Annotated in this window: 149 protein-coding genes, 1 tRNA gene and 10 pseudogenes; 87 read left to right on the forward strand and 73 right to left on the reverse strand. The window is 57.0% G+C overall.

From position 1 onward, the window contains the following. Positions 1-77 precede the first annotated feature (77 nt). A pseudogene (locus ACR0ER_RS11815) lies at positions 78-715 on the reverse strand (IS6 family transposase); the annotation flags it as partial. A gap of 6 nt (positions 716-721) precedes the next feature. On the opposite strand from ACR0ER_RS11815, the gene ACR0ER_RS11820 reads away from it, so the two are divergent. Beyond that, the gene (locus tag ACR0ER_RS11820) at positions 722-1,330 is read left to right on the forward strand and encodes a hypothetical protein (protein ID WP_480769098.1); all 609 of its coding nucleotides are present in this window, start codon (positions 722-724) and stop codon (positions 1,328-1,330) included. A 37-nt stretch (positions 1,331-1,367) separates the two neighbouring features. Here the strand turns inward: ACR0ER_RS11820 and ACR0ER_RS11825 are convergent, their stop codons facing one another. The 3 genes from ACR0ER_RS11825 to ACR0ER_RS11835 form a co-directional block, all read right to left on the reverse strand. After that, a complete protein-coding gene (locus tag ACR0ER_RS11825; protein ID WP_480769099.1) occupies positions 1,368-3,674 on the reverse strand; it encodes a Tex family protein in 2,307 nt (768 codons plus the stop codon). A 65-nt stretch (positions 3,675-3,739) separates the two neighbouring features. Then, positions 3,740-4,762 carry an Ldh family oxidoreductase gene (locus tag ACR0ER_RS11830; RefSeq protein WP_480769100.1) on the reverse strand — a complete coding sequence of 341 codons (1,023 nt, stop codon included), beginning with the start codon at positions 4,760-4,762 and terminating at the stop codon, positions 3,740-3,742. 85 nt (positions 4,763-4,847) lie between these two features. Further along, positions 4,848-5,789, reverse strand: coding sequence for a c-type cytochrome (locus tag ACR0ER_RS11835; RefSeq protein WP_480769101.1), 942 nt, complete (start codon positions 5,787-5,789; stop codon positions 4,848-4,850). Between the two features lie 48 nt (positions 5,790-5,837). Here ACR0ER_RS11835 and ACR0ER_RS11840 point away from each other — a divergent pair, with 48 nt between their 5' ends. The 3 genes from ACR0ER_RS11840 to ACR0ER_RS11850 all read left to right on the forward strand — a co-directional run bounded on the left by ACR0ER_RS11840 (position 5,838) and on the right by ACR0ER_RS11850 (position 8,291). After that, positions 5,838-6,410 (forward strand): RNA polymerase sigma factor, encoded by a 573-nt coding sequence (locus ACR0ER_RS11840; RefSeq protein WP_480769102.1) that lies wholly within the window; start codon positions 5,838-5,840, stop codon positions 6,408-6,410. After that, the gene (locus ACR0ER_RS11845; protein ID WP_480769103.1) at positions 6,407-7,153 is read left to right on the forward strand and encodes a hypothetical protein; all 747 of its coding nucleotides are present in this window, start codon (positions 6,407-6,409) and stop codon (positions 7,151-7,153) included. The genes ACR0ER_RS11840 and ACR0ER_RS11845 overlap by 4 nt, the downstream gene beginning before the upstream one ends. A 76-nt stretch (positions 7,154-7,229) precedes the next feature. Beyond that, positions 7,230-8,291: a helix-turn-helix domain-containing protein gene (locus ACR0ER_RS11850; RefSeq protein ID WP_480769104.1), complete on the forward strand. Its 1,062-nt coding sequence runs from the start codon at positions 7,230-7,232 to the stop codon at positions 8,289-8,291. Here the strand turns inward: ACR0ER_RS11850 and ACR0ER_RS11855 are convergent. Then, positions 8,264-9,154 (reverse strand): LysR family transcriptional regulator, encoded by an 891-nt coding sequence (locus ACR0ER_RS11855; protein ID WP_480769105.1) that lies wholly within the window; start codon positions 9,152-9,154, stop codon positions 8,264-8,266. The two genes, ACR0ER_RS11850 and ACR0ER_RS11855, sit on opposite strands and share 28 nt — an antisense overlap. Positions 9,155-9,257: 103 nt before the next feature. On the opposite strand from ACR0ER_RS11855, the gene ACR0ER_RS11860 reads away from it, so the two are divergent. Further along, entirely contained in the window at positions 9,258-10,142 is an 885-nt protein-coding gene (locus ACR0ER_RS11860) for a phytanoyl-CoA dioxygenase family protein (RefSeq protein WP_480769106.1), read from the forward strand. A 140-nt stretch (positions 10,143-10,282) separates the two neighbouring features. Here the strand turns inward: ACR0ER_RS11860 and ACR0ER_RS11865 are convergent, their stop codons facing one another. Next, positions 10,283-11,359, reverse strand: a complete 1,077-nt coding sequence (locus ACR0ER_RS11865; protein ID WP_480769107.1) for a DUF2793 domain-containing protein — start codon at positions 11,357-11,359, stop codon at positions 10,283-10,285. Between the two features lie 222 nt (positions 11,360-11,581). Here ACR0ER_RS11865 and ACR0ER_RS11870 point away from each other — a divergent pair, with 222 nt between their 5' ends. After that, positions 11,582-12,241, forward strand: a complete 660-nt coding sequence (locus ACR0ER_RS11870; protein WP_480769229.1) for an IS6 family transposase — start codon at positions 11,582-11,584, stop codon at positions 12,239-12,241. A 184-nt stretch (positions 12,242-12,425) separates the two neighbouring features. Here ACR0ER_RS11870 and ACR0ER_RS11875 read toward each other — a convergent pair whose 3' ends face one another. Beyond that, positions 12,426-12,968, reverse strand: coding sequence for a hypothetical protein (locus ACR0ER_RS11875; protein ID WP_480769108.1), 543 nt, complete (start codon positions 12,966-12,968; stop codon positions 12,426-12,428). Between the two features lie 46 nt (positions 12,969-13,014). On the opposite strand from ACR0ER_RS11875, the gene ACR0ER_RS11880 reads away from it, so the two are divergent. Both ACR0ER_RS11880 and ACR0ER_RS11885 read left to right on the forward strand, forming a co-directional pair. Continuing rightward, complete coding sequence (locus ACR0ER_RS11880) at positions 13,015-13,281, forward strand: hypothetical protein (protein WP_480769109.1); 267 nt, start codon at positions 13,015-13,017, stop codon at positions 13,279-13,281. A gap of 480 nt (positions 13,282-13,761) precedes the next feature. Then, positions 13,762-24,090, forward strand: coding sequence for an Ig-like domain-containing protein (locus tag ACR0ER_RS11885; RefSeq protein ID WP_480769110.1), 10,329 nt, complete (start codon positions 13,762-13,764; stop codon positions 24,088-24,090). A gap of 425 nt (positions 24,091-24,515) precedes the next feature. On the opposite strand, the pseudogene ACR0ER_RS11890 reads toward ACR0ER_RS11885, so the two are convergent. Beyond that, positions 24,516-24,707, reverse strand: a pseudogene (locus tag ACR0ER_RS11890) (IS481 family transposase); the annotation flags it as partial. 200 nt (positions 24,708-24,907) lie between these two features. Here ACR0ER_RS11890 and ACR0ER_RS11895 point away from each other — a divergent pair. The 7 genes from ACR0ER_RS11895 (at position 24,908) to ACR0ER_RS11925 (ending at position 32,873) form a co-directional block, all read left to right on the forward strand. Beyond that, positions 24,908-25,507 (forward strand): helix-turn-helix domain-containing protein, encoded by a 600-nt coding sequence (locus tag ACR0ER_RS11895; RefSeq protein ID WP_170330701.1) that lies wholly within the window; start codon positions 24,908-24,910, stop codon positions 25,505-25,507. Between the two features lie 146 nt (positions 25,508-25,653). After that, positions 25,654-27,237, forward strand: a complete 1,584-nt coding sequence (locus ACR0ER_RS11900) for an ABC transporter substrate-binding protein (RefSeq protein ID WP_480769111.1) — start codon at positions 25,654-25,656, stop codon at positions 27,235-27,237. Between the two features lie 60 nt (positions 27,238-27,297). Then, positions 27,298-28,239, forward strand: a complete 942-nt coding sequence (locus ACR0ER_RS11905; RefSeq protein ID WP_170327535.1) for an ABC transporter permease — start codon at positions 27,298-27,300, stop codon at positions 28,237-28,239. Continuing rightward, complete coding sequence (locus tag ACR0ER_RS11910; protein WP_480769112.1) at positions 28,236-29,087, forward strand: ABC transporter permease; 852 nt, start codon at positions 28,236-28,238, stop codon at positions 29,085-29,087. The genes ACR0ER_RS11905 and ACR0ER_RS11910 overlap by 4 nt, the downstream gene beginning before the upstream one ends. 3 nt (positions 29,088-29,090) lie before the next feature. Continuing rightward, positions 29,091-30,083 carry an ABC transporter ATP-binding protein gene (locus tag ACR0ER_RS11915; RefSeq protein ID WP_480769113.1) on the forward strand — a complete coding sequence of 331 codons (993 nt, stop codon included), beginning with the start codon at positions 29,091-29,093 and terminating at the stop codon, positions 30,081-30,083. Beyond that, complete coding sequence (locus ACR0ER_RS11920) at positions 30,080-31,078, forward strand: ABC transporter ATP-binding protein (RefSeq protein ID WP_480769114.1); 999 nt, start codon at positions 30,080-30,082, stop codon at positions 31,076-31,078. The genes ACR0ER_RS11915 and ACR0ER_RS11920 overlap by 4 nt, the downstream gene beginning before the upstream one ends. Beyond that, positions 31,065-32,873: an aminopeptidase P family protein gene (locus tag ACR0ER_RS11925; RefSeq protein ID WP_480769115.1), complete on the forward strand. Its 1,809-nt coding sequence runs from the start codon at positions 31,065-31,067 to the stop codon at positions 32,871-32,873. The genes ACR0ER_RS11920 and ACR0ER_RS11925 overlap by 14 nt, the downstream gene beginning before the upstream one ends. Positions 32,874-33,301: 428 nt before the next feature. Here ACR0ER_RS11925 and ACR0ER_RS11930 read toward each other — a convergent pair. Continuing rightward, a pseudogene (locus ACR0ER_RS11930) lies at positions 33,302-34,657 on the reverse strand (sulfatase-like hydrolase/transferase); the annotation flags it as partial. Positions 34,658-35,054: 397 nt separating this feature from the next. Between ACR0ER_RS11930 and ACR0ER_RS11935 the strand changes: the two are divergent. Together ACR0ER_RS11935 and ACR0ER_RS11940 are read left to right on the forward strand one after the other, a co-directional pair. Then, positions 35,055-37,589 (forward strand): cation:proton antiporter, encoded by a 2,535-nt coding sequence (locus ACR0ER_RS11935; RefSeq protein ID WP_480769116.1) that lies wholly within the window; start codon positions 35,055-35,057, stop codon positions 37,587-37,589. Positions 37,590-37,930: 341 nt separating this feature from the next. Then, positions 37,931-38,098, forward strand: a pseudogene (locus tag ACR0ER_RS11940) (integrase core domain-containing protein); the annotation flags it as partial. Between the two features lie 31 nt (positions 38,099-38,129). Here ACR0ER_RS11940 and ACR0ER_RS11945 read toward each other — a convergent pair. Together ACR0ER_RS11945 and bfr are read right to left on the reverse strand one after the other, a co-directional pair. After that, positions 38,130-38,264, reverse strand: coding sequence for a hypothetical protein (locus tag ACR0ER_RS11945; protein WP_480769117.1), 135 nt, complete (start codon positions 38,262-38,264; stop codon positions 38,130-38,132). Positions 38,265-38,370: 106 nt separating this feature from the next. Beyond that, positions 38,371-38,856, reverse strand: a complete 486-nt coding sequence (gene bfr / locus ACR0ER_RS11950) for a bacterioferritin (protein ID WP_170330683.1) — start codon at positions 38,854-38,856, stop codon at positions 38,371-38,373. A gap of 287 nt (positions 38,857-39,143) precedes the next feature. Between bfr and ACR0ER_RS11955 the strand changes: the two are divergent. After that, positions 39,144-39,251, forward strand: a pseudogene (locus tag ACR0ER_RS11955) (IS6 family transposase); the annotation flags it as partial. 128 nt (positions 39,252-39,379) lie between these two features. On the opposite strand, the gene galU reads toward ACR0ER_RS11955, so the two are convergent. From galU to ACR0ER_RS11980, 5 genes are all read right to left on the reverse strand, one after another. Continuing rightward, positions 39,380-40,273, reverse strand: a complete 894-nt coding sequence (gene galU / locus ACR0ER_RS11960) for a UTP--glucose-1-phosphate uridylyltransferase GalU (protein WP_480769118.1) — start codon at positions 40,271-40,273, stop codon at positions 39,380-39,382. A 302-nt stretch (positions 40,274-40,575) separates the two neighbouring features. Next, on the reverse strand, positions 40,576-42,381 hold the full coding sequence (locus ACR0ER_RS11965) for an ABC transporter ATP-binding protein (RefSeq protein WP_480769119.1): 1,806 nt from the start codon (positions 42,379-42,381) through the stop codon (positions 40,576-40,578). A gap of 1 nt (position 42,382) precedes the next feature. After that, positions 42,383-43,312 carry an ABC transporter permease subunit gene (locus tag ACR0ER_RS11970; RefSeq protein ID WP_170330274.1) on the reverse strand — a complete coding sequence of 310 codons (930 nt, stop codon included), beginning with the start codon at positions 43,310-43,312 and terminating at the stop codon, positions 42,383-42,385. 10 nt (positions 43,313-43,322) lie between these two features. Beyond that, positions 43,323-44,246 carry an oligopeptide ABC transporter permease OppB gene (gene oppB / locus ACR0ER_RS11975; protein WP_480769120.1) on the reverse strand — a complete coding sequence of 308 codons (924 nt, stop codon included), beginning with the start codon at positions 44,244-44,246 and terminating at the stop codon, positions 43,323-43,325. A gap of 66 nt (positions 44,247-44,312) precedes the next feature. After that, positions 44,313-45,941 carry a peptide ABC transporter substrate-binding protein gene (locus ACR0ER_RS11980; RefSeq protein ID WP_480769121.1) on the reverse strand — a complete coding sequence of 543 codons (1,629 nt, stop codon included), beginning with the start codon at positions 45,939-45,941 and terminating at the stop codon, positions 44,313-44,315. Between ACR0ER_RS11980 and ACR0ER_RS11985 the strand changes: the two genes are divergently transcribed. Continuing rightward, entirely contained in the window at positions 45,940-46,239 is a 300-nt protein-coding gene (locus ACR0ER_RS11985; RefSeq protein WP_480769122.1) for a hypothetical protein, read from the forward strand. The two genes, ACR0ER_RS11980 and ACR0ER_RS11985, sit on opposite strands and share 2 nt — an antisense overlap. 103 nt (positions 46,240-46,342) lie before the next feature. Here ACR0ER_RS11985 and ACR0ER_RS11990 read toward each other — a convergent pair whose 3' ends face one another. Further along, entirely contained in the window at positions 46,343-47,578 is a 1,236-nt protein-coding gene (locus ACR0ER_RS11990; protein ID WP_480769123.1) for a lytic murein transglycosylase, read from the reverse strand. 185 nt (positions 47,579-47,763) lie between these two features. Between ACR0ER_RS11990 and ACR0ER_RS11995 the strand changes: the two genes are divergently transcribed. From ACR0ER_RS11995 to ACR0ER_RS12020, 6 genes are read left to right on the forward strand one after another with little or no spacing between them, the layout of a single operon-like run. Beyond that, positions 47,764-48,720 (forward strand): cytochrome ubiquinol oxidase subunit II, encoded by a 957-nt coding sequence (locus tag ACR0ER_RS11995; RefSeq protein ID WP_480769124.1) that lies wholly within the window; start codon positions 47,764-47,766, stop codon positions 48,718-48,720. Continuing rightward, positions 48,717-50,801, forward strand: a complete 2,085-nt coding sequence (locus ACR0ER_RS12000; RefSeq protein ID WP_480769125.1) for a cbb3-type cytochrome c oxidase subunit I — start codon at positions 48,717-48,719, stop codon at positions 50,799-50,801. The genes ACR0ER_RS11995 and ACR0ER_RS12000 overlap by 4 nt, the downstream gene beginning before the upstream one ends. Next, entirely contained in the window at positions 50,798-51,430 is a 633-nt protein-coding gene (locus ACR0ER_RS12005; RefSeq protein WP_170330280.1) for a cytochrome c oxidase subunit 3, read from the forward strand. The genes ACR0ER_RS12000 and ACR0ER_RS12005 overlap by 4 nt, the downstream gene beginning before the upstream one ends. Continuing rightward, a complete protein-coding gene (locus ACR0ER_RS12010; RefSeq protein ID WP_170330281.1) occupies positions 51,423-51,749 on the forward strand; it encodes a cytochrome o ubiquinol oxidase subunit IV in 327 nt (108 codons plus the stop codon). The genes ACR0ER_RS12005 and ACR0ER_RS12010 overlap by 8 nt, the downstream gene beginning before the upstream one ends. A 22-nt stretch (positions 51,750-51,771) precedes the next feature. Beyond that, positions 51,772-52,755, forward strand: a complete 984-nt coding sequence (locus tag ACR0ER_RS12015; protein WP_480769126.1) for an HlyD family secretion protein — start codon at positions 51,772-51,774, stop codon at positions 52,753-52,755. Beyond that, positions 52,752-54,275, forward strand: a complete 1,524-nt coding sequence (locus ACR0ER_RS12020; RefSeq protein ID WP_480769127.1) for a DHA2 family efflux MFS transporter permease subunit — start codon at positions 52,752-52,754, stop codon at positions 54,273-54,275. Before ACR0ER_RS12015 ends, ACR0ER_RS12020 begins: the two co-directional genes overlap by 4 nt. Here the strand turns inward: ACR0ER_RS12020 and ACR0ER_RS12025 are convergent. Continuing rightward, positions 54,272-54,634, reverse strand: a complete 363-nt coding sequence (locus tag ACR0ER_RS12025; RefSeq protein WP_480769128.1) for a fluoride efflux transporter FluC — start codon at positions 54,632-54,634, stop codon at positions 54,272-54,274. The genes ACR0ER_RS12020 and ACR0ER_RS12025 overlap by 4 nt on opposite strands. Next, on the reverse strand, positions 54,631-55,038 hold the full coding sequence (locus ACR0ER_RS12030) for a fluoride efflux transporter FluC (RefSeq protein WP_480769129.1): 408 nt from the start codon (positions 55,036-55,038) through the stop codon (positions 54,631-54,633). The genes ACR0ER_RS12025 and ACR0ER_RS12030 overlap by 4 nt, the downstream gene beginning before the upstream one ends. 197 nt (positions 55,039-55,235) lie before the next feature. On the opposite strand from ACR0ER_RS12030, the gene ACR0ER_RS12035 reads away from it, so the two are divergent. Genes ACR0ER_RS12035 through ACR0ER_RS12045 form a run of 3 tightly spaced genes read left to right on the forward strand, consistent with a single transcriptional unit; the run spans position 55,236 to position 59,401 of the window. Then, on the forward strand, positions 55,236-56,816 hold the full coding sequence (locus ACR0ER_RS12035) for an FMN-binding glutamate synthase family protein (RefSeq protein ID WP_480769130.1): 1,581 nt from the start codon (positions 55,236-55,238) through the stop codon (positions 56,814-56,816). 60 nt (positions 56,817-56,876) lie between these two features. Then, a complete protein-coding gene (locus ACR0ER_RS12040) occupies positions 56,877-57,416 on the forward strand; it encodes an RNA polymerase sigma factor (RefSeq protein WP_480769131.1) in 540 nt (179 codons plus the stop codon). Further along, the gene (locus ACR0ER_RS12045; RefSeq protein WP_480769132.1) at positions 57,413-59,401 is read left to right on the forward strand and encodes a vWA domain-containing protein; all 1,989 of its coding nucleotides are present in this window, start codon (positions 57,413-57,415) and stop codon (positions 59,399-59,401) included. Before ACR0ER_RS12040 ends, ACR0ER_RS12045 begins: the two co-directional genes overlap by 4 nt. Positions 59,402-59,447: 46 nt before the next feature. Here ACR0ER_RS12045 and ACR0ER_RS12050 read toward each other — a convergent pair whose 3' ends face one another. The 4 genes from ACR0ER_RS12050 to ACR0ER_RS12065 are packed head-to-tail and all read right to left on the reverse strand — an operon-like array spanning position 59,448 to position 63,346. After that, positions 59,448-60,098, reverse strand: coding sequence for an ABC-type transport auxiliary lipoprotein family protein (locus ACR0ER_RS12050; RefSeq protein ID WP_480769133.1), 651 nt, complete (start codon positions 60,096-60,098; stop codon positions 59,448-59,450). Then, entirely contained in the window at positions 60,095-61,411 is a 1,317-nt protein-coding gene (locus tag ACR0ER_RS12055) for an MlaD family protein (RefSeq protein ID WP_480769134.1), read from the reverse strand. Before ACR0ER_RS12055 ends, ACR0ER_RS12050 begins: the two co-directional genes overlap by 4 nt. A gap of 14 nt (positions 61,412-61,425) precedes the next feature. Next, positions 61,426-62,232 carry an ABC transporter ATP-binding protein gene (locus ACR0ER_RS12060; RefSeq protein ID WP_480769135.1) on the reverse strand — a complete coding sequence of 269 codons (807 nt, stop codon included), beginning with the start codon at positions 62,230-62,232 and terminating at the stop codon, positions 61,426-61,428. Between the two features lies 1 nt (position 62,233). Then, entirely contained in the window at positions 62,234-63,346 is a 1,113-nt protein-coding gene (locus ACR0ER_RS12065; protein ID WP_480769136.1) for an MlaE family lipid ABC transporter permease subunit, read from the reverse strand. A gap of 275 nt (positions 63,347-63,621) precedes the next feature. Between ACR0ER_RS12065 and ACR0ER_RS12070 the strand changes: the two genes are divergently transcribed. The 3 genes from ACR0ER_RS12070 to ACR0ER_RS12080 all read left to right on the forward strand — a co-directional run bounded on the left by ACR0ER_RS12070 (position 63,622) and on the right by ACR0ER_RS12080 (position 67,856). Further along, positions 63,622-65,154 (forward strand): sulfatase-like hydrolase/transferase, encoded by a 1,533-nt coding sequence (locus tag ACR0ER_RS12070; protein ID WP_480769137.1) that lies wholly within the window; start codon positions 63,622-63,624, stop codon positions 65,152-65,154. Positions 65,155-65,280: 126 nt separating this feature from the next. Continuing rightward, on the forward strand, positions 65,281-67,149 hold the full coding sequence (locus ACR0ER_RS12075) for a PAS-domain containing protein (RefSeq protein WP_480769230.1): 1,869 nt from the start codon (positions 65,281-65,283) through the stop codon (positions 67,147-67,149). Beyond that, positions 67,146-67,856, forward strand: coding sequence for a response regulator transcription factor (locus ACR0ER_RS12080; RefSeq protein ID WP_480769138.1), 711 nt, complete (start codon positions 67,146-67,148; stop codon positions 67,854-67,856). The genes ACR0ER_RS12075 and ACR0ER_RS12080 overlap by 4 nt, the downstream gene beginning before the upstream one ends. Before the next feature lie 106 nt (positions 67,857-67,962). Here the strand turns inward: ACR0ER_RS12080 and ACR0ER_RS12085 are convergent. From ACR0ER_RS12085 to ACR0ER_RS12115, 7 genes and pseudogenes are all read right to left on the reverse strand, one after another. Further along, positions 67,963-68,868 (reverse strand): annotated as a pseudogene (locus ACR0ER_RS12085) (IS5 family transposase); the annotation flags it as partial. Between the two features lie 126 nt (positions 68,869-68,994). Beyond that, positions 68,995-70,305 carry an HlyD family type I secretion periplasmic adaptor subunit gene (locus tag ACR0ER_RS12090; RefSeq protein ID WP_480769139.1) on the reverse strand — a complete coding sequence of 437 codons (1,311 nt, stop codon included), beginning with the start codon at positions 70,303-70,305 and terminating at the stop codon, positions 68,995-68,997. Beyond that, entirely contained in the window at positions 70,289-72,436 is a 2,148-nt protein-coding gene (locus ACR0ER_RS12095) for a type I secretion system permease/ATPase (RefSeq protein WP_480769140.1), read from the reverse strand. Before ACR0ER_RS12095 ends, ACR0ER_RS12090 begins: the two co-directional genes overlap by 17 nt. Then, positions 72,433-73,776: a TolC family protein gene (locus ACR0ER_RS12100; RefSeq protein ID WP_480769141.1), complete on the reverse strand. Its 1,344-nt coding sequence runs from the start codon at positions 73,774-73,776 to the stop codon at positions 72,433-72,435. Before ACR0ER_RS12100 ends, ACR0ER_RS12095 begins: the two co-directional genes overlap by 4 nt. A 7-nt stretch (positions 73,777-73,783) precedes the next feature. Beyond that, positions 73,784-74,593 carry a SapC family protein gene (locus ACR0ER_RS12105; protein WP_480769142.1) on the reverse strand — a complete coding sequence of 270 codons (810 nt, stop codon included), beginning with the start codon at positions 74,591-74,593 and terminating at the stop codon, positions 73,784-73,786. 7 nt (positions 74,594-74,600) lie between these two features. Beyond that, complete coding sequence (locus ACR0ER_RS12110; RefSeq protein WP_480769143.1) at positions 74,601-75,230, reverse strand: hypothetical protein; 630 nt, start codon at positions 75,228-75,230, stop codon at positions 74,601-74,603. A 257-nt stretch (positions 75,231-75,487) separates the two neighbouring features. Then, a complete protein-coding gene (locus tag ACR0ER_RS12115) occupies positions 75,488-78,523 on the reverse strand; it encodes an Ig-like domain-containing protein (RefSeq protein ID WP_480769144.1) in 3,036 nt (1,011 codons plus the stop codon). A gap of 156 nt (positions 78,524-78,679) precedes the next feature. Here ACR0ER_RS12115 and ACR0ER_RS12120 point away from each other — a divergent pair, with 156 nt between their 5' ends. Next, positions 78,680-80,719 (forward strand): beta-propeller fold lactonase family protein, encoded by a 2,040-nt coding sequence (locus ACR0ER_RS12120; RefSeq protein ID WP_480769145.1) that lies wholly within the window; start codon positions 78,680-78,682, stop codon positions 80,717-80,719. A 14-nt stretch (positions 80,720-80,733) separates the two neighbouring features. On the opposite strand, the gene ACR0ER_RS12125 is transcribed toward ACR0ER_RS12120, so the two are convergent. From ACR0ER_RS12125 to ACR0ER_RS12135, 3 genes are all read right to left on the reverse strand, one after another. Beyond that, positions 80,734-82,050, reverse strand: a complete 1,317-nt coding sequence (locus tag ACR0ER_RS12125) for an HlyD family type I secretion periplasmic adaptor subunit (protein WP_480769146.1) — start codon at positions 82,048-82,050, stop codon at positions 80,734-80,736. Next, entirely contained in the window at positions 82,040-83,770 is a 1,731-nt protein-coding gene (locus ACR0ER_RS12130) for a type I secretion system permease/ATPase (RefSeq protein WP_480769231.1), read from the reverse strand. The genes ACR0ER_RS12125 and ACR0ER_RS12130 overlap by 11 nt, the downstream gene beginning before the upstream one ends. A gap of 174 nt (positions 83,771-83,944) precedes the next feature. Continuing rightward, the gene (locus ACR0ER_RS12135) at positions 83,945-84,820 is read right to left on the reverse strand and encodes a LysR substrate-binding domain-containing protein (RefSeq protein ID WP_480769147.1); all 876 of its coding nucleotides are present in this window, start codon (positions 84,818-84,820) and stop codon (positions 83,945-83,947) included. A gap of 162 nt (positions 84,821-84,982) precedes the next feature. On the opposite strand from ACR0ER_RS12135, the pseudogene ACR0ER_RS12140 reads away from it, so the two are divergent. The 7 genes and pseudogenes from ACR0ER_RS12140 to ACR0ER_RS12170 form a co-directional block, all read left to right on the forward strand. Continuing rightward, positions 84,983-85,117: pseudogene (locus ACR0ER_RS12140) on the forward strand (transposase); the annotation flags it as partial. 377 nt (positions 85,118-85,494) lie between these two features. Continuing rightward, a complete protein-coding gene (locus tag ACR0ER_RS12145) occupies positions 85,495-86,040 on the forward strand; it encodes a hypothetical protein (protein WP_480769148.1) in 546 nt (181 codons plus the stop codon). After that, positions 86,037-86,294 (forward strand): hypothetical protein, encoded by a 258-nt coding sequence (locus ACR0ER_RS12150; protein ID WP_480769149.1) that lies wholly within the window; start codon positions 86,037-86,039, stop codon positions 86,292-86,294. The genes ACR0ER_RS12145 and ACR0ER_RS12150 overlap by 4 nt, the downstream gene beginning before the upstream one ends. A 381-nt stretch (positions 86,295-86,675) precedes the next feature. Continuing rightward, a pseudogene (locus ACR0ER_RS12155) lies at positions 86,676-86,928 on the forward strand (SH3 domain-containing protein). A gap of 687 nt (positions 86,929-87,615) precedes the next feature. Continuing rightward, entirely contained in the window at positions 87,616-88,800 is a 1,185-nt protein-coding gene (locus ACR0ER_RS12160; RefSeq protein WP_480769150.1) for an aminotransferase class I/II-fold pyridoxal phosphate-dependent enzyme, read from the forward strand. A 438-nt stretch (positions 88,801-89,238) separates the two neighbouring features. Continuing rightward, positions 89,239-89,652 (forward strand): CHAP domain-containing protein, encoded by a 414-nt coding sequence (locus ACR0ER_RS12165; RefSeq protein ID WP_480769151.1) that lies wholly within the window; start codon positions 89,239-89,241, stop codon positions 89,650-89,652. Positions 89,653-90,058: 406 nt separating this feature from the next. Then, the gene (locus ACR0ER_RS12170; protein ID WP_480769152.1) at positions 90,059-90,517 is read left to right on the forward strand and encodes a histidine phosphatase family protein; all 459 of its coding nucleotides are present in this window, start codon (positions 90,059-90,061) and stop codon (positions 90,515-90,517) included. A gap of 162 nt (positions 90,518-90,679) precedes the next feature. On the opposite strand, the gene ACR0ER_RS12175 is transcribed toward ACR0ER_RS12170, so the two are convergent. The 6 genes from ACR0ER_RS12175 to ACR0ER_RS12200 form a co-directional block, all read right to left on the reverse strand. Next, positions 90,680-91,825, reverse strand: a complete 1,146-nt coding sequence (locus ACR0ER_RS12175) for an ABC transporter permease (protein ID WP_480769153.1) — start codon at positions 91,823-91,825, stop codon at positions 90,680-90,682. Beyond that, positions 91,822-92,748, reverse strand: coding sequence for an ABC transporter ATP-binding protein (locus ACR0ER_RS12180; protein ID WP_480769154.1), 927 nt, complete (start codon positions 92,746-92,748; stop codon positions 91,822-91,824). Before ACR0ER_RS12180 ends, ACR0ER_RS12175 begins: the two co-directional genes overlap by 4 nt. Continuing rightward, positions 92,745-93,704: an HlyD family secretion protein gene (locus ACR0ER_RS12185; RefSeq protein ID WP_480769155.1), complete on the reverse strand. Its 960-nt coding sequence runs from the start codon at positions 93,702-93,704 to the stop codon at positions 92,745-92,747. Before ACR0ER_RS12185 ends, ACR0ER_RS12180 begins: the two co-directional genes overlap by 4 nt. A gap of 112 nt (positions 93,705-93,816) precedes the next feature. After that, positions 93,817-94,707, reverse strand: coding sequence for a haloalkane dehalogenase (locus ACR0ER_RS12190; protein ID WP_480769156.1), 891 nt, complete (start codon positions 94,705-94,707; stop codon positions 93,817-93,819). Further along, the gene (locus tag ACR0ER_RS12195) at positions 94,704-95,129 is read right to left on the reverse strand and encodes a GFA family protein (RefSeq protein WP_480769157.1); all 426 of its coding nucleotides are present in this window, start codon (positions 95,127-95,129) and stop codon (positions 94,704-94,706) included. The genes ACR0ER_RS12190 and ACR0ER_RS12195 overlap by 4 nt, the downstream gene beginning before the upstream one ends. A gap of 13 nt (positions 95,130-95,142) precedes the next feature. Further along, positions 95,143-95,520, reverse strand: coding sequence for a hypothetical protein (locus ACR0ER_RS12200; protein WP_480769158.1), 378 nt, complete (start codon positions 95,518-95,520; stop codon positions 95,143-95,145). Positions 95,521-95,637: 117 nt separating this feature from the next. On the opposite strand from ACR0ER_RS12200, the gene ACR0ER_RS12205 reads away from it, so the two are divergent. From ACR0ER_RS12205 to ACR0ER_RS12225, 5 genes and pseudogenes are all read left to right on the forward strand, one after another. Next, the gene (locus ACR0ER_RS12205; RefSeq protein WP_480769159.1) at positions 95,638-96,231 is read left to right on the forward strand and encodes a TetR/AcrR family transcriptional regulator; all 594 of its coding nucleotides are present in this window, start codon (positions 95,638-95,640) and stop codon (positions 96,229-96,231) included. Between the two features lie 315 nt (positions 96,232-96,546). Next, positions 96,547-97,038, forward strand: coding sequence for a c-type cytochrome (locus ACR0ER_RS12210; RefSeq protein WP_480769160.1), 492 nt, complete (start codon positions 96,547-96,549; stop codon positions 97,036-97,038). A 93-nt stretch (positions 97,039-97,131) separates the two neighbouring features. Next, positions 97,132-97,608: a DUF411 domain-containing protein gene (locus tag ACR0ER_RS12215; RefSeq protein WP_480769161.1), complete on the forward strand. Its 477-nt coding sequence runs from the start codon at positions 97,132-97,134 to the stop codon at positions 97,606-97,608. 307 nt (positions 97,609-97,915) lie between these two features. Beyond that, positions 97,916-98,725 (forward strand): annotated as a pseudogene (locus ACR0ER_RS12220) (isopenicillin N synthase family dioxygenase); the annotation flags it as partial. Positions 98,726-98,852: 127 nt separating this feature from the next. Then, on the forward strand, positions 98,853-99,587 hold the full coding sequence (locus tag ACR0ER_RS12225) for a sodium/glutamate symporter (protein ID WP_480769162.1): 735 nt from the start codon (positions 98,853-98,855) through the stop codon (positions 99,585-99,587). A gap of 748 nt (positions 99,588-100,335) precedes the next feature. On the opposite strand, the gene ACR0ER_RS12230 is transcribed toward ACR0ER_RS12225, so the two are convergent. Then, a complete protein-coding gene (locus tag ACR0ER_RS12230; protein ID WP_480769163.1) occupies positions 100,336-102,708 on the reverse strand; it encodes a 1-deoxy-D-xylulose-5-phosphate synthase N-terminal domain-containing protein in 2,373 nt (790 codons plus the stop codon). Positions 102,709-102,722: 14 nt separating this feature from the next. After that, the gene (locus tag ACR0ER_RS12235) at positions 102,723-103,922 is read right to left on the reverse strand and encodes a methionine gamma-lyase (RefSeq protein WP_480769164.1); all 1,200 of its coding nucleotides are present in this window, start codon (positions 103,920-103,922) and stop codon (positions 102,723-102,725) included. A 115-nt stretch (positions 103,923-104,037) separates the two neighbouring features. Here ACR0ER_RS12235 and ACR0ER_RS12240 point away from each other — a divergent pair, with 115 nt between their 5' ends. After that, the gene (locus ACR0ER_RS12240; protein ID WP_170423874.1) at positions 104,038-104,493 is read left to right on the forward strand and encodes an Lrp/AsnC family transcriptional regulator; all 456 of its coding nucleotides are present in this window, start codon (positions 104,038-104,040) and stop codon (positions 104,491-104,493) included. A 140-nt stretch (positions 104,494-104,633) separates the two neighbouring features. Then, positions 104,634-105,035: an XRE family transcriptional regulator gene (locus tag ACR0ER_RS12245; RefSeq protein ID WP_480769165.1), complete on the forward strand. Its 402-nt coding sequence runs from the start codon at positions 104,634-104,636 to the stop codon at positions 105,033-105,035. A gap of 240 nt (positions 105,036-105,275) precedes the next feature. On the opposite strand, the gene ACR0ER_RS12250 is transcribed toward ACR0ER_RS12245, so the two are convergent. After that, entirely contained in the window at positions 105,276-110,393 is a 5,118-nt protein-coding gene (locus ACR0ER_RS12250) for a RecQ family ATP-dependent DNA helicase (RefSeq protein ID WP_480769166.1), read from the reverse strand. A gap of 828 nt (positions 110,394-111,221) precedes the next feature. On the opposite strand from ACR0ER_RS12250, the gene ACR0ER_RS12255 reads away from it, so the two are divergent. From ACR0ER_RS12255 to ACR0ER_RS12275, 5 genes and pseudogenes are all read left to right on the forward strand, one after another. Beyond that, complete coding sequence (locus ACR0ER_RS12255) at positions 111,222-112,109, forward strand: LysR family transcriptional regulator (RefSeq protein WP_480769167.1); 888 nt, start codon at positions 111,222-111,224, stop codon at positions 112,107-112,109. 106 nt (positions 112,110-112,215) lie between these two features. Next, positions 112,216-112,839 (forward strand): NAD(P)H:quinone oxidoreductase, encoded by a 624-nt coding sequence (gene wrbA / locus ACR0ER_RS12260; protein WP_480769168.1) that lies wholly within the window; start codon positions 112,216-112,218, stop codon positions 112,837-112,839. Between the two features lie 58 nt (positions 112,840-112,897). After that, positions 112,898-113,794, forward strand: a complete 897-nt coding sequence (locus ACR0ER_RS12265) for an EamA family transporter (RefSeq protein WP_480769169.1) — start codon at positions 112,898-112,900, stop codon at positions 113,792-113,794. A gap of 3 nt (positions 113,795-113,797) precedes the next feature. Next, positions 113,798-113,938: pseudogene (locus tag ACR0ER_RS12270) on the forward strand (excisionase family DNA-binding protein); the annotation flags it as partial. Positions 113,939-113,955: 17 nt separating this feature from the next. After that, positions 113,956-114,939: a tyrosine-type recombinase/integrase gene (locus tag ACR0ER_RS12275; protein ID WP_480769170.1), complete on the forward strand. Its 984-nt coding sequence runs from the start codon at positions 113,956-113,958 to the stop codon at positions 114,937-114,939. A gap of 71 nt (positions 114,940-115,010) precedes the next feature. Here the strand turns inward: ACR0ER_RS12275 and ACR0ER_RS12280 are convergent. Both ACR0ER_RS12280 and ACR0ER_RS12285 read right to left on the reverse strand, forming a co-directional pair. Next, positions 115,011-115,087: transfer RNA gene (locus tag ACR0ER_RS12280), tRNA-Pro, on the reverse strand. A 98-nt stretch (positions 115,088-115,185) separates the two neighbouring features. Beyond that, on the reverse strand, positions 115,186-116,301 hold the full coding sequence (locus tag ACR0ER_RS12285) for a THUMP domain-containing class I SAM-dependent RNA methyltransferase (protein WP_480769171.1): 1,116 nt from the start codon (positions 116,299-116,301) through the stop codon (positions 115,186-115,188). Positions 116,302-116,589: 288 nt separating this feature from the next. Between ACR0ER_RS12285 and ACR0ER_RS12290 the strand changes: the two genes are divergently transcribed. From ACR0ER_RS12290 to nqrF, 6 genes are read left to right on the forward strand one after another with little or no spacing between them, the layout of a single operon-like run. Further along, positions 116,590-117,933 (forward strand): Na(+)-translocating NADH-quinone reductase subunit A, encoded by a 1,344-nt coding sequence (locus ACR0ER_RS12290; protein WP_480769172.1) that lies wholly within the window; start codon positions 116,590-116,592, stop codon positions 117,931-117,933. A 5-nt stretch (positions 117,934-117,938) separates the two neighbouring features. After that, positions 117,939-119,147: an NADH:ubiquinone reductase (Na(+)-transporting) subunit B gene (locus tag ACR0ER_RS12295; RefSeq protein WP_480769173.1), complete on the forward strand. Its 1,209-nt coding sequence runs from the start codon at positions 117,939-117,941 to the stop codon at positions 119,145-119,147. After that, positions 119,140-119,955: a Na(+)-translocating NADH-quinone reductase subunit C gene (locus ACR0ER_RS12300; RefSeq protein WP_480769174.1), complete on the forward strand. Its 816-nt coding sequence runs from the start codon at positions 119,140-119,142 to the stop codon at positions 119,953-119,955. Before ACR0ER_RS12295 ends, ACR0ER_RS12300 begins: the two co-directional genes overlap by 8 nt. Next, complete coding sequence (locus ACR0ER_RS12305; protein ID WP_170330345.1) at positions 119,955-120,608, forward strand: NADH:ubiquinone reductase (Na(+)-transporting) subunit D; 654 nt, start codon at positions 119,955-119,957, stop codon at positions 120,606-120,608. Before ACR0ER_RS12300 ends, ACR0ER_RS12305 begins: the two co-directional genes overlap by 1 nt. After that, positions 120,608-121,216 carry an NADH:ubiquinone reductase (Na(+)-transporting) subunit E gene (gene nqrE / locus ACR0ER_RS12310; protein WP_050603817.1) on the forward strand — a complete coding sequence of 203 codons (609 nt, stop codon included), beginning with the start codon at positions 120,608-120,610 and terminating at the stop codon, positions 121,214-121,216. Before ACR0ER_RS12305 ends, nqrE begins: the two co-directional genes overlap by 1 nt. 10 nt (positions 121,217-121,226) lie before the next feature. Further along, the gene (gene nqrF, locus ACR0ER_RS12315; protein ID WP_480769175.1) at positions 121,227-122,450 is read left to right on the forward strand and encodes an NADH:ubiquinone reductase (Na(+)-transporting) subunit F; all 1,224 of its coding nucleotides are present in this window, start codon (positions 121,227-121,229) and stop codon (positions 122,448-122,450) included. 35 nt (positions 122,451-122,485) lie between these two features. On the opposite strand, the gene tviB is transcribed toward nqrF, so the two are convergent. Then, positions 122,486-123,769 (reverse strand): Vi polysaccharide biosynthesis UDP-N-acetylglucosamine C-6 dehydrogenase TviB, encoded by a 1,284-nt coding sequence (tviB, locus tag ACR0ER_RS12320; RefSeq protein WP_480769176.1) that lies wholly within the window; start codon positions 123,767-123,769, stop codon positions 122,486-122,488. 292 nt (positions 123,770-124,061) lie between these two features. Beyond that, positions 124,062-124,586, reverse strand: a complete 525-nt coding sequence (locus ACR0ER_RS12325; protein WP_170330351.1) for a CBS domain-containing protein — start codon at positions 124,584-124,586, stop codon at positions 124,062-124,064. A 79-nt stretch (positions 124,587-124,665) separates the two neighbouring features. Here ACR0ER_RS12325 and ACR0ER_RS12330 point away from each other — a divergent pair, with 79 nt between their 5' ends. The 7 genes from ACR0ER_RS12330 to ACR0ER_RS12360 all read left to right on the forward strand — a co-directional run bounded on the left by ACR0ER_RS12330 (position 124,666) and on the right by ACR0ER_RS12360 (position 132,078). Beyond that, complete coding sequence (locus tag ACR0ER_RS12330; RefSeq protein WP_480769177.1) at positions 124,666-124,896, forward strand: hypothetical protein; 231 nt, start codon at positions 124,666-124,668, stop codon at positions 124,894-124,896. Positions 124,897-124,961: 65 nt separating this feature from the next. Beyond that, the gene (locus ACR0ER_RS12335; protein WP_480769178.1) at positions 124,962-125,987 is read left to right on the forward strand and encodes an FAD:protein FMN transferase; all 1,026 of its coding nucleotides are present in this window, start codon (positions 124,962-124,964) and stop codon (positions 125,985-125,987) included. 15 nt (positions 125,988-126,002) lie between these two features. Next, a complete protein-coding gene (nqrM, locus tag ACR0ER_RS12340; protein WP_170330357.1) occupies positions 126,003-126,245 on the forward strand; it encodes a (Na+)-NQR maturation NqrM in 243 nt (80 codons plus the stop codon). Positions 126,246-126,309: 64 nt separating this feature from the next. After that, positions 126,310-127,998, forward strand: coding sequence for a sulfatase-like hydrolase/transferase (locus ACR0ER_RS12345; protein WP_480769179.1), 1,689 nt, complete (start codon positions 126,310-126,312; stop codon positions 127,996-127,998). Positions 127,999-128,086: 88 nt separating this feature from the next. Further along, positions 128,087-129,604, forward strand: a complete 1,518-nt coding sequence (gene gpmI / locus ACR0ER_RS12350) for a 2,3-bisphosphoglycerate-independent phosphoglycerate mutase (protein ID WP_480769180.1) — start codon at positions 128,087-128,089, stop codon at positions 129,602-129,604. After that, positions 129,601-130,731 carry a murein hydrolase activator EnvC family protein gene (locus tag ACR0ER_RS12355; protein ID WP_480769181.1) on the forward strand — a complete coding sequence of 377 codons (1,131 nt, stop codon included), beginning with the start codon at positions 129,601-129,603 and terminating at the stop codon, positions 130,729-130,731. Before gpmI ends, ACR0ER_RS12355 begins: the two co-directional genes overlap by 4 nt. Positions 130,732-130,737: 6 nt before the next feature. Then, on the forward strand, positions 130,738-132,078 hold the full coding sequence (locus ACR0ER_RS12360; RefSeq protein ID WP_480769182.1) for a S41 family peptidase: 1,341 nt from the start codon (positions 130,738-130,740) through the stop codon (positions 132,076-132,078). A gap of 47 nt (positions 132,079-132,125) precedes the next feature. Here the strand turns inward: ACR0ER_RS12360 and ACR0ER_RS12365 are convergent, their stop codons facing one another. The 3 genes from ACR0ER_RS12365 to ACR0ER_RS12375 form a co-directional block, all read right to left on the reverse strand. Beyond that, on the reverse strand, positions 132,126-133,652 hold the full coding sequence (locus ACR0ER_RS12365) for an MFS transporter (protein ID WP_480769183.1): 1,527 nt from the start codon (positions 133,650-133,652) through the stop codon (positions 132,126-132,128). A 78-nt stretch (positions 133,653-133,730) separates the two neighbouring features. After that, complete coding sequence (locus ACR0ER_RS12370; protein WP_480769184.1) at positions 133,731-134,090, reverse strand: hypothetical protein; 360 nt, start codon at positions 134,088-134,090, stop codon at positions 133,731-133,733. 11 nt (positions 134,091-134,101) lie between these two features. After that, positions 134,102-134,863: a DUF6478 family protein gene (locus ACR0ER_RS12375; RefSeq protein WP_480769185.1), complete on the reverse strand. Its 762-nt coding sequence runs from the start codon at positions 134,861-134,863 to the stop codon at positions 134,102-134,104. A 243-nt stretch (positions 134,864-135,106) separates the two neighbouring features. On the opposite strand from ACR0ER_RS12375, the gene ACR0ER_RS12380 reads away from it, so the two are divergent. From ACR0ER_RS12380 to ACR0ER_RS12395, 4 genes are read left to right on the forward strand one after another with little or no spacing between them, the layout of a single operon-like run. Next, positions 135,107-138,214, forward strand: coding sequence for an ABC transporter transmembrane domain-containing protein (locus ACR0ER_RS12380; RefSeq protein ID WP_480769186.1), 3,108 nt, complete (start codon positions 135,107-135,109; stop codon positions 138,212-138,214). Then, entirely contained in the window at positions 138,207-139,097 is an 891-nt protein-coding gene (locus ACR0ER_RS12385) for a CPBP family intramembrane glutamic endopeptidase (protein WP_480769187.1), read from the forward strand. The genes ACR0ER_RS12380 and ACR0ER_RS12385 overlap by 8 nt, the downstream gene beginning before the upstream one ends. Before the next feature lie 58 nt (positions 139,098-139,155). Next, positions 139,156-140,088, forward strand: a complete 933-nt coding sequence (gene accD, locus ACR0ER_RS12390) for an acetyl-CoA carboxylase, carboxyltransferase subunit beta (protein WP_480769188.1) — start codon at positions 139,156-139,158, stop codon at positions 140,086-140,088. After that, complete coding sequence (locus ACR0ER_RS12395; protein ID WP_480769189.1) at positions 140,085-141,359, forward strand: bifunctional folylpolyglutamate synthase/dihydrofolate synthase; 1,275 nt, start codon at positions 140,085-140,087, stop codon at positions 141,357-141,359. Before accD ends, ACR0ER_RS12395 begins: the two co-directional genes overlap by 4 nt. Positions 141,360-141,435: 76 nt before the next feature. Here ACR0ER_RS12395 and zapE read toward each other — a convergent pair whose 3' ends face one another. Next, the gene (gene zapE, locus ACR0ER_RS12400) at positions 141,436-142,494 is read right to left on the reverse strand and encodes a cell division protein ZapE (RefSeq protein ID WP_480769190.1); all 1,059 of its coding nucleotides are present in this window, start codon (positions 142,492-142,494) and stop codon (positions 141,436-141,438) included. A 148-nt stretch (positions 142,495-142,642) separates the two neighbouring features. On the opposite strand from zapE, the gene ACR0ER_RS12405 reads away from it, so the two are divergent. Beyond that, positions 142,643-143,884 carry an MFS transporter gene (locus tag ACR0ER_RS12405; protein WP_480769191.1) on the forward strand — a complete coding sequence of 414 codons (1,242 nt, stop codon included), beginning with the start codon at positions 142,643-142,645 and terminating at the stop codon, positions 143,882-143,884. 1 nt (position 143,885) lies between these two features. Here the strand turns inward: ACR0ER_RS12405 and ACR0ER_RS12410 are convergent, their stop codons facing one another. The 5 genes from ACR0ER_RS12410 to ACR0ER_RS12430 all read right to left on the reverse strand — a co-directional run bounded on the left by ACR0ER_RS12410 (position 143,886) and on the right by ACR0ER_RS12430 (position 148,430). Then, positions 143,886-144,506: an HAD family hydrolase gene (locus tag ACR0ER_RS12410; protein ID WP_480769192.1), complete on the reverse strand. Its 621-nt coding sequence runs from the start codon at positions 144,504-144,506 to the stop codon at positions 143,886-143,888. A gap of 145 nt (positions 144,507-144,651) precedes the next feature. After that, on the reverse strand, positions 144,652-145,107 hold the full coding sequence (locus tag ACR0ER_RS12415) for a YaiI/YqxD family protein (protein ID WP_480769193.1): 456 nt from the start codon (positions 145,105-145,107) through the stop codon (positions 144,652-144,654). After that, positions 145,104-146,561: a Si-specific NAD(P)(+) transhydrogenase gene (gene sthA, locus ACR0ER_RS12420; protein ID WP_480769194.1), complete on the reverse strand. Its 1,458-nt coding sequence runs from the start codon at positions 146,559-146,561 to the stop codon at positions 145,104-145,106. The genes ACR0ER_RS12415 and sthA overlap by 4 nt, the downstream gene beginning before the upstream one ends. Before the next feature lie 3 nt (positions 146,562-146,564). Continuing rightward, complete coding sequence (gene fghA, locus ACR0ER_RS12425) at positions 146,565-147,398, reverse strand: S-formylglutathione hydrolase (protein WP_480769195.1); 834 nt, start codon at positions 147,396-147,398, stop codon at positions 146,565-146,567. A gap of 102 nt (positions 147,399-147,500) precedes the next feature. Continuing rightward, positions 147,501-148,430 carry an AEC family transporter gene (locus ACR0ER_RS12430; RefSeq protein ID WP_480769196.1) on the reverse strand — a complete coding sequence of 310 codons (930 nt, stop codon included), beginning with the start codon at positions 148,428-148,430 and terminating at the stop codon, positions 147,501-147,503. A gap of 182 nt (positions 148,431-148,612) precedes the next feature. Here ACR0ER_RS12430 and ACR0ER_RS12435 point away from each other — a divergent pair, with 182 nt between their 5' ends. Beyond that, the gene (locus ACR0ER_RS12435) at positions 148,613-149,230 is read left to right on the forward strand and encodes a TetR/AcrR family transcriptional regulator (RefSeq protein ID WP_170330394.1); all 618 of its coding nucleotides are present in this window, start codon (positions 148,613-148,615) and stop codon (positions 149,228-149,230) included. Positions 149,231-149,350: 120 nt separating this feature from the next. Next, positions 149,351-151,096: a sugar phosphorylase gene (locus ACR0ER_RS12440; protein WP_480769197.1), complete on the forward strand. Its 1,746-nt coding sequence runs from the start codon at positions 149,351-149,353 to the stop codon at positions 151,094-151,096. Here the strand turns inward: ACR0ER_RS12440 and ACR0ER_RS12445 are convergent. From ACR0ER_RS12445 to ACR0ER_RS12465, 5 genes are all read right to left on the reverse strand, one after another. After that, on the reverse strand, positions 151,080-152,309 hold the full coding sequence (locus ACR0ER_RS12445) for a glycosyltransferase family protein (RefSeq protein ID WP_480769198.1): 1,230 nt from the start codon (positions 152,307-152,309) through the stop codon (positions 151,080-151,082). The two genes, ACR0ER_RS12440 and ACR0ER_RS12445, sit on opposite strands and share 17 nt — an antisense overlap. A 19-nt stretch (positions 152,310-152,328) precedes the next feature. Then, a complete protein-coding gene (locus tag ACR0ER_RS12450) occupies positions 152,329-153,165 on the reverse strand; it encodes an HAD-IIB family hydrolase (protein WP_480769199.1) in 837 nt (278 codons plus the stop codon). 45 nt (positions 153,166-153,210) lie between these two features. Then, on the reverse strand, positions 153,211-154,581 hold the full coding sequence (locus ACR0ER_RS12455; protein ID WP_480769200.1) for an HlyD family type I secretion periplasmic adaptor subunit: 1,371 nt from the start codon (positions 154,579-154,581) through the stop codon (positions 153,211-153,213). Further along, positions 154,578-156,308 carry a type I secretion system permease/ATPase gene (locus ACR0ER_RS12460; RefSeq protein WP_480769201.1) on the reverse strand — a complete coding sequence of 577 codons (1,731 nt, stop codon included), beginning with the start codon at positions 156,306-156,308 and terminating at the stop codon, positions 154,578-154,580. Before ACR0ER_RS12460 ends, ACR0ER_RS12455 begins: the two co-directional genes overlap by 4 nt. 61 nt (positions 156,309-156,369) lie before the next feature. Beyond that, a complete protein-coding gene (locus ACR0ER_RS12465; protein ID WP_480769202.1) occupies positions 156,370-159,573 on the reverse strand; it encodes a CHRD domain-containing protein in 3,204 nt (1,067 codons plus the stop codon). A 341-nt stretch (positions 159,574-159,914) separates the two neighbouring features. Here ACR0ER_RS12465 and ACR0ER_RS12470 point away from each other — a divergent pair, with 341 nt between their 5' ends. The 7 genes from ACR0ER_RS12470 (at position 159,915) to ACR0ER_RS12500 (ending at position 167,750) form a co-directional block, all read left to right on the forward strand. Next, on the forward strand, positions 159,915-160,835 hold the full coding sequence (locus tag ACR0ER_RS12470) for a LysR family transcriptional regulator (RefSeq protein ID WP_480769203.1): 921 nt from the start codon (positions 159,915-159,917) through the stop codon (positions 160,833-160,835). A 324-nt stretch (positions 160,836-161,159) separates the two neighbouring features. After that, positions 161,160-162,743, forward strand: a complete 1,584-nt coding sequence (locus tag ACR0ER_RS12475; RefSeq protein WP_170330405.1) for an ABC transporter substrate-binding protein — start codon at positions 161,160-161,162, stop codon at positions 162,741-162,743. Between the two features lie 68 nt (positions 162,744-162,811). Beyond that, positions 162,812-163,906 carry a M24 family metallopeptidase gene (locus tag ACR0ER_RS12480; RefSeq protein WP_480769204.1) on the forward strand — a complete coding sequence of 365 codons (1,095 nt, stop codon included), beginning with the start codon at positions 162,812-162,814 and terminating at the stop codon, positions 163,904-163,906. After that, a complete protein-coding gene (locus ACR0ER_RS12485; protein WP_170330409.1) occupies positions 163,906-164,913 on the forward strand; it encodes an ABC transporter permease subunit in 1,008 nt (335 codons plus the stop codon). Before ACR0ER_RS12480 ends, ACR0ER_RS12485 begins: the two co-directional genes overlap by 1 nt. Continuing rightward, complete coding sequence (locus ACR0ER_RS12490) at positions 164,913-165,815, forward strand: ABC transporter permease subunit (protein WP_480769205.1); 903 nt, start codon at positions 164,913-164,915, stop codon at positions 165,813-165,815. Before ACR0ER_RS12485 ends, ACR0ER_RS12490 begins: the two co-directional genes overlap by 1 nt. Before the next feature lie 4 nt (positions 165,816-165,819). Beyond that, the gene (locus ACR0ER_RS12495; RefSeq protein WP_480769206.1) at positions 165,820-166,797 is read left to right on the forward strand and encodes an ABC transporter ATP-binding protein; all 978 of its coding nucleotides are present in this window, start codon (positions 165,820-165,822) and stop codon (positions 166,795-166,797) included. Beyond that, positions 166,794-167,750: an ABC transporter ATP-binding protein gene (locus ACR0ER_RS12500; RefSeq protein ID WP_170330416.1), complete on the forward strand. Its 957-nt coding sequence runs from the start codon at positions 166,794-166,796 to the stop codon at positions 167,748-167,750. The genes ACR0ER_RS12495 and ACR0ER_RS12500 overlap by 4 nt, the downstream gene beginning before the upstream one ends. Before the next feature lie 6 nt (positions 167,751-167,756). On the opposite strand, the gene ACR0ER_RS12505 is transcribed toward ACR0ER_RS12500, so the two are convergent. After that, entirely contained in the window at positions 167,757-168,431 is a 675-nt protein-coding gene (locus tag ACR0ER_RS12505; protein WP_480769207.1) for a GntR family transcriptional regulator, read from the reverse strand. A 308-nt stretch (positions 168,432-168,739) separates the two neighbouring features. Between ACR0ER_RS12505 and psrA the strand changes: the two genes are divergently transcribed. Genes psrA through phnY form a run of 3 tightly spaced genes read left to right on the forward strand, consistent with a single transcriptional unit; the run spans position 168,740 to position 172,615 of the window. After that, complete coding sequence (gene psrA / locus ACR0ER_RS12510) at positions 168,740-169,855, forward strand: iron-containing alcohol dehydrogenase PsrA (protein ID WP_480769208.1); 1,116 nt, start codon at positions 168,740-168,742, stop codon at positions 169,853-169,855. 54 nt (positions 169,856-169,909) lie between these two features. Continuing rightward, positions 169,910-171,154 (forward strand): phosphonoacetate hydrolase, encoded by a 1,245-nt coding sequence (phnA, locus tag ACR0ER_RS12515; protein ID WP_480769209.1) that lies wholly within the window; start codon positions 169,910-169,912, stop codon positions 171,152-171,154. A gap of 12 nt (positions 171,155-171,166) precedes the next feature. Further along, a complete protein-coding gene (gene phnY, locus ACR0ER_RS12520) occupies positions 171,167-172,615 on the forward strand; it encodes a phosphonoacetaldehyde dehydrogenase (RefSeq protein WP_480769210.1) in 1,449 nt (482 codons plus the stop codon). Positions 172,616-172,678: 63 nt separating this feature from the next. Here phnY and ACR0ER_RS12525 read toward each other — a convergent pair whose 3' ends face one another. From ACR0ER_RS12525 to ACR0ER_RS12560, 8 genes are read right to left on the reverse strand one after another with little or no spacing between them, the layout of a single operon-like run. Then, positions 172,679-173,521 (reverse strand): fumarylacetoacetate hydrolase family protein, encoded by an 843-nt coding sequence (locus ACR0ER_RS12525; protein WP_480769211.1) that lies wholly within the window; start codon positions 173,519-173,521, stop codon positions 172,679-172,681. 18 nt (positions 173,522-173,539) lie between these two features. Further along, on the reverse strand, positions 173,540-174,286 hold the full coding sequence (locus ACR0ER_RS12530; protein WP_480769212.1) for an SDR family oxidoreductase: 747 nt from the start codon (positions 174,284-174,286) through the stop codon (positions 173,540-173,542). A gap of 8 nt (positions 174,287-174,294) precedes the next feature. Then, a complete protein-coding gene (locus ACR0ER_RS12535; RefSeq protein ID WP_480769213.1) occupies positions 174,295-175,797 on the reverse strand; it encodes an aldehyde dehydrogenase (NADP(+)) in 1,503 nt (500 codons plus the stop codon). Between the two features lie 13 nt (positions 175,798-175,810). Further along, entirely contained in the window at positions 175,811-176,923 is a 1,113-nt protein-coding gene (locus ACR0ER_RS12540; protein WP_480769214.1) for a fumarylacetoacetate hydrolase family protein, read from the reverse strand. Between the two features lies 1 nt (position 176,924). Further along, a complete protein-coding gene (locus tag ACR0ER_RS12545; protein WP_480769215.1) occupies positions 176,925-177,755 on the reverse strand; it encodes an amidohydrolase family protein in 831 nt (276 codons plus the stop codon). Then, positions 177,752-178,180, reverse strand: a complete 429-nt coding sequence (locus ACR0ER_RS12550) for an RbsD/FucU family protein (RefSeq protein ID WP_480769216.1) — start codon at positions 178,178-178,180, stop codon at positions 177,752-177,754. The genes ACR0ER_RS12545 and ACR0ER_RS12550 overlap by 4 nt, the downstream gene beginning before the upstream one ends. Continuing rightward, positions 178,170-179,222, reverse strand: a complete 1,053-nt coding sequence (locus ACR0ER_RS12555; protein ID WP_480769217.1) for an aldo/keto reductase — start codon at positions 179,220-179,222, stop codon at positions 178,170-178,172. Before ACR0ER_RS12555 ends, ACR0ER_RS12550 begins: the two co-directional genes overlap by 11 nt. After that, a complete protein-coding gene (locus ACR0ER_RS12560) occupies positions 179,219-179,956 on the reverse strand; it encodes a GntR family transcriptional regulator (protein WP_480769218.1) in 738 nt (245 codons plus the stop codon). The genes ACR0ER_RS12555 and ACR0ER_RS12560 overlap by 4 nt, the downstream gene beginning before the upstream one ends. Positions 179,957-180,038: 82 nt before the next feature. Here ACR0ER_RS12560 and ACR0ER_RS12565 point away from each other — a divergent pair, with 82 nt between their 5' ends. The 6 genes from ACR0ER_RS12565 to ACR0ER_RS12590 all read left to right on the forward strand — a co-directional run bounded on the left by ACR0ER_RS12565 (position 180,039) and on the right by ACR0ER_RS12590 (position 187,845). Then, positions 180,039-181,592 (forward strand): UxaA family hydrolase, encoded by a 1,554-nt coding sequence (locus ACR0ER_RS12565; RefSeq protein WP_480769219.1) that lies wholly within the window; start codon positions 180,039-180,041, stop codon positions 181,590-181,592. Positions 181,593-181,633: 41 nt separating this feature from the next. Beyond that, entirely contained in the window at positions 181,634-183,160 is a 1,527-nt protein-coding gene (locus ACR0ER_RS12570) for a sugar ABC transporter ATP-binding protein (RefSeq protein WP_480769220.1), read from the forward strand. Further along, complete coding sequence (locus ACR0ER_RS12575; protein ID WP_480769221.1) at positions 183,157-184,164, forward strand: ABC transporter permease; 1,008 nt, start codon at positions 183,157-183,159, stop codon at positions 184,162-184,164. The genes ACR0ER_RS12570 and ACR0ER_RS12575 overlap by 4 nt, the downstream gene beginning before the upstream one ends. A gap of 36 nt (positions 184,165-184,200) precedes the next feature. After that, a complete protein-coding gene (locus ACR0ER_RS12580) occupies positions 184,201-185,145 on the forward strand; it encodes a substrate-binding domain-containing protein (RefSeq protein ID WP_480769222.1) in 945 nt (314 codons plus the stop codon). 193 nt (positions 185,146-185,338) lie between these two features. Continuing rightward, on the forward strand, positions 185,339-185,983 hold the full coding sequence (locus ACR0ER_RS12585; RefSeq protein WP_480769223.1) for a GNAT family N-acetyltransferase: 645 nt from the start codon (positions 185,339-185,341) through the stop codon (positions 185,981-185,983). A gap of 92 nt (positions 185,984-186,075) precedes the next feature. Further along, entirely contained in the window at positions 186,076-187,845 is a 1,770-nt protein-coding gene (locus ACR0ER_RS12590) for an adenylate/guanylate cyclase domain-containing protein (protein WP_480769224.1), read from the forward strand. A 74-nt stretch (positions 187,846-187,919) separates the two neighbouring features. Here the strand turns inward: ACR0ER_RS12590 and ACR0ER_RS12595 are convergent, their stop codons facing one another. The 4 genes from ACR0ER_RS12595 to ACR0ER_RS12610 all read right to left on the reverse strand — a co-directional run bounded on the left by ACR0ER_RS12595 (position 187,920) and on the right by ACR0ER_RS12610 (position 192,771). Continuing rightward, positions 187,920-188,771, reverse strand: coding sequence for a hypothetical protein (locus ACR0ER_RS12595; RefSeq protein WP_480769225.1), 852 nt, complete (start codon positions 188,769-188,771; stop codon positions 187,920-187,922). Between the two features lie 151 nt (positions 188,772-188,922). Beyond that, entirely contained in the window at positions 188,923-190,215 is a 1,293-nt protein-coding gene (locus ACR0ER_RS12600) for a gluzincin family metallopeptidase (protein ID WP_480769226.1), read from the reverse strand. A 43-nt stretch (positions 190,216-190,258) separates the two neighbouring features. Then, positions 190,259-191,569, reverse strand: coding sequence for a TfuA-like protein (locus tag ACR0ER_RS12605; protein WP_480769227.1), 1,311 nt, complete (start codon positions 191,567-191,569; stop codon positions 190,259-190,261). Then, positions 191,566-192,771, reverse strand: coding sequence for a YcaO-like family protein (locus ACR0ER_RS12610; RefSeq protein ID WP_480769228.1), 1,206 nt, complete (start codon positions 192,769-192,771; stop codon positions 191,566-191,568). Before ACR0ER_RS12610 ends, ACR0ER_RS12605 begins: the two co-directional genes overlap by 4 nt. Positions 192,772-193,451: the final 680 nt, after the last annotated feature.

Genomic DNA, 193,451 nt, shown 5'->3' on the forward strand with positions numbered 1-193,451 from the left:
CGAACTCCGACCGTTTCAATAATTCGCCCAACTGGCAGGGTAAAACGCTCACCAATTCCACCGATGTTCTGCATCCAAAAAGCTTGCGACAGAACCCTGGGGAATTGCTGCTTTCGGATCATGTTGGCGACCTCAATGCCGTCCAAAGTAGCCGAGGCGGATCTGAACGACTTGAACCCGCACATGTGCCGTATGCGACGCTTGATGAACCGATGATCCTGTTCTTCAAATACTTGGGCCTGACAGTTTGGATTTTGGCTGGGCATCCAAATCGAATAAGGGTTTTGTTCACTTCTCGAATGCCCGCCGCGTTAGCACCGCTTTTGTCGATGACGATCTTGCTCGGGATTCCATTTGACGACAGCGCTTTGGCAAAGAACCTGGCTGTTGCTGGACGGTTCCTCCGCTCGGACAGCATGAAATCAAGGGTATTTCCAGTTTTGTCTACGGCCCGATAGAGGTACATCCATTTGCCGCGAACACGAATAAATGTCTCGTCCATGCGCCAGGAACTCAGCGTTGGGCGTTTCTTCAATTGCGCTCGCGCAGCAACCATCGGTGAATACTTCATAACTCACCTGTTGAGAGTTGCGTGGTCCACCTGCACGCCGCGTTCGGCCAGAATCTCTTCCAAATCCCGATACGACACCGTGTATCGCAAATAGAAATAAACAGCGTACAAAACTGCATCCTTGGGAAATGGCAGCCTTTCAATGAAATCATGCTGAAACCTGTCAAAGAACTATACGCTGAGAACAAACGTCGGAACCGGCGGGCTCGTCAATCCAGACAAAAAGTTGCGACACATCCCAGCGATAGTGTTCGCAATCTGCAGGTTTACAAAACGCTGCGTAAGCAGGGGGTATCAGACCGGCTTGCGCGCCAATGGATTGCCGAACATGGGGAGGACTATGTCCAGAAAAAGCTGGACTATGTCAGTGGACAGGGTGGTGTGAAATCGACCGTAGTGTGTCTGTCAGCAGCCCTGCGCGACGATTACCTGCCGACAGAAAAAGAAGCATCGTCAGAACCCAGCCGTAAAGCCCTTGAAGCTGCGCGAGTACATGAGGCCGCGAAGGCGCAGGTGGATCAGGCATACGCAGCCCGCTCGGCTGAAAGAACAGAACGGGCACGCAGGTTGTCTATCGTGGAAGAATTGGTTTCGCGGCGAAACCCGGCGCAACGGGACGCGGACAAACGGTTGTTCTTGGCCGGGCTGGACAACGATCTGGACCGTGAGCATTTCCGGGCCCATGGTTGGCGCTCCGGATTGAACGCCAATGCATTCTTCGACTTCTGGGAAGAGCTTGAGCCCGACGCTTTCAGTTAGAGAGTGAATAATGGGGCCGAACGCGGTTCCAGAGGTATCAGCGGTTTTTCATCGCTGATTTTAAGGCATCTGCAATTGCTCCGTTTTGCGTGTTACTTTCAGATTTTGCGCGTTGTTTTGCCTGAGGCTTTATAGCGCTGGTAGCTTTTCGAGGTGCACGGCTGCCTTGATCTTCGCGTGCTGAGGCACCACCGTCTTTCCGCATTGTCAGTCCGATCCGTTTGCGCGGCACATCCACTTCAACCACGGTGACTTTTACGACCTGACCGGTCTTGACCACCTCGTGCGGGTCTTTGACGAACCTATCAGCCATTTGGCTGATGTGGACAAGGCCGTCCTGATGCACGCCGATGTCCACAAAAGCGCCGAAGGCCGCGACATTGGTTACCGTTCCTTCAAGTACCAAACCGGGTTTCAGATCAGTGATATCCTCGACACCGTCGGTAAAAGATGCAGTGACAAAACTCGGGCGCGGGTCCCGACCGGGTTTCTCCAGTTCTGCAAAAATGTCCCTTACAGTCGGAAGGCCGAAGGTGTCGTTTACGAATTGCTCGGCCCGCAGTCCTTTCAACGCGCCGTCATTGCCCATGATCTGACGAATGTCCCGTCCACAGGCGGTAACGACCTTCCGCGCCACATCGTAAGCTTCCGGGTGAACCGAGGACGCATCCAGTGGCTCTACGCCGTTGCGTATGCGCAAAAAGCCCGCACATTGCTCATAAGCGCGAGGGCCAAGGCGGGAGACTTTCAGCAGTTCTTTGCGCGATTGAAAGGCGCCGTTCAGGTCACGGTGCATCACGATCGCGTCGGCAAGCCCGGGGCCCAGGCCCGACACATGAGAGAGTAGGGGGGCTGAGGCCGTATTTAGATCAACGCCGACCGCGTTCACGACGTCTTCGATAACTGAAGCCAGGGATTGCGACAAGCGATGCTGATCCACGTCGTGCTGGTACTGACCGACACCGATGGACTTTGGTTCGATCTTAACCAGCTCGGCCAACGGGTCCTGAAGACGCCGGGCGATCGACACGGCACCACGCAGAGAGACGTCGAGATCGGGGAATTCGCGCGCCGCCAATTCGGATGCAGAGTAAACAGAAGCGCCGGCTTCAGACACAACGACCTTGGTAGGGGCGGCGACGGTCTTGGGCAGTAGTTTCAGCGTGTCAGCCACCATCTTCTCGGTCTCACGGCTGGCAGTGCCGTTTCCGATGGCGATCAACTCGATCTTGTGGGTGGCGATCAGGTTCAAAATAGCCGCCTGTGCGCCGCGCAGATCGTTTTTGGGTTGAAATGGGTAGAGCGTATCTGTCGCAACCACCTTGCCCGTGGAGTCCACCACGGCCGCTTTGACGCCGGTTCGAATGCCGGGGTCCAGACCCAGCGTCGCACGCGCTCCGGCTGGTGCCGCGAAAAGTAAGTCTTTGAGATTGCGAGAGAAAACCTGAATGGCTTCTTCCTGTGCCCGGCCGCGCAGGTCCGCCATCAGTTCAACCATCATAGAAAGGGACAATTTCACCCGCCACGTCCAACCGGCCACTTTGCGCAGCCAGACATCCGCCGGCCCATCTCCGCGCGTGTGCAGATGGGCAGCGACAATCGCCTCGGCCCGTGCCGCGCCCGCTTCGGCTTCGGGCGCGATATCCAGTGTTACGATCCCTTCTTTCGAGGCCCGCAGCATCGCTAGCGCGCGGTGCGAGGGGGTTTTCGACCAAAGCTCTGTATGGCTGAAATAGCCGCTGAACTTCGCGCCTTCCTGCTCTTTGCCGTCGATCACTTTCGAAGTCAGCAGGGACTCACGCTGCATGAAATCGCGCAGCTCTCCTAATAGGGTGGCGTTTTCGGTCAGTCGTTCGGTGATAATGTCCCGCGCGCCGTTCAAGGCGTCTTTGGTCGTCGGCACCGCCTCGGTCACATAGCCCTGCGCCAGAACTTCGGGGTCGGCGGATCGGTTGTACAGAATAGTATCGGCCAGAGGCTCCAGCCCGTTTTCGCGCGCGATCATCGCCTTCGTGCGGCGCTTGGGCTTATAGGGCAGGTAGATGTCTTCCAGCTGCGCTTTGGTCTCGGCCTGCGCGATGGATTTGGCCAAGTCGGCGGTCAGCTTGCCCTGATCCTTGATGGACCCAAGGATCGTTTCACGCCGCGCTTCGAGTTCGCGCAGATAGGTTAGCCGATCAGACAGGGTGCGCAGTTGGGTATCGTCCAGCCCGCCGGTCACCTCTTTGCGATAGCGGGCAACAAAGGGGACGGTGGCCCCTTCGTCCAGCAATTTCACCGCGGCCCCCACCTGTTCGGGGCGGGCGTTGATCTCGGTGGCGATGGTGCGGGCGATGCGGTCCAAGGGGGCCTCCTGAAAAAAGTCTGGAGGAACTTCTTAGCCAGCCGCATCACCAAGGGGAAGGGGTGTCAGGCCTGTTCGGCGAGCCCCTGCAAATCATCGTGTAAGGTTTTTGCGATTTCGACGTAACCGCGTTCGGTATTGCGCGCCCGCGCGGCAAAGCGCCGTTGCGACGGAAGCCGCGCGCCCTGATCAATGATGTCGGCAAACAGACGCTCGGCGCGCGTGTCATTTTCAGAGACCCGACCTCCGCTGAACTGGGCTGGATCAAAGGCGAGGATGATTTCACCGTGATAGGGGGCTCCGCCCGCTCCTTCGGCGAATTCCATGCTTTCAAGGCTGGTCAGATCGTCGATCAGCGGCCCGGCCAGCAGTTCGATCATGATCGACAGAGCGGACCCCTTGTAGCTGCCGAAGGTCAACATCGCGCCATCCATAGCGGCCTGAGGATCGGTGGTCGGGTTGCCATCCTTGTCGATGGCGACGCCTTGGGGCAGCGGTTTGCCCGCGCGACGGTAAAGCTCGATCTCGCCCCGGGCGAAGGCGCTGGTGGCAAAGTCAAAGGTGAAGGGGTCCTTGCCTTGGCGCGGCCAGCTGAAAGCAAGCGGGTTGGTGCCAAGACTGCCGCGCGTGCCTCCTGCCGGCGCAACCCAGGAATGGCTGGGTACCATCGCCATTGCGGCCAAACCTTCGGAGGACAAGCGTTCCACCTCGGGCCAGAGGGCTGAAAAGTGGAAGCACCGATTGATAGCCATCGCGGCAATGCCATGGGTGCGGGTTTTTTCGATCAGCACAGGCAATGCTTTTTCAAATGCCAGCAGGGACATTCCCCCCCGTGCATCCACCCGGACGATGGCATTGTCCGAAGGCGTCACGACCGGTTCAACATAACCGTCGATTTTACCTGCCTTGATCGTGTCGTTACACATGAACAACCGGAACAGGCCATGCGACTGGCAGTCGTCGGTCTGGCAAGTGGTAAGCATGTGCGAAATGGCCGCCGCGTGATCCGGTCCAAAGCCGGACTTTGTCAGGATAGATAGGCTGAGGTCCCGGATCTCATCCAATGTCAGTTTGACCGTGTCGCTCATGCCTCGTGTCTCCCGTATTTGAGGTGAGACAAGGGATAGCGTGGCAAGGCGGGCAAAGGGAACCCGGATTTCGCCGGGCTCAGGTTCAGCCCTGGGACTCGGCTCGAAGATAGGCGATGACGTTTCGAATATCCTCGTCCTTTCTGAGGCCGCGAAACTGCATCTTATTACCCGGTACAGTGCCCTTGGGGTCGGAAAGGAACGCGGTCAAGGTCTCTGGTGTCCAGACAATGCCAAAATCCTGCAAAGGTGCCGAGTACCGGAACCCATCAGCCTGACCGGCGGTGGCGCCGATGATCCCGTGCAACGATGGGCCGACCGTGTGGCGATCCTGTTCCAGCTTGTGGCAGGCACTACATTTGCGGAACACTTTCTTTCCGGCTTTGACGTCACCTTCAACAGCGGCGGCAACGGCGACCGGGGCAGCGGGTGCTGCCTCGGCCTTTTTGTCGTCCATGTTGAAAATCAGACGGGCGGTCACGGGAACCGTTCGGGTGATGCCCGGCAGATCGGCCAGTTCCATCAGCTTGTCGACGCCCGCATTCACGCCCGCGTCTTCGGTGCTGATGAACACCATGTCATTGGTCGACACCAAGACCGAAGTTTCGGACAGACGGGCCACAAACATCTCGGCATCAAATGCAACATCGGCGCCTGCCAGCGACAGAACGGCTTCGGCATCGATAGTGATGGTTTCGCCCACGCCCAGGTCTGAGACCTCATTCATGTCGAACTCGGCGGTCAGAGAAGCAGTGCCCACCTTGCGGAATACATGTTCGATCATCCGTTCGTTGCGGATGTCGATATTGGTTTCGACCGAAGACAGGTCGATCTCGATCTCGGCTTTGCCGTCCGGGCTGACGTGACCGCTGAGGCTGGTGAAGGAATTGACCTCGCCCACGGTGTCTTTCTTGATGGTGCCATAGGCCAGATGCGAGCCCTCGGGCGCCAGAGTCCAGCTTTCGGCAAGCACCGGAGTTGCAACAATTGCCGACGCAATCGTGACTGCCTTCAACAGAAGTTTCATTTCATTCCTCCTCGGGTTATGTCAAATCTGAGCCCACGGGCCCGGTCCGTGAATGGCAAACACACACAGGTCGCGATTTATTCGATGCATGGTGAAATAAGCTCGGAACAGGCCGTGCGCGGCGCGATCCAGACGCATTCGAAACGTGTCTGGCGGTTTGGGCTGGCATTGTCCGGGGCGTCTGATGTAGCCGATGATCTGTTGCAATCCACATGTCTGCGTGCACTGGAGCGTCACCATCAGGTGACGTCGCATGAAAGGCTGGACAGTTGGCTGATGACGATCTGCCGCTCGATCTGGTTGAATGAGGTGCGGTCGCGGTCGGTTCGCAAGGCGCAGGCGCTGTCTGTGACGCCCGAGGCGGAATTAGTTGCCACCGGACCGGACACGGAAACGAATATTTTCGCTGCTGAGGTGTTTACACAAGTGATGCAACTGCCAGAAGCGCAGCGGGAGACGGTTATGCTTGTGTTCGTCGAGGGCTACAGCTACCGCGAGGCCGCCGCGTTGCTGGAGGTGCCGATAGGAACTATCATGAGCCGGCTGTCCAATGCCCGGCAGAAATTGAAAACCGTGATGCAGCATGAGGCGGCAGACGCCGTTCGACGGAGTGGCAAATGAAGTTTTCCGATGAGACGCTGTTGGCGTATCTGGAAGGCAATTTGGAAGAGGCCGAGGCCAGCGCGATCGAAAACGCAATCGAAGCTGACCCCGAGCTTGAGCAGCGCCTGATGGCGCTGGACCCGTTTGCGCCTGTGGTGCAGTCGGTGTTTGAGCGTGTTCCCACCGAGACACCTGTTGTTGATCTGCCAGAACCGGCGGCTGTCAAACCAGTGCAGCCTGCGGGCGGCGGATTGCGGTTGCTGGCCGTTGCGGCTTCGGTTGCGGTTATCGCGGTTTCGGCCACGTTTTGGGCGACGCGGCCCCAGCCGATGGGGTGGGCTGAGCAGGCGGCGATCTATCAGTCACTCTATGTGCCGGATACGATAGCATCGCTGGACAGTTCGCCTCAGGCGCTTGAGGCGCAATTCGCATTGGCCGAGGAACAGCTGGGCCGTTCGCTGAACCGTGCCGAGCTTGAGGCGCTGCCAGGAATGGAGTTGAAACGCGCGCAGGTTCTGTCTTTCAAAGGCAAGCCATTGGTACAGGTTGTATTTGCCGACGAGCAGGGCCAGCCTTTTGCCTTCTGTGTGATCCGGCAGGGTGAGGGCGCTCCGAGCAAGGATGTGAAACAGGCGGTACTGAGTGGTTTGGCCACGGCGACCTGGGCACAGGACGGGTACGGGTACATGCTGATCGGCAACAGCGAGCAGACCGACCTGAGCGGGCAACTGGATTTTCTAACCACAAGTTTCGCAGGTTAAGCGCGTAATGCGCAAAAACGCCTTGTGAAGCAGGGCAATTCCCCGAAATATACCGGGTATGAAAAAGAAACCCGTCATGCCTGATCCGGATGAGGACGCCGATGCGGTTGGTCCTGCCAGTATCTATGACGTGGACCCGCCCGAAGACGACGATCTGTGGTTTCTGCCGCCCGAGGATGACGAGGCGGTGGAGGATTTTCTGCCTCCGGGTCCCAAGGTGGACCGGCGTCTGTTGTTCGATCCGCGGGACTGGCGTGCAGCACAGGCGGAACTTTCCTACGAACTGGCCGATCTGGCTGCGATCTTTGGCGCCTTGGACGAACGGTTGCGCGCAGGTCCGGACGGGTGGACTCATCGTCTGGCCCTGATGGATGTGTCCGATCTGGGCTGGTGGACCGGCGACCGGATCAGTGTCGACCGGCTGGCGCTGTGGACGGGTCTTCGCATTGGTGCGACCGGCGACGATGTTCAGGCGCTGTTCCGCGCTGGTTGGGCCGTGCGGCGTTTGACCGGAGGGCCGGGGCCATCTGAGGATGGGTGGGAGACCGGGCTGACCATCTTTCTGGATCGGATGGCTCAGGGGTTTGAGGAAATCCCAGAAGCTGTCGCTGACCTAGCAGAGGTGATGCGCAATTCTGAAGGGCTGCATCCGGTTACTCAGGCAGCGATTGGGTTTCATGCGTGGCGCGCTTTGTCACCTGGAATTGGTCAGGATACCGAGGCCGCCATCATCGCGGCCCGCCACGCAGCCACGATGGGTCGGGGCGGGGCGTTGTTCATGCCGCTCGCCTTGTCCGGTCCCGGCGCGTTGCGCGGGGCAGGGGAGGTGGACGAAAAGCTTTCAGCCTGGGTTAGGGGAGCAGGGCAGGCGGCGCTGGCTGCGCTGATGCATCTGGACCGGGTCAGCGCCTGGGAGCAGCGCGCGCGCGAGGCCACCAGCGGACTTAGCGGGCGAACACCGCCCCTGTTGATCGATGTTCTGACTGCATGGCCCATGGTCTCGGCACCTTTGGCCGAGGAATTGACGAAAGCATCACGCGCGGCGGTGCAACGCAATATCGACCGCTTTACCCGGCGCGGACTGATCCGTGAGGTGACAGGGCAGGGGCGTTACCGGGTCTGGACCGCAGCGCTGTAATCCAGCAACCAGTTGCGAAAGGCGCGTGCCGGTGGACGCAGCGCGGCGCGCGACTGATAGACCAGATGATAGGATTCCTGCCCAGCGACCTGAATGTCAGGCAAACAAGGGACCAGGCCCGACAAATGCATGATACGATCCGACGCGGGCGCTCGGGCTAGTGCGATGCCGCCTCCGCTTGCGGAAAGCTCGGCAGCCATTAACGAATTGTCTGCAAAGAAGTATCGGGCCCGACCGGAGGGCAAGCGCAGGGATTCGAACAGATGCAGCCAACTGGCACGGTGGGTTGAAACCTCAATCAGCGGGAAATGGAACAGGTCCTGCGGGTCCCGGATTTGCGCGGCAATCTCTGGCAGTGCCACCGGATAAAGCCGTTCGTGCAACAGCGTGTCGCCTTCAGCTCCAAAAAGGGCCCGATTACCGAAAACGATCTGCAAATCGGTGAATTGGTTGGCAAAATCCGACACCAGATTGCCCGTGGTGAGTGACAGGTTGATCTGCGGATGTGCTGACTGGAATTCCGGCAGTCCACCGGCAATTACTCCATGCGCGAACAGAAGTATGGATTGTACAAAAAGCCGTTGTGCACGTGTTTCGCCGAATAGCCCTGTGGTGGCGGTTTCCAACATTAACAGGGATTGCTGCACAGAGGGCAGATAGGCTCGTCCCGCCTCAGTCAGGGTTACCGAATGCGCGTGGCGGTGAAACAAGGGTGTACCCAGCTGTGTTTCCAGTGCTTTGACCTGTTGACTGACGCCTGCAGCCGACATGTTTAGTTGGGTGGCGGCGCGTGCAAAACTCTCGGTTCGGGCGGCGGCCTCGAACACGCGCAACCAATTGAGAGAGGGAATGCGGGACGACATGATTTCAGGCTAAGCTGAACTTATCCTCACGGGCAAGAAGTTACGCGCTGGCCTGAGAAATTTGTGGTTTATCCTGCAGCGGCAAGCATCCAAGAGGTAAGCCATGCCGCAATCTGTTTCTTTGCCTGAAACCGCGCTGACCGCAGCCCAATCCGAACAATATTGGAAAGACGGTTTTCTTTTTCCGCTGACGGTTTTCTCTCAGGAGGAAACCTCTGAGATTCGCGCAGAACTGGAACAGCTTGAGCAGGACTGGCTTGCTGCGGATTTGCCCCTGCCGCTGAACACCTACAAGCGCGTGAACGCGCATCTGGTGATCCCACTGGCAGCCAAAATCGCGCTGGACGCCAGAGTGCTGGATGTCGTTGAAGGCGTTCTGGGTCCGGATATCATGGTCTGGTCAGCCGAATTTTTTATTAAAGAGGCCCATACTGATCACACTGTGGGCATGCATCAGGATTTGACTTATTGGGGTATGGGTGAAACACCGGACCAAGTCACGGCTTGGATCGCACTGTCCCCGGCCACTGTTGAAAGTGGCTGCATGGACTTCGTGCGGGGCAGCCACAAGAACCCGATCCTACCGCATAACGATACCTATTCCGAAACCAACCTGCTGTCGCGTGGTCAAGAGATTGCCGTCGATGTTGCGGACGAGGACAAAACCCATATTGAATTGGCCCCTGGGCAAATGTCTTTGCACCATGGGTTGACCATTCATGGTTCGGGCCCGAACCAGTCCGAAGACCGAAGGATCGGGCTGGCGATCCGCTATCTGAACCCTAATGCCAAGCAGCTGGTCGCGGACCGTGATTACGCCATGCTGGCGCGAGGGCAGGACGGGCAATCCAACTTTGTTCATGTCGAACGGCCGAGTCATCTGTTTTCGAAACAAGCTCTGGCCCTCTACGAACAGGTACGTCATGACCAAAGCAAAGCACTGGCAGAGGGGGCCAAAGGTACTGTGTCGCTGTATGGAACGAATTGACCTCGGGCTGATGCGGGTCGGCGCGTGCTTTGGGCTCGTCGCTCGGATTCGCGAAACCTATGGCGCGGTTCACAGATCAGAAGGACGCGGACTTGAACGCCATGTAAGTACCCGGGCGTAAGCCCGGGCAATCGGGTCCATCAGAACCAGCGGCCAATCGCAACGGCCTTTGGTGCCAGCGCTGTCGCATCATTCGCGGTAGCCAGAACCTTGAATTCGACCCGAGTTTCAGTTGGCGCGTCGAACCCCATAAAACGGGTGGTTGCGCCTCCGTTGCCGGACACAGTGACGGCTGAGCCCACAGCGAATGCTACGGGGAAATCCCAGACCACCGCATCGCTTGCGAACAAGGCACCTTCTGCATTTGTACAGCCCGTAGCCGTTAACGAGACGGTGCAGATTTGGGTGCCATCGGCAAATCGCACATAATCGCCGTCAGCGTTCGAGCCGCGTTCTATGACGGCGCCGGTTGGGTTGCCGCCACTTTGTGCCACGGAACCCAGCAGATTGCCGGGGCCAAAGCCGTAGTCCGCCCGCATCAGACGACCGGCAGTCGTGTCATCGGCGCTGGCCTGAACTGCGGCCCCGCTTGCGGTTCCGGTCGCAGGATCGAAACCCAGCGCTTCGGTCCAGGTACTGCCATCGGGCGAGACTTTGATCGCAAATCGGGTACTGCCAGATAGGCCCATCTCGGCGTGTCCGGTCCAGTTGGATTGAAACAGAAGAGAAGCAGTTTCGCCCGCATCGGCCTTGTTGATCTTCAACTGATGCCCGCCGCCGTCATGGCTGAGAAGCGTCGACGGAGACCGTACCGAAAGACGGTTTGTGCTGTCATATCCCGTGGCAATCCCCACACCGTCCAAGTTTTGCGTGGTGATCGGAGGGTCTGTCCAGACGCCTTCATTCCAGATTTTCATTTGCCCAGTGCTTTCATCCCAAGCGCGCCAGCCCGAACGGGGCATGACAAAATGCCAGGCATTATCCAACCACGCGGCCAGCATCCCGGCCTGACCGGTCCAGTCCCCCGTGGGTGCCGCGCCCAACGCGTGAATTTCGCCTTGATCCGGCACGGCGGGCGGAGTCGAGGCATTTATTGTTGCGACGCTCAGTTGCGTGATCAGGTCCAGTTGCCGTAACGCTTCATTATGGGTGACGTGTTTCTGTGCCTGCGACGGTTGCAGAAAAGGCAGGTTCAATCGGGGTGAGCTTTGTGACACGGGCGTCCTCCTGAGGCTGTCGGTCCGACAATTGCATTGCGCGCCACATTGCCGTGCTGCCGATGAATCCCGTGTCACCGGGCCGGGCGCCCGAAAAGCTTTTTGCTAACCTTCTGAGGGTCTTGTCAGAAGAACTTGGGTTGAGGCGGGTAGGGTGCTCTCGTAGCCGCCGCTCATGATTAAACAGTCGCATTCAAATACTTTAAAACCAGCCCCGAGGTCATTCGTTTGGCTGTAGTGCTGTACGTTCGTTTCCCATTGTCGCTTCGAAACGTGGAATACGTATTGCACGAACGGGGAATTGAGGTGAGCCACGAAACTGTCCGATATTGGTGGAACAGGTCTGGCCCGATGTTTGCTGCTGAGATCATACGAAAGCGTGTTCAGCAGCTGCGTGCGTTCTCCAAATGGAAGTGGCACGTGGACGAGGTTTTCGTGAAGGTGAATGGCAAGCGGCATTATCTTTGGCGGGCCGTTGATCACGAAGGTGAGGTGCTGGAAGCCGTTGTCACCAAACGCCGAAACAAGCAGGCAGCACTGAAATTCCTCAAGAAATTGATGGAGCGGCACGGTTGCGCCGAAGAGATCGTCACAGATCGCTTCGCTTCCTACAAGGCTGCGCTCAGAGAACTGGGTGCACTCGAAAAACAAAGGACGGGCAGGTGGTTCAATAACCGCGGTGAGAATTCGCACCTGCCGTTTCGACGACGCGAACGCGCCTTGCAACGTTTCAGGCGCATGCGAAGTCTACAGAAATTCGCCTCCGTCCATTCCTCCGTCTACAATCACTTCAACCAGGAAAGATCACTAGCCAGCCGAGACACCTTCAAGCTGACACGCACCGCCGCTCTTGCTGAGTGGCGTCAACTTTGTTCCGAATAGGTTCACGGTTTTGGCAGGAAACTGAGACTGGTTCGAATTCGTCTGACAGCACCCGCTTGTTTTTCGCCCGTGAAGCAAGCCTTCAAACAGAAATCTGTGGGTCCTGAGCCTAGGGCGCGTTGCCAGACTGTACGCGACCTGACAGGTAGGGACGAAGTTTGCGACAGAACCTTAAAACCTGAGCTCAGAGGATTGGCTCGTCCCACCTGGTGGAGTTTTGGTCACCTGCTGCAGGCATTGGACAGGCTTCGTCTGGCATTGCCGTTTTCTTCATGAAAAGGCAGCCACAGGCCATACAAACTCTGGGGTCATCTCGCGCAACTACCAGTGCCAATCGGTAAGCAAGAGTTTCGGGGGCATCCTTTAACTGATCACAGCCCAAACAAGCGTTCCGTCGCCGCTCTAACGTTTCAGAATCTACTTCTTTAAATCCTTGTGTACTCCATTGAATATAAGCATTCGCTGATTTCAAAGCCAATTCCGCAATGGAATCTGTACTCCGGGTGTCAGCCGGTCCATCATCTTCTAATGGCACAGAGAATTCAGTATTTACTGGGTCATTTAACATTCGGTCACGCCATTCACTTTGACTTCGAACACCAATAAGTGTTTTGGCAAAAGTTTGGTCCGCCAAAAACCGCGCTGCGACTTCCGGTGTAACAGGTTCAGACAATTTAATCGCGCGACCCAACGCCCCTCGAATCGCGCCGAATGTCTTGTGTTCCAAAACTTCTTTTACTATCGCAGAAATACCACTTAAAGATGAATTTTTTATGATTGTTCCCCAATTGGTGGCTTGTTCTGTGGAGGCACTAAAGAAGGATTTTGCTTCAGCGCGCCCAGTTTCTGAGCAGGGTGAAAGGTCTTTATCTGTTTTTAATCAGTTACCTAAAGATAAGAACCGCTCCGTTTCCAGCATTCGTAATCAACTATTTTCTGGTCAAGACCGACTGTCGAGTCAAGCCGATCTAAAACTGTCGACATATCATTTTGACATTGCTAACGTTGCGAACACGTTAAAAGTAAATTTTGTTCTGTGACTTATATGGTGACACTAATGAGTATGGGTGGGGATGTATCTAGCACTTGCATAGCGAGCTTCCATTTTCTCTGCGAAGTGCAAAAAATCAATATTTCAAGAAAACACGTTCGGAAGACAGGCGTATTTGATGCGCCGTTTGGAGAGATAAAAGCCGGCGATAAATGCCGCTCAAACCATTACAGTTAGTCAATCGCTGTGCGGCTATAATGCTTTCCAGAACGAAGGAAAATCCGACTTCAAAAAAGGCCGAAAACGTTCGCGATATTCGGTGAATTTTGGGCTCTTGTCCGGACCACAGTGGATTATTCTTTCCCAAAAGCGAATAAATTAAACTTCTGCAAGTGGCACCTACTTCGCGCAGCAGTAACAACGGATTTCCGCCGAAAACCTTTAACAGCTCTACTCAAGGAGAAGTTTTTACGAACTTTCTACCTTCCAAAAAAATTCTAAAGAAACTCACTGAATTGGGGGACTATCAATGCGTTCTTTTCAAACCAACGGCACCGCTCTGGATGTTCAGGATCTGACTCTTTCAGGTGATTTTACTATCGAAGCTTGGGTATTTATGCCCACGGGATCTGGAATAAACAACGCAGATGGCATCGTTGCCAGCCCCGGGCAGGACGTTAACTTCTTTGCTGGCCGAGTGCGTGTATTTGATGGTGGTGATATTGTAGTCGCTAACTCTACAACGACCGAAGGGGTTTGGACACATTACGCTATTACGCGCGAAGCAGGTCAAACCAGAATCTACATTAACGGTGTGTTGGATGCCACCTCTGGCACAAATTGGACCAACGATTTCACAATTGAAACTCTGGCCGAAGGGTCTGCTGCTGGAGGACTTGAAGGGCAACTGGATGAAGTTCGGATCTGGGACGTAGCGCGCAGCGACAGCGAAGTCGCGGACAATTACGACAAGACTGTGGATCCCGGCAGTGCAGGCCTACTGCGTTATTACGACTTTGAGGGCGCTAACCAGTTTATCGTGGACCGTACGGGCAACGCCGAAACTGAAGAGGTTCTGCCTGCCCCAGCGGGAACTAACCTGGTGAGTTCTGGCGCACCCATCACCGTCGTACCGATAGCAATCGCTATTGAGAACGCAAGTTTCGAGGCCATCACTTTGGCGGACGGTCTGGCCGATACTGCGATCACTGGCTGGACTCTAAGCGGCGATGCGGTCGGGACGTGGAACCCCACAGCAGCCTTTTTCCCGGATGAAGCCCCCGACGGTGAAAACGTCGCCTTCATCGATAACGGTGGCACAATTTCACAAACCCTGACCGACACCTTTGAAGCGGGTCGCAGCTATCAGCTTACGGTCAGTGTCGGCAACGAATCCAGCGCAGGCACGAGCAATGGTTGGGAAATCCGCTTATACGCCGGAACCCAGCTTTTGGGCAGCGTGGACGCCACCAGCGTCACCCCGGTAGACGGCACTTTTGGAGACGTTGTTCTAACGCTTGATGGCTCCGATCTGGCGGCTTTTTCAGCCAATTACGGTCAAGCGTTGACTGTGGAGATCTTCGACGCCGTTGTTGACCCTGAAAACAATGCTCAGTTCGACGACGTCCGTCTGAACTATTTGCAGGCTGATACATACCCGGTCAACACTCCGTCGAGCGATCGCGCACTCTCAACCAGCTCCACTGCCGTTGACATCCCTGACGTTACCCTCAGCGGTGATTTCACGGTTGAAGCCTGGATTTATCTTGCGCCGGGCCAAGTCATTTCGAATGACGACGGGCTGGTAGCTGGTCCGAATAACGACATGAACTTTTTCGCGCAGCAATTCCGTGTTTTTGACAGCACTGCGGGCAACGACATCGTGGTGGCGAATACAGCTGCGACGGCCGGGACATGGACGCATTACGCCGTGACGCGCGAAGCGGGCGTTACCAAAATCTTCGTCAACGGTGTGCTGGATGCGACTGCGGCCAACCCCTACACTAACGATTTTATTATTGAACAACTGGCAAAGTCGAACACGGACGCGCTCAACGGGCAACTTGACGAAGTACGTATCTGGGACGTTGCGCGCAGCGAAACCGATGTTCTGGCGTCCTACAACAAAACCGTAGACCCCTCCTCGGCCGGTCTTCTCCGCTATTACGGCTTTGATGGCACAGGAACCGACTTGGTCGATCTGACCGGAACCACTCCTGATCAGGCATTGCCCGCAGGAGTGTCATTAGAAAACTCAGGTGCCCCGCTTGTGGACAACAATGCTCCGGTGTTTACCAGCGATACCAGCGTTTCGGTAACCGAAGGCAATACAGATACGACCTATGCGGCTACGGCCACTGATGCTGATGGCCCACAGCCGGTCAGCTATTCAATCGAGGGCGGTACGGACGCGGCATTGTTCACCATAGACGCCTCCACCGGCGCCCTGAGCTTTACCTCTGCACCAGACTTCGAATCTCCGGGTGATGCGAATGGTGACAACACATACGAAGTGATCATCGGAGCTTCGGACGGAGCAAACACAACAGAACAATCTGTAACAGTAACCGTCACTGATACGGGCGCCCCAAGAGCGGTCGCAATTGAGAACGCAAGTTTCGAAGCTAACGTTCTGGCCGATTTCGCTGCAGTGACCGAAATTGATGGCTGGACGCTCAGCGGTCCAAGCATGGGAACGTGGAATCCGCGCGCCGATTTCTTTCCCGACGAAGCCCCCGACGGTGAAAACGTCGCCTTTATCGATGATGGAGGCGCCATTTCGCAAACCCTGACCGAGACCTTTGAGGAAGGTCGCAGTTATCAGTTGTCAGTCAAGGTCGGTAACGAGGTCAACGCAGGGTCCAATAATGGTTGGGAAATCCGCCTGTACGCAGGTACCCAGCTACTTGGCAGCGTGGACGACACCAGTATCAGCCCAGCTGACGGCACGTTTGAAGATGCTATACTGACACTGAATGGTACCGACTTGGCTGCATTCTCGGCCTATTACGGTGAAGCGTTGACCATCGAAATCTTCGATGCAGTTGTCGATCCGGAAAACAATGCACAGTTTGATGATGTGCGCCTGAACGTTGTTGATGCCGATATTTATCCAACCGGAGGCGGTGGCACACCCGATATTATCAATGTAGCGATTGTCAATGCAGGGTTCGAAGCCCAAACGCTTGCTGACTTCGCAGCGGCGCAAACTATCGATGGTTGGGATCTGAGCGGCTCAGGAATGGGTGTATGGAACCCACGGGCAGACTTTTATTCAGACGAAGCGCCCGAGGGTGAGAACGTCGCTTACATCGACGATGGCGGAACAATTTCTCAAACCCTGACCGAGACTTTCGAAGCGGGCCGCAGCTATCAATTGGCTGTTCGGGTAGGTGACGAAGCCAATGCAGGTGAAAATCTGGGTTGGGAAATTCGCCTTTATGCCGGCAACCAACTGCTGGGCAGCGCGGGCAACGCGGATTTCAACCCCTCGGATGACAGTTTTGTTGACGTCACAGTTACTCTGGATGCGACTGATCTTGCCGCCTTCAGCGCGAACTTCGGCGAAGCATTGAGGATTGAACTGTTCGATGCAGTTGTAGCGGGTGAAAACAACGCACAGTTTGACGACGTGCGCCTGACCTATGTCGAGGCGGACACCTACCCCGACGGCGGTGGCGGCAACCCCGGCACAGGTACAGAACGCGCTTTGCTGACGGCAGGGGTTCCGATCGATGTGCCGGACCTCACGTTGACCGGAGATTTCACAATTCAGGCGTGGATTTATAATACGCCAGGTACCGAAATCTCGAATGCGGACGGTCTGGTCGTAGGGCCAAACAATGACCTGAACTTCTTTCAAGGGCAGTTCAGACTCTTCGACAGTACAGCGACTGAAAATGACATCGTCATTTCCAATCAGGTCGAAGCGCCAGGTCAGTGGACCCACTATTCTGTAACGCGTGAGGATGGTGTCACCAGAATCTATGTAGACGGCCAGTTGAACGCGACCTCTACAACCAACTGGACCAACGATTTCACGATCGACAAAATCGCAGGTTCAGTTTTCGGTGAAGCGAACGGAACCGGTCTGACTGGTCAGCTTGATGAGCTGCAAATCTGGGATGTGGCCCGCACACAGACACAGATCGCCGACGATATGGACGGCGGCGTTGATCCGGCCAGCGCGAACCTGTTGCGGTACTACAATTTTAATGGCGATGCGAACGAGGTTGCCGATGAAACGGGCAACAGTGCTAGCGTGCCGCTGCCATCCGGGACCAACTATGTTACTTCGACCGCCCCGATTGACGGAGCCGGAGGCGGCACCGGAGCGGGTGAGTTCATCGACTCTCAGGTGGTCAGCGGACTTTTCCTGCCGACCGATCTGGCCTTCCTGCCTGATGGCCGGATGCTTGTAATTGAAAAAGGCGGTCTGATTAAAATTGTTGATGACCCCACACAGCCCGGCGGGACAATCGAGACCTATCTCGACCTGACAAGTCAGACGCTCAACAATGAAGAACGTGGGTTATTGGCTGTCGAAGTCGATCCCGAGTTCGAGACGAACGGCTACGTGTATTTCTACTACACTATGCTTGAGGATGGTGAAGGCAAAACTACTGTCTCGCGTTTCCAGCATATTGAAAATGGTGGCGGAGCAAGCAGCCGCGGTGACCTGTCCACTGAAACCATTATGTGGCAGGAGAACGACGTTACCAGTTCCTGCTGCCACCAGGGCGGAGGGTTGTCATTCGGGTATGAACCAATTGACGAAAACGACCCAAGCCCCTGGAAGATGTATATTGTCACCAGCGATGAGTTCACACCTGCGAATTCTCAGGACCTGACGCATCCGGACGGCAAGGTACATCGGGTCAACAAAACCGATGGCTCGATCCCAACAGACAACCCATATTACGATCCGATTGCGGCGGCGGCTTATACGCCGGAAATCGATGCAAGCTCGGCCATTTCGACGTCCGCTGAGAACCTAGCAATCGACTCGGAGGGCGTATTGACCACGATTCACTCGCATGGTCTGCGCAACGGCTGGCGCAGCAGCTACGATCAGGAGTCCAATACCCTGTTCATCGGTGAAGTCGGCGGCAACAACAACAATACTTCGGATGAGGATATCCACATCGCTATGGCCGGCGCCGATTATGCCTGGGGTCCGAATGATTATCCTGGTTTCGACGGCGAAGGGTTCCTGCCCGACGCGAATGATCCGGGCAACCCGATCCATTCCTACCCGCACCTGAACGGCCCCGGCCAGGGTGATGGCACACAAAACGGTGGTGCGTCTGTTACTGGCGGTGTCGTTTATCGGGGGGACGAGTTCCCGGACGAATACGTTGGTGCATATTTCTATGGCGATTGGGTCCGGAACTGGATCCGCTATTTGGAAATCGACTATTCCGGTGAACGACCGGTTCTGGTCGAAGATCATTTCTTCAAGAACGCCACCGGCCAGGTACTTGCCTTCGAAGAAGGCCCGGACGGAGCGTTGTACTATATCACTACTTTCCAGACCGGGAACGTGTTCACTTTCGAAGGCACCGTCAATCGCATCAGTTTTGAAGGCGGCAACGGCGCGCCGGAAGGTACCGGGATCGTTCTGGATCCCGGCGAAGACAGCAACCCAACGGCTCCCTATGAGGTGACCTTCGAAGCCGACGTCACTGACCCGGATGGCGATGCCCTTTCCTACTTGTGGTCTTTCGGTGACGGGGATGACCTTGACGGCGATGGTATCGGCGATACCGCGATCTCGACCGAACAGAACCCGACCTACACATACAACGAATTGGGTCAGTATGTCGTCGAACTGGTCGTAACTGACGCGCAAGGGGCGGCAACTGTATTTGACTCGCGGGTTATTACGGTCGGTAACGCGCCTACACCTGAGATTCAGTTGCCACTTGATGGCGGAACCTACCGCGCGGGACAGACCATTACATTGGAAGGTCTGGCAAATGACATCGAGGACGGCTTGATCGACAGCAATGATCAACTGATCTGGTCCACAACCTATCAGCTTGGTGACATCCAACGGCCCGGACCAATTGACGGGACAGCAGATCAGGTTGGCGGGGTCAGCTTCGTCACCCCGGACTCGGGCAACCTTGAAAGCTTCCTGAACGGGATCACCGTGTTCCTGACGGCGACCGACAACGATGGCCTTTCAACGACGACGCAGGTAAGCCTTACTCCTGAAACCGCCGAACTTTCCTTTGACGCGCCGGTTCAAAATTACACTTTCTTGTTCGACACGCGTCCGGAAGTGGGCGATTTCACTTTCGACTCGGTTATCAACTTCAATCACACAGTTGAAGCGCAAGAGACTTACACTTCAGGTGGGTTTGAATTCACGTTCATTGGATGGGAGGACGGCGAGACCAGCCGCATCCGCTCAATTACCACACCAGAGGCAGGACAGAGTTTCCGACCGCTTTACGAAGTGACGGGTACGGTCGGTCAGGCATTGGCCCTGAACGGAACAGACCATGTAGACATTCCGCAGCTCGTACTCGGCGAAAGCGGTGCGGACTTCACCATTGAAACATGGGTCAAGTTCACAGACCCGACGATCAATAATATCGATGGTCTGGCGGGTTCAGGCAGTTTCGGCCAGCCTGGCGCAAACGATATCAACTTTTTCAACGGTCAAATCCGCATTTATTCCAACGACTGGCCCGATGGCAACGATCCGATTGTCGCCAATTCAACAAGCCAACCAGATGTTTGGACACACTATGCCATCGTTCGTGAAGGCGGTGAACTGAAGATTTATATCAACGGTGTACTAGACCAGACGGTTGCGACTACCTGGACTGGCCCGTTCACAATCGACCACATTGGCGGCACGGTTCAAGCTGGCGGCTTGCAAGGCGAAATGGACGAATGGCGCGCCTGGAGTGTGGCGCGGACAGAAGCGGAAATTCTGGCTAACAAAGATGACCCGTTGTCCGGACCGCAAACCGGTCTTGAACGTTACTATGCGTTCGATGGAGATCTTAGCGATACCACGGGCAATTCGTCCCCAGCCACTCTTCCTGCTGCTGGCTCTCTGGTAACTTCTACGGCACCGATTGGCTCCGGGATAGACCCGGACGAGACCAATCTGTCGATAATCGACGCAGACGTAGACGAAGGCGACAATGGCACAACCGAGCTGGTGTTTACGGTTCTGCGTCAGGGTGATCTGAGTGGCGAAAGTACGGCGCAATACGATACTGGCGACGCGACAGCAATTGCTGGCTCTGACTATGAGGCCGCAACTGGTACGGTAACCTTTGCCGCAGGTGAAACACAAAAAGAAGTCCGGATCACGGTCTCATCCGATACGGTTTTCGAACCAAACGAGACGTTGTCAGTCACACTGTCAAACCCGACTGGCGTAGTTCTAAACCGGGCTATTGCCACCGGAACAATTCTGAATGACGACGCCAACCCCGGCACCACAAGTGTTGTTTACGAATTGGACAATGGTGAAAACGGGTTCAACGGGGATTTCGACGGCAGTTTGGGCGCACCGCAGATCATTGGAGCAACACCGCTTGGTTCTCTCACCAACGGTGGGCTCGAAGTAGTGGCTACTTTCGATGATCTCGATGGCAATCAGGGGATCATGTCGGCGGACGCATCGTTCTTTGGAACAGGCGGGCACATCAACTTGCGCTCGCTAGGAGATGACCTGGAACTCCGTGCGCAGAATGGATCTGACACCACCGGGGAGAGCTTCACAATTCTTGCCGAGGATATCCTGACCGCTGGTCAACCAACGCATATTCTAGTGTCTTTCGGTGAGGATGGCCTGACGCTATATGTCAACGGCGTCGATGTAGGCAGCGATCCAAGTACAGTTTCGCCCTCGGGGAATACCGAACAGCTTGTGCTCGGCGGCAACAACTTTGCCAGTACTCCCGGTGATACCGATAATCTAAGAGAACCCTTTAACGGTACCATCGAACGTTTTGCTCTCTACGACGGACAACCGGATGATGCCGATGCTCAGGCTCTCTCTGATGCGGCGCTCAACCCGATTGTCACAGTGGCCAATGACGACCTTGCAACCACAAACGAGGATACACCGATCAGTGTCGACGTTGTAGCCAACGAAACTGCTGACAATGCCGGTGCAATCACATTGGTATCGGCAAGCGACGGAGCAAACGGAACAACGTCCATTGTGGACGGAGAGGTCGTCTACACGCCAAATGCTGACTTCAATGGCGCGGACAGCTTCACTTATGTGATTTCAACTCCGGAGGGCGGAGAAGCAACCGCGACGGTAAACATCACAATTGATCCTGTAAACGACAATCCGATTGCGGTCGGCGATGGTGCAACTGTCATTTCAACAGCCGCAGAAACTCCGATTGATGTACTGGCCAACGACAGTGACGTGGATGGCGACAGCCTTATCGTCACGGGTGTTACCAATGGCACCAATGGTGGCATCGTGACGCTAGTGGACGGAACGATTGTCTATAACCCGAATGGATTGGGCGTGGGCGCGACCGATACGTTCCAGTACACGATCGACGATCAGAACGGTGGCGTACCACAGATGGCAACTGTCACGGTGACGGTTCTCGCCGAACCCAATGCTGATCCGGTTGCGGTCGCAGACGACGTCGTGACCTCTGAAGACACCCCGCTGAACTTCCAGCCTGGCGCAAACGACACAGATGCCAACGGAGACACTGTGGTTGCCTCGTCGATCTTCTCGCAACCGACCAATGGTACTGCGGTTGTGGAGGCAGACGGCACCGTTACCTACACGCCAAACGTTAATTTCAATGGCATCGACAGTTTTGAGGTAACGGTCACCGATAGCCTCGGCGGGTTTGACACCGAAGTCGTGAATGTGACGATCAATCCCGAAAACGATCCTCCCCAAGCCAATGACGATGCGGCAACCACTTCCGAGGGCAACGCAGTGGCCATCGACGTTCTGGCCAACGATGGTGACGTGGATGGTGACTTGTTGGTAGTCCAGTCCGTCGGCAGTGCAAGCAACGGCACTGTTGTGGATAATGGAAACGGTACGGTCACCTACACACCGAACACCGGCTTTGCCGGCGAAGATACGTTCGAGTACACTGTGTTCGACGGTACCACGACATCCACAGCAGAGGTCACAGTGACTGTGAACTCATTCCCTGTACCCATTGTAGACGAAGCAGCTCAGGTATTGTTCGATGGCACCAACGAGTCTGTCATCGAGCTGCCCCATGATCCGATCTATGCGTTTAGTGAGGGAACGATTTCGTTCGCCTTCAACGCAGCTGACACGAGTGGTGCTCAGGGCTTGTTCGCCAAAGATGCTTCTGGTTTCGCGGGAGGTGGCAACCACTTCGCCGTTTACCTCAACGGCCCGGAGTTGAACATTCGTTATCAGGACGAAGAAGCGTCAGAAACGCTTACCATTCCCGGGATCGTGGCCGGTCAAACCTATGATCTGGCAATGACCTTTGGGCCTGAAGGTGGTCGTGTTTACCTAAACGGGACGCTTGTAGCGAGCGTAGCGTTAGTTATGGACTGGACTAACAATGTAGAGTTCATCCAATGGGGTGGTCGTGGTTGGGCTAGTGATAGCGGGGCGGCAGGTTTTGACGCTCCGTTCGAGGGCAACATTGCAGACCGTAAGGTGTTTAACGTTGCCCTGAACGACGAACAGGTCGCCGAACTGTACAATGCGGGGTCGAGTAACAACGCGCCCATAGCCGTGGACGACGTCCTAGTCGTGGACGAGGACGGTTCAGCCAGTATCGCGCCAGGCACCAATGATACGGACTTGGATGGCGATCTGGTCACAGCGACCGGAATTGCCAGTGGTGCCGAAAATGGTCTGGCCGAGGTGAACCCGGATGGAACGGTGACTTACACACCAAATCTGGACTTTTTTGGTGAGGACAGCTTCGACATCATTGTGTCGGACGGCAATGGCGGGACAGCACAGTCTTCGGTCGATGTTACGGTGAACCCTGTGGATGACGATCCGGTCGCATCTGACGACGACGCGGCAACGCAGCAGAACGAAGCCGTGGTCATCGCCGTTCAGGACAACGACATCGATGTTGATGGAGATGCCCTGACGGTAACACTGGATCCCACCAGTGAACCTTCAAATGGTGTGGCATCAGTGAACGCAGACGGGACTATCACGTATACTCCGAATACCGGCTTTATTGGATTGGACAGCTTTGACTATGTCCTGTCTGACGGCGATGGAGCAACGTCGACCGCTACGGTAACGGTAAATGTCACTGAAGAAGCGCCCGACCCTGTGCCGTTCTTCGCGCGCCCCGGCGTAACAAGCTTCGATGGCCCGACAAGCGCGGTGGAAAACGTAGCACATGGCCCAGAGTTTGAGGTTCCAGAAGGAACTATCGCTTTCTCGTTCGTAGATAGCGATCCCAACGTGCGTCAGGGTCTGGTGGTAAAGGATGCCTCCGGATTCACCGGGGGCGGCAACCACCTTGCGGCTTACGTTGATGACGGCGATCTGATTGTTCGTTTCCAGGACGACGCAAACAGTGAGGAGTTCGTCTTCAACAACCTCGTGGCTGAACAGGAGTACGAGGTGGCTCTTGTGTTCGGTAACGGTGTCGAACTCTGGGTTGACGGTGTTCTGATCGACTCGAATTCGGGCTTCACGACGGACTGGACGCTAAACCAACAGGTCATGCAGATCGGCGGTCTCGGCTGGGCCAGCGCGAGCGGCGACGACGCCTTCACAAACCCGTTCTCTGGCGAAATAGCAGACCTCGAAATCTACAGCGAACGCTTGGACGAAGACCGCATAATAAGTTTGGCAAACCAGTCTTCTTTTGATCCGATAGCCTGATTTTCGACCTTTACAAGGTTATACTGATGGACGCGAAGCTAAGATGAAACTTAGCTTCGCTTCAAATTTAGGCTAACAGGGGCGTCTACACCTTCAGAGCCAGTGGCACCTATTTTGGCTCCAGTCTTCGGTAACGGGGCCGGCGCAAGCAAGCTGTTTTCGCAGAATAGTTGATCCGCCAAAGCGGTGTAGTATTTCCTTGTTAGTGTCCGTCCTGCTTTCTGTTACGACCTACTGATGGATCCTTCGGGTAAATGCTTCGGTCTCAGTCGCCCGGGAAACGGGGCTTAGACGTGATAGACGTCGATCACGTGGTGGATGTGATCGTTTTGCAGATCCACTTTCTTATCGGTGATCAACGGTTTCGGTCGACTGCTGTCGATCGTGTAGAACGACGTACCCCGTTGGGTACTGGAACAGACCCCTAGAACAGTCGAGTTCGGCTCCTTCTGCCCCGTCTTTCTATCCTCAACTGTATGGCGCTTTCGCCATTTGGCTACGGTCTTCACATTGATGCCAAGCTCGCGGCTCAATTCCGCGTTCGAAGCTTGCGATCGCTGTATGGTTGCTCGGATGGTGTGCGTTGTCGTGGCGCAGCCTTGACGTATCTGTCCCATAAGGCATCCTTTCATTCCATCAAATGGATCGCACCATCAGACCGTGGGATCAAATTCCTAAGGAAACGCCCCGCGATGAACGAAGTTTTTTATTACGACGCACAGCGACAAAGAGTGCTTTTAGCGTCACTAAGAAAAATTTTGATCTTTCCTTGGCTATTCTGTTTTATAGCCAAACCGTCAACCACAGGAGAATCCGCATGCCAGTCCCGACCGAGCGTGCCAAGGCCAAGTCAAAGGGCAAACCAACCGAGTTGGGGCAGGCCATCCGGCGACGGCGTAAAGCTATGGGGTTGACGCTTGATCAGGTGGCGAAGTCCTCAGACCTGACGACTGGTTTCCTGTCACAGGTGGAAAGAGGGCTCAGCTCGCCGTCTCTAACGTCACTGATGGCGATTGCAGCAGCATTGCAAACCAGCATCGAACAGTTGCTGAGTGTGCCCAAAGTCTTTTCGGAATATGTGCCGAAGGACAAACGACAAACTTATTCCCTTGGAACACGCGGGCGTTTTTACGAAAAACTGGGGCCTGGATTCTCGGGCGCCTTGTTTCACCCACAGGTCGTTCACCGCCCAGCGGGTCACGTTTCCGAGAAAATGTGCCATGATGGCGAGGCGTTCTGTTACTTGCTTTCAGGTCAGTTGGAATATCATCTGGGGGACCAGATTTTCATCATGTCCCCAGGGGATGTCGTGCACCACGACACCTCAACACGGCACTATTCTGTCGTACTTGGAGAGGCCGAGGCGGTAGAACTGTGGGTCACAACTTCACCCATTAAGGACACAGGGTCCTCGTGACGAACTGAAACTGGTTAAAAGATAATTTGGAATTCCTGACTGGTAAAATCTTTTTACTATTCACTAAAAAAATCTTTAGTAATTTTAAGAATCACTTATTGTCTCTTGCAAGGTTGAATCAGAACTATTGCGGGAGGATGAAGAGAATGAAGCTGAAGACGGTACTGGGATTGACCGTTGCTGCAACCCTGGCGATGCCAGTCGTGGCGCAGGAACGAGGCGGCACGCTGAACTTTGCCCGCTATGATGGTTCACGACTGATCGACCCAATTTATGCAGACCGCAATCCGGATATCTGGATGGTCGGCAGCTTGTTCGACACGTTGCTGCGTGGCAGCGCCGACGGGAACTCGGTCGAGCCTGGACTGGCCGAAAGCTATTCTGTTTCCGACGATGGCAAGACTGTCACTCTGACCCTGCGCGAAGGCGTACTGTTTGCTGATGGATCACCCCTGACCGGCGAAGACGTTGTTTTCTCGCTGGATCGCGCGCGTAACCCGGACCTCAGCCCTTGGGGGGGGTTGCTGGGCTCAATTGAATCGGTCTCAGCAGATGGTAACATAGTCACCCTTTCGCTGAACGCTCCGGACCCAACGATCCTGTCGATGCTGGCCACGTTCAACACGGCCATTGTGTCCAAAGCAGCATTTGATTCTGCGGCTGGTGATACCGATCAGGACAAATCCGCAGCGATTTTTGCCGCAACAACGGCCGGGGTTGGCTCTGGGCCGTTCTATTTGTGCGGGTTCGAACAAGGCGCTTCGATGGATTTCTGTGCCAACGAACATTACTGGCGATTGGGCGCGGATGGCAAAGCGCTACCCTATCTTGACGGAGTGCATTTCGAGATCGTGCCGGACGACGCTACCCGTATTCTTCGCTTGCAGGCAGGAGAAGTCGATGCTGCCGAGTTTATCCCCTTCAGCCGTGTAGCTGAGTTGGAGGCCGATCCGAACATCAACATGCAGCTCTATCCGTCGACCCGGATCATATATTCGCCTATCAACACGCGCGAAACCCGTGCCGATGGTTCTCCGAACCCAATGGCTGATCCGCGTGTACGGCAGGCGTTAAACTATGCCACTAACAAAGACGCGCTGATCGGTGTGGTTCTGCACGGCGCGGGTCAACCCATGAGTTCGCCTCTGATGGCAAAGGCGACGCAATATGCTGCCGACCTGAACCCACTTTATGCGTATAACCTCGACAAAGCCAAGGCCCTGATCACTGAGGCTGGCGTGCAACCCGGGACTGAGGTGACGTTGACCACATTGGCCGGATCGGCGGATGACGCGACGATCTTTGCGGCTCTGCAGCAGATGTGGGGTGAGCTTGGCCTCAGCCTGGTTGTCGAACAGGTCGACAACGCCACGCGCGGTGCAAAGAACCGTTCGGGTGAGTTCGACATTCACACTTACGGTTGGGTGAATGATGTGAACGACCCAAGCCAGGTTGTCGGCTGGCTGGGCTACACGCCAACTGCCAAAGCTGTTGGCACCGGCTGGGAAAACTCAGAATTCAACGAGTTGTTCGAAAAAGCAGCAAGCGAGATGGATCCCGAAGCGCGCAAGGCGCAGTTTGCCCGGATGCAGGAGATCTATGCAGAGGCAGCCCCGTTGCTGTTCATGTACGAAACTCCGTTTGCAGTGGCCCTGGGAAAAGCCGTTGATGGATATGTCCAGACTCCGCTGGGCAACAATATCTTCGACGAAGCGACCGTAAGTCGTTAATCTCTGACCCCCTCGTCCCGTCGCCCTCGGGCGGCGGGGAGTTTTTTGCGGAGCCAGCGTTTGTCCAGCCTGTCCTATATCTTCAAACGTCTCCTTTTGATGATCCCGACCTTTTTTCTGGTCATGGTGATCATCTTTCTGTTGGTGCGTATGCTGCCCGGTGATCCTGCAATTGCCATGGCGGGCGATCGCGCCTCGGACGCTGATATTCAAGCCATTCGCGAACGGCTTGGTTTGACACAGCCAATGTTCGTGCAGTTTTGGCTATTCCTCACGAATACGCTGCAAGGCGATCTGGGGCGATCGATCCTGATGCGCACCGATGTCACTACGGTCATCGCCGATCGCTTGCCGATTACCGTGTTCCTGACGATCTATTCGGTGGTTTTGTCTTTGCTGATAGCAGGACCTCTGGCCTTTGTCGCAGCGCTGAACCGAGGCCGCTGGCCTGACGCCGTTATCCGCACTGTTTTCCAGATCGGTCTGTCGATGCCGGTTTTCTATATCGGATTGGTTTTGCTGACCTTCCTCGCCGCTCAGCTCCGTCTGTTCCCAGTGGGCGGCTATGGCGACACTTTTGGCGAGCGTCTTTATCACCTGTTTCTGCCGTCAGTGACGGTGGCGCTTTACACGTCGGCCATCATCATGAGGAACCTACGCAGCGCAATCATCGAGGTTCTGGACGCCGAGTACGTTCAATTCGCCCGCGCCAAAGGATTGCCCGCGCGGCTGATATTGGGACGGCATGTGCTGCGGAACGCTTTGATTTCGACCGTGACGCTACTGGGCCTGTCCATCGGCAACCTGATGAGCGGTACTTTGGTCACCGAAACGGTGTTTGCGGTTCCGGGCATGGGACGGCTGATGCTCGAAGCCATCTTTGCTCGTGATTATCCTCTGATCCAGGGGCTGACCCTGACCTTTGCGCTGCTGGTGTCGCTGGTCTTTCTGATGACGGACCTGTTCCAAAGCCGCCTTGACCCAAGGATGCGCCTGCAATGAGTGATGCAAACTTCACACCCACACAGCCCACATTCCTGCAAAGGGCTCTGCGCAAACCGGGGTTTGTGGCCGGGTTGATCATCATCGGGTTTTCGGTCCTTCTGGCGATCTTTCCGGGGTTTTTCGCGCCTTATGATCCGAACGAGATCGACTACCTCGCAGTCCGCCAGCCGCCCTCATGGGTGCATCCGTTCGGCACGGATTTGTTGGGGCGGGACAGCTTGTCCCGTGTGATCTGGGCCTATCAGGTGAACATGCAGATGGCTGTTTTCGGCACCGTCTTTGCACTAGTGATCGGCGTCATTGTTGGAGCTCTGGTCGGGTACTATCGGGGCATCGCTGACCTGATCTTTGGCCGGATCGTGGATGCGGTGATCACCTTCCCCTTCCTTGTTCTGGTGATCGCAGTTGTTGCGGTGTTGGGTCCGGGGTTGGTCAACATGTATATCGCAATTTCGGTGGTCTATTGGGTGTATTACGCGCGACTTATGCGGGCCGAGGTGATTGCGCAGATGGGCAACGACTATGCCGCAGCCGGTGTCGTGATGGGTTATTCCGACAAGCGTATCATCTTCCGCCACCTGCTACCCAACGCGATAACACCTGTCATCGTCTATTGGATGACCGACATGGCGCTGGTAATCCTGCTGGGATCCTCGCTGGGTTATCTGGGGCTTGGCGCACAACCTCCGCAGGCGGAATGGGGCGTTCTGATCGCCGAGGGACGCAACTTCATCTCAACGGCGTGGTGGCTGAGCCTGATGCCGGGCATCGCCATCGTTCTGACCGGGCTGGGCTTTTCCTTGCTGGGTGACGGGTTGGCCGACTTGCTGAGACCGCGAGGGTAACGGATGGAACACAACACACCGATACTCGAGGTTGATGGGCTTAACACCACCTTCCACCGCGGCGGGCAACCATTGCCAGCCCTGCGCGATGTCAGCTTTTCGGTCGCTCGGGGCGAGGTTCTGGGTCTGGTCGGCGAAAGCGGATCGGGTAAAAGCGTGACCTTGCGCTCTATCATCGGGCTGGCACGGCGATACGGCGATGTTACCGGTGAAGTACGTTGGCAGGGGCAAAACTTGATCCAGATGCCCGACCGCGCCTTGCGGCAGATCCAAGGGCGCGAAATCGCAATGATCTTTCAGGAGCCGATGACCTCGCTCAACCCGCTGCTTACGGTCGGTCTTCAGCTTGAAGAAACCCTGCGCGCGCATACCGACCTATCCCAATCCGCCCGCCGGGATCGCGCCATAGAGATGCTGGATCTGGTCGGTATCCCCTCGGCCGCGCAACGGTTGAAGGACTATCCGCACCAGTTCTCGGGTGGGATGCGGCAACGCGTAATGATCGCCATTGCGCTGGCGGCAAATCCCAAGCTGCTGCTGGCGGATGAACCGACAACGGCCTTGGACGTAACCATCCAGGCACAAATCCTCGATCTGATCCTGCGGCTGGCGCAGGACATGGATATGGGCGTTGTCCTGGTGACCCATGACCTCGGTGTCGTCGCGCAGACTTGTGACACCGTGGCCGTGATGTATGCCGGGCGGATTGTCGAACAGGGATCGGTGCGCGATGTGCTAAAAGACCCGCGCCATCCCTACACAGTTGGACTGATGCGATCTGTCCCCGAAAACCTGCCGCCTCGAACGCCGCTTTACTCGGTGCCGGGCGTCCCACCCAGCCTGGATGCGCTGCCGCAAGGATGCGCCTTCGCGCCCCGCTGCGCTGCCTGTGTTTCGGCCTGCACGCAGGACCGGCCATCTCTCAGCATTGCCGCCGAAGGAAGGCAAGTGGCCTGTTTCAATCCGATCACGAACTCACAGGGGAATGCCGCATGACGATCCCGGTGCTTCAGATCCGAGACCTCCGCCTGCGCTTCCCGTTGGGTCGTAGTATGGCTGACGTTGCCATGGGTCGCCCCGGTCGTGTCGTCAACGCGCTGAACGGTGTCAGCCTTGATCTCAACCGCGGTGAAACACTCGGGGTCGTCGGAGAATCCGGCTGTGGCAAGTCCACGTTGGCGCGCTGTATCGTACGCCTCCACAAGCCCAGCGAGGGCGAAGTTCGTTTCGACGGGCAGGACATCTTTAGCGCCGATCAGCGTTCGGATCGCAGCTATAACCGGCGCGTCCAGATGATGTTTCAGGATCCGTATTCCTCACTCAATCCACGTATGACAACAGGCCAGATATTGGCCGAAGCTCTGCGGGTTCATGAGATGCGCCCGGACCACGAGGTCCCTGCCCGCGTGTCCGAGTTACTGGAACTGGTGCGCCTGCCGCAGGACGCCCAACATAAGCTGCCACACGAGTTTTCGGGTGGCCAGCGCCAGCGGATCGCAATCGCAAGAGCCTTGGCTGTTGAACCAGAAGTGCTGGTCGCGGACGAACTTGTCTCGGCTCTCGATGTCTCAGTTCAGGCTCAGGTCGTGAACTTGCTGCTGGAATTGCAGCAAGAGCTTGATCTGACGATCTTGTTTGTCGCCCACGATTTGCGCCTGGTACGGCATGTGTCCAACCGGGTGGCTGTGATCTATCTAGGTCGGATCGTCGAGATCGGAGACAGCGAAACTCTGTTTTCGGACCCTTCACACCCCTACAGTCAGGCGCTTTTGTCGGCGGCCCCCTCTTTGGACCCGGACGACCGCGGCAAGGCAACCAAGCTTGAAGGCGAGCTGCCCTCGCCGTTGAACATGCCCTCGGGCTGCCCGTTCCATGTTCGCTGTCGCCACGCCAGCGAGATTTGCAAACAACAGGTTCCATCCTTGCTGCCCTTCGAGGGACGCGGGGAAGTGGCCTGCCATTACGTTGAAGAGATCAATGCCCATGCTTGATGCCCCCGAGACCTCTCGTGGCCCCGTTATTGCCGCCCTCCGGGCCGAGTTGCAGGCGCAAGGTTTGGATGCCTTCATCCTGCCTCGGTATGACGCGCATCAAGCGGAGTATGTGGCACCGCATGATGAGCGACTGGCTTATGTCACGGGTTTCACCGGCACGGCAGGCATGGCAATCGTGACTATGGACACGGTCGCTGTTTTTGTGGACGGGCGCTATGTGGTACAGGCAGCGAACCAGTGCCCGACATCGCTGTTCACGCACCAACACCTGTTCGACAACCCGCCCGAGTTTTGGTTAGCCGAGCATTCCCAGACCGGCTGGCGCGTTGGCTTTGATGCGATGCACCTTCCGCCTGTATTCCTGGACCGGTTCGCCGAGGCGTTGCCGGATGCCGAGCTTGTCCCGGTCAAAACCAATCCCGTTGATGCCGTATGGCCTGATCAGCCCCGTGCTCCGCTGGGTCAGATAGACCCTTTCCCCGTTCAACTGTCGGGCAAGTCGGCCCAAAACAAGATCAGTGATCTGGTTCAGCAAATGCGTGACCTCGGAGCCAAGTTTTTGGTTGAAACGCAGCCAGACAACATCGCCTGGCTTTTGAATGTTCGTGGCGCAGATGTGGCATACAATACCGTCCCTCAGTCTTTCCTGCTGCTGGATGATGAAGGACAAGTCCAATGGTTCGTTGCGCAGGAAAAGTTAAATGCCAACGTCGCCGACCATCTACCGGACAATGTTCAAACCTGCGCGCCCGGCGCCTTTCTTCCAACCGTCGGAGCCAGAGTTACCGCAGGCCAGGGCGTTTTGTTCGACCCAGCATTCTCTCCCGCTGCGGTTCGGCTTGTGCTAGAGCAGGAAAAGGCAAGGAAGATGCCTTCGCCCAGCCTCCTGACTGCAGCCAAAGCGATTAAAAACCAAACCGAGCTCGAAGGCATGCGCGCTTGCCACATCGCAGACGGCGTAGCCTGGACCGAGTTCTGCGCTTGGTTGGCGACCGAAGTACCCCAACGCGCCAGAAAGGGCGAGCCTGTGACCGAACGTGAGGCCGAGCACGCCATTCTAAGATTCCGACAAGCGCAGCCCAGTTTTGTTGAAGAAAGCTTTAACTCGATCTCTGCCGCGTCCGGCAACGCTGCGATGTGCCATTACGCGACACAAGAGGACAACACGGTTCCGCTTTTGGAAAATGGCACCTATCTCTTGGATTCCGGCGGCCAGTACGAAACAGGCACCACCGATGCCACGCGCAGCTTCGCCTTTGGCCCCACCCGGCCACATGGCTATAACCGCGCCTACACCGCAGTTTTCAAAGCCTTCCACGCCATCGCGACCCTGCGCTTTCCCGCTGGAACGCAGGGCCACCACATAGACGCAATCTGCCGCCGGCCTTTATGGGACCTCGGCCTGGACTATGACCATGGTACGGGCCACGGGGTGGGGCACAGACTTTCCGTACACGAGTACCCGCAACGTATCGGAAAGCCCTACAACCCGGTGGACCTCGCCCCCGGTATGATCCTGTCGATCGAACCGGGATATTACGTGACTGATCAGTTCGGTATCCGGATCGAAAACCTGTTCGAGATCGTAGAGGCCGATGACGGGTTCATGGCGTTTTCGAACCTGACATGGTGTCCTGTTCAAACCACCATGCTGCAGACACAGCTTTTGACTGAGGCTGAGATAGATTGGTTAAACACCTATCATGCAATTTTGATTGAGCGTCTTGGCCCATTGTTGTCTGCCTCTGCATCGGCTTGGCTCAAGACCGCCTGTGCGCCTTTGCCTCTGTAGAAATGCGGTTCTGTGGATCTTTCGAAGACTTTTGACAAGGAGGTCGCCGTGTTAATGGTGTTTCGGATTGCAAGTGATATCCCGCCTTTGAAGCGGTCCGCCGTTATGGTTAAGAAAACCGGAGGGTCCACAGGATCTGAAGATGTAGACGCCCCGTTGGCCTCGATGTCCCATGGTGGGTAGGGGGAAGAAAATCAGATACAGAGTGCCCGACGCAATCCGTCGCAGTCCCAACGAACGGCCAGTATTCGTCGACAGCGCAACATACCATCGTCAGCAAACTCACCCGCCGCGCACCAAAGCGCATTCTGGGACTATCGGACTAACGGCAACTAAGGAGGCCCCCCCGCGAGGGGCATTCTAATTTCGGCGAAATGCAGTTGGCGCGCGTCAAGATGATCTCAGCCTTCGCCAAGACAATCCAAAAATTACTTTGCTTTCCCTTCGCGTGCTTTCGCTTGTTCACTTGGTGTAGGTGTGTGGTTGAAGCGATAGGCCGTTAGGCACGCATGTTCTCCGCCCAGCTCGGCAATACGGACACGTTGGTCCGCAAAGCATAGCGCATCGACGACTTCAGGCTCGCAAATCTCACGCAACCGGCGTTCGCCTTCGGCCAAAGCGGCAATTGTGTCCGGTTGGTTCGGGTGAGTGATCGCGAGATTCTGCAGCTCGTTTGGATCCGCTTCAAGGTCGAAAAGCTGAGGTTCGTGCCCAACGTAGTGCACATACTTCCATCGTTGCCAACGCACCATGAACGTTCCGGTCGTTGAGCCTCCATCGTGGTATTCGCTCAGGATAGTGCGCTCGGGGTCGTCCTCAGCACTTGCCAGTTCGCGCAAAGAAATCCCGGACAGAGCGCGGCTGACTGCATCATGATCGACCCATGTCACATCTACTGCTGTGGCTGCCAGATCGACCAGCGAAGCTCCGGTGGTCACCCGGCGACCCGCAGGCACCTCGGGCCCGGCCACGATCATTGGCACGCCAGCAGATTGCTCGCACATCACCTGCTTGGTCCAAAACCCCTGGTCGCCCATCATGTCACCATGGTCCGAGACATATACAACCACTGTGTTTTCTGCCTGACCACTGGTTTCCAGAGCCGTCAGGATGCGGCCCACGCAATTGTCCATAAAACTTGTCAGCCCATAGTATGCCGTTTTCGCCTCTCGCATTTTCTGTTCGTCGAAATAGCGATCGTAGTCGAAAAACCCGGCCACGTTCTTAAGTTCGCTGTGTTCCGGACGGAACTGTTCTTCGTAGCCTATGGGCAGGTCGATTCCTGCTGGATCATACATGTTGTAGTAGTCTTCCGGGCAGGTCAGCGGATAGTGAGGGCTGACGAGCGAGACAAAGGCTGCCCAAGGGCGATCTGATCTGGCCTTGTTGCGTAACCAGGCCTCGGCCGCATCGGTGATATCCAGATCGTAGTCTGTATATGTACTCGACCCCACCCCTACATCCGCAGCCAATTCGGCGGCGGCATCGTACAGCGGAGGTGTTTCGCGCAATAACCCGACGGGCCACCCAATGCCGCCTACCACATGCATTGGCAAAATCTCTTCTGTAAACCCGTTATCATCGTTCTCTGAGCGGAAATGCAGTTTGCCGATCGAAACGGTCTCTACTCCGCTGTCGCGCAAATGCCGCATCCAACTGCGGGTTCGACCATCATACGGTGAGGCGCTGTCCCAATGGCGGATTTTGTGAACATGATCGCCGGTTGCAATCGCGGCTCGAGTAGGAACGCACATGGGGGATGGCGTGTAGGCATTGACAAAGTGTGCTCCACTCGCGGCCTATGCATCCAGGTTCGGTGTCTTAACGATAGTATGCCCAGCACAGCCCATCGTATCCTTTCGATGCTCGTCAGATATGATGATCAACAGATTGGATCCGGTATGGCGTTTCAAATCAATTGGTTCCTATTTCCGACTACTTTAGCGCATGCTGTATCGACGAACATGCAAGCTCAACAATTGCTCAATCTCTTTATCCGGTCAATTCAGCCCGTTTCAGCCGTTCACTCACCGCGCAGGCGTCGCAGTGCGGCCCGCCGCTCCTGAAATTCGCTGCAACTGTGCGATCTGGACGGGTGAAAGTTTGCACATTGATACCACAGGGTCGGTCGGAAGTGCAGGGTGGATTCCATTGGTTGTAGTTCTCAGGTAATACGTACTGATGGATATTGTCGTCATTACGACCATCATCACTTCTCTTTTTGTTGTTATCGGCCTGGCGGAGCCACTGGCTGCGCGGTTGCGCTTGCCTTTCAGCGTTATTCTCGCCGTCCTGGGGATAGTGATTGGGCTTGGAGCAATTTTCTTTCTCGACACTGACCTGACGGATGCGCTCAATCCGGGAGCGCAGGCGATCATTGATCTGCCGATACGATCTGACGTATTCCTCTACGTTTTCCTGCCTACGCTGCTCTTTCAGGCGACACTCGGCATGAACCTTCGCAGGATGCTGGACGACTGGATGCCCATCCTGATGATGGCCATTGTCGCAGTGATTGTGGCAACACTTTCCATTGGCTATGCACTCAGTTGGGTAAGCGCGTTACCGCTGGCCGCGTGTCTCTTGATCGGGGCTATTGTGTCGACAACTGATCCTTCGGCGGTTGTCAGCATATTTCGATCGATTTCCGCACCACGCAGGCTTTCGCGAATCATTGAGGGCGAAAGCCTTCTTAACGATGCTGCTGCCATCGCTCTTTTCGGGCTGTTCATGAGTTTTGTCATGCTCGGAAGACCCGATCCTATACTGAGTGAAGCCTTGGGGCAGTTTCCGCTGTTGATCGTAGGTGGAGCACTCACCGGTTGGCTCACAGCGCGCGTGGCCGTTTGGCTGATGGCTTTCGTAGGTCGCTGGGAAATGGCGCAGATTTCAATCTCGGTTGCGCTGCCGTATCTTGCCTATATCGTTGCAGAACAAAGCGTTGGAGCTTCGGGTGTCATTGCTGTGGTAGCCGCAGGTCTTACGCTCAACCTGGCAGGCCCCGGCCGATTGTCGCCGGTTGCTTGGACAAATTTGCAGGAAGTATGGGACCTTCTGGCGCATTGGGCAGGGGCGCTGATCTTTATTCTTGCAGCATTGTTGATACCGAGACTGTTGGAAGGGGTCAGGCCGTCTGACCTTGGCCTGTTGGTTGTGGTGGTTCTTGCCGCGACATTCGCAAGGGCGGCGGTTCTGTTCGGCTTGTTGCCAATTCTTACAACAATTGGCCTGTCGCCAGCCGTGGAACGCCCCTATCGCACCGCGATGTTGTGGGGCGGCCTTCGGGGTGCCGTGACATTAGCGCTGGCGCTGGCAGTCACCGAAAGCACGCAGGTGCCGCTCGAGACCAAGCGTCTGGTCGGCATCCTGGCGACAGGCTTTACGCTTTTTACACTGATTGTTCAGGGCACAACCTTGCGCTCGGTGATCACAAAGCTGGGGCTCGACAAGCTCTCTCCGCTTGATACGGCCCTATCACGCCAGGTGGTCGCGGTCGCCTTGCAGTCAGTGCGCGAGGACGTGTCCCGCACCGCAGAAAACTACAACCTGACCCACGATATCGTCAGAACCGAAGCCAAACAGTTCAGCGAACGCCTCAACGAGGCTGTAAAGGCTGCCGAAGACAGTGCTGAGATCCTTGATCGTGACCGGATCACGCTGGGCCTTATTGCGTTGGCCGGTGCAGAGCGGGACGTTGTGTTGGCCCGAATGCGAGAGCGCACCATGTCATCGGTTCTGAGTGAGAAGATTCTGTCCGACGCTGATCGGCTGATCGAAGGCGCACGGACCGGAGGGCGGATCGGGTATCAGCGCGCATCAAACCGGTCCGTCGTTTACGGCAAGTCATTTCGGGTCGCCGTGTTTTTGCACAACCGTCTTCGAATCTCGTTCCCTCTCACGCGTATAACGACGGATCGGTTTGAAAGGTTGCTCATGCAACGCCTGATCCTCCGAGATCTTGACGGGTTCGTCCGTGGCCGCATACGCCGGATCCACGGCCGCCGGGTTGCGGAATTGCTTGATGATCTGTTGGCGCGTCGATCTGAAGCAGTTGAAGCCGCACTTGACGGTTTGCGGTTACAGTATCCCGGCTACGCCGAAAAGCTTGAGCGACGGTTCATCCGGCGGACGGCGCTGCGACTGGAAGAGCGTGAATACGCCGTCATGCGCGAGGACGGCCTGGTGGGCGAAGAGCTTTATTCGGTGTTGATGCAGGAAGTGGCGGCACGACGTGCTTTAACTGAAGGGCGTCCGGTACTGGACATCGCCCTCAAAGGACGAGATCTGGTCCGGCAGTTCCCGCTCTTCTCTGATCTCGACAAAGCTTCGCTACGGAAACTCAGCAGAGCGCTGCGTACCCGTTATGCCAACGCGGGTGACACCATCATTGCCCAAGACGAATTCGCACGGAGCGTATTCTTCATTGCTTCCGGGGCAGTCGAGGTGGAACTCGGCAGACATACTACGCGGTTAGGTCGTGGTGAAATGTTTGGGCAATTGGCCATGCTATTAAAACGACCACGTCGAGTAAATGTTCGGGCGTTGGCACCTTCGACATTGCTTGAGCTCGACGAAGCGCGATTCCGGAGACTGCTCCGACGAAGCGAAGTCATGCGGAATTCTGTCAAGATGAGCGCAAAAAACCGCATGATTGACCCTGCGGTGTTGGACCTAGATGAGCGTGCAGAGCCTTCTGAACAAATATCCATGTCTTAAAGACCCATCAATTGGAAAGAATCCGCGACAAAAATAATTTCATCTCGCGGAGGCTGGTCGGGTACGGTTTAGTTGAGTGTCTGCTCCGCAAAAAGAGCTTGGTCACTTGAAGCAGCCTTCACTACCCGCAACGTCTCGTACGAGTTCCCCAGTTTTCGACCTCTCATTTCAGGAGCGTCAGTCCCGAAGTGCAGCAGTACGAAAAGGCCGGGTACGAGATTTGCTCCTTACCGGCCCTTAGCTGCCGTTGATCGGTGGGATTCGTCGCTGCGGCGAGGCCCGTCAAAGGAGACATTCGCTGCGCAAGCGAAGCTGGAAGACGGACGGAGGTCCGAAAAGCAGACGAACTACTCAACGGGGAGATTTTCTATACCCTGCGTAAAGCCCAGATCCTGATCGAAGAATGGAGAAAACACTACAATACGAAAAGACCACACAGTGCATTGGGCTATCGCCCACCAACGCCAGAAACCATCATCCCTATGGAACTGAGGCCAATCATGCACTAACAATCAAATCGGACCAGTCAGATGAGGCTGCTCAAGACAGGGTTTTAGCCAAAGCGTTATTAATTTCATTGCCGAACGAAGCTGGCAGCAGGATCGAGGCCGGGTGATGATCCGCAAGATAGTTTAGAATATCCATCTGTGATTTTTCATCCAGTAGTGTTCCCAACAGTATACCCCTCGACTGTATTTGCCACCATTGGAAACGCTGTCCTGTCCTAACCGAACTCTCTCAGCAATGTTGCACCCAAGTCGCCAAGCGCTTGTCTGACAGGTCAGTCTGCGTCTTCCATCTTTGTCGCGTTCAGTTGAGCAAACAGCTCTGGCCCGACACGGTCATAAAGATCCAACTGCGTCTCAAGAAAATCAATATGACCTTCTTCGTCTGACATCAGTTCTTCAAACAATCCCATGGAAACATAATCGCCAGCGTCCTTGCAAACATCTCTGGCTTCTTTGTAGAGCGCGCGCGCGCTTTGCTCAGCGGCCAGATCGCATTCCAGCGTTTCACGCGGGTTTTCACCGATCTTCAGCGGATCCAGCTTCTGCAGGTTTGGGTGGCCTTCCAAAAGAATGATCCGCTGAATCAACTTGTCGGCGTGCTCCATCTCTTCGATGGATTCCTCACGGCTTTTCTTGGCCATGCTCCCCAGACCCCAATCGTCCTGAAGGCGGTAGTGCAACCAATACTGGCTTACCGCAGTCAATTCGTGCCGAAGTGCTTTGTTGAGATATTCGATTACCTTTTTGTCACCCTTCATCACTAATCTCCCTGGCTAATGTTGCTTGTGTTTGGAAAAGACTTTCGGGATTGGATAATAGCACCTTTAAGAATAGCTCCAAAACTTGCGAAATGCCTTTTGAATTCAGCTAAATACCCGAAATTCCGACGATTCTCGTTTGATTTATTTCGACAGCTTCTAGCATTGGCTTACGGCCAGCCCAGCTTTGAGAATGGAAAAAAGCTGGGAAAAGTTCTAAACTTTAGTGTTCAGAGGGTGGCCTTACTGGCAACTGTATTTCTCAGATGGTCCCAGCCGACCAGTTCTCCAGATACAACCACTTTAACCAGGAAAGATCGCTCGCCAGCAGATATACCTTCAAGCCGACGCGCACCGCCGCTCTTGCCGAGTGGCGTCAGCTTTGTTCCAGATAGGTTCGCGGTTTCCGAGGCGCACTGAGACTGGTTCGAATTCGTCTGACAGAACCCTTCTGAGGGCAAAAAAAAGCCGGGACGCTGAACGCTCCGGCCAAAATTCGGAAAATTGAATTGAATGCAGCCCGTTACTGCGCAGCCTGCCCTGTGGCGACGATGTCGTGCAGGTACTGGTTCAGGTCTTCACGCAGGTCATCTCGGGCCAGAGCAAAGGCAACCGTGGCCTGCAGGAAGCCAGCTTTGGACCCGCAGTCAAAGCGCTGACCATCAAACTTGTAGCCAAAGACCGGCACACCGTTTCCGATGTCCTCTGCAATGGCGTCGGTTAGTTGGATTTCACCACCGCTGCCTTTTTTCATCTGGTTCAGGTTATACAGGACGGATGGGCCAAGAATGTAGCGCCCGATGACAGCCAAATTCGAAGGTGCCTCTTCCGTTTTCGGTTTTTCGACCATACCGCGCGTGCGTACAACCGAACCAATGTTCTCACCCACGTCCAGGATGCCATAGGCGCTGGTTTTGTCTTTAGGAACTTCCATGGCTGCAACCATGTTGCCGCCAGTTTCCTCATAGGCTTCGATCATTTGCTGCAGACAAGGTTTGTCGGCGGCGATCACGTCGTCCGGCAGCATGACGGCAAAAGGTTCATCACCTATCAGTCGGCGGGCACACCAGACCGCGTGGCCCAAACCCAACGCTTTGTGTTGGCGGATGTAGGCAATCGCGCCACTTTCCATATTTGTCGCGTTCAGCGTTTCCAGCAACTTGTCCTTGCCCTTGGCTTTCAATTCCTGCTCAAGAACCAGGTTGTGGTCGAAGTAATCTTCCAAAGCGGACTTGCCGCGTGACGTTACAAAAATAAACTCTTTGATACCGGCAGCGCGCGCCTCGTCGATGGCGTATTGCACCAGTGGGCGGTCAACCAATGTCATAATCTCTTTCGGGACTGACTTTGTTGCTGGAAGGAACCGTGTACCAAGTCCTGCTACGGGGAAGATCGCCTTTGTGACCTTGCGTGTCATATGACCTCTCAAGTTACTAAAACAATGTTTAACAGAGTGTTTGCTAACCAAACCTCATAGGGCTTGCGACCTGATTATTCAACGCCAACGGATCAGCATGTCGCGAATTCCGCAGATGGTGCCACTCGAGGTGGCATAAGTCAAAACGATCAGGTTCCACGTACTGGAATCCCGCGGATTTCTGCACTGTATCTGTGGAAATGCGCCCCAATTTCTTGCTGTTCCGGTCGACATGCCCGGTCTTGATTGGTTGACGGCGGCAACCAGCCCCGAAGCTGGTTTAACGACTTCGGGGCGGTGGCTCAGACCCCATTCATGATGGTTTCCAACGGATCATGTTCGGCCACGAAATGATCGGGCCTCACTTCACTTAGCTGTGGAATATAATCGGTTTCACCTGCGGCCAACCGGCTGGGAAGAAACCGTAATGCAGCTTTCGGATCCATTGGCGAGGGCAGTTCACCGGGCAGTTTCAGACGCTGACGGCTGCGTTCAACATCCGGATCCGGGATTGGAACGGCCGAGATCAGGGACTTGGTGTATGGGTGGATCGGATCGGAACAGATTACCTCTCCGTCACCCAGTTCGACGATCCGCCCCAGATAAAGAACCATGATCCGGTTCGAGACCGCGCGCACCACTGAAAGGTCATGACTGATGAAGATCATCGACAGCCCGAATTCCTGTTGCAACTCGCGCAACAATTCCACGATCTGAGCCTGAATAGACACGTCCAGAGCGGAAACCGCCTCGTCGCAGATGATCAGTTTGGGTTTGTTGATCATCGCCCGTGCGATTCCGACCCGCTGATTCTGACCACCCGACAGTTCGTGCGGATAGCGGTTGATCATGTTGGCCTTCAGGCCGACCCGCTCCATCATTTCGGCAACCAAGTCCTTGCGTTCGCGATCAGTGAGGTCAGGGCGATACGTTTTTAGGGGTTCCGCTATCGAGGTCGAAATTGTCATCCGCGGATCAAGGCTGGCCAGCGGATCCTGGAATACAATCTGGAGATCCTTGCGATACTTGTTCAACTCCGCTCGCTTCAGTCCGACGATAGGGTGGCCCAACCAGCTGACATTGCCCGCACTGGGTTCGATGAGTTGCAGTACTGCCCGCGCCAAGGTGGACTTACCGCAGCCTGATTCACCCACAACGCCCAGCGTTTCCCCCTTGCGGATGTCAAAGCTGACGCCATCTACCGCCTTCAGTGGTACTTTGTGCCCAAACAAACCGCCTGAGACGTGGATCGGGAAGTGCACTTTGACGTCATCGACCTTGAGTAGCGGCTCATCGACATTTTCCAGCGCTTTGGGTGCGTCGCCGGCATCGATCCGCGGCATCGCCTCTAGCAGCGTACGGGTATAGTCGTGTTTCGGCGCACGGAATATTTCGCGCGTATCTCCGGCCTCGACAAACTGACCCAGCCGCATGACCTGAATGCGATCGCACATACGGGCGACGACGCCCATATCATGGGTGATCAGGGCTATTGCGGTGCCCTCGTCCTTTTGCAGGCGCACCATCAAGTCCAGAATGTCGGCCTGAACCGTCACGTCCAAGGCTGTTGTTGGCTCATCCGCAATCAGCAGCTTGGGGTTACACAGCATCGACATAGCGATCATAACCCGCTGGCGCATCCCGCCCGACAGCTCATGCGGATATTGGTTCAACCGCCGCTTTGCCTCAGGGATGCGGACACGTTCAAGCCACTCCAGACACCGCGCCCGCGCCGCCGAGCCCTGCAGTCCTTCATGAACTTGCAGAACTTCACGCATTTGTTGCCCGACCCGCAAATGTGGGGTCAAGGCGGTCAGCGGATCCTGAAAGATCATGCCGACATCTGAACCGCGGATCTTGTTCAGCTTGTTGATAGGCAGGTTCAGGATTTCCTTGCCGTTCAGCATTGCCGAGCCATGCGCGCGCCCGGCTGGTGGCAACAAGCCCATCGCGGCCATGAAGGTCTGGCTTTTGCCCGACCCGCTTTCACCGACGATGCCAAGGCACTCGCCCGGATTGATGTCAAAACTGATACCTTTGACGGCCTCTACCACACCATCGGGGGTGTTGAACTGGACGCTCAGGTCTTTAACAGAAAACAGGCTCATATCAGCGATCCTTCGGGTCCAGAGCGTCACGCAGACCATCTCCGATGAAGAACATCGAAATGATAATGGCGACGTAGAATGTCAGGGGATACATCAGCTGCCACAGGGTACCATAAGCCATGGTTCCTGCGCCTTCGGCGATCAGGCGACCCAGTGACGTGTAGGGTTCTGAAATGCCAAGCCCAAGGAACGAGATGAAGCTTTCCGTCAGGATCATCTCTGGCACCAGAAGTGAGGCATAGACGATCACCACACCCAGAAGATTGGGCAGGATATGGCGGTACATAATAGTGAACTCGCTGACGCCAGCGGCACGGGCGGCCTCAATGAACTCGCGGTTTTTCAGGGTCAGGGTCTGCCCCCGAACGATCCGGGCCATGGTCAGCCAGCCAACGGCCCCAAGGGCGATGAACAGCATCATGAAGGATCGCCCCGCCACAACCAGCAACAGGATGATGATCAAAGTCGCCGGGATCGCCAACATAATGTCTACGAAACGCATCATCACACTGTCGGTGCGCCCGCCGATATAGCCGGCGGCGATGCCATAGAACGTACCAACGAACAAAGCGGTCGCCGCCCCAATCAGCCCTACCAGCAGCGAGGTCGTTGTCGCCTGAATAACCCGGCTGTAGAGATCGCGCCCAAGATCATCGACACCGAAATAGTGTCCTGTCTCGATCGAAGGCATTCCCATGCCGCGCACGTCACCCATGACGTTCCAGTCGATTTCCTCGTTGTTCCATACGGCAAAATAAGGGCCGATGATCGTAAACAGTACGATCAAGCCCAGAATGAAGACGCTGGCCATAGCGGCCTTGTTGCGGACAAACCGCATGCGTGCGTCCTGCCAAAGTGATCGCCCCTGAATGACGGTGTAATCGGTGACATCGTCGGCCAGCTGGGCGGCTTTTTGTGATTTTCCAAGCATTGCCAGCCCCTCAGTAGCGGATTTTCGGATCGAACCAGGCATAAGCCAGGTCGGTCAGCAGGTTCACGATGACGGTCAGCGCGCCATAGAGGATCGTGACCCCCAACAGCACTGCATAGTCACGCGAGAGGGCAGAGCTCACGTAAGACTGACCCAGACCACCGGTTGAAAAGTACAAATCGACAAAGACCGATCCCGTCAGAACGTAGACAAAGACCGGACCCAGATAGGACACGACAGGCAGAAGTGTGGGTTTTAGCGCATGACGCCAGATCACGGTTCTGGTCGGCAGCCCCTTGGCGCGGGCGGTGCGGATGAAGTTCGAGTTCAAGACCTCAAGCATCGAAGAGCGTGTGATCCGTGCAATCGACCCCATGTAAGAGGTCGCCAGTGCAATCACCGGCATGATCAGATATTGCCACTGACCGCCGTGCCAACCGCCACCCGGCAGCCATCCCAGCCACAAGGTAAAAGTCAGGATCAGGATCGGGCCCATGATGAAGTTCGGCAGCGCCTGCGCTGCGATCCCCAAGCCGACGGCGAAGTAGTCGATCCAGCTGTTGTGCTTGATTGCGGCGGCAATCCCGAGGCCTACGCCGATGAAGGTCGCAACCAGGAATGACAAAGAGCCATAGGTTAGCGAGATTGGGAAACCCTGAGCGATGATGTCGTTCACGTCCCGGTCCTTGAACTTGAAGGACGGGCCGAAGTCAAAATGCACGACGATATTGTACAGGTAATCCCACAGCTGCTTCCATAGCGGCTGATCCAGCCCATAGCGTGCCTCGATATTGGCCAGAACGGCTGGCGGCAGAGGGCGTTCAGACGTGAAAGGCCCGCCGGGCGCGAAGTGCATCAGAAAGAAACAGGCGACGATCAGCAACAGGATCGTCGGAATGGCGATCAGAAGTCGCCGCAAACTATAGGCAAGCATTTCATGCCCCCGTGTTTATTGGCCCTGCCCCGGGGTGACCCGGGACAGGGCGTGGTTCAAAGACGATTATTCGGCGAGCTTATAGAGGTTTTTCGAGTACCAGTTCTGCTCGACGTTGTTGATCGGCCAGTTTCCGACATCGGTGTCCATCATGTAGACGCCAGCATAGTGATAGATCGGTATAACGGGGGTCTCTTGCGCGATGATCCGCTCCACCTCGGTGTACAGAGGCGCCGGGTCATCCGAGGTTTTCGCTTCGGCCAGCAGTTCGTCTACGCGAGCGTTGGCATATTTGCCGTCGTTGTAGCCAGACTGCGATTGCAGAAGGTCCAGGAATGTGGACGCTTCGTTATAGTCGCCACACCAGGCCCCGCGTGCCAGATCAAAGTTCTGGTTACCGCGCTCTTCCAGGAACACTTTCCATTCCATGTTGGCCAGTTCGACATTGGCACCCAGCTTTTGTTTCCACATCTGGCTCAGTGCCACGGCGACCTTCTTGTGGTCCTCGTTGGTGTTGTAGACCATCTCAAAGCTCAGCGGATTGTCCGGGCCATAGCCGGCCTCAGCTAGCAGTTCTTTCGCCAACTCATCCCGCTCGGCCTGAGTCATTGATGCCATCTCAACCTCTGGCACAGTGAAACCGGCGGTCGCTTCGGGCGCGAAGGTGAAGGCCTGCGGTTGACCGCCAGCCATGACTTTTTCGGTGATGATTTCACGGTCTACGGCCAATGACAGTGCTTGACGGACATTGGGATCCTTGAACGCCTCGGGGCCATCTTCTGTCAGGTTGAACGTGTAATAATAGTTGCACAGGCGCGGGAAGCTGATTGCTTGATCCGGGTGTTCTTCGCGCAGGCGGGGAAACTGACCGGCCGGAATTTCAGTACGGTCCAATTCACCTGCAAGATAACGGGTCAAGGCGACGTTTTCGTCGTTGATCACCAACGTCACGACTTTATCGAGGATCGTGTTTTCGTTGTCCCAGTACATTTCATTGCGCTCACGTACCGAGCGTTCCTGCGGCAAGTGCTCGGTCCAGATATAGGCACCGTTTGAGACAATATTCTCAGGTCTCGTCCAGGCGTCGCCAAATTCTTCGACAACTTTCTGCGGGGAGGGGAACGTGGTGGAATGCGTCGTCATCTGCGGGAAATAAGGCAGTGGTGCGCTCAATCGGACTTCCAGCGTGTGATCGTCGATGGCCTTGACGCCCAGATCGTCGATGGGTGCGTTGCCAGCAATAATCTCAGCGGCGTTTTCGATCGACATCAGTTCCATGAACCACGCATAGGGCGACGATAGCGCTGGATCCACGGCGCGTTTCCAGGCGTAGACGAAATCGCCTGCGGTCACAGGGTCTCCGTTCGACCACTTGGCGTTGTCGCGCAGGGTAAAGGTGTAAACGTCTTTGGTATCGTTGGTGGTGTAGCCGGTCGCGACACCCGGCACGAGATTGCCGTCCTCGTCCTGATTCATCAGGCCTTCGAACAGGTCACGGACGATTTCGGCGCCATAGGTATCCTCGACGACCTGCGGATCGACGGAACTGTGCTCGTCTCCGAGACGGTAGATGAAGGTCTGGTCATCCGCCAGCGCTTCGCCGGTTTTCGGGTGAGTGCCTGCGGCAAGCGCGGCACCGGTAATCATGGTCGAGGTCAACAGCCCCGCCAGAGAAGTCCGAATGTACTTGTTCATGTTGTTCTACTCCCGTTTTTTTGCGCGCAGTGCCGACATCCTTTTTGGATGGCTGCTGATCGCGATGTTTGTCCGACCCAGAAAAGACCGGCGGGGGGCTCAAGGATTGCTCTTTCAGATCGCAATGAACGCCGCGTCGCAGTCTCTTGGTTTGAAGTCGGGAACGTATTTGCGAAAGTCGCCTTTCACTGTCGCCGAAGGTGGCACTATTTCAAAAAAGGATAAAGCCTTTGCCTTAAAAAGAGGCAACCATAGGTGGATTGTGAACGAAACCCGGGTCGCTTCCGAAATATTATGATGAAACTTCCGAACTTCTTAACATTTTTGTGAAGGGTGCAATTTGCGCTGGCCTCTGAGGGCGGGTTCGGCGGCGCGGGTGACGTAAGGGACAGAGCGAATCGCTACTGTTTCAAGGCGGCTTTCATGCTGGCTTCGGGAAAGCAGGTCGGGGTGCGGCCCGTGGCCTGTTGCCACCGCCCGATCGAGCGGCGGGTCTTGAAACCGGGCAACCCGTCCGCGCCGCCCACATCATGGCCCTGAGCTTCTAAAGCCCTCTGCATGGCGGCGACATCAGACCGGTACAGGTTGCCGACCTTACCCCATCGGGCGCTGAAATCTCCGACGCCATATTGAATGCGGTCTCCGACATGACCGACGAACAGGGCGTAAAGATCGCTTTTGTTGTAATCCTTTAGAACGTAGAAATTCGGCGTGACAATGAAGGCTGGACCATTGCGCCCTGCGGGCATCATCAGAAAGCCTTCACCTTGCATTTCGTGTTCAGGAAATGGTTTGCCCGACACACGGGTGACGCCCATCGCGACCCAATCCTGAATGGGTTTGCCCTGATCCGGCCCTTCCAAAGCACAGGAAACCGAGGGCGGGACGATCACCTCGAACCCCCAATCGCGCCCGGTAGCCCAGCCGTGCTGGGACAGAAAATGCCCAATTGATGCGATTGTGTCTTCTGAGGAACCCCAGATATCAGCGCGCCCGTCGCCGTTGCCATCGGCTGCATAGGTCAGAAAGTTCGAGGGCATGAATTGCGGCTGACCCAACGCTCCGGCCCAACTGCTTTTCAAGGCACCGGACGGAGCGTGCTTTGCTTCGGCAATTTGCAGCGCGGCGATCAGTTCGTCGGTAAAGTAGGGCGCGCGTGTGCTCAGAAAGCCTTTGGTGCCCAGCACCTGAAACGCATTGTGGCGAATGGGAACCTGTCCATATCCACTCTCACGGCCCCATATGGCGAGGATGATCCGCCCCGGAACTCCGGTTTGTGCTTCGACTCTCGCCAAAGTCGCCGCGTGGCGGCGCGCCATCTGCCGCCCAGTGGCCGTGGTACCCTGAACAGAGCCAGCGTTGAAGTAGCGCCCGGGCGATCCGAACTCGGCCTGTTTTTGCTTTTTAGGTGTCTGGGTTGACTGGCCCGGCGGTACTAGATCAGGCAGCTTCCAGTTGAGTGTCACACCGTCAAAGGCCCGTTTCATCGTCCTGCGTGAAACACCTTTGGCTCTGGCTTGCGGCCAAACCGTATCTTGCAGCCATGCCTGAAATTGCCGTTCGACCGCCGCGCGATCCTGCGCGTATGCACCCGTCGACAGGCACCAGAGACTGAGAGCAATTAATATCCGACGCATCACAGAAATGTCTCGCCTGATCGATTAGCTTAGTCAACAGCTGTATCCACGTGGGTTGGGGCCGTGCAACGGTGTGGTTGAACAGGTGGCGACGGGCACAATTGCCAGTTTCGTAAAAAACCTTGAGAAAATTCCTGACTCTGCCGATAGTTGGCCGAAACGAAGGCGCAAGAGGACAATCAAGCGTGGCCGTACTCGGACCTTCAAAACTTACTGTAATGGTTGTGGTCGCTTTTGTGGTGGCTACGGCACAGACGGCGTGGGCGAGCGGTAGTTTCATGGACCCTCAGGGTCCGATAGCTGCGATTCAGAAAACCCATCTGCTGCGGGCAACTGTCTTGATCATGATAGCTGTTCTGCCAGTTCTGGTTCTGGTGCCTTTGATTGCCCTTAGGTATCGGAGACGCAAAGATAGTTCAGCCGCTTATCGGCCAAAATGGGACTTTTCCGCCAAACTGGAATTTCTCATGTGGGGCGCACCGGTCGTGATCGTGGCGCTCTTGTCTTTCTACCTGTGGAAAGCGACGCATCGACTGGACCCTTATTCGGCGGCTTTCGGTGAAACCCCGGCGCTGAACGTTCAGGTCGTCGGTCTCGATTGGAAATGGCTGTTCATCTATCCTGACCTTGGGATCGCCACCGTCGGCGAGTTTGGAATGCCGATCAAACAGCAGGTCGCGATGACCCTGACGACGGACACGGTTATGCAATCCTTCATGATCCCGGCATTGGCTGGTCAGATCTACGCTATGCCCGGCATGACGACGAAACTGCATCTGGTGGCGGACGCGCCCAAGACGATGCAGGGTGAGAACACGCAATATAATGGCCGTGGTTTCACCAAGCAGAAGTTCCTGACCCAAGCCATGCAGCCTGAGGACTTCAATGGCTGGGTTGAAAGCGTCCGCGCAAACGGCATCCCATTGACCGAGGACACGTACCGCACACTGGCCATGCGCACGGATCGGGATGAGGTGCAGGCGGCATTGGGAACACCCCTCATGCCGCTCAATGCCTTGTACTTCACGCTGGAGGATGGCGATTTGTTCCAGTCCGTTTTGCATCGCTATCACGGCGGGCAACCCTTGCCGGTGGATCAACAGCCGGGGACGGTTGAATTCGGACAGGAGGCGGCGCAATGACTGATACCGGGTTCATTGGTCGTCTGAACTGGGATGCATTTCCAATTACCGGTCTGATCCAGACACCCAACACAAATGAGATAGTGGCGAATGCGGCCGCTGGAATCGTTGTCGTGGGTGTCATCGCTGTGGTCGGATTGCTGACATGGTTCCGACTGTGGGGTCCATTGTGGCGCGACTGGCTGACCAGCGCCGATCACAAGAAGATAGGCATCATGTATATCGTCTTTGCCATTGTCATGCTTGCACGGGGCGTGCTTGAGGGCGTGGTCATGCGCGCCCAGCAGGCAGCTGGGCCGGGCCCCGGCTTCCTTGAGGCCGAACATTTCGCCGAGCTGTTCAGCACCCATGGAACGATCATGGTGTTTTTTGTGGCGGTGCCTTTTGTGTTTGGGGTCGCGAACTATCTGGTTCCGCTGATGATCGGGGCGCGGGATGTGGCCTTTCCGGTGATGAACCAGATCAGCCTCGGCCTGACCGTTTCCGCAGGCATGATGTTGATGGTGTCGCTGGTGGTGGGTGAGTTCTCGACTGGTGGTTGGACGGCCTATCCACCCTATACCGGTGCTGCGTTCAATCCCGGGGTGGGGCCGGACTACTGGATCTGGGCCATTGTTGTCTCGGGCATTGGCACCACGCTGACCGGCATCAACTTTGCCGTCACCATCTACAAGCTGCGCGCGCCGGGGATGAAGTTCATGCGGCTGCCGATGTATTGTTGGACGATCATCAGCAGCTCGATTCTGATCATCTTTGCCATGCCGCCACTTGGCGTCGCCGCTCTGATGCTGGCGGCGGATCGATATCTGGATTTCCACTTTTTCACCAATGACCTTGGCGGCAACATGATGAACTACGCCAACCTGTTCTGGCTGTTCGGCCACCCCGAGGTCTACCTGCTGGTCCTGCCCGCCTATGGCATCTATTCCGAGGTCTTCGCCACGTTTTCAGCCAAACGTTTGTACGGCTATAACTCCTTGGTCATTGCCACAATGTGCATCGCGGTTTTGTCCTTTACCGTCTGGCTGCATCATTTCTTCACCATGGGCCAAAGCGCGCTGATCAATGCGGTGTTTGGCGTGGCAACCATGTTGATTGCGATCCCGACCGGGGTGAAGGTCTATGACTGGATGGCCACCTTGTATCGCGGCCGCATCCGGTTTTCCGTTCCGATGCTTTATGGGCTGGCTTTCCTGATGCTGTTTGTCATCGGCGGGTTGTCGGGCGTGATCCTTGCCAATCCCACGGTCGACTATCAGGTACACAATACGCTGTTCTTGGTGGCGCATTTCCACAATGCGCTGTTGCCGGGCGTGCTGTTTGGTTTGTTGGCGGCCTATAACTACTGGTTCCCCAAGGCCTTCGGTTTCCGCCTGAACGAGTTCTGGGGCCGCGTTTCCGTGGTCTGCTGGACGGTCGGTTTCCTGCTGACCTTCATGCCGCTCTATTTCGTTGGCCTCATGGGGATGCCGCGTCGGTCCTTTAGCTATAGCGATGCCTCTTTTCACCCCTATATGCTCGTCGCAATTGTCGGTGCTTTGATCATCACCTGCGGGTTGCTCTCCATTCTGGTCCAGCTGTGGGTCAGCATTCGGGATCGTGAGAAAACTCGCGCCCCTGTCGGCGATCCATGGGACGGGCGTACTCTGGAATGGTCGATCTCGTCACCGCCGCCGCCCTATAACTTTGCCATCATCCCGCAGGTCACCGACCGCGACAACTTTGCCGTCGCCAAGGAACGGGGCGAGGCTTATCCCATTCCTGACGCCTATGAGGATATCTCGATGCCGCGCAATACCGCGATCGGGTTTACCCTCTGTGTGCTCAGCGGCGTTTGGATGTTCGCGCTGGTTTGGTGGATCTGGTGGCTGGCGGTCTTGATGACGGTTCTGATGCTTGTCTCCCTGATCGCCTGGACCTTCAACACAGATATTGAAGAAGTCATCCCAGCCGAAGAGGTTCGTAAACAACACGAAGCCTGGCTCGATCTGGTGCGCAATTCCACCGCGGTGGATCGTGACCACGAAACGGCTCCGGAAAATCGTGGATTGGCACGCCCCGATCTGGAGGCCGTGACATGAAGCGCGCACCCACCCACAGCTATCCCGGCCTGAACCTCGGGCGGCGCCATGAAAGTGCGCATCGGGCCACCGAGGTCGTCACCTTCGGCTTCTGGGTCTTTCTGATGAGCGACCTGGTCTATTTTGGCCTGATGTTCGCGATCTACATCACTATGATCGATGCACAGGCGGGCGGGCCGGGTCCGCATGAGCTGTTCGACCTGTATAGCATCTTTGCCCAAACGCTGATCCTGCTGACCAGCAGTCTGACGGTGGGACTGGCGATGCTGGCGCTAAAATACAACCTGCCCCGATGGCGGATCGTCTTCTGGTTCTGCGTGACACTGGTATTGGGCCTCAGCTTTCTGGTGCTTGAGATCCGCGACTTCATGGCTATGGCTGAAAAAGGCGGCATTCCCCAACGCAGCGGGTTCCTGTCTGCCTTTTACGGTTTGGTACCGCTACACGGACTGCATGTCGCGGCAGGCTGTCTATGGCTGATCGTGCTGGGCATCCAACTGCGCGTGTTCGGCCTGACCGATCTGCTGATGTCGCGCGTGGTTCGGTTGGCGCTGTTCTGGCATTTCCTCGACCTGATCTGGATCGGCATCATCACCATCGTTTATTTCGGAGGGCTGACCTATGGATAAGCGCAGCGAGATGCACCGGCGCGAACGTCGGCGGTATGTCATAGGCTATGGCGGCTCGCTTTTGCTGACGGCGGCAGTGTTCCTCATCGCCTACAAATACGGCATTAAAACCACGGGGGTTTACCTCTCAATTGCATTGCTGGGGCTGGCGCAACTGATCGTGCAACTGGTCTATTTCCTGCATATTGATCGTCGCCGCAGCAGCCGCGAAGACCTTGATCTGGTTCTGTTTTCGACGCTGGTCCTGCTGATCATCATCCTTGGGACCGTCTGGATCATGGGCAATCTGGCGGTACGGATGCACACCTATCCGATGTAATGACCTGCAAGAGGCCTAACGTATGAAATCCTTCAAAATCGTCGCCGTCGCAGCCATGCTGATCGCGATCGCCGCCGGGCTGTTTCTGTATTGGCGGCACGAGGAACGGTACCCCTCGACCAAAGATGCTTATGTCGGCGCGAACATCATAAACGTAGCGGCGCAAGTGACCGGGCAGGTCGCCGAGGTTCCGATCACGGACAACCAGCCAATCAAGGCGGGTGACCTGCTGTTCACTATTGATGCGACGCAATTCAAGGCCTCGGTTGATCAGGCGCAGGCCGATCTGGACAGTTCGCTTCAACAGGCGCAATCCTATTCCAATCAGATTACTGCGGCTGAGGCTGCGGTTCAGTCTTCTCAATCGGCCTACAACACGGAAAAAAATGATTTTGAACGGGCCAAGGCGCTGTTTTCGGATGGCGATCTGGCACAGGTTTCACTGGATCAGGCGTCAACAGCCTTTGCTGAGGCATCGGCCCGTCTGACCACCAGCCAATCCGAACTGCTGGCATTGCAAAGCGGGCTGGCTGCGAAGCAGGACGAAGTCTTGGCTTCCCGTGCCCAGCTTGAAATTGCGCAGGCCAATCTGAATTGGACCAAGGTTTACGCCACCGCAGACGGCTGGATTGCAAACCTGACATTGCGGCCGGGATCGGCGGTTTCGGCTAACGCGCCGCAGTTTTCCATCGTCGAATCCTCTGACTGGTGGGTGGACGCAAACTTCAAGGAAACCGCTCTGCCGCGCATTCGTCCGGGCCAGCCGGTGACTGTAAAGGTTGATATGCTGCCGGGGATAACCCTGACGGGCAAGGTGGCCTCGATCGGGCGCGGGTCGGGGGACACATTCTCGCTTTTGCCTTCGGAAAACGCTAGCGGCAACTGGGTCAAGGTGACCCGACGGTTCCCGGTGCGCGTGGAACTTGACCCGACCGACGTACCGTTACGCGTAGGCGGCAGCAGTAAAGTGACCGTGGACACAACAGAGGCTCAGTCCGGGAAATGACTGGTCCGGCGGCTAGCCGCGTCAATCCGGTGATTGTTGTCGCCGTTGTGCTCAGCGCCATTCTCGAGGTGCTGGACAGCACCATCGTCAACGTCGCGCTGCCCCATATCCAGGCCGCATTCGGAGCTACGACCGATCAGGCAACGTGGATTCTCACCAGCTATATCGTGTCGGCGGTTGTGGTCATGCCCCTGACCGGTTTTGTTGCGCGCCGGGTCGGGCGGCGCAGGCTAATCCTGACGGCCATCACCGGCTTTACCACAATGTCTATCATGTGCGGCCTGTCCTGGAGCCTTGAGACCATTGTCATCTTTCGCCTCGCGCAGGGCATGTTCGGCGCGTTCCTGATCCCGCTGTCTCAGTCCATTTTGTTCGACGCCTTCCCTCGGGAAAAACGCGGGCAGGCAATGGCCGTATTTGGGTTGGGCGTCGTGGTTGCCCCCGTGCTGGGGCCGACCGTCGGGGCGCTTCTGACCGAGTATTTCTCATGGCGGATGGTGTTTTTTGTCAACCTTCCGGTGGCGGCGATGGCGTTGCTGCTGCTGGCGGGCGAATTGCCCGAAGATGAAACCGAAGAGGTGCGGATCGATTGGGCGGGCCTGGCTCTGCTGGCTATCGGCATCGGCTGTCTGCAGTTCATCCTTGATCAGGGCGAGACCAAGGACTGGTTGTCTTCTCGGGTCATTCAGGTGGCGCTGATTGCGTCGGTTCTGGGGGCGCTGGGGTTCATCGTCCACGCGCTGACAACCAAGCGACCGGTTGTGGACCTTCGGTTTTTCGCGGATCGCAACTTTGCCCTGTGCAATCTGGTTATCGCGGGTTTTGCCATCTCACTGTTTGGCGGCATCGCGATCCTGCCAACCTTTGTGCAGAACCTACTGGATTACCCAGTTATCGCCTCAGGTCACCTATTCATCCCGCGCGGGATTACGGCGGGACTGTCGATGGTCATAACGGGCGCGGTGTTGGTGTCGCGCTTCGATCCACGGCTTCTGGCCGGGGTAGGGATGCTGTTGACGGCCGTAAGCAACTTCATGATGGGCGCGCTGAACATGAACGCGGGGTTCTGGGAACTGGCTTGGCCCGGCGCGGTCAGCGGGTTGGGCATGGGACTGGTCTTTGTGCCAATGTCGATCCTTGCGTTTGAAAGCATCTCCAAGTCTCGGCAGGACGAGGCATCGGGTCTGTTCAACGTGACCCGGCAATTGGGCTCATCGGTCGGAATATCGCTGGTGGGAACATGGGTTGTGCGCGGCTTGCAGACGAATACGGCGGTGCTGAGCCAGAACGTGACGCCTTATAACCCGGCGGCGCAGGCCTATTTGCAGCCGCTGGGTCTGACCCCCGAAAGCGCCGAAGGGGCGGCCATACTGGGGCAGGTGATCAGCCAACAGGGTGAGCTGATTTCATATCTGACGGTATTCAACAACCTTGGCCTGCTAGCCTTGGCAACGATACCTTTGCTGTTCTTCTGCAAAGCGCCCAAACCCGGAACTCAGGCAGCCGTTGCCGCGCATTAGCGCGTCAGCAATAATCCTACCCAAAGGGCAAACCAGCACAACGCAAGGCTCAGCAGGATGTTCCCCGCGGCCAGCACAATTGTGCGTTCCCGCCGCAGTTCCAGCGATTGATAGGCAAAGCTTGAAAAGGTGGTGAACCCACCGCAAAAGCCGAAGACCAGCCGTCGTTCCTCCTCGCCCAGATCAACCGGCCCGCCGAGGTATCCGATCCACAGACCCAATAGCAGGCTGCCCAAGACGTTCACGATCAGGGTTGCAAAGGGCAGGTCATGTTTGACGCGCAAAGCGATCCAATGCCGCAGCACAGCACCCAATCCACCCCCCAGCCCGAACATGGCGTGAAGATAAAGCGCGCTCATCCGGTTGGCCTCTCACCATGAAGCCGCCGACCGATAGCCTCACCCAGAACGGCGGCGGCAAGGCCGACGGCAATTTCCAGTGAGGCGGCTGAAACTGCGCTCCAAAGGTGCATTTCAGCCATCCGTTCCAACTCGGCCACAAAGGAGGAAAACGTGGACAACCCGCCGCAGAACCCGACTGCGCCCAGATGCAGCACATGCGCGTGGACGCGGTTGCGAACTGCGTACAGCCAGCCAAGCACGAAACAGGCCACGACATTGATGCCAAAGGTTGCCGTCAGCACTCGCGCGCCGGGGATCTGGGCTGAGAACGCCTCGCGCAGCAGCGATCCCGCTGCGCCGCCCAAAAAAACGGCGAGGAACATGATGGCCGTGGTCCTGACGGCGGGTCGGGTTTGTGTCACGGCCGGTTGTCCTGCCCATGTTTACTTTGTTTCGGCATACATACTGCCGCAACTTGGATCAACTGTCGCCAAATCCGCCGACCACCTCACAATTCCGCCCGATCGTGTGAGGCCGGGCACAAACGCTTGCAATCAAAAGCCGATTTGATCCACGGTTGCTACACGATTGGTTTGGCAACACTTTGGGAGAGCACGAAATGATTGTACGCAGACTCTATTACATCCTGAGCTACGTGTGCCTTCCGCTGACCTTGCTATGGGGGTTTTTCTGGCCACCGGCCTATTGGTTGCTGGTGATCCTGATCCCCTATGCCCTTGTTGGCCTGTATGACATGCTGACCACAAAGCACAATGTGTTGAACAATTACCCGGTTCTGGGCCATTTCCGATACATGCTGGAATTCGTCAGCCCGGAAATCCGCCAATACTTCGTGGAAACCAACGAAAGCGGTCGCCCTTATAATCGGATCATTCGCAGCCTGGTTTATTCCCGTGCCAAAGGGCAGGTGGATACGCAGGCCTTCGGCACCCAATACGATATCCAAACCGTGGGCTATCATCGGGCCAACCACTCGCTTGCGCCCAAGGAGGTTCCGGAAAGCGAAGAGCGGGTCATGCTGGGTGGTCCGCAGTGCACCAAACCCTACAGCGCCTCGCGTCTGAACGTATCCGCGATGAGTTTCGGAGCGCTCAGCGCCAATGCGATCCGTGCTTTGAACGGTGGGGCCAAGGATGGCGGTTTTGCGCACAACACGGGCGAGGGAGGCCTGTCCCCGCATCATTTGGCTGAGGGTGGGGACATCATTTGGCAGATTGGTACCGGGTATTTCGGATGTCGAACGCCGGACGGTGGTTTCGATAAGGACCTGTTCGCCGAAAAAGCTAAAAAGGACGTGGTCAAAGCGATTGAGATCAAATTGTCCCAAGGTGCAAAACCCTCCCACGGTGGGGTGCTGCCCGCAGCCAAGGTCGACAAGGAAATTGCCGAAATCCGAGGAGTTCCCGAGCATCAGGATGTCATCTCTCCGCCCATTCACTCGGCCTTCGAGGGGCCAACCGGCCTGTTGCATTTCGTCCAACACCTACGAGAGATGTCGGATGGCAAACCCATCGGGTTCAAGCTGTGCATCGGCAGGCCGTCAGAGTTCATGGCAATTTGCAAGGCGATGCTGGAAACCGGAATCCTGCCCGATTTCATAACTATTGACGGGGCGGAGGGCGGCACGGGCGCGGCTCCGGTCGAATTCACCAACCGTTTGGGCATGCCGCTGAACGAGGGGCTGATTTTCGTCAACAACTGCCTGCGCGGCGTTGGGCTGCGCGACAAAATCCGGATCATCTGCTCGGGCAAGGTGGCCACCGGTTATGACATGGTCGAAAAATTCGCGCTCGGTGCGGATATGTGCAATGCGGCGCGGGCGATGATGTTTGCGGTCGGTTGCATTCAGGCCCTGCACTGCAACACCAACCGCTGCCCGTCTGGTGTGGCGACGCAGGACCCGATTCGGGGACGGGCCGTGCACGTACCGCAAAAACGCAAACGGGTGCATCGTTTTCACGACGCTACACTCGAAAGCTTTCGTGAACTTCTGGGTGCGATGGGCAAAGAAAAGGTCTCGGACCTGCGCCCGGGAGATATCCGTCGTCGTACGGCGGATGAACGGGAATGGTCCTACGCCGACCTTTATACGTTCATCGACGACGGGGTTTTACTGACGGACTCGATCCCGGATGGTTTCGCGGCGGACTGGAAAATGGCCTCGGCGAAGCATTTCTAATTTTTTAGCCTTGCCGCCAAGGATTGACCTATCCAATCCGTCTTACCCATCGTGATGCGTATGACAACATCGGATGAGGATCTGGCTAAAGCTGCCGCAAAAGGGGACGCTGATGCGTTTGCTGCCCTGTTGTCGCGGCATTACGACCGGGTTTTCCGTCTGTCCTTTCGCCTCACGGGGAGGGCCGATCAGGCCGAGGATCTGACGCAGGACATCTTCGCGGCCCTGCCGGCCAAGATTGCCGGGTTTCGGGCGCAGGCCAAATTCACGACGTGGCTATACCGGGTTGTCGTTAACGCGGCCGAAGACGCACGCCGTCGTCAGGCTAGCCACAACCGCGCTGCTGCAGGCTGGGGCGATGTCGAACAAATGCGGCGGGCTGAGGCTGCGGAAGCCGCCGAGGCTGTCGATTGGCTGCAACGGGCCATGCGGTCGCTGCCGCAGGATCTGCAGGACACGCTGGCCCTGACGCTGGAAGACGAGATGACCCATGCCGAAGCCGCCGAAGTGCTGGGCGTGTCCGAGGGCACGGTGTCCTGGCGCATGTCGGATATCCGCAAGCGCCTTCGCGCCCTGCGGCAAGAGGAGCTGGCTCCATGACAGACGATCTTGAAGACCTGAAAACGCTGATGGATGCCGCCACCCCTGCGCCGGACGCGCAGCGGCGAGCGGAAAATCTGGATCAGGCACAAAAAATTTTCGCTCACGGCCAAGGAACGCATGATGGCATGCGTCCGACTGTCAAGCGAGGCCGGATGGCCCGCGTGACAGAAGGAGCGAAATCCATGTTGAATGCCCTCTCGCATCGCGGTGCTTTGACCGCGACAACCGCAATCGTTGCTGTGGCTCTGGTCGTGATCCTGCCGCAGACACGCGACTACGTCGTGAACCCGACATCCTGGACCGAAACCCGTCGGGCCGAGGCTCCGGTTCAAGCGACTGAAGCAGATCAGGAGGCTGCGGTTGAACACAGCGCGTTGCAGGATGCCTTGGCGGAGCCTGTGGTTGAAGCACCCGTGGTTATCGAAGAACCCTTCGCACCGGTGCCGGGCGTCCGTGCGCTGAGCAAACGTCAGATGAAGGGTTTGGGTGCGACCGCAGATTCCAGCTTGGCAACTGGAGGATTGTACAATGGTGCGACCTCGATATCGCCTTCGCTGGGTCAGGATGATCTTCGTCTTGCCCCCGAACAGAACACTGAAGCCTTTGCCAGTGCCGACACCAACCCGCTGAAAATCACGACCGAAGACCCGGTGTCGACCTTCTCGATTGATGTGGATACGGCCTCTTACTCGATCATCCGATCCTCTCTGATGCGCGGTCAGCTTCCGCCGAAAGACGCCGTTCGGGTGGAAGAAATGGTAAACTACTTCCCTTACAGTTATCCTGCGCCAGAAGGGGCGGAGCCCTTCCGGTCGACCATTACCGTTACGCCGACACCGTGGAACGAAGGCACACAACTGGTCCACATCGGTATTCAGGGTGCATTGCCGCAGATCGAGGATCGCCCGCCGCTGAACCTCGTTTTTCTGATCGACACGTCTGGTTCGATGCAGAATGCGGACAAACTGCCGTTGCTGAAACAGTCCTTCCGCCTGTTGCTGTCAGAACTTCGCCCCGAGGATCAGGTTTCGATCGTCACATATGCGGGCAGTGCTGGAGAGGTTCTGGAGCCGACGTCGGCGTCGGAGAAAAACAAGATCCTGACCGCGCTTGAGAGGTTGGAGGCCGGTGGCTCGACAGCCGGTCAGGCCGGGCTGCAACAGGCCTATCAGGTCGCGGAAAGCATGACCGAGGACGGAGAGGTGACCCGTGTCATTCTGGCCACTGATGGCGATTTCAATGTCGGCCTGTCAGACCCCGACGCCCTGAAAGACTTCATCACTCGCAAACGCGAAACCGGCACCTTCCTGAGCGTTCTGGGCTTTGGCCGCGGCAATCTTGATGATGCGACCATGCAGGCGCTCGCGCAAAATGGAAATGGACAGGCGGCCTATATCGATACATTGGGCGAGGCGCGCAAAGTGCTGGTGGATCAACTGACCGGTGCACTTTTCCCGATTGCCAATGACGTTAAAATTCAGATTGAATTCAACCCGGCGAAAATCGCCGAATACCGCCTGATCGGATACGAAACCCGCGCCTTGCGGCGTGAGGATTTCTCCAACGACAAAATAGACGCGGGCGACATAGGCGCGGGTCATACTGTAACAGCGATTTATGAGGTCACACCCGTTGGCTCGGATGCAATCCGAAACGGCCCGCTGCGCTATGAGGAACAGCCTGTATCCGATGGTTCAGAAGAGATCGGGTTCTTTAAAATGCGCTACAAACAACCTGGCGGAACCGAAAGCCAACTGATTCAGGAACCGATCCTTCTCGAACAAGGACAGGTGTCCGAAGATGTGGAGTTCTCAATTGCTATCGCAGGGTTTGGACAGTTGTTGCGTGGCGGAGAGTACTTGGGCAGTTGGTCTTATGAAGATGCGATTTCGCTGGCCAATGGGGTAAAGGGGCAGGACCCGTTCGGGTATCGATCTGAAGCCGTCACATTGATGCGTCTGGCCGAAACACTCGCTCAGTAATACCGGTTCAAGGGCGTTGCTATTCTGCACCGCCCTTTCGTTTGCGCTAGTACTGACGAGGGTTGTTGACGGCATGGGAGTTTATTCTACGGACACTCCATTCCACTGCATCCCGCATCGTCTTACCCAGAGCTTCATCAAAAGCCCTGACGAGGTCCGGGGTCTTGTCGCTGGCGGCGATCACATACTCCCGAAACGAGTCTGATGCGATGATTTTGTCTTCGTACTCGTCGATGATCTTGATGTTGATGCGGACCTCCACACGAATGGTCTTGGTGCCGTTGACGTCGCTAACGACAAGCCCCTGAAACTCTCGTAGGTCCGGGACGATGACGTAATCCGCGCGCAATCCAACGGTTGAGCGGCCAACGGCTGCGACCTTGCCGCTGTTTTCATAGCTTTCAACCAACAGCGACTGAACGATCAGAGGGGCCCGATCCACCCAGCGTGCTCGCGGCAGATACTGAACTTGGAACGGCGTAGGCTGAATTGCGATTTGATCGGAGTTAACCGCTGCCGTCGCTGTCGGTTCCTGAACCACTACCTGCCTTTGGACACGCGGCAGCGACGTCGAAAACGTGCTTTTGGGTGTCAGCAGGTACAGGTCGTTCGGCTTAGAGGCTTGTCGCAGCGTTCCCAAACCCGTGCAGCCGCCCAGCGACACAAGAGCAAGTGCCACAATAAAAAGCCTAATCATTGACGAAACTCCGATGCTTGGGTTCCAAGAAGGAAGCGTGCGGGATCACGTTCGACCTTGTCCACCAGACGGTCCAGACTGATGACCAGCCTTTGCGATTCTTCCACGAAGCGGGTGAACTGCGGCAGCCCCACCCGCAGGAAATCCGAAAGTTGACGTCGGTTGTCCTGCACGATCCCGTCGATTGTTCCCATCAACTCTGAGGCGGATTTGGACGCGCTCAGGATATCAGCCGAGATGTCGTCCAAACGTTCGGTGACATTTTTGACGGTCGAGGACACTTCGTTCGCAGCCGTGCGAATATCTTCCATCACCGTGCCGACATCCTCGTTTATAACCTTGTTGGCTGAATCAAATGCACGTTCCGCCGAGGTCAATGTGCCTTTTGCTGTTTCCATAGCTCCGGTGATCGAGCCCAGTGTTTTGTTCGCGTTCAGGAAGGTTTCTGAGATTGTCGCAAGCGCAAGGTCAGCCTCGCCAGACAGACCGTTCAGGTTTTCAGCCAACGCGGTCACGCGCTCAATCAGCGGTCGGATATCTTGTTGAATGACGCGGTCCGCAGTTTCGATGGTGGTTTTTGCGCTGTTCAGGGTCGTGGTTGCGGATTCAGAGGCTGTTTTTACGCTTTTCAGCGTGTCTGTCCCAGTAGTCAAAGTGGTTTCGGCAGTATCTGCCAATTGGTTCAACCGATCTGTAAAATCCCCAAGTTTGCTGGCCGCGCCACCCAGATCCAATGACAGGTTCTCAAAGTCTGTGAGGGTCTTGTTCAGCTTGCCAGAGGCCGAAGCGACATTGTCCAGAATATCGCTGACCGATTTGCGATTTTTGTCATCGACCACGGCATTGAGGTTTTCCAGAAGGGTAACCGCTTCATCCAGAACCTTTGGCGCACCCTCGAACAACGATTGGATCGCACTGCGTTTGCTTTGGATCACGCTGTTTTGCGGCAGTCTTTTGCCGCTGGCAGAGCCACCAGTCAGTTCCACATAGCTGACACCAGTCACGCCCAGAGATTGCAACTGAGCGATCGTATCGTCCGTCACAGGAATATCTGCATCGACCTCAAGCTTGACCCGCACCTTGGATGGGTCGTCATCGTCCAATTGTAAGGAAATGACCTGTCCGACAGGTAGGCCATTAAAGCTGACGCCGCCTGCAGCCGAAAGACCCGAGACATTGTCAAACAGCACGTCATAGTAGGCATATTGCCGTGAAACCTCGAATTTCGCGAGCCACAGGAAAAAGCCAAATGCGCCGAGAATACCCGCAAGGGTGAAGGCGCCGATCAGGATATAGTTCGCTCGGGTTTCCATGGCCTCTACCTGTCCTAGCCCTTCTCTTGCGCCGCGCGCGCCCGGGGGCCGGTGAAGTATTCCTGCACCCAAGGATGATCCACTTTGGTCATTTCTTCAATTGGTCCTTCAACCAGAACGCGTTTTTCCGCAAGTACTGCGATGCGGTCGCAAATGGCGTAAAGGCTGTCCAGATCATGCGTGACCATGAAAACGGTCAGCCCTAGCGCGTGCTGCAATTCCCCGATCAACTCGTCATAGGCCGCGGCTCCGATCGGGTCCAAACCGGCGGTAGGCTCGTCCAGAAACACAATCTCAGGGTCCAGCGCCAAAGCGCGGGCGAGGGCGGCGCGTTTGCGCATCCCGCCGGAAAGCTCTGAGGGAAATTTCCCGCAACTCAGTTGTGGAAGACCGACAAGGCTGATTTTCAGACTTCCCAGCGCCTGCATCAGCTTTTCGCTGATCCCGGTATGCTCGCGCAGCGGCGCCATGACATTTTGCAAAACGGTCAGTGACGAGAATAGCGCGCCATCCTGAAACGCAACGCCCCAGCGCCGTTCGATGCGGCGACGTTCCTGTTCGGGGCCGTTCAGCACATCAACGCCCAGCACCTCGATACTTCCAGCTGCGGGCTTGTTCAGCCCGACAATCGTCCGCAGCAGCACGGATTTACCTGTGCCCGAACCGCCGACGATGCCCAATACCTCGCCCCGCCAGACATCCAGGTTTAGGTTCTCGTGAACCACCTGCGGCCCGAACCGGTTTGTCAGATTGCGAACACGGATCACCGCTTCTCGCTGGGCGTTGGTGTCCGAGGTTTGTTCCAGCACAGTTCCGTCCATGTCAGACATCCAATGCCGAGAAGAAGATCGAGAACAGCGCGTCCAGTGCGATGACCATGAAGATGGCTTGCACGACCGAGGCGGTGGTCCTCTGACCGACGCTCTGGGCTGATCCCTTGACTTGCATCGCCTGCCAGCAGGCGATCACGCCGATGACCAGCGCAAAGAACGGTGCTTTGATCATGCCGACGGCAAAGTGCCAGATGCCAGTGCTTTCCTTCAATCGGGTCACGAACATGCCGGGGCTGATGTCAAGGTCGATCCAGCTCATCAAACCACCACCGAACAGGGCGGCCATATCGGAAATGAAACCAAGGATCGGCAGCATGATCAGCAGGGCAACGACCCGCGGGATCACCAGCACTTCGATCGGGTCCAGACCCAGCGTGCGCATGGCGTCGATCTCTTCCTGCACCTTCATCGAGCCGATAGAGGCGGTGAAGGCCGACCCGGACCGACCCGCGACAATGATGGCTGTCAGCAGGATGCCCAGCTCACGCAGTACCGAAATTGAGATCAGCTCGACCACAAAAATCTCGGCCCCGAATTGTTTCAGCTGCGTCGCACCCTGAAAGGCCAGCACGACGCCGATCAGGAACCCCATCAGGGCCACAATCGGAATCGCTTTGAACCCGACTTCTTCCATCTGCGACACCAGCGCCGCCCGGCGCAGCCGCCACGGCATCACGATGGTCCGAACCAGACGATGTAGCGTCAGACCAAGAAACCCCAGCATTGACAGCGTGTCATTCCAGGCCCCGACCGTACGCTCGCCAATGCTGGCGACCCAATCGGTAAAGCTGTGGCGCTCGGCCTCGATTCCCGGATCGTCGGGTATGTTTTCGGCGACCGTCTCAAGCAGGGCGGAATGGGCAGGGCTCAACCCTTCGAAGCGGACATCGGCCCCAACAGCGCGGACCCGCTGCGCCAGATTGGCAACCAGCCAAGCTCCGCCTGTATCCAGCGCCTCGACCTTCGTCAGATCAAATGTGACCTTTCCACCTTGCGGCTTTATCGCCGCGAATGCCTGTTCCACTTTTTCCAGAGACTGGGTCAGCATCTCGCCCGAAATACGCAGGCAGACGCCGTCGGCGTCGTGGTCCGAATGTATCATGGGCTGCGTCATGGCCGTATGAGATGTGAAACCGCGTTGTGCTGCAACGGATTTCTGCGCACCACCGGGAATTGCCCCCGCACAATAGCAGCAGTGTGACAATTTCGGAGCGACCGGGCCTCTGTGCGGCGGATTGCGTCAATCAACCCTGCTTTTCGTTTAAGTTCAGATTTTTATGCCTGATCAAAACCCGACATCAGGAAGTTGTTGCCGGGGCGGACGAACCGCGCCAAAGATCACACCTGAAACGCCTCGGTGGAATCAGGTTAGGTCATATGCAGAAACCCGGAAATGTCCTGTTCATCATCATTGATCAGTTGCGGGCGGATTGCCTGAACGGGGCTCTTGCGGCCCATGTCGATCTGCCCAACTTACGCGCATTTATGGACGAGGCCGTTACCTTTGACCGTCACTTTTCGGTGACAAATCCCTGCGGCCCGTCGCGCGCCTCGATCCTGACCGGTCAGTACGCTATGAACCACAGGTCAATTCGTAACGGCACTCCGTTGCGGCACGATACGCCAAACATCGCAACCGAGATGCGCAAGGCTGGTTACCTGCCGATGTTGTTCGGCTACACCGACACTTCTGCCGACCCGCGCGTATTCGATCCGGGCGATCCGATCCTGAGGTCATACGAACATCCGATGAACGGATTTCACGAGGTCGTCGAAATGCGGCTGGAGGAATCATATCCCTGGCAGTCGTATCTGATGCAAAAGGGATATGAGTTCGACAAATACTGGGACGTTTACAAACCGGTTTCGCCAAATGGTGGCGCGCCGCGCCTGAATGACCCTGCAATGTACCGGGCCGAGGATAGCGATACTGCCTTTCTGACCAACGCGTTCCTGAACAGTATGGCCCCTTTCAAAGAGCATAGCTGGTTCGCTCATTTGACTTATATCCGACCACATCCGCCTCTGGTTGCTCCGGCCCCTTACAATGACATGTATGACCCGGCTGCTTTGCCGCTGCCGGCGGGTTTCGAAAATGTGTCCGATGAGCGGGCGTTGCATCCCTTTTTCGGCCCCGCGATGGACAAGCAAACGGCTACAGATTTCGTCGAAGGGTTCGAAAACATAGACCCGACGCCGGAGAATGTTAAAACCCTCCGCTCGGTTTATCTCGGGCTCGCGACCGAGGTCGATCACCATGTCGGCCATGTCCTCCAGTTTCTCAAGGAAAGCGGTCAATATGACGACACCCTGCTAGTGATCACCGCCGATCACGGAGAGATGCTGGGCGACCGCCACACATGGGGCAAGATGACGGTCTATGACGCGGCTTATCATACGCCTTTGATGATCCGGATGCCCGGCAATCAGGATCGGGCGGGAACCGTGGTGACTGTGCCGACAGAGTCCATCGATATCACCCCTACGATACTGGATTGGGCCGGGTTGCCGATCCCGAACGCGATGGACGGGCGATCCCTGATGCCGTTGCTACAAGGCCAAGTGCCGGAGGATTGGCGCAAGTATTCGTTCAGTGAACTGGATTTCTCAGCGCCGGAAAAGCCGAGCTTGTGGCAACAACAATTGGGCACGGGCAATAGTGAATCGTGTCTGGGTATTTTGCGGGACGACCGATTTACTTTGGTCGAGTTTGCTGCAGACCTGCCGCCCCTCCTGTTTGATCATAACGAAAAGGGAGAGATGGAGAACGTCGCCGAAAAATCCGATTATGCGGCAGACTTGGCACGATTGGGGCGGATGATGTTACGCCATCGTATGCGCAACATGGATCACACGTTATCGCTGCACTCGATTACAGCGGACGGGCCCAAATCCAAGCCCCGGTACTGACCTGCGCCATCAACAAACAGTCCCAATGTGTCGCGTCCGTTTCCTCTACACCTGTGACAGATCCGATGTTACGCATGTGTTAGGGGGAGGGCGAGTTTGGACGTAATCGAACAACACGTAAAAGAGATGACGACCGCCGGTTTGAACCTGATCGGACAGGCATTATCGATTTACGACAGTCAATTGCGGTTGGTTGTCAGCAACCGACCGTTCCAGGTGATGTTCGATTTGCCCGATGAACTGGTCCAACCCGGGGCACAGTTCCGGGATACGATCCGCTATCTGGCGGCGCGCGGCGAATACGGCGAAGATGTTGATGTAGAAGCAATCGTGGATCTGCGGGTTCGACAGGCTCTGACTTTTGAACCTCACTATCTTGAGCGTACCCGCGCCAATGGTCAGGTGATCTCGGTTGAAGGAGCGCCTCTGTCTAAAGGCGGCTGGGTATCGGTTTACACCGATATCACCAATACCAAACAGGCCGAGGCCTTGCTGCGCGCCCGGTCCGAGGAATTGTCAGGCCAGTTGTTGGATCGGGCCGAAGAGCTTTCAGCGACCAACCGAAAACTCGCCGCCACCAACGCCGCTCTGGAGGAGGCCAAGCGCCAGTTGACCGAGATAGAAGCTCGCACGCGTATGACGACCGAGATGATGCCGGCCCATATTGCGCATCTGGACCCCAATGGTCGGTATGATTATTCGAACCGGCGGCTTAGCTCGGTAATGCCGGGCCGTCCGTCGGAAATTCTGGGCATGCATGTTTCCGAGGCTTTGGGAGCTCGGGCCTTCCCGCGCGTCGAACCCCATCTGCAAAAGGCCTATAGCGGCGAAGCCTCGGTCTTTGAGTTTACCGAAGATCAGGATTCCCGGCGCCTCCGCGTGTCGTTCTCTCCGGACGGCGACGGCGGCGTCTATGTGATGTCGGTCGATATCACCGAGGAAACCCAAGCACGCGTGGCACTACAACAAACCCGGCGTCGTGCAATGGCAGCGCAGATGACCAGCGGGCTGGCGCATGATTTTTCCAATCTGCTGACGATCATTCTGGGAATGCAATCCCGGCTTGATAAGATGGATCTGCCCGCCGAGGCCCGGGAACTTGTGGCCGCTACGCAACAAACTGCCCGCCGGGGCGGTCAGTTGCTGAACAGGATCGCGGACATGACCGGCAACCGCACGTTTCAGCCCAAAGCGACTGATATGCGCGGACTGCTGGAGGATTTGCGTGTGCTGGCTTCGCCGTCCCTGCCGCGCGGCGTGGGGCTGTCTGTGGTAAATACACTGCCCGACGAGGCGCTGATGCTGGACCCGGGTATGGTGCAGGACGCGCTGCTAAATCTGGTTCTGAACGCAAGGGATGCCTGCGGCGGGTTTGGCCAGATCACCATCAGCGCCCATAAGATCGGCGATATCTGGATCGAGATTGCGGTTTCGGACACTGGCCCGGGCTTCTCGGACGAAGGGTTGGAAAAGGCGTTGAACCCTTTTTTCACCACAAAGGGCAGCAAAGGATCGGGGTTGGGCCTGCCGATGGTCTACGACACCGTGAAACTTGCAGGCGGAGACCTGAACCTGCGCAATACCCCTTCGGGTGCATCCGTGGCCATGCGTTTGCCCTATCGTCCGGCTCCACCGATACAGGAAGGATTGGTATTGCTGGTCGAGGACAGTGACGATCTGCGCTGGCAGTTCCGGGACATGCTGGTCGATCTCGGGTTCTCGGTGATCGAGGCAACATCGGTCGATGAAGCCTTGGCCCTGACGGCGGATATCGACGACATCGTGTTTGTGCTGTCGGACATTCGGCTGGAAGGGCAGGGGACTGGGCTGGATTTGCTAGCGCAGCTAAAACCTGCGATGCCGTGCATTCTGATGACTTCTTTACCCTATTCCGATCCGCTGCACCGTCAGGCGCTGACGCTGGCACCGGTGCTGGCCAAACCGTTTACTCGGGCGCAACTGTCCGCCCTGATCCGAGCCGAGAAAGCCCGATGACACAACCACTGGTCACTATTGTCGATGATGAACCCGAAATCCGGCGTGTTCTGACCGACGCTCTGGAAGAAGCAGGTTTTCGCACCCAGAGCTTCGCTCGTGCGCGGGAATTCGAAGCCACATTGAAACGCGTGACACCGGATGTTTGCCTTGTCGATCTTTCGTTGCCCGATACCGACGGGCTTGCACTTGTTCATCGGCTGGCTTTGGAACAGGGGGCGGCGGTAATCATAATCTCGGGTCGGGCGCAGGTGCAGGATCGTGTCACGGGGTTGGAACTTGGTGCTGATGACTACATCACCAAGCCGTTTGACCCCGCGGAGGTTGTGGCTCGCGTTCGCGCAAGGTTGCGATCCCCGCGCGTCCAGACGTCTCATTCGGACGTCGCGCGTTTCAACGGCTGGACCGCTTATTTCGACCGCTATGTTCTGGAGGACGGCAGCGGAACGGAAGTACCGTTCAGCCACGCGGAAGGCGAGGTTTTACGTCTGTTTCTTGAAAGCCCCAAACGCTTGATCAGCCGTGCACAGATGCAGGAAGCTTTGGGTGGCGCTGCTAGCGACAGTTTTGACCGGGCCATGGATGTGCGCATCTCTCGGCTGCGTACCAAATTGGGTGAAGACCCCAAAAACCCGCGCCTTATCAAAACCATTTATGGGGCGGGTTACATTTTCCTTGGGGATGTAGAATGGCAAAAAACCGTTTAGAGTAGGTCTCGTTGCCGCAATGACGAAATAGTTTTTTTATTACTTTGGGTGGGCCTTGTTACACAAATCGGCTGAGAGCCGGACGTCCCCCTTTTCCCGGACGGGCTTATCCTACGGGCTCTTTTATAGGTATGCCAAGCCGGGTGTAGCCGTTCAGCAAGGCGATACGAACTTGCAACTCGGCGACCTGGCGATCGAAATCACGTGCCATGAGGGATTGTCCGAGCAGCTTGATGCAGTTCATCTCGCTCTCGACACGGCTTCGGCGATGCTATCCGCTCCATCGTCGCCAGATGGCGCGCCCCAAGTACTTCGAGGCTCGCAGCGCTTCGTTGCGTGCGACGGCACCGGGTTTCGTCGGCTTCTGGGGCGTAGCTTTCTTCCGGGGAGGGATGACAGTATCAGCATTTCTGGCGGCGATGGCCTCATGGCACTTCTGGGTGTCGTGGGCCCCGTCGGCGGTGACTGATGCGATGTCCTGGTCCGTTCCGATTTGATCCAGAAGCTCTGGAAGCATGGGCGAGTCACCGATATTGCTGCCGGTGATCTCGACGGCTCTGACCTCTAGCGTTTCCTCGTCAATTCCTGTGTGTATCTTGCGCCAGATGCGCCGCTTGGAGTCACCATGCTTTCGGGCAATCCACTCACCTTCTCCCTCAGCCTTGATGCCGATGCTGTCGATGAGAAAGTTCAGCGGATCATTCACTCCACGGTAGGGGACAGTCACGTTCATTTTTCACTGGCGGCACAAGGTGCTGAAGTCCGGGACCGGCCAGACCAACCCGACCAGGCGAAGGAGACTTTCGACGAAACCAGTCGTCTGTCGCAACGGCTTATTGAACAACACCTTCATCTTCAGGCATGTCTGGATCACGGCATCGGTGAAGCTCGGTTGTCGGCCATGCTTTCCGGTCGGAGGTGGTCTCCACACCATGTCGGGATCAAACCACACTGTCAGTGAACCGCACAGCCTAAGCGCCTTTTTGTTAGCAGACCAATCCGTCGTCTTGTATTTCGTAAGGGCCTAACTGCGCACGTCTCCCAGCTATCACGCTGGATTCATGCAGTGAATCCCTCAACCGAATTATGCAAAAAACCTGGGCGAATCGTGCAAAGGCTATTTGGACCGTTGTAGTTCCTATTCGCGCAAAGCTTTGTCCCGGATTTTGACTACCGGTTGTAGCAGGTACTCCAGAACAGTTTTTCGACCTGATAAGATATCGACCTCGGCTATCATGCCAGGAATGATTTCAACGGCCATGCCATCTGCGTCCAGCATCGCGTTGCTGGTCTCGATTTCCACGACGAAAACTTCTTCGTCATTGCGTTCCGATCTCGTGATCGTATCGGCACCGATACGTGTAATTTCACCATCCAACGCCCCGTATCGGGCAAAGTCATAGGCGGTAATCTTAACCTTAACGGTTTGCCCGGCATGCAGGAACGCGATGTCTTCCGGCGGTACGTATGCCTCGACCAGCAGCGTGTCATTCAGGGGAACGATTTCAATCAGTTCCTCACCGCTTCGGGCTAATCCCCCGATAGTACTGCGATGCACCCGGTTGACGATGCCCCGTACCGGTGACCGCACCTGTGCCCTGTCTGCCCGATCCTTTAGTGCAGGCAAAACCGGGCGTAATGCGGCAAGTTCGGTGGTTGCCAGCACCAGATCGGTCAGCGCGGCGCTGCGAAACCGACTGCGGGTTGCGCGGATACGGTCGTCTATTTCGTCCAGACTGGTTTTCAGCCGGTTGGCCGCTGCCACGGCCCGGGTTTTTCGACCCCCCCACTCGGCCTCACCGCGACGCAGCGTCAAGAGCGTCGTCGCCGGTTCCATCCGTTTTTTCACCAGAGGTTCCATCATCGCGCGCTCTTCCGCTAATAGTCTGAGCGTTTCGTCGGCGGTTACCTGGTCTACAAGGCCCTCGTCATATTCCTGCTGCCTTTGTTGGCGCTGACGTTCCAGGATGGCGATTTCGGCGAGCAACTCATATTGCCGTCCCTGATACAGGGCAGTTTCCGATTTCACGACCTCGGGGGCGCCTTCTATCAGGTCCGGTGAAAAGCTCAGGTCAGTTCCGTCGATTTCCGTCTGCAAGCGCTGCGTGCGGGCCATCAGGCCGAAGGCGCGCTGTTGTTCCTGACTGAACTGGCTGTCGATTTGGGTTGTTTCGAACTCCATCAATAACATGCCCTTGTCGACCACTTGTCCTTCGCGAACTTTCAACGATTGTAGAACACCGGGTTCCGTGGCTTCGATCACCTGGACGTCGGCCGAAGGTACAATCCGTCCATCCACGCGGGTCACGTCGTCAAGCTCGGTCAGATGCGCCCACAAACCAAGTGCGATCAGGCATGAGGCGATTACCAGTAAAAGCAGGGATCCGCGTATTGGTGAGCGCCCGCGCATCTCTCGCGCGAGAGTGGCGAGGTCAGGATGTCGCGACATTCAGATGCCTCCCTGCCTTGCGCGCGTGTCGTGCGAGCATAGTTTTGGGTCCGTCGGCGGACACTCGCCCGCCTTCGATTACGATGACCCGATCCACCAGCTCCAACAGGCTGGTGCGATGTGTGACAATGACCATCGTGGTGTCCGGTGTGGCCTGTTTCAGGCGACGGATCACTTCAGCTTCGGTTTTCACGTCCATCGCACTAGTCGGCTCATCCAACAACAGAACCGGAGGGCGACCAATCAGAGCTCTGGCCAGCGCGATGGCCTGTCGCTGACCGCCTGAGAGGCCTTCGCCGCGCTCGGCCAGTTGCAAATCATAGCCGTTGGGATGATGGGCGACAAAATCTTCCACACCTGCCACTTTTCCTGCGCGGATCAGATCCTGATCACGTGGCCGGACTGAGCCGCTGCTGATGTTCTCGCGCACCGTACCGGAAAACAGCCAGATATCCTGCAACACGGACCCTACATTGCGACGCAAGTCATCCGGATCAATCTGGCGTATATCCACGCCATCCAGCATGACAGATCCGGTCCGTGGCTCGTATAGCCCCAGCAACAGACGAGAGATTGTACTTTTACCGGACCCGATCGGCCCCAAAATCGCTACCTTTTCACCGGGTTCAATCGAAAAGGAAACTCCGGCCAATGTATCCTCGGCTCGTTCCGGGTAGGCGAAGTGAACGTTCTTGAGACTGATGCGTCCGTCAAAGCTGTCTCGGCTGATCCAGCTGCGCCCAGGCGGTCTTTCACTTTCGGCCTGCATCAACGCGTTTAGGTTGCGATACGCGCTGCGGGCCTGATTGACACGGGTCAGGGTTTGGGCAAGCTGGCCAAGCGGTGCCAGTGCGCGCCCGGTCAGCATCACTGAGGCGACCAGGGCCCCCATGCTTGCCTGACCATCGGTAATCAAAAACACTCCGTAGAAAACGATCAGAACCTGAGCCGACTGCTGGGTGAACCCGGTCAGATTCAGTGCAAACTGCGTCACCATACGGCTGCGCGTACCGTGCGAGGATTGACGCTCGATCGCGCTTTCCCAGCGGGTTCGCATTGGTCTGGCCGCCGCTGTGGTCTTGATCGTTTCAAGTCCCGAAACGGTTTCCACCAGAACAGATTGCTTGGACTGGCCGTCAGAAAAGCTCTTCTCGGCAAGACGCGATAAAATCGGCTGAATGGCCACCCCGGCCAGCAAGACAACCGGAACCGCAAGGGCGGGGATCAGGGCCAGAGGTCCGCCGACCAGATGGATCACAAAGACGAACAGAGCAATGAAGGGCAGATCGACCAATGCAACCAGCGTTGCCGAAGTAAAGAACTCCCGCAGGGTTTCGAACTCGCGTACGGTGCTCGCCATGGCGCCGGTAGATCCGGTGCGAGATTTCATACGGATGTTCAGCACCTGATCAAAAACGCGCCGTCCCATCTGCAAATCGGCCTTTTGCCCGGCGCGGTCAATGAAACCAGCACGCAAGAGTTTTAGAAGGAAATCAAACCCCAGTGCGAGGCCGACCCCCGCAGTCAAGGCTATTAGGGACTCTGTTGCTTCGTTTGGCAGGACGCGGTCATAAACAACCATGATGAAGATCGAGGTGGACAGACCCAGTAAATTCGCCAACGCCGCGGCCAGGATCACTTGGGTATAGGACCACCGGTTTGCTGCCATCGCGGACCAGAACCAATGGCCAGATGTAGGGGTCTGTCCACCCGAAACCTCGGCCCTATGGTCGCGACGAAACAGGATTGCGTATCCGGTGTAAGCGCGTCCCAGCTTGTCCTCGGACACTTCGCCGATCCCGTCCCCGAGGTCCGGGTCGAAAATCAGAAGGCTGCCGTCCTGCGTGCGACCGTGGAAAACAACGGCTTTGTCGTCTTCCAAAATTAACAGAGCAGGAGACAGGTGTGAGTCAAAGTCCTGCAACTTACGTCTGCCATAACCAGCCTGTAAGCCAGCACCTTGCGCCACCTCAATGGCATCACGAAGGGTCAGTTCATCCGATGCGCCGGTTTGTGAGGCGTGCAGGGCGGCCACTGTCAATGGACGGTCCAGCTGAGCCGCGACATGCAACAAACAAGACTCAAGTGCAGAAAGTGAAGGTGAGCGGGAAATTGGCAAAAGCTGGGTCATAGGCCGTCATCCCATTGCACTGTAGAAACACCCAGCAGGTCCAGAATGTCGCCGGTTAGGCTCAGCGCGGCGTAGTTGGTAAGGAAGAAATTCTGTTCGGCCAAGATCAGTCTTTCCTGCGCGTTTACATAGTCACGCTGCGCATCCAGAATCTCGATCAGGCTTCGCCTGCCGATAGTGAACTGTTCGCGTGCAGCGGTAACGCTGTCGGCGTTGGCTTGAACGGCAACCCGCGCGGCTTGCAGGCGGACCGCACCAGCTTGCTGGTCGGACCGGACAAACTCCAGTTCACGGCGAATGTCCCGAATGACAGAGTCCCGCGCGAATTCCGCCTCTTTGACTTGTGCTTCTGCTGCCGCGATTGCGGCCCGGCGTTGCCCTGTACTGTCAATCTCGTAGTTGAACGACAGATCGACACCGAAATTTGCGTCGTTGCTGTCATCCCGATCGGCAAAAGCCGCGATTTCAACGCCTGGCTGACGCCGTGCAAGCGCGGCTGCCTGTTCTGCTCTTGCCGACAGCAGGGCGGCATCGGCACGCCTGACTTGCGGGCTATCCATTACGATCTCAGAGTCGGTCCGCGACAGTTTCGGAGCCGTAACAGGAGGCGGAAGTTTGCCCGGGGGCGTGCCAAAGGACTCACGATACTGAGCATCCGCACGGTCCAAACGCGCTTTGGCATCTGCCAGTCGCGTCTGTGCATCCGCCACACGAGAGCGCGCCGTCAGAACGTCAGCATTGGATCCCACACCCTGAACCGAGCGTTCCGTGATCTGCCGCACCAGTTCTTCGTGAACCGCAACATTTCGGGTCGATATTTCCAGAACTTTTCGCCGGTCCAGAACTACGACATAGGCTTCGATTGCCGACAGCGCGACGGCCGATGCCGTTTGCACCTGATCCCCGAAACTTTGCAACACACGGGCCTTTGCCGCCGTCAGGTCATTCGACGCAGCCCCGCCATCATACACCAATTGAGAAATGCGCAGATACGGGGTGACGTCCGCAATGTTCGAATCTATGCGTTCGGACCGCGCGTTTACCCCCACGGAGAGTCGGGGCAGAAAGGCCCCCTTGGCTGCGTCTTCGTTGGCTGCCGCGATCTTCAGCCTGGTTGCACTTTGTCCCAGGTCCGGGTTCGATTCAACGGCTGCCTTAATCCGTTGACCAAACGCACTTTGTGCCAACCGAGGCTCAGGCGCGCTTGCACCAGCTCCGACAGATCCACGAGACAGCGACATTTCAATGCCTGTCAAATCGGGCGTAGGTGTACAGGCCGACAATACGGCTGCTAACAAGATATAGGGAGCAAGTCCGAGACTGCGTTTGAATATTGGCATAGGTGTTTCACACCTCACTGGTTCCGAGGAAATCGTCATTCTGCGCGTTGGCCATTGCATGAAGAAAATCGGAAATGTCTAAATTTTCCGTGTATTTATTTGGTGAAAAGGATCGTGCCATCTGGCATTGAACCCGTGCTAACCACGCAATATGGGAAAGTGAGACCTGATGAGCGTGGATTAACAGAAACGCGCCTGAATCTATCAATTTCAGTTTTTCAACTCGAAGTAGTTTCGCAAGCCGTGGGGTTGAAATACAAAATGCACCTGCCGGCAAAGCGATCCCATCGTGAGTTTCAACGGGTTCAAATAATTTCAGATCCTTGATTGTCTGACAAAGGGCCAAGGTCGCGGTATGGGCTGCAGTCCGGGTTTGGAGAAAGCTCCGCACGTCGCGTAACGCAGGTGCAAGCTCTCCTGTCCTGTCGAAGAACGGCTCGTCCTTAGGATCGGTGCTAAGTAGTCCTGATGCCTCGTCCACGTTCAACTGAAACAGCGCGGGTCGGCCCACGCTTTGCAGTCCGACAGGCTTTGCCCGAAAGGGTTGGCACCGCAGTTCAGACGGTACATAAGCTGCCAACCACTGTCCGTCCGGCGAAACAAATGGATTGGGTAGATCGACTGAAGTTGAGAAAACAGCTCTCGGCTCAATTCCCCTGCCGGTTTCTTTGAACACTATTGGGAAGCTCGCGGCAATTTGCGGAACTTCCTGCAAGACGATTGAGCATTCGTCGCGATTGGCTGCGAAATTGTAACAGGTGAAACGCTTCCAATATTGATGACTGTGCCGTGCGACGGTCACCGGAACGGCAGTCAATTTGTGATCAAGCGGTTGTCCCGGTCGGATCAGAGTGCAGGATGTTGTCCGCGCTCAGGTCGCTCAGGTCATCCAGCCCGGTGAACTGAGCGACGGTTTCAACTGACGCGGAACTCGGAGTGCTGTAGTCGACCTTGACCAAAACACTGTCGGAACCGTCCGTTGCCATGACATAGACTTCGTCACCGAATAGAAGCCCAGAAAAGCTCTCTACGGCGTTTTCGATCGTACCTTCTGACAAATCGCTCAATACCGTAGTCAGACCAACGACCCCAGTGTTTTCACCGATCGCTTCGCCTACGGTCAGAGATTCGAAATCTGTTCCGTCTCCGCGCAGTGTTCCAAGGCTCAGGCCGCTGAACGTTAGTGCATCCGTCACCTCAGTAGCCGGACCGAGTGTGAAACCTATCACCGTGTCGCTGCCATTGGACACCGGGTCTGCTTCAAACACAACGATGTCGCGCCCGGCATTCGAGACATCAATCACGTCGTCTCCCTCCATTCCGCGTATGTGATTGTCCACGTCCGTTGCCGTCAGCGTGTCATCCCCGCTGGCGCCGATCTGGAAGACCGACGGTCCACCAAACGGGCTGGTGATTGTCAGTTCAATGGGCTTACTTGCATCCACCAAGGTCATGTCAAAGCTGATCAGGGGCTGGCTTAGGTCTAGTTCAGAAGTTGTGAAGCCGCCGAAACGTATTAGCGACGTACTAACCGGGTTGGACGAAAAAAATTCGAGGTCACTATTGGCTTCTTCTGAGCCGACGTCGAAGGTCGCAACTGACGGATCCAGGTTCAGGTTTAATTGTGGGCTGTTTCTGGCTCCGGCATCCAGACCGGATCCGGCATAAATCTCAAAGCTAACTGTACTCCCGGAGATTCCGACCTGAGAGATTACATAGGCCGGAGGTTCGTGCGCCGTGTTCTCATCGGTCTCGGGCAGGGGATCCGGTCCGCCGGAAACTGTTGCACTGGCTGAGAAATCCAGGTCGTCGCCTGCATTGAGGCTTGAGAATTCCGAGGCAGGTACGACCAGGGACCAACTGCCATCGACCCCCACGGTTGCATTCCGGCCGGGTTTCCGTTGAGAGTGATATCCACGGCCTGACCCGCGCCTAATCCGATCGACGTTCCCGCAACGGTGACGCCAGACGCCTGCGCGTCGGTCAGGGAAACCGCTTTGTTTGCACCTACTGGATTCATGGTCAAAATTGGCCGGAAGTCCGTAGTAAGTGTGGACGTAGCCGGAGTTGCCGGGTTCCCGGCTTGATCGGTTACATTGGCCGACACCGAATAGCCGGTACTGTCAGATAGAGCAGTCAAATCGGCCGTAGGGACGGTCGTTGACCAGGAACCGCCCGTGGCGTTGCCGGTATATGTCTGGCCATTCAGGGTGACGGACACGGTTTGCCCGTCTTCGGCGCTGGTTGTGCCAGTAATCGTCAGGTCGCTGCCTTGTTCGACTATGTCTAGCGTAGCTCCCACAGAAAAGGGGTCGAGCGTTACACTTGGAGCGGTGAAGTCGGTGTCAAAGCTCGTCGTGTGCTCGGCGGTGTTGCCAGCCGCATCCGACACAGAAGCATCGACATCATATGAGACTCCGTCCTGCAGCCCACCCAAGTCCGCAGCCGGGGCCGTGTAGCTCCAGGTACCGCTGTTGACGGTAGCAGTGCCGGTGACATCAACTGTTCCGTCGGGGCGGGCGATTTCGACCGTAACCACTGCGCCATCCTCAGCGTCAGAAGTGCCGGTCACAGTCAGGTCCGATCCCTGTTCTGTGGCGTTCATGATGGCACCATCCGACAGGTTTGTGATGCTTACCGTTGGCGCGGTGAAGTCTGTATCAAAACTGTTGCTGGCCTGGACGGCCGGGTTTCCTTCTTGGTCTGTCACATCTGCGGTAACAGCTATAGTGGCACCGTCCGACAGGGCTGCCAGATCTACGGCGGGAATGGTAACAGACCAAGCGCCACCTGTTGTTGCGCCGGTGTAGGTTTGCCCATTTGTCGAAACTGTCACGATCTGGCCGTCCTCGGCCGTGGTCGCACCCGAGATGGTCAGATCCGTGCCTCGCTCAACCGCGTTCAATACAGATCCGTCTGAGAAGCTATCGATCGAAAGCGTTGGCGCAGTCACGTCTTTGCCCAATGGCACATTGGCCTGCGGGGCAGCCAGACCATCGACATCCGAGACATCGGCAGTAACGGTAAAGTTCCCCCCGTCGGGCAGAGCCGCCAAATCAGAGGTTGGCACAGTCACGCTCCAACTGCCGCCTGAGACGGTATCGGTATAGGCCTGACCGTTCAGGTTGACCGTTACCTGCTGACCGTCTTGTACATTGCCGGTTGTGCCTGAGATCGTCAGATCGGAGCCCACTTCGACAGCGTTCAGAACCGCGCCAACGGACAGCGGTGAGATGGCGACGGATGGGCCGGTCAAATCAACCGGGACGGACCCAGACGCCGGAACAGAGATGTTGCCAGCCGCATCTGAAACAGTGACGTTGAATGTGGCGGGCACGCCAGTGGACAGGCCACTGAGATCGGCGCTGGGGATCGTCACGCTCCAGTTTCCGCCAGAGGCCGTGGTCGAATAGGATTGGCCATCAAATATCACAGTAACAGGCTGACCATCTTCCGCATTGGTCGAACCTGTGAGCGACAAATCGGTGCTTGCATCAAGCAACCCAATTGATCCACCCGCGACTGGGTCCAATGAAACGGTTGGAGCGGTAAAGTCCGTGTCAAAACTGGTGTCGGCTTGTGGGGCTGGGTTGCCTGCCCGATCAGTGACATCAGCGGTGACGATCACCGTGGTGCTGTCCGGCAGAGAGGCCAGATCAGAAGTTGGAACGGATACACTCCAGTTTCCGCCAGACGCTATTCCAGTATAGGTCTGTCCGTTGAGTGATACAGAGACAGCCTGACCGTCTTCGGCGGTTGTCGTACCGGTTATAATCAGGTCGGTGGTCTGTTCGGACGCATTCATCACTGCACCGTCCGAAAAGCCCGAGATCGTCAGAGTCGGGGGAAAGGTATCAACATCGAAGGTAACTGACTCTGCCGCCAGTTCCGCATCCTCGGCATCTAGATTTCGGATCGTCACAGCTTGCACACCCTGCGGCAGGGCGTCTGCTTCGGCGGGTGTCAGCGAAACACTCCATGACCCATCCAGTTCTGGCGTAACGCTTTTTGTGAGCGAACCGATGGTAACCTCGACCGTTTCCGTTCCTTCCGGCGCAAGCAGGTCCATCTCGGCGCTGCTCAACGTGTTGGTTTGAGATCCTTCCAAGTTGAGTATGGGATAGCTGGGTGTGGGTGCAGGTGATGGTTCTACTACAGACGGAGGTACAGGTTCGGCTTCATCGTTGCCTCCACCTCCGCCGTCACCACCACCACCGCCTCCGGCGGCGGCTGCAGCACCGGCAAGGCCCAAACCACCCAAGGCAGCAGCCCCGGCCCCACTGATCCCTCCTGCGGCGGCGGCACCGCCGACCTCAGCCAGGCCGAACTGGGCGATCTCGGCTACGGCGTCCTCAGCAATCATGACCGCGCCGCTGTCCAACACCTGCACATTTTCGGCGGCAACAATCATCTTGCGTCCGTCAGCCATTTTCAGCAGGACATCACCATTGTCCAACAGCTTGACGGAGCGGACACCGGGTATCGTTTCTGCGAACTGGAACGCATAAAGTTCTTCGATCGTGGCCTGTGCCAGTGCGGGCAGCGCCAGAATTGTCGACCCGAGCCCGCCAGCGATGCCACGACCAGCCCAACGGCGCACTTTGCGGTCGATCCACTGCCGAATGTTCTGTTTACGCTCGAAATCTGGCTGATCGCCAGCCGAAGTGATCTTGGTTTCAGGTTCTTTGGTCATCTTGCCCTCACATGTGGTTTCCGCGCCCGTCCGAGGGGTCCAGGTTTTGTTCATCTGTCTTTCCCTCCGGTGACTCATGCGGTCGGACCAGGAAAATTTGAGTTAAACTGAAGCCGAACTCCTCGTTTTCTCCACATTCCTGCTTTGGTTTCGGACTGGGCATCGGATCATCCTGTCGTAGGTGCCAGATTTGGCGTGGGGTGATTTGACATGGTGCTTCAGTTCGAAGGCGTGGTTGCAACGGGTAGAGCAGCGCTCGATTCAGGTATCGGTGATACGGCTTTAAAAACGTTTAATGGCGCTACGTATCTGTACAGCGTGTCCGGTCCGGGCGGCGGAATTGCGGTTTGGAAACTGGTCGAAGGCGCCTTGCCGCAGTTGCAGGACACCGAGTATTTCAGCGGTACGATCACGTATCAGGTTGGCAACAGCGCAATGCCTGCGTCGCTGGCCGGAGACGATCAACTTGTTCTGGATGTGCGTACTGCGACCGGGATGGTCGGGTATGAGTTAAACCCGAACGGGACCGTTGGTGCTTTGAAGGAAACCGACTCGCTGGTTGGGGGCGGCGATATCTCAGCGCTTGTTGAGTTTGAGGGTATCCTGACCGTCGCGCATGAGGGGACAGGGCAGATTGCGACCTATTCCGTGAATGCAGATAGCTCATTGAGCTTGGCAGATACCGTCACGGCAAAGGCTGATTCGATGCAGATTTTGCAAGCGGGTGCGGATCACTTCGTGCTGGCAGCCGATGCGGCCAGTGGCACGATCAGCACCTTTGAGCTTGATCAGGATACCGGGGCGTTGAGCTGGGTTGATAACAGCGACGCATTGGCGACCTTGGGGATTGCGACCCCGACGGCGGTCGAAGTGGTGCAGGCTTACGGTCGATCATGGATTGTTGTGGCGGGCGCGGGCAGCAACTCACTCAGCGTAATGAGGTTAGGCGGCGACGGTCGCCTGACCCCAACCGACCATGTTTTGGACTCGTTGCACACGCGGTTTGAAACAGTTCAGGATCTGGCAGTGATCGAAGCTGACGGGCACGTTTTTGTTGTCGCTGGCGGAGGCGATGACGGCGTGACTTTGTTTACCCTGACCCCGAACGGCCAGTTGGTGTATCTGGACAGTTTTGCCGACACCGTACAGAGCGGGCTGCAATACGTTGAAACGCTCAGCGTTGCGCATGTTGGGGATGAACTGCAAATCCTCGTCGGTTCACAACAAGATGCGGGGCTGACACAGTTTAGTGTTTCGATTGATGATCTGGGGGTCATTCGGGATGGTTTTGGAACGGTGTCCGGATCGGCGCAGAATGACATACTCAGCGGTAGTTTTTTGGACACCACGCTTATGGGCGGGGCAGGGGACGATATTCTGGTCGCGGGCGTTGGGGCGACCACAATGCACGGCGGAAGCGGCGCGGACATCTTTGTAATGCAATATGGCAGTGATCCGACGACGATTAATGGCTTTGAGGCTGGTGTTGACCGGTTGGATATGTTCGATTACCCGCTGCTGCGCTCGCCGGGGCAGTTGACGTTCACACCAACGGCTCAAGGAGCGCAGATTGAATTTATTGACGAAGTGATCGTGATCAATTCCTCAAGCGCAAGCCCTCTGACCAGCAACGAAGTGTTCGGACCCGGGTTTGACGGGCCGGATCACATCCCGGTCGATTTTGGAGATTTCGGCGGTTTGGATCCAGGCAGTTCGGGCGGGTTCTTAGGTGACATCTCAATCAACTCGGAAACCGCGAATCCGGGCCTGTCTGACGCCGAGATTCGCTTTACCCCAGACGGGGGTGGAACCATCAGCGTGCGCGCGGATGAGGAAGGGCGTTTTGATCTGGGCTTGCCGTCAGGGACATTTGAGGGTGAGTTGGACATCGTCAAAACCTATTCGACGGCCAGTGACGAGATTACGGCGCTGGATGCTTTGCAGGCTCTTCGCATTGCGGTCGGGCTGGGACCGACCTGGGGTTCGGCGACACCGGAAAACCTGATCGCGGCAGATATCACTCAGGATGGCATGGTGAACGCGTTGGATGCTTTGATTATTCTTCAAGCCGCTCTCCGTCTTCCTGCGGCGTATGACGCAAAATGGGTTTTTTTGGACGACGATACAGACCTTTCAGGGATTACAGAGTCGAATGTCCATTATGAAACCGGCGTAGAGGTCACGGCGGTGGATAATGTGATTACCACCGACATGACCTCAATCTTGTTGGGTAACGTGGAACAGGTTTGACCCCGCAGTTCCCGTTATTCGCGGAAGGCCCGGTTGAAGTAGTCGGCCAAGGGTTTGACGAGATAAGACAACGGGGTTCTTTCGTCTGTCTTGATCATGGTTTCCACTGGCATACCCGGCAACAAGGCTTGCCCGTTCAACCGTTCGATTTCGCTCTCTGCAGGAGCTACCTCGGCTCGGTAGAACGTCTGCCCCGAGTTCTCATCAGTGAACGTATCTGCCGATACTGTAATCACTTGGCCTTCAATTTCAGGTGTTTCGCGCTGGTTGAAAGCGGTGAAGCGCAAAGATACCGGTTGGCCGACATACAACTGATCGACATGGATCGCGTCCACGCGCGCGGCGACAAGCAACGGTGTGTCCTGAGGTACAATGTACATCATAGGTTCTGCTGGCTGAATCACCGATTGCAGCGCAAAGACCTGACTGCCGTAGACCGTTCCTGCAACAGGAGCACGAATATCCAAGCGGGACAGCCGCACATCCAGTGACAACCGACGTTCAGCCAGTTCCAATATCTGCGTCTGTACATCGCGTAATTCGGTGATCGCCTCTTCGCGTCGGGTGGCTGTCAATTCCACTATTTCTATTTCGGTTGCTGCAATTTGCCCTGCCAGCCGCGCAACTGCCGCCTCCAATCGACCGATCTCGCCGGTGAGACTGGCCTCTTCGCGCAGCAGGGCGGAAACCCGGCTTGCCTGGGTCAAGCCGCGATTTAACAGGCTTTGTTGATCGCTCAGTTCCTCTTGAATAAGCTCTACCTGACGTCGCAGAGAAACAAGCTGTGCCTCTGTTCCTTCGATTTCAGTTTCGATTTGATCCCGCTGTTTGCCCAGTTGCTGAGTTTGCTGCGTAAGGGTTTCCAGTCGGGCTTCGAACAAGCTCTGCTGACCTGCGATCAGATCCGAGTCGATGTTTTCCTGCTCTTGAACAGATGCCAGCTGAGTTTCCAGAGTCTCCGAATCTGCCCCGTCGCGCTCAGCCTCCAATCGGGCCCGGCGCGCCATCAGTTCAAACAGCTGAGATTCAACGATGGTCTTTTCTGAAGACAAGAACGTATCGTCCAGGCGGACCAGCATGTCACCGTCGCCAACTACATCCCCGTCGCGGACGAAAATCTCTCCGACCACACCGCCATCGGGATGCTCAACAACCTGCCTGTTGCTTTGAACTTCAATACTCCCTTGCGAGATGATGGCCCCCGCCAAACGAGTCTGAACAGCCCATATCCCAAGTCCACCGACCAAGATTGTCAAAGCTAAAAAGCCGATGAGTGCCGGTAGGGTAATCCGCCATACCGGGCGTGTGCCCCGAGTTGTGTTACCCTGCATCTTTTTTCACCTGGCTGAGGCCTCGTTTGATTGCACCGGCGTTCTGCACCATTGCCCCCAGTACTTCGTCGCGGCTGCCGGACTTAACCACCTGCCCGTTTTCAACAACCGCCAGATCGTCGCATTCCGAGATTGCCTGCGGACGGTGCGTCATGATGATCGTCGACTTGCCCGCCGCTTTCAGATCCCTGACGGCTGCGTTCAGTGCTTCGGTACCGTCAGCATCAAGCGCAGAGTTGGGCTCATCAAGGATCAGCAGAACTGGATCGCCGTACAAGGCGCGCGCAAGTGCGATACGTTGTTTTTGTCCTCCGGACAGCTGGCTGTCATTCCCTTCCAAAAAGGTATCATAACCTTTGCTCAGCGACAGAATAAGCTCATGCGCTTTGGCTTTCTTTGCTGCTTCGACAACGGCTTTTGGGTCCGGTTCCTCAGACATTCGGGCAATGTTTTCGGCCACCGTGCCATTGAACAGAGTTACCGCCTGGGGAAGATAGCCGATGTGTTGACCCAAATCAGTGGGGTCATATTGATCCAGTGTTGCTCCGCCAAGTCGAATTTCACCTGCCGCCGGTTGCCACAGGCCCAGTAGGGCTTTTGCCAGCGTCGACTTTCCTGATCCGCTTTTCCCTATAACACCAAGGGCTTTGCCTGGTTTGAGCTGTAGCGCGACATTTCGCAGTGTTGGTTTGTCAGCGCCGGGTGGAATGACGGTCAAACCTTTGGCAGTTAGCAGAGCCTCAGGCACCGGTAGTTTAGTGCGTGGCTTTTCGGGCGGGGTTGCATCCAGAAACTGGTTCAGCGATGCCCATGCCGTTCGTGCACGTTGAACCATTCCCCATTGGCCTACGGCTTGTTCGATTGGTGCCAGAGCGCGGCCCAGCAGAATCGAGCCGGCGATCATCGCACCCGGTGTCAGTTCGTTGCGCAACACCAACCAGGCACCGAGCGCCAGCATCGCTGACTGCAAAAATAGCCGCAGTGATTTGGTCAGCGAGGTAAAGCTACCGGTCCAGTCACTGGCAGAAATGGTCTGACGCAGAGCGTCCGTTCTCTGTTTCTGCCAGCGATCAGTGATGTCTTCCTGCATCCCTTGCGACCGAACGACCTCGGCGGCCTGCCTGGCTTGCTCTGAAAAGGCGTTGGCCTGCGCCGAGGCCCTTTGCGCCGAAGCAACTTTACGATGCGTCAAACCTTGGTTCAGCAGCGCAATTATGATCAGCAGAGAACCGCCCGCCACGGCGAGCCAGCCCAGCAAGGGGTGAAAAAGGAAGATGGCCGCCAGAAAGACAGGTGTCCAGGGGATATCCATCACGGCCAATAACACGGGTGACGAACACAGATTCTGAATCGACTCCAGATCGCGTAGTGCTGTCGCTGGTGCTGATCGCGCCTGAGGATGGATTGAACGACGAAGGGTTGCGTCGAATACTCGCTCGTCCAGTTGAGATTGGAAACGGGCACCAAAACGCGCGACGATTCTACCGCGAGCATAGTCTAGCATCGCCATCAGGGCATATAAAAGCGCAACCAGTAAGAATAGTGCAGTCAGGGTTTCAACCGAACGCGAACCCAACACCCGGTCATAGACCTGCAACATGAATAAAGGTCCCGTCAGCATCAGGATGTTGACGAAAATACTGAACAGAAAAGCCAGAGCCAGAAAGGTTATGCCCTGATTGCGCACTTCTCGCAGTTCATGGCGGGGAGGCATCATCATGCGGTTTTGGATGTTCACGTACTGGGCCTTTGGTAACGGTTTGTTTTCAGGGCTAGGGCGTCTGCGAAGGACTGTATACTAGAACTTAGACACAGTGGTGAAAATGCGTGAATTAATGGATCGGCGAAAAGCTACTTGTGGTCAAGCCAACGACCGCCGGGCACCGATAAAAACTCATACTTTCTCCAATTTGGTATCCATTGCGGTATCACAAAATGATCGAACCAAGCGGGATTCCGCCCGGTCATTCAGATGCGCCAGATAGTATCTGGTTTCAATGCGTGCATCTGAAATCGGGATTGCGCGTAAGTTGGGATGGGGAACAAACTCGAAGTCCGCGACAAATCCGATACCGATACCTTGCTCCACCGCTTTCCAGATGGCTTCCCGGCTGCCCAGTTCCAAGATCGGATCGACCTTGATGCCACGCTTTTCGGTTTCCGCCTCGATCGCGGCCCGCGTTGTCGACCCGGGCTCCCGCCGGACAATCTTCTGCCTGTGCAGATCACCGATTGAAATTTCATCTCTTTCGAAAAACGGGTGATCAGAGTTCACGAACGCTACAACCTGATGTGTGCTATATAGCCGGGTGGTGACGCGTGGATCAGACTGCACTTCGGCTAGAATTGCGACGTCGGCTTGGTATGAGACGATTCGGTCAAAACACCTCTGGGAATTGCCGAACCAGACCTCAAGGTCGATCGCAGGGTATTTGGACTTGAATGCCACGATCATATCGGTGGCGTGAAACGGGCCAACGGCTGCGATGCTAAGGTGTCCGGCGTGCAATCCACGAAATGAATCCAGCAGAGTTTCCGCGTCCACTTCAGCCTGATGCAGGCGTGCAGTGATAGCCAACAATTCACGACCGGCGTGCGTCAGGCGGACCTCGCGCCCGACTCGGTTGAACAGCTGCACATCATAGCGACTTTCCAAATCCTTGACCTGCGTCGACAGAGTGGGCTGACTGATGTTCAACTCGTTGGCTGCGGCCGAAAAACCGCTATAAGTCGCGACGGCATGAAAGGATCGGAGTTCTGATTTTAACATAGCCTCAGAATATGGGTTCTATGATTGAAATCAATTGCACCAGGGGTCGGGAACTACATCTTCTAGAGTCAGGACGCATTGATTTTCAACGCGCTGCGTGATTCACGGTTTCTAGAATGGAGCGGTGACATGAGCGACCTTTACTGGCTGACCGACGAGTAGATGGACAAGCATTCCCCTTTCTTCCCGAAGTCGTCCGGCAAGCCACGGGTCGATGACAAGAGAGTTCTGAGCGGGAATATCTTCACCTATCGCAACGGGTTGCGCGGGTGCGACGCTCCAAAGGAATACGGACCGCAGGGGGTAACTCCGAAGATCAACAATAGCTAGGGGCATGCGGTTGACGCAAGATAAGCCACTTTTTGAAGAGCATCTTTGTATATCAAAAGATAGACCAGTTGGGGGCGTCAACGATTGTCGCGTTTTTTGTCTTGGTTGTTTCAGTTATGTTCTTTTTCAAAGTTCCAGCAGAAGGCGCAGGGAGTGGTAAATGGAGCCCGTTAGCCTAGTTGCCGAAACCTCTGCGCGTACGACGATGCCAAGAGCTGGCCAGTGAGTTGCGCCCGTTAGTAGGTTCAGTGTTTTCCCTCGTTGCAATGGCCAACTCGCCACTTGCTCAGGTGTCTGTCGTCAGGGATTTTGGGACAGATGAGGCCTAGCAAAAAACACAGGCGTTGATTAACAGCGACTACTTCAAGGAAGCGCGAAGACGCGGCGTGCTGAACGCTTTGGCGAAACGAGCGAACGGCCCAAAATGCGGAGCAAAGAAACGCTCTAACGGGCAACCGTGCCAACAACCGGTTTCTGAGGAAGGCCGGCGCTGTTGCTATCACGGGGGAGCCACACCAAAGGGAAAGGACTGGCACCGTCGGCAATGGCCGAAGAAAGGTGCGTCGCCTTCGCGCCTAAAGGTGAAAATGGTCAGCTTGTCGATCCGCGATAGGAAACTGGCTGAGCGTCTCTCCAAAATGACACCGGAAGAGTTGGAGCAATACGAGGCAAGGCGGAAGTCAAATCGCCCCGGCACAACTGCGGAGCGCGAAAGCGCCCGATACGACCGGAAAGCCAAAAAGTTGATTGCTGACCTTCGGAAAAACGATCGGCCAAGCTCCAAGATTGTGAGCACCCTGGAAGTGAAAATCGAAGACTTGGAAAATCAGGCCAGCCGATTGCGCGACGAACAAAACGACGAAGACGACCTACCCGAGGTGTTCAAATGACCGACAGAGACGATATCACGCCTGAGGAAGCCCTGGCCCGCAAACAGGTGCGGATCAAGACCGAGGGCCTTGAAGCGGCCACAGACGCCGCACTGAAACTCCTGAGAGACCCCCAGGCACCCGCACAGGCCAAGAGCGCCACGATAAACGCCATACCGCGCTTCGGGCCTCTTTGGCCGCACAGGCGACGAAACACAGCCAGAGCTTCACGAAATGACGCCAGAGCAGATCGACAGGCAGATCAGACGGCTTGAAAGTTCAATGCGAACGGCTGCGTCTGGGTCGGATGGCGAAGGGGTGTTTTCGTAACATGGGTGCAATTGTAAGACAAACAACAACAGTGGCACATGCATTTTTTTAACCTATTTACAGACTTTTATTCGGTGTGCTGCTCCGGATGTTCGGGTCTCTGAACGGTCGTTCTCTGCGGGATAGATTTACCGGACATCGAGCCCCCACCAGTTCGTGCGTACAATTGAATTCAGCTTCAATGGCAGTTCAAGAAGAGCGCGTTCTGTCTTCTGGTAGTTTCGCTGGATGATCTGAGGCGCTATGACTGCAGTTGAGACAACAGGCAGGTTAATGTGATGCGTAGTGCTATCTTCATACCCATAATTGCATTTTTCTTGTGCAACATGGTCGTGGTTGAACCTGCCGCAGCGGCTTCTCTTGGACGATACGAGGTTTTTGGTGTCGAAGATGGAGATATGCTTAAACTGCGTGCAGGACCTGGAATAGGTTTCAATGTTATCGTGGGTCTTCCAAATGGAACTGCACTGCAAGTTCACAATTGCGAGCAGACCGGCGGCACCCGTTGGTGCCGCGTGTCCTTGCAGCGCGCGTGGGCTAAAGGGGTATGTCTCCTGGGCATACTTACGAAAAATCTGATTCAATAATGGGTAGCGCCGTCGTATTAGCGACACCCGCCAAATGCCGTGGGGAAACTTTCTCTCGGTTATGTTGGCGCCCTTTGTTTGGAGATTTATCAGACTCCAGGACTCTTGAGCCCGTAGCAGACGTTGACCGTTTGAAAAATAGCCGCAAAGCGACACGTCTAAGCTTTTTGCGTCGTCGCTCGAATGGATCGACGATTTAGAAGGCATCGCGATCAATGGCAGCCACATCTACTTTATTCTATTAAGTCGCTCACCGAACTACAGAAGCTTACGAAATCCTCGAGTGAAGAAATCAGCACTAAAGCAATCGAAGCGTTGGAATGCGCGATGTCACCACCTGAATTGCAAGATGAACCGGTTTAACCAACAGTGTGCGGGTGCCGGATAAACCCGGACCCCGCCCTCTGGCCTATAGACCAAAACACCGACCAAAGCCCGCGCCACGGACGCGGTGAAATTTGCTCAGGCGTGGAACTTTCAAACAATCTTAAACTATACGATCAGAAAACACTTCGTTGCCCAATCAACGGTCGCCATTGAAGTGACGGTGCCGCAGAGCTGCGTAAGCCCAATGGCAAAAAAGCTGCAAATTGTATGTAGGTCGGGTAACAGTATCATATTCGACACAGCAGTATTCCTAGTGCAATCGCTTGGCTGAAGTTTGAGTAGGGAGAGTATAATGTCCATTGCTGCCCGCAGAGCAGACGCCGCTGCGCGTTCCATCCAGAAAGTTGAAGCCTTCTTTACGTCCTACAATGCTGCGGTAAAGGAAACGCCCGCGGTCGCCGATTTCACGTTCGGCAACCCGCACGAAATGCCGCTGCCCAACGTCGTTGATGCGCTAAAGACACACGCTGATCCTCAGAGTGTTGATTGGTTCGCATATAAGACCAACGAAACGGAATCTTGTGCGTTTCTAGCAGATGCGTTGTCGGAAGAGTTGGGATTATCGTTTGAAACGGAAGATATCGCGTTGACCAAAGGCGCCTTCGGCGCAATCAAGATGTGTTTTACCATGCTTCTCGAACCAGGGGACGAATGCATCGTGCCGCTACCTGGCTGGTTTTGTTACGGGCCGATGCTGGCCGCTGCCGACGCTAAAGAAGTACCGGTACCTTTGGATCCAGGCAATTTTGATCTCGATCTCGAAGCCATTTCTAGGGCCATCACCAAGCGCACCAAGATCGTGGTTGTCAATACTCCGCACAATCCGACAGGTCGCATTTACTCACGTTCAGATCTGCAAAAACTCGCCGACCTGCTCGAGGCTAAGTCAGCTGAAATCGGTCACCGGATTTGGATTTTGTCTGACGAACCCTATCGCCGCATTCGGTTTGATGGCATTGGGTTTACGACACCGGCCGCCGTCTATCCACACACTCTGATCGACTATTCCTATGGGAAAATTCTTCTCGCACCAGGTCTGCGCCTTGGTTATCTCGCGATCTCTCCAATCATGCCTACGGCGGAACGCAGAGAACTTCAAACTCTGAGGTTTGCCGTGCAGATGGCGGATGGTTGGAATGTCCCGGATGCTCCATTGATCTATGCGCTACCGGATCTTGAAAACGTCTCAATCGACATCGCAGCCCTGGCTCGTCGACGTGAACGTATGCTAGGTGCTTTGGGTCAATGGGGATACAAAATGACAAGGCCAGAAGGCACCTTTTATCTATGGGGGCGGGCCCCGGGCGGTGATAGCGATACCTTTGCTGAATGCCTTCAAAAGCATGGCGTTTACGTGATGCCAGGAACAGTTTTCGACCGGCCGACGGATTTTCGTATTTGCCTAACTGCTACTGACGAAATGATAGAAAACGCGATGCCTGCATTTCAAGCAGCCGCGAACCATATGTCGGAATAAGTGCCCGCGTCCTATCGAGTTATAGGCATCTCGATTAGATGACAGCTTGGTCCCGTTTCGGTAACACCCGTTGGCATTGCAGCTAAAATCCGGAGCGAGTCCATATTGACCGGTGCTGCGCGATGTCCGAATGACGGCAAAGCGAACGCTGACTTCGCATAGCCTCACGCTCGGCCCGTAGGCGAGGGACGTCAACTGGCAATTTCCTGCCGGGGAATAAGCTGGGCTCTTTTCAAAACCCGCAAGATCGCCTTAAAACTCCGCAACCCCTCAAACCGACAATGTAGTTTCTTGCAAAACAGCGACAGCAAAACGAATACGAAATGGCCGCGCCTACCGGGCACTGCCCGCGCTGCGTTTGCGATGGGGTTTTATGTTCTTGTATCTGCCTGCGCTCAGGGCTCAAACGACGCGGATCTCGATCCAGAACGTCAGTCCATGGCGTTACTCGAGGTCTCAAAAAAGCAAGCTCGAGGGCAAAGGGTGTGGTGCGTACCCTACGCACGTAACCTCAGCGGTATCGAAATTCGTGGAAACGCCAAGGACTGGTGGGGCAAGGCGCGCAATACTTTTGAGCGGGGCAGTGAACCGGTTGTCGGTGCGGTCATGTCATTTAGAGCAACCCGAGGGATGCCCCTTGGTCACGTGGCCGTCGTATCCGATGTTATTACCGACAGGGAAGTCATCGTGAACCACGCCAACTGGCACCGCAACAAGGTATCATTGAAAATGGGCGTCAAGGATGTATCCAAAAACAATGATTGGACGTTGGTCCGGGTCGAAAGTCATCCGGGTCGGTATGGCAGTTTCTACCCGGTGAACGGGTTCATTTATCCCAAAGTTGACGGTTAGCCTAAATCAATTATGTGTCGCATCCTGCGCACATCCGACGGATGCGTCAGAAGCGGCCCTTTTTCGGAAACAAATTACATACACGAATCGCCTGCGTATGGACCAAGTGTGGCGGTGCTTTCTCGCATATCGGATAGAGCAAGGCTCTTTAATGAAGGTCTCGTTTGGGCTGTAACCAGTCTACCCAACTGATTGCAGAAGGTGTCGGCTATGAGCCCAAAGCAGTCCAAGTGCAGCGACAAAGCACTCGACGCGAAGGTTGCATGACCACTTTGTCTAAAGCCATAGACTTAGTCGCACAAATCCAAAGCTTCTATTGAATTCTGGGGCATCCGTTTAAACTGCGCACTACGTGGAAGAGAAACCAGATTATTCGGTTTGCTTCAGTGCAGGAAGGCTTCGATACGTGTTGAACCAAAAACTCAGCCCTACAATTTTCTTGCTTCGCCATGGTGAAACCGAATGGAATTTGCAAAAACGACGTCAAGGTCGGCAGAATTCGCTCTTGACCAAGCGAGGGGTTGCTCAGGCAGTAGCGAGTGCAAAAAGACTAAGGCACCGCCTATGCAGCCGTCACCCTCTGACGGTAATTTCAAGTCCACTTGGTCGAGCGGCACAGACGGCTTCCATCGTCTTCGAGGAACTTGGCCTACCACCAGAAACCATCGAATATGAGAATAGTTTGATGGAATGCAGTTTTGGACAATGGGAGGGCTTGACTGAAAACGAGATCATAGGGCGGTTTGGGGATCTGGCTGCAACTTTTGGTGTTTGGCATTTGAGTAGACTGGCGAAAAGCTACCGACAACAGTTTGGAGAACTTCCTTCAGAGTCTCGAAAAGCAACGGGCACCCAAATAGCCTGAATGCGTCAAGCGGACATTTATGCAGCACTAGCAATTGACTGCTCTGTCCCGCTCTGCCGGCCGCGGGCAACGTGCCGATCTCGCAGGCACTGGGAATGGCGGGTTCAATGAAGCCGCATTGCGTAGTGAACCGACGCGCTGAATGGCTGGTATGGGCCGTCTTCAACCTAACCGTTTCTTGAATCTTAGAGTGGCCGCCAACAATCCGAATACCGCAAATCCGATCATCCAGAGAATTCCCCAGCGCAACTCGTATAACGACGCGTCACGCAGGACCACGCCGCGGATCATGTCCATGAAATGGGTTGCCGGCAGGACCTGAGCAATCATCTGGACGGGTTGTGGCATACCGTCGAAGGGGAACATGAAGCCCGACATCAGGATTGAGGGCAGCAGGACAAAGATGGTCATCTGCATTGATTGAAGCTGGTTTTGGGCGAGTGTCGAAATGACCAGCCCCAGCGAAAGGCTGGCAACAATGAACAGCAACGTTACCACCAGCAATACACCCAGCCCACCGTTGATCGGGACATCGAAGAGGATGTGCCCAAGGCCGAGGATGATTGCGACCTGTATCAGGCCCAGAAAGATGTAGGGGATGATCTTGCCGATCATCAGTTCGATCGACCGGATTGGCGTGTTGATCAGCATCTCCATATTGCCCCGCTCGCGTTCGCGGACGATGGCGGCCGAGGTGAACAGGATCATCGTCATGGTCAGGATCACGCCGACAAGTCCCGGCACAATATTGACCGCCGACCGCTGCTCGGGGTTGAAATAAAGTGTCACCTCAAACGTAGGCACTTGCCGGTTTGGAGGCTGTTTCAGCAGTTCCGTCAAAGGCATCGTGCGCAGGGATTTGATTGCACTGGCCACCATCGTGTCCGAGCCATCGACGATCCAATGGGCAACAGGCCGGCTGCTGGTCTGGTCCGTTGCGTTGGGCAGACCCAGCCCGACAGATGGGCTTCGGGCAAGGCGTTGGCTGACGTCTCGAGGAATGATTAGCGCGGCGCGCACGCGGGATTCGGTGATCGCGCGCTCGGCTTCTTGCGGGGTTGTTAGCTGTTCGGTGATGGTCACGACCTGCGTGGCCTGAACGATCTGTGCCAATGTGCGGGACAACTCGGTTCCGGACTGGTCCACCAGTGCGACGGGCACATGGCGCAGGTTGGTGTTGATCGCATAGCCAAATAGCAGCAGCTGGATCAGGGGGATCATGATCACCATGGCGAAGGTCATCCGGTCTCGCCGCAGTTGCAGCAATTCTTTCTTCAGCACAGCGGCGATGCGGCGTGGCGAGATCACTGTTCAGGCCCTCGTGTGGCGCTGACGAACACGTCTTCCAGATTTGGTCGCTGCGGGGTCAGGGACAGGTCGGGAAACGCAGCAAGTTGGCCGCGCAACATGTCCACCGGCTGAGGTTCGGATTTGTCCACCAGCACACGCAGCCGCGACCCGACTTGCGCAGTCGACAGGATTTTGGGTTTGCCGTCCAACGCGTGTTTGACCTTGCGCAGGTCCGGGCCTTCAACTTCGACAACATCGGCCTGCAGATCATCCATCAACTGGCGCGGAGACCCGTCCGCCTTTTTCACACCGTGTTGTAGGATCGCCAGCCGATGACAGCGCTCGGCCTCGTCCATGAAATGGGTCGAGACGATCATCGTCGCGCCCTGATCGACCAGATCGAACAACTGCTCCCAGAACGTGCGGCGGGTTTCAGGATCGACAGCTGATGTTGGCTCGTCCAGAAAAAGCAGTTTAGGGCGGTGCAAGACGGTCGCCGCTAGGGCGAGTTTTTGTCGTTGTCCGCCGCTCATGCTTCCACTGAGCTGATGTACGTTGGCCGTCAGGTCGTAAGTATGCAGCAGTTCGTCGATCCGGCCCGCTGCCGATTTCGTTGGAATGCCATAGATATCCGCCGCGAACCGGAGGTTTTCCAGTACTGTCAGGTCGCGGTAATACGAGAAGATTTGAGTCATGTACCCGATCTCGTTCTTAAGCGGCTCTGCCGCCTCGGGCATCGACCGACCCAAAACCGAAATCGCCCCACTGCTTGGGGTCAGCAGGCCGGTCAGCATGCGCATGGTTGTGGTCTTGCCGCAGCCGTTGGGGCCGAGAAACCCATAAATCTGGCCCGTTCGGATCTCGAGGTCCAGATCGTTAACGGCGGTGTTTTCCCCGAACCGGCGGGTCAGACCCTGCGTCGAGACGACGACATCATTCATGGCATAGGGACCTGCACGGGCACTCCGGCGGGCAGGTCCGGGGATGCGGTGGGCAGGTCAATCTCAGCCAAATAAACAAGGCGCGTGCGGTCGTCCTTGTTTAACCCGTAATAGGGGGTGAAGGACGCGTCGTCGCTGACCCAGCGGATCACGCCGTCCAGCGGATCGGCCAGCCCGTCAACGCGCACTTCCAGCGTATCGCCGGGTTTGAGATTGACGCGATGCGGCTCGGGCACATAGACGCGCGCGTAAGGCGTCTGGCCCGTGACCATCACGGCGACGGGGCTGCCGGATGTTACCCGCTCTCCAAGGTTCCACGGCAAGGAATCCAGCACTCCGTCACGGGTCGCCGTGACCGTCAGATCATCCAGAACGGTCCGCTCGGCGGTCACCAGGGCCTCAGCCGCACGCACGTTGGCCTCGGCAACCGCAAGGTCTTCGGGGCGGGTGCCATTTTGCAGTTCCTTCAGGGATTCACGCGCACTTGCCAACTCGGCCCGCGCTGAATTCCGCAGCGCAAGGTCATTTGCAACCTGCGCTTCTGTCACGACCGAGTTCTCGACCAGTCTGGCATTTCGGTCATAGATGGCCTCGGCATCGGCCAGCCGCGCAACGGCGCCTGCCACCTTGGCCTCGGCAATCGCAATCTCTTCCTCTCGCGGTCCGACCTGCAGTTTCAGAAGGGTGGCTTGCGCCTTCTCAAGCTCAGCCTGCGCCAGACTTAGTTTTGCGGTCTGCAAAGTGGGGTCAAGCTGAACCAGAGTATCGCCTGCCCGGACGGCCGTCCCTTCGGCCACCGGCAAATCCACAACTATTTCGCTGGCCGTCGCGGTCAAAGCCACCCGATCGCGCGCCAATACGCCTAAGGCGACGCTGGTATCGGACCCAGAGCACCGGTCCAGAAAGGCGGGCAGTACAGCCGCAAGGATCAAGGGTATGGGGATCGTCAGATTCAACAGGGTTCCCTCCGGTGCTTGGCCTTTAAACGCGTTGGGCAATAGTCAAAGCATAAAATCAGGAAATCTGATTTATGTATACGGTTCAGCCACAACAGATGGCAGGGCAGGTTCATGCGGGCAGGCGCGCTAGCCAATCCTCCAGCTTTTCTCCGATCAGATGGGGGTTATCTTCTTGCAGGAAATGAATCCCTTTGCCGATATCCACAACTTCGAGGTTCTGGATGGTCTGATGGCACCATTTGACCTCTTTCGGCCCGATGGTGCCTCCGGGCGTGGCGTGGAACATCAGCATCGGGGTTTGCGTTTCTCCTAGCCAACGGCTGTAGGCGCTGACGATCTCATGAACGTCCGAAGGTGCGCCGTCGATCGGTATTTCACAAGGCCACACCCGGACTGGCTTGCGGCTGCGCGCTGTGCGAAATGGCGCGCGATAGTGCTCCATTTCTTGCGGTGTCAGATCACGCACAATGGCGCTTGGCAGGACTTTCTCGACGAACATGTTCAGGCCCGAAATCATCAGCCACCCCAGACCCGGCGTCCGCATCATGCGAAACCCGGCGCGAAAATCTGGCGGGAACCCGGCCCAACTCATCGGGCGGACCACACCTTCCATGAAAGCGATGCCACGAGTGTTCTCAGGATGCCGGTGCGCATAGTGAAAACCCAAAGCCGAGCCCCAGTCATGGATGACCAGCGTCACGTTCTTCAGTCCCAGCACCTTGATGAACCCGTCAACGTAGGGAACGTGGTCGACAAAGCGGTAGGGAATATCCGGGTTATCCGATTTGCCCATGCCGATCAGATCCATCGCGATAGCGCGGCCCTGCCGGGCGGCATAGGGGATAATGTTGCGCCACAGATAAGACGAGGTGGGATTGCCATGCAGAAACAGGACTGGCGCGCCTTCACCTTCGTCGACATAGTGGATGCGCTGCCCATTCACCTCGACATACTTCGAGTCAAACGGGAAGTCGGGTGAGATCTCTTGTTCGGTACTCATTGAGCCGCCCTTTCAGCTTTGTGCGTTTCTTCGATCAAACCCAGCGCTTCATCATACCATGCGGGGCGGGACGCCCAGCCGGCAATCGCGTTAACGGGTTGGGACGGCGGGCGTGACAGACTGCCAACGGGAACAACCAGAAACTTGCCGTTCTGTGTCTCGAATGGCAGCTTCGTCCTGCAGCTTCGGCAAATCACCCGACGCACCTGGGAATTGGGCACATCGAAAGATGTCAGTTGCTCTTGGCCTTCTAGCCATTCGATCCGGTCGGGCGTGGTTAACGCATTCGCAATATGGGCTGAGCCCGAGGCCTTCTGACAAATGCTGCAATAGCACAGTTTGAATGCGGCCAAGTTGTCCTGAACCCGATAGCGCACCGTGCCGCAGATGCATTGGCCGTTAATTTCATTTGGCTGGTCCATAGGTGTGCTCCCATCAGCCGTGAAAGGCAAAGTACGCACGGACCGAGGCGGTAGAGGTCAGGCCCATGGTGATGATAGCGATGATAAAGCCGATGACCGCCGTCGCTGGGATCGAGACCAGAAAACCAACCACAATCGCTGCGCGGATACCGATCATGCTGCGCTTGAGAATGGATGCGACGATGCAGGTAAAGGTCACCATATAGCCCAGCATCGTATAGAGTATTAGGTTGGCGGCTTGCGGGCCAGCCAGCTCTCCGACCTGCAGGCCGTAGAATTTGAAGGCGGCGAAAAAGCCAAAGGCCAGCAGGATTTTCAGCGCGTTCAGGATGAAGATCATGCGCAGAGTGACGGGCTTTGAGGCCCCGGTTGTCGGGTCGATGGCGGTCATGTCTGAACTCCGTTTCGGATAGGTTACGCAGCATTTGCCGCCGCGCATCCACAATGCTATCCATGTGGATAGGAACTGATTACTATCCAAGTGGATAGAAAAAGCAAGGAGAAATCTGTGGCGCGCAAACGCAAGACGGATCACGACAGTGCTGTGGCAGGGGCGCTGGACCTGTTTTGGCGGCGGGGGTACCACGGTGCCAGCACGCGGGAGCTTGAGCAGGAGACGGGGCTGACCCGATTCACACTGCAAACGACGTATGGCGGGAAAGAGAAGTTTTTCCTAAAGACTTTGGACACTTATCTGGATACTGCCGAGGCCCGGCATTTCCCTGATCCCGAAACCTATTCTCTGGATGATCTGGCCGGTTGGTTTCGGGGCATCGCATCAACCGAGCGGATGCCAAAAATTGAGGATGCCGGGTGTCTTGCCTTTAATTCGATCAGTTCATTCGACCGCTCTGATCCCGAGGTCAACGCACGAATCGAGCGGTACCTTACTGCACTGGAGGGGCGGTTCGCGGCGATACTGAGCCGGGCAAAGGGTGACGGGGCCATCCGTTCCGAGGTCGATCCGGATGAGTCCGCACGGGTGCTGATCGGTCTCTTGCTGGGCCTTCATACGATCATGAAGGCCCGAACCTCGGATCAGTTTCCGCAGAGCTACTCCGAGGCAGCGGTCGGGCTGATTGAAGGGTGGAAAAATCAGTAAGTTACCAAACATACAGGCGCGACTCTCCTTTTGCGGCGTAAGAACTGCGCGCCTGCAGCGAATGTCTGCATAGTGGACTGCCACCGCAGCATTGTGGTTGGCTGTTGACTGACTGCTTTGAGGAAGCTGCAGTGCAGCGCGCGCAGCTTGGCCAGCGGCAGGTCTGGGCCGTCACCTTCAGCCTCGTTTCACCCCATCTACAATATGCTTCGCCTGCTTTGGGGTCGTCTTTGAACCCTTCTATATCGATGCTACGCCTCGTATGGACGGGTATCGCGACCTATCTGATGCACGAACATGAAAGGAGATGAGGCAATGAAATCCAGAACGATCTGTGCATTTGCCTTGGTCGGGTTTGCCGTCATCGCTGCTGCGGTCGCCTGGCTCGCGCCTTCAGGCACACAGGCTGAACCGTCAGAGCAACCGAATGAGCCCGATGTTGAGGTAGGTTCGGTGCTATATGTCGAGTTCTGCGCGTCCTGCCATGGTGCCGATCTGGAAGGGCAGCCCAACTGGCGTGCTCCGAATGATGACGGCACAATGCCTGCACCGCCGCATGACGAGACCGGCCATACCTGGCACCACGGGGATGCGTTGCTGTTTGACTATACCAAACAGGGTGGTGATGCGGCGCTGGAAGCCCGCGGCGTGTCCGATTTTGCCAGTGGCATGCCGGGATTTGGCGACAGCCTGAGCGACCAGCAAATCTGGGACATCCTGGCCTATATCAAATCCACTTGGCCAGAGCGCATCCGCGAGATGCAGGCGGTACGCACCGAAAGCGAACAGATGCTGGGCGGCTCATGATTGCCCGCTTGACACATATCATGACACTTACCCGCGGTTTCGGTCACAAGATCCAAAGTCACACCGCAGCCGCGAACACGGAAAGGAATTGACATGACCACCCCGACACTCGACCGCCGCCTTTTCCTCGCTGGCCTTGGTGCCTCCGGCACTGCTCTGGTCACGCCGGCTTTGGCAACGACTAAACCGCAGGTGCAGGTCCTCAAGGATCCCAACTGCGGGTGCTGCGGAGCCTGGATTGACATCATGCAACGTGAAGGATTCGAGATGGAGGTGCAGAACGCATCTTGGGAGACCTTGTCGCAATATAAAACCACCAAGGGTATCCCGGATGAGATGGCCTCCTGCCATACCGGCCTGATCGAGGGATACGTAATCGAGGGCCATGTACCGCCAACCGATATCCGGCGCCTTCTGGCCGAGCGCCCCGATGCAGTGGGGCTGTCCGTGCCCGGCATGCCCTACGGCTCGCCCGGTATGGGGCCGGAGAGCGAACGGGAGGCCTATTCGATCTTCCTGATCCGCAAGGATGGCACAACAAAAGTGTTCAATCACTACGAGGCAGCGTGATCGGCAATGTTTGTGTCAAACGCAAACGGAATTGCGTTCGTTTAGGTTACCTTTGCAGTCGCAGTGAATGGCAGCAAAGTGGGCAGCGATTGCAGCAACTGAAGAGCGGGTTCAAGGTCGGCTGCGGGCCGGGTCGTAGTGATTATAGATTGATCGTGGATTCAGTCTGTCATAGCGTTCGGCTAATGTCCGAGTTTCTCCATCTTGTTGTCTTAGAGCGCCACTCCGCTCATCGTCGAAAGCGTTTTGCCGGATAGCTGGTTTTTGCATTTGGGACCCACCTGGAAAATAATTTTGGAGACCTCAGATGACTGAATTCACAGAAATTCCGGTGCTCGATCTTGCACCTCTGATCAATGGCGATGATACAACCAGCCTTGCCTTGGAATTTGCTGAAGCCTACGGAAAAACCGGTTTTGGGTACGTTGTTAACCACGGCGTTGACCCGGACTTGCGCGCCACCGTTTTTGCCGCCTCAAGGGCGTTTCACGCCCTGCCGGAGATCGAAAAACAGGCAATCGCACTTGATAAATGCCATCGCGGCTACATCGCGATCAACACATCCACGGACGTGAACTCTGATCTTGCCAAGGTGACCAAACCCAATCAGTCCGCGTCGTTCATGATGATGCGCGAGGATGCAGAGGTCGACCCTGCCATCTATTTGTCCGGACCAAACCAATGGCCTGGACTGGGAGGGTTCCGAGAGGCTTGCGAGACTTATGCCCAGGCAATGACAAACTTGGGCTACAAACTCATGGGTCTCGCCCTTGATGCTATTGGCGTCGACGATCGTTCGATCCTCGATGCGTTCCAGACGCCAACAATTTGGCTGCGCTTGCTCCACTATCCGCCACAGCCGCCGCAGGCTCCGGAAGATCTGTTCGGGTCTGCCCCCCACAAGGACTTTGGATGCCTGACATTACTTGCACAGGACAATGTTGGCGGTTTGCAAGTCCAAACGCCCGCCGGCCATTGGGTGGATGCACCGCCAATCGAAAATGCCTTTGTGGTCAATGTGGGCGATATGCTGCATCGGCTCTCGAACGGAAAGCTGTTGTCCACTCCGCACCGGGTGATCAACGCGACCGGACAACAGCGCTATTCCGTTCCGTTTTTTTTCGACCCACATGTCTCCGCCGAAATCGCACCACTCCCGGGGACGGGGACTGCGAGGTTCGCTCCCCTGAACTTTGGAGAGTTTCTGAGAGGCGAACTGGAGGCGAGCTACGACGCACATCAGGTTGGCCAGTCGGATAGCCACGGCGACCGTTGGTCTGATCCTGGCCAGCATTCTGGGTGGACCCATTGCCCGTTTTCTCATTCAAAAGAACGACCTCAAGAGTGTCGACGACGCAGAAGTAGAAGTTGCGACGGTTGCGGAGCCAACTACCGACCAACCATCGACAGTTACTCATGTAGACCTGATGAATTGTGTGCTCTGGATTCACATCGCAATCGCGATTGGGTATTCCGTATTTGAAGCACTTGAGGCAGCAGGAGTTAAACTGCCCCTGTTCGTGCCTTGCCTCCTAAGTGGCATCTTGCTGTCGAACTTGCTGCCGCCCTTGTTTTCTAAGCTCAAATGGCCCGCGGGCACTCCTGCGATGAACGTGATTTCTGAATTCAGCCTGTCAGTGTTTTTGGCAATGTCGTTGATGAGTATGGAATTGTGGACACTCGCCAGTAGCGCGGGCGTTCTGATCACAACCATGCTTTTGCAATCAATCGCAGCCGTAGCATTCATAATTTTCATCGTGTTCCGCCTTATGGGGAAAAACTACTTCGCAGCCGTCATATCAGCTGGTTTTGCTGGGTTCTCGTTGGGTGCGACACCGACAGCCATCGCGAATATGACAGCGGTCACACAACGCTATGGCCCCTCGCCGGTGGCGTTCATTGTTCTGCCTTTGGTGTCAGCTTTCTTTGTCGATCTTGCGAACGCGTTCATAATTCAGTGGTTTCTTGGATTTGGTTGAAGCATTGTGTTTCACGCCCAAGCCAAAGAACTACCTCCGCAGATCTAAGTCTGCGCAGTCACTTATGGGTTGTGCAGCGAACGACAACATCTAGTCCCAAACCTGCGAGATGCTGCGTCGAATGAATGTCCGTTGTTTTTAAGCGAGACCGACTGGCTAACTCCCGATCATCTCTTCAACCGCGAGGTTAAAACTATTGAGCGCGCCCTCAAATCGGCCGAACAGATGCGTGGGATTGCCGCGTGATGCAAAGCCGCCACTCGTACCAAAACGTTGCGGTACTCATTTGCATAGCCATTTCATTGTGGATGGCGTTTTTAACATATTCGTTTGCCTATCGCCGTGGTCAGGTCGGATTGCCGTTTATCGGTCTGCGCCTCGTGTCAACGATGGCCCGCCGGGCAACCCTCATACTAAACGGATTCTTTTGGTGCTGCCCCACGCGATTAACGAGCAATGCCTGATCATCATCAAAGGTATAAGATATTGTAATTTCTAGGTGATTTGGTCGGAGTGAGAGGATTCGAACCTCCGACCCCTGCCTCCCGAAGACCGGTGCAGAGGGCCAAGTTATTGAATTTTAGTCAAAGGAGCCCTGTTTTCCAGGCGTTGTCGCCAATCAAACCAGCCAAGTTCAGGTTCGGCAGGTTCATTGAACCTCAGAGCACTGTCTACATGGTCCGCTAGTTATCGTGGTCTATGTTCAGTGCTAGTTTGTTCTCTACATTATTGCCCAGATCCAGCCCACTTATGCACGGTGAAGAGCTTTGCCATGAGTCAGGCCGTTCACTTTCTCCAAGATTGCGTCAGCGTCAATGCTGTGGTGGCGATATAGATCGCCGATTGTTCCGGTCTGACCAAAATGCTCGACACCCATTGGGATAGTCTGATGTCCAAGCACTGCCCCGAGCCAGGATAGAGTTGCAGGATGACCATCGATAACGGTGACGAGCTTGCAGTGTGACGGAAGGTCGGACATCAGGGTTTCGATGTGAGAGCGTGCCGCTCGATTGCCGCGCGAACGCGCTCGTTGAGCGGCGGTCCATCCAGCATTCAGGCGATCTGCGGATGTCACGGCCAATACACCTATGTCGCGACGGCCTTCACCAATCATACCGGCAGCCTTGATTGCCTCCGGCGCGACTGCTCCTTGATAGGCGACTACAACTTCGCAATTGGGCCCGGGTTTTCTTAGCCAATAGGCCCCATCGATGGCGCCTTGGCGGAACTCATTGTCGACACGCTTTCCAGGCTGTTCAATCGGGTTGGTGGTCAGGCGCAGGTAGACAGACCCTCCGGTTTCATCGCGCAGCCATGTGCGCTCATCGGGCTGTCCTTCGCCATCGCGCTGAAGGTAGTCGAAGGCCCATTCCATAATCACCGCCAGCTCGTCGGCAAAGGCGGGTTCAAAAGCGGCCAACCCGTCTTGGCTCATCCCGATGAGCGGTGTTCCAACGGACTGGTGTGCTCCACCTTCTGGAGCGAGTGTTACACCCGAAGGTGTGCCAACCAGCATGAAACGAGCGTCCTGATAACAGGCGTAATTTAAGGCATCGAGGCCGCGGCTGACAAATGGATCATAGACGGTGCCAATTGGGATCAGCCGCTTACCGAACAGGGAATGCGATAGTCCCGCCGCTCCAAGAAGCAACATGAGATTCATTTCGGCAATACCAAGTTCGATATGCTGCCCTTCCGGCGTGAATTCCCATTTCGCCGTCGAAGGGATCCGGTGTTCTATGAAGGCGTCGGCTTGCTCGGATCGGGCGAACAGTTTGCGCCGGTTCACCCAAGGACCAAGGCTTGTCGTGCCTGTCACATCCGGAGAGGTTGTCACTATGCGTTCGGCCAATGGGCTGTCGCCTTTTGATAGATCGTCAAGGATCTTGCCAAAAGCCATCTGAGTCGAGATTTCGCGACTGGTGTCGATCTCGATTGTCGGCACATCCAGCTTGTCATCAAAATAACGGCGCGGACCTTTGGCAAAGAACGGTGTTTTGGCCAGAAAATCTTTGAATGCGTCTGGATCCTGCACTGTCGCAAGCGGCTCCCATTCTTCGCCCTTCGGCACACCCATATGCGACTGCCACGCGGCGAACTGGCTATTGTTCATCAGCCCGCCGTGATTGTCCTTGTGGCCTGCAATAGGAGTGCCCCATCCTTTGATTGTGTAGGCTAGGAAACATGTTGGGCGATCATGATCGATGTCAGCAAATGTTTGGGCCATGGTCTCGACGCAGTTGCCGCCGAGGTTCTCCATAAGGGCTGCGAGCTCTGCATCCGTGCGCCGTTCGATCAGATCAGTCACATCCCCCTGATCCCCCAGATCGTCCATGAGGCGCTGTCGCCAATTCGCACCGCCCATGAAAGTCAAAGCGGAGTAATCCTGGTTGGGGCAAGCGTCGATCCAATCACGCAGGCGGTCTCCGCCGGGCTCGTCGAAGGCAGCGCGTTGCAAGACGCCGTATTTCACACGAACGACATCCCAGCTGAAAGCATCGAAGATTTTCTCGATCCGTTCAAACAGTCCTTCCCGGACGATACCGTCCAGCGACTGTCGGTTGTAATCGATGATCCACCACGTGTTTCGTAGGTCGTTTTTCCAGCCTTCTTGTAATGCCTCATAGACGTTGCCTTCATCCAGTTCGGCATCGCCTACCAGGGCTACCATACGACCCATTGGCGCGTCTGAGCCCCAGCTTTTGGCCTTGATGTAGTCTTGAATGATCGAGGCAAATGAGGTGATCGCGACACCTAAACCCACAGACCCGGTCGAGAAATCAACATCATCAATATCCTTCGTCCGGCTGGGATAACTTTGCACACCCCCAAATCCGCGGAAATTCTCCATCTTCTCGCGTGTCTGATTGCCCATGAGATACTGCATCGCATGAAAGACTGGCGAGGCATGGGGTTTGACTGCAACCCGGTCCTCAGGGCGTAAGGCCGAGAAGTAGAGCGCGGTCATGATCGATACCATCGAAGCAGACGACGCCTGATGGCCGCCAATCTTGATCCCATCCACCTTTGGTCGGACATGGTTGGCATGGTGGATCATCCAATGCGACAACCACAGCAGGCGCTGTTCAACGATCTTCAGTTGGGTGGGATCAACGTGCATGGCGGTCTCCGGATTCAGGCGGCGCTGCGGGCAGGGTAGGGCAAAGCTTGTTCTAGGTCTGCAAGGATATCTTCAACATCCTCCAGCCCGACGGACAGACGGATCAGGCCATCGCTGATCCCGTGCTCGGCTCGCTCTTCTGGAGTATAGGTCGAATGAGTCATGGATGCGGGGTGCTGGATTAGGGTTTCTGCATCACCCAAGGACACCGCACGCTGGATCATGTTCAGACGGTTCATGAATTCAATCCCACCGGACAGGCCGGACTTGATTTCAAACGCTATCATGGCGCCGGGTTGGGACATCTGGCGCTGCGCGACATCATGCTGGGCAAAACTCTCAAGTCCGGGGAAATAAACTTCGCCGACAGCGGGATGTGCTTCGAGGAAGTCTGCGACGACCTTGGCGGACGCACAGTGGCGATCCAGACGCAGGTTCAGTGTCTTCAGACCACGCAGGATCAGCATCGCGTTGAAAGGGGCCATTACCGCGCCGGTCATGTCCTTCATCCCAACAAGTCGGATCTCAGCAATCTGTTCGGCGGACCCGACAACCAGACCGGCTACCACATCGCCATGCCCACCCAGGTATTTGGTGGCGGAGTGCAGAACGATATCTGCTCCGTGTTCGATCGGGCGGGACAGATACGGGCTGGCATACGTATTGTCGACGACGACCGTTGCACCGACCGAGTGCGCAATTTCGGCGCTGGCGGCGATGTCCACCAAGCGCATGTTCGGATTAGCCGGAGTTTCGAAATAGACAACGCGGGTTTTGTCGGAAACGGCTGCTTTCAGGTTCTCAGGGTCTGTCATGTCGACATGTGTGATCGTGACACCCCATTTCGCCAAGCCGTGACGCATAAAGGCGAAGGTGCAGCCATAGAGCGTTTTGTCCACGATGACTTCGTCACCTGGCGACAGCAGGGTCCAAAGCACTGCCGTGATCGCCCCCATGCCACTTGAGAGAGCTAATCCAGCCTCGGCCCCCTCAAGCACGGCAATGCGTTGTTCCAGAAGGTCGCATGTGGGGTTCGAAATACGGCTGTAGATATGACCTTCACGCTCTCCAGCGAACATCTCTCCACCAGCTTCAGCGGTTTCAAAGGTAAACGTGGACGTCAAATGCAGCGGTGGTGTCAGAGCACCGTCATTTTCCAGAGGGTTATATGCGTGGTGAATAGCGCGCGTGGCAAATCCGGTTGAACGAGTCATTGCAAGCTCCTGATTCATGTTGAAGCCAGTTTGCGCCTTTACTTTGAGCTAATGGTTGCGAAATATACCAACACGAGTGTTGATATTGGCATATTCTGCTAAGCAAGAGGGATAAATGGACGCTAAGGATAGGCAGATCATTCGAGCGCTACAACGGGACGGGCGCATGACGAACCAGGATCTTGCCGACGAGGTGAACCTGTCTCCCTCACCGTGTTTGCGCCGGGTCAAAAACCTAGAAGCCAACGGAGTGATAAAGGGATACAGCGCCGACGTTGACGCTGCCGCGTATGGGATGGCCATTACCGTCTTCGTGCGTATCCGGTTAGAGCGACACAACGAAACGGACGTTCAGAACTTCGAGAAACGCGTTCGGATGATCGATGAAGTTCTTGAATGCCACGTGCTGACCGGTGCAATGGACTACCAATTGCGGGTTTTGGTATCGGATCTCGAAGCCTACGAGGAATTTATTCGTCACCGAATTCATCCTATCGGTGGGATAGCCTCGATCGATACCAGCTTTGTCTATGGAACGGTAAAAAAGACCGCAATTTTTCCGCCCGGATAGATCGACCAAGTTAGAATGAGTTGTTGCCAATCGGCTAAACATTTTAGTTGATTCATTTTTTCCCTCCGCAATTTCCCATTCTCACCGTCGCTATATCAAAGACATGCAGCGCTTGCTGCATCACTTCTGAGAGGATAGCGATGACGAAGAAACCACACGAAAAAACAAGGTTGGCAAAATACGTCGAGCGCAGGGTGCTCGAATTGAAACCGACCAAGAGCCAGGCTGAGATTGCCGCCCTGGCCGGCTATGTGAACCAGAACATGATCACGATGATCAAGCAGGGTAGCTCCAAAGTGGCGCTCGATCGCGTCCCGGCGCTGGCGGCTGCGCTTGAGGCGGACCCTGCTTTCGTGATGCAGCTCGCTCTGGAGCAGGCAATTGGTCGGACGGCAGCTGAAGCAGTCGTGGAGGTATTCGGGGAGCCCGTCACGGCAAATGAAGTTGGCTGGCTGCAAGCGATCCGTGAGGCTTCCAACAATACCGATCCAAGGCTGACGAGCAGGTCCCAGGCTGCGATCAACGCGATCTTCGGGAGATAAAAACCATGTGTGATAAGACTGACGATTTGACTCCTAACGAACGCGCCTGGCTGCGCTTCCTGCGCGATGTTAGCAATGAAAGTGATCCCGGCGTTACTTTGCACCGGGTGCAGTTACTTCGGCGTCTATGCGGGCCTCAGGCGGCTCGATGAAAATCCATAGCATAACGGCGGTGAGGAATGATTGAAGTGCTGAGCTTCGTTGGATCCCTCTGGAGGCATGAAAACTGTTGGTGATGTCCTAGTTGACGGACACGAAAACGAGCTCCGGCAAAACCACCTCCCATGCATCGCGGCGGAGAGTGTGCTGGAAGGCTTCACCTGAGTCTTCCTTTCGCCATGTAAGGATAGCGGCGACTTCACCCCGATCAAACCTGGTATTTGGCGGGGGTGTGAAGGATTTGGACATGCGGCTCAGCACTTGCCCTTTTTCGTTGTGTAGCAACCAGCGGTCGCCGTCCTTTACCAATAACACTGCATCGCCGACGCGTGCCGCATTAACAGCACTCAGAGAAGAGTGGCCTGGATGCAGGCGTCCAGCATAGGAAAGATCAACCATCCGCGCCTCAGCCGCCTGAAAAAAACGACGGGGACCAGGCAACGCGTTCATGTCAGGCGTCACGCTACGGGTGAGAACTGAAGGTGCTCCTGTTGGTAGGTATTCATGGTTGTCGTTGCTCATTACTACAAGGCTGCGGCGGGCACGTGTCATAGCCACATAGAACAGTCGACGGGGTGCGTCCTGATCTTCGGACCGCGAGGGCCGCTCCCACCCGCCATCGAGAATAACTACATCATCAAATTCCAGGCCTTTTGCGCGGTGGGCCGTCAGCAGCTTTAACCCTCTTTGTTCATCCCAGCTATCACGGGACCATTCCGCGAACCATTCGACAATGTCTGGGACGGGCAGGCTGCGCGACCCAACCTCGCGTGCCAGTAGGCCCAGTCCTTCACCAATTCGATCGGTCCAGCGCGAATGCGAAAGTGTGTTCAGCACTTCGGTCAACTGATTGATCGAGTAAAGCTCTGAAGGTGTCTCGCGTAGGGCTTTGACAAACGCCTGCATCTCGCGCATCCGCCATAGGCTAGGTATATTTTCGTTAGCCATTTCAACCGGTATTCCGAGGTTTTCGGCAAAATCGCGCACCGGTATCAGCTTTCGCCAATCGCGCGAGACAATCGCGGCGCGTGACCATGTCCAATCGGGGTCGAGACGAGAGAGGCGGATCAACTCGTCTAGTGCGGCCATAGCCTGCTCTTCATTACCAGCGGGGCACTCAAGGATCTGCACACGGCCCTGAGCTACTGGATCCAATTTTGCCAGAGATCCACCGGCGTCAGCCTTCGTCCGGGCCTGATCTACGGTAATATCATGGCCAAGTTTCATACGCGCGGCGGCCCCTGCGATCACGGCGTTGGCAGTGGCGACGATATGACCGGTAGAGCGGTAGTTCTCGGTCAAGAAAACCGGTTTTGCGGCGTAGTCCTGTTCAAACTGGCGGATGTAGCGGATCGATGCACCGGAGAAAGCATATATATTCTGGTCGTCATCACCCACGGCAAAGAGACTGAGTCGCAGATCGGGATCATCCAGAGTTCTCCCTGCCACAGCAGCGATCAGCGCGTATTCATCTGGACCGATATCCTGATATTCATCCACTAAAATCCAACGATACCCCTGTATCAGTGATTCACGCAGCGCCTCGGCCTCTTGCTTGCTTAGACCGTCACCCCGTAGCAGTGCTGCAGCCTTTTGCAATAGAGCTTTGAAATCGGGGACGTCGGTTGATTGAATGCCGGCGAAACTAGCTCCGACCAGGCGCATAGCCAGTGAATGCACCGTTGAGACGGTTACTAAGGTTGAGTCATCTCCAACTAACCGGCGAAGGCGTTCACGTATTTCAGCGGCTGCGTGACGGTTGTAGGCCAGCACGAGGATACCGCGGGGATCCTCGCGTTTGATGCGCAGCAGATAAGCGATGCGATGAACCAGGACCCGTGTTTTGCCCGAGCCTGGTCCTGCCAGCACAAGGACGTTGGTTTGTTCCCGGTTGTCACGCACAATTTTTTGCTGCTCCAAATTGCCCAGGTTGTCGACAATTGCCTTATAGGTGGCACCAGTGGCCTGACGCCGGAATTCGGTCCCGCGCCCCGGCATCCATCGGCGCATGAAGGCGTCTTGCTCCAGCACGAAATAGTCGTCGGACAAGCGCTGCGCTGTCTCAATGTTCTCCAGTCCTTTTTCCGCGTAGGCTGCCATCACATGGGTTTGGATGGTCTGTTCGTCATAGTGTTCCTCGAGTGGTGCGAAATGCTGGACGGTGAAACTACCGCCTTTGGAGCCAAGATGCACCGTCATGGCAGGGCGAAAGATGGACAGTCCGCGTCCCAGCGTAACCACCTGCTGTTCATGCATCCACAAAAGTGCTCGGTCCATTAAGCGGTTTGGGTCTTTGATGCTGGTGCGCAAAAGCGTGTCGCCGGTAATCGTGGACAGCATCGCTCCCAGAGTGGTCTCGACCTGAATGTCCTTGCCGTGTGTGCTTTTCGGCACCAGGGTCAGAAGATGCGCCAGCAGGCGTTGTGCGCCCTGACGGCGCAACTCTGCGGTTTGAGCGACAAAGCGCCAAGACTGTTGAAGTCGCACAAGGAGGCTACCGCGCACTGATTTACGCAGAGAAAGGTTGCCACGCCCTCCCTCCGTATCACGTCCATCCTGTGCCATACCGCGCAGCAGGGTCTCCACCAGATCCGGACGCACCTCGCCATGGCCGCGCTGTCGCAATTCCTGACAGGCAATGGAGAGGTTGAGCGGAATCGGTTCAGCCTGATCGGCATCTGGGGCCATTTCGCGCATCACGGCGATTAGGTCTTCTTCTAGTCGCGCGGCCCGATCCAGGCGGACTTGCGATGCGTCGGTAACGCCATAGTGCACAAAAATGGTTGTATTGGTGTCGTCGCTGGCAATTCCAATCGCCTCCAGATCGGTCAGCGCTTTGCGCAACTCAGCGGAGGAGAGCCCGCTAGTTCCTGCTAATTCGTCGGTGGAAACACCTTCTCCCACTGGTGTGTTTACGATATGGCGCACTATTGCCAGCAGTTGTTTGCGCCGAGTGCCCGAGATATCTGCCTTTTCCAACAACGCGGCTGCGGCATCCACATCGCGCACGAGTAAGGAGGCGGGGAAGACCTGCACGCTGTTTTCTTCACGCCGCAACAGGCTCGCCTCCTCGAGCCAAGCGATAGCTGTTTTTACGCGCGTGTCTTCAGTGTTGTTATCGCGCAGAAATTCAAAGTCCTTTTCCTCTCGCACAATCTCGCCAGGAGTGGCGACGATCTTACCTTCGTCTCGAGTGCGCATATCCAAGCGACGTAGCGCTTTAAGGATGGCACCTATTTCATGCCGCGCGAGGCGGGAACGGGCCGAAAGGCTGAACTGGCGTTCAACATCCTCGGTGTTGAACAATAACACGCAGCTAGCGGGGTCGCGGTCGCGTCCCGCGCGTCCTGCCTCTTGTAAGTAATTCTCCAACGAGCCTGGCACGTCGCCGTGGACTACGAGGCGGATGTCAGGTTTGTCGATGCCCATGCCAAAGGCGTTGGTCGCAGCAATCACGCGCAATTCGCCGGTCCGGAATTGCTCCTGGATCTCGTGCTTTTCTTCGGGAGGTAGGCCAGCGTGGAAACGTTCGGCGCTGACACCCTGCTGTTTTAGGAATTCGGCTACGCGTTCTGTCGCACCTCGGGTCGCGCAATAAACCACGGCTCCGGAGACGCCAGAGGCGGGCAAGCCCTGTTCGATCGCGTTCAATATATCTGCGAGTTTCGTCGCACGCTGGGTTTCACGCACCGAAAAAGAAAGGTTCGTGCGCGACGCACCACCGTCCAGCAGGATCAGATCCTGATCCAGTCGTGTTTTGAAATGCTCTCTTATATCGTGCACTACCTCGGGTTTGGCAGTGGCGGTAAGGCAAAGTATTGGAGCGGGGGCATCGCCGGAGTTTTCTTTGATGAAGCGGCTGACGTAGCGGTAGTCGGGCCTAAAATCATGGCCCCATTTTGAGATGCAATGTGCTTCGTCTAGCACCCAAAGGCCAATTTCGCGTTGTGTCAGAGCGCTGCGAACTGACTTGTTGCGAAGCTGTTCGGGTGAAATCATCAAGATCGCAGCATCACCCATGCGCACTTTGTCCAGAGCGTCGTGACGTTCAGGCAGCGACAGAAGGCCGTTGATCGTGACGGCGGAGGATATCCCGGCTCTCGCCAGGCCCTGCACCTGATCTGCCATGAGTGCGACTAGCGGTGAGATAACGACGGTTAGCGCACCGGTCTTGTCGAACCGTGAAAGGGCTGGAATCTGATAGCAGACTGACTTGCCAGTTCCGGTCGGAAGGATGCCCAGAACGCTTTTGCCTGCCATCGCTTCAGCCACAATGCGTTCCTGCAAGGGTTGACCGAATTCGTCCACGGGTTCGGGTCTGAAGGACGGAAAGCCGAACCAGCGATCCAGCGCCCTTTTAGGATCGTTGTGTTCGACACACCATTGGCAAGAGTCCTCATTACAAGCAGCCTCTCGCAAGTGACGCACAATCAGAGAAGCTTCGCGGAATTGCATGCGAACCCAGGGAGGCATGACGCTGTCGCCGCCAGCAACAGAAATCCACGACAAGGCATAGGCCAAAGGCCAGGCAAGGTTCGGGTTTTCCATCCGGCTAAGAGTCTGTTCGAGCCGATGCAAGCAGACTTGTCCAGCCAAAAGGCGGCGAACGGCGTCAAAGGCTTCTTGTTTATTGGGTCTGCTAGTGCAACGCAAAGCAGTAAAAAGTGCGTCAAACCCTCCGCTGCGTGGGGGGCGTGTGGCAAGGAAATGATAGGCTGTCAGCGCATCCGGGGTCGTTGTGTTTAGCTTGGCGAACGCCTCGATCTGGTTTTGCAGAACCTCGAAGACCAGACGTGCATCCTTTTCGGGATCGTTGACATGACCCGATTGCAACCGTCCGTCGTGATAGTGTTTGACTAAATGGTGATAGGGGTTGCGCGGGAAGGCCAAAGGATTGAGCCAGAGTGTGTCGATTGGTGCCTCTGCCAAGGCGGCAAAGCGGGGCGCAGCAGCGGCTAGGTGGGGCAGGTCGTGGTGCAAGATGTTGTGGCCGATGACACTGTCGAAACCTTTACAATATGTGTCGAGTTGCGACAGTGCTGAGGCGGAGCTGCTTTTTTCAACTAGAGCCGGTCGGGAGTCATCGTTCGTTGTGGCAGCAAATGCGAATATCCGAGCGGATTTAGGATCCACTTCGAGGTCAATCGATACACAGCGCTCAAGAAAGCGCGAAATGTCCACCTGACCGTTCGTTATCATTGCTCGCCAAATTTTCTCTTTTAGTGTCTCCTTGATAGCTACCGGATTACAGACAAAAGAGAAGGTGCGTTTCAAATTGCTCTTCGCAATGTGGATTCCCCGCACTCCTCAATGGTTGCATAAGGTTGACAAAGGTTTACATCAGCCCCTCGCGGGATCGACGGATGTAAACCTTTCGACCTAAAAAACACCCCAAAATCAGGCCAAAGGTTTACACTAAGTTTACATTAAGTTGACAGATCCGGACCGAAATCGGGATTTTTCCGGAGAAATGTAAACCTTTGAATCAGACAAACCCATAAAAACAACGGTTCTCGGAAAACACATATCCGAAGACAGGCCAGAGAAGCGCGCACAGCGACGAAACACAGGCCCGACGACCTAGATACACATAAGAGAACGGACGTAACTCAGGCCTGCTCACAACGCTCCTGAGAGAGAACCACATTGAGAGCGAAAGCACACGTCTATGCCAGGCAGTGTATTGAGCTACTCCGGAGAGTAGAAACCGACGATTGCTAATAGTGGGGATTAGTCGTGAAAAGTGAACTGCACCGTATAGAGGCTGACTGTGCCTAGATATGCAAAGTAGTGCTAGGTCCGTCCTAAAAGCTGGTAATTTAAAAGGGAGGCTGGTGACGGGAGATTGTAGGGAGGAGCTCTCAGAACCGAAAACTGTTCCCGAGCTCAAGTTCACAGGTGTGGTGGATGCTCCGCAAACAGAATTGAACTGGATCAGCTCGACCTGAAAGAATGTGAGTTTGGGCATGTCGTAGACCCGATCTATCGCGTAACACATCAAAAGCAGCTTTTTCGAAGGGTGATAACTTGGACAAACTGTCAGTGATGCAAGCTTTTCGCCGTATCGTTGAACGCGGTAGCTTTGCCCGTGCGGCGGAAGACCTTGGTGTTTCTCCTGCGCTTCTCAGCAGAGAAATCAAGCTTCTGGAAGAAAGTTTAGGAACCGTCCTCCTCACCAGAACGACGCGATCTATGTCACTGACTGACACCGGCAGCCTTTATTACCACGATGCAATTGGAATACTCGACGCGGTCGAGAAAACGGAGCAAACCATCAGGGATGGTTCAAAAGCAGTGCGCGGGCATCTTCGGGTGAATGCATCAAGTTCTTTCGGCCAGACCGTTATCGCCCCTATGCTTCCTGATTTTCTGGAAACCTATCCCGATTTGCGATTTACGCTTTCGATGGACGACAAGGTGATCGATATGGTCGAGGGCGGGTTCGATCTATCGATACGTATCCGTGCTGCCATGCCGGATTCGGCACTTGTTGCCCGACGGATCGGCGTGATGCGGCAAAGAATATTTGCGTCTCCAGACTATTTAGAGCGATGTGGGACGCCGACCCAGCCGGCGGATCTGAAAACCCACGCCATCATCGGCTTTTTGCTTGCTGATCATTTGACGAGCTGGAAGCTCTCGGCCGCCAACGGTGTCACAGCATTAGAGCTTGATCCGCGCGTGCGGGTTGGCAACAGCCTCGTTTTGCGGGATCTGTTGATAGCGGGGCAAGGTATCGGAACCCTGCCGGAGTTCGTTTCTGATGCTCCTGAAGCTAACGGAACCTTGCTGAGAGTTCTTCCTGACCACGAATTGCCCGCGCCAGAGATATTCGCCGTCACAGCATCTCGCTTGGGAATGGACGCCAAGGTCACAGCCTTTCTTGATCATCTGCGCTTGGCTCTCAGATCGTGACTTTGTTCAATACAGGTAAAGAGTGATATCAAAGAGCGCGGCTTAATTGGCGGCGCAACAAATTCCATTCTCTCAGGGAACAAGTCACAGCCCTGAGAGGTATCCTATGTCACGTATTCTCGTTCTCTACTATTCAAGCTATGGCCACGTCCGCACATTGGCCTGTGCCGAAGCTGAAGGCGCCAGAAGTGTTCACGGCATCGAAGTTGACGTTCGGCGTGTGCCTGAAACCGTCCCTGAAGAAGTCCGCCAGCAGGCCGGCTATGTCGTCGATGATACGCCTATAGCCTTGCCGACAGATCTGGAAAACTATGATGCAATAATTTTAGGAACGCCGACCCGATTTGGCATGATGGCAGGCCAAATGAAGTCGTTCCTGGATCAGGCTGGCGGGCTTTGGGCCAGGAATGCTCTGGTTGGTAAAGTCGGGGCGGTCTTTGCATCTACGGGTTCGCAACATGGCGGGCACGAGGCGACCCTTCTGACAACTCAAGTCCCTCTTCAACACTTTGGGATGCTGATTGCCGGAATGCCTTACACATTTGCTGGCCAGACTACATCAGAAGAAATCATTGGCGGCGCACCGTATGGTGCCGGAACGATCGCCGGTGCTGATGGTTCCCGCTCGCCTACCGAAACTGACCTGGCAGGAGCGCGGTTCCAGGGCGCTCATGTTGCAAGGATTGCAGCGTGCCTCGCTGGAGCAAACCTGCAAGCGAAAGCAGCTTAACCCGCGCGCCTCTGAAGTCTCACTCAAATTCTGAAACGCCTCAGCCGGGAGACATACAATGTCACGCTCAACCGATATTCTTCTCACTTCACTCGCCCCAGCGGTATGGGGAAGCACTTATCTGGTAACTACCGAAGCGCTCCCGGCTGGCTACCCGATTACCCTGGCGGCGTTACGAGCTCTGCCTGCTGGCTTGTTGTTGCTTGCAGTGACGCGCTGCGTCCCACCACGCGAATGGCTCGGTAGAACTTTCGTCCTAGGCAGCGTCAATTTCGCTCTGTTCTGGGTGCTCCTCTTCGTTGCTGCGTATAGGTTACCTGGTGGCGTGGCCGCCACCCTTGGATCGTTGCAAGCAATGATCGTGATTTTGATGGCGTGGGGATGGCTGGGAACCCCAATCCGACTTGGTGCGCTTGGCGCCGCCGCAACTGGTGTTATGGGTGTGTTTCTGCTGCTGATCGGACCAGAAGCACAACTTGATTGGATCGGTATAGCAGCGGGTTTGGGAGGAGCCGCGTCAATGGCTGCTGGCACTGTTCTCAGCCGGAAATGGCAACCTCCGGTCTCGGCGCTGAGTTTCACAGCGTGGCAATTAACAGCCGGTGGTTTGATACTGTTGCCAGTCGCACTGTTCCTTGAGCCGCCTTTACCTGCGCTCAGCGCGACAAATGTCGCCTGGCTTATTTGGCTTGGGTTGATCGGTGCTGCAGCAACCTATGCTCTTTGGTTTCGTGGGATAGCGCGCCTGGAGCCCAGTGCAGTCTCGATGCTTGGCATGATGAGTCCTGTAACAGCTGTCGTGCTCGGCTGGGTATACTTGGGACAAACGCTTAGCCTCACTCAGTCTATAGGAGCAGCTATAGTTATTGGTTCTGTTGTGGTTGGCCAGAGCGCGAGCCGAAGGGACTATTTGGGTTTGAAAAAATGGAGATCAGCAACAGCTGGATCTGTCTAATGGGTGCTGAGTCGCAAACAATATACACCCAAAACTCTCGCAGAGCGCTGGAGCTGCAGTTCTGAGACTGTCCGCCAGCTCTGCAAAACCGGTCAGCTAGAACATTTCAGAGTTCGCCGTCAGTTTCGCATCCCGGCACACAAAGTAGAGGAGTATGAGCAGTGCAGGAATATAGCATCGGTCGACTCAACAACCGCTTCGTCGTTGTCTGGTATGAGGAAGATGGACGCAGACGCAGGTATCGTCTTGATGCGGACACCCTCGAAGGCGCGGAGGCCGAAGGCCGTGATGTCCTCCTCGCCCAGACATCCGGAAAGGATGAACTGACCGTAGCCGCAATTTGGAATGCTTACAGCGTGACAGTCGAGGGTCGGCCGGTGCATGAAAGCATGCAATACACTGGCCGTTCTGTGCTGCCTTGGTTTGGTGCCTTTCGTCCGGAACAGATAAGCGTGCGGGACTGTAAAGCCTACATCGCCGATCGGCGACAGGCAGGTATTCAGGACGGCACGATCTGGACGCAGCTTGGCAAGCTAAGGACCTGTTTGAATTGGGCTGAGAAGACCGGGCTGATTGATAGAGCACCCTACATCGAGCGCCCCAGCAAACCGGCCCCCAAAGAGAGGTATCTGACGCGCCAGGAGATTTCACAGCTCCTGGCGGTCGACTGCGCACATCACATCAAGTTGGCTATCTGGCTGATGCTGTCGACGGCAGCTAGGGTAACGGCCGTGTTAGAACTCACGTGGGATCGGGTGGACTTTGAGCGCCGTCAGATCAATCTCCGAACTGTTGACGGACGGAGGAAGGGCAGGGCCATCGTCCCCATGACCGAGAGCCTGTATTCTGCGCTTTTGAATGCCCAGAAAGCCGCATTATCTGAGTATGTCGTGGAATGGGCTGGCGGACCTATGAAGTCGATCAAGAAAGGCTTCAAGGCGGCCGCAGTCGCGGCGGGCCTGCCTGATGTGTCGCCACATGTGCTGCGGCACACAGCTGCAGTTCATATGGCGGAGGCAGGCACTCCGATGGATGAGATCGCTCAGTTTCTCGGTCATTCAGACTCTCGGATTACCGCATTCGTCTACGCGCGCTATAGCCCGGAGCATCTACGTAAAGCTGCCAGTGCATTGGAGTTCGACTAAAGCTCAGGTTCAACGAACCTCGGATCACTGCCTTGAAAACAACAAAGGCGCCCTTGGGCGCCTTGTTTTATTGGTCGGAGTGAGAGGATTCGAACCTCCGACCCCTGCCTCCCGAAGACAGTGCTCTACCAGGCTGAGCTACACTCCGACCGTGGCGGGTGATCTATACCCGGGGATTTGGATGTGCAAGAGGGATTTTGAAGCCGTTTGTTGGAATCCCAGACGGGCGACCGTCGATAATTCCCGTCAGGGCAGGGGAGCGGTCTGGTACAGCCGGATTTTCGTGCCGCCATGATCCACTACGGGCCCCGGGGACAGCAAAGGCAGGCGGGTGGCACGGGCGAGCGACTGGTTGCTGGTCACGATACCTGCGCGCCAGCCGCTAAACCGGGTCATCAGCACTTTGCCCAGGCTGCCATACAAAGAGCGCAGGCGCTTTTCGTCTCCGATTCTGGCACCGTAGGGCGGGTTGACGATGATCAGACCTGCTGGACCAACCGGAGGTTTGATGTCACTGACCGATTTGCACTGAAATCGGGTAAGTGCGGCTACTCCGGCGCGGTCGGCGTTGGTGGTTGCAGCGTCCACAGCACCAGTATTCCGATCGGACCCGTAGAAAACCATGTCCGTTTCTGACTGCGGATCGCTTTGTTGCATCGTAGCCCACGCTTCTGCATCGAAACCTTGCAGGTCCTCGAAGGAAAAATGACGGGACCGACCGGGGTTTAGACCTTGAGCAATCTCCGCCGCTTCGATGACAAATGTACCCGAACCGCACATCGGGTCCAGAACGGGTTCTGACCCGTCGAAGCCGCATTCACGCAGGAACATCGCCGCCATCGTTTCGCGCATCGGCGCCTTGGCCACCGCGGGTTTATGGCCACGTTTGTGCAGCGGCTCGCCCGAGGTGTCGACAGACAAAGTACAGATGTCCTTTTCGATACGCAGCAAAACACGCAGGCCCGCGTCAGATGAAATCGGTGCACCCAGCGTTTCCGAGATCGCCCGCTCGATTCTCTGACGGGCGGCACCTGCGTGATAGATACGTGACTTGCGGCTGGTAGCCTCGACCTTGACTGGAACGTCGGGGCGCAGGACATCGGACCATGGAAACTTGCGCGCTCGTTTATCGAGCTGCGCCAAATGGACAGCCGGAAAGCTGCCCAATCGAACCAAAACCTTGTTTGCCCCGCGCAGACACAGGTTTGCGCGCCAGACCTCGGGCCAGTCTCCGCGGCAACTGACGCCGCCGGGCACGATTTTGGCAGCACCGAATCCCTTCTCGACGGCTTCGGCGTGCAAAGGCGCCTCAAGCCCCGGGGTGGCCACCAGAAAAATCTCAAAATCGGTCGTTTGTTCCATTGGATGTGCTTACACTGGAAGCATTCCGGGTGCGACACGCAATTTGAGCTGCGACAAAACGTATGTCTTTAAAAGAAAGTGACATCCTAAGTTTAGTTTTTGCGGTAACAGGTTTGCTTTTAGCATCATCCCCGCGTAAAGGGGCCACAATCAGAATTACGCCCGCGGAATTCGGACGCATTTCGACGCTTTTGCGACGACTGTTTGAAAATCCCGCGTTATTGTCCGATCCTGAAAAGGTGTCGGCATGGCTGGCGCAGGTAAAGAGGCTTGGAAGACAGTAGCGACATGCAAACTTTCAAACTGAAAAAAGGGTTGGAGTTACCGGTGCAGGGCGCGCCGGAACAAACCATCCATCCGGGACCAGAATTCAAAACCGTAGGAGTGTTGGGGGGCGATTACCTTGGCCTGAAACCGCGTATGCTGGTTCAGGAAGGTGATGCGGTTCAGCGCGGTACGCCGTTGTTCTGCCACAAGGACGTTCCCGAGGCGATGATGGTTGCTCCGCTCAGCGGTAAGGTTGTTGCAATCAATCGCGGTGCCCGCCGAGTGCTGCAGAGCGTTGTGATCGAGGTTTCGGACCCGAACGATACGGGTGTTGATTTCTCGGGCGTCGGCAACGGTGACAGCGCTGAAGGTGTGGCCGAGAAGCTATGCGCAGCAGGCCTGTGGACGGCTTTCCGTACGCGTCCCTATTCGAGAATGCCGGCGCCGGGCAGCAAGCCGACTGCGATTTTCGTCACCGCGATGGATAGTGAGCCTCTGGCCGCCGACGCAGCCGTGATCATTGCTGATGCAGGTGAGGCCTTTGCCGCGGGCTTAGGTGTGATCTCCAAGCTGACCGAGGGCAAAACCTACCTGTGCCAAAAGGACGGCGATACCATTCCGGGCGCGGATGTGGCAGGTGTTGAGGCTGCGGCCTTCTCGGGCCCGCACCCTGCAGGTCTGGCAGGCACGCATATTCACTTTCTTGAACCGCTGGCAGGCGACAAGCAGGTCTGGACCATCGGCTATCAGGACGTGATCGCCATTGGCCGGCTGTTCCAAACCGGGCATCTGGACCCCAACGTTGTGATTGCCCTCAGCGGCCCCGGTGCGCGGCAACCGCGTCTGATCCGTACCGTGATGGGCGCTTCGACAGATGATCTGACACGCGATGAGGTTGATGTGGACGGCACCGCCCGGGTCATCTCGGGTTCGATCCTGTCCGGAACGCAGGCCGACGGTCCGACCGCCTATCTGGGGCGTTTCGCTCGGCAAATTTCGATCATTCGTGAAGATCACGATCAGCACACTATGGGCTGGATTCTTCCGATGCCGTCGAAATTCGCGATCCAGCCGGTGCTAGGATCCGCTTTTGCGCGCAAGCTCTACAAACTGACCAGCAACCTGAACGGTGGCCGCCGCGCCATGGTGCCGACGGGCACTTTCGAAGAACTGATGCCGCAGGACTACCTGCCGACACAGCTGCTGCGAGCGCTACTGGTGATGGATACCGATACCGCTCAGGCACTGGGTGCGCTGGAGCTGGACGAAGAGGACCTGGGCCTCGTCGGCTTTGCCTGTCCGGCGAAATATGAATACGGGCTGGCGCTGCGCGACTGCCTGACCAAGATTGAAAAGGAGGGCTAATCCGAATGGGTTTGCGCAGCTTCTTTGACCGGATCGAGCCGAACTTTACCAAAGGCGGCAAGTACGAGAAGCTTTTCCCCATCTACGAGATGGTCGAAAGCTTCATCTACACTCCGAAAACCGTAACCACCGTCGCCCCCCATGCGCGGTCCTATGTGGATATGAAGCGGATCATGACTTACGTCGTGATCGCGACAATCCCGTGCATCCTGTGGGGGATGTGGAACACCGGCTATCAGGCCAATTCCGCGATCGCGGCCTTGGGCGCGGATGCCGCCACCGGCTGGCGGATTGCCCTGTTGCAGATGTTCGGCATTTCGCTGGACCCCTCCAGCATCTTTGCCAATGTCATGCACGGGCTGCTCTATTTCCTGCCGATCTATATCGTGACGCTGGTTGCAGGTGGTATTTTCGAGGTCATCTTCGCCACCGTTCGTGGCCACGAGGTAAACGAGGGCTTCCTTGTGACCTCAATGCTTTACACGCTGATCATGCCTGCAAGCACGCCCTTGTGGCAGGTGGCCTTGGGCATCATCTTCGGCGTCGTGATCGGCAAAGAGGTGTTTGGCGGCACCGGCAAAAACTTCCTCAACCCCGCGCTGGTTGGCCGCGCGTTCCTGTATTTCGCATATCCGGCTCAGATGTCGGGTGACGCGGTCTGGACACCGGTTGACGGGTTTTCTGGCGCAACAGCTCTGGCGGTTTCCGCAGCCGACGGGATGCAGGCGCTGGCCGCCGAGGGCATCACATGGTGGAGCGCCTTCTTTGGCACCATTCAGGGCAGCTTTGGCGAAACCTCGACGCTGGCCTGCATGATCGGTCTGGCCTTCCTGCTGGTGACAAAAATTGCCAATTACCGCCTGATTTTGGGCTGCCTAGCAGGGACGATCATATTCACCTGGCTGCTGAATCTCATCGGGTCGAACACCAATCCGATGTTCGCGATGCCCTGGTACTGGCACATCGTGCTGGGTGGCTATGCGTTTGGTCTGGCCTTCATGGTCACGGAACCGGTGTCGGCAAGCCACACCAATCTGGGTCGCTATATCTATGGTGCGCTGATCGGTGTCATGGTCGTGCTGATCCGCGTCCTCAACCCGGCGTTCCCAGAAGGCATGATGCTAGCCATTCTGTTCGGCAACGTCTTTGCACCGCTGATCGACTACTTCGTCGTTCAGGCCAACATCAAACGGAGGGCGCGTCGCCATGTCTGATACGCAATCCCAAGAACCAAAAGGCGCGATCGCCAAGTTTCTGGCGGCCTCGCCGGATTCGGTTGGCAAGACAGTCTTCATCGCCGTGGCCGTCTGCCTTGTCGCGTCGATGGTCGTGTCCGCCGCTGCGGTCAGTCTTCGCCCGGTGCAAGAAGCCAACGCTCTGAAAGACAGGCAAGTGAACGTTCTGCAGGTGGCGGGTGTCTATGAGCCCGGCATTGACGTATCCGAGGCCTTCGCCGCGTTCGAGCCGCATGTGCTGGAACTGGCCACCGGCGAGTTCGTCGATGATCAGTTCAACCCGGCCACTTTCGACGATACCGCAGCCGCCAGCGACCCCGAGTTGAGCGTCGCGCTGGATGACGACCCGGCAGGGATCGGCCGAAAGGCAAAATACCGCGTGATCTATCTGCTGCGCGACGATGCAGGCGATCTGGACAAAGTGATCCTGCCGCTGCACGGCTATGGTCTGTGGTCCACGCTTTACGGCTTTATCGCGTTGGAGAACAACGGCAACGATATCTACGGCCTGCAGTTCTATCAGCACGGTGAAACACCGGGCCTTGGTGCCGAGGTGGACAACCCGCGCTGGAGAGCGTTGTGGAGCGGTAAAAAGCTGCGAGATGACGCGGGTGAACTGCAGATCACAGTTGCCAAATCGCAACCGGCAGCCGGACCTGATTTCTACGTCGATGCGCTGGCGGGTGCCACGCTGACATCCGTGGGTGTCGATAACCTGGTGAAATTCTGGATGGGTGACGCGGCCTACGCTCCGTTCCTGGCCAAGCTGCAAGCAGGAGAGTTCTAATGTCTCAGACCAAGAAAGAGATGCTGGTCGACCCGCTTGTCGACAACAACCCGATCACGCTGCAGGTTCTGGGCATCTGTTCCGCGCTGGCGGTGACCTCGTCGCTGCAGGTGGCCTTTGTGATGGCGCTGGCGGTGACCTTCGTGACCGCGTTTGCGTCGATGTTCATCTCGATCCTGCGCAACCAGATCCCGGGCTCAATCCGGATCATCGTGCAGATGGTGATCATCGCCTCGCTGGTGATCCTGGTGGATCAGGTTCTCAAGGCTTATGCCTTCCAAATTTCGAAAACCCTGTCGGTTTTCGTCGGTCTGATCATCACCAACTGTATCGTGATGGGCCGCGCCGAGGCATTTGCGATGAAGAACCCTCCGATGGCTTCGTTCATCGACGGTGTGGGCAACGGCATGGGCTATGGCCTGATCCTGCTGTTGGTTGGCTTCATTCGTGAACTGTTCGGTGCTGGGTCTCTGTTCGGAGTGACAATCCTTGAAACCGTCAACAACGGTGGCTGGTATGTGCCCAACGGCATGCTGCTGCTGCCTCCGTCGGCGTTTTTCATCATCGGTCTGATAATCTGGGCCTTCCGCACATGGAAGCCGAACCAGGTCGAAGAACGTGAATACAAAATTCAGCAGGTAGAGGCCCACTGATGGAAGGTCTGATCTCATTGGCCGTTAAGGCCATCTTTGTCGAAAACCTTGCGCTCAGCTTCTTCCTGGGGATGTGTACCTTCATCGCCGTATCCAAGAAGATTTCGACCGCGCTGGGTCTGGGCATCTCGGTCATGGTCGTGCAGGCGATTACCGTACCTGCCAACAACCTGCTGCTGAACTATCTGCTGAAGCCGGGCGCGCTGGCTTGGGCCGGGTTCCCTGATGTGGACCTGACCTTCCTTGGCCTGATCTCGTATATCGGCGTGATCGCGGCGATGGTGCAGATCCTAGAGATGGTTTTGGACAAGTATTTCCCGCCGCTCTACAACGCGCTGGGGATCTTTCTGCCGCTGATCACGGTGAACTGTGCCATCCTGGGCGGTTCGCTGTTCATGGTGGAACGCGACTACAACTTTGCCGAGGCCGCAACCTATGGTCTGTCCTCCGGCTTTGGCTGGGCACTGGCGATCACTGCGATGGCTGGTGTGCGCGAAAAGCTGAAGTACTCGGACATTCCCGACGGCCTGCAGGGTCTGGGGATCACTTTCATCACCGCGGGACTGATGGCGATGGCCTTCATGTCCTTCTCGGGCGTGAAACTGTAAGGAGGGGCCCATGGAAACGTTTAGCCTTGGCGTAATCCTTTTTACGCTGATCGTCATTGCATTGGTGGCCATCATTCTGGCGGCACGCTCGAAACTGGTATCGACCGGTGACGTGAACATTACCATTAATGGTGAGAAAACCATCTCGGTGCCTGCGGGCGGCAAACTACTGCAGACACTGGCGGCTGAGAAACTGTTCGTTCCGTCTGCGTGCGGTGGCGGCGGCACCTGCGCGCAATGCCGGGTGAAGGTGCATTCGGGCGGCGGGTCGATCCTGCCAACCGAAGAAAGCCACATCACCAAGCGAGAAGCTGCATGCGGCGACCGCCTGTCCTGCCAAGTGGCGGTCAAGCAGGACATGGATATCGAAGTTCCCGAAGAGGTCTTCGGCGTCAAGAAGTGGGAATGCACCGTTCGCTCGAACGAGAACGTTGCAACCTTTATCAAGGCGCTGACACTGGACCTGCCCGAGGGCGAGGATGTGAACTTCCGCGCCGGTGGCTATATCCAGATCGAAGCCCCTGCACACGCGTTGAAATACACGGATTTCGACGTGGAAGAGGAATACCGCGAAGATTGGGACCGCTTCAATCTTTGGCAGTACGAATCCGTTGTGAACGAACCGATCGAGCGGGCCTATTCGATGGCCAACTATCCGGACGAAAAGGGCATGATCATGCTGAACGTCCGGGTTGCCTCGCCGCCTCCGGGCTCAGAAGGCATCCCTCCGGGGCAGATGTCATCGTACATCTTCAACCTGAAACCGGGCGACAAAGTCACTATTTCGGGCCCGTTCGGCGAATTCTTCGCCCGCGAGACAGAGAAAGAGATGGTCTTCATCGGTGGTGGTGCCGGTATGGCGCCGATGCGCAGCCACATCTTCGACCAGCTCAAGCGTCTTGAGAACCGCAACCGCAAGATCAGCTTCTGGTACGGTGCGCGTTCGAAGAAAGAGATGTTCTTTGTCGAAGACTTCGACACGCTGGCCGAGGAATTTGACAATTTCGAATGGCACGTGGCCCTGTCGGACGCGCAGCCCGAGGACGATTGGAAAGGCTACACCGGCTTCATCCACAACGTTCTGTTCGAAGAATACCTCAAGAACCATCCCGCGCCTGAGGATTGCGAGTTCTACATGTGTGGTCCGCCGATCATGAACCAGTCGGTCATCAACATGCTGCTGGATCTGGGCGTGGACCGCGAAGACATCATGCTCGACGATTTCGGCGGGTAAGAAACGAAAAACCGGCGCCTGATGCGCCGGTTTTTTTACAGGCGCAGGTCGCTGGCCTCTTTGGGCAGGCAGGATTTGACGTCGAACACAACGCTCTGATCCTTGCCGTAAGCGCGAACTTGTGCTGGATCGAGGTCCAGAAACTCTCGATGGGCCACCGCCAGCACAACGCCGTCATAGTTGGCTTTTTGAGGGTCTTCGATCAGTGAGATTCCATATTCGGACTGAGCTGCGCGTGGATCGGCGTGAGGGTCATAGACGTCCACGGTAACGCCGTAATCTCGCAGTTCTTCGATAATGTCGACGACTCGCGTGTTACGCAGGTCGGGGCAATTTTCCTTGAAGGTTAGCCCCATCACCAGAACCCGCGCCGCGCCTACATTGATCCCGTCGCGCATCATCCGCTTGACCAGTTGCGAGACGACATATTCACCCATGCTGTCATTCAGCCTTCGCCCGGCTAGAATAATCTGCGGATGATGGCCAACCGCCTCGGCCTTGTGGGTCAGGTAATAAGGATCGACACCGATGCAGTGGCCCCCGACCAGACCGGGGCGGAAGGGCAGGAAGTTCCATTTGGTGCCTGCGGCGCGCAAAACGGCATCCGTGTCGATATCCATGCGGCCAAAGATCATCGCCAACTCATTGACCAGCGCAATGTTCAGGTCACGCTGGGTGTTTTCGATCACCTTTGCTGCCTCGGCCACGCGGATGCTTTCGGCTTTGTGGGTGCCTGCTGCGATGATCCGGGCATAAAGCGCATCTACCAGATCGGCCACTTCGGGAGTGGAGCCGGACGTGACTTTGCAGATGTCCGAAATCCTGTGAGTCTTGTCGCCAGGATTGATCCGTTCCGGGCTGTATCCCGCAAAGAAATCACGGTTGAAGGTCAGCCCCGAAGCGCGTTCCAGAACCGGCACACAGTCTTCCTCGGTCGCCCCGGGATAGACAGTGGACTCGTAGATCACCAGATCACCCGGCTTGAGCAAGCCGCCGACCATCTCCGATGCGCTAAGCAACGGGGACAGGTCAGGTTGCTTGCCCTCGGTGATAGGAGTGGGGACTGTCACGATGTAGGTATCGCATGCGGCCAGGGCGGCCATTTCTGTGGTGAATACCAAACTGGATGCGGCGGCCAGATCTTCGGGTTCGACTTCTAGCGTTGCATCCATCCCCGCACGCAGAGCCTCAATCCGTCCCGGGTTAATATCGTAGCCCACAACCGGGCCTATCTTGCCAAAGGCCACAGCCAGCGGCAGGCCGACATACCCAAGGCCAATAACAGCGATCCGACGGGAATTTGGGTTGGCGTCAAGCATCAAAGACCCCCAGGTCGCCTAGTGTGGGAACTGAGAAACAAATTGAGGAGGTGCGCGATCGCGACTTTGATCTGGCACGCGGCCAGATGTTTCCTGCATGCAGGTTCACGTCCCCAGAACCGCGATCGTGAAACCCCTCGGAAAACGGAAGCTTTGCCAGAAGGGGGGTGAAAAATCCCCCAGAGCCTGTGACCAGAACCCGTTTCATGTAACCCTCGACCTTACCGCAGACTTTGACGCATCAGGGATACTGTCGCAGCGGCAAGGTCAAGGGGATTCTGGGTTGATAGGCCTAGCCGACGATCATCTGCTTCATACGAAGCGCTTCATATTCCAGCTCTTCAAGGCGGAAATGCACGACGTCGCCGATGGTGATGACACCGACCAGATTCCCGTCACGCAGAACCGGCATGTGGCGGAAGCGGCCTTCGGTCATGGTTTTCAGAACATCGTTCAGATAGTCATCCGGCGAGCAGGTCTTTACTTCGCGCGTCATCAGATCTTCGACCGCTTGCGGCAGGGTCTGGCCGGGTGTGTCGGCCATGCGCCGCACGATGTCACGCTCGGACAGGATGCCCTGCAGCGCGCCGTTCTGGTCGGTCACCAGAACTGCACCGATCCGCTTTTCCTTCAGCGTGTTGACGACAGAATGGATCGTCTCGTTCGGGCGCACCGAAAACACCGCATCCCCTTTACCTTCCAGCAACTTGGCCACGGTTGTCTGCGAGTGCGACAGGTTCGAGTCCGTCGATTGGCTGTACGTGGACTTGTCTGCCTTGTCGCCACGCGATGGCGATTGGTAAGAGGTTGGGGCCATGGGCAATCTCCTTCATGGTTCTTGCAAAGTCTTTCCCTTTCACCTTAGCGCAGCTAAACGACCTGTATAGGGTGCATTTTTGCTGATCGGCAGAATCTCCCGACTGCAGAGGAACCTTAAGCCTTTGAACGAGCTGTATCTTACCCCGCCCGTGGCCGCGTTGATTTTCTTTGCGGTGGTCGTATGCGGCCATAATTTCCGCAAGGCGTGGAAACAACAGGCGCCGGGCTGGCAGAAGCGGGCGTGGCTATTTGGAGTGCCCGCAGGGGTTGGCCTTTTGATGCTGGGCTTTTTGCCGCTGAAACTGTGACGCCGGTTTGACTCCGGCAAGGGTGGCTGGCATATGCCGGGCACTGAATTTTCGGAGACCACCCCATGCGTCTTGTGCCTGTACTGGCCTTTACCACACTTCTGTCCGGCTGCCTGTTCGACAAGGAGCCCGAAGTGGTCCGCCTTTCGGGCGAAACGATGGGCACAACGTTCAATATCACCGCGATTGGTGAAGATCTGGACGAGGACGCTTTGGCCAGCGCGGTCCAAGAAACCTTGGCCGAAGTCAACGCCAAGATGTCGAACTGGGACCCGAATTCCGAGGTCTCGACCTTTTCCGCCGCAACCGGCACAGACCCCATGTCCGTATCCGCCGAATTCGCGCAGGTGATAACGGCGGCGAATGAGGTGCATGAGAAATCCGGGGGTATCTTCGACGTCACCCTGGGCCCACTGATTGAGCTGTGGGGCTTTGGTCCGCGCACGCCGGAAGACCCGGTGCCCTCGGATGCCGAAATTGAGGCCGCGCTGAGCGGTGTCGGCCAAAACCGCTTGCTGACTCTGGACGTTGAGGCGGGCACGCTGGCGAAGTCTGAACCCGGCGTGGGCATCAACCTGTCCGCCATCGCCAAGGGTTATGGCATCGACGCCGTCGCCGAGACGCTGCGTGAGGCGGGGATCGAAGATTATCTGGTTGAGATCGGCGGCGATCTGGTTGCCAAGGGTCAGAACGACAAAGGCGAAATCTGGCGCATCGGCATCGAAAAGCCGCAGGCCGGTGCACAGACCCCGCAACTGATCGTATCGGTGAGCGATCTGGGCATGGCCAGTTCCGGCGATTACAAGAATTTCTTCGAACAGGACGGTGTGCGCTATTCGCATATTATTGACCCGACTACAGGCCGTCCGATCACGCACCGGACCACCTCGGTCACCGTTCTGGCCGAAAACGCGATGATGGCGGATGCCTGGGCCACCGCAATGCTGGCGCTGGGGCAGGAAAAGGGCCTTGAGCTGGCCGAAAAGCATGAACTTGCCGTGTATTTCATCTCGCGGGATGTGACAGGCGGCGAAGAAGCCTATATCACCGTACACAGCTCCGCATTCAAAGACGCGATTGGCACCAACTAACCGGTAGGACCCACGATGAGCACTTTTATTCTGGCCTTCATTCTGCTGACCCTCGTCGTGGTGGGCATGTCGTTGGGCGTGATGCTGATGGGTAAAACCATCAAGGGCAGCTGCGGCGGTCTGAACGCGATCTCGGGTGCCGACAAATGCGTGGTCTGCCAGAAAGACGTCGATCCGAACTCGCCGCTGCGCGACAAGCTGCAGTGCAAGCGCGCCAAAAAGATGCTGGAACAGATGGAACGTCAGGTCGAAGCCTAAATTACGCTTCGCCCCGGGCTGAGAATTGGCTAACTAAGTCCCTGACTATCGGGGAGGCACAGCCATGGCCAAAGCCAAGAACATCCTGTTCATCATGTTCGACCAGTTGCGCTGGGACTATTTGAGTTGCTACGGCCACCCGCATCTGCACACTCCCAATATTGACCGTCTGGCCACGCAGGGCGTGCGGTTCGACCGCGCTTATATCCAATCCCCGATCTGCGGCAGCTCGCGCATGTCTACCTATACCGGACGGTATGTGCATTCGCACGGGGCCTCATGGAACGGCATTCCGCTGAAGGTGGGTGAAATCACCATGGGCGACCATCTGCGCAAGGCCGGAATGGACTGCTGGCTGGTTGGCAAAACCCATATGAAAGCAGATGCCGAAGGGATGGCGCGGCTTGGTCTGGAGCCCGACAGCCTAATCGGCGCCCGCGTGGCGGAGTGCGGGTTCGACGTTTATGAGCGCGACGACGGGATGCGCCCCGAAGGCCCGGATGGGTTTTACGATCCGAACGGAGCGAGGAAATACAACGAGTACCTCACCGACAAAGGCTATGAGAGCGACAACCCTTGGCACGACTTTGCCAATTCCGGTCTGGATGCGGATGACAACGTGTTGTCGGGCTGGTTCCTGAAAAACTCGTCCGAGGCGGCAAATATTGCCGAAGAGGACAGCGAAACGCCTTATCTGACCGGGCGCGGCATCGAATTCATGGAAAGCCATGACACCCCGTGGTGCTGTCACCTGAGCTTTATCAAGCCGCACTGGCCATACATTGTGCCTGAACCCTATGCCTCAATGTACGGTCCCGAGCATGTGCTGCCGGTGGTGAGGTCCGAGGCCGAGCATCAGAATGCCCATCCGGTGCTGCGCGCCTTCATGGACACGAAAATCGGCCAGACCTTCTCGCGTCAAGACGTGCGCGAGGCGGTGATCCCCGCCTATATGGGTCTGATCAAACAGGCCGATGATCAGATGGGCCGCCTGTTCGACTGGATGGAGAAAACTGGTCGGATGGAGGACACGATGATCGTGCTGACCTCGGATCACGGCGACTTTCTGGGTGATCACTGGATGGGAGAGAAGACGTTCTTCCACGATGCCTCGACCAAGATGCCCCTGATCATCTACGACCCGTCGCCCGAGGCCGACGCGACACGTGGTACTGTCAGCGACGCTCTGGTCGAGTCCATCGACCTTGCCCCAACTTTTGTGGATGTCGCTGGGGGCGATGTCGCTCCACATATCCTAGAAGGGCACTCTTTGCTGCCGATCCTGCACGGGCAGCAGGATGAAACGCCGCGAAACGTAGTGATCTGCGAATACGATTACTCGGCTTCACCCATCGCTGACATGCTGGATGCCTCCGTCCTGGATGCGGTGATGTTCATGGTCGCCAACAAGAATTGGAAGCTGATCCATTGCGAAGGCGGCCACCGGCCCATCCTGTTCGATCTGAAAAACGACCCGGACGAACTGACCGATCTGGGCGGCAGTGCCGACCACGCGGATGTCATCGCTGAGATGTACGACCACCTCTTTGCCTGGACCCGCCGCCCTTCCCAGCGGACCACGCGGTCGGAACAGCAACTGATCGAGATGCGCACAAAAAGCCGGGGCAGGGGGGTTGTTTTGGGTATATATGACGAAAACGAGGCCCCGCTGGACCTGACCGTCAAATACCGCGGGCGCAAAGCCCGGCCTTTTGCCGAATATATCAGCGGGGACAAACCGCAACGGGATTAATTCTGACTGGTTCAGGCCAAAAGGCGGTTCACCCTAGGCAGGTCAGGCGATACAAGACGGACCAAGAGCAGAAATCCGGAGAACCGAAATGACCGCCCCCAAACCTGTTGTCCTGTGCATTCTAGATGGTTGGGGCCTGTCCGAGGACACCGAAGCCAACGCGCCTTACTTGGCCAACACTCCCACCTTCGACGCGATCATGGCCAACGGTCCGCATGCGACCCTGATCACACACGGGCCGGATGTGGGTCTACCCAGCGGTCAGATGGGCAATTCCGAAGTTGGCCACACCAATATCGGTGCTGGCCGCGTCGTGGCGATGGATCTGGGACAGATTGATCTGGCGATTGAGGACGGCTCGTTCTTCGACAACGACGCCCTGCAGGACTTCATTGCCAAGGTGAAGGCTTCGGGCGGCACCGCGCATATGATGGGACTGGTGTCGGATGGCGGGGTTCATGGACATCTGAACCACATCGTTGCGGCGGCCAAAGCGATCACCGACGCGGGCGTGCCCGTCGCATTGCACGCAATCACCGATGGCCGCGACGTGGCGCCGAAATCCGCCTTTACTTATATCGCCGAGTTGGAGGACAGCCTGCCCGAAGGCGCGCGCATTGTTACCGTCAGCGGGCGCTATTTCGCGATGGACCGCGACAATCGCTGGGAACGCGTCAGCGAGACCTATGAAGCGATGATCAAAGGACAGGGTCGGACGGCAACCACCGCGCATGGCGCAATTGACCATGCCTACAACCAGTCGGAAACCGATGAGTTCATCGTGCCCACGATTCTGGATGGCTTTGGCGGCGTGAAAGACGGCGACGGATTCTTCTGCCTCAACTTCCGCGCCGACCGTGCGCGAGAGATTCTGCGCGCGATTGGTGAACCCGGCTTTGCCGATTTCGATACCGGCCCGCGCCCGCAACTGTCCGCGTTATTGGGTATGGTCGAATACTCGGATGGCCACAACGCCTACATGACCACCGTTTTCCCCAAACGGGGCATCGTGAATACGCTGGGCGAATGGGTTGCCAAGCAGGGCCTTCGCCAGTTCCGTCTGGCCGAGACCGAGAAATACCCGCATGTCACCTTCTTCCTCAACGGCGGCAAGGAAACGCCCGAGGTGGAAGAGGACCGCTTTATGCCGAAATCCCCCAAAGTGGCGACTTATGATCTGCAGCCCGAAATGTCCTCGGCCGAAGTGACCGCCAAATTTGTCGAGGCGATTGAGGCCGGGTATGACCTGATCGTCACCAACTATGCCAACCCGGACATGGTTGGCCATACCGGCGATCTGCAAGCGGCGATCAAGGCTTGTGAGGCGGTGGATCAGGGTTTGGCTCAGGTAATTGACGCATTGGAAAAAGCCGGGGGCGCGATGATCGTCACTGCCGACCACGGCAACTGCGAGATGATGGTCGATCCGAAAACCGGCGGGCCGCACACGGCGCATACACTGAACCCAGTCCCCGTGGCACTGGTAGGCGGGCCAAAGGGTGCCACACTGCGCAACGGGCGTTTGTCCGATCTGGCGCCAACCGTGTTGCAGTTGATGGAGTTGGAACAACCGCCGGAAATGACCGGGAAGAGCCTGTTGTCATGACCATGCGCGCGCTTTTTCTGGCGCTGCTGTTTGCAACACCGGTCCACGCGCAGTCAGACCCGGCCACAGCGGCGCTGAATGCGGCGCAGATGCTCGAGGACGCTTCCGTCGCCCTGACTGAGGCCGACAGCGCCCGCGACCGAGTGCGTGCCTTGACCGAGACCATTCAGGCCTATGAAGCTGGGTTGGCCGCCATGCGTGATGGCCTGCGCCGTGCCGCCACGCGCGAGGCGCAGCTGACCGCAGAATTGCACAGTCGCGAAGAGGAAATCGCGCAGCTGCTGGGTGTATTGCAAACTATTGAGACGACGGCTCCGCCAGTTCTGATGCTGCACCCTTCGGGACCGTTGGGGTCGGCACGGGCAGGTATGATGTTGTCCGAGGTTACGCCGGGCCTCAACGCCCGTGCGCAAGTCCTGGCCTATGATCTGCAAGAGGTTCGGACTCTGCAGCAGTTACAGCAAAGTGCATCGGAAACCCTGACGGAAGGCTTGTCCGGCGTTCAGACGGCTCGTACGCAGTTGAGCACTGCCATCGCCGACCGCACAGACCTGCCAAGCCGATTTGTCGAAGACCCCGTTAGAACTGCGATCCTGATCTCATCTACGGAAACGCTGGAAGGGTTTGCCAGTGGTTTGTCGGAGATCGCCGAAGGAGAGATCACTGAAACCAACGCCGATATTTCCGATCACAAGGGCGAGATCGAGTTACCAGTGCAGGGCGTGCTGCTGCACAGCGCCGGAGAGACGGATGCAGCCGGCGTTAAACGCCCCGGTGTGGTTCTGGCGACCCGACCCCGCGCTATTGTTACATCGCCGACAGCGGCTACTATCCGCTATCGCGGCCCACTGCTTGACCTCGGAAATCTGGTAATATTGGAACCCCAACCCGGACTTTTGTTCGTATTTTCGGGCTTGCAAGAGGTTTATGGCAACACCGGACAGGTGATTTCCAAGGGAACGCCGGTAGGCTTGATGCCCGGTGAAACGCCGGGAATCGGCGCTATTTTGTCAACAAGCGGTGATGGCACTGGAACTGACCGGTCAGAAACGCTCTATATAGAGGTAAGACAGGATAACAGCCCCGTGGACCCGGAGTCGTGGTTTCGGACCAGCAAGGATGGATGAACACGTATGAAGAAATTTGTGATGGCCGGTCTGGCCGGAACCGTGGCAGGCATAATCGCAACCACACAAATCGCGGGCCCTCTGCTGGCGCAGGAGGCCGAGAGCAAGGCCAGTGTCTATGAGCAACTGGACCTGTTTGGCGACATCTTCGAACGCATTCGCGCGCAATATGTTGAAGAAGTTGAGCCCGAAGAGCTGATCGAAGCCGCCATTGACGGGATGTTGACCTCGCTGGATCCGCATTCCAGCTATCTATCACCAGACGATGCCGAGCAAATGCGGGTCCAGACCCGCGGTGAATTCGGTGGGCTGGGCATTGAGGTCACGCAGGAAGATGGCTTTGTTAAAGTCGTCTCCCCTATCGATGACACGCCAGCGGATGAAGCAGGTATCGAGGCAGGGGATTTTATCACCCACGTGGATGGCGAAAGTATTCTGGGTTTGACGCTGGATAAGGCCGTGGATCTGATGCGCGGTCCTGTTGGTTCAGAAATCGTGATCACTGTCGTGCGCGAGGGTGAGACAGACCCGTTTGACGTCACCATCATCCGCGACACGATCAAACTGACCGCTGTTCGCGCCCGCACCGAAGGGACCAGCGTTGTGCTGCGTGTGACTACCTTCAACGATCAGACCTTCCCGAACCTTGAGGAAGGTTTGAACGAACAGATCGAAGAAGCTGGTGGCATCGACAAGATCAACGGCTTTGTTCTGGACCTGCGCAACAACCCCGGTGGTTTGCTGACTCAGGCGATCAAAGTCTCGGATGCGTTTCTGAACGAGGGTGAGATCGTATCGACCCGTGGCCGTGATCTGGGCGAAGGCGAACGTTTCAACGCGACCCCCGGCGATCTGGCCGAAGGCAAGCCGATCGTGGTTCTGATCAATAGCGGTTCGGCCTCAGCATCCGAGATTGTAGCCGGTGCGCTGCAGGATCACCGCCGCGCCATCGTGGTCGGCACCAAGAGCTTTGGAAAAGGTTCGGTCCAGACCGTCATGCCGCTGCGCGGCGACGGTGCTATGCGCTTGACTACATCGCGCTACTACACACCGTCGGGCCGCTCGATTCAGGCGCTTGGTGTCAGCCCTGACATCATCGTCGAACAACCGCGCCCCACTCCGAACACGGACGAGGAGGAGTCTGATCGTCCTTCGCGTTCCGAGGCCGATCTGCGCGGCAGCCTGAACAATGACAGCCTCAGCGAGGATGAAATCCGTCAGATTGAGGAAGACCGCGCTCGCGCCGAAGCCACTGCTGAGTTGCGGGAGCAGGATTATCAATTGGCCTATGCCATCGACATCCTGAAGGGTCTGTCGGCCTTCAACCCGAACGGGCCGTCTCAGTAACAAAAAAGGGCCGCCGGATCAGGCGGCCCTTTTTCCTTGCAGGTGGGTCAGCTTTCCACCTTATGCAGCTTTTCCTCATCCAGCATCATCGCTAGCAAGACGCCAACCGAAACGGACAGGGTCGCGAAGATGAAGGCCGTGTTCATTCCAGTGTCAAAAGCAGCGGCAATGGCTGATTTGACCTTTTCGGCCTCGGCGGTACTCAGATTCTCCATAACGGCTTTCGCGGAAGATGTGGTCAATGTACCCCCATTGATCGCACGCTGACCGGCTTCGGAAATGTCGATCCCGGCGGCTGTCAGTTGGTCACCCAAACTGCGCAAGCTGACAAGGTACATGATCGCCGTGGCGCAAGCGACCGAGATGGCACCATAGACCAGATGGGTCATGAAACTCAGCCCGCCAACCAGCCCCGCCCGTCCCGGTTTTACGGCACAAACGGCGGCGGTTCCGGATGGCCCGACCGTCAGAGTAGCCCCCAGCCCGATCATGGCCATGCCGGGCAGGATCTGGAAATAACCGAAGTTGCTGGGCATTATGACAACGCTGGCTGCACCAACTGTGGCGCAGAGATAGCCCCAGAATAACAGCCGCTTGGGACCGAAATCGTTATAAAGCTTGCCGGACACGATGGACCCCACGGCCAACAGAATGGTCAGAGGTGCCAAACCAAAGGCCGATTGCAGCGTCGACCACCCCAGAACCTTTTGCATGTATTGCGGAAAATACATCAGCCCGACGAACGCGGCTGACACGTTGAACATGTTTAGCCCCAAGGTGATGCGAAATTCGCGGTTGGCCATCATTTGAGGAAGCAACAGCGGCTCTTTCACACGTTTTTCCACCTGCGGGAACAGAACGAACAGCACCGCGCTGACAAAAAACAGCATCAGCAACGGGGCCGAGGTCCAGCCCCAGTCCGCGCCGACATCCAGCCCGTAGAGCAACAGCAAAACGGCAAAGGACAGCACGGCCATCCCGGCAAAGTCGATATGTTCCCCCTGTTTGTGCTGGGTTTCACGTTGCATCAGCAGCAGGGCGGTCACCATCGAAATGGTCGAAAACGCCACGTTTGCGAGGAAAAATAGCCTCCAATCCCCAAAATTCACCGCCGCTCCGCTGATCAAAGGCCCAAAGACGTTGCCGCATGTCACGCCTGCAAGGATCAGCCCCATGATCATGGCCCGGTGTTCCGGGTGCGAGACTTTGGTTGCGCCAAAAGCGAGCGTGCAAGGCCATACACACCCAGCTCCGATCCCTTGCAGGGCACGGGCAACAATCAAGAAGTCCAGGCTGGGCGAGACAAAGCACATGACCGACGAGAACAGGAAGATCGACAACCCGATCAACATCATCTTGCGGTGCCCGAACATATCGCCCATGCGCCCCCCAGCGACCATGGTCATGGCGAAGAACAGGGCGTAGATATTCAGAACCCACTGCGTGCTGGTGATATCCGCATCGAAGCTGTTCTCAATGGCCGGAACCAGGATCAATGCGCCGGTAAAGTCGATGCCGATCCCGAACCCCGTGACCATCAACGCAATGACTTTGACGATGCTGCTGCGATCCATGAGCTTGCCCAGGCTGTTGCGGGTCACCCTAGGATGCACGGAATTCCGCTGAAAAGATAGGGACTTGCCTCGGACCGATTACCTGGCGCTGCTTTGCGCCCGGCGAAAGGCGCGTTTCAGCATATCCAGTTCGGCGCGCAAAAGCTCGACCTCGGCCCGCAGATCATCCGCTGCGGGGGTGCCTGCGATGATCGTGAAATCGCCAAGCTTTTCCGAGCTCGCCGCATCTGCGATCACAAAGCAATGGACCCCATCCGACAGCGCGACTACAGGCACGGGAATCGTCAGGTCCCACCCGCCTTCAGATGCCGAAACTTGCACATCGTCCAGGGTTTCACCCAGATAGCGCACTTCCACCCGTGGCTCGGTGTCAGCCTGAAGATGCCCCTGCCAGATGCCATTTTCGAACCGGATAGGGGTCAATATCGGATGCGTCATGGTCGGCACTTTCACAAATCGGCGCGGTGGTGGCGGCAGAAGGTTAGGTCGCGCAGCGTGGCGCGGTTCATTCGGGGATTGTCGAAAATCAGGTCCAGCCAGATCTTCTCGATCCGCGATTCGTTCAGGGGCAGGTGGGCCAGATCGAAGTCCACCGAATTGGATGGGTTGGAAAGGTCCAGTTTGCGCAGCACCTGCTCGGTGTTGGGGCCGTGCTGTATGTTAAGGCGCGCGAACATCTCGAGTGGCTGTTCCAACTCAATCTGTACGTCGGCGCGCATCAAATGCTGTTTGGTCAGCCCGTGCGCGGCCTCGGGTGGCAGTTCCACGGACAGGGACAGGAACGAGCCTGAAAATCCGAACACATCGACCGTCAGCCCAAACGCGGCCAGATCCTTGTCGCTGGAGTTCCGGGTTTGTCGCATCCCGATTTCGGCCAGAGGGCAGTCATGAAACAGCGTTACCTGCCGATCCATCTGCGCCCTGCGCGGGGCCGAGGCCACCCCGGGGCGCGACAGTGGACCGCGCCACAGATCCGGTCGCCAGCACCAGTCCGTGCCCAGCGGTTTTGGAAACTGCATCGATCCCATTCGGGGGCGGGCCAGACGGCCATCGGCTTTGTGGATCAGCATATCCAGTTGCGAGCGCAGCTTACGGGCTTCGTCCCGCTGTTGGCGCAGCTGCGGCTCGGGCGCTTCAGCTGCACCGCGCAACGCTTCGCGCCAACGCGCGATAACCCGGCGGTGAATATAACGATCCAGAAGTCTGCCCATGGCCCCATCATTCAGAATGTGCCCCTGTTTAGTCAAAGACGGCGCAGGGGTAAAAGGTGAATAAACGATATTGAGGATCAAAACTCTCAAATTCGTGAACGGCCGGGCGGATGGTCAACCCGGTGGCAATCTGTTACCCCTCCGCATTCTTGCAATCGTTGGGACCAGTGCGTACCGTCTGTCACCTGATTGCGTTTGATCAACCCAAAATCGCATCCAAAAGATTTGAGGCACGTCCGGGGCATGGAACCCACTCTGTTCGCATTCATCTGGAAACACTCCAGGAAACAACAGCTTGTCCTGCTGTTGTTGACCGTCCTGTCGTTTCCGTTCCTCTATGCCTCGCTTGAGCTGCCCAAGCAGATCATCAACGGTGCCATCGGCGCTCCCAGTGACTCGGTCGCAGTGCTGGGATTCACTGTGACTCAGGTGCAGTATCTGATGATCCTGTGCTTTGCCTTTCTGGCCACGGTGATCGCCAGCGGGTTGATGAAGATGCGCATCAACACGATGAAGGGCATTCTGGCCGAACGGATGCTGCGTCGGCTGCGGTTCACCCTGATCCACCGCACCATGCGCTTCCCGAAATCCTATTTCGCCACCACCAGTCAGGGCGAGTTGGTTTCGATGATCACCTCCGAGGCGGAGCCGATGGGAGGGCTGATGGGCGACGCGATCGCCCAGCCGGTGTTCCAGTTTGGCCAGATGATGACCATCGTCACCTTCCTGTTCATGCAGAGCGTGTGGTTCGGGCTCGCCAGTATTGCGCTGATCCCACTGCAGGCGTGGCTGATCCCGAAATTGCAGCGCCAGATCAACCTGCTGAACAAGGAACGCATTCAGGAGGTGCGCAACCTAAGCTCAGAGATCGGCGAAAGCGCGGCGGGCATCAGCGATCTGCGCACCAACGGCGGCTGGCGTTACAGGCTGGCGCAGTTCAGCCACCGGTTGGGGCTCTTGTTCGAGATCCGTTTCAAGATCTACAACAAGAAATTCTTCATGAAGTTCCTCAACAACCTGATCACGCAGATGACGCCGTTCCTGTTTTACTCGGTCGGCGGCTATCTGGCGATCAAGGGAGAGGTCACGGTTGGTGCACTGGTCGCGGCGCTTGGCGCCTATAAGGATCTTAGCGGCCCGTGGAAGGACCTGCTGACCTATTACAATCAGGTTCAGGACATGTCCCTGCGATGGGAGGTGGTAACCGAACGCTTTGCGCCCTCGAAAATGATCCCGGAAGAGCTGTTCGTGGGCGAGCCAGAGGTGATTCCTCATCTGACCGGCGAAATTGAACTGCGCAATGTGACCGTGCGCGATGATGACGGCAAAACCATTTTGGAAGATATCGACCTGACCATTCCAAAGGGCGCCCGCGTGGCGATCCAATCAGGTCATGCGTCAGAACGCAATGCGCTGGCACAGGTGCTGACCCGAGAGGTCCTGCCGGTGCAGGGCGACGTCATCATGGCCGGTCACAACCTGAAAGACCTGCACCAGACCGTGATCGCGGCCCGGATCGGCTATGCATATTCCCGGCCATACCTGTTCAACGGTACGTTGGGCGACAATCTGTTGATGCCGCTGCGCCCACACCCGCAACACGAGGCCGACGCGGCACAATCGCCGAACCGGTGGCAGATTGAGGCTGCACGCGCAGGAAATCCGACGGATTCGCTGACTGACGAGTGGATCGATCCGGATCTGGCCGGGCTGGACGATATCGACGACATCCGGGACTGGTGGTTCAAACTGGTCGAGGCGATGGGGATCGACGAGTTCATGCTGCGGCGCACCCTGCGCACGCGGTTTGACCCGCAACTGCACCCGGTTCTGGCGCAAGGGGTCGTTGACTTGCGTGAAACGGTCTCAGAACGGCTGAGGGAAAAAGGGTTGGATCGTCATGTCTATCGCTTTGATCCTGAACGCTTTAATCCCGCCGTACCGCTTGGCGGCAACCTGCTGTTCGCCACCCCAGCAAGGGATATCACGCCGGACTCTCTGGCCAGTGACGCGCGGTTTAGGAACATGTTCGGGATGCATGAGCTGGCCGAAGATGCCATGACCATGGCCAGTGCCGTGCTTGAGACACTGGATCAGGCCTTTGGGCGCGACGGGACGGATCACCCTCTGTTTCTGCGCTTGGGGATGTCGAAAGACATGTATCACCGCCTGCTCGACATCAAGGATCGCCGCAAGTCCAAAGGAGACGGAGATATCAGCGAATCTGAACGCTCACTGTTGCTGACTATTCCGTTCCTGTTGACAGCCGAGCAGATTGGCCCCGACTTCCCGGAGAAATACAAGGACAAGATCCTATCCATTCGAAAAGACCACGCCGAACGGTTGCGCGGGGCACTGGACGGCATGTTCGTACCGCTGTCGCCGGACAATTACCTGCCACGGCTGACTGTGATGGAGAACGCGCTCTATGGCCGGGTCTCGTTGATGGCGGGCGCCCATTCTGAAGAGATCGAGGACGTGGTGGCGCAGGCTGTCAACGAGGCCGGTCTGCGGCGGCGAGCAGCATCGACCATGTTCGACCTGCCCACCGGGTTGGGTGGAAACAACCTGCCGACCGTGTTTCAGGAACGCGCGGCGTTTTCGCGGGCGGGGATCAAACGCCCTGACATTCTGATCCTCGACAAGGCACTGGCCAGCCACGATTCTCAAAGCCGCTTGCGTACGCGCCTGCGGTTGCGGGAACTTCTGCCCGACTCGATCATGATTTTCATGGAGGATCACTTTGCCCACCCCGAGGCCTATGATTTGTTTGTCGAGATCAAGGATGGTCGCATCGATGGTGTCGCGCGGACCCAGGACCGCCACGAAGACGGAGCCTCGGCTGATCTCAGCCGTAAGCTGCAAATTATCGCCTCAACCGAGCTGTTTTCAGGCATCGACGCACGGAACCAGCGTCTGCTGGCCTTCTCGGCACAATGGTACGAGGTAGCCGAGGGGCAGATGGTCTTCACCCGAGGACAGGCCCCCGATGCGGCCTATCTGTGTATCAAAGGGCAGGCCAATCTGATCTGGACCGAAGAAGGGGGCGGCAAGCGCACCATATCGGTCATCGAACCCGGTCGTCTGATCGGAGATCTGTCGATCATCACCGGTGATCTGCGCCAACTGGATCTGGAAGCCACCACGGATTGCACCTTCCTGCGCATCGGCGCCGAGGAGTTGCGGGCCGTAATCGAAAGCGACGCGTCAGTCGCGGTTCAACTGTTGCAGACGGTTGCAGGTTATCTGACTACCTTGTCCAACAGGCTCAACACGGTGCAAAACACCGCCGATGTCTTCCCGGATTTACCGCAAACCATCGAAGGCGAAAGCACCGGCAACAATGCGTGAACCCGCCGCCTATTCCGCCCATGAACAGCTAGTGGCCGACGCCCGCGCCCGACCCGAGCTTTGGCGCCTGCTGGTCGGTTTGCTTATTGTCGTCGTACTGTACTTGACGCTGAATTCCGTTCTGTTCGCCCTCATCGGCGGTCTGATCCCTCCGGATCAGGCGCAAGGCTTTCTGCGTGGAACCTCAACCTTCGCAACACTGGTTCTGCTGATGAGCTTCGGATTTCTGACGCTGGGCGTCGCTGTTGCGGCGCGACAAATGCAGCGCCGATCGTTAAGGGCGATTCTGGGGCAGCGCACCCTGTTCCGGCAACAATTCGTTCTCGTAGCGCTGGCTCTGACGGCCTTGGGCGTGGTTATGGCCCTTTTGCCGCCATACGAAATGGGCAAACCGCTGACCCAGAACCTCGCCTTGCCCACGTGGTTGTTGCTGCTTCCGGTGTCGGCAACTGCAGTGCTGATTCAAACCAGCGCCGAGGAAGTCCTGTTTCGCGGATATATCCAGCAATCCTTGGCAGCCAGATTCCGGTCTCCGGTAATATGGATGGGCGTACCTTCCTTATTATTTGCAGCTGGCCACTATGCACCGGGAGTGAGTGGGGATAATGCCTTACTCGTAGCGATCTGGGCCTTTGTCTTCGGCCTGTTAGCCGCCGACCTGACCGCCAGATCCGGGACGCTGGGACCTGCTATTGCCTTGCATTTCCTCAACAATACTGTCGCGTTGCTGTTCATCTCGCTGCCCGACACCCTCAGCGGGCTTGCGCTTTATCTGCTGCCCTATGAGATGACCGAAACCGGGATGCTTCGGCAATGGCTATTCGTGGATTTCGCGGTGATGATTGTCTGCTGGCTTACTGCGCGTCTTGCACTCAGGCGTTGATTGCATTTCCTTCCGTTGCGTCTTATTTGACGTCAAAGCCGCATAACAAGGTTCCGACATGAACTGGATCACAAACTACGTCCGCCCCCGGATCAACTCGATCTTCTCGCGCCGGGAAGTGCCCGAAAACCTTTGGCACAAGTGCGACGAATGCGGCACGATGCTGTTCCACCGCGAGTTGGCGGAAAACCAGAACGTCTGCACCCAATGCGGTCACCACATGGCGATCACCCCGCGCGACCGGTTCAAGCACCTGTTTGACGGTGGAATTTTCACCGAGGTTGAGGTGCCAGCGCCGAAAGATGACCCGCTGCAGTTCCGCGATCAGAAGAAATACCCGGACCGCATGAAAGCCGCGCAGAAAAAGACCGGAGAGAAAGAGGCGATGCTGGTCGCCGCTGGTGAAATTGGCCGCACGCCAATTGTTGCCGCCGCGCAGGATTTTTCGTTCATGGGCGGGTCGATGGGTATGTATGTCGGCAATGCCATCATCGCCGCCGCCCAAGAAGCCGTGAAACTCAAGCGCCCGCTGATCCTGTTTTCGGCTGCGGGCGGTGCGCGGATGCAGGAAGGTATCCTCAGCCTGATGCAGATGCCGCGGACCACAGTGGCTGTCGAGATGCTGAAAGAGGCGAACCTGCCTTACATCGTCGTGCTGACCCACCCGACCACCGGGGGCGTGACCGCGTCTTATGCGATGCTGGGGGACGTGCATATTTCCGAACCCAACGCGCTGATCTGCTTTGCCGGGCCGCGCGTGATCGAACAGACCATCCGAGAAAAACTGCCCGAAGGGTTCCAGCGCGCCGAATACCTGTTGGATCACGGGATGCTGGACCGCGTCACCAAACGCACCGAGATGCGCGAAGAGTTGATCACCATCACGCGTATGCTGATGAACCAGCCTCCGGCGGTGAAAGGCGACCTGCCTGCCCCCGAGCCCGAAGAGACCCCTGCCGAAGCACCGGCTGAGGACGCGGCCGAGAAATGACCGGCCAGACATCTGACGTCATCCTTGACCGGATGATGGCCCTGCACCCCAAGATCATTGACCTGACCTTGGATCGTGTCTGGCGTCTGCTGGGCGCGCTGGACAACCCGCAGACCAAACTACCGCCGGTAATCCACATCGCTGGCACAAACGGCAAAGGCTCGACCCAGGCAATGATCCGCGCCGGGCTTGAGGGGGCAGGCCTGTCGGCCCATGCCTATACCTCGCCGCATCTGGCGCGGTTTCACGAACGCATCCGACTGGCAGGAGAGTTGATCTCCGAGACTGACCTCACGGCGGTTCTGGATGAATGCTATGCCGCGAACAGCGGCGAAAACATAACCTATTTCGAGATCACGACTTGTGCCGCCCTGCTGGCCTTTGCCCGGGCGCAGGCGGATTACACTCTGCTTGAAGTCGGACTTGGCGGCCGTCTGGACGCCACCAATGTCGTTCATGAACCCGCCGTCACGGTGATCACGCCAGTGTCGATCGACCATGAACAATTTCTGGGCGACACGCTTGGCAAAATCGCTGCCGAAAAGGCGGGCATTATCAAACCCGGCGTGCCCTGCATCGTCGGCCCGCAACAGGACCAAGCGCTGGAGGTCATCGAATACACCGCCGCACGTCTTGGGGCTCCGCTGCTGATTCACGGCCAGCACTGGCACGTGCACGAAGAAAACGCACGGCTGATCTATCAGGATGAAACCGGCCTGCGCGATCTGCCACTGCCGAACCTGTTGGGCGCACACCAGATTCAGAACGCAGGCGCCGCGCTGGCCGTTCTGCGCCACCTGAATATGGGCGAAGACGCCTATGAAGCCGCCGTGACCAAAGCCGAATGGCCCGCGCGGATGCAACGCTTGAAAACCGGGCCTCTGATCGAGGCAGCCCCGCAGGCTGAACTGTGGTTGGATGGCGGCCACAACGCCGCTGCCGGGATCGCCTTGGCCGATGTTCTGGCCAAGCTACCCGACCGCCCGACACATATGATCTGCGGTATGCTTAATACCAAGGACGTCACCGGCTATTTGGCTCCGCTGGCGAAGCGCGCCCAAAGCCTGACCGCCGTCTCCATCCCCGGAGAGGCCGCCACGCTCAGCGCCGAAGACACCGCCGCCGCTGCGGCCAGGGTCGATCTGCCTGCGACCACCGCCGATAGTGTCTCAGATGCATTGACGAAAATCATTGCGGAAAACCCGCAGGCCCGCGTGCTGATTTGCGGCTCGCTTTACCTGGCCGGTAACATTCTGCGCGAAAACGGGTGAAGTTAGCCCGTAAAGCTTCATCTGGCCAAAAATATCCCGGGGGGAGTCGCGCAAAGCGCGGCGGGGGCAGAGCCCCCTATTTCCCCCAATCCTGATCCTGCATTTCCCGAAGGCGCGAAGCGGTGCGTTCAAATTCAAATGTTCCTTCGCCCTCGACATACAGCATCTCGGGCTCAGCCGCGGCGGAACAGATCAGGCGCACCTTCGCTTCATACAGTGCATCGATCAGGGTCACGAAGCGTCTGGCTTCGTTAAAGTTGTTCCGCGACAGACGTGGAATGTCTTCCAGAACCAGAACCTTCAGTTCCTCGGCAATCGCCAGGTAATCCGCAGGTCCCAGCATCCGCCCGCACAAATCATAAAACGACGCCCGTGCAACCCCGTTGCGAAAAGCCGGCAATTCAACCGCGCGACCTTTGACCTGTAGGATCAACGGCTCGGCATTGCCACCCGACAAGTCGTTCCAAACACTGCGAACGCTCTGCCTCGCTTCCGGACCGATAGGCGCAAAATAGACCGGCGCTCCCTCAAGCCTGTTCTGACGGTAATCTGTGGGTGAGACCAGCTCCCACACCTGCAACTGTTCCTTGATATGGGCTATGAAGGGCAGAAACAGCTGACGGTTCAGCCCGTCCTTGTACAGATCATCGGGATGCCGGTTCGAAGTCGTCGCGACCACAACCCCGCCCTCATACAACAGGTCAAACAACCGCCCCACGATCATCGCATCGGTGATGTCGGTGATCTGCATCTCATCAAAGGCCAGCAGCTTGACCGTCTTCACAACCTCCTGCGCCACCGGGGCCAGCGCATCCTCGACACCATCCTGGCGGGCTTTGTGCATTCCCGCGTGGATTTCCTGCATGAACGCATGGAAATGCACCCGCCGCGCGGGGATATCCCCCAGCGCATCGACAAACATATCCATCAGCATCGACTTGCCGCGCCCGACGCCACCCCACAGATATAATCCTTTCGGCGGCGGAGGGGCCTTGCGAAACAGCCCCCGCTTGACCGGAGCGGCAAGGGCTGCGCGGATGCGCTCGAAATGCGGCAGCACGGCCTCTTGCGCGTCATCCCGTGTCAGAATGCCCTCGGCAATGCGGTCGTTATAAAGCGAAACTAAATCCGTCATGAAGCCGAGCCATAGCGCCCCCTTTAAGGCTTGAAAAGCAGCCATTTTGTCGACGCATCAATTTTCCTTAACTGAAACCGCAAATCTGCTGATTTGACGCTGTGTGCAAAACCGCTAAACCTCAGCAAGCTAATTCCCCGAGGTCTGAATGCCGCAAACCGCTCGCCTGCTGAACCCAATCCTGATCGTTGGATGTATCATCATAACGGTCAGTTTCGCTGTGCGCGCCTCATTCGGGGTGTTCCAGATCCCGATTGCCAGTGAGTTTGGTTGGCTGCGGACTGACTTCTCGCTGGCCATCGCCATCCAAAACCTCGCCTGGGGGATCGGACAACCGATCTTTGCCGCGATTGCCGAAAAGGTCGGGGACCGCAAGGCGATCATCCTTGGGGCGCTGACCTACGCGGCAGGCATGGTGCTGTCGGCCTGGTCGATCACACCGTTCGGGCACCAGATGTATGCCTGGCTTGTGGGCTTCGGCATCGCAGGCACTGGGTTCGGCGTGGTGCTGGCGGTGGTCGGTCGCGCGTCGTCCGACAAGAACCGCTCGATGTCACTGGCCATTGTCACGGCGGCGGGCAGTTTCGGTCAGGTGATCGGTGCTCCGACAGCCGAGTGGCTGCTGAGCTTCTTGCCGTGGCAACAGGTTTTCATCGTCTTCGCCGCCGCGGTCCTCGCGCTTGTGCTGACACTGCCCTTCATGCGCGCGCCTCAGCCGGTCAGCAAGGCGGAACTGGAAGAGAGCATGAGCCAAATCTTGGGCCGCGCCTTCCGCGATCCGTCTTACGCCATGATCTTTCTGGGTTTTTTTAGCTGCGGCTATCAACTGGCCTTCATTACCGCGCATTTCCCCGCCTTCGTGACCGAGATGTGCGGCCCGATCCAGCCCGGCGGCGTCCTCCATTCGCTGGGCATCACAACCACTTCGGCCCTTGGGGCGGTGGCCATCTCGCTGGTGGGACTGGCCAATATCGGCGGCACGTTGCTGGCCGGTTGGGCAGGCAATCATTTCCCCAAGAAATACCTGCTGGCGGCCATCTATACCGGTCGCACTTTGGCGGCGGCGATCTTCATCATCATGCCGATCACTCCGATGTCGGTCATCGTGTTTTCGATCGTCATGGGCTCGCTCTGGCTGGCGACGGTTCCACTGACCTCGGGCCTTGTCGCGCATCTGTATGGGCTGCGCTACATGGGCACGCTCTACGGCTTTATCTTCCTCAGCCACCAGATCGGAGGCTTCCTCGGGGTCTGGTTGGGTGGCCGTATGTATGACGTCTACGGCGACTACACGATGGTCTGGTGGATTGGTGTGGCCGTAGGCGCCTTCAGCGCCATCGTCCTTCTGCCCATCCGCGAGAACCGTACTCCCTCCGCAGTGCCGGCCTGAACTACTTCGCCTCGTCCTCAGACAGCAGACCCTCGGCCACCAGCCGGTCGGCCCAGCCCTGCGGATCGGTAAAGTGATGCGTCTGCCATCCGCGTGCACGTGCCGTTTCGATATTGTCGATCCGGTCATCCGCGAACAGCAAGGCCCCGGGCGCTACTCCGCAATCAGCCTCGACCATCTCATAGATTGGAACATGCGGTTTGACTGCCTTCATACGGCCCGAGACGTACTGCCGGTCGAACTCGTTCAGAAACGGGTAGACTGTGGTGGCATAGTCGAAATTTTGCACCCCGAAATTGGTCAACGCAAAAACCGGTATTTTCTTGGCGCGCAAGGCCCGTTGCAGACGAACGGAATGCGGGATCTCGGGCGCGGCCAGTTCTATCCACTTGTCATGCCACATGCGAATCTCATCGCGCCATTCGGGGTATTTTTCGGCCCAGTCATAGATGGTGTCGGTGAAATGATGCCCCTGATCCACCAAATCGTTCATCCCGTGTAGATCAACCTCGGAGAACATGGCGCGGCGGCGCTCTTCACCGATCACCTTGTCGTAGTAGCGTTCGGGCTGCCATTCGATCAGAACGTTCCCGATGTCGAAAATCACGGCTTCAATCGGCATGATGTGCACCTGTTAAATCAATCTCAGTTTACGCCGACTGAACCAATCCCCGCCCGAACTTACAAGGGCGGAACCGCAGCGCGCAGCGCTGCCTGGCCCAACCGGAGAAGACGCACCTATGATGCATCGCCGACGTGCGGGAGAGTTAGCCCCGCAGGGCTGCCCTCAATTCCCGCTCCAGCGAATCCAAGAACCGGGATCGGTCCGCCTTGCCAAAAGGTTTGCCACCGCCACCAGCCCCTAACGGATTAGCCGCCCGCAGATCGGCCATCAGGTCGCGCATCGCCAGTTGCTGGCCGATATTGGCTGCTGTGAACGCCTCACCATTTGGGCGTAGCACCCGCGCCCCGGCCTCGACGCATTTCGCGGCCAGCGGTATGTCCGAGGTCACCACCACATCACCGGGCCCGCAGCGTTCGGCAATCCACTTATCCGCCTCGTCCGCGCCTTCCGCCACGATGACGACCTGTACCAGAGGGTTCGCCGATGGCCGAAGCCCGCCATTCGAGACCAGCGCCATCGGGACCTTGTGCCGGGTTGCCACCCGTTCGGCCTCGGCCTTCACCGGGCAGGCATCGCCATCGACATAAAGCGTAGTCACGCCTTCTTGACCTGTTTCTTCGCAGGCTCAGCGGATTTCTTGCGCACCTTGAACTCTTCGGGGATCGGCATCCGGTTGAACGCGTCGAGACCCGCGATCTTGTAGGCTTCGGCCAGCGTCGGATAGTTGAAGGTATTCTGCACGAAGTAGTCCACCGTACCTTTCAGGTTCAGCACCGCCTGCGCGATGTGGATCAGCTCGGTGGCGCCTTCGCCGACGATCTGCACGCCAAGCACCCGGCGGGTTTTCAGCGAGAACAGCATCTTCAGCATCCCATGCTCTAGCCCCATGATATGTCCGCGCGAGGTTTCGCGGAATCGCGCCACGCCGACCTCATAGGGAATACCGCGTTCCTGTAGTTCTTCCTCGGACATTCCGCAGGTGGAGATCTCGGGCACCGAGTAGATGCCGTACGGATACCACGGGCTTTCGGGCAGGGTGGGCGTGTCCAGCGCATGACAGGCGGCCACACGGCCTTGCTGCAAGGACGTCGAGGCGAGCGACGGGTGCCCGATCACATCCCCGGTTGCGTAGATATGAGGCACAGCGGTCTGGTAGGTCTTGCGATCCACCTTGATCCGGTTGCGGTGATCGGTTTCCAGCTCGACGGCGTCCAAATTAAGCTTGGACGTCGCGCCCATCCGCCCAGCGGCGAACAACAGCATCTCGGCCCGGACGTGACGGCCATTTTCCAGCGTCAGTTCAACATGGGCACCCGCATCCTCGATCTTTTCGACCGCAGAGCCCAGCCGCAGATCTACGCCGTTTTCGCGGATCTGATGGGTGAAATCATGGATCAGACGGCTGTCGATGAAATCCAGAAACGTGTCGCGCGGCTCGATCAGCGTCACCCGCACATCCAGCGCCGAGAACATGGTGGCATATTCGACGCCGATCACCCCGGCCCCGATCACCACCAGCGAGCGGGGGATTTCGGCCATCTCAAGGAACTCATCCCCGTCTACGATCGTCTTACCGTTGAAGGGCACATAGTCCGGGCGATAGGTTTTGGTTCCGGTCGCTATCAGGAATTTGGCCGCCGTCAGACGCGTGGTTTCGCCAGCATCTGTTGCGACCTCAACCTCATGCGGACCGACGAATTTGGCCAGACCATTCAGCGTTTCCACGTGGTTGCGGTTGAACTGATGCTCCAGCACGTCGACCTCGTGATCCAGCGTCATGTGCAGACGCGCCTTGAGGTCCTCGGCCCGGATCTGGTCTTTGACCCGGTACGAGCGGCCGTAAAAGCTGCGCTCGCGCCAGCCGGACAGGTTCAGTACCGTTTCGCGCAGCGTCTTCGAGGGGATGGTGCCGGTATGCACCGACACGCCACCGAACCGGTCCTTGCGGTCGATCACCAATACACGACGCTTCAGTTTGCCAGCCTGAATCGCTGCCGCCCGCCCAGACGGACCGGACCCGATGATGATCAGGTCATAGTCGAAATTGCTCATGTCTTAGTCTCCGTACAGCGCTTCGGCGTGGAAGGTGACGTGGTCTTCCATGAAGGTGGAAACGAAGAAATAGGAGTGATCGTAACCGGGCTGCAGGCGATAGGTGGCCTGCTGACGGCGCTCGAAAATGGCCTGCGCCAGCGCCTCGGGGCGCAGCAGGTCGATGAACTGATCATTGGTGCCGGTGTCGATCAGGATCGGGCCATCGAAGCCTTTTTCCTTCATCAGACCCGAGGCGTCGTGCTTGGCCCATGCGGCCTCATCCTCACCCAGATAGGCGCTCAACTGTTTGCGGCCCCAATCCGAACCGGTCGGGTTCGAGATCGGCGCAAAGGCGGAAACCGACCGGAACCGCCCCGGCAGGTTCATCGCCAGCGTCAGCGCGCCGTGACCGCCCATCGAGTGGCCGGTGATGGCCTGACGGTCCATGTCGATGGCAAAGTTTTCAGCCAGCAAAGCCGGTAGTTCTTCGGCCACATAATCCCACATGTTAAAATGCGGCGCCCAGGGGGATTGCGTTGCGTTCACATAGAACCCCGCGCCCTGGCCCAGATCGTAATCGTCGTGATCGGCCACGCCCTCGCCGCGGGGCGAGGTGTCTGGGAAGACAACGGCAATGCCTTGTTCGGCCGCCCAGGCCTGAGCGCCCGCCTTGGTCATGGCGTTTTCATGGGTGCAGGTCAGGCCGGACAGATACCACAGAACCGGAACCGGGCCGTCTTTGGCCTCGGTGGGAAGAAACAGGCCAAAAGTCATGTCGCATTGGCAGGCTGCGGAGGTATGGCGGTAAACGCCCTGAACGCCACCGAAACAGGCGTTTTCCGAAAGGGTTTCCATCTGGCAGGGTCCTTAGCTTTGGGTCGCGATATGGCTAACCCTCCAAGGGCGCGGCGTAAAGGCCGCGCGCCTTCGGCGAGAGTATTTTTTAAAAGATGAAGCTCAGTGTGTTGCGACCCAGGCAATCACAACCGGTACGGTCAGGATACTGGCCGCCGTGGACAACAGGATGGCCGCCGATGCCCGATGCGGGGCCACGCCGTAATGTGCCGCCAGCATATATACATTCCCCGCCACCGGCAGAGCGGCGGCGGCAATGGCCACCGCAGCCGGAAACGCGGCCACCGGAATCACCCACAGCAGCGCCACAGCAACGCAGGCCGGGTGGATGACCAGTTTGCAAAAGCTCAGCCAGCCTGCGACCTGCACGCGTTCGGCCGACTTGGAAGCCAGCGAGGCCCCGATTGCAAACAGTGCTCCCGGCGTGGCGGCCCCGCCCAGAATAGTCAGAAAGTCGTTCAGCGGTCCCGGAACCGGCACCTGAAACGCCGACCACAACATCCCGGCGGATATCGATACGATCATTGGGTTTTTAAGCAGTCCCAGCCCGATCAGTCGCAGGGTCGCGGGCGTCAGCCGCCCGTCGCGCCCGGCATTGATCAAAATGACGATCAGGGACGAAAACACCACCAGATCAACCGTCAGGACCAGCATTACCGGCCCGATGGCGGCTTCGGACAGCAACAGGGCCAGCATCGGTAGGCCCAGAAAGCCGACATTGCCGATAGCGGCGCATTGGGCTTCGACGGCGGCGGTGGGGATGTCGAGCCCGCGCAACCACGCCACCAGTGTCGCCAGCACATAGACCACGACGGTGCCCAGCAGATAACCTAGGACAAGGCGGCCGTTGAAAATCTCGACAAAGGGCAGTGTGGCGGCAAAGCGGAACAGCATTGCCGACAGCGCAAAGAAGAACACAAATTTGGTCAGGTAGGCCGTTGCTTCCTCGGTGAAAAACCGGCTGCGCCCGGCCCAGTACCCCAGGCCGATGATCGCGAAAAACGGAAGCGTTCGTAGAAAGATATCGACCATGGCGAGAGTGTTAGCATTGTTTGACGGAGCGGCAAGCCTTTAGCCGACTTAACCAGCAAGCACTAGGTCCTGACGCGAAAATGAACGGAATTCACCACGTCGCAGGCAAGGGTTTACGCGAATCGTTGTATCTGAACCGAACGGTTTATAGTTTTAGGGGATCATCTAACCAAGGAGAGCCCATGACAGAGACAGCCGCCATCCTTCGTACGGGTCGCAAATTCGATCAGGTTTTGCGTGGCGCCCGAGAGGTTTTCATGGCGGATGGGTTCGAAGGCGCAAGCGTCGATGACATCGCGCGCGCTGCCGGTGTGTCCAAGGCAACGCTCTATAGTTATTTCCCCGACAAACGGCTGTTGTTCATGGAGGTCGCGCAGACCGAGTGCAAACGGATGGCCGAAAACGTCATCTCGATGATCGATGATTCCAAACCCGCGCGCGAAGTTCTGACGATTACAGCAACTCAACTGACCGCTTTTCTGGTGTCAGATTTCTCGCAACAGGTATTTCGGATCTGTGTGGCCGAACGGGACAGATTCCCGGAACTTGGGACGGTGTTTTTCGAAGCCGGGCCGCAGAACGGCCAGCGGCATATGGTTGAATACTTGGAAAAGGCGGTAAAAAAGGGCGAACTGGCAATTGAAGACCTTCAGATTGCCGCCGAGCAGTTTTCGGAACTCTGCAAGGTGCGGATCTGGACCAAAGCCGCTCTGGGTATCCAGACCAATTTCAGCCAATCGGAGATCGACACCATCGCGCTGCAAGCGGTGGATATGTTCATGGCTCGCTATGGGGTCTGATCAAGATTTGGGCAGGCGCGCGGGCGTATGCCTAAAGAAAGGCCGATTAAACAGTTGATGTTTGACAGGGGGACCGTTCTGGAAAACCATCAGGCGGATACAGCGAAGGCCCTGTGACCCTTGACCAGTGCGAACACCAGCTTTTCCCGACGACTGAACGATCTGCTAGTTCAGGTTTACCCCGATCATGATCAAGCTGAACTGGCCCGCCAGATCACGCAGGCCTTCTGGCCCGAGGGGACGCATCGGCGCAAACAGGGGCGTAAGCCAGGCAACAAACTGTGGTCGGAGAAAGACAGCGTCCTGATCACCTATGGAAACTCGATCGAGGATCAGGCCCACAAGCCATTGGACCTGCTGCATGATTTCCTGATCCGGCACCTGAGCGGTGTGGTAAACGGTGTACACATTCTGCCGTTCTTTCCGTTCACCTCGGATGACGGGTTTGCGGTGTCCGACTATTATGCCGTCAGTCCGCAATTGGGGGATTGGACGGATATCACCCGGATCGCGGACGACTTTCACCTGATGTCCGATCTGGTGCTGAACCATGTCTCAAGCCAGGGTGCATGGTTCACCAATTTCCTGCAGGGGAAATCTCCGCACGACCGGTTCTTTTTTGAAGCCTCGCCCGAGGATGACCTGTCTCAGGTCGTGCGCCCGCGCACCACGCCTCTGTTGCGGCAGGTCGACACCAATCAGGGAGAAAAATACGTCTGGTGTACCTTCAGTCACGATCAAGTGGATTTGGATTTCTCGAACCCCGAAGTGTTGGTTGAGATGCTGCGGATCATCCGCCTGCATATCGACAAGGGAGTGCGTATTCTGCGGCTGGATGCAGTGGCCTTTGTCTGGAAAGAGATCGGCACCAATTGCATCCACTTGCCGCAGACCCACGCCATCGTGCAACTGCTGCGGCTGTTGTGCGACTACACCACCGAAACGCTGGTTCTGCTGACCGAGACCAACGTGCCGCGCACTGAAAACCTCAGTTATTTCGGCAACAGGAATGAGGCACACGCGGTTTACAACTTTCCTCTGCCGCCGCTGATCCTGCACGCGATGCAATCGGGTACGGCGCGCTACTTGCGCGAATGGCAGGCCGCGATGCCGCCCGCCCAGTTGGGCTGTGCCTATCTGAATTTCACGGCCAGCCATGACGGCATCGGGATGCGCCCCGCCGAAGGGGTCCTTCCCCCCGAAGAAAAAGAGCGCATGATCGATACCGTGCGCCGGATCGGCGGGCTGGTGTCCATGCGAGCGCTGCCGGACGGGCGCGAGGAGCCTTATGAGCTGAACTGCGGGTATTTCGAAGCGATGGCCGAAACGTTCGACGGCACGGATGAATACCATCTGGCCCGGTTCATCTGCTCGCAGACCATCGTCATGTCGTTGGAGGGGATACCGGCCTTTTACATTCACTCCCTGCTGGCCACTCCCAACGATCACGAGGCGGTTGAGCGACGCGGCATGAACCGGGCGATCAACCGGCATCGCTGGCATTATCCCGATCTGCTGGCACGGCTGGCCGATCCGGGGTCCAATCAGGCGCTGGTGCTGTCGGAATTGTCGCGCCGTCTGCGTCTGCGGGCACAGCAACAGGCGTTCCACCCGAATGCCACGCAATTCACGCTGCGGCTGGACGACCACGTCTTTGGCATCTGGCGGCAGAGCCTGGACCGCAGCCAGTCGATCTTTGCGCTGCACAATGTCTCGTCCGAACCGGTGCATGTCAGCCCCGCCGAAATCAACATGATCGCCGAGGAGGTCTGGACCGATGCGCTGACCGGAGAAATCCTTGCGACCAACAGCCCGGATATTGTGCTGGCGCCGTATCAGTGCCGCTGGATCACGAACCGGGTGTGAACTCCTTTAAATCTTCGGACACTGCCGCCTTCAGGCGCAACAGGAACTCAGGATCTGCCGAATGGACACGGTTCCACGTCGGGATGAACGGCGTCTCGTGCGGGTTATCGAGGAAAACCTGACCGGCGCGGATGATGTTCTCAGCAAACAGCTCGATGGACTTTTCTTCCTTGTGGCGGTCCAATTCCAGACCGTTCATCTTGGCGTCGGTATAGTAGCCCTCCAACAGGTCCAGCGCGGATCGGTAGTAAGTGGCCTTGAGTGTGCGGAACGTGTTGGGTGTGAACACCGTGCCATCGGCGGCCAGTTTGCGGAAAATCGCCTTGCATATATCGGTGGACATGCGGGATAGGCCACGGTTGGCATCCTCGGGCGACAGGTCCTGATGCTTGTGGTCGTAATTGTCCGCGATCTCGACCTGACAGACCGATTTCGGAGCTAGATTGCGCCAAGCCTCGGACAGAACGCCGATCTCTAAACCCCAGTCCGAAGGAATGCGCAGGTCGGGCAGGGTGGGGGTGCGGATGGCGAACTCCCCCGACAGCGGATAGCGGAAGCTGCGCAGGTAATCGAGGTAGTCTCGGTCTCCGATCACCTTCTTCAGCGCGATCAACAGCGGGCTGACAAGCAAGCGCGTAACGCGGCCATTCAACTTGCCCTCGCCAACGCGGGGATAGAACCCTTTGGCCATCTGGAATGGAAAGGTCGGGTTGACGACCGGATAGACCAACCGGTCCAGCATTTGCCGGTCATAGGTGACGATATCGCAATCATGGATAGCCATCACCGAACTGTCGGCGCAGGCCAGCAGGTACCCGATGCAGGACCAGACATTCTTGCCCTTGCCGGGTTCCTGCGGGGCCAATCCCATCCCGCGCAGATGTGCCTCAAGCTGGGTCAGGCGCGGGCTGTCATTCCAGATCACCGCGTGGTTTTGCGGCAGATCGGCAAAAAACGCGCGGGCGTGGCGATATTGCGCTTCATCTGCCTGATCCAGACCGATGATGATGCGGTGCAGATAGGGAACCTGCTTTAACTCCTTCAGAATGCCCGCCAATGCGGGACCTTCCAGTTCGGAATACAGGCAGGGAAGGATCAGGGTAATCTTGCGCGTTTCCGCAAAGACCGAGATTTCATGCGCCAGTTGCCCTGCGGGTCTGCTGCGCAGGTTGTGAAGGGTGGTGATGTTACCGTTCTGATGAAAATCTGCCATGTCTTGTGCCTTTTTTGTATCAGAGCCCTGCCGTCAGTGTCAGGATCGCTTCGGACCAGCCGCGTGGGCCGCTCTGAGTTGTTCTGAGAATCCGCGCCTCGATTTCGGGCGAGAAGGGAGGGATGGAGGGGCCGTCCGGATTGGCGATGATCACACCCTGATCCGCCGCACAGATCATTTCACTGTCATTAGGCGCATCACCCAAAGCAATGGTGCGCACAGGTTGCAGATGTTCAACAATGTCCTTCATCGCGTCCGCTTTGGTCTTGCCGAAGCATAGGGTCAGAAACCTCCCTCCCTGCCGAGCAAATAGACCTGCGCTCGCAGCGGCAGAAAGGAACGTTTGCAAACTGGTTTCCGAACCAGTCCACAGCCCCGGCTCACTGAAATTGCGTTGTTTGGCAAGGGCAGCTTGTGCAAGACTCAAACCCGTTTTTTGCGCCACTTCTTGGTCGGTCAAATCGCAAAAACCGACGAAACCTTTCGGCAGAGACCTTAGAATGTTCCGAAGGCGCAAATACGCGTCGTCATCATCACTATTGGACTTGTCCGGCCAAAGTATCCCCGCCCCGTTTTCGACGATGGCGGGCAAATGGGTCAGGCCCATGTCCCCCTGCAAAGGCCGGATTTCCGCTGCCGTTTTGCTGCTGGCCAAAACCAGACCTGCGCCCAGTTCTGTCAGAAGGGCAAGGCCGGGTCTGGCCGCGTCCCAGCCGTAATCGTGGTGATCCAATAAAGTGCCATCCAGATCGGAAAACACCAGAAGCGGCAGGGTAGAGGCAGCGGCATCGTTCATTGCCCCCGAAGTAGAAATCTGCAGATGCGGGATGTAAATCCGCACTGACGAATTTTCCATCAAACTAAGCGTTCGCGCCCAATTTTTAGGCACGAATGCCCGAAGTTATTCGATGAACGTTCTAGCCAACCGGTCGCTGATCGGTTGCGACAGATAACTGAACACAGCTCGTTCGCCGGTATTTACGAAAAGATCGGCAGGCATACCGGGCACCAACTCCAACGCAGCAACGTCCTGCGGTTGCTCGGCATCCAGCTTGACCCGCGCCTTGTAGTAAGGCTCACCCGTGCGTTCATCCTCTAGCGCATCTGCTGAGATATCGAAAATCCGGCCACTTGCCTCGGGCACGTCCGCTTGCGCGAAGGCTGACAAACGGATGCGAGTAGACTGACCAACCCGCAGCTTGTCGATGTCACCTGTATTGACCCGCGCCTCAACGATCAACGACTGATCGGCGGGAACGATATCCATGATCGGCTCACCCGGACGGATAACGCCGCCTGTCGTCGATACGCCAAGGTTCACCACACGCCCACTGGTGGGTGCCAGAACCTGCGCTCGCTTCAGCCGGGCTTGAGTTCCTGCAAATTGCGGGCGGACCAGATCAAGCTGGGCTTCAACCACGGCCAGTTCCCCTGCGATGGCCTCATCGCGCAGTTTTTGTTGGCTGAGTAGCGACAGCTCCAACTCCTGCACCCGATCCTCGGCCTGCGCGATCTGGGTCCGCAACGAGGCATCGACCCCGCCGAGCCGTTCCAGTTCGATCTGCCGTGCGCTGACCCGTGTGACGGCGACCAGCCCCTTGGCCAGCAACGATTGCAGGTTCGTCAGTTCTGCTCGCGTGATGTCCATCTGGTTTTGCGTTGCCTTTCGCTGCTCGTTCAAACCCGCGATCTGGTTGCGCAGACCGGTGATCCGTTGCGCATTGATCTGTGCTTCGGTGCGCCGCGCGCGGGCTTCGGTGTCGAACAGTTGTTTCTGGGTCAGGTATGGGGACACCCAGTGCAAACGCTCCATGCCTTCGCGAAACCCGGCCAACGCGGTGTCTTCGTTAAACGCGGCCTGTTCGCTCATCTGCGCCAACAGGCGGGCACGGCGGACCGAAAGCTCTCCCAACTGGCTGCCCTGCACGCTAAGGTCTACGTCGATCTCGGTGCTGTCGAGTTGTACCAAAGGCTGCCCGGCCTCGACGAATTGCCCGTCTGTCACCAGAATGGACTGGATGATGCCGCCGTCCAGATGCTCGACAGTCTTGCGGTCGCCTTCGACGACGAACGAGGCAGGTGCGACCACGGCCCCGTCTAGTTTCGAGGCGAAGGCCCAATAGGCACTGCCACCGACGAACACCGCCAGAGTGAACAGTCCGAACAGCACATACCGCCCAATGCTGGATGACGCATCGGTGATCTCCTTTAGCTGCGCCTCATGGAAACCAACCGCGTTGCGGGAAGATGTGTAGTTTATCAGGTCCGTCATTGCGCTGCTCCTGCGATCTGAGTTTCGGTTTCCCGGCGTGGGTGTGTCTGCAACACGTTGCGGCTGTTCACCTTCAACACGTCCTGTTTGTCGCCAAACTGAGCCTGACCGCCATTGCGCAGAACCAGTACCTTGTTGGCCGCCTGCAACGTGGCCGGGCGATGGGTCATGACGATCGCAATCGCGCCCCGGTCGTGCATGGCCAGCAAGGCATCGCGAAGGGCCTGCTCCCCCTCGGCATCCAAGTCCGAGTTGGGTTCGTCCAGAACCAACACAAACGGATCGCCATACAGCGCCCGGGCCAGAGCCAGTCTCTGACGCTGACCGCCGGACAAAAAGAACCCCTGCCCGATGCGGGTTTCATACCCGTCGGGTAGGCCGCTGATTAGCTCATGCACCCCGGCTTCTCGGGCAGCGCGCAGGATTTCAGCGTCATCAATTGCAGTTGAGAACCGGCCGATGTTTTCGCGAATGGTGCCATCGAACAGTTCTACGTCCTGAGGCAGGTAACCGATCTGCTTGCCCAGATCCTCGGCATTCCATTTCGACATCGGGCTGCCGTCCAGCAGAACCTCGCCGCGTTGTGGATGCCAGATACCGGCCAGCATTTTGCCCAGAGTGGTCTTGCCCGACCCGCTTTGGCCGATCACGGCCAGAACATCTCCGGCTTTCAGGTTGAAATCAATTCCACGAAGGGTGGCATTCAGCGCACGCGGAGGGGCCGCCTGCGCGATGCGAACATCCAGCGACTTGAATGCACGCGGCAGATGCAGGTTGGCCGGTGCCTCAGTAAAGTCCTCGGTTAATTGCTTGATTTTGCTGTACGAACCGCGTGCGGCCAGAAACGTACGCCACTGGCCGATCAACTGGTCAATCGGGGCCAGTGCGCGGGCCAGAACGATGGTCGCGGCGATCATCACACCTGCGGTGGACTCTCCGGTGATTGCAAGCGCGGCCCCAAGGCCAAGAGCCGCTGACTGCAGGCCCATGCGTATGGTTTTGGACATTACCGAAAAGCTGGCGATCCGATCTGCAGTACGGGTCTTGTGCTGATGCGCATCCGCCTGCAGGGCAGTCCAACGGCGCACCAGATCGTCCTTCATGCCCAACGCATGAACCAGCTCGGCGTTGTTATCGCTGGTCTTGAACAGTGCATCCGAGCGCCCCCGCGCCTGCGATGCCTGTTGCATCGGCGTTCGGGCGCGGGCGTTGTTGATCAGCACCATGAGGGTCAGGGTGGCAGCTCCGGCCAGACCGAGTAGGCCCAGAAACGGGTGCAGAACATACAGCACCAACAAGTAAATCGGTATCCAGGGCGCATCGAAGAATGCGGTCAGAGTGGTACCTGAGATAAACTCGCGAAAGCCGTTCACGTCTTCGACCAGATTTTCGCCAGCATCGCTTTCACCCTGGACCCGGCGGCGCATGGCAGCGCCAAGAACGGGGGCGCCGACGCTCAGCTCGAACCGGGCGGCCAGGCGGCCAAGGATGCGCATCCGCATCAGGTCAAGGCAGGCGATCACCACAAAAACCCCGGCCAGCAGTAGCGACAGGGCGATCAGAGTATCGGCATTCTGGCTGGTCAGTACGCGGTCATAGACCTGCAGCATGTACAACGGTCCGGCCAGCATCAGAAGGTTCAGAAACAGGCTGAAGACCGCGACCGCAACAAAGCCTTTGCGCAGCGACCCCCAGGCGGATTTGACGGGATTGGCATTCTGGAACATGTCTTGGGCCCTTTCCGGCTAGAAAAACGGGGCGACCAGAGGCCGCCCCGCTGCTGCTCGATTATGCGACGAAGTCGTCTTCGGTCAGGTCGGTGCTGTTAACGCCTGCCAGACGAACCGAACCTTCGCTACCGAATGAAATCACGGCATCGTTGCCATTCTGCGCGACACTCACCGCACCACCGAAATCCGGGCCGAAGTCACCGAATTGCAGCTGGTCGAAACCAACCTCAAAATCATGGATCACGTCGTTTCCGAAGTTTGCCCCGAAAGTGAAAGTGTCAGCCCCGGCGCCGCCGATGAGGATGTCATTGCCGCCCTCACCCGAGATCAGATCAGCGCCCGCGCCACCATTCAGCACGTTGGACAAATCGCTGCCAACAATCACGTCGCCATCATCCGACCCGACGACGTTTTCGATCGAGCGCAGCACGTCCGTCTCGAGTTGGTTGTCGATGACATCCAGACCGATCACGCCAGTTCCCCCAACCGCATCCACGTCCAGTGTGGCGCCTGCATCCACCAAGCTGTCCTGAACCACCGGACCGTTCGCACCCGCTGGAGCGTTGTGCAGGTGGATGGCCGAGACAACCCCCGGGATTGGGGTGTTCAGGTCAGCCTCGTTCAGACCGGTCACGCTCAGTTCACTGGAATACGTGACCACACCTGTGTTCAGGTTCTGAGTGATGACGACCGAGGCATCCCCTGTTGCCTCGCTATCCGAGGTCGGGCCCGGTTCCTGCGAAGCATCCAAGCCACCGCTGAGGGTCACCGTACGGATGCCATGATCGGTCACATCGCTGTCAACCAGCAGCTGTCCGCGAATTTCCCCGCCTGGGAAGTCAGCGGTGTGGATGTTGTAGTACAGGTTGCCCTGAACGGCTTGATCCACAAAGGCTGCACCGTCGGCGATGGCCGATCCAAACTGATCCGGCGCAGCGACTATCGCGTCGGTGATCGAGACATTGAAACCGGTGTCACGCGTTGCAGTACCGTTGCCGTTGGCGTCCAGACGGACTTCAACCCCAACATCCAGATCCGAGAAATCGGCTGTGTCGATCCCGTCGCCACCGTCGATAAAGTCATCTCCCAGACCACCGGTCAGAACGTTGTCGGCTTCACCTGCGATCAGTACGTCATCGCCCGCACCACCGTTGATATCACCATTGGTGGTCCCCAGATCGACAAAGATGTCGTCGCCGTCGCCCAGAAGAACGTTGCCGTTGATCACGCCTTCGTCGTCATTGACGATGGTCACGTCGCCCGCATCCGAGGCGTCGATTGCGTTGACCGTGCCACGGATTTCACCTTCGTTCAGGATTGCGCCCAGAAGGTTCAGACCGCCATCCACGCGAATACCTGCGGCGGCGTCCGAGCCTTCGGACCCGGCGATCAGACCTTCGTTGACAACCACACCAGCAAACGAAGCATCGTCCTGATTGGTGAACAGGCGCAGACCGTCCCCGACCTGATTGCCTTCGACCGCGTCGCCGCGCCCCTGGAAGGTACCTTCGTTCACAACAACTGCCGAGACCACATCACTCGACACATCACCGGTTTGCAGCGAAACGGCGGAGCCGTTATTGCCTTCGCCCGCATCAACAAGACCGGTGTTGGTGAAGCTGTAATTGTCGGCCGTGCCATCGGCATAGACCGTGCCGTTGCGCTGATTGCCTGTGCCAAGGATGTCGCCTTCGTTCACGACCTCAAGCCCGTCACCGTCAATGTTCAGCGCCCGGCTGTCCGAGGTCACGGTGCCACGGTTGACGAAAGACCCGCCTGCGTGATCGCCGGTGCCGAAGTACACACCGTTCTGAACGCCAGCAAACAGACCGGTTTCCTCGTTGACCAACTGGCCTTGGAAATTGACGCCGTTTACAGCCCGAAACGCACCGACAGTGTTGTTTGCGCCTTCGGAGGACACCGTACCAGTGTTGGTGATTGTGCCGGTGAACAGGGCAGGGCCAAAGCCGCCACCTTCAAGACGTGCGCCTTCCAGACGGATACCGTCTCCGGCTGTACCCAGACCCGCGCCTGCGTTACCACGTCCTGCGATGATGCCATCGTTGGTGATCTCAACTTCGCCATTGCCACCCTCGGCCAGCGACAGCGAGATGCCAGCGCCGTCGTTGTGCTCACCCGCATCGATTCTGCCCGTTGCAAGGTTTCTGATCGAGTAATCCCGTGCCGTATCGTCGGCATAGACAGTCCCGTTGCGCTGATCACCTGTGCCCAGAATGTCACCGCCATTGATCAGATCGACGCCTGAGCCGTCGATGTTCACCGCGCGACTACCCGACTGGATGGTGCCAAAGTTCAGCACGTCCAGATCGTGTTCACCGTTACCGATATACAGACCGTTGCGCGGCCCTTCGATCACACCGGTTGAGGTATTCAGGATTTCTCCTTCGGTGTTCGTACCATCCGCGATGCGGATACCGGCGGCGGTGCCCTGATTGCTCTCGGTCGAGATCAGGCCGCTGTTAACAATCTCGGTGTCCAGAATGGTGCCTTCCGCGCCATTGTTAATGCGGATGCCATCACCGGCAAGCGCGGTGTTCGACGCGGCCTGACCTCGGCCCTGGATGGTTGCCCCGAAACCGTTGAAAATATCGGTTTCGACGCGGTCACTGATCTCATCACCCACCTGCAGCGAAATACCGGCGCCCTGGTTTTCTTCACCGGCATCAATGGTGCCGCCTGTGAAATTCGAGATCGAAACATCTTCGGCGGTGCTGTTGGTATAGATCGTGCCATTGCGCTGATCGCCGGTGCCGATGATGTCACCAAAGTTGCGCACATCGATGCCCTGACCCTGGATGTCGACCGCGCGGCTGTCCGAGCTGATGACGCCACCGCGGAAGTTGTCGAGAGTGCCCGAGCTGCCTGCGCCTGCAAATTGCACACCGTTGAACTCACCCGCGATCTCACCGAAGTTGCGGATCGAGGCGCTGCCGGTGACCTGAACACCCGTGGCCAGCACGTCGGGACCGTTGTTGGCCTCGATCCGGCCCGAGCGGAAGTTGAAGACATCAACATCCTGACCTTTCGCCAGAACAGCCGCGACAGCGTTATTGGTGACGATCTCGCCAAAATTCAGCAGGCGCGAGAAGTCATTTGCCAGAACAAAAGCTGGCGTGTCATCGACGACAGTGCTTTGAAAGAAGTTGTTGATAAGGGATTGGCCATCGCGGGATGTCTCTTGCGCCAATGTTGACGTGGTCAAGAGACGGGCGCGTAAGCTTGCCAGAAGTTGGGACAGCATTGGTAACTCCGTCATAGGATTTGCGTTTTGCGGTCCGCCCGCTGGTTTGGGCGCTCCACGTAGCAAAGGGGTAGCCACCACCGTCGGTCAGCTAAAATTCATCCTTCGAATTGGGGATATAACCAATGCAAATAGTCACGCCCACCGTGATGTGAGGCGTCGGCGCGACAAGTGATTTCAATTGGTTAAGTGGATTGCGCCGCAAGCGTGGCGCTATTCAGTGGCGCAGAATGACGGTTTTGTCAGGGATTGTGATCCCGTTTTCCTGCAATGGCATCTGTTTTGGCGTATCTAAAGAGCATCCCCGGCGGGGTTGGAAAACTCGGTTTTGGATTGCAGTTATGAATTTCAGAGATTTGGAATACGTTCTCGCCATCGCAAAACATGGCCAATTCAGTCAGGCAGCCGTAGCTTGCAACGTCTCTCAACCCGCATTGTCCAATCAGGTCAAAAAGCTCGAGCAGGAGTTGGGAACGGATCTGTTTCTGAGGCTCAATAACGAGGTGCGTCCGACCACTTGCGGAGAGCGGGTAATTGCTATCGCCGAACGTATCCTTAGGGACGCCCAGAACATTCGAGATACCGCAACCCAGTTCCGCGACCCCGAGGCCGTTCCCTTTCATATCGGAATGACGCCGACGCTTGCCCCATACCTCACACAGTATTTTTCAGACTTGTTCAGCACGCTGTTCCCAAACATGCGGGTCACCATGATCGAGGACCTGCCGCAGAATATGTTGCAAATGGTTGAGGATCACACGCTGGACGTCGCATTGGTCGCGAAACCCAATACAGCAGCGACACTGGACTTCACCTCAATCTGGACTGAGCCATTGTTTCTGGCTCTGCGCGATGGGCACCCGCTGTGTCATTTGCCGTCTATCGCGCCGGAAGACGTGCCCGCGCATGATTTCATCCGATTGCCGCACAGTTTCGGTTATGCGCTGGAGGATCGTCTGCCCAAACTAGATCCGTCGCGCCGAGTCAGCAAACGCTTTGATCTAAGTGCCCTTCGGTTCGAAACGATTTGCCGCCATATCTGCCACTCGGACGATTGCACTATTGTCTCAGCGCTGGCAGCGGAACAATTCAAACGCGACAAGTGGCCATTGTGCTTTGTGCCGTTCGACGCGCCGGGGCACCTGCGCGATCTGGGTGCGGTGACGCGCCCGGGCTGCCCGCGCCGACCACTACTGGATCGCATCGGTACTTACATAAATGAAAATCCGCCCGTAGGTGTCACACCAACCTTTTTAGGATGATGTTAGCCCACAGGTCGAAATTGATCGTATCAGACATCGTCTGACGGCAAAAAACCTGCATTTAAATCGCCTCTTTTTTGACTCGTGCAGAGGGTTTAATCGCCTCAATTGTCTCTTGCCCGTGTCGCCTAAAAGGTCGAACCTATCGGTGTATCCGGCACGTTTGATGACTGACCGCATGCATCAGCGTAAGTCAGTTGACAATGGATTTTGTATTTTGGATACATTGGGCAGAGATTTCGCGGCGAACAGAGTCGTCCAAGAATGCTCTGGCCACAAAGAGCAACGCGAATGTCTGAAAAAAATCATTTCTGGGAGACCCACATGAAACTGAAATTAATGGCCGCAACTGCTGCGATCGCCCTGTCGGCTGCCGCAGCACAAGCGAACACGCTGGTCTATTGTTCGGAAGGCTCGCCCGAAGGCTTCGACCCGGCGCTGTTCACCGCCGGCACGACCTTTGATGCCTCTTCGCACCCGATCTACAACCGCCTGCTCGAGTTCGAAACCGGCACCACCAACGTGATCCCGGGTTTGGCGGAAAGTGTCGAAGCCAGCGATGACGGTCTGGAATACACTTTCAAACTGCGTCAGGGCGTCAAGTTCCACTCGAACGACGAATTCACCCCGACCCGCGATTTCAACGCCGATGACGTGATCTTCTCGTTCATGCGTCAGAAGGACGAAGGCCACCCCTACAATCAGGTCTCGGGCGGTACTTGGGAGTACTTCCAGGGTATGGGCATGCCGGATCTGGTCGAGTCCATCGAAAAGGTCGACGACTACACCGTGAAATTCACCCTGACCAAACCCGAAGCGCCGTTTGTTGCCAACATGGCGATGGATTTCGCCTCGATCCTGTCGGCCGAATACGCGGATGCGATGATGGAAGCGGGCACGCCTGAAAAGCTGAACACCGCGCCGATCGGCACCGGTCCGTTCTCGTTCGTGGCCTATCAAAAAGACGCGGTAATCCGTTATGCCCAGAATGCCGATTACTGGAACGACCCGGCGGCGGTTGAAAACCTGATCTTCGCGATCACTCCGGACGCATCGGTTCGCTATCAAAAGCTGAAGGCCGGCGAATGCCACATCATGCCCTATCCGAACCCCGCCGACATTCAGGCGATGAAGGATGACGCCGACATCAACATGATGGAGCAGGAAGGCCTGAACGTTGGGTATCTGGCCTACAACACCACCATGGAACCGTTCGATAATCCGAACGTCCGTAAGGCGCTGAACATGGCAATCGACAAGAACGCCATCATCGACGTGGTGTTCCAGGGCTCGGGCCAGGTGGCCAAGAACCCGATCCCGCCGACCATGTGGGGCTATAACGACGCCATCACCGACGACGCCTATGATCCCGAAGCGGCCAAGGCGATGCTCGAGGCCGAAGGTGTTTCCGATCTGTCTATGAAGATCTGGGCGATGCCGGTTCAGCGTCCGTACAACCCGAACGCTCGCCGTATGGCCGAACTGATCCAGGCAGATTTCGCCAAGGTTGGCGTAGATGTTGAGATCGTGTCCTACGAATGGGGCGAGTACCTGTCACGCTCGAAAGAACTGAACCGTGATGGTGCTGTTCTGCTGGGCTGGACCGGCGACAACGGCGACCCAGACAACTTCCTGGCCGTTCTGCTGGGCTGTGACGGTCGCGAAGCGTCGAACCGCGCACAATGGTGCCACCAGCCGTTCGAAGACCTGATCCTGCAAGCCAAGCAAACCACCGATCAGGCTGAGCGTACCAAGCTGTATGAAGACGCTCAGGTGATCTTCAAAGAGCAGGCGCCGTGGGCGACCATTGCACACTCGGTTGTATTCATGCCGATGCGCAATGAAGTGCAGGGCTACAAAGTACACCCGCTGGGCGGTCACATCTTCTATGGCGTGAGCGTCGAATAAACCACCACTCACAGACCGGAGCCGTCGATTAGGCGGCTCCGGTTTTCTATTTCTGGAGGTCGGCGTCAATGCCGGATTTGTCCGAGTACCGTCAACTGGCAAAGGACATGTCAGTGGATGCCGTGGCGCTTGTGCCCGGTCCGAATTTCACCCGCGCTTTGGGAAAGCCCTTCATGAGCCACGAACGACCCTTTGTGGTCGTGATCCCGGCCGAAGGTGCGCCAGCTGCGGTAGTACCCAATCTTGAGCTGGGGTCATGGGAACTGGTCGGGTTCGAAGGCGCTGTCTTCGACTGGTTCGACCAGACCGGCTATGATGATGCGTTTGCCGCGCTGGCCGACCATATGCCACTGACGTCGCTTGCTGTCGAAGGGCAAGTGATGCGGGTCTTTGTGTCCAAGGCTTTCACCAACGCGCTGCCGAACCTACGGATTGTCGATGCCGAGCGTGAGATTTCCGGCCTGCGGATCTGCAAGACCGAAGCCGACATCGCAGCAATGCAGGCGGCGATTGATATTTCGGAACGTGCCTTGGCCCGCGTTATCGCGGATGTACGCGTCGGCCAGACCGAAGTTCAGATCGAGCAGGCCTTGGTTCAGGCCCTGTTTGCCGAAGGCGCGGCCTCTCTGGCCTTTGCGCCAATCGTTGCGGCAGGGGATAACTCGGCACGCCCCCACGGCAAGGCCCGTGCGGACTACAAGATCAAACCGGGCGACGCGTTGCTGTTTGATTTCGGCGCCCGTAAACATGGGTTCGCCGCCGACATCACCCGCACTTTCTTTGTGGCCGAAGTTTCGGACGAGGGCAGGGATGTCTACAACACCGTTTTGCGTGCCAACCTTGCGGGGTTCGAGGCTTGCCGTCCCGGCGTCACCGCCCACGATATCGACGACGCGGTGATCAGCGTGCTCGAAGCCTCGCCCTATGCCGACCGCATCCGCACCAAGACGGGTCATGGGTTGGGCCGGGACGTGCATGAAGCACCATACATTATGCGCGGAAATGACCAGAAAATCCTTCCCGGCATGGTCTGGACCAACGAACCGGGCCTTTATGAACTGGACAATTTCGGCATACGCATCGAAGATGACGTATTGGTGACCGAAGATGGTTGCCGGTCGCTGACCAGCTTTCCCAAAGATCTCACAATCATAGGTCGCTGATGTTTGGCTATTTTCTAACCCGCCTGGGTATGTTCATCCCGACCTTTCTGGGCGTGACGCTGATTTCCTTCATGTTCATCCGGGTCCTGCCGGGCGATCCCATCATCGTCATGGCCGGCGAACGCGGCATGACCGAGGAACGCTATCAGGAGATGGTCGAGAAGCTGGGTTTCGACAAACCGGTCCTGCAGCAATACTGGGACTATCTGGTCGGCGTCATGCACGGCGATCTGGGCGAAAGCTTTGTCACCAAAAAGCCTGTCTGGGATGAGTTCTTTGCCCTGTTCCCTGCGACATTGGAACTGTCGATCTGCGCGATGATCTTTGCGGTGGCGTTGGGATTGCCTGCCGGTGTGATCGCCGCCGTGAACCGGGGCAAGTTCTTTGACCGGGCGCTGATGTCTTCGGCGCTGGTTGGGTATTCGATGCCGATTTTCTGGTGGGCGCTACTGCTGATCATCGTGTTCTCGGGCAATCTGGGCTGGACGCCGGTCTCGGGACGGATCGACCTGCTGTACTACTTCCCAAGCGTCACCGGCTTTATGCTGATCGACAGTCTGTTGTCAGGGCAGCCCGGGGCGTTCGGATCTGCCGTACGACATCTGATTCTGCCGACCATCGTTCTGGGCACCATCCCTCTGGCGGTGATCGCGCGCCAAACACGCTCGGCCATGTTGGAAGTGCTGGGCGAGGATTACATCCGCACCGCCCGTGCCAAGGGTCTTTCGCCTTCACGGATCAACGGGCTGCACGCGCTGCGCAACGCCCTGATCCCGGTGATCACAGTAATCGGCCTGTCGGTCGGAACTCTGTTGGCTGGCGCGATCCTGACTGAAACGATCTTTAGTTGGCCGGGTATCGGCAAATGGATGGTCGACAGCATTTTCCGCCGCGACTACCCGGTGGTGCAGGGCGGCCTGTTGATGATCGCCGTGATCGTGATGCTGGTGAACCTTCTGGTCGATGTCCTCTACGGCATCATCAACCCCAAAATCCGGAGGCGGTGATGGCTGAACTGTCTGCAAACGCGCCCAAAACCGAAGACCGCCCCAGCGCTCTGCGAGAGTTCTGGTACTATTTCAGCGAGAACCGCGGAGCGGTGATGGGCCTGTGGGTTTTCCTGGCCTTTGTCTTCTGTGCTGCCTTCGCGCCCCTGTTGGCACCCTATGACCCGACCGAGCAGTTCCGCGCGCACATTCTGCAGCCGCCAGCATGGCAAGAGGGCGGCAGCTGGGCCTTCCCATTGGGCACCGACCCGCTGGGCCGGGATATGCTGTCGCGCCTGATCATGGGATCGCGCTATTCCTTCTTTGTCGGCATCGTCGTGGTCTGTGTGGCTGTGACCGGCGGTGTGATCATCGGCCTGCTGTCCGGGTTCGCGCCCAAATGGGTCGATACGCTGATCATGCGAGTGATGGATATCATCCTGTCCTTCCCGTCGCTGCTGCTGGCGCTGGTGTTGGTCGCCATCCTCGGCCCCTCGCTGACCAATGCGATGATCGCAATCGCAATCGTGTTTCAGCCGCATTACGTGCGCCTGACCCGCGCGTCAGTGCTGTCCGAGCGGCAAAAGGACTACGTAACTTCGGCCCGGGTGGCCGGCGCGGGCAAGGCGCGGTTGATGTTCAAAACAGTGCTGCCTAACTGTCTGGCCCCGATCATCGTGCAGGCGGCGCTGTCGTTTTCGACTGCCATTCTGGACGCCGCCGCGCTTGGTTTTCTGGGCATGGGCGCACAACCGCCCACACCGGAATGGGGCACCATGCTGGCCGAAGCGCGTGAGTTCATTCTGCGCGCGTGGTGGGTGGTGACCTTCCCCGGCCTCGCCATCCTGATAACGGTGCTGGCCATAAACCTGATGGGCGACGGTCTGCGCGACGCGCTGGACCCGAAACTGAAGCGGAGCTGACGACATGAGCCTGTTGGATATCCGAAACCTTACTGTCGAATTCGCCACCGCTTCGGGCAAGTTCCGCGCCGTGGACGGGGTAGACCTGTCGGTCGACAAGGGCGAGTTGATGGCCATCGTCGGCGAAAGCGGATCGGGCAAATCCGTGTCGATGCTGGCGCTGATGGGTCTGCTGCCCTGGACGGCCACGATCACCGCCGACCAGTTAAGTTTCGAAGGCATCGACCTGACCAAAATCTCGGCCCGTGACCGCCGTAAGATCATCGGTAAAGACATCGCCATGATTTTTCAGGAGCCGATGTCCTCGCTGAATCCCTGTTTCACGGTCGGCTTCCAGATCAAAGAGGCGCTGCGCATTCATCTGGGTCTGAACCGGAAAGACCGCCACCAGCGCGCGATTGAGCTGTTCGATCAGGTCGGTATCCCGGCCCCGGAAAGCCGCCTGAACACTTTTCCGCACCAGATGTCGGGAGGGATGAATCAGCGGGTAATGATCGCGATGGCGATTGCCTGCAAGCCCAAGCTGCTGATCGCGGATGAACCCACAACGGCGCTGGACGTGACCATTCAGGCGCAGATTCTGGATCTGCTGGTACGGTTGCGTGACGAACAGGGCATGGGTCTGGTGCTGATCACCCACGATATGGGCGTGGTTGCTGAAACGGCCGAGCGCGTGCAGGTGCAATATGCCGGCCAAAAGGTCGAGGAACAGCCCGTCAAAGACCTGTTTCGGACACCGCGCCATCCCTACACCTCGGCGCTTCTGAGCGCATTGCCGGAACGGGCCACATCGAAAATGTTGCCTACCATTCCGGGCGTGGTCCCCGGTCAGTTCGACCGGCCCAAAGGGTGCCTGTTCAGCCCCCGATGCCAGTTTGCGGACGATCTGTGCCGTTCCCTGCCGCCGACCCCGCATAGTGCGGAGTTCGGCAAGGCCCGCTGCCACTATGTCGAAAAGATAACCGCCGGAGAAATGGCATGACCGCACCTATTGTTCAGGCCAGCGCCTTGGCTCGGCACTACATCGTCAAGGGCGGGTTGCTGTCGAAACCGGCAACGGTCAAAGCTCTGTCCGGCGTCGATTTCGACCTGAAACCCGGCAAAACTCTGGCCATCGTCGGTGAATCCGGCTGTGGGAAATCGACACTCGCGCGCGTGGTGACGATGATCGAGGAGCCGACCTCGGGCAATCTGACCATCGACGGTGTCGACATCACACCATCAAAATGGGCGCAGATGCGCGAGACGGTTCAGATCGTGTTTCAAGACCCTTACGGCTCGCTCAATCCACGCCAGCGGATCGGGCAAATCTTGCAGGAACCGCTGATCATCAACCGGCCCGACATGTCTGCCGCTGATCGCGAAGCTCGGGCGCGCGAGATGATCGACCTCGTCGGTCTGCGCCCCGAACATTACGATCGCTATCCGCATATGTTCTCGGGCGGGCAGCGTCAGCGGATCGCCATCGCACGCGCGCTGATGCTGAACCCCAAGGTGCTTGTGCTGGACGAGCCGGTCTCGGCGCTGGATGTCTCGATCCAGTCGCAGATTCTGAACCTTCTGGTCGAACTGCAAGAGCGTCTGAACTTGGCCTATCTTTTCATCTCGCATGACCTGTCGGTGGTGAAACACTTCGCCGATGACGTGATTGTCATGTATCTGGGTCGGGCCGTTGAAAAAGCCCCGAAAGAACTGCTGTTCGCAGCCCCCCGGCATCCCTATTCCAAGGCGCTACTGTCCACGACCCCGCGTGCCGACCCAGAGGCGCGGAAAGAGCGGATCAAATTGGAAGGTGAGCTGCCCTCACCAATGAACATCCCCAAAGGTTGTGCTTTTGCGCAACGTTGCTGGCTGGCGACCGAGGAATGCCGGGCCGCCCCACCCGAACTGAGCGGTGAGGACCATCAGGTGGCCTGCCTGCATCCTCTGGATTAATCGGGCTTATTCACCTTTGCGCGTGGTAATGACCATTTCCAGCAATTGGTCCTTGGTGCGCTGAATATGCCGGGTCAGCAGGGCGCAGGCGTCCTCGACCCGGCCGTCGCGGGCCAGTGACAACAGTTCTCTATGGTCTTTCTTGGCCGGTTCGCGTTGTTCCATGACACTCAGGTGCATCCGGACATACCGGTCGGATTGCACATTGACCCGCTGCAGGATTTCATTGCTCAACCCGCGCCCCGCAGCAGCATAAAGCGCCATATGGTATTCGTTGTTCAGACTACCCCAGCGGCCCACATCATAGGCGTCGTAGGACTTCTCCATCTCATCCAGAATCCGGTCGCATTCGATGAAATCAGCCTCGGCCATCTGCGGGATGGCGCGTCGGAACAGGTCCACCTCCAGCAGCACGCGCAGATCAAAAATCTCACCGACTTCTGACAGCGAATGCTTGGTGACCGATGCGCCGCGGTTGTTGGTCAACTGCACAAGACCCTCGGCATCCAGCCGTTTCAGTGCCTCGCGGATCGGCATACGCGAGACGTCGTAATCCTCGGCCAGTGCTTCCTGTCTGATAGTCTCACCTTCGGCCATTTCACCACTCAAAATCCGCTCGCGCAGATCGTTGGTGATGACTTCGGGCAGGCTTTGTCGGGGGATCGCGCGGGTTCTGGGCATTAGGTGGTCTCGGGTGCAGGAAACTTGTATCCAAAATACAAAATGAGGGATGGATTTCCAAGTCCCTTACACGCCTCGATTACAATCAGGTGACACGCCGCATCTGGTGGCAAGGTGAACCGAGTTTCATCCCCGTTTCACATCCTTTCTCCAAACTGGGTTCAAGCGGTTAAGCGTGAAACATGGGTGCAATCTAACTATAGTGCCAATCAATTAATAAGATCAAAACAATCTATTGGACCGATGGAGGTATTTGCCGCAGATTGCGCCCAACACGGCGAATCCTCTGTTTTGGTGTGAGGCCCCTGATGTGGACATATTGCAACCCGGTCAAAACCTTATTCGGTACCGGAACATTCAACGAAGTGCCGCAGCTGATCGCTGGCCGCCGATACGCTTTGGTGACTTATCCTGACGCACCGTTTCAGGCGATGGCGGGGCAACTGGCGGAAATGGCCGGGCCTGCCGCATTGGTCATCGATGACGTCGCCCCCAACCCGGATTACCGCCTGCTGCAGGAGCAATGCGCCCGCTTCGACGATGTGGATGTTATCGTCGCCTTGGGTGGCGGCTCGGTGATCGACTCGTCCAAGGTGTTTGCTGCGGCCGCAGGGGACTTCAGCAAGGTCGCCCGGTTTCTGGAAACCAAAACCGGGGCCGAGGATTTGGCCGGAACCCCGATCATCGCCATCCCCACAACAGCCGGTACAGGCAGTGAGGTCACTTGCTGGGCCACCGTCTGGCAGGAAGAGACCGGCAAGAAATTCTCGCTGGCACGGCCCAATCTCTACCCGGAATCGGCGGTGATCGACCCGGCGCTTATGGTGAACAAACCCTACGGGCTAACATTGGCCACCGGACTGGACACGCTGTCCCACGCGCTAGAGAGCATCTGGAACATCAACGCCAACCCGATCTCAGCCCGCCACGCAGTTGCCGCCGCCCGGCAGGTGCTGGACACGCTGCCCGCATTGCTGAGCGATCTGGGCAATCTGCAACTGCGCACCCGCATGGCCGAAGCATCCCTGAGTGCCGGTCTGGCTTTCTCCAACACCAAGACCGCCATCGCGCATAACTTGTCCTATCCAATCACACTGGGATGGGGGGTCCAGCATGGCATCGCGTGCTCGTTTACCCTGCCGGTGATCCTGCGGTCGGTGGATGGCCTTGGCGGCTTTCGTCAGGACGCACTGCATGAGATCTTCGGACCCGATCTTGCAGCCGGGGCTGACAGGTTGAATGCCTTCCTAACCGGGCTCGGCGTGGCCACCCGGTTCGCCGATTACGGCATCTCGGAAGACCAGCGCACGAGCATAATCAATGACGCCTTCGCCGGAGAGCGCGGCCGTAACTTTGCCGGAACAAAAGACGCCTTCCTCGCTGCGGAGAAGGCCATGCAATCCTCACGCCCGAAAGTGGCGTGATCGAACCCAACCCTAACTCAGGCGCCTAAGCACGCCATCACCAAGGACCAAGAGATGACACTGCACACCCCGATCACCGCCAACGAGCGGGTCTACCCTCAGCCCAAAGTTCCCGCCATCGCCATTTGCCTGGACGGGTGCGAACCGGAATATCTGGAAGTCGCCATTGCCAAGGGCCTGATGCCGACGCTCAAGCGTATTCGTGAAACCGGAACCGACCGCCTGGCGCATTCGGTGATCCCGTCCTTCACAAACCCCAACAACCTGTCGATCGCAACCGGCCGTCCGCCGATTGTGCACGGCATCTGCGGCAACTACCTGATCGACCCGGACAGCGGCGAAGAAGTCATGATGAACGACGTGCGTTTCCTGCGCGCGCCGACCATCTTCTCGCAATTCTATGAGGCCGGGTACCGCGTTGCCATGGTCACCGCCAAGGACAAGCTGCGCGCGCTGCTGGGCGCTGGCCTGAAATTCGACGAAGACCGCGCCGTTGCCTTCTCGTCCGAGCGTTCGGGTGAGACCTCCAAAGCCGAGCACGGCATCGAAAACGCCAGCGAATGGCTGGGCATGGACGTCCCCGAGGTCTATTCGGCCGAACTGTCCGAGTTTGTGTTCGCCGCCGGTGTCAAGCTGCTGAAGGAATTCAAGCCGGACATCATGTACCTGTCGACCACCGACTACATCCAGCACAAGTTCGCCCCCGAACAGCAGGGCGCGCTGGATTTCTATGCCATGTTCGACAAGTATCTGGCGCAGCTGGACGAGCTGGGCGCTGCCATCGTCATCACCGCCGACCACGGCATGAAGCCCAAGCACAACGTAGCGGGCGAACCCAACGTCATCTATGCGCAGGACCTGATGGACGAGTGGCTGGGCAAGGACGCCGCCCGCGTTATCCTGCCGATCACCGACCCTTATGTGGTGCACCACGGCGCGCTGGGTTCGTTTGCCACAGCTTACCTGCCGGAAGGTGCAGACAAGGCCGACATCATGGCCAAACTGGACGCCATTGAGGACATGATCCTAGTGGTCGACAAGGAAGAGGCGATCCGCCGCTTTGAACTGCCTGCCGACCGGATTGGCGACATCGTCATGATCTCGGGCGAGACCATGACCATCGGCACCTCGGCCGACCGTCACGATTTGGCTGCGCTGAAGGAACCGCTGCGCAGCCATGGCGGCCTGACCGAGCAGGAAGTCCCCTTCATCGTCAACCGCGTTATCGATCTGGGCAACGCGCCCGAGCTGCGCAACTTTGACGCCTTCTTCTACGCCACCACAGCGGCGGCCCAGTAAATGGACGGGATCATGAATACATCTGACATCCGCAACGAAGGGATGCGCATCGGCGGAGAGGTCGTCTTCACCGATGCCACCGTTCCCGTGCGCTACCCCTACACCAACGAAGTGGTCGGCCGTGTGCCGGCTGGCACCGCCGAACACGCCCGCAAGGCGTTCGAGATTGCGGCGAACTACACACCCAAGCTGACCCGGTACGAGCGCAGCCAGATCCTGCAACGTGCCGGTGAACTGATCGGCGAAAAGCGCGAGTATCTGGCCAAGTGGTTGACGCTGGAATTGGGCATATGTCACCAGCACGCAATCTATGAGACCAAGCGCGCGCAGGACGTCTATCAGTTTGCCGCCGCCGAGGCGCTGAAAGACGACGGCGAGATTTTCTCGTGCGATCTGACCCACAACGGCAAGGAACGGAAGATTTTCACCAAGCGCGAACCGGTCAAAGCCATCAGTGCAATCACCCCGTTCAACCACCCGCTGAACATGGTCAGCCACAAGATCGCCCCCGCGATTGCGACCAACAACTGCATGGTGTGCAAACCGACAGAACTGACCCCGCTGACTGCGCTGACGCTGGCGGATATCCTCTATAAGGCCGGTCTGCCGCCCGAGATGTTCCAGGTGGTCACCGGCTGGCCGCAGGACATCGGCGAAGAGATGATCACCAACGAAAACATCGAAATCATCACCTTCACCGGTGGTGTTCCGGTAGGCAAAATGATCGCCTCGAAAGCGGGTTACAAACGTCAGGCGTTGGAACTGGGTGGCAATGACCCCCTGATCGTTCTGAACGACCTTAGCGATGCCGATCTGGAGAAAGCCGCCACTATCGCCGTGGCCGGTGCCACCGGTAATTCGGGCCAGCGCTGCACCGCGATCAAACGCATCTTAGTGCAGGAGAGCGTCGCCGACAAATTTGTGCCGCTGGTTCTGGAGAAAGCCAAAAAGATCAAGTTTGGCGATCCGCAGGACCCCGAGACCGAGCTGGGTTGCGTGGTCCATGCCGAGGCCGCCGAGCTGTTCGAAAAACGCGTCTACATGGCCGAGGAAGAGGGAGCGGAAATCCTCTACCACCCCGGTCGCCAAGGCGCGTTGCTGCCACCCATCGTGGTCGACAAAGTGCCCCATGACAGCGAGTTGGTGATGGAGGAAACCTTTGGCCCCATCGTTCCCATCGTGCGCGTGCCGGACAATGACGCCGAAGTCATGGCGATCTCGAACAGCACCGAGTTCGGCCTGTCCTCGGGCGTGTGCACCAACGACCTGAACCGCGCGATTGCCTATATCAACGGGCTGGACGTCGGTACCTGCAACATCTGGGAACAGCCGGGTTACCGGATCGAAATGTCCCCTTTTGGGGGCATCAAGGACAGCGGCAACGGCGTCAAGGAAGGCGTCATCGAAGCGATGAAGTTTTTCACTAACGTTAAAACCTATTCGCTGCCCTGGCCGGGCTGACCGCCTGACAATAAAAACAATAAGGCCCCGGTCCATCTGGCCGGGGCTTTTTTTCTCGGCAGATCAGCCCTGCACAACATCCTGACGCTGCACGCCCAGCCCTTCGATGCCCAGCTCCATCTTGTCGCCCGGTTTCAGATAGGTCTGCGGGTTCTGCCCCATGCCCACGCCCGGAGGCGTCCCGGTCGAGATCACATCCCCCGGTTGTAGCGACATAAATTGCGACAGGTGCGAGACTACGGTGGCGACACCGAAATGCATCGTGTTGGTCGATCCGTCCTGATAGCGGTGGCCGTTGACCTCAAGATACATCGGCAGGTTCTGTGGATCGGCGACCTCATCCCGTGTCACCAACCAGGGACCAATCGGACCGAACGTGTCGGCGGATTTGCCTTTAACCCACTGGCCCGAGCGATGCAGCTGAAAGTCACGCTCTGACAGGTCGTTGACCACGCAATAGCCGGCCACGTGGTCCAGAGCATCGGCCTCGGAGACGTATTTTGCCTCCTTGCCGATCACCACGCCCAGCTCGACCTCCCAATCAGTTTTAACCGAGCCGCGCGGGATTTCGACGGTGTCGTTCGGACCGACGATGGCAGAGGTCGCCTTAAAAAAGATTACCGGTTCAGCGGGCAGTTCCATACCGCTTTCCGCAGCATGGTCCGCATAGTTCAAGCCGATGCAGATAAACTTGCCGACCTGACCGACACAGGCACCGATGCGCGGGTCGCCTTCGACAACCGGTAGCCCGGCCAGGTCGAGCCCGCGCAGGCGCGCCAGACCCTCGTCGCCCAGCACATCGCCCGAAATATCGCCAACAACGCCAGACAGATCGCGGATATTTCCGTCGTCATCCAACGCACCGGGCTTTTCCGCGCCAACCGGTCCATAGCGTAAAAGCTTCATTTCCTGTTCCTTCTCAACTCAGATGGTCCAGCCGCCATCGATGGCAAAGGGCTGACCCGTGGTATAATTGCTGGCGTCGCTCGCCAGATACAGCGCAAGTTTGGCCACTTCCTCGGCGGTTCCGATCCGGCCCATCGGTTGACGCGCGATGAAATCCGTCATGGCCTGTTCGTAGTCGCCAGTGGCGCGCAGCCGGTCATGCAGGCTGGGGCTGTCGACCGTGCCAGGGCAGATTGCGTTGCAGCGAATTCCTTGGGTCACGAAATCTGCGGCCACCGACTTGGTCAAACCGATCACCGCCGCTTTGGAGGCACAATAGGCGAACCGGTTCGGTACACCTTTCAGAGATGACGCGACTGACGACATGTTGATGATTGATCCACCGCCGTTTTCCAGCATCGCAGGCAGGGTCAGGCGGATTAGCCGGTACATGGCTTTGACGTTCAGATCAAAGCTGAAGTCCCAGTCCTTCTCTTCGCATTCCAGAATTGACCCGCCCGCAACATAGCCCGCGCAGTTGAACAACACGTCCAACGGCGGCAACTCCGCCGTAGCAGCCTGAACGGCATCAGCATCCGTGACGTCCAGTTTCAGGGTTTGAACATCGGGGATTTTCGCCAATTCGGACAGCGACGCCTCATTGATATCGCACGCAATGACTTGCGCGCCTTCGGTTGCAAAAAGCTCGACCGAGGCGCGCCCGATCCCTTGGCCTGCAGCGGTAATCAGAGCTGTTTTGCCGGATAAACGGTTTGAGGAAGTCATCAGGTTTCTCACACTTGTTCGGGCAGAAGATCCACGGGCAGGTTCTGATAGCAAACCGGTCGCAAAAAACGCCGGATCGACAGGGTGCCGACCGAGGTCGCGCCGAAATTGGTTGAGGCAGGGTAGGGGCCACCATGCACCATGCTGTCGCAGACCTCGACACCGGTAGGGAAGCCGTTGGCCAGCAGCCGTCCGGCCTTGCGTTCCAGCACGGGCACCAGTTTGCGCGCGGTGTCCGCATCCTCGGCGTCCATATGCAGGGTGCAAGTCAGCTGGCCTTCAATTGCGCGAGCGATATCGGTCATCTGATCAACGTCCCGGGCGCGCACGATGATGCCGGTGGGGCCAAAGACCTCTTCGTGCAGGCTGTCATCAGCCAGCCAATTGTCGCCCGAGACGACAAACAGGTTTGGCGCTGCGCTGCGGGGCGCGCTGGCTTTGCTAACAATCTGAGAAACTCCGGCACCCTCGGCGAATTGTGCCACTCCCTTGCGATACGCGTCTGAAATTCCGCTGGTCAGCATGGTCTGCTCTGCTGTCTCGTCCAAAGCGGACTGCGCCGCCGCCTGCAGGGCATCCGCATCCGGTCCGTCAACTACGATGGCAATGCCGGGATTGGTGCAGAACTGACCTGCACCCATGGTCAGGGAACCGGCCCAGCCGGTGCCGATCTCGGCGCCGCGGGCTGCAGCGGCTTTGGGCAGAACGAACATCGGGTTGACCGAGCCCAGCTCACCAAAGAACGGGATAGGTTCGGGGCGTTGCGCACAGATGTCGAATAGCGCGCGACCGGCACGTAATGATCCGGTGAACCCGACTGCTCGGATCAAAGGGTGCTGCGCCAGAGCGGTTCCGACCCCGATCCCATCGCTTTGGATCAACGAGAACGTGCCCGCGGGGGTGCCGGTCGCCTTGATCGCAGCGTCAATCGCTTGTGCCACGATCTCACCGGTACCGGGATGAGCCGGGTGGCCTTTGACAACAACGGGACAGCCCGCAGCCAAGGCTGCCGCTGTATCCCCACCCGCGACCGAGAACGCCAGCGGAAAGTTCGACGCTCCAAACACTGCGACCGGGCCCAAAGGTCGCTGGATCATCTGCAGGTCAGGACGAGGTAAGGGCGCTCGGTCCGGCAAGGCTGGGTCGTGGCGATGGTCCAGATACGCACCGGTTTCGATGTGATCTGCGAACAGGCGCAATTGGCCAACAGTCCTGCCTCGCTCACCTTGCAGCCGCGCCTCGGGCAGGCCGGTTTCCTGACATCCGATTTCGGTGATCGCGTCGCCGCGTGCGTCAATCTCATCTGCAATTTTCCGCAGCAGCGCAGCGCGCTCTGTCCGGGTGGACCAGCCGAATGTGGCAAAGGCTTCTTCCGCCGCCTGAACGGCGGTGTCCACATGCGCAGGAGTCCCCACGGCAAAATCATGGCTCGGCCCGTGTGCTGGGTCCGATGCGAAAGTGGCCTCGGTCCCGACCCATTCGCCCGCGATCAGGTGCTTTCCGGTCAACATGTTCAATTCTTCCTTAAATCAGCCCGCGCCGGGCGAGGTTTCGCATCAGATGAGACGCCCCGAATTTCCATTCCGGGCATTCGGTCGACAGGCGCACCGTGTTGGTCAGCGCACCCAGCTTATCGTTTGAAATCGTGACGATATCACCCAGTTTATGAGTGAACCCACCCCCCGGAGTATCGCGATCCTGGGTTGGTGCAAAGAGGGTTCCGAGAAATAGCATAATGCCATCGGGATACTGGTGATGCCGACCAATTGTCTGGGCCACCAAATCGACCGGATCACGGCTGATCTGCGCCATCGAGGAATGGCCTTGCATCTCAAAGTCATCAGACCCGGTCACGGTCAGCGTCAGCTCTGCGGCGCGTACGTCATCCAGCGTGAAACTTTCATCGAACAGCCGGATCATCGGCCCGATCGCGCACGAGGCGTTGTTGTCCTTGGCCTTGCTAAGCAGCAGGGCTGAGCGCCCCTCAACATCGCGCAGGTTGACGTCATTGCCCAGCGTTGCGCCCTTGATCTGACCTTGTGAACTGACGGCCAGAACCACCTCAGGTTCGGGATTATTCCAGGTTGAGATCGGGTGCAGGCCAACATCCGCGCCAAACCCCACCGAAGACAGCACCTGCGCCTTCGAGAACACCTCGGCATCGGGGCCGATTCCGACCTCCAGATACTGGCTCCACAGGCCCTCGGTGATCAGTGCCTCTTTCACTCGTTCGGCCGCGTCAGACCCCGGCACGATATTGGTCAGGCTGTCGCCGATGCGGGCGCCAATACGGGTGCGGATCGCGTCGGCTTTGGCCGGGTCACCGGCGGCTTGCTCTTCGATCACACGCTCAACCATGGAGCCCGCGAAGGTAACACCGCAGGCCTTCACCGCCTGCAGATCGCATGGGGCCAGCCACTGGTGCTCGGCGTCCAGCGGACCCAAGGCCTCACCCGGTGCTGAGCGTGTGTAGTCGGCAGCGTCATCGCGTTCCAAGATATCGCGCACGGTCGGTGCTTCTTTGGACGTGATATTAAGCAGTTGCCCGTCGCGGAAGGTCACGACGCATGGACCAATACCCTCACGCTCCACACGTCCCAGCCACAGCCCGCCAGTATCCAGATTTGGAAATGTCATTTTAGTCCCTGAGGTTATAGGCCCGGGCGGCATTGCCCCCCAGCACCGCTTTTCGTTCGGTTTCGGTCAGCGCGCTCAGCAGTTCGTCGGTGGTGTCCAGCCAGCGCTGATAACTGCTGGCCAATGTACAGACCGGCCAGTCGCTTCCCCAGATCAGGCGGGATGGGCCGAAGGTGTCCAGCAAGTGGTCGACATAGGGACGCAGGTCATCGGTCGTCCAATCCGGCGCGGCTTCGGTGACCAGCCCAGACAGCTTGCACCAAGCGTCGGTTTCGCGGGCAAGTGCGGCCATGTCTTCTGCCCATCCTGAGATCACTCCATCCCGGATCAGCGGTTTTGATCCATGATCAATCACAACGCGCATCTGCGGGTGATGCGCCAGAAGTTGACGCAACGGTGCAAGATGTTGCGGCAGTGTCAGGGCATCAAAAGTCAGATCATGGCGCTGGACTGCTTTGAACGCTGGTGTCAGTGCGTCCCCCAGCATCCAGTTCGGTTCTGGAATGTCTTGAATCATCGGTCGCAACCCGACCAGAGCCGGGTGCGCGGACAGCGCCTCAATCTGCGCGGGCGCATCGACGGCCTCGAAATCGACCCAGCCGACAACGCCTTTGATAAACGGCGTCTGATCGGCCAGAGACAGCATATATTCCGTCTCGGCGATCGTTGGGGCGGCCTGCACCAAAACCGTACCTTCGATCCCTGCGGCCTTGATAAGGGGCGCCAGATCATCGGGTGTGAAATCTCGGTAGATCACGGCAAGTTCCGTCGTCAGCCAGCCATAATCACCCCGTGCCAAAGCCCAGAAGTGCTGATGTGCGTCGATCCTCATCCAATGACGCCCTTCTTGAGGATGATGTTGCCGTACAGTCGCCGCTCACCTGTCTGGACGATGGCAAATGCACTGGCAGAACGGTCATAGAAGGCAAATCGCTCCAGCCCCTGAATGCGGGCAGGATTGTCAGCCGTGGCATCGATGACGGACTGAAAGTCGGCCACGGCTTCGGGAACAGCGTCCGGGTCACCGACCACCTGCATGGTCAGTGCCGGGTCAGGCACGAATGTGTCCAGCGGCATGACGGACAGCACCGCCCGCAGTATTTCGCTGGCTGAAGACCCATCAGCGCGGATGCACTTCGGTCCTGTACTGGAGCCCGGAAAATTCGCGTCCGCGATGACAATCTCATCCCCGTGACCCATGGCCCGCAGTGTGAGTAGCAGTTCAGGCGAAAGGATCGGATCGATGTTACGCAGCATTGGCGGCCTCGGCAGGCAGAGGCGCATCAGGGCGGATCAGGCCTTCGGACCGCAGATCAGACCACAGCCCGACCGGGATATTTCGATCAAGCAAGGCGACATTGGACTGCACTTCTGCAGCACTGACCGCGCCGGGGATTACGGTTTTGACGCAAGGATGGCCCAGAACGAACTGCAAGGCCGCCGCGATCAGCGGCGTATCATGCGCGGTGCAAACCGCCTCGATTTTGCGCACCCGATCCAGAATGTCCTCTGGCGCATCGGCGTAGTTATATTTGGCGCTAGGCACAGCCCCGGTCGCAAGAATGCCTGAGTTATACGGCCCGCCCAGAATGATCCCAACATCGCGTTCTTCACAAAGCGGCAGGAAACTGTCCAATGCCTCTTGTTCCAGCAGCGTATATCTGCCTGCCAGCAGAAACGCGTCGAAATCGCCAAGTCCCAGCAGTTTCTCGCAGACTTGCCATTCATTCACACCAGCACCGATCGCCGCGACCTCACCGGCATCCCGCAATTCAGTCAACGCCTTGTAGCCGCCGCCATCGAACAGCTCGCGCACTTTGGCGTCAGACATTTCCTGACTGCCCTGACTGAAGACGCAAACATCGTGCACCAACAGTATATCGGCATTGGCGACGCCGATCCGTTCCCGGCTTGCTTCGTAAGAGCGCATCACACCGTCATAGGTGTAGTCGAACACGATCCGTTTTTGCGGCACGTCCACAAAAGCCTCGGGTGTCACCTCATGTGGTTCGCAATCCAGCAACAGGCGACCGATTTTGGTCGACAGTTGGATGTTCTCACGTCCAAAGCGGGCAATCGCTTCGCCAAATCGATGCTCGGACCGGCCGAGGCCATATTGCGGGGCGGTGTCGAAGAACCGAATGCCCGCGTCAAAGGCCGCCTGCAAGGCTGCCTGCGCGTCCTCATCCGGGACTTTGCGATAGAGATTTCCCAGTGGCGCGCCACCAAAACCCATTCGAGTTAATGGCACAGGCCGTGCGGTGCGGTGATTCAATAGTTCGGTTTGCGAAACGGTCATCCTGCTTCCCGTGCTGGCTGAGTAGAGAGGTTAAAAAGGTGCGGTTGCTCCTGAATCAGCACCTCAATCCGCGGCATAAGCTGCCCCAAGTGGTGCCGCATGGCAGCTTGAGCTGTCTGCTCGTTACGTTCCAGAATGGCAGCGTAAATGGCGCGGTGTTCTTCCAGAGTTTCCATGATGCGCCCCGGCGTTGGCAGCAACAGCATCCGAGCCCGACTAACTTGCAGGGATACGGTCTGCGCTACGTCGCCCAGACGTTTGAAGCCCGTGAATTGCATCAGTAAGGCGTGGAATTCCTCATCAGCCTGATAGAAGCCGGGAATATCTTCATCCTCGATCATCAGCTCTTGCATGCGCATATTTCGGCTGAGTTTCTTGCGTTGGTCTTCCGTCAAGTCCCGAGCAACCTTGGCAACAGTTGCGAGTTCCAACGCCTCACGAAGGAACATGCCCTCGCGGATTTCCGGCATCGAGAAGTAGGATACTCGTGTTCCTGACTGCGGCACGACATCTACCAGCCCTTCGGCAGCCAGCCGGGCAATCGCCTCGGTCACAGGCGCGCGCGACACGCCCAGCCGTTCGCAGATCGGCGCCTTTCTGAGTGTCGCACCAGGCGGAAAGTCCAGTGAAAGAATGGCCTGCTTGATCGCCTGATAAACCCGCTGCGCCAGCGAGCCCTCATCCGACGCAATATCGCGCAAAAACTGCGCGTCGATGTCTTGTGGCTTAGTCATAAGGATGATCTATCATACTAACATGTTAGTTGACAAGTGCGTGATTGCCGTTTAGCAATTTGAGCAAGCAAGCGGGGACGGGATGCAAGCAGACCAGAAAAATAAGGCCTCTCAGGCAGCGACTCGCGACACGGTCAGACTGAACCCAGATGACAATGTCGTGATCGCGTTGCGAGATTTACAGGCTGGCGAACAGCCGTTTGGCCTTTCCGTTCCACTAGTCGAAGCAATTGCGCGGGGGCACAAGATCGCCACCGCTCCGATCCCATCGGGTGAAAATGTCATTCGGTACGGGCAGATCATCGGGCAGGCAAAAGCGGACATCGCTCTGGGCGAGCATGTCCACGTACACAACCTTGGAATGGGCGCGCACCAACAAGACTATGCGCATGCAAGCGCGAATGTGTCGCTGCCGGAAATAAACGAAGCGCGCACCTTCCAAGGCTTCCTCCGCTCAGACGGGAAAGTAGGCACACGAAACTATATTGGCATTCTGACGACGGTGAATTGTTCCGGCTCGGTGGCGCGATTCATTGCTGAAGCCGCCCAGAAGTCTGGCATTCTGGAAGAGTTCCCTAATGTCGACGGGGTAGTTCCGATCGTGCACGGCACTGGCTGCGGCATGTCAGGCAAGGACGAGGGCTATGCAACCTTGTTCCGCACTTTGGCCGGATATGCCCAACACCCGAATTTTGCGGGCATTCTGCTGATCGGATTGGGCTGCGAGGTCATGCAAGTGGCCGATCTGGTCGGCGGTCGCCCGATCCGGCAGGACGGCGTCCTGCGCTACATGACCATTCAGAATGAGGGCGGCACCCGCCGGACCATAGAGCGCGGTTTGGGAGAATTGCGCGGCATCGCGGAGTTGGCCAATCAAACGACACGTTCACCAGCCCCGCTCAGCGCGATCACGGTCGGGATGCAATGTGGGGGATCCGACGGGTACTCGGGGATCACTGCCAACCCGGCGTTGGGATATGCCTCGGACCTTCTGGTTCGGCACGGCGGGACGACAATCCTGTCGGAAACGTCTGAAGTCTATGGGGCCGAGCATCTTTTGACCCGGCGCGCCGAAACGCCCGAAGTGGGTCAAAAACTGATCGACCGTATTCACTGGTGGGAAGACTACACCGCCCGAAATGGCGGAGAGATGGACAACAACCCCAGCCCCGGTAACAAGCGCGGCGGGCTGACCACCATTTTGGAGAAATCGCTGGGCGCCGTGGCCAAAGGCGGCACCGCGCCGATGCGAGACGTCTATAAATTTGGCGAGATGATCGACAAAAAGGGCTTTGTTTTCATGGACAGCCCCGGTTTCGATCCGTGCTCGGTCACGGGGCAGGTGGCCTCGGGCGCAAACCTGATTGTGTTCACCACGGGCCGCGGCTCGGTCTCAGGCTATCAGCCAACGCCCTGTATCAAGCTGGCGACGAACTCTGAAATGTACGCGCGCATGGCCGATGACATGGACCTGAACTGCGGCGACATCGTCACCGACGGGATCAGTATCGAAGCCAAGGGCGAAGAACTGTTCGAAATCCTGATCCGGGTCGCATCCGGTGAGAAAACCAAAAGTGAGGACCTTGGCTTTGGGGGCGTCGAATTCGTCCCCTGGCAAATCGGCGCGGTGATGTAACCCGCGTAGCCCTAAAGGAGAGGGGCGATATGGGAGGAAGAATGACAAAACTGGTCGACATGACGGGGATCGACAAACACTTCCCTGGGGTGCACGCGCTGAAATCCGTGCAGTTCGATCTGTTCCCGGGCGAGGTTCACGCACTGATGGGCGAGAACGGCGCCGGGAAAAGCACGCTGATGAAGATCCTGTCGGGAATTTATCAGCGCGATGGCGGTGATCTGGTGATCGAAGGCAAATCGGTCAGCCCCACCACCCCGCGCGAGGCGCAGGATCTGGGGATCGGCATCATCCATCAGGAACTGAGCCTGATGAACGACCTGACCGTTGCGCAAAACATCTTTATAGGCCGCGAACCCCGCAAGAGCTTTGGGCGATTAGATGAGGCCGCGTTGAATGCTCAAACCGCCGAGATTTTCGCCTCAATGAACCTGTCGCTGGACCCGAAAACACTGGTTGGCAGCCTGACGATTGCGAAACAGCAGATGGTCGAGATCGCCAAGGCGCTGTCCTATCGATCCAAGGTTCTGATCATGGACGAACCCACGGCGGCCTTGAACGATGCAGAGATTGCCGAACTGTTTGTGATCATCCGCCGCCTCAAGGCCGAGGGTGTGGGCATCGTCTATATCAGCCACAAGATGGATGAACTGAAGCAAATCGCCGACCGCGTCACCGTTATGCGTGACGGAGAGTATGTCGGCACAGTGGACGCCGCGGACACACCGATCAGCCAGATCATCGCGATGATGGTGGGGCGCGAAGTGAACGAGGAACCTCTGGACGTGCCCGATCTGGGTGATGCTGAGGTGTCGTTGCAGGTGTCGAACCTGACGCGGGGCAAAGACATCCACGACGTTAGTTTTTCGGTTCAGAAGGGCGAGATTTTGGGCTTTGCCGGGTTGATGGGGGCAGGGCGCACCGAAGTTGCGCGTGCCATTTTCGGGGCCGACCCCAAGGAAAGCGGAGAAATCCACGTCCACGGAAAACCGGTGTCGATCAAGTCGCCCAAAGATGCAGTGCGCGCGGGGATCGGGTATCTGTCGGAAGACCGCAAGCACTTTGGCCTGGCCACGGGTATGAACGTGCGGGATAATATCGCGCTGGCCTCGATGGACTTGTTCACTGCGACAGGTGGTGTTCTGAACGACGCTGAAATCAGCACCACCGCCAAAAGCTATATCAAGCAGCTCGGCATACGTACCCCCTCGGATGTGCAAGAGGTTCGGCTGTTGTCTGGCGGCAATCAGCAGAAGGTCGTTATTGCAAAATGGCTCCTGCGCGACTGCGATATTCTGATCTTTGACGAACCTACGCGTGGCATCGACGTGGGCGCAAAGTCCGAGATTTACAAGCTGCTCGAAGAACTGGCCGAGCAGGGCAAGACGATCATCGTGATCTCGTCGGAACTGCCCGAGATCATGCGCCTCAGCCACCGCATCGCCGTCATGTGCGAGGGCCGGCTGACCGGCATTCTGCCCGGCGGGAAAGACACAACTCAAGAAGACATCATGCATCTGGCCACGCAACGGGCGGCGGCAATGCAGGTAACAGGGACAGTGCAATGACCACAGCCACGGATATCGACAAAAAGAAACCCCTCGCGGGTCTGTCGGAAAGCGGCGCCTATCAAAAGCTGCTGGCGTTTGCCAGTTTGATCGCCTTGCTGATCGGGTTCTCGATCGCGTCGCCCAATTTCATGCAAACCTCGAACATGATCGCCATTCTGCAAGCCACCTCGGTCAACGGGGTGCTGGCAGTGGCGGCGACTTTGATCATTATCACCGGAGGGATTGATCTGTCGTTGGGCACGCTGATGACGTTCTGCGCGGTGATCGCGGGTGTGGTGCTTACCTATCTGGGATTGCCGTTGTTGCTGGGTGTTGCGGCGGCCATTGGGGCGGGTGCGCTCTGCGGGCTGTGCTCGGGCACCTTCGTCGCCAAGATGAAAATCCCGCCCTTCATCGCCACGCTCGGCATGATGCTGATCCTCAAGGGGCTGTCACTTGTGATCTCGGGCACCCGACCGATCTATTTCAACGACACACCGGGCTTTGATCAGATCTCGCGCGGATCGCTGATCGGAGAGGTCTTCCCGGCACTGCCCATCCCCAACGGCGTGCTGATCCTGTTTCTGGTGGCTATCGCGGCCTCGTACATTCTGGGGCGCACGGTTTTGGGGCGCTACACCTTTGCGCTGGGATCGAACGAAGAGGCCGTGCGCCTGTCCGGTGTGAACACCGACATGTGGAAAATGCGCATCTATGCACTGGCCGGAGCTATCTGCGGAATCGCCGGTATCCTTATCGCGTCGCGCCTGAATTCGGCGCAGCCAGCGTTGGGTCTGGGGTATGAACTTGAGGCCATCGCGGCCGTGGTGATTGGCGGGACATCCCTGTCCGGTGGGCGCGGCACAATCCTGGGAACGCTGATCGGAGCGCTGATCATGGCCGTTTTGACCAACGGGTTGCGCGTGTTGTCGGTGGCGCAGGAATGGCAAACCGTCGTGACCGGCGCAATCATCATTCTGGCCGTCTATGCCGACATGGCCCGGCGCAAGAAAACCGGCTGATCAAACATACAAACGACCAACAAGGAGGAGAATAACATGTTAACACGTCGTTTCATTCTGGGGGCGCTGAGTGCCGCCACCCTTGCAGCCCCGGCCTCGATGGCTGCGGCCGAGGATATCTACATCCCGCTGGTGTCCAAAGGCTTCCAACACCAGTTCTGGCAGGCGGTGAAATCCGGAGCCGAGCAGGCAGCGGACGAATATGGCGTGACCATCACATTTGAAGGCCCCGACAACGAGACCATGGTTGACCGCCAGATCGACATGCTGGCCGCAGCACTGGCCAACAACCCCAAGGCCATCGGCTTTGCCGCGTTGGACAGCCAGGCCGCCATCCCACTGCTGAAGCAGGCCGATGAAAAGGGCATTCCAATTATCGCCTTCGACAGCGGCGTCGATAGCGATATCCCTGTGTCCACGGCAACCACTGACAACCTGGCGGCTGCAGGTCTGGCCGCAGACAAGATGGCCGAAATGTTGGGCGGCAAAGGCAAGGTCGCCGTGGTCGCGCATGACCAGACCAGCCGCACTGGCATCGATCGCCGTGACGGGTTCGTGAACCGCATCGCCGAGAAATACCCGGAGATCGAGGTTGTGACCGTTCAATACGGGCAGGGCGACCACCTGAAATCGACTGAAGTCACCAAGGCCATCCTGACCGCAAATCCGGATCTGAGCGGCATCTTCGGCACCAACGAAGGCTCAGCCATCGGCGTGGTGAACGGCGTGCAGGAACTGGGCACCGAAGGGCTGGTCATCATTGGTTATGACAGCGGCAAAGCCCAGAAAGATGCGATCAAGAGCGGGCTGATGGCTGGTGCCATTACCCAGAACCCAGTTGGGATCGGCTATGAAACCGTCAAAGCGGCTGTATCTGCTTTGAACGGCGAAGAGGTTCCAGCCCTGATCGACACGGGTTTCTACTACTACGATGCTTCAAACATGGACGATCCGAAAATTTCGGCCGTTCTGTACGATTAACTACCACACCACTCGCGAAGAACCGGTCTGCTTGTTTCAAGCGGGCCGGTTTTTCTTTTGTGTCGGCCAGTCGCGCGAACCGTGACGGAACATATTTGCCGGGCCCGATGTTTTCTCAATTCGTATTTGCTGATCAAGTGTGTTAGGGTCCGGGAAGTGTTTTTTCTGTTTTCAATTAAAGGTAGTTGATTCATTGCCAGACAAATCCAACAGCATTTTTAAGCTGCGTCCTCTGGAAAAGGCGGATCTGGAAGTCATTAGCCCCTGGTTTCAGGATATTGAAGACCTCGCACGATTTGACCGTAAGCTACGCATTCCGTTTAACATGACGCAAACCGAAGAAGCTTGGAGCGATGTTTTCTGCGTATCTGGCAGCGACCACAAGTGTTGGTTTGTTGTTGAATCAGACAGCGGGCAACTTCTGGGCCTCGCTGGCCTCGAGGGTATATCGTCAGTCAATCGGGACGCCGTTGTCGCAATGTTTGTTGAAAAATCTGCACGAAGACTGGGTCTCGCTGTCAGGGCGACAGCCCTGCTGGCAGATTTCGCGTTTCGGCAGCTTGGCTTGAACCGACTTACCTCGTATTATCGCGACGATAATCACATAAGCCGCGATCTTGTGGAAAGACTGGGGTGTCAGGTCGAGGGGACAATGAGGCAGGCCTGGTACGCGGATGGAGAATTCCACGACATGATCGTCGTTGGTGTTCTTAAGCAGGATTGGTTGGTTCGACGCCCAATACTTGCAAAAGAGCTTGACCCGAGCACACTTGTTACTTTCGGGTCGGGTGGCGTCTCAGGTTGGTCCTGGCCACCGCAGGTTGGAGAGTGTGAGTAACGGGGTGTGAATTTGCTTTCGGAAAGCAAATGCACTTCTTGCTATAAAAGAACGACAGGGTTCAAACGCAGCCCCCGAGACGAGTATTGAATGTGAACACTACAAGTCCAAATCCTTCCATAACGCAAAAGCTGGGCGCAGTCTTGTTTGCCGATGTCGTCGGCTATTCACGCTTAATGAGCGAGAATGAACTGGATACATATAACGCACTGAAATCGTTGATTACTCAGCTTGAAGAGACGTGCGCTGCGTTTCACGGTCGGGTAGTTGAGGTGCGAGGCGACGGTATTCTGGCCCTTTTTGACACAGCGACCAGCGCGGTGGAGTTTGGTGTGGAGCTGCATCGAATCGCCAGCCAGCATAATCAAAAGCGCACCGATGATCAGCGAATCAAGTTTCGTGCTGGTGTTCATCTTGGCGAAATTCTGATCGACGATCGCGGCATACACGGTGACAACGTGAATATCGCGGCCCGACTTCAGGAAATTGCAGAGCCGGAAAGAGTTTATGTCAGCTCTGCCGTGTACGATCAGGTCTGCAACCGTTTGCGCTACGGGTATGAGTTTCTCGGGCCCAAACAGCTAAAGAACATTCTGTCCCCTGTCTCGACCTATTGCGTCCGCAGTGAAGTCGCTGGCGCCACCATGGCGGGAACAATGCGCCCGGACCTTCCCGGAGACATTCTGGAACGTCCAGACACGCCCTCGGTGGCAATTTTACCTTTCAGCAGTCAGGGTGGCGACGAGTCAGACAGTTGGATCGCCGAAGGGCTGACCGACGACATCATCATGAACCTGTCCAAATTCCGGAATCTGTTCGTGATTGCACGAAATTCGTCGTTTTTCTTTAAAACGCAAGGGATGCCGCCGAAAGAGGCCGCGCAAAAGCTGAATGTACGCTATATTGCGCGCGGCAGTGTGCGGCGCTCTGCCAGCCGTATCCGGATTACTGCTGAACTGGTCGATGCCACGACTGAACGCACCATCTGGGGCGAGCGGTTTGATCGCAAGATAGACGATATATTTGATATTCTCGACGAAGTAACTGAATGCATCGTGGCCGCAACTGCGGTGATGATTGAATCGCACGAAAAACAACGCATGATTCAGGCGATCCCGGCTGACCTTGAAGCCTATGGGTCTGTATTGCAGGGTCAGTACCACATTTTCAAATACACGCGGAACGACAACCGTAAGGCGCAGAACTTCTACGAGTCAGCGCTGGAACGGGACGAAGGCTATGCACGCGCAGCGGCGGCCTTGTCTCGCACACTGAACATCGACTGGCGTTATTCCTGGAGCGAAGACCCCTCGACTGCGTTGGATCAGGCGCTGATCTTTGCCCAACGAGCCATAGAGCTTGATCCCACAGATGCCCGTGGATTTGGGGAGTTGGGGTATGTGCATTTGTACCGGAAGGAACATGATGCGGCGCTGCAATCCTATAAGCGGGCCTTGGCGTTAAACCCCAATGATGCTGACATGCATTCGGATTTCGCCGATGCATTAGCTCATTGTGGTGAGAACGAAACGGCAATCACGCATATCCAACAGGCGATGCGGTTGAACCCATATTTCCCGGACCAATACCTTTGGCATCTGGGTGGGGCGTATTACAATCTCAGACGCTACGAGGACGCCATTGACACCGTCAATAAGATGAACAACCCCACCGAAGGGCAACGTTTGCTGGCGGCAAGCTATGCTCAGCTTGGCCAAATCGACCTTGCCCGTCAGATCGCCGACAAGCATCGGGCCGCACACCCGAATTTTTCAATGGCCCGTTGGGGGACTGTCCAGCCGGACAAGATAGAAGAAGACACTCATCATTTCCTTGAGGGTCTGAAAAAGGCTGGGTTCTGAACGAAAAAGGCCCTGCTCATCCAGGGCCTTTCGCATAATTGTTCCGATACGAAGCTTGATACGGGTATCGCGCGTCAGTCTTCCGATCCCCGCGCACGTGCTCCACTGACTCTGGCTCCGCTTACGCGTGCTCCACTGACTCTGGCCCCGCTAACACGAGCACCACTGACTCTGGCCCCGCTCACGCGGGCGCCGCTAATCGCTGGGCTGTCATCGCCGAAATAGAGATCCAGCAGAACCTGTTCGAACATCCCGGTCATCACATCCATGCGGATCGAATAATCGGCCTTGTCATAATTCCAGACGTGTATGTCGTCTGAAACCTGATAATCCGCCGATGCGACGCCGCTTTTTGAAGGATCCAGTGGCGGACGCGAAAACGTTCCACTTGCTGCAGCCGCAGGCTCTCCGTCCCCATGAACTAAAAAGACTGTCGGTTCCGGAAGCTCGTAGTACGTGCCCTCATAGGCAAATCCATAAATCCGTGCGAATTGGGCCGACAAATCCAGTTGAGAATCCAGCAGATTATTTCGACCTTCACCGCGCAAGTTGGCTTGCTTGAACGATTGTTTGGGAGGCGTCTTTTTCTGGCGCCATATTGAGCTTGCGAATTCAACACCCTTTTCTACTGCAACAAGACCGTCTTTGGGAATTTCCATTCGGGCCTCCAGCTTTTTCTTGTTTCCACCTGCTGGACTGACCTTATAAACACCATTCTGACTGGCTTTGTTTTTTCGTACGAGTATCAAATCATCATCTTGAACGTCTTCTCCGTCGATTTCCTTTTCAATGTCGTTAAAGTCATCGATCTTCTCGGTGGTGGCTAGTTGCACCGTCGATTCAATTCCTTTTTTAACGATCTGAAGATCGTCTACTGTGCGCCCAAACAACAACACTTCTGAGAAACTGAGCAAGGATTCAGACATACTATTCTCCCCCAAAATACGGGATTGACGAAGTCAGAACCCCATCTCCCCCTATAAATGAACTCGAACGTTGAGTCCGAGCAAATTGGTTTCAACAATCATCCTACGACTGCATGCCACAAAACCATTCAAAAATAAAGGATTTTGGGCGCTAACCCGGTGCCCGTGTGCGGACCGAATTTGAATGGCTGTCTTCGTTGGGATCAGGCAGGCGTGGCCCCGCAGTGGTCAACCCGATATCCCGCATCCGAAAGTTGCCCTCAATGATGTTTCGAAAGGCGCCGCCTGTGATCTCTTGATCTACGGCCAGCAGGGCCTTTTCCACCCCGAAATAGCTGAGCATATCGGCATCCAGCATCTCCCACGCGTCCGCCAGATAGGTGCCCAGAAAATCGCGCGCCTCAAGCAGGGCGATGCGGAAGCCTTCGGGGTTCTCGGCGTATCGCTTGTTGAAAATACCCTGCATCACGCGGCTGTAGTCGGGCGAGCCTTCCAACTGATCTGACAGGTTCTCCTCTTCTGCCGAGATCAGGTGATGCACCAGCAAACGCTCGTGATAAATATCGACAAAAACGTCGAACATCGCTCCGGTCAGCGGTTCGGACAGCGCATGTTCGCTGGACCAGCCACCAGCGAATTCCGACAAGGACCGGTTATTGGTAGCAAGCCTGATCTGCGCATTCTCCGACAGTTCGGCAAATCGGCTAAGGCGATTGAAGGTATAGAGGTTCCCCCGCGTGTTCTCCAGCAAATCATCGATTACCGAGCCGAAGTGTAGCGAAGCCAGCAAAGCGACCAGATCAGCCGCGGACTCATGAAATCCGTAGTACTCGCCCGAGGCATCTCCGTCGGACGGCATCCCGATCACGCTGTAGATAATGGCGTGGCCAATCTCATGAGCGACCACATCGAAATTCAGACTGTAGGGGCGGTATTCGTTGCCATGTTCATGGGTGCCGCCGGTTTCCAAAAACCCCCAGCCGATATGTGCATTGTCCAGACTGGGCAGCAGCGACAATTCCAGCCGGTCGAAATCGCGGGCAAAATGCCACGGGATCGGGCGGTCAAAATAGCCCTGCCAGACATCCATAGTGAAATGGGCCGAACCAAACAGATGCGCGGCTTCAAACGCGGGATCGGTAGGATCGATATGGATGAAGTTGCCAAACTCGTCCGGCATGGCGGGCGGCTGAACATAGCCGTCCCATGGCGGCAGGTACATGCCCGGCCCGTTCGGACCCGGAACAATCGCGCCATACGGCGTGGTTTTTCCCACCGGGTTAACCGTATACATGCGTGGCCCGGACGGTCCGGGCCCGAGGCTGCCTTGTGGCGCGGAAACCTCAACCAGTTCCAGTTGGGCATTGGGTTCCAGAAACGGAGACTGCGGGTACAACAGAAACCGAGTCCCGGGTTCTTCTTCGATCTGTTCGGGTAAGTTCACTAAACGCCCTCCCGTGTGGTACCCGGTTAAATCCGGAAGCTCTTTATTCGGCGGCTCCGGTGTCGGCACCTCTGTGGCAATACAAAAATTCGGCTTCTATCAGGTCGTAAAACATATCGCGCCCGGCCAAACCCAGCGCCACTGCATAAGAGTCAAGATCATCCGGCATTGTCTGGTCAAGACGAGATTCAAAGTACCACATCAGGACCCGCAACCGATCCACGCCGGATGTGCCCGTCGGATTGGCCTGTTCCGCCTTGTTGGCGGCCCGATCCCGCAGCCCGGTGTATTGATCCGAGCGACGCAGTTCCGACAGAATTTGCAGGTCCAGACGGTCCGCCCGCGACGTCGTTGCGGCTTCGATCCGGGCGGCATCTGCCAGCATCGTCTCATAGCCCTCGGGGTTAAGATCATTCGCTTCAATCCACGCCATCAGATCGGCGCGCCGCGACAGGCCAGCATTGGCCCGGTGATCCTCCATCTGCCGGACCAGTTCCGCGCGTTCGGGGTGGCGATCCTGTCTCGAGGCCTCCTCGCGCGCGAGCAGAGCCAGAACTGCACGGTCCCGCAATGTCGCGTAGAGTTCAGGCCGTAGCCGCAGTTCGTCGATCACTCTGCGGTCGGCGGCAGGGTTCCCGGCATCGACCCGTGCACGCAACGCCTTCCACATCAGGGTGGGCTCGGTTCGCGCAACGTCTGAAGGGGGCAGGGGGATTCCGGCAAAATATTCCGACATTCGCTCCAGCATGGCGACGGCATCCCGAGCCTTGGCGTCGATGCGGCCCGTCGGCAACCAATCCGCGAATTCGGCGATACCCGGCAGGTCTTGCAGTGCCCCAAGGATATCCGACCAGATACGATGACGGTAGTGCATCGCCTTGGCGCAGCGCAGCACTTCGGTGGCCGTATCCGGCGGCAAAACCTCGGCGTTCCGGGCCTGTGCCACGGTTGTGCGGATCGATACCATCGGCTCACTCAGCGGTTGGAAGCCCAATTCCTCAGGGCTGTGCTGCACCGCGACTTCGTCGTCGTCTTGCAGGATACCGTCGCGGTAGTCCTCGAAGATGCCCCCAACACCGATCATTCCGAATTCGGCCAGTTCTGCCGCGCGTAGGGCGCCCATGCTGGCGCTGCCGAAAACCGGAATGCCCTGTTCGATCGCCCACAGGATTTCCTTGTGCCAGACCGAGGGCACACCTTCGAAATATCCGTCGATGATGCCTATGGCGGTCGGTTTGTCGCGTACGACGCGATACACGTCACCCTGCCGGACCGGGGGAAGGATCGTGGTGTCCAGATGATCCGTGATCGCCTCCGGTGCCAGAGTCGGACCCACAAAAACCACCGCCGTCATGTCAAACCTTCCCTGATGCGCTGTGCCCGGGGTCCGGGAATGTAATCCGGTTCGTCATGCGGAGCCTCAAGCCCGGGAATGACGGCCCGGACCACCGCGATGTCATACTCGGGCCGCGACAGGTCAACCGTCACCACTTGCGGGATGCCCACAGCATCTAGCCGCTGCAACAGCAAGTCCAGATCCTCGTCAAAGGAGTTGGTTACATGCGATGGGCAGTCGCCAAAACTTTGATATGTCGCAGTGGCGTCAATCAAATCGCGCACATAGCGCCCGCGTTCCATTTTCGCCTGATCGGTGAACTCCTCGGGGTCCAGATCATCCCGCGCGCCCGAGATATAGGTCAGCCGTGTCTGCGCCGCCTCGGTCAGGGCGCGGAGCAAGGCGATGGCGCGGTCCGGGTGGCACCCATCCCCGATGCCGATATGACCGGGTTGTCCGCCATCTTCGCAGATCATGCAGCGAAAACTGGCGATGCCGACGTCCGATGTTGTGTTCCAAAGCCCAACCTCCAGCCCCGCATCGGCGATCATTGCAATGGCTTGCCGGCAGCGTGGATCATCGACACTGTCCGAATCAAGACGCGGTAACCCCGGCTGGTAGTGCCACAGAGTTGTGGCATCCCGTTCGATCAGCTCGCAAATGGCGTGGCAGCTGGCCTCGATCAGGTTGTTGCCCGACGCCAGACCGTTGGTGGTGCGGGGAAAGGCCGCCTGACCGCCGACCGGCGCGCTAGTATAGTCGGTGTCAACCATCTCAAGCGGGACCCAGCATGGATCACCTGTGCCCAGATCGCGCCCTTGAACCCACAGCATATTGCCATGCGGATCAAAGCGCCCTCCGGTCACTTGCGGTAGGCCGGTCACGTCGACTACAGCGGCTTCTTCGGTAAGCTCGGCATATCTGGCCAAACGTTGTGGCAACTGCACTCTTTCGGCGTGCCAGGATTCGATTGCTTCCATCACGCCCGAGGCCTCGGCAGCGCGCAAAGACAGCCCCTTGCCGAGCGACACCGCAACCGAGCGGGAGTTGGGCCGCGCAACCATCACCGTGGGCAATCCGATGCGATCAAGCCCGGTCAGGTTTGCGATCCGGGTGATGCCCATGCTTTTCAACAACGGTTTGACGATCTGCAAAGTCTGCTCAGGGTCGCGCAACCGATGCGTATCCAGCACATATTGCTTCTGCGATGCATCGGGCATGTTGCGAACCTTGCCAAGAATAATTGACCGCAACGTGGAAATAAATGCGCCGGGCCAGCCTGTTACGGTTCAGGATGATGGATCGGACCCATTCGGTCAACCGCCGTGGATTGCCGTTTTGCTGAAGCTAAGCCGGGATACGTGGCGGTAAAGCGCCCCGGCCTGCAAGATCACGCTTGGAAAAGAGGGGGGTGTTCAACGCGTCCGGCCAGCTTTGTGGCTCAAGCTCCAAACCTAAATACGCTAAATAGGGCTCGGTGGACAAAGTCGCACGACCCGGGTGGTTCAGTTGGATACCCGAATAGACTTGCAAGCCCGTTTCCATCGAAGAAGGCACCCGTCACAGAAGATTTCAATACAGCAACAGGCTTTTGGAGAGCCGCCGGGCCGAAATGCAAAAGTTGTGATCAAACGGGAAGTCGCCAACCACACTTGGTGTACGGAAATCAAACTTCTTACAATGAACAGGCGCGGGTTCGCCTCTTGGGATTAGGCAACCATCAACTCGCAAATGTCGATCGGCAGCAATCTGCAAAGTGGTCGGTTGCATGATAGTTTCACCATAACTTAGCTTATATGCATTCTAAGGTGAAGCAGCAAAGTTAAAATGTCCCATATTAGCAAAGTAGAAGTGTCACACTTCTCTGTCGAGCAGGCAGGATTGGAGTGTGACGGTGGGA

The organism is Ruegeria sp. CH8 (assembly GCF_056536985.1).

Excerpts from the sequence above, each read along its gene's own strand:
- ACR0ER_RS11820 (WP_480769098.1), top strand. The coding sequence starts at position 722 with ATGCTGAAACCTGTCAAAGAACTATACGCTGAGAACAAACGTCGGAAC.
- ACR0ER_RS11830 (WP_480769100.1), bottom strand. The coding sequence starts at position 4,762 with ATGAGCGACACGGTCAAACTGACATTGGATGAGATCCGGGACCTCAGC.
- ACR0ER_RS11835 (WP_480769101.1), bottom strand. The coding sequence starts at position 5,789 with ATGAAACTTCTGTTGAAGGCAGTCACGATTGCGTCGGCAATTGTTGCA.
- ACR0ER_RS11845 (WP_480769103.1), top strand. The coding sequence starts at position 6,407 with ATGAAGTTTTCCGATGAGACGCTGTTGGCGTATCTGGAAGGCAATTTG.
- ACR0ER_RS11850 (WP_480769104.1), top strand. The coding sequence starts at position 7,230 with ATGCCTGATCCGGATGAGGACGCCGATGCGGTTGGTCCTGCCAGTATC.
- ACR0ER_RS11855 (WP_480769105.1), bottom strand. The coding sequence starts at position 9,154 with ATGTCGTCCCGCATTCCCTCTCTCAATTGGTTGCGCGTGTTCGAGGCC.
- ACR0ER_RS11860 (WP_480769106.1), top strand. The coding sequence starts at position 9,258 with ATGCCGCAATCTGTTTCTTTGCCTGAAACCGCGCTGACCGCAGCCCAA.
- ACR0ER_RS11880 (WP_480769109.1), top strand. The coding sequence starts at position 13,015 with ATGATTGTTCCCCAATTGGTGGCTTGTTCTGTGGAGGCACTAAAGAAG.
- ACR0ER_RS11885 (WP_480769110.1), top strand. The coding sequence starts at position 13,762 with ATGCGTTCTTTTCAAACCAACGGCACCGCTCTGGATGTTCAGGATCTG.
- ACR0ER_RS11895 (WP_170330701.1), top strand. The coding sequence starts at position 24,908 with ATGCCAGTCCCGACCGAGCGTGCCAAGGCCAAGTCAAAGGGCAAACCA.
- ACR0ER_RS11900 (WP_480769111.1), top strand. The coding sequence starts at position 25,654 with ATGAAGCTGAAGACGGTACTGGGATTGACCGTTGCTGCAACCCTGGCG.
- ACR0ER_RS11910 (WP_480769112.1), top strand. The coding sequence starts at position 28,236 with ATGAGTGATGCAAACTTCACACCCACACAGCCCACATTCCTGCAAAGG.
- ACR0ER_RS11915 (WP_480769113.1), top strand. The coding sequence starts at position 29,091 with ATGGAACACAACACACCGATACTCGAGGTTGATGGGCTTAACACCACC.
- ACR0ER_RS11920 (WP_480769114.1), top strand. The coding sequence starts at position 30,080 with ATGACGATCCCGGTGCTTCAGATCCGAGACCTCCGCCTGCGCTTCCCG.
- ACR0ER_RS11925 (WP_480769115.1), top strand. The coding sequence starts at position 31,065 with ATGCCCATGCTTGATGCCCCCGAGACCTCTCGTGGCCCCGTTATTGCC.
- ACR0ER_RS11935 (WP_480769116.1), top strand. The coding sequence starts at position 35,055 with ATGGATATTGTCGTCATTACGACCATCATCACTTCTCTTTTTGTTGTT.
- bfr (WP_170330683.1), bottom strand. The coding sequence starts at position 38,856 with ATGAAGGGTGACAAAAAGGTAATCGAATATCTCAACAAAGCACTTCGG.
- galU (WP_480769118.1), bottom strand. The coding sequence starts at position 40,273 with ATGACACGCAAGGTCACAAAGGCGATCTTCCCCGTAGCAGGACTTGGT.
- ACR0ER_RS11965 (WP_480769119.1), bottom strand. The coding sequence starts at position 42,381 with ATGAGCCTGTTTTCTGTTAAAGACCTGAGCGTCCAGTTCAACACCCCC.
- ACR0ER_RS11970 (WP_170330274.1), bottom strand. The coding sequence starts at position 43,312 with ATGCTTGGAAAATCACAAAAAGCCGCCCAGCTGGCCGACGATGTCACC.
- oppB (WP_480769120.1), bottom strand. The coding sequence starts at position 44,246 with ATGCTTGCCTATAGTTTGCGGCGACTTCTGATCGCCATTCCGACGATC.
- ACR0ER_RS11985 (WP_480769122.1), top strand. The coding sequence starts at position 45,940 with ATGTTGTTCTACTCCCGTTTTTTTGCGCGCAGTGCCGACATCCTTTTT.
- ACR0ER_RS11980 (WP_480769121.1), bottom strand. The coding sequence starts at position 45,941 with ATGAACAAGTACATTCGGACTTCTCTGGCGGGGCTGTTGACCTCGACC.
- ACR0ER_RS11990 (WP_480769123.1), bottom strand. The coding sequence starts at position 47,578 with ATGCGTCGGATATTAATTGCTCTCAGTCTCTGGTGCCTGTCGACGGGT.
- ACR0ER_RS12000 (WP_480769125.1), top strand. The coding sequence starts at position 48,717 with ATGACTGATACCGGGTTCATTGGTCGTCTGAACTGGGATGCATTTCCA.
- ACR0ER_RS12005 (WP_170330280.1), top strand. The coding sequence starts at position 50,798 with ATGAAGCGCGCACCCACCCACAGCTATCCCGGCCTGAACCTCGGGCGG.
- ACR0ER_RS12010 (WP_170330281.1), top strand. The coding sequence starts at position 51,423 with ATGGATAAGCGCAGCGAGATGCACCGGCGCGAACGTCGGCGGTATGTC.
- ACR0ER_RS12015 (WP_480769126.1), top strand. The coding sequence starts at position 51,772 with ATGAAATCCTTCAAAATCGTCGCCGTCGCAGCCATGCTGATCGCGATC.
- ACR0ER_RS12020 (WP_480769127.1), top strand. The coding sequence starts at position 52,752 with ATGACTGGTCCGGCGGCTAGCCGCGTCAATCCGGTGATTGTTGTCGCC.
- ACR0ER_RS12025 (WP_480769128.1), bottom strand. The coding sequence starts at position 54,634 with ATGAGCGCGCTTTATCTTCACGCCATGTTCGGGCTGGGGGGTGGATTG.
- ACR0ER_RS12035 (WP_480769130.1), top strand. The coding sequence starts at position 55,236 with ATGATTGTACGCAGACTCTATTACATCCTGAGCTACGTGTGCCTTCCG.
- ACR0ER_RS12040 (WP_480769131.1), top strand. The coding sequence starts at position 56,877 with ATGACAACATCGGATGAGGATCTGGCTAAAGCTGCCGCAAAAGGGGAC.
- ACR0ER_RS12045 (WP_480769132.1), top strand. The coding sequence starts at position 57,413 with ATGACAGACGATCTTGAAGACCTGAAAACGCTGATGGATGCCGCCACC.
- ACR0ER_RS12050 (WP_480769133.1), bottom strand. The coding sequence starts at position 60,098 with ATGATTAGGCTTTTTATTGTGGCACTTGCTCTTGTGTCGCTGGGCGGC.
- ACR0ER_RS12055 (WP_480769134.1), bottom strand. The coding sequence starts at position 61,411 with ATGGAAACCCGAGCGAACTATATCCTGATCGGCGCCTTCACCCTTGCG.
- ACR0ER_RS12060 (WP_480769135.1), bottom strand. The coding sequence starts at position 62,232 with ATGGACGGAACTGTGCTGGAACAAACCTCGGACACCAACGCCCAGCGA.
- ACR0ER_RS12065 (WP_480769136.1), bottom strand. The coding sequence starts at position 63,346 with ATGATACATTCGGACCACGACGCCGACGGCGTCTGCCTGCGTATTTCG.
- ACR0ER_RS12070 (WP_480769137.1), top strand. The coding sequence starts at position 63,622 with ATGCAGAAACCCGGAAATGTCCTGTTCATCATCATTGATCAGTTGCGG.
- ACR0ER_RS12075 (WP_480769230.1), top strand. The coding sequence starts at position 65,281 with ATGACGACCGCCGGTTTGAACCTGATCGGACAGGCATTATCGATTTAC.
- ACR0ER_RS12080 (WP_480769138.1), top strand. The coding sequence starts at position 67,146 with ATGACACAACCACTGGTCACTATTGTCGATGATGAACCCGAAATCCGG.
- ACR0ER_RS12090 (WP_480769139.1), bottom strand. The coding sequence starts at position 70,305 with ATGTCGCGACATCCTGACCTCGCCACTCTCGCGCGAGAGATGCGCGGG.
- ACR0ER_RS12095 (WP_480769140.1), bottom strand. The coding sequence starts at position 72,436 with ATGACCCAGCTTTTGCCAATTTCCCGCTCACCTTCACTTTCTGCACTT.
- ACR0ER_RS12100 (WP_480769141.1), bottom strand. The coding sequence starts at position 73,776 with ATGCCAATATTCAAACGCAGTCTCGGACTTGCTCCCTATATCTTGTTA.
- ACR0ER_RS12110 (WP_480769143.1), bottom strand. The coding sequence starts at position 75,230 with ATGACCTTGGTGGATGCAAGTAAGCCCATTGAACTGACAATCACCAGC.
- ACR0ER_RS12115 (WP_480769144.1), bottom strand. The coding sequence starts at position 78,523 with ATGAACAAAACCTGGACCCCTCGGACGGGCGCGGAAACCACATGTGAG.
- ACR0ER_RS12120 (WP_480769145.1), top strand. The coding sequence starts at position 78,680 with ATGGTGCTTCAGTTCGAAGGCGTGGTTGCAACGGGTAGAGCAGCGCTC.
- ACR0ER_RS12125 (WP_480769146.1), bottom strand. The coding sequence starts at position 82,050 with ATGCAGGGTAACACAACTCGGGGCACACGCCCGGTATGGCGGATTACC.
- ACR0ER_RS12130 (WP_480769231.1), bottom strand. The coding sequence starts at position 83,770 with ATGATGATGCCTCCCCGCCATGAACTGCGAGAAGTGCGCAATCAGGGC.
- ACR0ER_RS12135 (WP_480769147.1), bottom strand. The coding sequence starts at position 84,820 with ATGTTAAAATCAGAACTCCGATCCTTTCATGCCGTCGCGACTTATAGC.
- ACR0ER_RS12150 (WP_480769149.1), top strand. The coding sequence starts at position 86,037 with ATGACCGACAGAGACGATATCACGCCTGAGGAAGCCCTGGCCCGCAAA.
- ACR0ER_RS12160 (WP_480769150.1), top strand. The coding sequence starts at position 87,616 with ATGTCCATTGCTGCCCGCAGAGCAGACGCCGCTGCGCGTTCCATCCAG.
- ACR0ER_RS12165 (WP_480769151.1), top strand. The coding sequence starts at position 89,239 with ATGGCGTTACTCGAGGTCTCAAAAAAGCAAGCTCGAGGGCAAAGGGTG.
- ACR0ER_RS12180 (WP_480769154.1), bottom strand. The coding sequence starts at position 92,748 with ATGAATGATGTCGTCGTCTCGACGCAGGGTCTGACCCGCCGGTTCGGG.
- ACR0ER_RS12190 (WP_480769156.1), bottom strand. The coding sequence starts at position 94,707 with ATGAGTACCGAACAAGAGATCTCACCCGACTTCCCGTTTGACTCGAAG.
- ACR0ER_RS12195 (WP_480769157.1), bottom strand. The coding sequence starts at position 95,129 with ATGGACCAGCCAAATGAAATTAACGGCCAATGCATCTGCGGCACGGTG.
- ACR0ER_RS12200 (WP_480769158.1), bottom strand. The coding sequence starts at position 95,520 with ATGACCGCCATCGACCCGACAACCGGGGCCTCAAAGCCCGTCACTCTG.
- ACR0ER_RS12210 (WP_480769160.1), top strand. The coding sequence starts at position 96,547 with ATGAAATCCAGAACGATCTGTGCATTTGCCTTGGTCGGGTTTGCCGTC.
- ACR0ER_RS12215 (WP_480769161.1), top strand. The coding sequence starts at position 97,132 with ATGACCACCCCGACACTCGACCGCCGCCTTTTCCTCGCTGGCCTTGGT.
- ACR0ER_RS12230 (WP_480769163.1), bottom strand. The coding sequence starts at position 102,708 with ATGCACGTTGATCCCACCCAACTGAAGATCGTTGAACAGCGCCTGCTG.
- ACR0ER_RS12235 (WP_480769164.1), bottom strand. The coding sequence starts at position 103,922 with ATGACTCGTTCAACCGGATTTGCCACGCGCGCTATTCACCACGCATAT.
- ACR0ER_RS12240 (WP_170423874.1), top strand. The coding sequence starts at position 104,038 with ATGGACGCTAAGGATAGGCAGATCATTCGAGCGCTACAACGGGACGGG.
- ACR0ER_RS12245 (WP_480769165.1), top strand. The coding sequence starts at position 104,634 with ATGACGAAGAAACCACACGAAAAAACAAGGTTGGCAAAATACGTCGAG.
- ACR0ER_RS12250 (WP_480769166.1), bottom strand. The coding sequence starts at position 110,393 with ATGATAACGAACGGTCAGGTGGACATTTCGCGCTTTCTTGAGCGCTGT.
- wrbA (WP_480769168.1), top strand. The coding sequence starts at position 112,216 with ATGTCACGTATTCTCGTTCTCTACTATTCAAGCTATGGCCACGTCCGC.
- ACR0ER_RS12265 (WP_480769169.1), top strand. The coding sequence starts at position 112,898 with ATGTCACGCTCAACCGATATTCTTCTCACTTCACTCGCCCCAGCGGTA.
- ACR0ER_RS12285 (WP_480769171.1), bottom strand. The coding sequence starts at position 116,301 with ATGGAACAAACGACCGATTTTGAGATTTTTCTGGTGGCCACCCCGGGG.
- ACR0ER_RS12290 (WP_480769172.1), top strand. The coding sequence starts at position 116,590 with ATGCAAACTTTCAAACTGAAAAAAGGGTTGGAGTTACCGGTGCAGGGC.
- ACR0ER_RS12295 (WP_480769173.1), top strand. The coding sequence starts at position 117,939 with ATGGGTTTGCGCAGCTTCTTTGACCGGATCGAGCCGAACTTTACCAAA.
- ACR0ER_RS12300 (WP_480769174.1), top strand. The coding sequence starts at position 119,140 with ATGTCTGATACGCAATCCCAAGAACCAAAAGGCGCGATCGCCAAGTTT.
- ACR0ER_RS12305 (WP_170330345.1), top strand. The coding sequence starts at position 119,955 with ATGTCTCAGACCAAGAAAGAGATGCTGGTCGACCCGCTTGTCGACAAC.
- nqrE (WP_050603817.1), top strand. The coding sequence starts at position 120,608 with ATGGAAGGTCTGATCTCATTGGCCGTTAAGGCCATCTTTGTCGAAAAC.
- nqrF (WP_480769175.1), top strand. The coding sequence starts at position 121,227 with ATGGAAACGTTTAGCCTTGGCGTAATCCTTTTTACGCTGATCGTCATT.
- tviB (WP_480769176.1), bottom strand. The coding sequence starts at position 123,769 with ATGCTTGACGCCAACCCAAATTCCCGTCGGATCGCTGTTATTGGCCTT.
- ACR0ER_RS12325 (WP_170330351.1), bottom strand. The coding sequence starts at position 124,586 with ATGGCCCCAACCTCTTACCAATCGCCATCGCGTGGCGACAAGGCAGAC.
- ACR0ER_RS12335 (WP_480769178.1), top strand. The coding sequence starts at position 124,962 with ATGCGTCTTGTGCCTGTACTGGCCTTTACCACACTTCTGTCCGGCTGC.
- nqrM (WP_170330357.1), top strand. The coding sequence starts at position 126,003 with ATGAGCACTTTTATTCTGGCCTTCATTCTGCTGACCCTCGTCGTGGTG.
- ACR0ER_RS12345 (WP_480769179.1), top strand. The coding sequence starts at position 126,310 with ATGGCCAAAGCCAAGAACATCCTGTTCATCATGTTCGACCAGTTGCGC.
- gpmI (WP_480769180.1), top strand. The coding sequence starts at position 128,087 with ATGACCGCCCCCAAACCTGTTGTCCTGTGCATTCTAGATGGTTGGGGC.
- ACR0ER_RS12355 (WP_480769181.1), top strand. The coding sequence starts at position 129,601 with ATGACCATGCGCGCGCTTTTTCTGGCGCTGCTGTTTGCAACACCGGTC.
- ACR0ER_RS12360 (WP_480769182.1), top strand. The coding sequence starts at position 130,738 with ATGAAGAAATTTGTGATGGCCGGTCTGGCCGGAACCGTGGCAGGCATA.
- ACR0ER_RS12365 (WP_480769183.1), bottom strand. The coding sequence starts at position 133,652 with ATGGATCGCAGCAGCATCGTCAAAGTCATTGCGTTGATGGTCACGGGG.
- ACR0ER_RS12370 (WP_480769184.1), bottom strand. The coding sequence starts at position 134,090 with ATGACGCATCCGATATTGACCCCTATCCGGTTCGAAAATGGCATCTGG.
- ACR0ER_RS12375 (WP_480769185.1), bottom strand. The coding sequence starts at position 134,863 with ATGGGCAGACTTCTGGATCGTTATATTCACCGCCGGGTTATCGCGCGT.
- ACR0ER_RS12380 (WP_480769186.1), top strand. The coding sequence starts at position 135,107 with ATGGAACCCACTCTGTTCGCATTCATCTGGAAACACTCCAGGAAACAA.
- ACR0ER_RS12385 (WP_480769187.1), top strand. The coding sequence starts at position 138,207 with ATGCGTGAACCCGCCGCCTATTCCGCCCATGAACAGCTAGTGGCCGAC.
- accD (WP_480769188.1), top strand. The coding sequence starts at position 139,156 with ATGAACTGGATCACAAACTACGTCCGCCCCCGGATCAACTCGATCTTC.
- ACR0ER_RS12395 (WP_480769189.1), top strand. The coding sequence starts at position 140,085 with ATGACCGGCCAGACATCTGACGTCATCCTTGACCGGATGATGGCCCTG.
- zapE (WP_480769190.1), bottom strand. The coding sequence starts at position 142,494 with ATGACGGATTTAGTTTCGCTTTATAACGACCGCATTGCCGAGGGCATT.
- ACR0ER_RS12405 (WP_480769191.1), top strand. The coding sequence starts at position 142,643 with ATGCCGCAAACCGCTCGCCTGCTGAACCCAATCCTGATCGTTGGATGT.
- ACR0ER_RS12410 (WP_480769192.1), bottom strand. The coding sequence starts at position 144,506 with ATGCCGATTGAAGCCGTGATTTTCGACATCGGGAACGTTCTGATCGAA.
- sthA (WP_480769194.1), bottom strand. The coding sequence starts at position 146,561 with ATGAGCAATTTCGACTATGACCTGATCATCATCGGGTCCGGTCCGTCT.
- fghA (WP_480769195.1), bottom strand. The coding sequence starts at position 147,398 with ATGGAAACCCTTTCGGAAAACGCCTGTTTCGGTGGCGTTCAGGGCGTT.
- ACR0ER_RS12430 (WP_480769196.1), bottom strand. The coding sequence starts at position 148,430 with ATGGTCGATATCTTTCTACGAACGCTTCCGTTTTTCGCGATCATCGGC.
- ACR0ER_RS12435 (WP_170330394.1), top strand. The coding sequence starts at position 148,613 with ATGACAGAGACAGCCGCCATCCTTCGTACGGGTCGCAAATTCGATCAG.
- ACR0ER_RS12445 (WP_480769198.1), bottom strand. The coding sequence starts at position 152,309 with ATGGCAGATTTTCATCAGAACGGTAACATCACCACCCTTCACAACCTG.
- ACR0ER_RS12450 (WP_480769199.1), bottom strand. The coding sequence starts at position 153,165 with ATGGAAAATTCGTCAGTGCGGATTTACATCCCGCATCTGCAGATTTCT.
- ACR0ER_RS12455 (WP_480769200.1), bottom strand. The coding sequence starts at position 154,581 with ATGACGGACCTGATAAACTACACATCTTCCCGCAACGCGGTTGGTTTC.
- ACR0ER_RS12460 (WP_480769201.1), bottom strand. The coding sequence starts at position 156,308 with ATGTTCCAGAATGCCAATCCCGTCAAATCCGCCTGGGGGTCGCTGCGC.
- ACR0ER_RS12465 (WP_480769202.1), bottom strand. The coding sequence starts at position 159,573 with ATGCTGTCCCAACTTCTGGCAAGCTTACGCGCCCGTCTCTTGACCACG.
- ACR0ER_RS12470 (WP_480769203.1), top strand. The coding sequence starts at position 159,915 with ATGAATTTCAGAGATTTGGAATACGTTCTCGCCATCGCAAAACATGGC.
- ACR0ER_RS12475 (WP_170330405.1), top strand. The coding sequence starts at position 161,160 with ATGAAACTGAAATTAATGGCCGCAACTGCTGCGATCGCCCTGTCGGCT.
- ACR0ER_RS12480 (WP_480769204.1), top strand. The coding sequence starts at position 162,812 with ATGCCGGATTTGTCCGAGTACCGTCAACTGGCAAAGGACATGTCAGTG.
- ACR0ER_RS12485 (WP_170330409.1), top strand. The coding sequence starts at position 163,906 with ATGTTTGGCTATTTTCTAACCCGCCTGGGTATGTTCATCCCGACCTTT.
- ACR0ER_RS12490 (WP_480769205.1), top strand. The coding sequence starts at position 164,913 with ATGGCTGAACTGTCTGCAAACGCGCCCAAAACCGAAGACCGCCCCAGC.
- ACR0ER_RS12495 (WP_480769206.1), top strand. The coding sequence starts at position 165,820 with ATGAGCCTGTTGGATATCCGAAACCTTACTGTCGAATTCGCCACCGCT.
- ACR0ER_RS12500 (WP_170330416.1), top strand. The coding sequence starts at position 166,794 with ATGACCGCACCTATTGTTCAGGCCAGCGCCTTGGCTCGGCACTACATC.
- ACR0ER_RS12505 (WP_480769207.1), bottom strand. The coding sequence starts at position 168,431 with ATGCCCAGAACCCGCGCGATCCCCCGACAAAGCCTGCCCGAAGTCATC.
- psrA (WP_480769208.1), top strand. The coding sequence starts at position 168,740 with ATGTGGACATATTGCAACCCGGTCAAAACCTTATTCGGTACCGGAACA.
- phnA (WP_480769209.1), top strand. The coding sequence starts at position 169,910 with ATGACACTGCACACCCCGATCACCGCCAACGAGCGGGTCTACCCTCAG.
- phnY (WP_480769210.1), top strand. The coding sequence starts at position 171,167 with ATGAATACATCTGACATCCGCAACGAAGGGATGCGCATCGGCGGAGAG.
- ACR0ER_RS12525 (WP_480769211.1), bottom strand. The coding sequence starts at position 173,521 with ATGAAGCTTTTACGCTATGGACCGGTTGGCGCGGAAAAGCCCGGTGCG.
- ACR0ER_RS12530 (WP_480769212.1), bottom strand. The coding sequence starts at position 174,286 with ATGACTTCCTCAAACCGTTTATCCGGCAAAACAGCTCTGATTACCGCT.
- ACR0ER_RS12535 (WP_480769213.1), bottom strand. The coding sequence starts at position 175,797 with ATGTTGACCGGAAAGCACCTGATCGCGGGCGAATGGGTCGGGACCGAG.
- ACR0ER_RS12540 (WP_480769214.1), bottom strand. The coding sequence starts at position 176,923 with ATGACATTTCCAAATCTGGATACTGGCGGGCTGTGGCTGGGACGTGTG.
- ACR0ER_RS12545 (WP_480769215.1), bottom strand. The coding sequence starts at position 177,755 with ATGAGGATCGACGCACATCAGCACTTCTGGGCTTTGGCACGGGGTGAT.
- ACR0ER_RS12550 (WP_480769216.1), bottom strand. The coding sequence starts at position 178,180 with ATGCTGCGTAACATCGATCCGATCCTTTCGCCTGAACTGCTACTCACA.
- ACR0ER_RS12555 (WP_480769217.1), bottom strand. The coding sequence starts at position 179,222 with ATGACCGTTTCGCAAACCGAACTATTGAATCACCGCACCGCACGGCCT.
- ACR0ER_RS12560 (WP_480769218.1), bottom strand. The coding sequence starts at position 179,956 with ATGACTAAGCCACAAGACATCGACGCGCAGTTTTTGCGCGATATTGCG.
- ACR0ER_RS12565 (WP_480769219.1), top strand. The coding sequence starts at position 180,039 with ATGCAAGCAGACCAGAAAAATAAGGCCTCTCAGGCAGCGACTCGCGAC.
- ACR0ER_RS12570 (WP_480769220.1), top strand. The coding sequence starts at position 181,634 with ATGACAAAACTGGTCGACATGACGGGGATCGACAAACACTTCCCTGGG.
- ACR0ER_RS12575 (WP_480769221.1), top strand. The coding sequence starts at position 183,157 with ATGACCACAGCCACGGATATCGACAAAAAGAAACCCCTCGCGGGTCTG.
- ACR0ER_RS12580 (WP_480769222.1), top strand. The coding sequence starts at position 184,201 with ATGTTAACACGTCGTTTCATTCTGGGGGCGCTGAGTGCCGCCACCCTT.
- ACR0ER_RS12595 (WP_480769225.1), bottom strand. The coding sequence starts at position 188,771 with ATGTCTGAATCCTTGCTCAGTTTCTCAGAAGTGTTGTTGTTTGGGCGC.
- ACR0ER_RS12605 (WP_480769227.1), bottom strand. The coding sequence starts at position 191,569 with ATGACGGCGGTGGTTTTTGTGGGTCCGACTCTGGCACCGGAGGCGATC.
- ACR0ER_RS12610 (WP_480769228.1), bottom strand. The coding sequence starts at position 192,771 with ATGCCCGATGCATCGCAGAAGCAATATGTGCTGGATACGCATCGGTTG.